General features: G+C 65.4%; 229 protein-coding genes and 1 pseudogene (2 of these 230 only partly in view). 99 read left to right on the top strand and 131 right to left on the bottom strand.

Features of this window, described 5'->3' with window-relative positions:
- Together BLQ85_RS12850 and BLQ85_RS12845 are read left to right on the top strand one after the other, a co-directional pair.
- Window positions 1–355, top strand: the end of a protein-coding gene (locus tag BLQ85_RS12850) for an SDR family oxidoreductase (protein ID WP_074577586.1). The gene continues 410 nt to the left of window position 1, outside the view; 355 of the gene's 765 nt are visible here — the last part of the coding sequence; the start codon falls outside the window, past its left edge; the stop codon is at window positions 353–355.
- Between the two features lie 79 nt (window positions 356–434).
- Window positions 435–1,571 (top strand): GntR family transcriptional regulator, encoded by a 1,137-nt coding sequence (locus BLQ85_RS12845; protein WP_254806422.1) that lies wholly within the window; start codon window positions 435–437, stop codon window positions 1,569–1,571.
- On the opposite strand, the gene BLQ85_RS12840 is transcribed toward BLQ85_RS12845, so the two are convergent.
- Window positions 1,496–2,860: a class-II fumarase/aspartase family protein gene (locus tag BLQ85_RS12840; RefSeq protein ID WP_074577582.1), complete on the bottom strand. Its 1,365-nt coding sequence runs from the start codon at window positions 2,858–2,860 to the stop codon at window positions 1,496–1,498. The two genes, BLQ85_RS12845 and BLQ85_RS12840, sit on opposite strands and share 76 nt — an antisense overlap.
- A gap of 325 nt (window positions 2,861–3,185) precedes the next feature.
- Between BLQ85_RS12840 and BLQ85_RS12835 the strand changes: the two genes are divergently transcribed.
- Genes BLQ85_RS12835 through BLQ85_RS12825 form a run of 3 tightly spaced genes read left to right on the top strand, consistent with a single transcriptional unit; the run spans window position 3,186 to window position 6,240 of the window.
- Entirely contained in the window at window positions 3,186–4,169 is a 984-nt protein-coding gene (locus BLQ85_RS12835) for a porin (RefSeq protein ID WP_074577580.1), read from the top strand.
- A 12-nt stretch (window positions 4,170–4,181) separates the two neighbouring features.
- Window positions 4,182–5,153, top strand: a complete 972-nt coding sequence (locus tag BLQ85_RS12830) for a Bug family tripartite tricarboxylate transporter substrate binding protein (RefSeq protein ID WP_074577578.1) — start codon at window positions 4,182–4,184, stop codon at window positions 5,151–5,153.
- 34 nt (window positions 5,154–5,187) lie between these two features.
- Window positions 5,188–6,240, top strand: coding sequence for a glucokinase (locus BLQ85_RS12825; protein ID WP_371327282.1), 1,053 nt, complete (start codon window positions 5,188–5,190; stop codon window positions 6,238–6,240).
- Window positions 6,241–6,314: 74 nt separating this feature from the next.
- Here the strand turns inward: BLQ85_RS12825 and argF are convergent, their stop codons facing one another.
- Both argF and BLQ85_RS12815 read right to left on the bottom strand, forming a co-directional pair.
- Window positions 6,315–7,259 carry an ornithine carbamoyltransferase gene (gene argF, locus BLQ85_RS12820; protein ID WP_254806421.1) on the bottom strand — a complete coding sequence of 315 codons (945 nt, stop codon included), beginning with the start codon at window positions 7,257–7,259 and terminating at the stop codon, window positions 6,315–6,317.
- Window positions 7,256–8,473 (bottom strand): aspartate aminotransferase family protein, encoded by a 1,218-nt coding sequence (locus BLQ85_RS12815; RefSeq protein ID WP_074577576.1) that lies wholly within the window; start codon window positions 8,471–8,473, stop codon window positions 7,256–7,258. Before BLQ85_RS12815 ends, argF begins: the two co-directional genes overlap by 4 nt.
- Window positions 8,474–8,757: 284 nt before the next feature.
- On the opposite strand from BLQ85_RS12815, the gene BLQ85_RS12810 reads away from it, so the two are divergent.
- Window positions 8,758–9,078: a DUF3579 domain-containing protein gene (locus BLQ85_RS12810; protein WP_074577574.1), complete on the top strand. Its 321-nt coding sequence runs from the start codon at window positions 8,758–8,760 to the stop codon at window positions 9,076–9,078.
- A gap of 126 nt (window positions 9,079–9,204) precedes the next feature.
- Here the strand turns inward: BLQ85_RS12810 and rpsT are convergent, their stop codons facing one another.
- On the bottom strand, window positions 9,205–9,516 hold the full coding sequence (gene rpsT, locus BLQ85_RS12805; RefSeq protein WP_007864125.1) for a 30S ribosomal protein S20: 312 nt from the start codon (window positions 9,514–9,516) through the stop codon (window positions 9,205–9,207).
- A 223-nt stretch (window positions 9,517–9,739) separates the two neighbouring features.
- Here rpsT and murJ point away from each other — a divergent pair, with 223 nt between their 5' ends.
- The gene (gene murJ, locus BLQ85_RS12800; protein WP_074577572.1) at window positions 9,740–11,299 is read left to right on the top strand and encodes a murein biosynthesis integral membrane protein MurJ; all 1,560 of its coding nucleotides are present in this window, start codon (window positions 9,740–9,742) and stop codon (window positions 11,297–11,299) included.
- Window positions 11,300–11,374: 75 nt separating this feature from the next.
- Window positions 11,375–12,229 (top strand): SirB1 family protein, encoded by an 855-nt coding sequence (locus BLQ85_RS12795; protein ID WP_007864117.1) that lies wholly within the window; start codon window positions 11,375–11,377, stop codon window positions 12,227–12,229.
- 17 nt (window positions 12,230–12,246) lie between these two features.
- Here the strand turns inward: BLQ85_RS12795 and BLQ85_RS12790 are convergent, their stop codons facing one another.
- Window positions 12,247–13,170: a LysR family transcriptional regulator gene (locus BLQ85_RS12790; protein WP_074577570.1), complete on the bottom strand. Its 924-nt coding sequence runs from the start codon at window positions 13,168–13,170 to the stop codon at window positions 12,247–12,249.
- A 143-nt stretch (window positions 13,171–13,313) separates the two neighbouring features.
- On the opposite strand from BLQ85_RS12790, the gene metE reads away from it, so the two are divergent.
- Window positions 13,314–15,650, top strand: coding sequence for a 5-methyltetrahydropteroyltriglutamate--homocysteine S-methyltransferase (gene metE / locus BLQ85_RS12785; RefSeq protein WP_074577568.1), 2,337 nt, complete (start codon window positions 13,314–13,316; stop codon window positions 15,648–15,650).
- Between the two features lie 22 nt (window positions 15,651–15,672).
- On the opposite strand, the gene BLQ85_RS12780 is transcribed toward metE, so the two are convergent.
- Together BLQ85_RS12780 and BLQ85_RS12775 are read right to left on the bottom strand one after the other, a co-directional pair.
- Window positions 15,673–16,653 carry a ParA family protein gene (locus BLQ85_RS12780; RefSeq protein WP_074577566.1) on the bottom strand — a complete coding sequence of 327 codons (981 nt, stop codon included), beginning with the start codon at window positions 16,651–16,653 and terminating at the stop codon, window positions 15,673–15,675.
- Between the two features lie 87 nt (window positions 16,654–16,740).
- A complete protein-coding gene (locus tag BLQ85_RS12775) occupies window positions 16,741–17,664 on the bottom strand; it encodes a LysR family transcriptional regulator (RefSeq protein WP_254806420.1) in 924 nt (307 codons plus the stop codon).
- A 123-nt stretch (window positions 17,665–17,787) separates the two neighbouring features.
- On the opposite strand from BLQ85_RS12775, the gene BLQ85_RS12770 reads away from it, so the two are divergent.
- Together BLQ85_RS12770 and BLQ85_RS12765 are read left to right on the top strand one after the other, a co-directional pair.
- Window positions 17,788–18,309 (top strand): hypothetical protein, encoded by a 522-nt coding sequence (locus BLQ85_RS12770; protein WP_139200963.1) that lies wholly within the window; start codon window positions 17,788–17,790, stop codon window positions 18,307–18,309.
- Window positions 18,306–19,175, top strand: coding sequence for a DMT family transporter (locus tag BLQ85_RS12765; protein WP_074577559.1), 870 nt, complete (start codon window positions 18,306–18,308; stop codon window positions 19,173–19,175). Before BLQ85_RS12770 ends, BLQ85_RS12765 begins: the two co-directional genes overlap by 4 nt.
- Window positions 19,176–19,186: 11 nt before the next feature.
- Here BLQ85_RS12765 and BLQ85_RS12760 read toward each other — a convergent pair whose 3' ends face one another.
- Together BLQ85_RS12760 and purM are read right to left on the bottom strand one after the other, a co-directional pair.
- Window positions 19,187–20,410 carry an MFS transporter gene (locus BLQ85_RS12760; protein ID WP_074577557.1) on the bottom strand — a complete coding sequence of 408 codons (1,224 nt, stop codon included), beginning with the start codon at window positions 20,408–20,410 and terminating at the stop codon, window positions 19,187–19,189.
- Window positions 20,411–20,451: 41 nt separating this feature from the next.
- Window positions 20,452–21,492, bottom strand: coding sequence for a phosphoribosylformylglycinamidine cyclo-ligase (purM, locus tag BLQ85_RS12755; protein WP_074577555.1), 1,041 nt, complete (start codon window positions 21,490–21,492; stop codon window positions 20,452–20,454).
- A 202-nt stretch (window positions 21,493–21,694) separates the two neighbouring features.
- On the opposite strand from purM, the gene BLQ85_RS12750 reads away from it, so the two are divergent.
- The 8 genes from BLQ85_RS12750 (at window position 21,695) to BLQ85_RS12715 (ending at window position 28,052) form a co-directional block, all read left to right on the top strand.
- Entirely contained in the window at window positions 21,695–22,774 is a 1,080-nt protein-coding gene (locus tag BLQ85_RS12750) for an AI-2E family transporter (RefSeq protein WP_074577553.1), read from the top strand.
- A 13-nt stretch (window positions 22,775–22,787) separates the two neighbouring features.
- Window positions 22,788–23,474, top strand: coding sequence for a DnaA regulatory inactivator Hda (gene hda, locus BLQ85_RS12745; RefSeq protein WP_074577768.1), 687 nt, complete (start codon window positions 22,788–22,790; stop codon window positions 23,472–23,474).
- Window positions 23,471–24,148, top strand: a complete 678-nt coding sequence (locus BLQ85_RS12740; protein ID WP_074577551.1) for a histidinol-phosphatase — start codon at window positions 23,471–23,473, stop codon at window positions 24,146–24,148. Before hda ends, BLQ85_RS12740 begins: the two co-directional genes overlap by 4 nt.
- A gap of 6 nt (window positions 24,149–24,154) precedes the next feature.
- A complete protein-coding gene (pcnB, locus tag BLQ85_RS12735; protein WP_074577549.1) occupies window positions 24,155–25,786 on the top strand; it encodes a polynucleotide adenylyltransferase PcnB in 1,632 nt (543 codons plus the stop codon).
- A gap of 3 nt (window positions 25,787–25,789) precedes the next feature.
- Window positions 25,790–26,305: a 2-amino-4-hydroxy-6-hydroxymethyldihydropteridine diphosphokinase gene (gene folK / locus BLQ85_RS12730; RefSeq protein WP_074577547.1), complete on the top strand. Its 516-nt coding sequence runs from the start codon at window positions 25,790–25,792 to the stop codon at window positions 26,303–26,305.
- A 70-nt stretch (window positions 26,306–26,375) separates the two neighbouring features.
- Window positions 26,376–26,855 carry a hypothetical protein gene (locus tag BLQ85_RS12725; protein WP_074577544.1) on the top strand — a complete coding sequence of 160 codons (480 nt, stop codon included), beginning with the start codon at window positions 26,376–26,378 and terminating at the stop codon, window positions 26,853–26,855.
- 215 nt (window positions 26,856–27,070) lie between these two features.
- Window positions 27,071–27,478, top strand: coding sequence for a hypothetical protein (locus tag BLQ85_RS12720; RefSeq protein ID WP_074577542.1), 408 nt, complete (start codon window positions 27,071–27,073; stop codon window positions 27,476–27,478).
- Entirely contained in the window at window positions 27,468–28,052 is a 585-nt protein-coding gene (locus BLQ85_RS12715; protein ID WP_074577540.1) for a hypothetical protein, read from the top strand. The genes BLQ85_RS12720 and BLQ85_RS12715 overlap by 11 nt, the downstream gene beginning before the upstream one ends.
- Before the next feature lie 93 nt (window positions 28,053–28,145).
- Here the strand turns inward: BLQ85_RS12715 and pdxH are convergent, their stop codons facing one another.
- Window positions 28,146–28,796, bottom strand: a complete 651-nt coding sequence (gene pdxH / locus BLQ85_RS12710; RefSeq protein WP_074577538.1) for a pyridoxamine 5'-phosphate oxidase — start codon at window positions 28,794–28,796, stop codon at window positions 28,146–28,148.
- Between the two features lie 116 nt (window positions 28,797–28,912).
- On the opposite strand from pdxH, the gene BLQ85_RS12705 reads away from it, so the two are divergent.
- The 4 genes from BLQ85_RS12705 to BLQ85_RS12690 all read left to right on the top strand — a co-directional run bounded on the left by BLQ85_RS12705 (window position 28,913) and on the right by BLQ85_RS12690 (window position 32,992).
- Window positions 28,913–29,485 (top strand): TetR/AcrR family transcriptional regulator, encoded by a 573-nt coding sequence (locus tag BLQ85_RS12705; RefSeq protein ID WP_074577536.1) that lies wholly within the window; start codon window positions 28,913–28,915, stop codon window positions 29,483–29,485.
- A gap of 191 nt (window positions 29,486–29,676) precedes the next feature.
- The gene (locus BLQ85_RS12700; RefSeq protein WP_074577534.1) at window positions 29,677–30,135 is read left to right on the top strand and encodes a (2Fe-2S)-binding protein; all 459 of its coding nucleotides are present in this window, start codon (window positions 29,677–29,679) and stop codon (window positions 30,133–30,135) included.
- Between the two features lie 11 nt (window positions 30,136–30,146).
- Window positions 30,147–32,441: a xanthine dehydrogenase family protein molybdopterin-binding subunit gene (locus BLQ85_RS12695; RefSeq protein ID WP_074577532.1), complete on the top strand. Its 2,295-nt coding sequence runs from the start codon at window positions 30,147–30,149 to the stop codon at window positions 32,439–32,441.
- Window positions 32,441–32,992: a nucleotidyltransferase family protein gene (locus tag BLQ85_RS12690; protein ID WP_074577530.1), complete on the top strand. Its 552-nt coding sequence runs from the start codon at window positions 32,441–32,443 to the stop codon at window positions 32,990–32,992. The genes BLQ85_RS12695 and BLQ85_RS12690 overlap by 1 nt, the downstream gene beginning before the upstream one ends.
- Here BLQ85_RS12690 and BLQ85_RS12685 read toward each other — a convergent pair.
- A complete protein-coding gene (locus BLQ85_RS12685) occupies window positions 32,989–33,504 on the bottom strand; it encodes a superoxide dismutase family protein (RefSeq protein ID WP_074577527.1) in 516 nt (171 codons plus the stop codon). The two genes, BLQ85_RS12690 and BLQ85_RS12685, sit on opposite strands and share 4 nt — an antisense overlap.
- Before the next feature lie 94 nt (window positions 33,505–33,598).
- Entirely contained in the window at window positions 33,599–34,147 is a 549-nt protein-coding gene (locus tag BLQ85_RS12680) for a gamma-glutamylcyclotransferase (protein ID WP_074577767.1), read from the bottom strand.
- Window positions 34,148–34,268: 121 nt separating this feature from the next.
- Between BLQ85_RS12680 and BLQ85_RS12675 the strand changes: the two genes are divergently transcribed.
- The 3 genes from BLQ85_RS12675 to eda all read left to right on the top strand — a co-directional run bounded on the left by BLQ85_RS12675 (window position 34,269) and on the right by eda (window position 37,516).
- Complete coding sequence (locus BLQ85_RS12675; RefSeq protein ID WP_074577525.1) at window positions 34,269–34,844, top strand: OmpA family protein; 576 nt, start codon at window positions 34,269–34,271, stop codon at window positions 34,842–34,844.
- Between the two features lie 207 nt (window positions 34,845–35,051).
- Window positions 35,052–36,869: a phosphogluconate dehydratase gene (gene edd / locus BLQ85_RS12670; protein ID WP_074577522.1), complete on the top strand. Its 1,818-nt coding sequence runs from the start codon at window positions 35,052–35,054 to the stop codon at window positions 36,867–36,869.
- Entirely contained in the window at window positions 36,860–37,516 is a 657-nt protein-coding gene (eda, locus tag BLQ85_RS12665) for a bifunctional 4-hydroxy-2-oxoglutarate aldolase/2-dehydro-3-deoxy-phosphogluconate aldolase (protein ID WP_256375442.1), read from the top strand. The genes edd and eda overlap by 10 nt, the downstream gene beginning before the upstream one ends.
- 3 nt (window positions 37,517–37,519) lie before the next feature.
- On the opposite strand, the gene gloA is transcribed toward eda, so the two are convergent.
- From gloA to BLQ85_RS12635, 7 genes are all read right to left on the bottom strand, one after another.
- Entirely contained in the window at window positions 37,520–37,930 is a 411-nt protein-coding gene (gene gloA / locus BLQ85_RS12660; protein ID WP_074577519.1) for a lactoylglutathione lyase, read from the bottom strand.
- Between the two features lie 145 nt (window positions 37,931–38,075).
- The gene (locus BLQ85_RS12655) at window positions 38,076–39,794 is read right to left on the bottom strand and encodes a hybrid sensor histidine kinase/response regulator (RefSeq protein WP_074577517.1); all 1,719 of its coding nucleotides are present in this window, start codon (window positions 39,792–39,794) and stop codon (window positions 38,076–38,078) included.
- 110 nt (window positions 39,795–39,904) lie between these two features.
- Window positions 39,905–40,249, bottom strand: coding sequence for a hypothetical protein (locus tag BLQ85_RS24255; protein ID WP_074577765.1), 345 nt, complete (start codon window positions 40,247–40,249; stop codon window positions 39,905–39,907).
- A gap of 23 nt (window positions 40,250–40,272) precedes the next feature.
- Window positions 40,273–40,572 (bottom strand): hypothetical protein, encoded by a 300-nt coding sequence (locus BLQ85_RS23955; RefSeq protein WP_139200961.1) that lies wholly within the window; start codon window positions 40,570–40,572, stop codon window positions 40,273–40,275.
- A gap of 200 nt (window positions 40,573–40,772) precedes the next feature.
- Window positions 40,773–41,189: a DUF6691 family protein gene (locus tag BLQ85_RS12645; protein WP_074577515.1), complete on the bottom strand. Its 417-nt coding sequence runs from the start codon at window positions 41,187–41,189 to the stop codon at window positions 40,773–40,775.
- A 10-nt stretch (window positions 41,190–41,199) separates the two neighbouring features.
- Window positions 41,200–41,634, bottom strand: a complete 435-nt coding sequence (locus BLQ85_RS12640; RefSeq protein ID WP_074577513.1) for a YeeE/YedE family protein — start codon at window positions 41,632–41,634, stop codon at window positions 41,200–41,202.
- Window positions 41,631–41,960, bottom strand: a complete 330-nt coding sequence (locus tag BLQ85_RS12635) for an ArsR/SmtB family transcription factor (RefSeq protein WP_074577764.1) — start codon at window positions 41,958–41,960, stop codon at window positions 41,631–41,633. The genes BLQ85_RS12640 and BLQ85_RS12635 overlap by 4 nt, the downstream gene beginning before the upstream one ends.
- Before the next feature lie 82 nt (window positions 41,961–42,042).
- On the opposite strand from BLQ85_RS12635, the gene BLQ85_RS12630 reads away from it, so the two are divergent.
- Window positions 42,043–42,918, top strand: a complete 876-nt coding sequence (locus BLQ85_RS12630; protein WP_074577511.1) for an MBL fold metallo-hydrolase — start codon at window positions 42,043–42,045, stop codon at window positions 42,916–42,918.
- Between the two features lie 127 nt (window positions 42,919–43,045).
- Here the strand turns inward: BLQ85_RS12630 and BLQ85_RS12625 are convergent, their stop codons facing one another.
- The 3 genes from BLQ85_RS12625 to gcvA form a co-directional block, all read right to left on the bottom strand.
- A complete protein-coding gene (locus BLQ85_RS12625) occupies window positions 43,046–43,522 on the bottom strand; it encodes an NUDIX hydrolase (RefSeq protein ID WP_175456109.1) in 477 nt (158 codons plus the stop codon).
- A complete protein-coding gene (locus BLQ85_RS12620; protein WP_074577507.1) occupies window positions 43,522–44,040 on the bottom strand; it encodes a GNAT family N-acetyltransferase in 519 nt (172 codons plus the stop codon). The genes BLQ85_RS12625 and BLQ85_RS12620 overlap by 1 nt, the downstream gene beginning before the upstream one ends.
- Before the next feature lie 328 nt (window positions 44,041–44,368).
- Window positions 44,369–45,256: a transcriptional regulator GcvA gene (gcvA, locus tag BLQ85_RS12615; protein WP_074577504.1), complete on the bottom strand. Its 888-nt coding sequence runs from the start codon at window positions 45,254–45,256 to the stop codon at window positions 44,369–44,371.
- Window positions 45,257–45,382: 126 nt separating this feature from the next.
- Here gcvA and BLQ85_RS12610 point away from each other — a divergent pair, with 126 nt between their 5' ends.
- A complete protein-coding gene (locus tag BLQ85_RS12610; protein WP_371327281.1) occupies window positions 45,383–46,456 on the top strand; it encodes an MFS transporter in 1,074 nt (357 codons plus the stop codon).
- A 62-nt stretch (window positions 46,457–46,518) separates the two neighbouring features.
- Here the strand turns inward: BLQ85_RS12610 and BLQ85_RS12605 are convergent, their stop codons facing one another.
- Window positions 46,519–47,064: a PaaI family thioesterase gene (locus BLQ85_RS12605; protein WP_074577763.1), complete on the bottom strand. Its 546-nt coding sequence runs from the start codon at window positions 47,062–47,064 to the stop codon at window positions 46,519–46,521.
- A gap of 48 nt (window positions 47,065–47,112) precedes the next feature.
- On the opposite strand from BLQ85_RS12605, the gene BLQ85_RS12600 reads away from it, so the two are divergent.
- The 5 genes from BLQ85_RS12600 to BLQ85_RS12580 all read left to right on the top strand — a co-directional run bounded on the left by BLQ85_RS12600 (window position 47,113) and on the right by BLQ85_RS12580 (window position 51,840).
- Window positions 47,113–47,592: a MarR family winged helix-turn-helix transcriptional regulator gene (locus BLQ85_RS12600; protein ID WP_074577499.1), complete on the top strand. Its 480-nt coding sequence runs from the start codon at window positions 47,113–47,115 to the stop codon at window positions 47,590–47,592.
- A complete protein-coding gene (locus tag BLQ85_RS12595) occupies window positions 47,585–48,853 on the top strand; it encodes an MFS transporter (protein ID WP_083336842.1) in 1,269 nt (422 codons plus the stop codon). Before BLQ85_RS12600 ends, BLQ85_RS12595 begins: the two co-directional genes overlap by 8 nt.
- Before the next feature lie 16 nt (window positions 48,854–48,869).
- Window positions 48,870–50,273: an MATE family efflux transporter gene (locus BLQ85_RS12590; protein WP_074577495.1), complete on the top strand. Its 1,404-nt coding sequence runs from the start codon at window positions 48,870–48,872 to the stop codon at window positions 50,271–50,273.
- A gap of 30 nt (window positions 50,274–50,303) precedes the next feature.
- Window positions 50,304–50,777, top strand: coding sequence for a MaoC family dehydratase (locus BLQ85_RS12585; RefSeq protein ID WP_074577492.1), 474 nt, complete (start codon window positions 50,304–50,306; stop codon window positions 50,775–50,777).
- Between the two features lie 88 nt (window positions 50,778–50,865).
- Window positions 50,866–51,840 carry a magnesium and cobalt transport protein CorA gene (locus BLQ85_RS12580; RefSeq protein WP_074577489.1) on the top strand — a complete coding sequence of 325 codons (975 nt, stop codon included), beginning with the start codon at window positions 50,866–50,868 and terminating at the stop codon, window positions 51,838–51,840.
- 8 nt (window positions 51,841–51,848) lie between these two features.
- On the opposite strand, the gene BLQ85_RS12575 is transcribed toward BLQ85_RS12580, so the two are convergent.
- Window positions 51,849–52,529, bottom strand: a complete 681-nt coding sequence (locus BLQ85_RS12575; RefSeq protein WP_074577486.1) for a DNA-3-methyladenine glycosylase I — start codon at window positions 52,527–52,529, stop codon at window positions 51,849–51,851.
- Window positions 52,530–52,613: 84 nt separating this feature from the next.
- Here BLQ85_RS12575 and BLQ85_RS12570 point away from each other — a divergent pair, with 84 nt between their 5' ends.
- Window positions 52,614–53,240 (top strand): LysE family translocator, encoded by a 627-nt coding sequence (locus tag BLQ85_RS12570; protein WP_074577484.1) that lies wholly within the window; start codon window positions 52,614–52,616, stop codon window positions 53,238–53,240.
- Window positions 53,241–53,252: 12 nt separating this feature from the next.
- Here the strand turns inward: BLQ85_RS12570 and BLQ85_RS12565 are convergent, their stop codons facing one another.
- The 7 genes from BLQ85_RS12565 to BLQ85_RS12535 all read right to left on the bottom strand — a co-directional run bounded on the left by BLQ85_RS12565 (window position 53,253) and on the right by BLQ85_RS12535 (window position 61,481).
- Window positions 53,253–53,654 carry an SRPBCC family protein gene (locus BLQ85_RS12565; protein WP_074577482.1) on the bottom strand — a complete coding sequence of 134 codons (402 nt, stop codon included), beginning with the start codon at window positions 53,652–53,654 and terminating at the stop codon, window positions 53,253–53,255.
- An 86-nt stretch (window positions 53,655–53,740) separates the two neighbouring features.
- Window positions 53,741–56,122 carry a heavy metal translocating P-type ATPase gene (locus BLQ85_RS12560; RefSeq protein WP_217631821.1) on the bottom strand — a complete coding sequence of 794 codons (2,382 nt, stop codon included), beginning with the start codon at window positions 56,120–56,122 and terminating at the stop codon, window positions 53,741–53,743.
- Between the two features lie 205 nt (window positions 56,123–56,327).
- The gene (locus BLQ85_RS12555) at window positions 56,328–57,122 is read right to left on the bottom strand and encodes an SDR family NAD(P)-dependent oxidoreductase (protein WP_074577478.1); all 795 of its coding nucleotides are present in this window, start codon (window positions 57,120–57,122) and stop codon (window positions 56,328–56,330) included.
- On the bottom strand, window positions 57,119–57,760 hold the full coding sequence (locus BLQ85_RS12550) for a 2-dehydro-3-deoxy-6-phosphogalactonate aldolase (protein WP_074577476.1): 642 nt from the start codon (window positions 57,758–57,760) through the stop codon (window positions 57,119–57,121). Before BLQ85_RS12550 ends, BLQ85_RS12555 begins: the two co-directional genes overlap by 4 nt.
- A gap of 26 nt (window positions 57,761–57,786) precedes the next feature.
- Window positions 57,787–58,668, bottom strand: a complete 882-nt coding sequence (locus BLQ85_RS12545) for a 2-dehydro-3-deoxygalactonokinase (protein ID WP_074577474.1) — start codon at window positions 58,666–58,668, stop codon at window positions 57,787–57,789.
- Window positions 58,665–59,597 (bottom strand): sugar kinase, encoded by a 933-nt coding sequence (locus BLQ85_RS12540; RefSeq protein ID WP_074577472.1) that lies wholly within the window; start codon window positions 59,595–59,597, stop codon window positions 58,665–58,667. Before BLQ85_RS12540 ends, BLQ85_RS12545 begins: the two co-directional genes overlap by 4 nt.
- Window positions 59,598–59,741: 144 nt before the next feature.
- Window positions 59,742–61,481, bottom strand: a complete 1,740-nt coding sequence (locus BLQ85_RS12535) for an IlvD/Edd family dehydratase (protein WP_074577470.1) — start codon at window positions 61,479–61,481, stop codon at window positions 59,742–59,744.
- Between the two features lie 90 nt (window positions 61,482–61,571).
- On the opposite strand from BLQ85_RS12535, the gene BLQ85_RS12530 reads away from it, so the two are divergent.
- From BLQ85_RS12530 to BLQ85_RS12490, 9 genes are all read left to right on the top strand, one after another.
- Window positions 61,572–62,534: a 2-hydroxyacid dehydrogenase gene (locus tag BLQ85_RS12530; protein ID WP_254806419.1), complete on the top strand. Its 963-nt coding sequence runs from the start codon at window positions 61,572–61,574 to the stop codon at window positions 62,532–62,534.
- A 152-nt stretch (window positions 62,535–62,686) separates the two neighbouring features.
- Window positions 62,687–64,063, top strand: a complete 1,377-nt coding sequence (locus tag BLQ85_RS12525; RefSeq protein WP_074577466.1) for an ABC transporter substrate-binding protein — start codon at window positions 62,687–62,689, stop codon at window positions 64,061–64,063.
- A gap of 75 nt (window positions 64,064–64,138) precedes the next feature.
- The gene (locus BLQ85_RS12520; RefSeq protein WP_074577463.1) at window positions 64,139–65,011 is read left to right on the top strand and encodes a carbohydrate ABC transporter permease; all 873 of its coding nucleotides are present in this window, start codon (window positions 64,139–64,141) and stop codon (window positions 65,009–65,011) included.
- Window positions 65,008–65,859 carry a carbohydrate ABC transporter permease gene (locus BLQ85_RS12515; RefSeq protein ID WP_074577461.1) on the top strand — a complete coding sequence of 284 codons (852 nt, stop codon included), beginning with the start codon at window positions 65,008–65,010 and terminating at the stop codon, window positions 65,857–65,859. Before BLQ85_RS12520 ends, BLQ85_RS12515 begins: the two co-directional genes overlap by 4 nt.
- 15 nt (window positions 65,860–65,874) lie before the next feature.
- Complete coding sequence (locus BLQ85_RS12510) at window positions 65,875–66,945, top strand: ABC transporter ATP-binding protein (RefSeq protein ID WP_074577459.1); 1,071 nt, start codon at window positions 65,875–65,877, stop codon at window positions 66,943–66,945.
- 8 nt (window positions 66,946–66,953) lie between these two features.
- A complete protein-coding gene (locus BLQ85_RS12505; RefSeq protein ID WP_074577457.1) occupies window positions 66,954–67,721 on the top strand; it encodes a glucose 1-dehydrogenase in 768 nt (255 codons plus the stop codon).
- 33 nt (window positions 67,722–67,754) lie between these two features.
- Window positions 67,755–68,801, top strand: a complete 1,047-nt coding sequence (locus BLQ85_RS12500) for an L-idonate 5-dehydrogenase (RefSeq protein ID WP_175456108.1) — start codon at window positions 67,755–67,757, stop codon at window positions 68,799–68,801.
- A gap of 37 nt (window positions 68,802–68,838) precedes the next feature.
- Window positions 68,839–69,222, top strand: coding sequence for a cupin domain-containing protein (locus tag BLQ85_RS12495; RefSeq protein WP_074577452.1), 384 nt, complete (start codon window positions 68,839–68,841; stop codon window positions 69,220–69,222).
- A gap of 9 nt (window positions 69,223–69,231) precedes the next feature.
- Window positions 69,232–69,981, top strand: coding sequence for a FadR/GntR family transcriptional regulator (locus BLQ85_RS12490; protein ID WP_074577450.1), 750 nt, complete (start codon window positions 69,232–69,234; stop codon window positions 69,979–69,981).
- Between the two features lie 10 nt (window positions 69,982–69,991).
- Here BLQ85_RS12490 and BLQ85_RS12485 read toward each other — a convergent pair whose 3' ends face one another.
- Both BLQ85_RS12485 and BLQ85_RS12480 read right to left on the bottom strand, forming a co-directional pair.
- Window positions 69,992–70,618: a Rossmann-fold NAD(P)-binding domain-containing protein gene (locus tag BLQ85_RS12485; RefSeq protein WP_371327280.1), complete on the bottom strand. Its 627-nt coding sequence runs from the start codon at window positions 70,616–70,618 to the stop codon at window positions 69,992–69,994.
- A complete protein-coding gene (locus BLQ85_RS12480; RefSeq protein WP_074577446.1) occupies window positions 70,560–72,278 on the bottom strand; it encodes a DEAD/DEAH box helicase in 1,719 nt (572 codons plus the stop codon). Before BLQ85_RS12480 ends, BLQ85_RS12485 begins: the two co-directional genes overlap by 59 nt.
- 368 nt (window positions 72,279–72,646) lie before the next feature.
- On the opposite strand from BLQ85_RS12480, the gene ettA reads away from it, so the two are divergent.
- Window positions 72,647–74,308 carry an energy-dependent translational throttle protein EttA gene (ettA, locus tag BLQ85_RS12475; protein ID WP_074577443.1) on the top strand — a complete coding sequence of 554 codons (1,662 nt, stop codon included), beginning with the start codon at window positions 72,647–72,649 and terminating at the stop codon, window positions 74,306–74,308.
- A 17-nt stretch (window positions 74,309–74,325) separates the two neighbouring features.
- On the top strand, window positions 74,326–74,862 hold the full coding sequence (locus BLQ85_RS12470) for a DUF1415 domain-containing protein (protein ID WP_074577762.1): 537 nt from the start codon (window positions 74,326–74,328) through the stop codon (window positions 74,860–74,862).
- Between the two features lie 18 nt (window positions 74,863–74,880).
- On the opposite strand, the gene BLQ85_RS12465 is transcribed toward BLQ85_RS12470, so the two are convergent.
- The 10 genes from BLQ85_RS12465 to BLQ85_RS12420 all read right to left on the bottom strand — a co-directional run bounded on the left by BLQ85_RS12465 (window position 74,881) and on the right by BLQ85_RS12420 (window position 86,963).
- Window positions 74,881–75,246, bottom strand: coding sequence for a response regulator (locus BLQ85_RS12465; RefSeq protein WP_074577440.1), 366 nt, complete (start codon window positions 75,244–75,246; stop codon window positions 74,881–74,883).
- Between the two features lie 161 nt (window positions 75,247–75,407).
- Window positions 75,408–77,171: a sensor histidine kinase gene (locus tag BLQ85_RS12460; RefSeq protein ID WP_074577438.1), complete on the bottom strand. Its 1,764-nt coding sequence runs from the start codon at window positions 77,169–77,171 to the stop codon at window positions 75,408–75,410.
- A gap of 71 nt (window positions 77,172–77,242) precedes the next feature.
- Window positions 77,243–78,340, bottom strand: a complete 1,098-nt coding sequence (locus tag BLQ85_RS12455) for a M14 family metallopeptidase (protein WP_074577436.1) — start codon at window positions 78,338–78,340, stop codon at window positions 77,243–77,245.
- Window positions 78,341–78,363: 23 nt separating this feature from the next.
- Window positions 78,364–79,572: a M20 aminoacylase family protein gene (locus BLQ85_RS12450; protein WP_074577434.1), complete on the bottom strand. Its 1,209-nt coding sequence runs from the start codon at window positions 79,570–79,572 to the stop codon at window positions 78,364–78,366.
- A 78-nt stretch (window positions 79,573–79,650) separates the two neighbouring features.
- The gene (locus tag BLQ85_RS12445) at window positions 79,651–80,667 is read right to left on the bottom strand and encodes an ABC transporter ATP-binding protein (RefSeq protein ID WP_074577431.1); all 1,017 of its coding nucleotides are present in this window, start codon (window positions 80,665–80,667) and stop codon (window positions 79,651–79,653) included.
- Window positions 80,664–81,641 carry an ABC transporter ATP-binding protein gene (locus BLQ85_RS12440; RefSeq protein ID WP_074577429.1) on the bottom strand — a complete coding sequence of 326 codons (978 nt, stop codon included), beginning with the start codon at window positions 81,639–81,641 and terminating at the stop codon, window positions 80,664–80,666. Before BLQ85_RS12440 ends, BLQ85_RS12445 begins: the two co-directional genes overlap by 4 nt.
- A gap of 15 nt (window positions 81,642–81,656) precedes the next feature.
- A complete protein-coding gene (locus BLQ85_RS12435) occupies window positions 81,657–82,574 on the bottom strand; it encodes an ABC transporter permease (RefSeq protein ID WP_074577427.1) in 918 nt (305 codons plus the stop codon).
- A 145-nt stretch (window positions 82,575–82,719) separates the two neighbouring features.
- Complete coding sequence (locus tag BLQ85_RS12430; RefSeq protein WP_074577424.1) at window positions 82,720–84,303, bottom strand: ABC transporter substrate-binding protein; 1,584 nt, start codon at window positions 84,301–84,303, stop codon at window positions 82,720–82,722.
- An 88-nt stretch (window positions 84,304–84,391) separates the two neighbouring features.
- A complete protein-coding gene (locus BLQ85_RS12425) occupies window positions 84,392–85,372 on the bottom strand; it encodes an ABC transporter permease (protein ID WP_074577422.1) in 981 nt (326 codons plus the stop codon).
- 190 nt (window positions 85,373–85,562) lie between these two features.
- The gene (locus BLQ85_RS12420) at window positions 85,563–86,963 is read right to left on the bottom strand and encodes a TAXI family TRAP transporter solute-binding subunit (protein WP_074577420.1); all 1,401 of its coding nucleotides are present in this window, start codon (window positions 86,961–86,963) and stop codon (window positions 85,563–85,565) included.
- 46 nt (window positions 86,964–87,009) lie between these two features.
- Between BLQ85_RS12420 and BLQ85_RS12415 the strand changes: the two genes are divergently transcribed.
- On the top strand, window positions 87,010–87,189 hold the full coding sequence (locus BLQ85_RS12415; RefSeq protein WP_139200960.1) for a hypothetical protein: 180 nt from the start codon (window positions 87,010–87,012) through the stop codon (window positions 87,187–87,189).
- A 40-nt stretch (window positions 87,190–87,229) separates the two neighbouring features.
- Here the strand turns inward: BLQ85_RS12415 and BLQ85_RS12410 are convergent, their stop codons facing one another.
- From BLQ85_RS12410 to BLQ85_RS12370, 9 genes are all read right to left on the bottom strand, one after another.
- Window positions 87,230–87,508 carry a hypothetical protein gene (locus tag BLQ85_RS12410; RefSeq protein WP_074577415.1) on the bottom strand — a complete coding sequence of 93 codons (279 nt, stop codon included), beginning with the start codon at window positions 87,506–87,508 and terminating at the stop codon, window positions 87,230–87,232.
- 15 nt (window positions 87,509–87,523) lie between these two features.
- Window positions 87,524–88,690, bottom strand: coding sequence for an MFS transporter (locus tag BLQ85_RS12405; RefSeq protein WP_074577412.1), 1,167 nt, complete (start codon window positions 88,688–88,690; stop codon window positions 87,524–87,526).
- 242 nt (window positions 88,691–88,932) lie between these two features.
- On the bottom strand, window positions 88,933–89,703 hold the full coding sequence (locus tag BLQ85_RS12400) for an amino acid ABC transporter ATP-binding protein (RefSeq protein ID WP_074577410.1): 771 nt from the start codon (window positions 89,701–89,703) through the stop codon (window positions 88,933–88,935).
- The gene (locus tag BLQ85_RS12395; RefSeq protein ID WP_074577408.1) at window positions 89,693–90,373 is read right to left on the bottom strand and encodes an amino acid ABC transporter permease; all 681 of its coding nucleotides are present in this window, start codon (window positions 90,371–90,373) and stop codon (window positions 89,693–89,695) included. The genes BLQ85_RS12400 and BLQ85_RS12395 overlap by 11 nt, the downstream gene beginning before the upstream one ends.
- A 21-nt stretch (window positions 90,374–90,394) precedes the next feature.
- Complete coding sequence (locus BLQ85_RS12390) at window positions 90,395–91,057, bottom strand: amino acid ABC transporter permease (protein WP_074577405.1); 663 nt, start codon at window positions 91,055–91,057, stop codon at window positions 90,395–90,397.
- Window positions 91,058–91,194: 137 nt separating this feature from the next.
- A complete protein-coding gene (locus BLQ85_RS12385; protein WP_074577403.1) occupies window positions 91,195–91,986 on the bottom strand; it encodes a transporter substrate-binding domain-containing protein in 792 nt (263 codons plus the stop codon).
- Window positions 91,983–92,762, bottom strand: coding sequence for a GntR family transcriptional regulator (locus BLQ85_RS12380; RefSeq protein WP_074577401.1), 780 nt, complete (start codon window positions 92,760–92,762; stop codon window positions 91,983–91,985). The genes BLQ85_RS12385 and BLQ85_RS12380 overlap by 4 nt, the downstream gene beginning before the upstream one ends.
- Window positions 92,763–92,860: 98 nt before the next feature.
- Window positions 92,861–93,652: a transporter substrate-binding domain-containing protein gene (locus BLQ85_RS12375; RefSeq protein ID WP_074577399.1), complete on the bottom strand. Its 792-nt coding sequence runs from the start codon at window positions 93,650–93,652 to the stop codon at window positions 92,861–92,863.
- A 368-nt stretch (window positions 93,653–94,020) separates the two neighbouring features.
- Window positions 94,021–94,944 carry a Bug family tripartite tricarboxylate transporter substrate binding protein gene (locus BLQ85_RS12370; protein ID WP_371327283.1) on the bottom strand — a complete coding sequence of 308 codons (924 nt, stop codon included), beginning with the start codon at window positions 94,942–94,944 and terminating at the stop codon, window positions 94,021–94,023.
- 237 nt (window positions 94,945–95,181) lie between these two features.
- On the opposite strand from BLQ85_RS12370, the gene BLQ85_RS12365 reads away from it, so the two are divergent.
- The 3 genes from BLQ85_RS12365 to BLQ85_RS12355 are packed head-to-tail and all read left to right on the top strand — an operon-like array spanning window position 95,182 to window position 99,007.
- Entirely contained in the window at window positions 95,182–96,942 is a 1,761-nt protein-coding gene (locus BLQ85_RS12365; RefSeq protein ID WP_254806417.1) for a long-chain fatty acid--CoA ligase, read from the top strand.
- Window positions 96,943–96,981: 39 nt separating this feature from the next.
- Window positions 96,982–98,094, top strand: a complete 1,113-nt coding sequence (locus BLQ85_RS12360) for a mandelate racemase/muconate lactonizing enzyme family protein (RefSeq protein WP_074577394.1) — start codon at window positions 96,982–96,984, stop codon at window positions 98,092–98,094.
- 13 nt (window positions 98,095–98,107) lie between these two features.
- Window positions 98,108–99,007, top strand: a complete 900-nt coding sequence (locus tag BLQ85_RS12355; protein ID WP_074577392.1) for an ion transporter — start codon at window positions 98,108–98,110, stop codon at window positions 99,005–99,007.
- A gap of 12 nt (window positions 99,008–99,019) precedes the next feature.
- On the opposite strand, the gene BLQ85_RS12350 is transcribed toward BLQ85_RS12355, so the two are convergent.
- Entirely contained in the window at window positions 99,020–99,577 is a 558-nt protein-coding gene (locus BLQ85_RS12350) for a YaeQ family protein (protein WP_074577389.1), read from the bottom strand.
- A 115-nt stretch (window positions 99,578–99,692) separates the two neighbouring features.
- On the opposite strand from BLQ85_RS12350, the gene BLQ85_RS12345 reads away from it, so the two are divergent.
- Both BLQ85_RS12345 and BLQ85_RS12340 read left to right on the top strand, forming a co-directional pair.
- Window positions 99,693–100,691, top strand: a complete 999-nt coding sequence (locus tag BLQ85_RS12345; RefSeq protein ID WP_074577387.1) for an LLM class flavin-dependent oxidoreductase — start codon at window positions 99,693–99,695, stop codon at window positions 100,689–100,691.
- Between the two features lie 48 nt (window positions 100,692–100,739).
- Window positions 100,740–101,783 carry a methionine synthase gene (locus tag BLQ85_RS12340; RefSeq protein WP_074577385.1) on the top strand — a complete coding sequence of 348 codons (1,044 nt, stop codon included), beginning with the start codon at window positions 100,740–100,742 and terminating at the stop codon, window positions 101,781–101,783.
- 3 nt (window positions 101,784–101,786) lie between these two features.
- Here the strand turns inward: BLQ85_RS12340 and BLQ85_RS12335 are convergent, their stop codons facing one another.
- Window positions 101,787–102,434 carry a TetR/AcrR family transcriptional regulator gene (locus tag BLQ85_RS12335; RefSeq protein ID WP_074577383.1) on the bottom strand — a complete coding sequence of 216 codons (648 nt, stop codon included), beginning with the start codon at window positions 102,432–102,434 and terminating at the stop codon, window positions 101,787–101,789.
- A 37-nt stretch (window positions 102,435–102,471) separates the two neighbouring features.
- Here BLQ85_RS12335 and BLQ85_RS12330 point away from each other — a divergent pair, with 37 nt between their 5' ends.
- The 10 genes from BLQ85_RS12330 (at window position 102,472) to ppk2 (ending at window position 109,878) form a co-directional block, all read left to right on the top strand.
- Window positions 102,472–103,575 (top strand): DUF2855 family protein, encoded by a 1,104-nt coding sequence (locus BLQ85_RS12330; protein ID WP_074577381.1) that lies wholly within the window; start codon window positions 102,472–102,474, stop codon window positions 103,573–103,575.
- A 28-nt stretch (window positions 103,576–103,603) separates the two neighbouring features.
- Window positions 103,604–104,158: a cupin domain-containing protein gene (locus BLQ85_RS12325; RefSeq protein WP_074577379.1), complete on the top strand. Its 555-nt coding sequence runs from the start codon at window positions 103,604–103,606 to the stop codon at window positions 104,156–104,158.
- 181 nt (window positions 104,159–104,339) lie between these two features.
- On the top strand, window positions 104,340–104,984 hold the full coding sequence (locus BLQ85_RS12320) for a glycine zipper 2TM domain-containing protein (RefSeq protein WP_074577377.1): 645 nt from the start codon (window positions 104,340–104,342) through the stop codon (window positions 104,982–104,984).
- 236 nt (window positions 104,985–105,220) lie between these two features.
- On the top strand, window positions 105,221–105,607 hold the full coding sequence (locus tag BLQ85_RS12315) for a hypothetical protein (RefSeq protein ID WP_083336855.1): 387 nt from the start codon (window positions 105,221–105,223) through the stop codon (window positions 105,605–105,607).
- A 160-nt stretch (window positions 105,608–105,767) separates the two neighbouring features.
- Window positions 105,768–106,049, top strand: a complete 282-nt coding sequence (locus BLQ85_RS12310; RefSeq protein WP_007868348.1) for a DUF427 domain-containing protein — start codon at window positions 105,768–105,770, stop codon at window positions 106,047–106,049.
- Window positions 106,050–106,207: 158 nt separating this feature from the next.
- On the top strand, window positions 106,208–106,924 hold the full coding sequence (locus tag BLQ85_RS12305; protein WP_074577375.1) for a class II aldolase/adducin family protein: 717 nt from the start codon (window positions 106,208–106,210) through the stop codon (window positions 106,922–106,924).
- Between the two features lie 44 nt (window positions 106,925–106,968).
- Complete coding sequence (locus BLQ85_RS12300; RefSeq protein ID WP_083336841.1) at window positions 106,969–107,943, top strand: Bug family tripartite tricarboxylate transporter substrate binding protein; 975 nt, start codon at window positions 106,969–106,971, stop codon at window positions 107,941–107,943.
- Between the two features lie 158 nt (window positions 107,944–108,101).
- Window positions 108,102–108,539 (top strand): universal stress protein, encoded by a 438-nt coding sequence (locus BLQ85_RS12295; RefSeq protein WP_074577373.1) that lies wholly within the window; start codon window positions 108,102–108,104, stop codon window positions 108,537–108,539.
- Between the two features lie 61 nt (window positions 108,540–108,600).
- Window positions 108,601–108,840 carry a YdcH family protein gene (locus BLQ85_RS12290; RefSeq protein ID WP_074577371.1) on the top strand — a complete coding sequence of 80 codons (240 nt, stop codon included), beginning with the start codon at window positions 108,601–108,603 and terminating at the stop codon, window positions 108,838–108,840.
- A gap of 135 nt (window positions 108,841–108,975) precedes the next feature.
- Window positions 108,976–109,878: a polyphosphate kinase 2 gene (gene ppk2 / locus BLQ85_RS12285; protein WP_074577758.1), complete on the top strand. Its 903-nt coding sequence runs from the start codon at window positions 108,976–108,978 to the stop codon at window positions 109,876–109,878.
- Window positions 109,879–109,976: 98 nt separating this feature from the next.
- On the opposite strand, the gene BLQ85_RS12280 is transcribed toward ppk2, so the two are convergent.
- Both BLQ85_RS12280 and BLQ85_RS12275 read right to left on the bottom strand, forming a co-directional pair.
- Window positions 109,977–110,732, bottom strand: a complete 756-nt coding sequence (locus BLQ85_RS12280; protein WP_074577369.1) for an SDR family NAD(P)-dependent oxidoreductase — start codon at window positions 110,730–110,732, stop codon at window positions 109,977–109,979.
- Between the two features lie 44 nt (window positions 110,733–110,776).
- Window positions 110,777–111,475, bottom strand: a complete 699-nt coding sequence (locus BLQ85_RS12275; protein WP_074577757.1) for a pseudouridine synthase — start codon at window positions 111,473–111,475, stop codon at window positions 110,777–110,779.
- A 41-nt stretch (window positions 111,476–111,516) separates the two neighbouring features.
- Between BLQ85_RS12275 and atpE the strand changes: the two genes are divergently transcribed.
- Complete coding sequence (gene atpE / locus BLQ85_RS12270) at window positions 111,517–111,753, top strand: F0F1 ATP synthase subunit C (RefSeq protein WP_007868318.1); 237 nt, start codon at window positions 111,517–111,519, stop codon at window positions 111,751–111,753.
- Window positions 111,754–111,766: 13 nt separating this feature from the next.
- Here atpE and BLQ85_RS12265 read toward each other — a convergent pair whose 3' ends face one another.
- Genes BLQ85_RS12265 through BLQ85_RS12260 form a run of 3 tightly spaced genes read right to left on the bottom strand, consistent with a single transcriptional unit; the run spans window position 111,767 to window position 113,592 of the window.
- The gene (locus BLQ85_RS12265; RefSeq protein WP_074577366.1) at window positions 111,767–112,081 is read right to left on the bottom strand and encodes a VF530 family protein; all 315 of its coding nucleotides are present in this window, start codon (window positions 112,079–112,081) and stop codon (window positions 111,767–111,769) included.
- Window positions 112,082–112,084: 3 nt separating this feature from the next.
- A complete protein-coding gene (locus tag BLQ85_RS24595; protein ID WP_175456107.1) occupies window positions 112,085–112,228 on the bottom strand; it encodes a hypothetical protein in 144 nt (47 codons plus the stop codon).
- 41 nt (window positions 112,229–112,269) lie between these two features.
- Entirely contained in the window at window positions 112,270–113,592 is a 1,323-nt protein-coding gene (locus tag BLQ85_RS12260; RefSeq protein ID WP_074577363.1) for an NAD(P)/FAD-dependent oxidoreductase, read from the bottom strand.
- Window positions 113,593–113,718: 126 nt separating this feature from the next.
- On the opposite strand from BLQ85_RS12260, the gene BLQ85_RS12255 reads away from it, so the two are divergent.
- Window positions 113,719–114,966: an MFS transporter gene (locus tag BLQ85_RS12255; RefSeq protein ID WP_175456106.1), complete on the top strand. Its 1,248-nt coding sequence runs from the start codon at window positions 113,719–113,721 to the stop codon at window positions 114,964–114,966.
- Window positions 114,967–114,971: 5 nt separating this feature from the next.
- Here the strand turns inward: BLQ85_RS12255 and BLQ85_RS12250 are convergent, their stop codons facing one another.
- Genes BLQ85_RS12250 through BLQ85_RS12240 form a run of 4 tightly spaced genes read right to left on the bottom strand, consistent with a single transcriptional unit; the run spans window position 114,972 to window position 117,861 of the window.
- Window positions 114,972–115,364, bottom strand: a complete 393-nt coding sequence (locus tag BLQ85_RS12250; protein ID WP_074577361.1) for a hypothetical protein — start codon at window positions 115,362–115,364, stop codon at window positions 114,972–114,974.
- A gap of 19 nt (window positions 115,365–115,383) precedes the next feature.
- On the bottom strand, window positions 115,384–115,794 hold the full coding sequence (locus tag BLQ85_RS24250; protein ID WP_139200959.1) for a hypothetical protein: 411 nt from the start codon (window positions 115,792–115,794) through the stop codon (window positions 115,384–115,386).
- 13 nt (window positions 115,795–115,807) lie between these two features.
- On the bottom strand, window positions 115,808–117,094 hold the full coding sequence (locus BLQ85_RS12245) for a c-type cytochrome (RefSeq protein ID WP_074577359.1): 1,287 nt from the start codon (window positions 117,092–117,094) through the stop codon (window positions 115,808–115,810).
- Window positions 117,091–117,861, bottom strand: coding sequence for a c-type cytochrome (locus BLQ85_RS12240; protein ID WP_074577755.1), 771 nt, complete (start codon window positions 117,859–117,861; stop codon window positions 117,091–117,093). The genes BLQ85_RS12245 and BLQ85_RS12240 overlap by 4 nt, the downstream gene beginning before the upstream one ends.
- Before the next feature lie 143 nt (window positions 117,862–118,004).
- On the opposite strand from BLQ85_RS12240, the gene BLQ85_RS12235 reads away from it, so the two are divergent.
- On the top strand, window positions 118,005–119,459 hold the full coding sequence (locus BLQ85_RS12235) for an aminotransferase-like domain-containing protein (protein ID WP_074577356.1): 1,455 nt from the start codon (window positions 118,005–118,007) through the stop codon (window positions 119,457–119,459).
- A gap of 15 nt (window positions 119,460–119,474) precedes the next feature.
- On the opposite strand, the gene BLQ85_RS12230 is transcribed toward BLQ85_RS12235, so the two are convergent.
- The 4 genes from BLQ85_RS12230 to BLQ85_RS12215 all read right to left on the bottom strand — a co-directional run bounded on the left by BLQ85_RS12230 (window position 119,475) and on the right by BLQ85_RS12215 (window position 122,845).
- Window positions 119,475–119,897, bottom strand: coding sequence for a hypothetical protein (locus tag BLQ85_RS12230; RefSeq protein ID WP_074577353.1), 423 nt, complete (start codon window positions 119,895–119,897; stop codon window positions 119,475–119,477).
- 126 nt (window positions 119,898–120,023) lie between these two features.
- A complete protein-coding gene (locus BLQ85_RS12225; RefSeq protein ID WP_074577351.1) occupies window positions 120,024–120,785 on the bottom strand; it encodes an alpha/beta fold hydrolase in 762 nt (253 codons plus the stop codon).
- The gene (locus BLQ85_RS12220; RefSeq protein WP_254806416.1) at window positions 120,782–121,882 is read right to left on the bottom strand and encodes a M14 family zinc carboxypeptidase; all 1,101 of its coding nucleotides are present in this window, start codon (window positions 121,880–121,882) and stop codon (window positions 120,782–120,784) included. Before BLQ85_RS12220 ends, BLQ85_RS12225 begins: the two co-directional genes overlap by 4 nt.
- A 78-nt stretch (window positions 121,883–121,960) precedes the next feature.
- Complete coding sequence (locus BLQ85_RS12215; RefSeq protein WP_074577348.1) at window positions 121,961–122,845, bottom strand: LysR family transcriptional regulator; 885 nt, start codon at window positions 122,843–122,845, stop codon at window positions 121,961–121,963.
- Window positions 122,846–123,008: 163 nt separating this feature from the next.
- Between BLQ85_RS12215 and BLQ85_RS12210 the strand changes: the two genes are divergently transcribed.
- On the top strand, window positions 123,009–123,575 hold the full coding sequence (locus tag BLQ85_RS12210) for a GNAT family N-acetyltransferase (protein ID WP_254806435.1): 567 nt from the start codon (window positions 123,009–123,011) through the stop codon (window positions 123,573–123,575).
- Here BLQ85_RS12210 and BLQ85_RS12205 read toward each other — a convergent pair.
- Complete coding sequence (locus tag BLQ85_RS12205; RefSeq protein ID WP_254806434.1) at window positions 123,515–123,769, bottom strand: 2Fe-2S iron-sulfur cluster-binding protein; 255 nt, start codon at window positions 123,767–123,769, stop codon at window positions 123,515–123,517. The genes BLQ85_RS12210 and BLQ85_RS12205 overlap by 61 nt on opposite strands.
- A gap of 222 nt (window positions 123,770–123,991) precedes the next feature.
- On the opposite strand from BLQ85_RS12205, the gene BLQ85_RS12200 reads away from it, so the two are divergent.
- A complete protein-coding gene (locus tag BLQ85_RS12200; RefSeq protein WP_074577344.1) occupies window positions 123,992–124,513 on the top strand; it encodes a GNAT family N-acetyltransferase in 522 nt (173 codons plus the stop codon).
- Between the two features lie 172 nt (window positions 124,514–124,685).
- Here BLQ85_RS12200 and BLQ85_RS24590 read toward each other — a convergent pair whose 3' ends face one another.
- The gene (locus BLQ85_RS24590) at window positions 124,686–124,862 is read right to left on the bottom strand and encodes a hypothetical protein (RefSeq protein ID WP_007868278.1); all 177 of its coding nucleotides are present in this window, start codon (window positions 124,860–124,862) and stop codon (window positions 124,686–124,688) included.
- A 283-nt stretch (window positions 124,863–125,145) separates the two neighbouring features.
- Between BLQ85_RS24590 and BLQ85_RS12195 the strand changes: the two genes are divergently transcribed.
- The gene (locus tag BLQ85_RS12195; RefSeq protein WP_074577752.1) at window positions 125,146–125,481 is read left to right on the top strand and encodes an ElaB/YgaM/YqjD family protein; all 336 of its coding nucleotides are present in this window, start codon (window positions 125,146–125,148) and stop codon (window positions 125,479–125,481) included.
- 182 nt (window positions 125,482–125,663) lie between these two features.
- Entirely contained in the window at window positions 125,664–126,599 is a 936-nt protein-coding gene (locus tag BLQ85_RS12190) for a DUF808 domain-containing protein (protein ID WP_074577342.1), read from the top strand.
- Here BLQ85_RS12190 and BLQ85_RS12185 read toward each other — a convergent pair.
- Together BLQ85_RS12185 and BLQ85_RS12180 are read right to left on the bottom strand one after the other, a co-directional pair.
- Window positions 126,596–126,799 carry a hypothetical protein gene (locus BLQ85_RS12185; RefSeq protein WP_074577339.1) on the bottom strand — a complete coding sequence of 68 codons (204 nt, stop codon included), beginning with the start codon at window positions 126,797–126,799 and terminating at the stop codon, window positions 126,596–126,598. The two genes, BLQ85_RS12190 and BLQ85_RS12185, sit on opposite strands and share 4 nt — an antisense overlap.
- Window positions 126,800–126,934: 135 nt before the next feature.
- Window positions 126,935–127,906: a LysR family transcriptional regulator gene (locus BLQ85_RS12180; RefSeq protein ID WP_074577337.1), complete on the bottom strand. Its 972-nt coding sequence runs from the start codon at window positions 127,904–127,906 to the stop codon at window positions 126,935–126,937.
- Window positions 127,907–128,387: 481 nt separating this feature from the next.
- On the opposite strand from BLQ85_RS12180, the gene BLQ85_RS12170 reads away from it, so the two are divergent.
- The 4 genes from BLQ85_RS12170 (at window position 128,388) to BLQ85_RS12155 (ending at window position 135,438) form a co-directional block, all read left to right on the top strand.
- Window positions 128,388–129,260: an alpha/beta hydrolase gene (locus BLQ85_RS12170; RefSeq protein ID WP_083336840.1), complete on the top strand. Its 873-nt coding sequence runs from the start codon at window positions 128,388–128,390 to the stop codon at window positions 129,258–129,260.
- A 247-nt stretch (window positions 129,261–129,507) separates the two neighbouring features.
- The gene (locus tag BLQ85_RS12165) at window positions 129,508–130,737 is read left to right on the top strand and encodes an efflux RND transporter periplasmic adaptor subunit (protein WP_074577332.1); all 1,230 of its coding nucleotides are present in this window, start codon (window positions 129,508–129,510) and stop codon (window positions 130,735–130,737) included.
- Window positions 130,738–130,768: 31 nt separating this feature from the next.
- Entirely contained in the window at window positions 130,769–134,002 is a 3,234-nt protein-coding gene (locus BLQ85_RS12160; RefSeq protein ID WP_074577330.1) for an efflux RND transporter permease subunit, read from the top strand.
- Window positions 134,003–134,031: 29 nt separating this feature from the next.
- Window positions 134,032–135,438 carry an efflux transporter outer membrane subunit gene (locus BLQ85_RS12155; protein ID WP_074577327.1) on the top strand — a complete coding sequence of 469 codons (1,407 nt, stop codon included), beginning with the start codon at window positions 134,032–134,034 and terminating at the stop codon, window positions 135,436–135,438.
- 131 nt (window positions 135,439–135,569) lie between these two features.
- Here the strand turns inward: BLQ85_RS12155 and BLQ85_RS12150 are convergent, their stop codons facing one another.
- Window positions 135,570–136,028: a hypothetical protein gene (locus BLQ85_RS12150; protein WP_139200958.1), complete on the bottom strand. Its 459-nt coding sequence runs from the start codon at window positions 136,026–136,028 to the stop codon at window positions 135,570–135,572.
- Between the two features lie 306 nt (window positions 136,029–136,334).
- Here BLQ85_RS12150 and BLQ85_RS12145 point away from each other — a divergent pair, with 306 nt between their 5' ends.
- Together BLQ85_RS12145 and BLQ85_RS12140 are read left to right on the top strand one after the other, a co-directional pair.
- A complete protein-coding gene (locus BLQ85_RS12145) occupies window positions 136,335–137,594 on the top strand; it encodes a methyltransferase (protein WP_074577323.1) in 1,260 nt (419 codons plus the stop codon).
- Window positions 137,595–137,600: 6 nt separating this feature from the next.
- Window positions 137,601–138,617, top strand: a complete 1,017-nt coding sequence (locus BLQ85_RS12140) for a tRNA-dihydrouridine synthase (RefSeq protein WP_074577321.1) — start codon at window positions 137,601–137,603, stop codon at window positions 138,615–138,617.
- 23 nt (window positions 138,618–138,640) lie between these two features.
- Here the strand turns inward: BLQ85_RS12140 and BLQ85_RS12135 are convergent, their stop codons facing one another.
- Window positions 138,641–139,846, bottom strand: coding sequence for a multidrug effflux MFS transporter (locus BLQ85_RS12135; protein WP_074577319.1), 1,206 nt, complete (start codon window positions 139,844–139,846; stop codon window positions 138,641–138,643).
- Between the two features lie 300 nt (window positions 139,847–140,146).
- Here BLQ85_RS12135 and BLQ85_RS12130 point away from each other — a divergent pair, with 300 nt between their 5' ends.
- On the top strand, window positions 140,147–142,567 hold the full coding sequence (locus tag BLQ85_RS12130; RefSeq protein WP_074577317.1) for a cellulase family glycosylhydrolase: 2,421 nt from the start codon (window positions 140,147–140,149) through the stop codon (window positions 142,565–142,567).
- A gap of 3 nt (window positions 142,568–142,570) precedes the next feature.
- On the opposite strand, the gene BLQ85_RS12125 is transcribed toward BLQ85_RS12130, so the two are convergent.
- From BLQ85_RS12125 to BLQ85_RS24585, 3 genes are all read right to left on the bottom strand, one after another.
- Window positions 142,571–143,530 carry a tripartite tricarboxylate transporter substrate binding protein gene (locus BLQ85_RS12125; RefSeq protein WP_083336839.1) on the bottom strand — a complete coding sequence of 320 codons (960 nt, stop codon included), beginning with the start codon at window positions 143,528–143,530 and terminating at the stop codon, window positions 142,571–142,573.
- A gap of 43 nt (window positions 143,531–143,573) precedes the next feature.
- Window positions 143,574–144,794 (bottom strand): acetylornithine deacetylase, encoded by a 1,221-nt coding sequence (gene argE / locus BLQ85_RS12120; protein WP_074577314.1) that lies wholly within the window; start codon window positions 144,792–144,794, stop codon window positions 143,574–143,576.
- Window positions 144,795–144,989: 195 nt separating this feature from the next.
- The gene (locus BLQ85_RS24585; protein ID WP_074577312.1) at window positions 144,990–145,682 is read right to left on the bottom strand and encodes a hypothetical protein; all 693 of its coding nucleotides are present in this window, start codon (window positions 145,680–145,682) and stop codon (window positions 144,990–144,992) included.
- A 267-nt stretch (window positions 145,683–145,949) separates the two neighbouring features.
- Between BLQ85_RS24585 and BLQ85_RS12110 the strand changes: the two genes are divergently transcribed.
- Window positions 145,950–146,459 carry a DUF1993 domain-containing protein gene (locus tag BLQ85_RS12110; protein WP_074577309.1) on the top strand — a complete coding sequence of 170 codons (510 nt, stop codon included), beginning with the start codon at window positions 145,950–145,952 and terminating at the stop codon, window positions 146,457–146,459.
- A 39-nt stretch (window positions 146,460–146,498) separates the two neighbouring features.
- On the opposite strand, the gene BLQ85_RS12105 is transcribed toward BLQ85_RS12110, so the two are convergent.
- From BLQ85_RS12105 to BLQ85_RS12075, 7 genes are all read right to left on the bottom strand, one after another.
- The gene (locus tag BLQ85_RS12105) at window positions 146,499–147,083 is read right to left on the bottom strand and encodes a hypothetical protein (RefSeq protein ID WP_074577307.1); all 585 of its coding nucleotides are present in this window, start codon (window positions 147,081–147,083) and stop codon (window positions 146,499–146,501) included.
- Window positions 147,084–147,420: 337 nt separating this feature from the next.
- Window positions 147,421–148,476, bottom strand: a complete 1,056-nt coding sequence (locus tag BLQ85_RS12100; RefSeq protein ID WP_074577305.1) for a class I SAM-dependent methyltransferase — start codon at window positions 148,474–148,476, stop codon at window positions 147,421–147,423.
- 215 nt (window positions 148,477–148,691) lie between these two features.
- The gene (locus BLQ85_RS12095; protein WP_074577303.1) at window positions 148,692–149,147 is read right to left on the bottom strand and encodes a DUF4864 domain-containing protein; all 456 of its coding nucleotides are present in this window, start codon (window positions 149,145–149,147) and stop codon (window positions 148,692–148,694) included.
- A gap of 122 nt (window positions 149,148–149,269) precedes the next feature.
- On the bottom strand, window positions 149,270–150,142 hold the full coding sequence (locus BLQ85_RS12090; RefSeq protein WP_074577300.1) for a PhzF family phenazine biosynthesis protein: 873 nt from the start codon (window positions 150,140–150,142) through the stop codon (window positions 149,270–149,272).
- A 70-nt stretch (window positions 150,143–150,212) separates the two neighbouring features.
- A complete protein-coding gene (locus BLQ85_RS12085; protein WP_074577298.1) occupies window positions 150,213–150,449 on the bottom strand; it encodes a hypothetical protein in 237 nt (78 codons plus the stop codon).
- An 85-nt stretch (window positions 150,450–150,534) separates the two neighbouring features.
- A complete protein-coding gene (gene petA, locus BLQ85_RS12080; RefSeq protein ID WP_074577296.1) occupies window positions 150,535–151,143 on the bottom strand; it encodes a ubiquinol-cytochrome c reductase iron-sulfur subunit in 609 nt (202 codons plus the stop codon).
- Window positions 151,144–151,169: 26 nt separating this feature from the next.
- Window positions 151,170–151,622, bottom strand: coding sequence for a hypothetical protein (locus BLQ85_RS12075; RefSeq protein WP_074577294.1), 453 nt, complete (start codon window positions 151,620–151,622; stop codon window positions 151,170–151,172).
- 240 nt (window positions 151,623–151,862) lie between these two features.
- Between BLQ85_RS12075 and BLQ85_RS12070 the strand changes: the two genes are divergently transcribed.
- Window positions 151,863–152,525, top strand: coding sequence for an alpha/beta hydrolase (locus tag BLQ85_RS12070; protein WP_074577292.1), 663 nt, complete (start codon window positions 151,863–151,865; stop codon window positions 152,523–152,525).
- Window positions 152,526–152,534: 9 nt separating this feature from the next.
- On the opposite strand, the gene BLQ85_RS12065 is transcribed toward BLQ85_RS12070, so the two are convergent.
- The 3 genes from BLQ85_RS12065 to BLQ85_RS12055 form a co-directional block, all read right to left on the bottom strand.
- Window positions 152,535–153,824: an MFS transporter gene (locus BLQ85_RS12065; protein WP_074577290.1), complete on the bottom strand. Its 1,290-nt coding sequence runs from the start codon at window positions 153,822–153,824 to the stop codon at window positions 152,535–152,537.
- 48 nt (window positions 153,825–153,872) lie between these two features.
- Window positions 153,873–154,565, bottom strand: a complete 693-nt coding sequence (locus BLQ85_RS12060) for a GspH/FimT family pseudopilin (protein ID WP_074577288.1) — start codon at window positions 154,563–154,565, stop codon at window positions 153,873–153,875.
- A 206-nt stretch (window positions 154,566–154,771) separates the two neighbouring features.
- Window positions 154,772–155,545: a hypothetical protein gene (locus BLQ85_RS12055; RefSeq protein WP_074577285.1), complete on the bottom strand. Its 774-nt coding sequence runs from the start codon at window positions 155,543–155,545 to the stop codon at window positions 154,772–154,774.
- Between the two features lie 357 nt (window positions 155,546–155,902).
- Between BLQ85_RS12055 and gshA the strand changes: the two genes are divergently transcribed.
- Window positions 155,903–157,474, top strand: coding sequence for a glutamate--cysteine ligase (gene gshA / locus BLQ85_RS12050; protein ID WP_074577283.1), 1,572 nt, complete (start codon window positions 155,903–155,905; stop codon window positions 157,472–157,474).
- Window positions 157,475–157,779: 305 nt separating this feature from the next.
- On the opposite strand, the gene BLQ85_RS12045 is transcribed toward gshA, so the two are convergent.
- The 3 genes from BLQ85_RS12045 to BLQ85_RS12030 form a co-directional block, all read right to left on the bottom strand.
- A complete protein-coding gene (locus tag BLQ85_RS12045; protein WP_083336838.1) occupies window positions 157,780–158,856 on the bottom strand; it encodes an acyltransferase family protein in 1,077 nt (358 codons plus the stop codon).
- Window positions 158,857–159,306: 450 nt separating this feature from the next.
- Window positions 159,307–159,513 (bottom strand): oxidoreductase-like domain-containing protein, encoded by a 207-nt coding sequence (locus tag BLQ85_RS12035; protein WP_074577279.1) that lies wholly within the window; start codon window positions 159,511–159,513, stop codon window positions 159,307–159,309.
- 20 nt (window positions 159,514–159,533) lie between these two features.
- Window positions 159,534–159,809, bottom strand: a complete 276-nt coding sequence (locus tag BLQ85_RS12030; RefSeq protein ID WP_074577276.1) for a hypothetical protein — start codon at window positions 159,807–159,809, stop codon at window positions 159,534–159,536.
- Window positions 159,810–160,035: 226 nt separating this feature from the next.
- Here BLQ85_RS12030 and BLQ85_RS12025 point away from each other — a divergent pair, with 226 nt between their 5' ends.
- On the top strand, window positions 160,036–160,878 hold the full coding sequence (locus BLQ85_RS12025; protein ID WP_074577274.1) for a MipA/OmpV family protein: 843 nt from the start codon (window positions 160,036–160,038) through the stop codon (window positions 160,876–160,878).
- A gap of 171 nt (window positions 160,879–161,049) precedes the next feature.
- On the opposite strand, the gene BLQ85_RS12020 is transcribed toward BLQ85_RS12025, so the two are convergent.
- Entirely contained in the window at window positions 161,050–162,462 is a 1,413-nt protein-coding gene (locus BLQ85_RS12020; protein WP_074577271.1) for an ATP-binding protein, read from the bottom strand.
- Window positions 162,459–163,124: a response regulator transcription factor gene (locus BLQ85_RS12015; RefSeq protein WP_074577268.1), complete on the bottom strand. Its 666-nt coding sequence runs from the start codon at window positions 163,122–163,124 to the stop codon at window positions 162,459–162,461. The genes BLQ85_RS12020 and BLQ85_RS12015 overlap by 4 nt, the downstream gene beginning before the upstream one ends.
- A 343-nt stretch (window positions 163,125–163,467) precedes the next feature.
- Between BLQ85_RS12015 and ylqF the strand changes: the two genes are divergently transcribed.
- The 3 genes from ylqF (at window position 163,468) to BLQ85_RS12000 (ending at window position 165,983) form a co-directional block, all read left to right on the top strand.
- A complete protein-coding gene (gene ylqF / locus BLQ85_RS12010; protein ID WP_074577266.1) occupies window positions 163,468–164,436 on the top strand; it encodes a ribosome biogenesis GTPase YlqF in 969 nt (322 codons plus the stop codon).
- A 62-nt stretch (window positions 164,437–164,498) separates the two neighbouring features.
- The gene (locus tag BLQ85_RS12005) at window positions 164,499–165,125 is read left to right on the top strand and encodes a hemerythrin domain-containing protein (protein ID WP_074577263.1); all 627 of its coding nucleotides are present in this window, start codon (window positions 164,499–164,501) and stop codon (window positions 165,123–165,125) included.
- A gap of 243 nt (window positions 165,126–165,368) precedes the next feature.
- Complete coding sequence (locus BLQ85_RS12000; protein WP_074577261.1) at window positions 165,369–165,983, top strand: hypothetical protein; 615 nt, start codon at window positions 165,369–165,371, stop codon at window positions 165,981–165,983.
- A gap of 229 nt (window positions 165,984–166,212) precedes the next feature.
- Here the strand turns inward: BLQ85_RS12000 and BLQ85_RS11995 are convergent, their stop codons facing one another.
- Window positions 166,213–166,872: a GDSL-type esterase/lipase family protein gene (locus BLQ85_RS11995; RefSeq protein ID WP_074577258.1), complete on the bottom strand. Its 660-nt coding sequence runs from the start codon at window positions 166,870–166,872 to the stop codon at window positions 166,213–166,215.
- Window positions 166,873–166,997: 125 nt separating this feature from the next.
- Between BLQ85_RS11995 and BLQ85_RS11990 the strand changes: the two genes are divergently transcribed.
- Window positions 166,998–167,804 (top strand): oxygen-binding di-iron domain-containing protein, encoded by an 807-nt coding sequence (locus BLQ85_RS11990; protein ID WP_074577256.1) that lies wholly within the window; start codon window positions 166,998–167,000, stop codon window positions 167,802–167,804.
- A gap of 16 nt (window positions 167,805–167,820) precedes the next feature.
- Here the strand turns inward: BLQ85_RS11990 and BLQ85_RS11985 are convergent, their stop codons facing one another.
- Window positions 167,821–169,161, bottom strand: coding sequence for a TAXI family TRAP transporter solute-binding subunit (locus BLQ85_RS11985; RefSeq protein ID WP_074577254.1), 1,341 nt, complete (start codon window positions 169,159–169,161; stop codon window positions 167,821–167,823).
- A 55-nt stretch (window positions 169,162–169,216) separates the two neighbouring features.
- Window positions 169,217–169,654 (bottom strand): thioredoxin TrxC, encoded by a 438-nt coding sequence (gene trxC / locus BLQ85_RS11980; protein WP_074577252.1) that lies wholly within the window; start codon window positions 169,652–169,654, stop codon window positions 169,217–169,219.
- A 181-nt stretch (window positions 169,655–169,835) separates the two neighbouring features.
- On the opposite strand from trxC, the gene BLQ85_RS11975 reads away from it, so the two are divergent.
- From BLQ85_RS11975 to BLQ85_RS11965, 3 genes are all read left to right on the top strand, one after another.
- A complete protein-coding gene (locus BLQ85_RS11975; protein ID WP_074577250.1) occupies window positions 169,836–170,213 on the top strand; it encodes an RcnB family protein in 378 nt (125 codons plus the stop codon).
- Window positions 170,214–170,339: 126 nt separating this feature from the next.
- Window positions 170,340–170,858 carry a DUF2242 domain-containing protein gene (locus BLQ85_RS11970; protein ID WP_139200957.1) on the top strand — a complete coding sequence of 173 codons (519 nt, stop codon included), beginning with the start codon at window positions 170,340–170,342 and terminating at the stop codon, window positions 170,856–170,858.
- 238 nt (window positions 170,859–171,096) lie between these two features.
- Complete coding sequence (locus BLQ85_RS11965) at window positions 171,097–171,744, top strand: hypothetical protein (protein WP_074577246.1); 648 nt, start codon at window positions 171,097–171,099, stop codon at window positions 171,742–171,744.
- Between the two features lie 97 nt (window positions 171,745–171,841).
- Here the strand turns inward: BLQ85_RS11965 and BLQ85_RS11960 are convergent, their stop codons facing one another.
- The 3 genes from BLQ85_RS11960 to BLQ85_RS11950 all read right to left on the bottom strand — a co-directional run bounded on the left by BLQ85_RS11960 (window position 171,842) and on the right by BLQ85_RS11950 (window position 173,598).
- Window positions 171,842–172,354, bottom strand: coding sequence for a hypothetical protein (locus BLQ85_RS11960; RefSeq protein WP_074577244.1), 513 nt, complete (start codon window positions 172,352–172,354; stop codon window positions 171,842–171,844).
- Window positions 172,355–172,484: 130 nt separating this feature from the next.
- Complete coding sequence (locus tag BLQ85_RS11955) at window positions 172,485–173,372, bottom strand: peptidoglycan DD-metalloendopeptidase family protein (protein ID WP_074577241.1); 888 nt, start codon at window positions 173,370–173,372, stop codon at window positions 172,485–172,487.
- A 7-nt stretch (window positions 173,373–173,379) separates the two neighbouring features.
- Window positions 173,380–173,598 (bottom strand): hypothetical protein, encoded by a 219-nt coding sequence (locus tag BLQ85_RS11950; protein WP_074577239.1) that lies wholly within the window; start codon window positions 173,596–173,598, stop codon window positions 173,380–173,382.
- Window positions 173,599–173,823: 225 nt separating this feature from the next.
- Here BLQ85_RS11950 and BLQ85_RS11945 point away from each other — a divergent pair, with 225 nt between their 5' ends.
- From BLQ85_RS11945 to BLQ85_RS11935, 3 genes are read left to right on the top strand one after another with little or no spacing between them, the layout of a single operon-like run.
- Window positions 173,824–174,285, top strand: coding sequence for an SRPBCC family protein (locus BLQ85_RS11945; RefSeq protein ID WP_074577237.1), 462 nt, complete (start codon window positions 173,824–173,826; stop codon window positions 174,283–174,285).
- Entirely contained in the window at window positions 174,269–174,640 is a 372-nt protein-coding gene (locus BLQ85_RS11940; RefSeq protein ID WP_074577235.1) for an ArsR/SmtB family transcription factor, read from the top strand. The genes BLQ85_RS11945 and BLQ85_RS11940 overlap by 17 nt, the downstream gene beginning before the upstream one ends.
- A 2-nt stretch (window positions 174,641–174,642) precedes the next feature.
- Window positions 174,643–174,993 carry a DUF2200 domain-containing protein gene (locus BLQ85_RS11935; RefSeq protein WP_074577749.1) on the top strand — a complete coding sequence of 117 codons (351 nt, stop codon included), beginning with the start codon at window positions 174,643–174,645 and terminating at the stop codon, window positions 174,991–174,993.
- On the opposite strand, the gene BLQ85_RS11930 is transcribed toward BLQ85_RS11935, so the two are convergent.
- Together BLQ85_RS11930 and BLQ85_RS11925 are read right to left on the bottom strand one after the other, a co-directional pair.
- On the bottom strand, window positions 174,990–175,595 hold the full coding sequence (locus tag BLQ85_RS11930) for a DUF938 domain-containing protein (protein WP_074577233.1): 606 nt from the start codon (window positions 175,593–175,595) through the stop codon (window positions 174,990–174,992). The two genes, BLQ85_RS11935 and BLQ85_RS11930, sit on opposite strands and share 4 nt — an antisense overlap.
- Before the next feature lie 30 nt (window positions 175,596–175,625).
- Window positions 175,626–176,516: an SDR family oxidoreductase gene (locus tag BLQ85_RS11925; protein ID WP_074577231.1), complete on the bottom strand. Its 891-nt coding sequence runs from the start codon at window positions 176,514–176,516 to the stop codon at window positions 175,626–175,628.
- Between the two features lie 75 nt (window positions 176,517–176,591).
- Between BLQ85_RS11925 and BLQ85_RS11920 the strand changes: the two genes are divergently transcribed.
- A complete protein-coding gene (locus BLQ85_RS11920) occupies window positions 176,592–177,449 on the top strand; it encodes a helix-turn-helix transcriptional regulator (RefSeq protein ID WP_074577229.1) in 858 nt (285 codons plus the stop codon).
- Window positions 177,450–177,502: 53 nt separating this feature from the next.
- Here BLQ85_RS11920 and BLQ85_RS11915 read toward each other — a convergent pair whose 3' ends face one another.
- Complete coding sequence (locus BLQ85_RS11915) at window positions 177,503–179,374, bottom strand: M48 family metallopeptidase (protein WP_074577227.1); 1,872 nt, start codon at window positions 179,372–179,374, stop codon at window positions 177,503–177,505.
- A 247-nt stretch (window positions 179,375–179,621) separates the two neighbouring features.
- Window positions 179,622–180,323, bottom strand: coding sequence for an ester cyclase (locus tag BLQ85_RS11910; RefSeq protein ID WP_254806415.1), 702 nt, complete (start codon window positions 180,321–180,323; stop codon window positions 179,622–179,624).
- On the opposite strand from BLQ85_RS11910, the gene BLQ85_RS11905 reads away from it, so the two are divergent.
- Window positions 180,322–181,146 (top strand): AraC family transcriptional regulator, encoded by an 825-nt coding sequence (locus BLQ85_RS11905; protein ID WP_254806414.1) that lies wholly within the window; start codon window positions 180,322–180,324, stop codon window positions 181,144–181,146. The two genes, BLQ85_RS11910 and BLQ85_RS11905, sit on opposite strands and share 2 nt — an antisense overlap.
- A gap of 41 nt (window positions 181,147–181,187) precedes the next feature.
- On the opposite strand, the gene BLQ85_RS11900 is transcribed toward BLQ85_RS11905, so the two are convergent.
- The 5 genes from BLQ85_RS11900 to BLQ85_RS11880 all read right to left on the bottom strand — a co-directional run bounded on the left by BLQ85_RS11900 (window position 181,188) and on the right by BLQ85_RS11880 (window position 185,129).
- The gene (locus tag BLQ85_RS11900; protein WP_074577220.1) at window positions 181,188–181,370 is read right to left on the bottom strand and encodes a hypothetical protein; all 183 of its coding nucleotides are present in this window, start codon (window positions 181,368–181,370) and stop codon (window positions 181,188–181,190) included.
- A gap of 4 nt (window positions 181,371–181,374) precedes the next feature.
- The gene (locus BLQ85_RS11895; RefSeq protein WP_217631820.1) at window positions 181,375–182,310 is read right to left on the bottom strand and encodes an alpha/beta hydrolase family protein; all 936 of its coding nucleotides are present in this window, start codon (window positions 182,308–182,310) and stop codon (window positions 181,375–181,377) included.
- A 59-nt stretch (window positions 182,311–182,369) separates the two neighbouring features.
- The gene (locus tag BLQ85_RS11890; protein ID WP_074577215.1) at window positions 182,370–182,600 is read right to left on the bottom strand and encodes a hypothetical protein; all 231 of its coding nucleotides are present in this window, start codon (window positions 182,598–182,600) and stop codon (window positions 182,370–182,372) included.
- A gap of 17 nt (window positions 182,601–182,617) precedes the next feature.
- Window positions 182,618–183,205, bottom strand: a complete 588-nt coding sequence (locus tag BLQ85_RS11885; protein ID WP_074577213.1) for a hypothetical protein — start codon at window positions 183,203–183,205, stop codon at window positions 182,618–182,620.
- A gap of 79 nt (window positions 183,206–183,284) precedes the next feature.
- Window positions 183,285–185,129: a glutamine--tRNA ligase/YqeY domain fusion protein gene (locus BLQ85_RS11880; protein WP_074577211.1), complete on the bottom strand. Its 1,845-nt coding sequence runs from the start codon at window positions 185,127–185,129 to the stop codon at window positions 183,285–183,287.
- Between the two features lie 133 nt (window positions 185,130–185,262).
- On the opposite strand from BLQ85_RS11880, the gene BLQ85_RS11875 reads away from it, so the two are divergent.
- Window positions 185,263–185,661, top strand: a complete 399-nt coding sequence (locus BLQ85_RS11875; RefSeq protein ID WP_074577209.1) for a hypothetical protein — start codon at window positions 185,263–185,265, stop codon at window positions 185,659–185,661.
- Window positions 185,662–185,722: 61 nt separating this feature from the next.
- On the opposite strand, the gene BLQ85_RS11870 is transcribed toward BLQ85_RS11875, so the two are convergent.
- From BLQ85_RS11870 to BLQ85_RS11840, 7 genes are all read right to left on the bottom strand, one after another.
- Window positions 185,723–186,289, bottom strand: coding sequence for a DUF3455 domain-containing protein (locus BLQ85_RS11870; RefSeq protein ID WP_175456105.1), 567 nt, complete (start codon window positions 186,287–186,289; stop codon window positions 185,723–185,725).
- 208 nt (window positions 186,290–186,497) lie between these two features.
- Entirely contained in the window at window positions 186,498–187,088 is a 591-nt protein-coding gene (locus tag BLQ85_RS11865) for a DUF3455 domain-containing protein (RefSeq protein WP_083336836.1), read from the bottom strand.
- 257 nt (window positions 187,089–187,345) lie between these two features.
- A complete protein-coding gene (locus BLQ85_RS11860) occupies window positions 187,346–187,897 on the bottom strand; it encodes a DUF3455 domain-containing protein (protein ID WP_083336852.1) in 552 nt (183 codons plus the stop codon).
- Window positions 187,898–188,037: 140 nt separating this feature from the next.
- Window positions 188,038–188,682 carry a DUF924 family protein gene (locus BLQ85_RS11855; protein WP_074577203.1) on the bottom strand — a complete coding sequence of 215 codons (645 nt, stop codon included), beginning with the start codon at window positions 188,680–188,682 and terminating at the stop codon, window positions 188,038–188,040.
- Window positions 188,683–188,700: 18 nt separating this feature from the next.
- A complete protein-coding gene (locus BLQ85_RS11850; RefSeq protein WP_074577201.1) occupies window positions 188,701–189,864 on the bottom strand; it encodes a branched-chain amino acid ABC transporter substrate-binding protein in 1,164 nt (387 codons plus the stop codon).
- A gap of 227 nt (window positions 189,865–190,091) precedes the next feature.
- On the bottom strand, window positions 190,092–191,117 hold the full coding sequence (locus BLQ85_RS11845; protein ID WP_074577199.1) for an alpha/beta hydrolase family protein: 1,026 nt from the start codon (window positions 191,115–191,117) through the stop codon (window positions 190,092–190,094).
- 35 nt (window positions 191,118–191,152) lie between these two features.
- On the bottom strand, window positions 191,153–191,563 hold the full coding sequence (locus BLQ85_RS11840) for a DUF2306 domain-containing protein (protein WP_074577196.1): 411 nt from the start codon (window positions 191,561–191,563) through the stop codon (window positions 191,153–191,155).
- 207 nt (window positions 191,564–191,770) lie between these two features.
- Between BLQ85_RS11840 and BLQ85_RS11835 the strand changes: the two genes are divergently transcribed.
- Window positions 191,771–192,604, top strand: coding sequence for an undecaprenyl-diphosphate phosphatase (locus BLQ85_RS11835; protein ID WP_074577194.1), 834 nt, complete (start codon window positions 191,771–191,773; stop codon window positions 192,602–192,604).
- A 12-nt stretch (window positions 192,605–192,616) separates the two neighbouring features.
- Complete coding sequence (locus BLQ85_RS11830; protein ID WP_074577192.1) at window positions 192,617–193,831, top strand: dienelactone hydrolase family protein; 1,215 nt, start codon at window positions 192,617–192,619, stop codon at window positions 193,829–193,831.
- Window positions 193,832–193,835: 4 nt separating this feature from the next.
- Here the strand turns inward: BLQ85_RS11830 and BLQ85_RS11825 are convergent, their stop codons facing one another.
- Both BLQ85_RS11825 and BLQ85_RS11820 read right to left on the bottom strand, forming a co-directional pair.
- Window positions 193,836–195,332, bottom strand: a complete 1,497-nt coding sequence (locus BLQ85_RS11825) for an acyl-CoA-binding protein (protein ID WP_074577190.1) — start codon at window positions 195,330–195,332, stop codon at window positions 193,836–193,838.
- 1 nt (window position 195,333) lies between these two features.
- On the bottom strand, window positions 195,334–196,614 hold the full coding sequence (locus BLQ85_RS11820) for an MASE1 domain-containing protein (RefSeq protein ID WP_074577188.1): 1,281 nt from the start codon (window positions 196,612–196,614) through the stop codon (window positions 195,334–195,336).
- A gap of 171 nt (window positions 196,615–196,785) precedes the next feature.
- Here BLQ85_RS11820 and BLQ85_RS11815 point away from each other — a divergent pair, with 171 nt between their 5' ends.
- Genes BLQ85_RS11815 through BLQ85_RS11805 form a run of 3 tightly spaced genes read left to right on the top strand, consistent with a single transcriptional unit; the run spans window position 196,786 to window position 198,865 of the window.
- A complete protein-coding gene (locus BLQ85_RS11815) occupies window positions 196,786–197,313 on the top strand; it encodes a 2,4'-dihydroxyacetophenone dioxygenase family protein (RefSeq protein WP_074577186.1) in 528 nt (175 codons plus the stop codon).
- 26 nt (window positions 197,314–197,339) lie between these two features.
- Window positions 197,340–198,059 (top strand): SDR family NAD(P)-dependent oxidoreductase, encoded by a 720-nt coding sequence (locus BLQ85_RS11810; RefSeq protein ID WP_074577184.1) that lies wholly within the window; start codon window positions 197,340–197,342, stop codon window positions 198,057–198,059.
- Window positions 198,059–198,865 (top strand): IclR family transcriptional regulator, encoded by an 807-nt coding sequence (locus tag BLQ85_RS11805; protein ID WP_074577181.1) that lies wholly within the window; start codon window positions 198,059–198,061, stop codon window positions 198,863–198,865. The genes BLQ85_RS11810 and BLQ85_RS11805 overlap by 1 nt, the downstream gene beginning before the upstream one ends.
- Window positions 198,866–198,870: 5 nt before the next feature.
- Here the strand turns inward: BLQ85_RS11805 and BLQ85_RS11800 are convergent, their stop codons facing one another.
- Genes BLQ85_RS11800 through mutS form a run of 3 tightly spaced genes read right to left on the bottom strand, consistent with a single transcriptional unit; the run spans window position 198,871 to window position 203,138 of the window.
- Complete coding sequence (locus BLQ85_RS11800; RefSeq protein ID WP_074577179.1) at window positions 198,871–199,713, bottom strand: alpha/beta fold hydrolase; 843 nt, start codon at window positions 199,711–199,713, stop codon at window positions 198,871–198,873.
- A 3-nt stretch (window positions 199,714–199,716) separates the two neighbouring features.
- Complete coding sequence (locus tag BLQ85_RS11795) at window positions 199,717–200,544, bottom strand: proteasome-type protease (RefSeq protein WP_074577177.1); 828 nt, start codon at window positions 200,542–200,544, stop codon at window positions 199,717–199,719.
- A gap of 41 nt (window positions 200,545–200,585) precedes the next feature.
- On the bottom strand, window positions 200,586–203,138 hold the full coding sequence (gene mutS / locus BLQ85_RS11790) for a DNA mismatch repair protein MutS (protein WP_371327279.1): 2,553 nt from the start codon (window positions 203,136–203,138) through the stop codon (window positions 200,586–200,588).
- 483 nt (window positions 203,139–203,621) lie between these two features.
- On the opposite strand from mutS, the gene BLQ85_RS11785 reads away from it, so the two are divergent.
- Window positions 203,622–204,437, top strand: a complete 816-nt coding sequence (locus BLQ85_RS11785) for a lysophospholipid acyltransferase family protein (protein WP_074577173.1) — start codon at window positions 203,622–203,624, stop codon at window positions 204,435–204,437.
- 59 nt (window positions 204,438–204,496) lie between these two features.
- Complete coding sequence (locus BLQ85_RS11780) at window positions 204,497–205,270, top strand: glycosyltransferase family 2 protein (RefSeq protein WP_074577172.1); 774 nt, start codon at window positions 204,497–204,499, stop codon at window positions 205,268–205,270.
- 178 nt (window positions 205,271–205,448) lie between these two features.
- Here BLQ85_RS11780 and fabG read toward each other — a convergent pair whose 3' ends face one another.
- The 13 genes and pseudogenes from fabG to BLQ85_RS11710 all read right to left on the bottom strand — a co-directional run.
- On the bottom strand, window positions 205,449–206,186 hold the full coding sequence (fabG, locus tag BLQ85_RS11775; RefSeq protein ID WP_074577171.1) for a 3-oxoacyl-ACP reductase FabG: 738 nt from the start codon (window positions 206,184–206,186) through the stop codon (window positions 205,449–205,451).
- Window positions 206,183–206,680: a hotdog family protein gene (locus tag BLQ85_RS11770; protein WP_074577170.1), complete on the bottom strand. Its 498-nt coding sequence runs from the start codon at window positions 206,678–206,680 to the stop codon at window positions 206,183–206,185. Before BLQ85_RS11770 ends, fabG begins: the two co-directional genes overlap by 4 nt.
- 18 nt (window positions 206,681–206,698) lie before the next feature.
- Window positions 206,699–207,520 carry a beta-ketoacyl synthase chain length factor gene (locus BLQ85_RS11765; RefSeq protein WP_074577169.1) on the bottom strand — a complete coding sequence of 274 codons (822 nt, stop codon included), beginning with the start codon at window positions 207,518–207,520 and terminating at the stop codon, window positions 206,699–206,701.
- A gap of 8 nt (window positions 207,521–207,528) precedes the next feature.
- Complete coding sequence (locus BLQ85_RS11760) at window positions 207,529–208,722, bottom strand: beta-ketoacyl-[acyl-carrier-protein] synthase family protein (RefSeq protein ID WP_074577746.1); 1,194 nt, start codon at window positions 208,720–208,722, stop codon at window positions 207,529–207,531.
- 81 nt (window positions 208,723–208,803) lie between these two features.
- Window positions 208,804–209,475, bottom strand: a complete 672-nt coding sequence (locus tag BLQ85_RS11755) for a phosphatase PAP2 family protein (protein WP_074577168.1) — start codon at window positions 209,473–209,475, stop codon at window positions 208,804–208,806.
- Window positions 209,472–210,281 carry a polysaccharide deacetylase family protein gene (locus tag BLQ85_RS11750; protein WP_074577166.1) on the bottom strand — a complete coding sequence of 270 codons (810 nt, stop codon included), beginning with the start codon at window positions 210,279–210,281 and terminating at the stop codon, window positions 209,472–209,474. Before BLQ85_RS11750 ends, BLQ85_RS11755 begins: the two co-directional genes overlap by 4 nt.
- Complete coding sequence (locus BLQ85_RS11745) at window positions 210,274–212,592, bottom strand: MMPL family transporter (protein ID WP_074577747.1); 2,319 nt, start codon at window positions 212,590–212,592, stop codon at window positions 210,274–210,276. The genes BLQ85_RS11750 and BLQ85_RS11745 overlap by 8 nt, the downstream gene beginning before the upstream one ends.
- Before the next feature lie 23 nt (window positions 212,593–212,615).
- Window positions 212,616–213,236 carry a LolA-related protein gene (locus BLQ85_RS11740; RefSeq protein WP_074577164.1) on the bottom strand — a complete coding sequence of 207 codons (621 nt, stop codon included), beginning with the start codon at window positions 213,234–213,236 and terminating at the stop codon, window positions 212,616–212,618.
- 7 nt (window positions 213,237–213,243) lie between these two features.
- Entirely contained in the window at window positions 213,244–214,212 is a 969-nt protein-coding gene (locus tag BLQ85_RS11735; RefSeq protein WP_074577162.1) for an LpxL/LpxP family acyltransferase, read from the bottom strand.
- Window positions 214,209–215,890: pseudogene (locus BLQ85_RS11725) on the bottom strand (AMP-binding protein). Before BLQ85_RS11725 ends, BLQ85_RS11735 begins: the two are co-directional and overlap by 4 nt.
- A complete protein-coding gene (locus BLQ85_RS11720; RefSeq protein ID WP_074577156.1) occupies window positions 215,887–216,555 on the bottom strand; it encodes a COG4648 family protein in 669 nt (222 codons plus the stop codon). Before BLQ85_RS11720 ends, BLQ85_RS11725 begins: the two are co-directional and overlap by 4 nt.
- The gene (locus BLQ85_RS11715) at window positions 216,552–216,848 is read right to left on the bottom strand and encodes a phosphopantetheine-binding protein (protein WP_074577154.1); all 297 of its coding nucleotides are present in this window, start codon (window positions 216,846–216,848) and stop codon (window positions 216,552–216,554) included. Before BLQ85_RS11715 ends, BLQ85_RS11720 begins: the two co-directional genes overlap by 4 nt.
- Window positions 216,849–216,978: 130 nt before the next feature.
- Window positions 216,979–217,967, bottom strand: the end of a protein-coding gene (locus BLQ85_RS11710) for an FUSC family protein (protein WP_371327278.1). It continues 1,312 nt past the right edge of the window; only the last 989 of its 2,301 coding nucleotides appear in the window; the start codon falls outside the window, past its right edge; the stop codon is at window positions 216,979–216,981.

Below are 217,967 nucleotides of genomic sequence, written 5' to 3'. Positions count from 1 at the left end.
AGGCGGCCGCATCATCAACAACGGCTCGATCTCGGCCCATGCGCCACGTCCCAACTCGGCGCCCTATACCTCCACCAAACATGCGATCACAGGCCTGACCAAATCGATCTCGCTGGACGGCCGCAAGTACAACATCGCCTGCGGCCAGATCGACATCGGCAACGCCATGACGGAGCTCGCGGCCCGCATGGCCAAGGGCGTGCCGCAAGCCAATGGCGAAATCGCCATTGAACCCATGATGGATGCGAAGGAAGTGGCCGAGGCGGTGGTGCACATGGCGTCGCTGCCGCTGTCGACCAATGTGCAGTTCATGACCATCATGGCCACGAAGATGCCGTTTGTGGGGCGCGGTTGATGCGGCCCTGATCGACGCTGCCGGTTGAGCCGCGGATCAGCGAGGGCGGCGCCAGCAAAATGTGTTGTATTGTATGTATATGAACAATACGGCCTCCGACCTGGAACAGTACCTGGACGAGCTTGCGAACAATGCCCGTCCCGGCGATCGCCTGCCACCGATACGTGATTTGATGCGCCGCTTCGGTGTATCGCAAATGCTGGTTCAGCGCGCCTTTCAAGGCCTCAAAACCAAAGGACTGATCGATTCACAGGTGGGGCGTGGGACCTACTTTCGGGGGGATGGCGAGCCTGTGCTGGCTAACACTGGCCCCCGCTTGCAGGCAACGAGGTCGGTGCTTCTGCTCCGGCGCTCCATCAGCATCACCCGCGGCCGCGTTTTGGTGGAAGGCCTGCAGCGCCGGTTCACTGCCGACGGGCATCGGGTGCTGGAAGTTTCATACACCGATCCGGCCCATGCACGCACCGTATTGAAAGGTTCGCCGCGTTTTGACGCCTGCGTGGTCCAGTCGACTTACAAGACCATCACCATCGATCTGCTCGCCGCGCTGAGGGATAAATGCGATGTGCTGGCGGTGGATGGCGCGACGCTCGCCGGCACGGACGTCGAGGCGGTCGGCATGGAGTGGGGCGAACCCCTGGCCAAGGCGATTGCCCTTTTGCGGCAGCAAGGCCATGGCCGTATCGCGTACTCGGCAACGTCGTCCCCCATTCTGGCAACGCAGATGGGCCGCCGGCGGTTTGAATACCTGCGGAGCACCCTGGCGGACACCGAGTTCCACGAGATCACTGTGCCGCACCTGCCTGACGACAATTACGAAGCGGCGCTTGCAGGCCTGATCAAGGCCAGCCTGGATGCCTCAGGGCGGCTGCCGTTCACGGCCCTGGTGGCATGGGGCGTTGAAGATGGAGCCAAATTCCGGCAACTGCTGTCGGATGCCGGCATCGGCATCCCATCGGCGCTGAGCGTGGTGTTGCTGGGGCGTACGGATCTGGCGAACGAACACGCCAACTTCTTTGACACCATTGGGTGCAGCGTTGCCGATCAGATCGAGTCGCTGTACCAGGCGATCAACGCGCGCTGGGCCGACCCCTCCTTGCCCTACGGCGTGCGCCTGATCCCGGTGACGAGCAAGGCGGGTCAGTCCATCGCGGCGCCGCCGCCGGCCACGCGTTCCACAGTTTCGCGCGTGAGCACCACCGATTCGCCGACATAGCTGCTGGCGACGAGTGCCTGCACCAGATCGGGCGGAAGCTCGCGTTTTGCAAACAGGGGATGTTCTCCGATCGTCGTCATGAAAGGCACGCCCTCGGACTGGGACCGCTGCGCCGCTTCATAGAGCAATTGATGCGCTTCATGCCGCCCCATCAGCCTGGTCAGCCGCATCATCACGGCTTCCGACGCGATCAGGCCGTTGGATAAATCGAGGTTGCGGCGCATCGCCTCGGGGTGTACGACGAGGCCCTGGGCCAGGGTCGCGAGGGTTTCGGCAATCGACGCCGCAATGATGGCAATTTCCGGCAACAGCGTATCGGTCACATTGGTCGCGGACGAGTCGCCCTCATCCATGCGAACCATGGCTTCGAGCGCCACCGGCACCCGGGCCCGCATCATGCGCGCCAGGCTGGCCAGCAACAGCGCGGTCGACGGGTTGCGCTTCTGCGCCATGGTCGAGCTGCCCACCTTTCCCATGTGAAATGCCTCTGCAACCTCGCCGATCTCGGTGCGCTGCATGAACACGACATCCTGCGCGATTTTTTGCGCAGTGCCGGCCAGCAGCCCCAGCGCAGAGATGTAGTCGCAGACACGGTCGTAGGACGAACGCATAGGCAGCCCCGCCGGCTCAAGTCCCAACTGCGCGGCCATCCGCGCCGCGACCTCGCGCCCCGCGCTGCCCATGGCCGCGAAAGTGCCTATGGCCCCGCCCAGGCTCGCCACGAATGACGATGGCAATCGCTGCTTGAGCCGATCGCGGTCCCGGTCGAGTTCGTCCAGCCAGCCGGCGAGCTTGAAGCCAAAGGTCATGGGCAAGGCGTGCTGGCCGTGCGTGCGGCCGGGCATCACGGTGGCTTGGTGCGCCAGCGCAAGTTGGCCGAAGGCGGCGATGGCCGCATTCAGATGGTTCGCCAGAAGCTGATGCGTTTCGAACATCTGCAGTGAGCTCGCGGTATCGAAGATGTTCTGCGTTGTCGCACCCCAATGGATGAAACCGGCGGCAGGCTCGCCGCACAGCTCTTCGAACTGGTAAAGCACGGGAACGAGCGGGTGCTGCGCGAAGGCAATGTCGCTCGAGAGGCGCTCCAGGTTGAACAGCCGGGCATCGGCTTTCTCCGCAATGGTGATGGCGGCTTCGGCAGGAATGACACCCAGTTCAGCCTGGGCACTGGCCAGGGCGGCTTCGACGGTGAGCCAAGCCTGCAGCGTGGCGACATCGCTCCAGATGCGTTTGGCTTCAGCGCTGAACCAATGGCCGGTGATGAAGGATTCGAACATTCCGGTGTTCATGGGGTTCCAGTCAGGTCGAAACGGTTTGCACGGGGGGGGGGGCTGGCGGTGGCGGAGAGAACCCCGGTGAGCGGGTTTGTTTTTGCATATTGTATGAATTGCATTGATTTTGAAGGTTTGCGACGAATTTGGAGGCCGTAGATAAGAGTATGAGGGCCCCATTGGCGGTGAGAACTTGAATCGATACAATATTAATTGTACGACAATACAATAAATACATATATACTGCCTCCGCCGGCTAATTGGGCTGGCGCATAACAAGGAGACAAGCTTGAAGACATTCCTCTTTCCACCTTTGGGCCCATGCGGCGCCCGAAACGCTGCCATGCGCAGCGCATTGCTGGCCGCCAGCGCACTGGCCCCGGTTTTTTCGGCGCATGCGCAGTCCTCATTGACGATTTACGGCATCATTGACCAAGGCCTGACAAAAGCGACCAGCGGCACCACGCCGGCCGGGATGCTGCCCGGCCGGGCTCCCAACGACGACTGGAACGTGAAAGCCGGCAACACCTCCCGCCTGGGTTTTCGTGGTGAGGAAGATATGGGCGGCGGCATGTACACCCGCTTTCAGATCGAGACCCGCTTTGCCACCGATACCGGGGCGTTGAGCAACGCCAATGTCTTCTGGTTGGGCCGTTCGGTGCTTGCCATAGGCAGCAAGGACTGGGGCGAGATTTATTCCGGCCGTGAATACTCGGCGGCGTACACGGTTGCGCTCAATACCGATCCCACGCTCTGGAGCTATGTCAGCCAGACCGGGTCCACCTACACCTACGCGAACTACCTCCCTGTCGCCGCGACGGTCGAGGCCTCCAACATTCGCTGGAGCAACACCATAGGCTACAAATCGCCAGCACTGGGTGCCGTGAGCTTCGAGCTGGCAACCGGCCTGGGGGAAGGCACGCGCCAGCGAAGCACCTCCGCCAACGTCCAGTACAAGGACGGCCCGGTCTGGCTCGGCGCTGCCTACGACGGCCTGGACAACAGGACCAACCTCAAGCTCATCGCGGGGGGTTATGACTTCGGCGTGGTCCGTCCCACGGCCAGTTATTCACGCGCCAAGGGCGGACTTAACGGCGACGCCACCTCGTTCACCGTGTCGGCACTGGTGCCCCTGAGCTTTGGGCGCACTTATGTCTCTTACGGCAACCTGCGTCCGGCGACTCATCTCAACTCGAAAATGGTGGGCGCGGGGATCCAGTACGACCTGAGCAAGCGCACCTTGCTGTATACGAATGTAGGCTCCGCCAAGCAGGTCGGCCAGAGCCGCACGACGGCGTTCGATCTTGGCATCAAGCACACCTTCTGAAAGGAGCCCGGCATGAAACGCAGACTATTGAATCAATTTGCCTTGCTGGGCGCCGGCGCACTGTTGTCGGGTGTTGCCCACGCGCAATCCGACAAGCCCATCTCGCTGGTGGTCGGGTATTCCGCCGGCGGCAGTGCCGACCTGGTCGCGCGCGTTGTCGGCACCGAGCTGTCCAAGCGCCTGGGGCGCCAGTTCATTGTCGAAAACGTTGCGGGAGCCAGCGGCATGATTGCCGCGCAAAAAGTGCTCAGCGCGCCGGCCGACGGCAACATTGTTTACATGGGGGGCACGGATACCGTGCTCGTGCCCATGGTGAATCCCAAGACCCGGCTTGACTGGGAGAAAGACCTTCTGCCGATCGGGCGGATGACCACGGTGCCGCTGGTATTCGCCGTTCCCTCGGGCTCCCCTTACACCACGTTGTCCGACCTGGTGAGTGCGTTGCGTAAAAGCGGCAAGGAGAGCTTCAACTACGCAACTCCCGGAATTGCGACGATGCAACATATCTATGGGTCGCTTATCAACAAGCAGGCGAAGGTGGAAATGCTGCACATCCCCTACCGCGGCGGCGCCCAGATCGCGAATGACCTTGTCGGCGGCCAGGTGGACAGCGCGGTGCTGGTCTTGTCTACGGCCATGCCGTTTCTCAAGGACGGGAAAATCAAGGCCCTCTCGGTGTCTGACAGTGCCCGAGTTGCTCAATTGCCGAACGTCAAGCGCATTGGCGAGGAAGAGGGGTTTAACGGCATCTCGCTACCGCTCTGGCAAGGGCTGTTTGTGAAATCCGGGACCTCTCCCGCCACTGTGGCCGCTTATGAGAAGGCATTGCTGCAAGCGCTTGCGCAGCCCGAAGTGCGCGCCAAGCTGGCGGATGCCGGCATCACGGTCGCACCAATGACCGGGCGCGAAATGCGCGCGTTCGTCGGTCCCCAGGCCGCGCTGTACCGCGATATCGTGAAGACCGCAAAAATCACGATGGAGTGATGGGGGCGGCGTTTTTTTGCCAGGGCCGACCGTCGTGAGCCGGTCGCCGGGTGGCATTCTCGGCCTGTCCACGATCAACACCAAGGTATTGATGGCGGTAGTTCCCACCAGTCCTCACGGCAATGAGCGGCTTTTGGCCGACATTGGCGGAACCAACGCACGTTTCGCGTGGCAGAACGGCGCCGGGGAGCCCATCAATCACATGGTGATCTTGCCCTGCGCCGGATACCCGACGCTTGCGGATGCGATGCGGCATTACCTGGCGATCCTGGGACGCAACGCGCCCGCGAATTGCGCAATCGCCATTGCCAATCCCGTGTTTGGCGACCAGGTACAGATGACCAACCATCACTGGGCCTTTTCCATTCGCGCGTTGAAGCTGCAATTCGGTTTCACGACCTTGCGTGTGCTGAATGACTTTACCGCCCTGGCGCTGGCCTTGCCGGCCCTGCGTCCCTCGGAACTGCGTCAGGTGCAGGGTGGGCAAGCGGCTCCTCTCGCCGCAAAGGCCTTGATCGGCCCCGGCACCGGCTTGGGGATGTCCGGATTGCTGCCCGATGGCCGCGGCGGATGGGTAGCGATCGAGGGTGAAGGCGGCCACGTCACCTTGGCGGCCTGCACGGCGCGAGAGCAGCAGCTGCTTCAGTGGTTCAGCTCCCGGTATGGCCACGCTTCGGCCGAACGCGCTGTGTGCGGCCAGGGGCTGGCCGATATTCACCGTGCCCTGCAGGAGATCGACGGGGCGAAGGTGGTTGCCGAATTCGGTGCCGCGGGTGTGGTGGCCGCTGCCCTGGAACACGGCGATTCGTCGGCTCTTGAGGCGCTCGAACTGTTCTGCGCGCTTCTCGGAACGGTTGCCGGCAACCTGGCGCTTACGCTGGGTGCGCGTGGCGGGGTATATATAGGCGGCGGCATTGTTCCGCGTCTGGGTGAGGTCTTCAGTCGCTCCGCATTCAGGCGGCGCTTCGAGGCGAAAGGCCGTTTCGCGCGACAGCTGTCGGAAATACCTGTTTATGTGATTCAGGCAGGGCAGTCACCGGCGCTTCGTGGCGCTGCGGCGGCGCTGGAAATTGACAGCCCGCAGTGACCCATGCTTTCCGGAAAGGCTGCCGGCTATGCCGGTTCGGCCGCCTCGCCCTGATGCGCAGGTTGCCCTGGACCTTAACTGAGCTGCCCGAGCAAAAGGAACTCCATGAGTGCCTTTTGCGCGTGCATCCTGTTTTCAGCCTCGTCCCAGACCACGGATTGCGGGCCGTCTATGACTTCGGCTTCGACTTCCTCGCCGCGGTGGGCGGGCAGGCAGTGCATGAACAGGGCATCTGGCTTGGCCGCGCGCATCATCTCGGTGTCCACGCACCAGTCGGCAAAAGCCTTTTTGCGCGCTTCGTTTTCGGCTTCGTAGCCCATGCTGGTCCAGACGTCGGTGGTGACCAGGTCGGCGCCGGCGCAGGCCTGCATCGGATCCTTGAACACTTTGTAGCTGTCGGCCGAGCGTATGCCGGCGATGGACTGGTCCACCTCGTAACCGCCCGGCGTGCTGACGTGCACCTTGAAGCCCAGGATTTCGCTGGCCTGCAGCCAGGTGTTGGCCATGTTGTTGCCGTCGCCCACCCAGGCCACCGTCTTGCCCTTGATGGAGCCGCGGTGCTCGATGTAGGTGAAGATGTCGGCCAGAATCTGGCAGGGGTGGAATTCGTTGGTCAGGCCGTTGATGACCGGCACGCGCGAGTGCTCGGCGAAGCGGTCTATCTTGGTCTGCTCGAAGGTGCGGATCATCACCAGGTCGACCATGCGGCTGATGACCTTGGCGCTGTCCTCGATGGGTTCGGCCCGGCCCAGCTGGCTGTCGCCGGTGGTCAGGTGCACCACGCTGCCGCCCAGCTGGTACATGCCGGCCTCGAAGCTCACGCGGGTGCGGGTCGAGGCTTTCTCGAAAATCATGGCCAGCGTGCGGTCGACCAGCGGCTGGTGTTTTTCGTAAGTCTTGAATTTCTTCTTGATGATGGCGGCGCGCTCGAACAGGTAGGCGTATTCCGCCGCATTCAGGTCGCTGAACTGCAGGTAATGCCGCACGGGTGCGGGCTTGGAGGGGATCGCAGTGCTCACGCGTTTTTCTCTTTCAACAGCTGCTTGATCAGCGGAACCAGGATGGCCACCGCCTCGTCGGCCTCGGCCGGGGTCATGATGAGCGAGGGCACCATGCGGATCACGGTGTCGGCGGTCACGCTCAGCAGCAGGCCGTTTTCGGCGGCTCGGCCCAGCAGCTCGCCGCAGGGCACGGTCAGCTCAATGCCCAGCATCAGGCCGCGGCCGCGGATTTCCTTCACGCCCTTCACGCCTGCCAATTCGCGCGCCAGTGCCGCGCGCAGATGTTCACCCACCTTCACGGCATTGGCCAGCAGGCCTTCTTCTTCCATGATGCGCAGGGTTTCCACACCGGCCCGCATGGCCAGCGGGTTGCCGCCGAAGGTGCTACCGTGGTTGCCGGGGCCGAAGATGTGGGCGGCCTTGGGGCCGGTGACGACGGCGCCAACCGGCACGCCCGAGCCCAGGCCCTTGGCCAGCGGCATTACGTCGGGCTTGATACCGGCCCACTGGTGGGCAAACCACTTGCCGGTGCGGCCCATGCCGCACTGCACTTCGTCGATCATCAGCAGCCAGTCGCGTTCGTCGCAGAGGGCCCGTACTTCGCGCAGGTACTCGTCCTTCATGCTGTTGATGCCGCCTTCGCCCTGGATGGCCTCAAAGAACACGGCGACCACATTGGGGTTGTTGGCGGTGGCGGCCTTGAGCGCGTCCATGTTGTTGAGCGGCACGCGGATAAAACCCTCGACCAGCGGGCCGAAGCCGGCTTGCACCTTGGGGTTGCCGGTGGCGCTCAGGGTGGCGATGCTGCGGCCGTGGAAGGCTTTTTCATAAACCACGATTTCCGGGCGTTCAATACCCTTGTCGTGGCCGAACTTGCGCGCCAGCTTGAGCGCGGCCTCGTTGGCTTCCAGGCCGGTGGAGCAGAAAAACACGTTTTCCAGGCCCGACAGCTCCACCAGCTTGGCCGCCAGGGCTTCCTGCAGCGGCACGTGGTAGTAATTGGAGGTGTGGATCAGCTTGGCGATCTGCTCCTGCAGGGCCGGCACCAGCTTGGGGTGGTTATGGCCCAGGGTGTTGACGGCAATGCCGCCCAGCGCATCGAGATAGGCTTTGCCGTTGACGTCCCAGACGCGGCAGCCCTGGCCGTGGTCCAGCGCGATGGGCAGGCGGCCGTAGGTGTTCATCACGTGGGGGGAGGCGGCTTCGATGTGCTTGGGCAGGGCTGCGGTCATGGAAAACTCCGGAACAAGGGCTGTGACAGTGCGGAAAATTCGAGGCCCGCAGCAGTTGATGCGGGCCTGGGCTGATTTTAGGCGCAGACTTTGCGGCCTTTTGTGACGTTCCTGCATCACTGCGATGCAAGCGCCTGGGCATCGCCCGCTATTGTCTCCATTGAAAATTTGTCTTCCAAGTCTTATATAAGAGTCAGAGTTAAGCTAGAATTGTTGTGCGCTGCAGCATGGGCTGAAATCCCATCCTTTTCCCATGCCGGGCAGTGCAAAAAACCCTCCACCCGATGGTCTCCAACACCGCCAAAGAAGTCTTTATCCAGGGTATTACCCGCGACGGCAAAACCTTCCGGCCCAGCGACTGGGCCGACAGGCTGTGCGGTGTGATGAGCCATTTCCGCCCGGGCGGCCCGCAACCGGGCAGCCACCTGACCTACTCCCCCTGGTGTGTTCCCACCGTCATCAACGGCGTGAAGTGTGTGGTCGTCAACTCGGAACTGCGCGAGGCCGAGCCCATGGCCTGGGATTTCGCCATCAATTTCGCGAAAGACAACGACTTGCAGATGGCCGAGGCCTGTTTGATTCCCGAACCGCCCAGCAAAAGCTGAGGTTTTTGAAGCGCCAACAAAAAAGCCGTCTTTCGACGGCTTTTTTGCTTTGCTGCAGCGCACCCTACAAAACGGCGGACGGTATTTTCAGGAGAAAGATGCCGTCCGGGCGATTTGCCTAATTGCTTAGGCGGCCTTTGCGGGGGCCAGTGCCAGGGCTTTCACCTTGGCGGACAGGCGGCTCTTGTCGCGCGCTGCCTTGTTCTTGTGGAAGATGCCCTTGTCGGCAACCGTGTCCACAATGCTCTGGGCCTTGGCGAACAGGTCCTTGGCTTTGTCTTTGTCACCGGCTGCAACGGCTTTTTCGACGTTTTTCACAGCGGTGCGGTATTTGGAGCGCAGCGAGGTGTTCGCGGCGTTGAGTTTGACGTCCTGGCGGACGCGTTTACGGCCCGACGCAAGGCGCGGGTTCTTTTTCTTGGGTTTGGCGGTAGCCATATATGTATTCCTTTAATCCTGGGGAGGAGTCTGTGGATGTTGCAGCAAACCTAGCATTATATACCCCCACGGTCGCTCACTTCGTGTAGCTCCCTGCCCCCCGAGGGGGCCGCTGCGCCTGCGGCCCGGCAAAGCCGGTTCCGCGGCCCCTGCTGGTGAAGAGCCCCAAATATGGCCGCATGAAACACCGGTCGCGCGCCGTCGTGACGGCTAAACTCCCTCGGTGTCACTTTTTAAAGCCGCCTCCACCGTTTCCCTGCTGACCCTGGCCTCGCGCATCACGGGCCTGGTCCGGGACCTGCTGATGGCCTCGGTGTTTGGCGTCAGCGCCATGACCGACGCCTTTAACGTCGCCTTTCGCATCCCCAACCTGTTCCGTCGGGTGCTTGGCGAGGGTGCTTTCAGCCAGGCTTTTGTGCCGGTGCTGGCGGCCTGCAAGGCGGAGCAAGGGGAAGAGGGCGCCAAACAGCTGATTGACCACGTCGCGACCTTGCTGACCTGGACGCTGGTCCTGCTATGCGTGGCGGGCGTGCTGGCCGCGCCGCTGATGGTATGGGCCATGGCCAGCGGCCTGAAGCCTCAGGGCTACAACGCCGCCGTGGTGATGACCCGGTGGATGTTCCCTTACATCGGCTTTATGTCGCTGGTTGCGCTGGCCGGCGGCGTCCTCAACACCTGGCGCCGCTTTGCCGTGCCCGCCGCTTCGCCCGTGCTGCTGAATCTGGCGCTGATAGCCTCCATTACGCTGGGGGCTCCCTGGTTTGCCAGGCACGGCATCGAGCCGATCTACGCCCAATGCGTGGGGGTGATGGTGGGCGGCATCCTGCAACTGGGCCTGCAACTGCCGGCGCTGCGGCGCCTGGGCCTGCTGCCGCGCATAGGCGCGAGCTTCGCTGCCCTGCGCCAGTCCTGGAACGACCCCGGCACACGCAAGGTGCTGTCCCTGATGCTGCCGGCCTTGCTGGGTGTGAGCGTGGCGCAGATATCGCTGCTGATCAACACCCAGATCGCCTCGCACCTGGCCACCGGCAGCGTGAGCTGGATCACCTATGCCGACCGCCTCATGGAGTTTCCCACCGCCATGCTGGGCGTCGCCCTGGGGGTGGTGCTGATGCCGCAACTGGCCGCGGCGCGCGGCAGCCAGGATGAGGCGCGCTACTCCTCCATGCTCGACTGGGGCCTGCGCCTGGTGGTGCTGCTATCGGTGCCCTGCGCCGTGGCCCTGCTGGTGTTCTCGCAGCCGCTGGTCGCGGTGCTGTACCACTATGGCGCGTTCAGCGACCTCGACGTCCAGCGCACGACCGCCGCCTTGACCAGCTATGGCGTGGGGCTGATGGGCATCGTGGCCGTCAAGGTACTGGCCCCGGGCTTTTATGCCCGGCACGACATGCGCACGCCCATGCGCATCGCCGTCTGTGTGCTGGTGTTCACCCAGGTGCTGAATTATTTCCTGGTGCCCTTGCTGCAGCATGCGGCCCTGACACTCTCCATCGCCATTGGCGCGTTGATCAACGCCTTGTGGCTGCTGCTGGGGCTTTTGAAGCGCGGAAGTTACAAACCGATGCCGGGCTGGGGCAAGTTCTCGCTGCAGGTGGGCGGCGCCAGCGCCTTGCTCGCGGCCTTTTTGCTGTGGGCCGCCGGGGCGGTGAACTGGGTCGCCCTGAAAGGCCACTCCATGGAGCGTATCGGCTGGCTGGCGCTGGTGCTGATGGCCTCGGCGCTGCTGTATTTCGCGGCGCTGTGGGTGTCCGGTCTCAAGGTGACAAAGCTGCTGAGACATTGACGGGCGGCATGCTCCAGGCCCCGAGCGGCATTTTCCGCATGCCTTTTTGCGCCGGTTTATGAGAAAGTAGGGGCCATGCAATTAAATCTGGCTGTACCGTCACCATTGCAATATTTCTCCAGCCTGGTGGAAAGCGACGAGCATTTCCCCCTCCTGGAAGCCGCCATCAGCCTGGCGCAGGACGAATACCCCGACCTGGACGTGCAGCAGGTATTGGGCGACGTTGACCAGCTGCTGGCCCGGCTCAAGCGCCGCCTGCCGGCCGATGCGCCGGCGCTGCAGCGGCTGCGCGCGCTGAACCAGTTCTTTTTCCACGACCTGAACTTCGGCGGCAACGTCAACGACTACTACGACCCCGACAACAGCTACCTGAACGCGGTGCTGCGCACGCGCCGCGGCATTCCCATTACGCTGGCCGTGCTCTGGCTGGAACTGGCCCTGGGCCTGGGCCTCAATGCGCGCGGCGTGGCTTTTCCGGGGCACTTCATGGTCAAGGTCAACCTGCCCAAGGGCCAGGTGGTGATAGACCCGTTCAGCGGCCAGTCGCTGAGCCGCGAAGAGCTGTCCGAGCGGCTCGAGCCTTTCAGGCAGCACGGCGGCAGCCCGGGTGACGAATTCGAGGTGCCCATGGGCCTGTACCTGCAGTCGGCGCCGCCGCGCGAGATCATCAGCCGCATGCTGCGCAACCTCAAGGAAATCCACAAGACCCAGGAAGACTGGCAGCGCCTGATCCCGGTGCAGGACCGCTTGATCGTGCTGCAGCCCGAAGCCTGGACCGAATACCGCGACCGCGGCCTGGCCTGGGCCGCCCACGGCGAACCGGAGCGGGCGATGGCCGACCTGGAAATCTACCTGGCCAATGCCGAGGACGCGCTCGACATCGACGCCATGGCCGAACGCCTGGCCCAGCTGCGCCAGGGCCGGCACTGAGCTTTGCCGCACACCCCTTAAAGCAGCTCGATCTCGCTGAGCGTGAGAAAACAGCTCTCGCGCGTAATCGCCACAAAGTCGGCCAGCCAGGGCCGGCCTGAGGTGGCCTCGGTGCAGGCCACGTACAGCCGCCCCGTTAGCCCTTTTTTGCCTATGGGCCTGGCGCTCACATAACCGCGGTCCAGATAACTTTGCACCGCCCACTTGGGCAGCGCGGCCACGCCGCGGCCGCTGGCCACCAGCTGCAGCATGGCAATCGTCAGTTCGGTGGTGCGGCGCGCGGGTTTGATACCCGCCGGCTCCAGCACCTGGCGCACCACATCCAGCATTTCGTCGGGCACCGGGTAGGTGATCAGCGTCTCGTTGGCGAAATCCCTGGCCGTGAGGTGCACCTTGGCCGCCAGCGCATGGTGGTTGGCCAGCAGCGCCACGATTTCAAAACGGAACAGCGGGTGGAAGTCCACGGTTTCATCGGCGTCGGCTTCCGACACGATGGCGATGTCGGCGCGGTCCTGCAGCACCAGCGCGATCGGGTCGGGATGAAAGCCCGAGACGATGTCCAGCTCCACCTCGGGCCAGCGTGTGCGGAAGGCGTCCATGGCCGGCATCAGCCAGTCAAAACAGGTATGGCATTCGACCGCGATGCGCAACTGGCCGGAGCGCCCCGTTGCCAGGCGCGCCACGTCGCGCTCGGCCTCCTCGACCTGCGGCAGCACCGCGTCGGCCAGCGCCAGCAGGCGCAGGCCCGTGGTGCTGAACTGCGGCGGCACGGACTTGCGCTCGAACAGCGGCGCGGCGTAGCGGTCTTCCAGCAGCTTGACCTGGTGCGACAGCGCCGACTGCGTAAGGTTGAGCAGCTGCGCCGCGCGCACCAGGCTGCCGCTGTCGCGCAGGGCCGTCAGGGTGCGCAGGTGGCGCAGTTCAAGGATGGAGAGGGTCATGTCCGGCCTGCGAGTGAATCAAATGTGATTCAGAGGTGAATCAATAATTTTCATGTTGAAAGGCAATATCTTTCGTTTGAATAATAGTTGAATCTGGCCGACCATGGCGTTCTTTGTTGATTCGCAAACGAGAGATAGCCTGCATGGTCCATACACACACCTTGGGTTTTCCGCGCATGGGCGCGCACCGGGAACTGAAATTCGCGCTCGAAAAACACTGGCGCGGCGAGATAGACCTTGCCGCGCTGCAAGCCGCCGGCGCCGAGCTGCGCGAGCGCCATTGGGCGGTGCAAAAAGAAGCGGGCCTGGATTTTGTGACGGTGGGCGATTTCGCCTTTTATGACCACGTGGCCAACCACATCCAGATGCTGGGCTGCGAGCCGGCGCGCTTTGGTTTCACGGGGCAGGAGCCCGCGTTGGGCCGTTACTTCGCGATGGCGCGCGGTGTCAATGCCGAAGCCGGCCACAGCCACAGCGCGGACTGCGGCTGCGCTGAAGGCGGTGCCGGCGGCGGCAGCTTCGCGCTGGAGATGACCAAGTGGTTTGACACCAATTACCACTACCTGGTGCCGGAGTTCGGCCCCGGCACCGAGTTCAGCCTGGCTTGCGAGCGCCTGTTTGACGAAGTCGCGCAGGCCCAGGAGGCCGGCCACACCGTCAAGGCGGTGCTGCTGGGGCCACTGAGTTTCCTCTGGCTGGGCAAGGAAAAGGTGCCGGGTTTCGACCGCTTCAGCCTGCTGGGCAAGCTGCTGCCGGTGTACGAAAAAATCCTGGCCCGCCTCAAGGCCCAGGGCGTGGAATGGGTGCAGATGGACGAGCCCATCCTGGGCCTGGACTTGCCGCCCGCCTGGAGCCAGGCCTTTGAATCCAGCTACTGGCGGCTCGCGCGCAGCGGCCTCAAGCTGCTGCTGGCCACCTACTTTTCACCCTTGCAGGAGAACCTGCGCATGGCCTGCCAGCTGCCGGTGGCGGGCCTGCACGTCGATGCGGTGCGTGCGCCTGAAGAGCTCGTTGGTGTGGCCGACTGGCTGCCCAGCCACAAGGTGCTGTCGGTGGGCATCGTCGACGGCCGCAACATCTGGCGCACCGACCCCGATGCCGCCCTGGCAAGGCTGCGGCCGGTGGCCGAAAAACACCAGGGCGAGCTCTGGCTGGCGCCTTCGTGTTCGCTGCTGCACGTGCCTTACAGCCTGCAGGCCGAGGACACGCTGGATGCCGAACTCAAGTCCTGGCTGGCCTTCGCGGTGGAAAAACTGTTTGAGCTGCGCATGCTCAAAGCCGCGCTGGAAGGCCGCGAAAGTTCGGTGCAGGCCGAGCTGGCCGCCGCCCGCCTGGCCGCCCAGGCGCGGCGCAACAGCCCCCGTGTGCACCGCGCCACCGTGGCGGCGCGGCTGGCCCGGGCTGCGGCGGGCGCCGACCGGCGGCCTTCACCTTTCAGCCGGCGCCAGCAGGTGCAGCGCCAACGTTTTGCGCTGCCGCTGTTTCCGACCACCTCGATAGGCTCATTCCCGCAAACCGCCGAGATACGCGCCGCGCGCGCGGCCTTCAAGCGCGGCGAGATCGGCAAATCGCAGTACGCCGAAAAAATGCAGGCCGAGATCCGCCTCGCCGTGCGCAAGCAGGAGGAGTTGGGCCTGGACGTGCTGGTGCACGGCGAGGCCGAGCGCAACGACATGGTCGAGTATTTCGGCGAGCAGCTCGACGGTTTTGCCTTCACGGCCAAGGGCTGGGTGCAGTCCTACGGCTCGCGCTGCGTCAAGCCGCCGGTGATTTACGGCGACGTGGCCCGCCCCGCGGCCATGACGGTGGCCTGGACGGTGTATGCGCAAAGCCTCACCAAGCGGCCCATGAAGGGCATGCTGACCGGCCCCATCACCATCCTGCAATGGTCTTTTGTGCGCGACGACCAGCCGCGCAGCCTGACCGCGGGGCAGATCGCCTGGGCGATACGCGACGAGGTGGTGGACCTGGAGGGCGCGGGCATAGGCATCATCCAGATCGACGAGCCGGCGATACGTGAAGGACTGCCGCTGCGCCGAGCCGGCTGGAAGCCCTACCTGGAATGGGCCACGCGCGCCTTCCGAATCAGCGCCAGTGGCGTGGCCGATGGAACCCAGATCCACACCCATATGTGCTATTCGGAGTTCAACGACATCCTGCCGGAAATCGCGGCCATGGATGCCGACGTGATCACGATTGAAACCAGCCGCTCCGACATGGAGCTGCTGCGCGGCTTCGGCGACTTCAAGTATCCCAACGAGATAGGCCCAGGCGTCTACGACATCCATTCGCCGCGCGTGCCCACGGTGGACGAGATGGTGCGGCTGCTGCGCAAGGCGGCCGCGGTGATCCCGGCGGAAAACCTCTGGATCAACCCCGACTGCGGCCTTAAAACCCGCGGCTGGCCGGAAACCGAGGCGGCGCTGGGCAATATGGTGCGGGCCGCGCGTGAAGTCCGGGAAGCGCTCGCCGCAGCCTGACGGCGGAGGCCGGTGCTGCGCCTCAGGTGGCGCGTTTGAGGAACTGCGGGATCTGCAGGCCGTCCGGCGAATTGACGTTGCGCGACATGGCCGGCGCAGTGCTGACCTGGACGGGCCGGCCCACGGCGCGGGCCGTGCTCTGGGCGGACATGCGGGCGCCATGCACCAGCGATTCCTGCGCCGGCATCAGGCTGCCGGGCAGGGAACTGCCCAGGCGTGAAGCTGTCGCCACTTTTTGCACCGGTGCCGGGTTGAGCGGCCTGGCGCCCAGCGTCGCGGCGATCGAGGGCCGGGGCGCGATCACCCGGGCCGGGGCCTTGGCCACAGTCCTGGCCTGCGCTTGTTCGGGGGCGTCGTTGGCCGCCTGCGGCGGGTACAGCGTGGGCCTGAGCCAGTTCAGTATGGGCTGCCACTGCGCCAGGTCCGGCGCGGCGGCGCTGGCCGGCAAGTCGAACATCGTCATGCCGCGCTCCAGGCTGCGCACATACAGCTGGGTTTCGCGCAGCACGCCCAGAAAGGGCATGCCCAAGCCTTCCGACCATTCCTCCAGGACTTTTGCCGCGCTGGTGCGCCCGTCGATGCGCATGCCCACCGTGGCGAGGCGGCAGCGGCCGCTGGCCACGCGCGGCAGGGCCATCAGGTCGGCATGGCATTGTGCGGCTGACTCGCGGTCGAACATGGAGTTGCACACCGGCATGATGATGGCGTCGGCGAACATCACGACGCGCGCGAGTTCGAAGCCGTGCATGCCGCCCGGCGTGTCCAGCACCACGTGGGTGATGCCCGTGGGCACGCGCAGCATGTTTTTCTGGTCCACGGCCCAGGGGGCAATGGCGGGGAGGTCGGCGTCGCGGCGCTTGAGCCAGCTGCGCGCCGACTGCTGGCGGTCCACGTCGCCCAGCATGACCGAGCTGCCATTGCGCGCACACCAGGCGGCGATGTGCGCGGCCAGTGTGCTTTTGCCACTGCCTCCCTTGCGGTTGACGACTGCGATGACCGGCATGAGCGCTCCAAAGACGGACCAGTAGAACAGTTTGATACAGAAATAACAAAAAGTCCAGCGCAAGCCAATCGGCATCGGTCCCCGCAGCTAGTGTTTTTGTAGCGCGGCCGCTGGGCCGTCCTGCGCCTGCCTGAACCATCCCTTGAGCCAGCGGCAGAACACCCGGGCGGTTTCGGGAGCCATGCTGCGCGGGTTGATATAGGCCGAATAGCTGGCGTCGCCGCGCACCACCACAGGGGATGCCCGCAGCAGGTGGCCGCGGCGCAGCGGCTCGGCCACCAGCAGTTCGGGCACCACCAGGTGGCCCATGCCGCCCGTCGCCGCGGCGATCGCCAGGAAGTAATGGTCGAAGCTGGCGCTGACATGGATGGCGGCCGCCTGAACGCCCAGCTGGGCGGACCAGGCGGCCAGCACATCGGGCCGCGACTGCGCCGCGAGAAACTGCCACTGGCTGACGGGTTGGTCAGCGAACTCGTGGCAACGCGCGGGGGACGCCACGCACACGATGTTTTCAGCGGCCAGCAGCCAGTGCTCGGCGCCGGCGACGGCCAGGTCGCGCGTGACCAGCACGTCATAACTGTCGCCCGGGCCCGGCGGCGAAAGCGAGGTCACCAGGTCCACCGCCACCGGGGCCGCGGGCTGGAAGCCGGGCAGGGCGGGAATCAGCGTGGTCATCGCAAAAGTGGGCAGCGAGGTGCGCACGATGAGGCGGGCGCCGGCCTGGCTTTGCGCCAGCTGGCGGGTGGCCAGCTCTATCGTCGACAGGGCTTCCTGCACCGTGTCGAAATACAGGCGCCCGGCATCGGTCAGGCGCACCGAGGTGCCGCTGCGTGCGAACAGGGGCTGGCCGAAGTAGCGCTCCAGCGTGGCGACATGGCGGCTGACACCGCCCTGGCTCATGCCCAGCACGCGGCCGGCGCGGCTGAAATTGAGCTGGCGCGCGGCTTCCACAAATACCCGCACCGCGTTGAGCGGCAGTGTCTGGAGGCTGGAGTCATCCGTTTTACTCATCATTGGGGGCCGTTTTTCTCATGGTTTTGAGTGCAATGTAGAGGAAATTCAAGGACTATGGCGGTTGACCCGTTTATCGGTTGATCATATTTGCTCATTATTCACTGCCAAAGGTTTTCCTCCATGCCTCTTGTTTTGCACAGCTGCCCCGGCGGCACCCTGCTTCTGCCTGACGCCCTTTTGTGCGACCGTCGTGACGGCGGCCACCTGGTCGTCAACCCGCCGCGGCCGGTCTGGGAGCGCAGCGAACTGGCACCGCTGGAGCTGGCCCACTGGTCCTGCCTGGTGGCCGCCACGGGCCGCGCCATGCTGGACGTGCTGCCCGCCCTGCATGAGGGCTGCCTCAATTACTGGGAGGCGGGCAACTGGGCGCTCAACGACCAGGCCCCGCCCGCCGGGCCCAAGAACGTGCAGGCGCAGCGCCGGGTGCACCTGCACGTGCTGGGGCGCAACCGGCAGGCGGCGCATCCCGACTGGCGCTGGGGCGAGTCGCCCAAATTCCCGCGCTGGGAGGACATGGCGGCCTGGGCGTCGGAATTCGAGCCGCTCACCGCGGCGGAATGCGAAGCCGTGGCCGGGCGCGTCAAAACCCTGCTGGACAGCCGATTTCGCCTGCCCGAGACCGGTGCCGGCGCATCGGCATGAGCGCCCAGACGCTGGCGCTCGTGCTCGCGGGGGCGGTGTGCCACGCGCTCTGGAATATCGTGGCCAAGCGCGCGGCGGGCGGCCTGCTCTTTATCTGGCTGTTCGGCTGCGTCAGCATGGCGGCCGCGGCGCCGGTGGCCCTGCTCGCATGGCACCAACACCCCCAGGCCTTTGACGGCTGGATGTGGCTGGCGGCCCTGGCCAGCGCACTGCTGCACCTGGTGTATTCGCTGGTGCTGCAAAAAGGCTACCGCGTGGCCGATTTCGCCGTGGTCTATCCCATGGCCAGGGGCACCGGGCCGCTGCTCGCGGTGCTGGGGGCCGTGGCCTTGCTTGGCGAGCTGCCCAGCGCACTGGGATGGCTGGGCGTGGCCCTGGTGCTGGCAGGCGTCTTCATGACCTCCGGCGGCGCGGCGGGCATCGCAGGCAGCGGGGACGCGCGGCGGCGGCGCGGGGTGCTTTGGGGCGGGTTGACCGGCCTTTGCATTGCCGGCTACACCGTGGTCGACGGCTGGGCGGTGAAGTCCCTGGGCATGGCGCCGGTGCTGTTTTATGCCGCGGGCCTGGGTTTTCGCACCGTGCTGCTCGCGCCCTGGGTGTTGCCGCAGCGCGCCTTGCTGGCCGCGCAATGGCGGCAGCACCGCACGGCCATCCTGCTGATCGGCCTGCTCTCACCGCTGGCTTACTGCCTGGTGTTGTTCGCCGTGCAGTCCGCGCCGCTTAGCTACGTGGCCCCGGTGCGCGAGATGTCCATGTTGATAGGCACGCTGGTGGGTGCCCGGCTGCTCAAGGAATCCCTCAAGCCTTCGCAGGTGCTGGGCGCGGCGCTGATGCTGCTGGGGGTGGCGGGGCTGGCGCTGGCTTGATTCGCCAGGGATCAGGCGGCGGCCGCCGGCAGCCGCAGTGACTTGCGCCAGATTCCCAGCAGCGCCAGCGCTGCAAGGCTGAACACGGCGCCCGTGGCAAAGGTGGCCGGCGCGCCCAATTGGTCCCACAGCACACCGGCCAGGGTGCTGGCCAGCAGCAGCGCCAGGCCGCTGGCGAGGTTGAAGAAACCGAAAGCCGTGCCGCGCAGGTCGGCCGGCGCCGTTTCGGCCACCATGGTGGCCAGCAGGCCCTGGGTCATGGCCATGTGAAGGCCCCACAGCGCGATGCCCACGCCCGCGGTGCCCCAGTGGCTACCGGCGGCCAGCAGCAGGTCGGCCGCCACCAGCACCCCCAGGCCCCAGGCCAGCAAGGCGCTGTGGCTCATGCGGTCGGCCAGCTTGCCGAAAGGGTAGGCGCCCAGGGAATAGACCGCGTTCATGGCCACCAGCACCAGCGGTGCGTAGGCCACCGGCAGGCCGCCCTGCATGGCGCGCAGCAGCAAAAAGGCCTCGCTGAAACGCGCCAGCATGAAGACCGCGCCCAGCACCGCCACGCGCCAGTAGGGCGCGCCCAGGCGCTTGAGGTTGGCGCGGCTGATGGGGTTGGCGCGCGGGGCATCCGGCGCGCGTTCGCGCCCGGGCTCGCGCACGCCGAACAGCAGCAGCGCCACAGCCAGGAAACCGGGAATGACGGCGACCCAGAACACCGCGCGAAAGTCATTGGCCCACAACAGCATCAGGCCCATGGCCAGCAGCGGTCCGACGAAGGCACCCACGGTGTCCAGCGACTGGCGCAGCCCGAAGGCCGCGCCGCGCATGCCGGGCGGAGCCAGGTCGGCCACCATGGCGTCGCGCGGCGCGCCGCGCAGGCCCTTGCCCACGCGGTCCAGCAGGCGGGCGCCGAGCACCAGCCCTGTGGTCGCGGCCAGCGCGAACAGCGGTTTGGAAGCCGCCCCCAGGCCGTAGCCCAGCAGCGCCAGCGGTTTGCGTTTGCCCCAGTAGTCGCTGAGCACGCCCGAGAACACCTTGACGATGAGCGCCGTGGCCTCGGCCAGGCCCTCGATGAGGCCGACCGCCCACAGGCTGGTGCCCAGCACCGTGACCATGAAGACGGGCAGCAGGCTGTGGATCATCTCGGAGGAGATGTCCATCAGCAGGCTGACAAAGCCCAGCGCCCAGATGGCCGCCGGAAGACGGTGGGGAGGGGCAGCGGGGCGCGGGGTGGATTGCGGCATGGCTGTCTGGCTTGCCGCCGCCTGCGTTCTTACCGGCCGGTTCAGCCGACGGTGACGGCGGCGCCGTCGCCCTTGGCGGCGATCACGCCGATCTCGTACACCTGCTCGCCCGCATCGCGCAGGGTCTTGGCCGTGGCCTGGGCGTTGGCGGCGTCCACGACGACGACCATGCCGATGCCGTTGTTGAAGGTGCGGTTCATCTCGAAGTCGTCGATGCCGGCGGTTTTTTGCAGCCAGGCGAACAGCTCGGTCCGCGGCCAACTGCCCTTCTTGAGGTGGGCGGCCGTGCCTTCGGGCAGCACGCGGGGGATGTTCTCCAGCAGGCCGCCGCCGGTGATGTGGGCCAGCGCCTTGATCGGGTGGGCGGCCAGGGCGGCCAGCACGTTCTTGACGTAAAGGCGGGTGGGCTCCATCAGGGCCTGCTTGAAGGGCTTGCCGTCGAGGGTGGCGGGGGCATTGCCGGCCGCGCGCTCTATGCATTTGCGCACCAGGCTGAAACCGTTGGAGTGCACGCCGCTGCTGGCCAGGCCCAGCACCACGTCGCCGGCTTTCACGTCCTTGCCGGTCAGGATTTTCGATTTTTCGACCGCGCCCACGGCAAAACCGGCCAGGTCGTATTCGCCGGCCGGGTACATGCCGGGCATTTCGGCGGTTTCGCCGCCTATCAGTGCGCAGCCACTGAGCTCGCAGCCCTTGGCGATGCCGCCGACCACGCTTGCCGCCGTGTCGACGTCAAGCTTGCCGCAGGCGAAGTAGTCGAGGAAAAACAGCGGCTCGGCGCCCTGCACCAGCACGTCGTTGACGCTCATGGCCACCAGGTCTATGCCCACGGTGTCGTGCATATTCCACTCAAAGGCCAGCTTGAGCTTGGTGCCCACGCCGTCGGTGCCGCTGACCAGCACGGGCTCCTTGTAGCGTTTGGGCACTTCAAACAGCGCGCCGAAGCCGCCTATGCCGGCCAGCACGCCTTCGCGCATGGTTTTTTTGGCCAGGGGCTTGATGCGCTCGACCAGCGCGTCGCCCGCGTCGATGTCAACGCCCGCGTCTTTGTAGCTCAGGGGGGAAGGGGAGGAGGTGGTCATGGTGTCGGCTTTGCTACGGGTAAGGGGCGGTAGGGACGGTATGGGGGCGAATGAGGGGCTGGAAGCCGGGTTTGCGGCGCTGGAGGGGCCTGCAAGCCCGATAGAATTCAGCCTGAGATTCTAAAGGCTACCCATCCGGCCGCTTAGAACAGGTTCTTAGGCCCTTCCCGGGCTTCCTCCGGCCAGCTCAACCCAAGGCTTTATGCAATTCACCACCGCCCAAAAACGCGCCGCCGCCTGGTGCCTGATCGCTGCCCTGGTCGTCCTCGCGCTGTGGCTGCTGGGGCCGGTGCTCACGCCCTTTGTGGTGGCCGCCGTGCTGGCCTATGCGCTGACGCCCCTGGTCAACCGGCTGGACGACATGGGCAAGGGCCGGCTGCCGCGCGTGGTCGCGGTGGTGCTGGTCGAATTCCTCTTTATCGTGGTGCTGCTGAGCCTGTTTTTGTTGATCGTGCCCATCATGGCCAAGGAACTGCCGGTGCTGCGCGAGCAGGTGCCGCTGCTGGCGGACAGGCTCAACAGCAGCCTTTCCCCCTGGCTGGCGCAGTTCGGCATCCACGTGGCGCTGGACGTGGGCAGCATCAAGGCCTTTGTGCTCAAGTACCTCAATGCCAACTTCGAGGACCTGTTCGGTTCGCTGATGTCCTCGCTCAAGCTGGGCGGCAGCGTCGCGCTGGCCGTGGTCGGCAACGCCGTGCTGATCCCGGTGGCGCTGTTTTACCTGCTGATGGACTGGGACAAGTTTGTCGCCCGCGTGCTCGAACTGGTGCCGCCCCACCTGCGCGGCGGCTTCGACAGCTTTACCGAAGAGGCCGACGCGGTGCTGGGCCAGTACCTGCGCGGCCAGTTGCTGGTCATGCTGATCATGGCGGTGTTTTACGCCGTGGGCCTGGCCCTGTTCGGCCTGGACCTGGCCGTGCCTATCGGCGTTTTCACCGGCCTGGCGATGTTCATCCCCTACCTCGGCTTCGGCCTGGGCCTGTTGCTGGCCGTGCTGGCCGGCCTGCTGGAATTCGCCTCGCTCAAGGCGCTGGTCATGGTGGCCGTGGTCTACGGCGTGGGGCAGTTGGTGGAAAGCCTGTACTTCACGCCGCGCTTGGTGGGCGAGCGCATAGGCCTGCACCCGCTGGCGGTGATTTTTGCCCTGCTGGCTTTCGGCCAGGTATTCGGCTTTGTCGGCGTGCTGGTGGCGCTGCCGGCCAGCGCCGTGCTGCTGGTGGGCATACGCCGCCTCAAGAACAGCTACATGGCCAGCCGGCTTTACAAGGCCGGGCCTGGATAAACACATGGCGGGCATGAAACAGATTGCGCTGGACATCGGGCTGGCTTCGGCCCCCTCGTTCGCCAATTTTTTCGGCGGGCCGAACGAGGCCGCGCTCAAGCACCTGGAGCTGTGGGCCGGCAACACGCTGCGCTCGCCCGTGCCCACCTACCTCTGGGGCGAGGCCGCCAGCGGCAAGACCCATTTGCTCAAGGCCGTGCGCGAGGCACTGCGCGAGCAGGGCGCCTCCAGCGGCTGGATGGACGCCTCCTTGCTGGAGCCGCCCGAGTTCAACGAATCCTGGTCCGCCGTCATCCTCGACGAATGCCACCTCTACACCGCGGTGCAGCAGCAGGCGGCCTTCAACTGGTTTGTCAATGCGCTCAGCGCCTCCGACGGCCGGCCGCGCTGGGTGCTGGCCGCCGGCAACGTGCCGCCCGCCGACCTGGCGCTGCGCGAGGATTTGCGCACCCGCCTGGGCTGGGGCCATGTGTTCGCCCTGCAAGCCCTGACCGAACCCGAGCGGCGCGCCGTGCTGCGGCGCGAAGCCGACGCGCGCGGCGTGTTCCTGAGCGACGACGCCATGGACTTCATGCTGACCCGCTTTTCCCGCGACCTCGGCAGCCTGATGCAGCTGTTGGACCAGCTCGACGGCTACGCCCTGCAAACCAAGCGCGCCATCACCATCCCCCTGATCAAGTCCATGCTGGAGAGTGAATGACGGGCCCGAAAAAGATTGCGCTGTTTGACCTGGACCACACGCTGATCCCTATCGATTCCGACTACGAGTGGGGCGAATTCACGATCGCGCTGGGCTGGTGCGACAGCACCGAGTTCAAGCGGCGCAATGCGGAATTCTTCGAGCACTACCGCGCCGGCACGCTGGACATCCACGACTACGTGCGCTTCGCCACCCAGGCGATCCGCGAGCAGGGCGCCGCCAATTCAGCCGCCGCCCATGCCCGCTTCATGCGTGAGGTCGTGCAAAAAGCCATCACCCCCCAGGCGCAGGCGCTGGTGGACAGCCACCGCGCGGCCGGCGACGAGCTGGTCATCGTCACCGCCACCAATGAATTCGTGACGCGGCCGATTGCCGAGGCTTTCGGCGTCAAGGAACTGATCGCCGTGGAGCTGGAACGCGACGCCCAGGGCTGGCTGACCGGTGAGATCCTGGGCACGCCCTCGGCCCGTGAAGGCAAGGTCACCCGCGTGGAACAATGGCTGGCGGACCGCAAGCTGGGCTGGGACGAGGTGGAAACCACGTTTTACACCGATTCCCTGAACGACCTGGCCCTGATGGAGAAGGCGACCCACCCCGTCGCCACCAACCCCGATGCGCGCCTGCGGGCGCTGGCGGTGGAGCGTGGATGGCGCATACTTGAGCTGTTTATCTAGTTATCCATGATCAAAAAATTTATCGACAAGCTGTTCGGCAAATCGGACAGCACGGAGCCCGGTGCAAAACGGGCCAAAAAATCCCCCTTCGGCCAGCGCCAGGATGTAGGCGTCAAGGAACACGGCATCGACGTCAAGCTGGTGGACGACCGCGCCATGGACGTGGTGCACACCCTCAAGGATGCCGGTTATGAGGCCTACATCGTCGGCGGCGCGGTGCGCGACCTGCTGGTGGGCCTGCGGCCCAAGGACTTCGACGTCGCCACCGACGCCACGCCCGAGCAGGTCAAGTCGCTGTTCCGCCGCGCCTTCATCATAGGCCGGCGTTTTCGCATCGTGCACGTCATTTACGGCCGCGGGCGCGAGCATGAAGTCATCGAGGTTTCGACCTTCCGCGCCCACCTGGACAGCAGCCTGGCCGAGCAGGTGGGCGGCAACGAGCGCACCAGCAAGAGCGAACTCGCCGGCATGAAACACGCGGTGGACGCCTCCGGCCGGGTGCTGCGCGACAACGTCTGGGGCCCTATCGAGCAGGACGCCGCGCGCCGCGACTTCACCATCAACGCGATGTACTACGACCCCGAAACGCAGGTGGTGGTCGATTACCACAACGGCATCAAGGACGCCAAGAAAAGAATCATCCGCATGATCGGCAACCCGGCCGTGCGCTACCGCGAAGACCCGGTGCGCATCATCCGCGCCGTGCGTTTTTCGGCCAAGCTCAGTGCGCTGGGCTTCAAGTTCGAAGACAAGACCGTGGCCCCGCTGCGCGAGATGAAAGGCCTGCTGGCCGACGTGCCGCAGTCGCGCCTGTTCGACGAAATGCTCAAGCTGCTGCAGACCGGCCATGCGATGGCCAGCATCGCCCAGCTCAAGGCCCTGGGCCTGGGCACCGGCATCTACCCGCTGCTCGACGTGGTGGTTGAAAACGCCGACGAACCCTTCCTCAAGCTCGCTTTGCAGGACACCGACCGCCGCGTCGGCGAAGGCAAGCCGGTAGCGCCCAGCTTTTTGCTGTCCTGCGTGCTGTGGTCCGACGTGCGCGAGGGCTGGGAACAGCGCAAAAAGCGCGGCGAGCACCTCATGCCCGCGCTGCAGGACGCCATCGACGACGCCTTCAACGCCAAGATCGGCGATGTCTCGGGCCGGGGCAAGCTGGGCACCGACATGCGCGAGATCTGGACTATGCAGCCGCGTTTTGAAAAGCGCACCGGCAGCGCTCCCTATTCGCTGCTGGACCAGCCGCGTTTCCGCGCAGGCTTCGACTTCCTGCGCCTGCGCGCGCAGACCGGCGAGATCGACATGGAGCTGGCCGAGTGGTGGGAAAAATTCAGCACCGCCTACGACGACGAACGCCACGCCATGATCGAGGAAGCGCGCCGCGAGCTGCAGAGCAAGCCGCAGGCGCCGCGGGTGCGCGTGAAACGCCCCGATGCCCCAGCCCCTCTCGCCCCCCGCAACCAGGAAGACCGCGATCCGGATGACCAAGGCGCGGATGATGATGAGCGCACGGGCACAGACGTGCAGGGCGATATGCCTCCCGCCAAAAAGCGCCGCCGCCGCCGCAAGCCCCGCGCGGGCGGTGCCGGGGCCGCGGCCGCCGATGGTGGCGCCCCCGGCGGCGACGCACAGTCCTGAGCCATGGCGACCGTCAGCGCCTATATTGCGCTGGGTGCCAATCTGGGGGATGCGGCGGCCGCTTTGCGGCATGCCGTCAAAGCGATTGCACAATTGCCGCAGACCCAGCTGGTAAAGGCTTCGAGCATCTACAAAACCGCGCCGCTCGTGTCGGGAGGTGGCCAAGCTTTCACCACTGATCCGGCCCAGCTCGGCGGCGACTACCTCAACGCGGTGGTGAAAGTTGAAACCGGCTTAAGCGCTCCCGCATTGCTGCAAGGCCTGCAGCAAATAGAACAAGCCGCGGGCCGCGAAAGGCCTTACCCAAACGCACCGCGCACATTGGATCTGGACTTGCTGCTGTACGGCAGTGCCAGCATCGAGTCAGCGCGCCTGATGGTGCCGCATCCACGCATGTGGGAACGCGCTTTTGTGCTGGTGCCGCTGGCCGAGATTGCTCCCGGGCTGGTGGGTGATTTGCGTCTGCAGGCGGTTCGGCACCAGGCGATAGCCGTTTTTGACGTGAACTGCAGGCTGTAGCTCAAGAAATAATGCGGTCGGTTATCAAACTTGTAGCGAGTTTATGCACGCAACTTCGGCATTTGACCGTATGAAAAGAGTGGTTCTCGCGCTGGTGTTGTGCTGGGCTTGCTCTGCCGTGCTGGGCCACCAAGACCACCGGCTTGCACTGCGAGCGGACGGCAGCATCGCGGAATTGCCCGAGCAGTATTCGGCAACTCGCTTACGCGTTTCCTATTTAGGAGGCTACCCGCCCGGTGTGATCGATCTAACAATTCAAAGTGGTGGTCGTGAGACCGTGGTTCCTGAGTGTCTGTTGAAGCTCCTCCAGCCAATCGCTCCAGAGGACCTTGAGATCAGCGGCTCCTGGTACCACGATGAAGCGTTGCTGCCACACTACGTCAACATCCACTTCAAAGGGAATTCAAGCCTTCCGAAGCCGGTGGGTGTCGATCTTCTGTTCAGCCTTCGCGATGCGCGCCTGCTGGAGGTAACGCAACTCGTGGAGTTGCGTGGCTCTCAGGAAGTCCAGCGGAGGCCGGTTGTGCTCAAGGATGGATGTCCATTGTGAAAATGGGTTCACGTTGTCCACTACGCAAAGCCAAATCTCAGATTAAGTCGTGTCCTTGAAAGAATGGCTTTGTGGTTCACGACGTTGAAGCGTTGGTGAGTGCTATTGGTTGCGGTGCAAATGGCGCTTAGCTGGTCGATCAACACAAGCGACAAGGCGCAGGCAGCGGCATTCAGGCTGTGTCTGGCCGCCGGTCATTTCTACCATTAGGTCTTATGGAAAAACTCTGTGGTTCATTGGTTGTCATTGGCGTCGTCTTTGTCTTGGCGAAACTCTTCGCCGGCGAGATTTCTCTTTACTTGTCTGTCTTTGTGTCCGCCGCACTTGTGGTGACGGGCGTCAAAATGTGGTCTGAACCGGGAATGCCGAATAGTCACAAAGATTGGGCGTGGACGCTCCTGGGCGCTCCAGTTTTTGGTGGTCTAGTCTTCTGTGTGGAAATGGTTATTGGTAAGTTGGCGTATCCGGAGCTTGGGCCGATCGAGGCAGGTTTACATACCGGACCTTTTGGGGGTGTGCTGACAGTCATCTGCACTGCGGCGATGATGGTGGTCTCGATGGGGGGAATAGCCCACGGATTCGCGGAGCAATTCATTCGAAAAAGGCGCGGAAGTGAGGCTTGACTGGTCACCCATCCTCTCGCGTAGCGAGCTGGAAAAGTTGCTCGTGCAGCAATGCATCTCCGAGCAACACCCATGGTCGACGGGTGACGAGCACCTGATCGAAGGACACCTGAAGACTGCGTGTGAGTCGGTAGTTCGAGAAACTCGGGCCGAATCCAAAATTGAATGGGGACACTACGGTTCCGGATATGCCTCGTTCGTGGATGCGTGGTTTTACAAGACCTCTCCTGATTTCGACGTAAAGCATCCAATTCGCCACGGAGAGGAACACACTGGCCTTGTTGTCTTGCTAAGCCGGCTGTCCCCCTTCTTTGTTTTCATGGAAGGAGAGAAGCATTGGCACGCAAAGGGAGCTAGTAGCTATCTTCCAGCGTTCGACATGCTCGACAAGATTGAATCCAAAGGAGCTTCATCTTTGGCCGAGCAGGTACAGGCGATTCTTGAGCGCCATGGCCTGGTCCGTGTGGTCCGCGAGCAGTTGACGGAGCCGCTTCCGCCGGATCTGGAGGTCCCAACAATTCTGGCTGATCGCGGGTTCACCCACTTTGATGCCCTCTTCTACTGGGAAGACTGATGGGCTAATGGGGCGGAGTTTGCGTATGACGCCAACCCTCTGTCAATCGCAAGGACGATTTCTATGTGGTCCCTTGGGGATCTTTGCTCAACCCTAAGGCGCCAGCCGCTCGCGCAACCACCCCCCGTCGCCCTGCAGCGTATACCGCAGCCGGTCATGCAGCCGGCTTTTGCGGCCCTGCCAGAACTGCCAGTTGTCGGGCTTGAGGCGGTAGCCGCCCCAGTGCGGCGGGCGCGGGGGCTGCAGCAAAAATTTCGCGCCGTATTTGGCTGCGTTGGCCACCAGCACGCCGCGCCCGGCAATCACCTCGCTTTGCGGGCTGGCCCAGGCGCCTATGCGCGAATCCAGCGGCCGGGTGTTGAAGTAGGCGTCGCTTTCCTTGGCGGAGACTTTTTCGACCACGCCCTCTATGCGCACCACGCGCTCAAGCTCCACCCAGTGGAACTGCAGCGCCGCGTAGGGGTTGCCGGCCAGTTCCTGGCCCTTGCGGCTGTCGTAGTTGGTGAACCAGGTGATGCCGCGTTCGTCATAGCCCTTGATCAGCACGATGCGGGTGGAGGGGCGCAGGTTGCTGGCCACAGTGGCCAGCGTCATGGCGTTGGGCTCTGGCACCTCGGCCGCGATGGCTTCCTGCAGCCATTGCTCGAACTGTTTGAGCGGGTCCGCCTGCGAGGCGTCTTCGTTGAGTTCGGCGCGTTCATAGCTTTTGCGCAGGTCGGCAATGGAGGAGGTGGGCTGGCTCATGCCCTTGATTGTGCCCGCTGGTGCCATGCCCTTGCCCGTAACCGGCCCTTGCCGGGCGCGTTTCCAAGAGTGCGCTTGCTGCCGAATTAATATTCGCTTATATTTCCAGCTTCCCCATGAAGCCCAAAGACGACGAAAAGCAGCGTGCGATTGCCGAGGCCACCTTCAACCTGGTGGCCCAGACCGGCCTGAGCGGCCTGACCATGGCCGATATCGCCCGCACGGCCGGCATCGCCACCAGCACGCTGTACGTCTACTACCCGTCCAAGGACGAGTTGATCAGCCAGCTCTATGAAGAGGCCAAGACCGCGACCATGCTTCGCCTGATGGATGGTGTGGTCGCCGGTACCCCCTTGCGCAGCCGGGTGCGCCGCATCTGGGGCAACCTGCTGCGGCACCGGCTGGAGCGCTACGCCGAGGTGGTATTCCAGGAGCAGTACTACAACTCCCCCTGGTTCACCCAGGGCAACCGCGAACTGTCGACCCGCCTGGCGGCCAGCTTCCTGGCGCTGATGGAAGAGGGCCAGCAGCAGGAGATTTTTAAACCCGTGCCGCTGCCGTTGCTGACGGCCAGCGTCGTGGGTTCGGTGCGGGAAACCGCCAACCTGATACGCACCCAGGTGCTGCCCGACGACGAGGGCGTGCACCAGGCGGCCTTCAGCCTGTGTTGGGACGCGATCAAGGCCTGATCGCCTGAATCGTCCGAATCCGCCCCGAAAAGGCAATACCCCCTGACATCAGTAGGCCAAGTTATTTTGATAAAAACCCTTTTTTAAGCGAATATATATTCGACAAGTAGTTTTCTCATTTCTCCGCTGACTGCTTTCCCGCTTCTTTCCCCGCTTTTTGCCCACTAACAACAACCTCAAGGAGTTCCACGATGCCCACCCTCAACATCAACGGCAAGGACCTCGCCGTCAACGCCGACGAGTCCACCCCCATACTCTGGGCCCTGCGTGACACGCTGGGCATGACCGGCACCAAGTTCGGCTGCGGCGCGGCGCTGTGCGGCGCCTGCACCGTGCACCTCAACGGCGCGCCGATACGCTCGTGCATCACGCCGATTTCGGCCGCCGCCGGCCAGAAAATCACCACCATTGAAGCCGTGGCCAGCGACCGCGTCGGCAAGGCGGTGCAGGACGCCTGGGTCAAGCACGACGTGGCGCAGTGCGGCTACTGCCAGAGCGGCCAGGTGATGAGCGCCACCGCCTTGCTCAAGGCCAACGCCAAACCCAGCGACGCCGACATCGACGGCGCCATGGCCGGCAACATCTGCCGCTGCGGCACCTATGTGCGCATACGCGCCGCCATCAAAGACGCCGCCCAAACCCTGGCTTGAAGGAGAACACCATGTATTCGAATTCCACAGACACCCTCGATATCGCCGGCCAGCTGCCCAAAGGCCTGCAAGCCCTGATGCACAAGGCGCAGGACGCCGCGCAAAGCATTGCCGATGCCGCCCTGCAGCGCCGCAGCTTCCTCAAGGTCACCACCGCCGGCGGCTTTGCGCTGGGAGCCTTTCCGCTGCTCGCGCAGGCGCAGACCATGGCGACGGCCGGTGCGCCCGCGGCGTCCAGCCTCAAGCCGACCCAGCAGCCCTCGGCCTTTGTGCGCATCGACAAGGACGGCACGGTGACCGTCACCATCAACCGGCTCGACTTCGGCCAGGGCGTGCAGACCGGCCTGCCCATGATCCTGGCCGAGGAACTGGACGCCGACTGGGCCCTGGTCAAAAGCCAGCACGGCAATGCCGACCCGGCCTATGTGGACCCGGCTTTCGGCATGCACCTCACGGGCGGTTCGGGCTCGATCAAGAACTCCTACACGCAGTACCGCGAACTCGGCGCCCGCACCCGTGCCATGCTGGTGTCGGCCGCCGCCGCGCAATGGGGCGTGGATGCCGGCAGCCTGCGCACCCAGCAGGGCGTGGTGATTGGCCCCGGCGGCAAGCGCCTGACCTACGGCGAACTCGCCGAAGCCGCGATGAAGCAGCCGGTGCCCGAGGCGGTCACGCTGAAAGACCCGAAGCAGTTCCGCATCATCGGCAAGCCCACGGGCCGGCTTGATGCGCGTGCCAAGTCCAGCGGCGGCCAGAGCTACGGCATCGACGTGCGCCTGCCCGGCATGCTGACGGCGGTGGTGGCGCATCCGCCGGTATTTGCTGGCAAGGTCAAAACATTGGACGACACGGCGGCCAAGGCCGTTCCCGGCGTGAAGGCGGTGCTGCGTGTGCCGCTGGACCGCGGCGGCGAAGGCGTGGCGGTGGTGGCCGAGGGCTATTGGGCCGCCAAGCAGGGCCGCGATGCGCTCAAGGTCGAGTGGGACAGCAGCGGCGTTGAGAAAGTCGACAGCGTCCAGCAGCTCGCGAGCTACCGCGCGCTGGCGCAAAAGACCGGCGCGCTCAAGTACAACGGTGATATCAGCAAGCTGGCAACGGCGCCCAAAAAGATCAGCGCCGAGTTTGCCTTCCCCTACCTGGCCCATGCGCCCATGGAGCCGCTCAACTGCACGGTGCAACTGAGCGGCCAGGGCGCGGACGCCAAGGCCGAACTCTGGCTGGGTACGCAGATGCCGGGCCTGGATACGCTGGCCGCCTCCAAGGCCCTCGGTGTGGCGCCGCAAAACGTGAAGATGAATGTGCAGATGGCCGGCGGTGGTTTCGGCCGCCGCGCGATCGGCACCAGCGAGTATGTGGTGGAAGCCTGCAACGTCGCCAGGGCCGCGCGCGGCGCCGGGCTGACGGCCGCAGTGCGCACGCTGTGGAGCCGCGAGGACGACATCAAGGGCGGCTACTACCGGCCCATGCATGTGCACCGCGCCGAGATCGGTTTCGACGCGCAGGGCAATATCCTGGGCTGGGACCACGTCATCGTCGGCCAGTCCATCCTGGGCGGCACGCCGTTTGAAAGTTTTATGGTCAAGGACGGCGTGGACGGCACCATGGTCGAAGGCATGAAAGAGCCTTACGACATCCCCATGCGCCTGTCGGTGCACCATCCCAAGCTCAATGTGCCGGTGCTGTGGTGGCGCAGCGTGGGCTCCACCCACACCGCCTATGTGATGGAAACCTTGATCGACGAGGTCGCGCGCGGGAGCGGTCAGGACCCTGTGGCCTACCGCCTCAAGCAGTTCGGCAGCAAGCACCCGCGCCACACGGCCGCGTTGCAGCTGGCGGTCGACAAGTCCGGCTACGGCAAACGCACGCTGGCCCCCGGCCGCGCCTGGGGCGTGGCGGTGCATGAGTCCTTCAACACCGTGGTGGCCTATGTGGTCGAAGCCTCGGTCAAGGACAACACACCGGTGCTGCATGCCATCACCGCGGGCGTGCACTGCAACCTAGCCATCAACCCGACCAGCGTCGAAGCGCAAATCCAGGGCGCGGCGCTCATGGGCCTGTCCATGTGCCTGCCGGGCGCGGCCATTACGCTGAAAGACGGCGTGGTGGAGCAAAGCAACTTCGGCGACTTCCCGGTGCCGCGCATCACCGACATGCCCACGGTGGCGGTGTTCATCGTGCCCAGTGCCGATGCGCCCACCGGCCTGGGCGAGCCCGGCCTGCCGCCGCTGGCGCCGGCTTTTGCCAATGCCATTGCCCAGCTCACGGGCAAGCCGGCGCCGCGCGAGCTGCCTTTTAAACTGGCGTGATGGAAAAGGGCGTGCCCACGGTGCTGGTTCTGGCCTCGGGCCGAGGCGAGCGCTTTGCCGCCTCCGGCGGCGGCACGCACAAGCTGCAGGCCTTGCTGGCCGGCAAGCCGGTGCTGGCGCGCACGCTGGAGGCCGTGGCCGCCAGCGGCCTGCCCTGGCATCTTGAAGACGCGGGCCACCCCGGCATGGGTGACAGCATCGCGGCCGCCGTACGCGCCACGCCGGGGGCCTCGGGCTGGCTGGTCTTGCCGGGCGACCTGCCGCTGGTACAGGTCGCCACGCTGCAGGTCGTCGCCGACGCGCTGGCGCGGCATGCGGTGGTGGTGCCCATGTATCAGGGCGTGCGCGGCCATCCGGTCGGGTTTTCGGCCGCCTGCCGTGATGCCTTGCTGGCGTTGACGGGAAACCGGGGTGCGTCCCCGGTGGTGCAGGCACAGGCCGCGCTCAATGCCGTCGGCTTTATCGACGTGGCCGATGAAGGCACGGTCACCGACATCGACACGCTGCAGGACCTGCAGCGCGCCGAAGCCTTGCTGGCCCAGCGCTTTTAGCTCAGCGCAATGACGGCGCAGGCCAGCCGCGGGCCGGAATTGCCGGTGGGCTGCGTCTTGAAGTCGTCCGGGTCGCGGTGCACGATCAGGCCCTTGCCCACGATGTTGTTCATGCCGCTGCCGATGGCAATGGTTTTGGATTCAAAACTGAACTTCGCCACGCCACTGGCATCGGCCTTGAGGCTGGGCAGGTCGCCGGCATGGTGGGCCATGTCCGAATGGCTGCCGTGCGGTTGGCCGCCGGGGTTGAAGTGGCCGCCGGCGCTCATGCCGTCGCCGCTGGAGCAATCGCCTTTTTCATGCACATGAAAGCCATGCTCGGCGTTGGGCTTGAGGCCGCGGATCTCGCCCGAGACCAGCACCTTGTCGCCGCTCTGGCTGAAGTTCACAGTGCCGGCGGCTGTATTGCCGGTGGTGCTTTGCAGCTGGGCCACGGCGCGCGGGCCGCTCATGGTCGATGCGCAGGCGCTAAGCACAAGGGCCGCGGCAAGCGGCGCGAGAAGCTGGTTCATGAAGCTGTCTCCTGACAGGTTGGTTGGTGGGATAGTGAGAGAAAAGCCCACTGTAGGCCGCATGGCCCGCGATGGCAAGTTCGGGCCCCAAGCCTCAGGTGTTGACCAGCGCCAGCAGCTTGCCCAGTGCATGGTCATGGATACCCAGGGTTTTCAGCTTGTCATAGGTGAGCTGCGCGTATTCCCGCGTGGTGCCGTAGCGCCCGCAGGAGTCTGAAAAAATCCGCCGGTAAACATCCTCGCTGAGCACGCCGGTGTGGCTGGGGCTGCGCTTGGACAAGGTGAAGGCCAGCGCCCGCAGGTCGCCCTCGGCGGTCTGGCAGCGCAGCCATTTGGGGTCGTATACGCCGTTGGGCATCTCGCGCTTCCACAGGGCGGGCAGGGCGCCTTCCACCTGCGCCCGCGGGATGCGAAAAGCCATGCCCTTGCAGCTGCCGCCGTGCAGCAGGCCAAAGACCAGGCCCGGGCATTCCGGTGTGCCGCGATTCACGCGGCTCCACATCTTGAGCGCGCGGTGGTAGCCGTGGATGGTGGCGAAGCGCTCTTCCGCATGCTCGAACTCCGGCCGCCAGATCAGCGAGGCATAGGCGAATATCCAGAGGTCATTCTTGCCGCCCCATTCGCGCATGACGGTCTCCAGCATGTGGTCGGGGTTGCGGGAAACGGAAAGGCCGTTGACGGCGGCTTGCTTGGCTGAATTTTCCACAGACGCACTTTACAATGGGCTGAGTTTTTGTGACGGCTTATGTGACGGGAGTGGGGCAATGTTTTCTCAGGACGATGACGGCCAACAGGGCCTGGTGTTGGCGCTCGTTCTGGGTCTGGTTGTTTTTGTCACCGCGCTGGTCATAGGCATCAGCTTGCACCGCTTGCATCGTGCCCAGCCTTCGGGCCCACCGCCTGCTTCTTCCATCGCGCTGGCCCCAGCAGCAGTCCCTGTCCCGGCCGCTTCCACGCCAGTGCCAGCCCTTCCCGAGGTCAGCCAGGCCATCCAGGCTTCGCAAGCCGCGGCCGATGCCGCCAGCGTGAAGGTTGAGCAGGGAGTGGTGCGCTTTTATTTCGCCTCCGGGCAAGCGGAGCTTGCCGCCGGCGCGGTGGATGCCATGACCGACCTGGTCAAGGCCGCCAAGGGCGGCCGCACGCTGGTCATCTCGGGCTTTCATGACGCCACGGGCGATGCCGTCAAAAACGCGGCCCTGGCCAGGCAGCGTGCCGTGGCCGTGCGTGAGGCGCTCAAGGCCGCGGGCGTTCCCGAGCGGCAAATCGAGCTCAAGAAACCTGAACAGCTGATCGGCGGCAGCGATGCCGAGGCGCGTCGCGTCGAGATTTCGCTGCAATAAGCTGTCGGGTGCCGTTCGGCATAGCGGGCCGCTGACAAGCGCAAAGGCGCAGGGCTGACGCCCGACGCACCGCCTCGCGGGCAGAGTGTTTGGTAACCGTACCGTAACCACACTGGCGTGAAATGGCCGGTAACCCGTTACCATAGAGTCAGTAATAAAGTTACGGTGACCCGGTGCCCCGCCACCCAAACTCCCTAAAGCCCCACCATGGCCCTTCATTCCAAAGTCTCAGACATCACCGCGCGTATCGCCGCGCGCAGCCGACCCACGCGCGAGGCCTACCTCGCGCAATTGCATGCGGCTTCCACGCGCGACCCCGGCATGGACCGCATGGGTTGTGCCAACGTGGCGCACGCCTTCGCGGGCATGCCGCTGGACGACCGTTTCAAGGTGGTGACGCAGCGCGCGCCCAACATCGCCATCGTCACCGCCTACAACGACATGCTGTCGGCGCACACGCCTTTGCAGGCATACCCGGCTTTCATCAAGGACGAAGCCCGCAAGCTGGGCGCCACGGCCCAGGTGGCCGGCGGCGTGCCCGCCATGTGCGACGGCGTCACCCAGGGCACCAGCGGCATGGAGCTGAGCCTCTTCAGCCGGGACGTGATCGCCATGGGTACGGCGATAGCGCTCTCGCACGACATGTTCGATGCGGCGCTGATGCTGGGCGTGTGCGACAAGATCGTGCCGGGTCTCTTGATAGGCGCGCTGCAGTTCGGCCACCTGCCCACGGTCTTTGTGCCGGCCGGGCCCATGACTTCCGGCATCCCCAACAAGGAAAAAGCCCATGTGCGTGAGCAGGCCGCGCAGGGCCTGGTTGGCCGTGATGCCTTGCTGGATTCCGAGTTCAAGTCCTACCACAGCCCTGGCACCTGCACCTTCTACGGCACCGCCAACAGCAACCAGCTGCTGCTCGAGGCCATGGGCCTGCATGTGCCCGGCACCGCCTTTGTGAACCCGGGCAACGCCCTGCGCGAGGAACTCACGCGCGAGGCGGCGCGCACCGTGCTGGGCATCGTCAAGGCCAAGCGTTTCGCGCCTATAGGCCTGATCGTTGACGAGAAGGCCATTGTCAACGCCATGGTCGCGCTGCTGGCCACGGGCGGTTCCACCAACCACCTGATCCACTGGGTGGCGGTGGCGCATTCGGCCGGCATCGTGATCGACTGGAATGATTTTTCCGACCTCTCCGATGTGGTGCCCACCTTGGCCCATGTCTACCCCAACGGCAGCGCCGACGTGAACCAGTTCCAGGCCGCGGGCGGCCCCGGTTTCATCATTCGCGAGCTGCTGGACGCGGGCTTCATGCATGAGGACGTACTCACGGTGCGCGCAGGCGGTATCCGCGAATACACGCGCGAGCCGGCACTGGCCGGCGCGGCCCTGGCCTGGCATGAGGTGGGAGCCTCGAAGGACGAGACCATCGTGCGTTCTCCCGCTAAACCCTTTAGCGCCACCGGCGGCCTCAAGCTGCTGCAGGGCAACCTGGGCCGCAGCGTGATCAAGGTCTCGGCCGTGCCCGACGACCGTCATGTGATCGAGGCGCCGGCCCGGGTATTTGATTCGCAGGAAGCTCTGCACCTGGCCTTCAACGCCGGCGAGCTCAACCGCGACGTGGTTTGCGTGGTGCGCTGGCAGGGCCCGCAGGCCAATGGCATGCCCGAGCTGCACAAACTCACGCCGCCGCTGGCCGTGCTGCAGGGCAAGGGTTTCAAGGTCGCGCTGGTCACCGACGGCCGCATGAGCGGCGCCTCCGGCAAGGTGCCGGCCGCCATCCACGTCTCGCCCGAAGCGGCCGCCGGCGGCCCGCTGGCCAAGGTGCGCGACGGCGATCTGATCCGTGTCGACGCCGTCAACGGCGAACTCAAGGTCTTGGTGGCGAAGGCGGAATGGGCTGCCAGGCCCGTGGACACCATGCCCGCCGAATTGCGCGCAGGCAATGCCGTCGGCATGGGCCGTGAATTGTTTACCGGCATGCGCCGCCACGCGCTGACGGCCGAAGAAGGAGCTTTATCGTGGATGTGAACATCAAACCCGGCGGCAAGCTGACCGCCCTGCAGGTGATGCAGGATGCGCCGGTGATACCTGTCATCGTGCTGACCGACGTGAAACAGGCGGTGCTGCTGGCGCGCGCGCTGGTGGCCGGCGGCATACGCATGCTGGAAGTCACGCTGCGCACGCCGCAGGCCCTGGCCTGCATCGAAGCCATCGCGCGCGACGTGCCCGAGGCCGTCACCGGCGCCGGCACGGTGCGCAGCGCCGCCGACGCCCAGGCCTGCGCCATGGCCGGCGCGCGTTTTGCCGTGAGCCCGGGTTACACCCATGCCGTGGGCCAGGCCTGCCGCGACGCCGGCCTACCCCTGCTACCCGGCGTGGCCACCGGCAGCGAAATCATGATGGCCCAGGAAGACGGGCTGACCGAACTGAAGTTTTTCCCGGCCATGCAGGCCGGCGGCCCGGCCATGCTCAAGGCCTGGAGCGGCCCTTTCGGCGACGTGCGTTTTTGCCCCACGGGCGGCGTTTCCACGGCCAACGCCGCGGAATTTTTAAGCCTGCCCAATGTGGTCTGCGTGGGCGGCTCCTGGTTGACGCCGGCCGACGTGCTGGCGCGCGGCGACTGGGCGCAGGTAACGGCGCTGGCGCAGCAGGCTTGCCGTTTGCAGCGCGAGTAAGGCCTAACGCAGGCCCGCGCCGGTTGCGTATTCAGTGCGCTGGATCAACTCGATCTTGTAGCCGTCCGGGTCCGTCACGAAGGCAATCACGGTAGTGCCGCCCTTCACGGGGCCGGCCTCGCGCGTGACATTGCCGCCCGCGGCCTTGATTTTTTCGCAGGCCGCATACACATCCGGCACGCCCAGCGCGATATGGCCGAAGGCCGTGCCCATGTCGTAGCTGTCGGTGCCCCAGTTGTAGGTCAGCTCGATCTCGGCATGCTCGGGGTTGTTGCCGTAGCCGACAAAAGCCAGGCTGTATTTGTACTCGGGGTTTTCCGAAGTGCGCAGCAGCTTCATGCCGAGCACCTGGGTGTAAAAATCAATGGAGCGCTGGAGATTGCCAACGCGCAGCATGGTGTGTAGGAGTCGCATAGGACGATGGCCTGGTGAGTCGTGGTTCGCCCATTGTCGTCAATCCTGGATTCCCTTGCAGGCTGCTCCCTGTGCAAGGGCTACGGCGACGTATGCCTCGGGTATCCCGCCGTAAGAGGCTTCACCGTACCGAATATTTCGCCGGCTACTGTGTTGCGGCCAGCGCCTCCAGCATTTTCCCCTGCAGCAACTTCATGTCGCCATTTTTCAGGACGTAGCCGTTCATGCCCGCGCCGAGGGCGGTTTTGACATCAAGCTCATTGGAGTTTCCGCTGAGTGCAAGGATAAAAATTCCCTGATGCTCCCAGTCCCGTGACCGGATCGCTTGTGTCGTTTGCACGCCATTCAAGCCGGGCATATTCATGTCCATCAAGATCAAGTCGACGCCCGGCGTATTGTCCAAATGGGCCAGAACCTGGCGTCCTCCTTCGGCCTCCAGCACTGTCAAGCCCCAGCTTTTCAGGCAGTCGCCGACCATCAAACGGTTCAGTTCGTCGTCTTCGGCCAGTATCACGGTTCGGCCTTCCAGCACATCGCCGGGGATGACAGGTTTGGCGACGGGCGGCATGGGCGCTTGCAAGGTCTCGGGAGTTTTGCCCATCCCGGTGTGCGGCGCCACCGGGAAGCTGAGCGTGAATTGTGTGAATTCACCCTGCACGGACTCGCAATGGATGTCACCCCCAAAGCTTTGCATGGTCCGTTTGCAATAAGAGAGCCCAAGGCCCGTCCCTCCGGCTTTTCCCGAAGTCATGAAGGACTCGAACAGGTGAGCCAGAACCTCCTTGGAGATACCGGGCCCCGTGTCCCTGACGATCACCTTGTGATCGGCCACCGTCAGCACGATGATCCCGTCCGACCTTTGCTCGAGGTAATAAAGCGCATTTTTGATCAGATTGAAGAGCACAAAAACGTAGGGAGTCTCATCGCCATAAAAAACGAAGTCCTTGACGACACGCACCGTGACTCTGTCGCGCAGATTGCCAGAATCATCGCGGACGTTTCGCTCGATAAAACTGTATTCATCCACCGCTTTTTGCGTCGCCTTCGCAGCGGACAGGTATTCAAACTTGCTGCGGTCCACCGCGCTGGACTTGAGCGACCCAAGAATCAGGTCAATCACCTGGTGGCCCCTGTGCACCGCAATTTCACCCATGTTGACGTACTGGCGCATACGGGAAACGTGCTCGGCGGGGATGGCTGTGTCCGCGGCAGGCAGCATCTCCCCGATGCTTTCCAGGCTCATCCTGGCTTGTCCCAGTGGATTGCGCATTTCGTGGGCAATCGAGCCGGCCAGAGAGTTCGCAATACGCAGTTTTTCGGCATCGATCTGCCTTTCCGAGAGCTTGAACGCCGCGCCGCCGACAAGAATCAACAGGTACGCGGGAAGTTGAGCCACCATGTCCATGGGCACCGCCGGATGAGGCGTGATGGCGGTGTAAAGCAGCGTTGCCGCGCCTCCCCCGATCAAGAGCATGACAATCGTATTGCGCCAGTCGGTCAGCATGACCAGGAAACTCAGCGCGATAAAACAATTGGAGATTGACGGGATGCCTCCGTGCCGCATCAGCGACAGAAATACATTGGCAAACGGCAGGCAAAAAATCAGTGCCCAGTAAGAGTAGGCAAAGTAGTATTTTTTAAATTTTTCGGGCCAATGGCTTCTCAAGGCCAGCACGGTAAACAGGACAACAACCGGCAGCCGAATTGCAAGATCGTCGTAAGGGCGGGGATTCGGTTTCGTGAACCGTATCAGGTAAAACACCACATAGGTCAGCGCACCGATGATGCCGATGTATTTGAGCAGCGGCCTGCCGTGCGCATGGTAGGCCTCGTAGTAGCCAAAGAGCTTTTTGAACCAACCCATGTTTTTTCAACTCCCCAGGTGCACAAAGCCCTTTGAGCCAGGTGCCGGTTTTTTCGGTGCCATGCGAAAGAGCGCCGTTCCTTATGACAGCAGCCCCCGGAGCTTGAGTATCAGCATGCCGATGCTTTCAGAACGTCCGAGACCCGTCCACGCATCAGAACATACGATCCGTCCGTTCCATCGACCCGCAAATTGTTGACGATGGTGGAAAGCCCGAATCGCCTGTATAGGCGGCTCAGCACGGGCGAGCAAGAGGCAAAGAGGTATTGCCCATCGGTATGCTGGGCGAAATACGAAACGCCGAGAAATACGCATCTCTTCACGAGATCGGGGCCACCCCGGTAATCGGGATTCAATACAAGGCGCCCGATTTCCCAGCTGCGTTGGCAGGTTGCCGGGTCGATCAATTGTCTCTGCGCCAGCAGCTTTTCAAGTGATGTCAGTCCCTTGTGCATGGGAACCAGTCTTAAGGTGCCAATTACGGCCCGACTGACCTCGAACGCAAACACCAAACCCAATTCGTCTCTTTTTTTTCTTGTTCAAAGAACTGCTCGTTGCGGCATCCGGACGGCAGCTTGATGTGGTCGCGAAGGCCCTGCACTTTTTCCAGTTTTGATGCGGTGTCCAGATGGGACAGCGTGATTTCCTCGATAAAATTTTCCTGCTGGGGTGACACAAAGGGGTATCCCCCGTTGGGAAAAATGGTTACCGGAGCATCCAGGGGCTGGCGCAGAGCTTGAAAGGCGGCTGGTGCGTGGTGGTTCATGGAGGTCGTCATTGCATCATTTCTTTTTTTGATGTTCGCGCAGTCTATGCGCCGTGCAAGCTTGAATCAAGCTTTACCCTGCCAGATATGACAGGGGTCCCCCGCCTATTTCGCTTGAATAAGGGGGCGAGTCAAAAAAAAGAGGCTCAATTGTCCGCATGCGGACAGTCAATCGGGTACCTGGCCCAGGCGGTATAGCTGCGCACCGCGGGCTACGGCCGTCGCCTTTCGATCAGCTCGAAGGTCGCCATGCCGGCCAGCATGGCCAGCACAAACACCGCGGCTTTGGGTTCTCCCATGCCCAGGGCCACGAGGCCCGGGCCTGGGCAGAACCCGGCCAGGCCCCAGCCCACGCCGAACAGCAGGCTGCCGGCCATCAGCCTGCGGTCGATGCGGCCCGCGGCTGGCAGTTTCATCTCGGCGCCCAGCAGGGACAGGCGCCGTTTTTTGGCCAGAAGGAAGGCGAAGAAACCCACGGCGATGGCGCCGGCCATGACAAAGGCCAGCGAGGGGTCCCAAGAGCCGGCAAGGTCCAGGAAGCCGAGCACCTTGGCCGGATTGGCCATGCCCGAGACGATCAGGCCCAGGCCAAATACCAGGCCGGCCAGCAGGGAGGACAGCATCAGCATGGTTTTTCTCCTAAAACTTGAACAGGTGGCGCACCAGGAACACCACGGCAAAACCCGCGCCCATGAAAATCACGGTGGCCACCAGCGAACGCGCTGACAGCCTTGAAAGCCCGCACACACCATGGCCGCTGGTGCAACCCGCGCCGTAGCGCGTGCCTATGCCCACCAGCAATCCGGCGGCGACCAGCACGCCATAGCCGGCATCCACCTGCACACGCGGCAAGGCCGAGAATGCGGCGTAGGCCCACGGAGCGCCTATGAGCCCGACGACAAAAGCCACGCGCCAGCCGGCGTCGCCGCGCACCGGCTTGAGTAGCCCGCCCAGAATTCCGCTGATGCCGGCGATGCGCCCGTTGAGCAGCACGAACATCGCCGCGGCCAGGCCTATGAGCAGCCCGCCCGCCAGCGCGGGCCAGGGTGTGAAGGCGTTCCAGTCCAAGGTCATCGTTTACTTCCTTGAGGGCAATAGAGGCGATAGAGCAGCGCCAGGATTTCCAGCGTCCCGGGGTCGGCCACGCTGTAGTAGATGTTCTTGCCTTCACGGCGCGGGGTAATCATGCCTTCATTGCGCAGCACGCTGAGCTGCTGGGACAGCGTGGGCTGGCGTATGCCCAGGTCCTGCTCCAGTTCGCTCACGCAGCGTTCACCCTGCGAGAGCTGGCAGAGCAGCAGCAGCCGGTCTTCATTGGCCAGGGCCTTCAGTGTGCCCACGGCTTGTGCGGCAGCGTTGCGAAGTTGTCCGGTGTCTAAAACCGGAGGGGATGATTTCATGGCCATGCGCAGGGGGAATGCTTAATATTATATGAAAATATATAATGTAGAGGTCCACACCTTGAATGAGGGAACCCGGTCCATGCAAACCCCGCTCAATCCACAGGCCTTTTTTGATACCGTGACCGGGACTGTCACCTATGTCGTGGCGGATCGCGGCACGGGGCAGGCGGCCATCATCGACCCGGTGCTCGGTTATGACTTCAAGTCGGGGCGCACCAGCACGGAGCTGGCTGACCATGTGTTGGCCTATGTGGAGCAACAAGGCCTTCACGTCGGGTGGATTCTGGAAACCCATGCACACGCCGACCATCTGTCGGCAGCCCATTACCTGAAGGCGCGCACCGGCGGCAAGATTGCTATTGGCGAACACATACGCGCCGTGCAGTCCACGTTCAAGAAAATCTTCAACCTGGAGCCTTTATTCGTACCGGACGGCAGCCAGTTTGACCACTTGTTCAAGGACGGCGAGACATTCGCGCTAGGCGACTTGGAGATGAGCGCGCTGCACGTGCCCGGCCACACGCCCGCGGACATGGCCTACCTGGCGGGTGACGCGGTGTTTGTGGGCGACACGCTCTTCATGCCCGACGTGGGAACAGCACGCGCGGACTTCCCGGGTGGCGACGCCCGTCAGCTGTACCGCTCCATCCACAAGCTGCTGCAATTGCCGGCGCAAACCCGGATTTTCGTCTGCCACGACTATCCGCCCGGCGAACGCGTGCCGCAATGGGAAAGCACCGTGGGCGAGCAGCGCAAGGCCAACATCCACGTGCGTGATGGTATTTCTGAGGATGCTTTTGCGGCCATGCGCGCGGCAAGGGACGCCACACTCGGCATGCCCACGCTGATTCTTCCCTCCATCCAGGTCAATATTCGCGCGGGCGGCTTGCCGCCGCCTGAGGGAAACGGTGTCAGCTATCTCAAGATTCCGGTCAACGCGTTGGAAGTTGCCTAGTTCCACATCGATGTGCTGGCGCGCTTTTGTTCTTCGGCTGATCCGCGATTTTCGTCATGGCTTTATAGGCGAATCCGCAGTCCTTTTTGTCCATAGGGGAGGATTCCGGCGTGACTGAAATGAAGGGTCAAGTTTCCGCGCCACCGAGCGCCCGGAAGACGGCTTGAACACATTGCGCATTGTTGGCGAAGGTGAGCAGCGCGAGGGATTCCGCCTCGCTGCACCAACGAAATGCCTTGTGTTCATGCGAGAGCTCCGGATGGACTTTCCCTGGGACCACTGCGTAGAAGATTTTCTCCTGGACGTGCACGGGTTCTGGCCCGTACTTGTTGCGCCACTCCGGCCTTATGGGGAAAACCTGCTCGAAACCGGTGTCGCTTGCGCATGAGAGGCTGATAGCAGTTTCTTCACGCACTTCGCGGATCGCCGCTGCCTCGAAGGACTCACCCGGCTCCAGTGCGCCGGAAATACCTTGCCAGAAGTCCGGCAGCGCCAGTTCCGGCCGCGCGCTGCGTTGAAGCAGAAGAACTGACCAGGTGGCGCCTTGCCTGGCGACCAGAAATACCTGCACGGAAAACGGAAGCCTCATTTGGGTATTGCGCACTAGGAGGCCAAGACGGCCCAGCGTTCGTGATCACGCCAGCGGCCGCCTATCTTCAGGTACCGCGGTGAATACCCTTCCTGTGTGAATCCGCAGGACGCGACCAGGGCAATGGAGGCCGCGTTCGCCGGCTGGATATTCGCTTCCAAGCGGTGCAGCTTGAGTGACTTGAATGCTTGCCCCACGGCGGCCTGCAGTCCCTGGCGCATGAGGCCTTGCCGCTCATGCCCCGCGAAGGCGTAGTAGCCAAGATAGCCGCTGCGAAACAGGCCCAGCACGATATTCGTGATGTTGATGACACCCACCAAGGCGTGAGTGTCGCGGCGGCAGACGAGGAAGGCGCTGTTGGCGGGCAGGCCCATGCGCTCGACGTAGGCGCGAAACAGGGCCGGTGTGTCGGGTGGTGCCGTCCATGGGTGATGAAGCGCGCGGCTTGCGCGTACTGCGGAAAGAAACGCGCGCTCGTCGGAAAGGACGGGGTGGCGAATATAGATGGCGGCGCTCAATGCAGGTGTATTCATGGGGTGTTGTTGAGGTCTGCGTTGTGGACTGGGAAGCGGCGTACCTGAAAAATGATGCTGTTCTTGGGCTGGAGCCGGCTGGGAGCCTCCGTCTCGCCAAGCATCTGCCTCAGTTGGATCTCCATCAGCCAGCAGATCTGCGCCATGGGAACGTCGTGGCGCGTCGGCTCTTGGCAAGCGGCCGTCAAGCGCCGTTTGCCGCATAGTGAGGCTTGGCCTGCACTGCTCCTGCAATGGGGCGCGGCAGAAAAAATCCTCGCGGCAATGATAAGGCGGGCGCGCAGCCTGAGGTCAAAGACGCAGGGAACAAGCGGCGGGCTTGCTGGGCCTATCGTGCGGTTTTCATCTCTTCCATAAGCCATTGCACAAAACACTGTGTTTCGGGTGTCGCATCCGGTGCGAGGCCAAAGTAGTGGCGGCTCAGCGCCATCCGCAATTCAGGCAAAGGGCAGGTCAACCGTCCCGAAGCGATGTCGTGGGCAATCAGGGTTGTCGGCGCCAGCGCGAAACCCAGCCCGTCGACGGCCGCCTGAAGGACAAAATGCAGGTGCTCGAACTGCAGGCAGCTGGCGGGTTCCAGCCCAGGCGCATTCACATGCTTTTTCCAGTTGCTCCAATCATTGCCGCGCGATTTCGACAGCAGCAAGACATGGGAAGCCAAAGATTGCGGATCGGTGACGGGACGATGGGCGAACAATGCGGGAGATCCAACGACCAGGACCTCGTCCTCCAGGAATGGGCGGATCTGCATCGCCTGCGGCCATCCCTTGGTGCTCCGCCGGATGGCAAGGTCGAATGCCTCAGCTGCTTGATCCGGCGCCAGCGTGCTGGTCATCATCTGCAGTTCGATGTCCGGGTGCTTTGCCACGAACCCGGGTAGCCTCGGAATCAGCCAGCGCACAGCGAAAGTGGGCCTGACGTTGACCCTCACAGCGCGCGATGGCGTCCGGGCCCTGAGCGATTGGGCCGCTTCGCCGATCTGATCGAGTGCGGGCCCGGCCTGCGCATGGAACTGATGGCCGGCCGCCGTGAGGTGGACTTGCCGGGTTTTTCGCTCGAACAGGTCCACGCCAAGAAAAGCTTCCAGCGTCTTGATCTGGCGGCTGATGGCGCCGTGTGTGACGTGCAATTCAAGGGCCGCACGGGTGAAGCTCAGATGCCGCGCCGCCGCCGCGAAAGCACGGACCGCATTCAACGGAGGTAAGCGGGGCGACATGTGTGTCATTTTCTCACACGTGCTGCGCACGAATATCGTTTGTCGGGAGCGGTGGCGTCGCGCACCATGCGGTCCATGAAACAGCCCATCGTCCCTGACCCGGACCGCAACTCACGCCATGCCGCCATGGCGCTCGGGCTGTCGCTTCCGGGAGACACGGTGCTCTACCTGCTCTTGCCGATGTTCGCGCCCGCGTTTGGCGTTACTTTGCCCGAAGCGGGCGTTCTCCTGGCCGCGAATCGCCTCGTGCGCATCGCCGGTTACGGCATGGTGGCGAAGTTTTATGCCCGCAACGGCGAGAGGCTCACCTGTTCCTTGGCGGTGCTTGCGGCCGCGGTATGCGCGCTGGGTTACGCCACATTCACGGGATTCGTCGCTTTGCTGCTCTTGCGGCTCCTGTGGGGCCTGGCTTTTGCCGCGCTGAACCTGGCCACCCAGGCCTTGGCCACCGCCGAACCGGCGGGTGCCGCGCGCCGGGCGGGGCGGTCCCGTGCGTTTACGGCCTTGGGGCCCATGCTTGCATTGCCTTTGGGCGGTGCGTGTGCGCTCTGGCTGGGTCCCAGAATCATCTTTTTTGTGTTTGCGGCTGTGGCGGGGGCCGGGCTGCTGGTCACGCGGCAGCTCCCGACCATCCCCCATGGCGAGCCGCCGGCGACAAAAAGGGCCAGGCTCCCGGGCAGCCTCGATACCTGGTCATTCATTGAAGGCCTGGTGCTGGACGGCCTGTTCATCATCGGTTTGTCTTATCTGGGCCGTGACCTGTTGCCGGGCAATCCCGTCATCGTGGCGGGCCTTCTGCTGTCGGTCCGCTACCTGGCGGAAATCCTCCTGGGCCCTGTCGGCGGCCGCATGGCCGAAAAATACGGCATTGAGGTTCTGCTGGTGACCCTTTCCGTGTTGACTTCCGCGGCCCTCGTGGGTTTTGGCTTCGGCTGGCTGTGGACCTGCTCGCTGGTGATCGTGGTTTTGCGTGCCTTGCTGTTGCCGCTATTGCCGGCCCTGGTGGCTCTTCGCACACCGGGACCCGGGCGCATACATGCCCTTGCCACACGCTCGGTCTGGCGGGACATGGGTGCGGGTATCGGCCCTGTGCTCGCCGGCCTGCTGTTGCCGGTCGCGCCGCCTGAATGGATTTACGGTGTCTGCGCACTTCTTCTGTCATGGGCGGCCATTGCCTGCTTAAGGCCGGGCCGTGACTGAAAGCGCATCGGACATCACACCCTTCTTTCAACCTGCCCGGCCTGGCGTGCGCTTCGCCGGTGCTATTTCTGTGGTACTTCAAACACCAGGCAGGTCGTGGTCGCATGCGCATACAGCTTGCCGTCCGGCCCCACGATGCGGCCTTCGGCGGTGGCCAGCTGGCGGCCGCAGTGGATCACCGAGCCTATGGCGCGCAGCGGCCCGGTCTTGTGCGAGGCGGCGCGCACGATGTTGATGCTCAGTTCGGCCGTGGTGTAGGCCCGGCCTGCGGGCATCATGGTGTGCACGGCGCAGCCCACGGCGGAATCCAGCATCGTGGCATACCAGCCGCCGTGCACCGTGCCCAGCGGGTTGTAGTGCTTGAGCTGCGGCGTGCCCTGGAACACGGCCTTGCCGGGCTCGATTTCTATCAGCGCGAAATCCAGCGTGTCGGCGATGTGCGGGTAGGGCAGCTTGCCGTCCAGCATGGCGCTCATGACTTCCATGCCGGTTTTACCGGCCACGTCTTCCGGCCGAGCCAGGCCGGGCCTGCCGCCGCCACCTTCCATGCGGGCGCGCACCGCGGCGCTTTGTTCCAACCACTGAGTCAATGTTTCTTGTGGGGTCATATCGTCCATAATTGTTGCATATGCAATAGTTGTAGCTACAATAAAATTATGAACGGGAAAATCCGCCTGTCAACCCAGGCCGAGCTCAAGGTGCAGGGCTGCACCAACCTGAAGCTGCGCCAGCTGATGCGCCGCGTCGCGCACCACTACGACCTCGAGATGGCCAAGGTGGGGCTGAAGACCACCCAGTATTCCCTGCTGACCTATGTACTCGGGCTAGGCCCCATGCGGCCCGGTGAACTTGCGCGCGGCATGAAAGTCAGCGCTTCCACGCTGACACGCAACCTCAAGCCGTTGATAGACGCCGGCTGGATAGAACTTGCCGCCGGCAGCGACGCGCGCAGCCGCACCGTGGTGCTGACCGCCGCGGGCCGCGCCAAGCGCGAGGAGGCCCGCGCGCGCTGGAAGGCCGCGCAGGAACAGCTCAACGCGCTGCTGGGCGTCGAACGTGTGCTGGCCCTGCACACGCTGGTCAATGAATCCCTGGAACTTTTGTCCCCCATCGAACCCGGAGCCGATGATGAATAAACCCTTGCCTTCCAAGTCCGCCGCGCCTTCCAGTGCCGGCCGCATCGCCATATGGCTGGTGCTGCTGGCCGCGGGCGGCACCTTTGCCCTCACCATGGGCGTGCGCCAGACCATGGGCTTGTTCCTCTCGGCCCTCAACACCTCGACCGCGCTGGGCATAGGCAGCATCAGCCTGGCCTTCGCCTTCGGCCAGCTCTGGTGGGGGCTGACCCAGCCCTTTGCCGGCGCGGTGGCCGACCGCATAGGCACGGGCCGCGTGATCTTTCTCGGTGTGCTACTGGTGGCCGTGGGCACCATCATCACGCCGCTCATGACCAGCACGGCCGGGCTGATCTTTGCGATAGGCGTGCTGGCCGCGGGCGGCGCCGGCATGGCCGGCCCCTCGGTGCTGATGGCCGCAAGCACGCGGCTGGTGCCGCCGGAAAAGCGCGGCCTTGCGACCGGTATCGTCAACGCGGGCGGCTCTTTCGGCCAGTTCGCGATGGCGCCGATTGCTATTGGCCTTACCGCCGCTGTCGGCTGGGCGAGTGCCATGCAATGGCTGGGTGCATTGGTGCTGCTGGCGGTGCCGGCGGTGCTGGTACTCAAGGGCAACTCAAATGCACTGGCGGCGCAAGCTGCGGCAGCGTCGGGCACAAAAGCGCTGAGCGCACGCCAGGCCATCAGCCAGGCCATCGCCACGCCCAGTTATCGTTACCTGGCTGCGGGTTTCCTGGTGTGCGGCTTTCATGTGGCGTTTCTTGCCACGCATTTGCCAGGGGTGGTCGCAGCCTGCGGCTTGCCGCCGGAAGTCGGCGGCTGGTCGCTGGCGATGATCGGTCTCTTCAACATCGTCGGTAGCCTGGCCATGGGCTGGGCCGTGGGGAAGTGGCGCATGAAGTCCTTGCTGGCCCTGTTGTACGCAGCGCGCGGCCTGGCGGTGCTCATCTTCCTGCTCGCGCCCAAAACGCCGGCGGTGATGCTGATCTTCGCCGCCGTCATGGGCGTGACCTTTCTGTCCACCGTTCCGCCCACAGTGGGCCTGGTCGCCAAGATGTTCGGCACGGCCAATATGGCCATGCTGTTCGGTGTGGTCATGCTGTCGCACCAGGTGGGGGGCTTTCTGGGTGCCTACCTGGGCGGCTATATATTCCAGGCCACCGGCAGCTACGACTGGGTCTGGTACATCGACATCGTGCTGGCTGTCGGCGCTGCGCTGGTGAACCTGCCGATACGCGAGGCCTTGCTGCCGCGGCAGATGGCGGCCAAGGCGGCAGCCTGACATTACTCAGGCTGCGATGAGCACTGTTGACCCGCGAACGCGCCTGCTGCTCGAAGCGCCGATAGGCCGCACCCTGCTGCGCCTGGCTGCACCCAATGTACTGGTCATGGTGGCGCAGGCGGCGGTCGGCCTGATCGAAACCTACTTTGTAGGCAAGCTCGGCACCGACGCACTGGCCGGTATGGCGTTGGTGTTTCCTGTCGTGATGCTGATGCAAATGACCTCGGCAGGCGCCATGGGCGGCGGCATTGCATCGTCGGTGGCGCGCGCGCTGGGCGCAGGGCGGCGTGATGATGCGAACGCATTGGTGCTGCATGCGGCAGTGATTGCGCTGGGCTTTGGCTTGGCGTTTTCGCTGGCGCTGCTGCTCGGCGGCCGTTGGCTTTACAGCCAGATGGGCGGCAGCGGCGTTTCGCTGGAGGCGGCGTTGAGTTATTCACACTGGGTGTTTGCCGGTGCGGTTCTGGTGTGGCTTTTCAATTCGCTCGCGGCGGTGATTCGCGGTACGGGCAATATGTCGGTGCCGGCCAATGTGACGGTGGCAGGGGTGGTTTTGTTGGTGCCGCTGTCGCCCTTGCTGATTTTCGGCTGGGGCCCGGTGCCGGCCTTGGGCATCGCCGGCGGCGCGATCGCGCTGCTGCTGTATTACCTGGCTGGCACGCTGGCGCTCGCTGTCTACCTGTGGTCGCAGAGCAGTCTGCTCAAGCCCTCGCTGGCCACCGTCAAGTTGCGCTGGCCCTTGTTTCGCGACATCCTGCGCATCGGCCTGGTGGGCTCTATCTCCACCGTGGCCACCAATTTGGCCATCGGCGTGGCCACCTCGCTGGCGGGTGGCTTCGGGCCGGCCGCCATTGCGGGCTACGGTACGGCTTCGCGGCTGGAGTATTTGCTGGTGCCGTTGGTGTTTGGCCTGGGTGCACCGCTGGTCGCGATGGTCGGCACCTGTATGGGCGCGGGCCTGCATGAGCGGGCGCTGCGCGCAAGCTGGATAGGCGCCGGCATGGCCTTTGCCATGACGGAGGCTATCGGGCTGGCCGCTGCGGCGTTTCCGCGCGCGTGGCTCTCGCTGTTTGGCGCTGACCCTGCCATGCTGGAAGCTGGCACGCTGTACCTGCGCGCGGTTGGGCCGCTGTATGGCTTTTTCGGCGTCGGGCTGGTGTTGTACTTTGCCTCGCAAGGGGCAGGGCGCTTGTTATGGCCGGTGGCCGCCAACATCGCGCGACTGGCGGTTGCCGCTGTGGGCGGCTGGCTCGTGATCCGTTGGGGTGGCGGGCTGGCGCAGGTGTTTATGGCGCAAGGCGCGGCGCTGGTGGTCTATGGTGTGGTGATTGCTGCCGCCATTGCCGGTGGCGCATGGTTTGGCCGGGTGGGATGGCCTTGCCGCACGGCGACGCTGCTGCGGCGTATCCGGCCGGTGTGAGATTCAGTACAGCGAAAGGTGAAAAAGAGCATGAGCACAAGTCCTGAAACCGGCGCTGCCACGCTGCGCTACCTGGATGACCTGAAGCCTGGTGACCGTTTTGTCAGTGGCGAACACGCACTCGATGAGGCGCAGATCACTTCGTTCGCCGCGCAGTTTGATCCCCAACCGTTTCACCTGAGCGATGAAGCCGCCAGGTCCACGCTGTTTGGCGGCCTGGCGGCCAGCGGCTGGCATACGGCGGCCGTCACGATGCGCCTCCTGGTTGGTGGTGGTTTGCCGCTGGCCGGCGGCATCATAGGCGCGGGTGGCGAGATCAGCTGGCCCAAGCCTACGCGTCCCGGCAATGTGCTGCATGTCGAGACCGAAGTGGTCAGTGTGACGCCCTCTGCCTCGCGGCCGGACCGTGGCCGGGTCGTGGTGCGTAGCCAGACGATCAACCAGCATGGCGATGTGCTGCAGCAGTCCGTCTACAACCTGGTGGTTCCGCGCCGGCCTGCTTAACTGGGCAGGGGAGGCGCGCGAGCGCTGTTGCGCTTGAGGGCCACTGTGCCAGAATCCACGCAGGCAGCCAACTTGCGGGATACATAAGATGCTTATCAATTGCGTGGTTTACCAGAACGGCACCAAGCTCGCCGACATCCCGGTCAGCGAGATCAGCGACTACATTTGCCGACCCGATGCCTTTGTCTGGGTGGCGCTGCAGGACGCCACGCCGGAAGAGCTCGAGGAAATGCAGCACGAGTTCAGCCTGCATGAGCTGGCGGTCGAAGACGCCCGGCACGGCCACCAGCGACCCAAGATAGAAGAGTACGGCGCCTCGCTGTTTTCGGTGCTGCACCTGGTGGAGCGCTCCACCGACAAGCCGGGCGAACTTCACGTCGGAGAGGTCGATGTGTTCACCGGGAAAAACTACGTGCTCTCGGTACGCAACCGCAGCAACAAGGGCTTTCTGGGCGTGCGCGAACGCTGCGAGCGCGAGCCCGAGCTGCTGCGCCACGGTTCGGGTTTTGTGCTGTATGCCCTGATGGATGCGGTGGTCGACCGCTACTTTCCCATCCTCGACGACCTCGAGACCGAGCTGGAATTGATCGAAAAGGAAATCTTCACGCCCGGCGCCGCGCGCAAGAACATCGAGCGGCTCTACGAACTCAAAGGCAGCGTGATGATTCTCAAGCACGCGGTCGCGCCGCTGCTCGAAGGCGCCAGCAAGCTTTACGGCGGGCGGGTGCCGCAGATCTGCAGCGGCGTGCAGGATTATTTTCGCGACGTGGTCGACCATTTATCGCGCATCAATGCGCTGATTGAGAACATGCGCGACACGATAGGCACCGCCATCCAGGTCAACCTGGCGATGGTCACCATCGAGGAAAGCGAGGTGACCAAGAAGCTCGCGGCCTGGGCCAGTATTTTTGCGGTGTGCACCGCGTTTGCCGGCATCTGGGGCATGAATTTCGAAGCCATGCCCGAACTCAAATGGCGCTACGGCTACCCTATGGCCATCAGCATGATTGTGGTGGCGTGCTCGCTCCTCTACTGGCGCTTCAAGCGCGCACGCTGGCTATAAGCTGCAACTTAGGGCAAGCGCGGCGGGGCAAAAACCTTGCGCGCCGCCAGCGCGGCCTTGCGGCTGGCGCAGCCCTCAAGGTGGTCATTGACCAGTCCCATGGCCTGCATAAAGGCATACATGGTGGTCGGGCCCACAAACGTCCAGCCGCGTTTTTTGAGGTCCTTGGACAGCGCGGTGGAGGCCGGCGAGGTCGGCATGGCTTTGACGGCCTCGTGCGTGATGGACGCGGGCCGGCTCTTGGCCTCGGGCTCCAGCCGCCAGACAAAAGCGCCCAGCGAGCCGAATTCTTTGCGCAGTTCGATCACACGCTGCGCATTGTTGATGGTCGAGGCGATCTTGCCCGCGTGGCGGACTATGCCGGTATCGTTGAGCAGGCGCTTGATATCGCGCGCGCCGAAGCGCGCCACCTGCTCTGCATCGAAGTTGGCAAAGGCGCTGCGAAAGGCTTCGCGCTTGTTCAAAATCGTCAGCCAGCTCAGGCCGGCCTGGAAACCCTCGAGGCAGATCTTTTCAAACAGCCGGCGTTCGTCGTCCACCGGGAAACCCCATTCGCTGTCGTGGTAGTTGCGGTAGAGGGGCGTTGCCTGGCACCAGGCGCAGCGCGTGGTGCGGCTGTCGTCGGTAAAAAGGCCTGCGGCGGGTGATGCGGCAACCGGGGAGGGCGTGGGTGGGGTGGCGGAAGGCATGGACGATTTTAGGCAGATGCGGTCGGCCGGCGTTATCATGAATCCAATCCCCCTCGTTGACCCGCCACTTCGGAAACACCCATCATGTCCCTCCAGCTTTGGCTCGCATTCGTCGCCGCAACCGCCGTCCTGCTCATCATCCCGGGCCCCACCATCCTCACCGTCATCAGCTACTCGATGGCGCACGGCAGGCGGGCCAATATTCCGCTGGTCGCCGCCGTGGCGCTCGGTGATTCCACGGCGCTAGTGGTCTCGCTGTTCGGCCTGGGCGCTTTGCTCGCGGCCTCGGCTTTCTGGTTCACGGTGGTCAAATTGGCGGGCGGCCTCTACCTGCTCTACCTGGGCATCAAGCTGTTGCGCGCCGGCATTTCGCCCCTGCAGGCGACCGCGCCCGAGGCGCCCGGCTCCTTGTGGAAGCTGTTCGGCAACACCTACCTGGTCACCGCGCTCAACCCCAAGGGCATTGTTTTTTTTGTGGCCTTTTTGCCCCAGTTCATCAACCCGGGCGCCGACGTGGCGCGCCAGCTCTGGATACTGGCCACCACCTTTGTGGTGATGGCCGGCCTTAACGCCACGCTGTATGCGGTGTTTGCCGCTTCCGCGCGCAGCTTGCTGGCTTCGCCGCGCGCGCAGCGGCGGTTTAATTTTGCGGGGGGCTCGCTGCTGTCCGCGGCCGGCGTATGGGCTTTGCTGGCAAAACGGCCTGTTTGATTCCGGACGGTTTCAGGCGGTTGGCGCGCTGAGCGTGCGCTGCATCACCGCGGCGCCCTGGGTCATCATTGCGGCTATGTAGCCCTCCAGTGCATCGGGCAGCACATCGGTGATCCAGACAAAGCGTGTGCGTCTGTCGCCCTCGGCAAACAATTGCGCTGAAGCCATATGGTGGCTGGCCTTGCCGCCGACGACGGTGTAGCTGAGGCGATGCGCTTCCTCATGGATGCCCACAAGCAATTCGTGCGCCGCCGCGCCGTTGGCAAAGGTCACGGTACGGCTGCCGTTGCCGGGCTGGCAGTCCACCACAAAGCCGGGCGCCAGGCGCCGGTGTACCGCGTTGAAATCGCGCAGCGCATCCCAGACGCTTGCTATGCCGGCGTCGACAGTGAATTCCTTGTAGACCGTGGCCATGGTGTTCTCCGACAGGCGCGTGGGGGCGCCTTGTCATCGCAGTTTAGCCACCAAAGCGGGCAGGGCCGGACCTGATTCAGCATCGTTCACAAATGCTTTCCTCTGAGCCTCAGCGCGTTGCTGATCACCGACACCGAACTCAGGCTCATCGCCAGGGCCGCGATCATGGGCGACAGCAGCCAGCCGGTGAAGGGAAAGAGCAGGCCCGCGGCCAAGGGCACGCCGAGCGCGTTGTAGACAAAGGCAAAGCCGAGGTTCTGCTTCATGTTGGCGATCGTCGCTTCCGAGATTTTCCGGGCCTGCGCGATGCCGCGCAAATCACCCTTGACCAGCGTGATCTGGGCGCTGTTCATGGCCACGTCGGTGCCCGTGCCCATGGCGATGCCCACATTGGCCTGTGCCAGGGCCGGGGCGTCGTTGATGCCGTCGCCGGCCATGGCAACGGTATGGCCTTCATCTTGCAGGCGCTTGACCAGTGCCAGCTTGTCGGCCGGCTGCACACCGCCGTGCACTTCGTCAATGCCCAGGCGGGCGGCGATGGCTTTGGCGGTGGTCAGGCCGTCGCCTGTGGCCATGATCACGCGCAGGCCGGCGGCTTTGAGCGCCGCCAAGGCCTCGGGCGTGCTGGCTTTCACCGGGTCGGCCACGGCGAGCAGGCCGGCAAGCTGCCCGTCGACCGCGAGGTGCATCACGCTGGCGCCCTCGGCACGCAGGGCTTCGGCCTGGGCCAGCAGCGCATCCACCGTCACGCCGGCCTGCGCCATCAACGCAGTATTGCCGAGCGCCAGCTGCCGGCCGGCCACACGCCCGCTGACGCCTATGCCGCTGGCCGACTCGAAGTTCTCGGGCGCATCCAGGGGCAGGCCGCGTTCGCGCGCCGCCGCCACGATGGCGTCAGCCAGCGGGTGTTCGCTGCCCTGGTCCAGGCTGGCGGCCAGCCGCAGCACCTCGTCGGCGCCGAACCCGGTGGCGGGGACCGCGCGGTCGAACGCCGGCTTGCCGGCCGTCAGCGTGCCGGTCTTGTCGACGATCAGCACGTCGACAGTGCGCAAATGCTCAATCGCCGCCGCATCGCGAAACAGAATGCCCTGGCCGGCCGCCTTGCCGGTGGCAACCATGATGGACATCGGCGTGGCCAGGCCCAACGCGCAGGGGCAGGCGATGATGAGCACCGCCACCGCGTTGATCAGGCCGTAGACCCAGCTCGGCTGCGGGCCGAAAAATCCCCAGCCCAGAAAAGTCAGCACGGCCACGGCGACTACGGCCAGCACAAACCAGCCGGCCACCTGGTCGGCCATGCGCTGCAGGGGCGCCTTGGAGCGCTGGGCCTGCGCCACCATCTGCACGATTTGCGACAGCATGGTTTGCGCGCCGACGCGTTCGGAGCGCATCACCAGGGCACCGCTGGTGTTGAGCGTGGCGCCTATCAGCTTGTCGCCGGGACGTTTGCTCACGGGCAGTGGTTCGCCGGTCAGCATGGATTCATCGACGGCGCTGCCGCCTTCGGTGACGACGCCGTCGACCGGCACCTTCTCACCGGGGCGCACGCGCAGGCTGTCGCCGACGTGCACATGGGTCAGCGGCACGTCTTCCTCGCTGCCGTCGGCCTTGATGCGCCGCGCGGTTTTGGGCGCCAGGCCCAAAAGCGATTTGATCGCGGCGGAGGTCTGCGAACGCGCCTTCAGCTCCAGCATCTGGCCGAGCAGCGTCAGCGAGATGATCACGTCCGCGGCTTCAAAGTAGACCGCCACACGGCCCATGGAAACAAACGAATCGGGGAACACCCCGGGCGCGAGAGCGGCGACCACGCTGTAGGCAAAGGCCGCGCCAGTGCCCAGGCTGATCAGGGTCCACATGTTGGGGCTGCGGTGGGCCATCGATTGCGCGCCGCGCACGAAAAAGGGCCAGCCTGCCCACAGCACGACCGGCAGGCTCAGCACCAGCTCTATCCAGCTTTGCACTGCCATGTTGAACCAGCCGAGCTGGTGGCCGAACATGGCCAGTACCGTGACGACCACGCTGAGCGGCAAGGTCCACCAGAAACGGCGCGTGAAGGATTTGAGCTCCGGATTCTCATCCTCATCGAGGCTGGGCATGACGGGCTCCAGCGTCATGCCGCAGATCGGGCAGTTGCCCGGATGGTCCTGCCGGATTTCCGGGTGCATGGGGCAGGTGTAAAGGGTTTCGCCGCCCTGGCCCGCATCAGGCTCGCGTGCCGCGGCGGGTGTGGGTTCGGGCGCGGGCGCCGCCTTGGGCGCACCGGCATAGGCCGCCGGGTCGGCGGAGAATTTGGCCATGCAGCCGGCGCTGCAGAAATAGTAAGGCCTTCCTTCGTGCTCAAGGTGATGTGCGGACGCCGTGCTGACGTTCATGCCGCAGACGGGGTCCTTCAGTCCGGCTGGTGCTGTGGGCGGCATGTGGCCTGTGCCGTGTACGCCTCCCGGCGCGGCGTGGTGTGTGTGATTCATGGAGGGCTTCCTTTTCCATTCTGCAGACCTGGACCAGGCCCTTGGACAAGCGTAGACCTTCCCCCTGTGGGAAGGTCAAGCCTCATGGATTTGGGGGCATTTGCCAGGGACGGCGAGAGGGATCATCAGGGCCTGCCGTGGTGGAGGGCCTGATCCATGTCAACCGAAGGCAAAAAAAACGGCACGCCTGCGCGTGCCTGCCGGGCTACACGGGCACGGTGTAGTTCAAGGTCATGCGCCCGCCGTCCACCACCACGATTTCGCCGGTGATGTAGCTGGCCGCATCGCTGGCCAGGTAAGCCACGGTGTCGGCGATCTCCGAAGGTTCGCCCAGGCGCTTCATGGGCGTGCGGCTCATGATTTTGGCCTTGGCCTCGTCGCTGGTGAGCACGGCCCTGGCGGCCAGTTCGGTGGCGATGGTGCCGGGCGCGACGGCATTGACGCGCACGCCCTGGCCGGCCAGCGATAGCGCCATCACGCGCGTGAGCTGGTTGATGCCGCCCTTGCTGACGTTGTAGCTGGCGATCGTGGGAATCGCGAGCACGCCGTTGACCGAGCTCATGTTGACGATGCTGCCCTTGCCGGCGGCGGCCATCACGCGTGCCACGGCCTGGCCCACCAGGAAGGAGCCCTTGAGGTTGATGCGCAGCACGGCGTCAAAGTCGGCTTCCGTCACCTCGAGGAATTCGGCCGCCTTGAAGATGCCGGCGTTGTTGACCAGCACGTCGATGCGGCCGTGGGCGGCCACGGTTTGCGCGACCAGTGCATCGACCTGGGCCTTGTCGCCGACGTCGCAATGCACGTACAGCCCGCCCAGCTCCTTGGCCAATGCCGTACCGGGCGCGTCGGCTATGTCGACAATCACCACATGGGCGGCCTCACGCGCAAAGCGGCGCGCGCAGGCCTCACCTATACCTTGTGCCCCGCCGGTGATGATGCAGACGCGGCCGGCCAGGCCGAAGGAGATGGTGGATGCAGGTGCGGAGATGGGGGTGTTCATGCCCGCATGCTACCCGTGTAGGCCGCGATGAAGTTTTTCGCGCTGTCGGCCACCTGGGCAGCCGTCATGCCGGGCTTGTACAGCGCCGAGCCTATGCCGAAGCCGCTGGCACCGGCCGCGAGGTAGGCGCCCATATTGGCCGGCGTGACGCCGCCCACCGGCATGACAGGGACCGACGCCGGCAGCACGGCGCGCAAGGCTTTCACCACGGCCGGCGTGATCATCTCGGCCGGAAACAGCTTGAGGCCGGTGGCACCCGCTTCAAGCGCGCCAAAGGCCTCGCTGGGGGTGATCACGCCGGGCAGGCAGACCATGCCCAGGCGCGCGGCTTCGCGCACCACGGCCGGGTTGAAGTTGGGCGAGACGATGAGCTGGCCGCCCGCGGCCTGCACATTGCGCACGTCCTCGGGCGTCAGCACTGTGCCCGCGCCTATCAGGGCCTCGGGATAGGCGCTCGCCATGGCGGCGATGCTCTCCAGCGGCTGCGGCGAGTTGAGCGGGATCTCGATCAGCGTCCAGCCAGTGGAGACCAGCGCCTGGCCCACAGGCAGGGCCTCGGCCGGCGTGAGTCCGCGCAGGATGGCGACCAGGGGGAGGGTGGCCAGGGCTTGGGAGAATTTGGAGTGTGCGGTGTTCATGGTGTTCTATCAATGGGTTCGCGGGCTCAGCCCAGCGTGTCGGCAATCGCGCGCAAGCCGCGCCAGGTTGCGCCCGCGCCCACGCGCTGGACGGGCACACCGAGCTGGGCCAGCGCCTGTTCGTAGCGGGCCGTGAGCGCTTCGGCGCCCATGACCACCACGGGTTCGCCGCGCGGCAGCGTCTGCGCCTTGAGTTCTTCGCCTATCACCAGGCCCGAGAGGTAGCTGGGCAGGGCTGCGGTGTCCATGCGGTTGAACAGCGACAGCGTGCGCGTGCTGAAGGCCGTGTTCAGCAGGCCGGGGCCGGCCAGCGCATGGGCCACGCCCTGGTCAAAGGCGGCGCCGTCCAGCGCGGGCTCGTCCTCGGGCAGCATGCGCGAGAGTATGGAATGGCGGCGCAGCAGGGCATACAGCTCGCCCGTCATCCAGGTCGAGAAATCCCTCACCTTGCGATCCGTCACGCTTACCCATTTGCTGTGCGTGCCGGGCAGCACCAGCCGGGCATGGTTGAGGCCCAGCAGCTGCAGGGCGCCGAAGACCTGCGTTTCCTCGCCGCGCATCACATCGGGCACGCCGGCCTTGTCAATGCTCAGGCCCGGCACGATGGCGATGCGGCCGGGTTCCACCCACTCCAACGCGGCGGCAATCGCATCAAAACCCGCGGGGCAGGCGCAGTAGGGCGCTTCGCGCCAGCCTTGTTTGCTGCCGGCCATGCCGGAGATCAGGCACAGCGTGCCGGGCGTCATCCAGTCGCCGAAGCAGCTTTGAAAAACCTCGGGAAAACCGCCGGCCTCCACCGTCAGGATGCCGCGCGGGAAAGCGCGCTCTTGCAGCGCCGCGCCATCAGCGCCCAGCAGCGCGCCGCGCAGCGACGAGCTGCCCCAGTCGACGGCCAGCAGGCGGCTCACAACAAGGCCCTGACCTGTTCGGGGCGCGGCAGCGGCGCCACGGCGCCATAGCCTTGCACCGTGAGGGCGGCCGCCGCATTGGCGTAGCGTGTGGCGTCGAACACCGTGTCGCCCTGGGCGATGCGCGCCAGCAGGTTGCCGCAGAAGCAGTCGCCCGCGCCGGTGGCATCGACCAGCTTGACGCGGTGCACGGGCACGCGTTCGCGCCGCGTGCCGTCGCTGACCAGTGCGCCCTCGCCGCCCAGCTTGAGCACCACGGTTTTGGCGCCCAGGGCATGGCCCCAGTCCACCACCTGGTCGGGGTCCGTCATGCCGTTGAGGGTGGTGATGTCTTCCAGGCTGGGCAGGAAGATGTCGCACAGCGACACGGCGTGGCGGGTGCAGGCCAGCGCGCGGTCCAGCGGCCAGAGCTTGAGCCGCAGGTTGGAGTCAAACGAGACGAGCGTGCCGGCCTCTTTGGCGAGCTTCATCGCGGCGAAGGCCGTGTCGCAGGCGCTCGCGGAAATCGCCAGCGAGATGCCCGAGACATGCAACACCCTGGCCAGGCGCACGGCCTCTGCCGCGCCGGCCTCCCGCAGCCAGGCCGGCGTCATGCGGCTGGCCGCGGAGCCCGCGCGCAGGTAGCTGAACTCATGCCCCTTGGGGCCGTGGGTGACGAAGTAAAGGCCGGTGCTGGCCTCGCTGTCCTGCTGGACGGCTTGCGTGGAGACGTTTTCGGCGGCCCACAAGGCCATCAGCGACTGGCCGAAGGTGTCGCCGCCCAGGCGGGTCAGGTAGGCGGTGCTGGCGCCGGCGCGTGCGGCGGCGATCACGGCATTGCTGGTGTCGCCACCAAAGCCCTGCAGGTAGTTGGGCTGGCCGGCGGTGGTCTGGTTGAATTCCACCATGGCTTCGCCGAGCGCGACGACATCGAATTTTCTGGCTTGCATTGGGTTTCCTGGCTTCTTGCGCCGTCTTCAGGCATCCCGGCGCGGGCCTTTTCAGGGAAGAAAAACCGGGAAAAGCACGCCGCGCCTCAAACCACTATGGTACCCGCCGCCCGCTCGCGGCCCGGTACCCGCCTTGTACCCGGCTCAGTGGTTGTCGCGCGGCACAAAAGCTCCGCGCTTGCCGACCAGGAAGTCCAGGTCCACGCCTTCATCGGCCTGCAGCACGTGGTCGATGTAGAGCTTCCAGTAGCCCGAATTCAGTGGCGGCTGGGGCGGCGTCCAGCCGGCCATGCGTTTTGCCAGTTCCTCATCGCTCACATGCAGGTGCAGGCGGCGATTCGGCACGTCAAGCTCGATGATGTCGCCGTTCTGCACCAGAGCCAGCGGGCCGCCGGCGGCGGCTTCGGGCGCGGTGTGCAGCACCACGGTGCCGTAGGCCGTGCCGCTCATGCGCGCATCGCTGATGCGCACCATGTCGGTGATGCCCTTGCGCAGCACCTTGGGCGGCAGCGGCATGTTGCCGACTTCGGCCATGCCGGGATAGCCCTTGGGCCCGCAGTTCTTGAGCACCATGACGCAGTTTTCGTCGATGTCCAGGTTCTCGTCGTCAATGCGCGCGTGGAAGTCTTCAATGGTTTCAAACACCACGGCCCGGCCCTTGTGGACCATGAGCGCCGGCGTGGCCGCGCTGGGCTTGATGACCGCGCCGCGCGGCGACAGGTTGCCGCGCAGCACGGCGATGCCGGCCTTGTCCTTGAAGGGCGCGGACAAGGGCTTGATCACCTCGGTGTTGAAGTTTTCCGCGTCGGCGATGTTCTCGCCTATGGTCTTGCCGTTGGCGGTGATGGCGCCGGTATGCAGGTGCTGCGCTATTTCCTTCATGACCACCGGCAGGCCGCCGGCGTAGCAGAAGTCTTCCATCAGGTATTTGCCCGAGGGCTGCAGGTTGACCAGGCAGGGCAGTTCGCTGGCGAGACGGTCGAAGTCGTCCACCGAGAGCTCCACGCCTATGCGCCTGGCGATCGCGATCAGGTGGATCACCGCGTTGGTCGAGCCGCCAATTGCCGCCAGTGTCTTGATGGCGTTCTCAAACGCCTGGCGCGTGAGGATTTTTGACAGCGTGAGGTCTTCGTGCACCATCTCGACAGCGCGACGGCCGGCCATGCGGGCCAGCACATTGCGCCGGCCGTCCACCGCGGGGTAGGCGGCGTTGCCCGGCAGGCCTATGCCCAGCGCTTCGACCATGCTGGCCATGGTCGAGGCCGTGCCCATGGTCATGCAGTGGCCGTGGCTGCGGTGCATGCAACTCTCGGCTTCGAAGAATTCCTGGAGTTTCAGGGTGCCGGCGCGCACCTGCTCGCTCATGCTCCAGACGCCGGTGCCCGAGCCCAGCTCCTGGCCGCGCCATTTGCCGCTCAGCATGGGGCCGCCGCTGACGCCCACCGTGGGCAGGTCCACGCTGGAGGCCCCCATGACCAGGGCGGGGGTGGTCTTGTCGCAGCCCATCAGCAGCACCACGCCGTCAATCGGGTTGCCGCGAATGCTCTCTTCCACGTCCATGCTGGCCAGGTTGCGATAGAGCATGGCGGTGGGGCGCAGCAGGGTCTCGCCCAGCGACATCACCGGGAACTCGAGCGGAAAGCCGCCGGCCTCGTAGACGCCTATCTTGACCTGCTCGGCAATCGTGCGGAAATGCGAGTTGCAGGGCGTCAGTTCGCTGAAGGTATTGCAGATGCCGATGACCGGCCGGCCGTCGAACTGGTCGTGCGGAACGCCCTTGCCCTTGACCCAGCTGCGGTAGGCAAAGCCGTCGCGGTCCTGGCGGCCGAACCACTGCTGGCTGCGGAGTTCATGGGCGGGTTTTTTCTTGGGTGGTGTGCTCATGCGGGAAAGTCCTTAATTCGTCAAACATATTATCGTCATACCATTGACCTGACTATCTTAGTGAAAACCATGACCGCAGGAGCCCGCCCCGTGTCCGTCCCGTCCAGCCGCCCGCACATCCTCACCGTCGCCAAGCTCCCGCCCTTCCTGATGGAGCCGCTGCAGGCGGTTTATGAGGTCCATGACAGGCTGCACGAGAGCGACCCCGCGGCCTTTGCCAAGGTCGCGCCGCTGGTGCGCGGCATCGCCGGGGGCGGGGAGTCCAAGGTGCCGCGCTCGTTGATGGACCAATTGCCCGCGCTGGAAATCGTTTCCATCATGGGAGTGGGTTATGACGGCGTGGACGTCGCCGCCGCGCTGGAGCGGCGCGTTCCGGTCACCCACACGCCCGGCGTGCTCAACGATGAGGTGGCGGACCTGGCCATTGGCCTGATGCTGTCGGTGGCGCGCCGCATCCCGCTGGCGGACCGCTATGTGCGTGCCGGGCGCTGGGCCAAGGAAGGGCCCATGCCGCTGGCGCGCAAGGTCTCGGGTGCGCGCCTGGGCATCGTCGGCCTGGGCCGCATAGGCCAGGCCATCGCAAGCCGGGCCGAGGCCTTTGGCATGTCGATTGCGTACACCGGCCGCAGCGCCAAGGCGGAACTCGCTTACACCTTTTACCCCACGGCACAGGCGCTGGCTGCGCAGGTGGATTTCCTCATCGTGATCACGCCGGGCGGCGCCGGCACGCGCCACCTGATCAATGCCGAGGTGCTCAAGGCCCTGGGGCCTGAGGGCTACCTGATCAACGTGGCGCGCGGTTCGGTGGTCGATGAGGCGGCATTGGTTGATGCGCTGCGGCAGGGCGTGATCGCCGGCGCGGCGCTGGACGTGTTCGAAAAAGAGCCGCATCCCAGCGAGGCGCTCTGGTCCATGGAGAACGTGGTGCTGACGCCGCACATGGCCAGCGGCACGGTGCAGACGCGGCACGCCATGGCCAAACTGGCGGTCGACAACCTGCGCGCGCATTTCGCCGGGCAAGCCCTCTTTACCCCGGTGCCGGAATGGCATTGAATCCATCCTGGGCTTGGTTCCGGGGCGCAAATGCTCCGGGTTTTCCATAAAAGACCAGGGGGTTAATCATCATATGATAACAATGCGTCCGAGAGCGCATTGGCGACGAGTTTTTGCAGTTCAACAACCCACCCGCAGAGGAGACAAGACAAATGAGACTCAAGACAATCCTGGCCGCCGCGATGGTCGCGGCAGGCCTCATATCGGCGGGGCAGGCCGCCGCCCAGGAAAAGCTCACCGTCTGGTGGGTCAAGGGCTTTTACAAAGCCGAAGACGATGCGCTGTTCGCCGCGATCAAGAAGTACGAGGAAAAACACAAGGGCGTGAAGGTCGAGCTCTCGCAGTACCCCGTGCAGGACATGATCCCGAAAACCGTTGCCGCGCTCGACTCCGGCAGCCCGCCCGACGTGGCCTATGCCGACGTCTATGACTTCCAGGTCGCCGGCAAGTGGGCCTTCGACGGCAAGCTTGAAGACATCAGCAGCGTGATCAACCCCATGCGCGCGCGTTTCGCGCCCAACACGGTGGAGACCGCCTTCCTCTATAACGATGCCACCAAGACCCGGGCCTATTACGCCTTCCCGATGAAGCAGCAGACCATGCACATCGAGTACTGGGTGGACATGCTCAACGAAGCCGGCTTCAAGGAGTCGGACATTCCGACGGCCTGGAAGGACTACTGGTCGTTCTGGTGCGACAAGGTGCAGCCCGCGCACCGCCAGAAAACCGGCAACCGCACCTTCGGCATAGGCCAGCCGCTGGGCGTGGATTCGAGCGACTCGTTCTACTCCTTCCTGACCTTTATGGACGCCTACAACGTCAAGCTGGTGAGCGACAGCGGCAAGCTGCTGGTCGACGATCCGCAGGTGCGTGCGGGCCTGATCAGCGCGCTGACGGACTACACCCAGCCCTACGCCAAGGGCTGCACGCCGCCCTCGTCCACCAGCTGGAAGGACCCTGACAACAACGTCGCCTTCCACAACAAGACCACCATCCTGACCCATAACGCCACGATTTCCATCGCCGCGAAATGGCTGGACGACATGAACAACGCGTCGCTCAAGCCGGAAGACCGCGAGACCGCGAAAAAGAACTACACCGAGCGCATCCGCACCGCGGGCTTCCCGAACAAACCCGACGGCAGCAAGATGGTGTACCGCGCCGCCGTCAAGGTGGGTGTGGTGTTCAACCAGGCCAAGAACAAGGCCCGCGCCAAGGAATTCGTGTCCTTCCTGATGCAGGAAGAGAACCTCACGCCTTATGTGGAGGGCTCGCTGGGCCGCTGGTTCCCGGTGACCAAGACCGCGCAGCAGCGTCCCTTCTGGAAAGCCGATGCGCACAGGCTGTCGGTTTACAACCAGTTCACCGCCGGAACCGTCAACTTCGAGTTCACCAAGAACTACAAGTTCACCATCCTGAACAACGAGAACGTCTGGGCCAAGGCGGCCAACCGCGTGATCAATGAAAAGATGCCGGTGGACAAGGCCGTTGACGAAATGATCGCCCGCATCAAGACCGTGGCGAACTGAGCGCTGACCGACTGAAGAAAGCCGCGCCGCCCGCCCCGATTTCCGGGGTAGCGGCGCGCGTCAACAAAGCAAAGCATGAGCACTGCAACCATCCAACAGGCCGCCCCTTCGGTGCGTGCCGAGCGCGCCGCCATGACTTCGTGGGAGAAGTGGGGACTCGCGCTGGTCGTTCCCTACCTGCTGATCTTCCTGGTTTTCGTGATCTACCCCGTGGGCTACGGCCTGTGGCTGGCACGCCATCCGGACAGCTATGTCAGGCTGTTTGCCGACCCGATCTTTTTCCGCTCGCTGATCAACACGGTGGTGTTCATCGTCGTGGCGGTGAACCTCAAGATGGTGGTAGCGCTGTTCCTGTCGGGATTTTTCCTGAACACGCGCTGGTGGATCAAGGCGCTGTCGGTGATTTTTATCCTGCCCTGGGCCGTGCCCTCGATTCCGACCATTCTGTCGATGCGCTTCATGCTCAACCCCGAGTGGGGCGTCATCAACACCCTGATTTTCAAGGCCACGGGCATAGACGGCCCCAACTGGCTCAATGACCCGACGCTGGCCCTGTCGTTTTCCATGCTGGCGCACATCTGGAAATCCCTGCCTTTCTGGACGCTGATCCTGCTGGCCGGGCGCATGGCGATTCCCGCCGAGCAGTATGAAGCGGCCTCGGTGGACGGCGCTACGGTGTGGCAGAAATTCCGCTTCATCACCTGGCCGTCCATGCGCTCGCTATACCTGACCTCGACCATCCTGTCCATGATCTGGACGCTGGGCGACTTCAACAGCGTCTACCTGCTGACAGGCGGCGGGCCGGCCGACCTCACGCATGTGCTGGCCACGCTGGGCATCCGCTACCTGCGCCTGGACCAGGTCGACCTGTCCCTGGCCTCCATCGTCGTGGCCCTGCCCCTGGTGCTGCCGCTGGTGTACTTCATGATGAAAAGGTTGTCCAAATGAGCCGCGTCACACTGCGTTCGGTCACCCGGGAGGCCAGGCTGCTGCTGGTCGGCATCCCGGTCCTGCTGTGGACGCTGATCCCGATCTACCACATGGTGCTGTTCGCGATCTCGCCGCGCAACGAGGCCACCACCGGGCGGCTCTGGCCCAAAAAACCCACGCTGGACAACTTCGAGACGGTGTTCTGGCAAAAGCATTTCTACCTCGACCACTTCTGGGTGCAACTGGGCAACTCGCTGGTGATCGCGCTGTCAGTGGGGGTGCTGACGCTGGTGGTCTCCACCACCGCGGCCTTTGCCATCAGCCGGCTCAAGGTGCGCGGCGGCCGTACGGTGATGAACATGGCGCTGTTTACCTACTTCATCCCCGCCGCTTTCCTGGCCGTTCCCATGTACAAGACCATGGGCAATTACGGCATGCTGAACCACCAGTGGTCGCTGATCCTGGCCATGGTGACCATCGCTTCGCCCTATTGCATCTGGGTGCTCAAGCAGGCTTCCGACAAGCTGCCTTACGAGCTTGATGAAGCAGCCCGCATGGACGGTGCCACGGCCATGCAGCTGTTCCGGCTGGTCTACCTGCCGCTGATGGTGCCCTCGCTGGTGGCGGTCGGCACCTATGCGCTGTTGCTGGCCTGGAACGAATACCTCTACGCCTTCCTGCTGCTGTCCAGGGACACCAGCGTGACGCTGGCGGTGGCGCTGGGCAATTTCCTCGCCGCCGACGACTCGCCGTGGGAACTGCTGATGGCCACCGGCCTGATCTACGCGCTGCCTCCGGCGGCAATTTATTACGCTTTCAAACGCTATATGGTGTCGGGCCTCACAGCCGGTGCCGTGAAGAGCTGACCCGGGAAATACCACATGGCTTCTGTATCGTTTCGCAATATTGAGAAGGCCTTCGGCAAGGTCAAGATCATTCACGGCATCAGCTTCGACATCTCCGACGGCGAGTTCGTCGTGCTGGTGGGCCCCTCGGGTTGCGGCAAGTCCACGCTGCTGCGCATGCTGGCCGGGCTGGAGGAAATCAGCGGCGGCGAGATGTCGATCGACGGCAAGGTCATCAACGAACTCGACTCCAAGGACCGCGACATCGCGATGGTGTTCCAGAGCTACGCGCTGTACCCGCACATGACGGTGCGCGACAACATGGCTTTCAGCCTGAAGCTGCGCAAGGCCGATGCCGAACTCACCAACAAGCGCGTAGGCGATGCCGCGCGCATCCTGAACCTGGACCCGCTGCTGGACCGCTTTCCGCGCGAGCTCTCGGGCGGGCAGCGCCAGCGCGTGGCCATGGGGCGGGCCATTGTGCGCGACCCCAAGGTCTTCCTGTTCGACGAGCCGCTGTCCAACCTGGACGCCAAGCTGCGCGTGGCCATGCGCGCCGAAATCAAGGCCCTGCACCAGCGCCTGAAAACCACCACTGTCTACGTCACACACGACCAGATCGAGGCCATGACCATGGCCGACCGCATCGTGGTCATGCATGACGGCATCATCGAGCAGATAGGCACGCCCCTGGAGCTGTTCGACCGGCCCGGCAACCTGTTTGTCGCGCAATTCATTGGCTCGCCCGCCATGAATATCCTTAAGGGCGTTTTGCGCAAGGAGGGCGGCCGGGCCTGGGTGGAGGCCGAGGGCCACCAGTGGCCCATAGGCCAGATTGCCCAGGCGCAGGACGGCCAGCACGTGCACTACGGCGTGCGGCCCGGCGACCTGTCGCTGTCCGCCACCGGACAGGGCATTCCGGCCAAGGTCATTGTGGTCGAGCCCACCGGCGCCGAAACCGAGTTGCTGCTTGAGGTGGGTGGCGCCAAGGTCATCGTGGTGATGCACGGCCGCACGGCGGTGCGCCCCGACGAGATCGTGCACCTGGACATCGCGGCCGGCAAAACCCACGTGTTTGACGATGCCAGCGGCGCCCGCCTGGATTGAGGCCATCCATGGTTGTGAATTCCTTCAGGCTTGACGGGCGCCTTGCGCTAGTGACCGGCTCTTCGGGCGGCATCGGTTTCGCCTTGGCGCGCGGTCTGGGGCAGGCGGGAGCCACCCTGGTGCTCAACGGCCGCGACAGCGCCAAGCTGGAGCAGGCGGCCGGCGTGCTGCGCGAGGAGGGCCTGACCGTTCACACACGCGGTTTTGACGTCACCGACGCCGCCGCGGTGCAGGCGGCGGTGGAGGACATCGAGGGCACGCTGGGCGGCATAGACATCCTCGTCAACAACGCCGGCATGCAAAGGCGCATGGCCCTGCAGGATTTCCCCGCGCAGGACTGGCATGAGCTGATGCGCACCAATGTCGACAGCGTCTTTTTTGTCGGGCAGGCGGTCGCCCGGAAAATGATCACGCGCGGCAAGGGCAAGATCATCAACATCTGCTCGGTGCAAAGCGAGCTGGGACGCCCCAACATCGCGCCCTATATGGCCAGCAAGGGCGCGGTCAAGATGCTGACCAAGGGCATGGCGATCGACTGGGGCCCTCACGGCATCCAGGTCAACGGCCTCGGGCCCGGCTACTTCAAGACCGAACTCACCGAAAAATTGGTGGCTGACGAACAGTTCAGCGCCTGGCTCACGGGGCGCACGCCCAGCAGGCGCTGGGGTGACGTGGCCGAGCTGGCCGGCGCGGCCGTGTTCCTGGCCAGTGATGCCTCCAGCTTTGTCAACGGCCATGTTTTGTATGTCGACGGCGGGGTGACGGCGACTTTGTGACGCCGCCGTTCCTCGCAACCAGGGAGAAACATCATGCGTGGACTTGTCTGTCATGCGCCCCTAGACCTGCGCCTTGACGCGCTGGACACCGAAATCCTGGGCCCGCAGCAGCTGAGGGTGCGGGTGGCCTACGGCGGTATTTGCGGCTCGGACCTGCATTACTTCCAGCACGGCGGCTTCGGCACGGTGCGCATCAAGGAGCCCATGGTGCTGGGCCATGAGGTGTCGGGCGTGGTCGAGGCCGTGGGCAGCGAGGTCAGCGGCCTGCGCGCCGGCCAGCGCATCGCGATTTCGCCCTCGCGGCCTTGCGGCGCCTGCCGCTTTTGCCAGCAGGGCCTGCACAACCACTGCATGGACATGCGCTTTTATGGCAGCGCGATGCGCTTTCCGCACATCCAGGGCGCTTTCCGTGAAACCCTGGTCATCGAGGCCGCGCAGGCGCATCCCGTGGCCGACGACCTGCCGCTGTCCGAGGCCGCGCTGGCCGAGCCTTTGTCGGTGGGCCTGCACGCGATTTCGCGCGCCGGCTCGGTGTTCGGCAAACAGGTGCTGGTCACCGGCTGCGGCCCCATAGGCGCCTTGCTGATCGCCGGCCTGCGCCGCGCGGGCGCGGCCCGCATCGTCGCGGCCGATATCGCCGAGCTTCCCCTGGCCTGCGCCAAAAAGATGGGCGCAGACCAGACCATCAACCTGGCCCAGGAGCCGGACGGCCTGGCGGCCTTTGCCGCCGGCAAGGGGCAGTTCGACGTGATGTTCGAGGCCTCGGGCAATGAAAAAGCCCTGGTTGCCGGCCTGGATGTGGTGGCGCCGCGCGGCGTCATCGTGACGGTGGGCCTGGGCGGCAATGTCTCGCTGCCGCTCAACACCCTGGTCGCCAAGGAGCTGGAGCTGCGCGGCACCTTCCGCTTTCACCCTGAATTCGCCGTGGCGGTGGCTTTCCTGAACCAGCGCCTGATAGACGGCCGGCCTGTCATCACCGACATCGTCGCCTTCGACCAGGCCACGCATGCCTTTACACTCGCCGGCGACAAGCGCCAATCCATGAAGGTGCAGATCGCCTTTGGCGGCGAAGCTTCATGAGGCGCCTGCTTTTTACCGTCATTCACCGGAGTCCCTTGTGACCGTTTTCTCCAAAGTCATTCTTTACACCGATACCGACGGCCGCGCCAGATTTCGCGAAGAGGCCATCCCGCTGGGCGAAGGCTCGCCGCAGGCCATGCTGTCGGAAGTGTTCGCCTCGGGCGGCTACCAGCTGCGCCACAGCCCTTTGGGCTTTCGCAGCCAGTTCCATTGCACGCCGAATCCGCAATGGGTGTTCATTCTGGGCGGCGAGATGGAGATCGGCCTGCAGGGCGGGGTCTCGCGCATCTTCAAGCCGGGCCAGCATTTCTACTCGGCCGACGTGCTGCCGGCCGGCGCCACCTTCGACCCGGCCCTGCACGGCCACTGGAGCCGCCAGGTGGGGCCGGACCCGCTGGTCACGCTGTTTGTGCGGGGCTGAAGGCACGCCATGGCCACCATGAAAAACGTCCACGGCAACACGGTAGACCATATCGGGGAAGCCATCGTCGCGGGCCGTTATGCCGCCGGCATGTCCATGCCGCCGGAGCCGGTGCTCTGCGAGGAACTGGGCGTGAGCCGCACAGTGGTGCGCGAAGCGGTCAAGTCGCTGATCGCCAAGGGCCTGGTCACCACCGGCCCCAAGGTCGGCACCCGCGTGCTGACCGAGGAGCACTGGAACTGGTTCGACCCCGATGTCATTGCCTGGAAGGCCAAGGCCGGCATCACACCCGAATTTTTGCGCGACCTGCTGGAGTTGCGGCGCCTGGTGGAGCCCGCCGCCGTGCGCATGGCCGCCGAGCGCGCCACCGCGCAAGAGATTGCCGAGATCGAGGACGCCTATGCCGGCATGAAGCGCGCCGTGGAAGGCGGCGGCGACTACGTCACCTACGACCTGCGTTTTCACCAGGGCTTGCTGCGCTCCGCGCACAACCGCATGCTGATCCAGATGAGCAAGGCGTTGAGCGCCTTGCTGCGCACCAGCTTTGAAATTTCCACCATCCGCAAGGACGGCCCCAAGCGCTCCTTGCCGCTGCACCGGGCGGTGCTGGATGCGGTAATCGCCCGCAACCCGGCCAAGGCCGAAAAGGCAATCCTGGTGCTGATCGACGGCGCGCGTGAGGATATCGAACTGGTGCTCGGTTCGCGGCGGCGGCTACCGAAACTGAGTAATCCGGCCAAGCAGCTCAAGGCGGCCTGAGGAGAGGCTGCTAGCGCTGCTGCATGTCGCCGGACAGGATTACGTGATGTCCCTGGCGAGCAGCCACTTCCTCGACCAGCGTGCGCGCGACGCTGTCCGCCGAAATGGACTGGTAGTTCAGTGGTATCACGCGGCTGAGGCGTCTTGAAAGATTGATCGCCAGTTTTTCACCGCCGCGCAAGGGCTGGCCCAGCGATTCCCGGTCGCCCGCCAGAAATGACGGCCGCAGCACCACCAGCGTGGAAAAACCGAGCTGCGAAAGCGCTTGCTCGGCCTCGCCCTTGACGCGGGTGTAGAAGAGCATGGAATTCGGATCGGCGCCCATGGCGCTGACCAGGCCCAGGCGAGTGGCGCCGGCATCGCGGCCTGCACGGGCCACGGCCAGCACGGCGTCGAAATCCACCGCCCTGAAGGCCGCGCGGCTGCCTGCCGTCTTGATGGTGGTTCCCAGCGCGATGAAGACATCGTCCACCGGCGGGGCCTTGAAACCGGCGAAAGAATCGACCAGGTGCACGGCCAGCCGGCCGTCGTGCCGGGCTGGTGCGCGGCGGCCCACGCAGTGGACCGCCGAATAGCGCTTATCGGCCAGTAAAAGATCCAGGACCGCCCGGCCGACGAGGCCCGTTGCCCCGGCCACCAGAGCCACCCGCGCCGCCGCCGGAGCGGTTGCCGCGGTAGTTGCCCCGGTTGCCGCCCGTAGGCTGGCCGGAGGAGGGGAAGCCTGAGGAGGCGTGGCTGGCGGGTTGGCGGTCGTCGAAGTCATTGCGTGGCTCCCTGGACTCGTTGCGGGGGGCGCGCGGCTGCTGCTCGTCGCGCTGGCGTGGCGCCTGGGCCTGCCGTGGCGGCTGGCCGTTCTGGGAATAACCCGAAGCCTGGCGTGGCTGGCCGGGGTTGGGAGTGCGCGGGCCGCGGCCGCTGCCATTGCCGCCACCATTGCCGCCGCCGGCGGGGCCGCGCCCGCGGCCGCCACCGTTGTTGCCGCCGCCGTTGCCGCCGCGCGCGGGCTGGGCTCCCTTGGTGTCGCGGATGCGCTGCATCATCTCGGTGCGGGCGGCCTTGGCGGCGGCCTGCATCACTTCGCGGCTGGGCGGCTTGCCCAGGCCGCCCCAGATGGTCTGGCGGCCCATGGCTAGCGGCTCGGCGCGTTCGCCGGGCTCGGCTTCAAAACCGGGGACGATGATTTTTTCGATGTTCTGCTTGGTGAAGCGCTCGATGTCCTGCATGAAGCCTTCCTCATCGAGGCAGACCAGGCTGACGGCTTCACCGCTGTTGCCCGCGCGGCCGGTGCGGCCAATACGGTGCACATAGTCTTCGCTGACGTTGGGGATTTCGTAGTTGACCACGTGCGGCAGCTCGTCGATGTCGATGCCGCGGGCGGCGATGTCGGTGGCGACCAGGGCGCGTATCGTGCCGCTCTTGAAATCGGCCAGCGCCTGCGTGCGGGCCGTCTGGCTCTTGTTGCCGTGCAGCGCCATTGCGGGGATGCCGTGCTTGGTCAGGTGTTCGGCCACGTTGTTGGCGCCGAACTTGGTGCGCGTGAACACCAGCACCTGGCTCCAGTTGTGCTCATTGATGATGTGGGTCAGCAGGCCTTTTTTCTTGGCCCGGCCGACGGGGTGTATGGTCTGCGTGATGCGCTGCACCGTGGTGTTGCGCGGCGTGACCTGGATGGATTCGGGGTTCTTGAGCAGGCCGTTGGCCAGTTCGCGGATTTCATCGCTGAAGGTCGCGCTGAACAGCAGCGACTGCTTTTGTTTGGGCACCAGGGCCAGCACCTTCTTGATGTCGTGGATGAAGCCCATGTCCAGCATGCGGTCGGCTTCGTCCAGCACCAGGATCTGCACCTGGCTCAGGTCCAGCGTGCCCTGGCTCGCGTGGTCCAGCAGGCGGCCGGGGGTGGCGACCAGGATGTCCACGCCGCGGCGCAGTTTTTCGATCTGGGCGCCCATGCCGACGCCGCCGAACATCACCATGGAGGTGAGGTCGGTGTATTTGCCGTAGGTGCGCACGCTTTCCTCGACCTGGGCCGCGAGTTCGCGGGTGGGGGTCATGATCAGGGCGCGCACGGCGTTGACGCCGCGGCGATTGGTCAGGCGCGCTTCGGTGGACAGGCGCTGCAGCAGGGGCAGCGTGAAAGCCGCGGTCTTGCCGGTGCCGGTCTGGGCGCCGCCCAGCAGGTCAACACCCTTGAGCACGGCGGGGATCGCCTGGGCCTGGATGGGGGTGGGTGTGTCGTAGCCCTGCTCGAGCACGGCCTTCAGAATGGCCGGGGCCAGGTTCAATTCTTCAAATGTCATGATGTGGCGCCGTAGGGCGCTTTGGATCGGCCTGTTGGGCGCCCTGTTGGAAGGCAACCCGCCAGTCAAAGGCAGATGGGGTCAGAAAGTCGGGCCGAAAACATCGTAAGCAGCCACTTGAAGCGGTACCCGGATGTGCCCAAATGTTGAAGGCAACTGGAGCCAGCAACCCCTGTATTGTCGCACAGCAACGATAATGGGGCATTCACGCAGAAAAACACGTCCCTTCAAAAGGCGTTTGCGCCCCCGGGCGCGGCGTGTCGTTCCAGCTCGCAGGAAACTGCCGGTAGCCTGTAAAAATAGCGTTTACAGGCGGCAGGCAACCCGTTTCCCGCATTGTTTTTTCATCTTTAGCAAAGTAAATCCCGATGGCTCAGTACGTATTTACCATGAACAAGGTCGGCAAAATCGTGCCGCCCAAGCGCCATATCCTCAAGGAGGTGTCGCTCAGCTTCTTTCCGGGGGCCAAGATCGGCGTGCTGGGCACCAACGGTTCCGGCAAGTCCACGCTGCTCAAGATCATGGCCGGCCTGGATACCGAAATCGAGGGCGAAGCCACCCCCATGCCGGGCCTGAATATCGGCTACCTGCCGCAGGAGCCCAAGCTAGACCCCGAGCATACGGTGCGCGAGAGCGTGGAAGCCGGCATGGGCGCGGTGTTTGCCGCCAAGGCCCAGCTTGAAGCCGTGTACACGGCCTACGGCGAGCCCGATGCCGATTTCGACGCGCTGGCGGCCGAGCAGGCCCGCCTGGAAGCCATCATCGCCACGGCCGGCACCGATTCCGAGCACCAGCTTGAAATCGCCGCCGACGCGCTGCGCCTGCCGCCCTGGGACGCCAAGATCGGCGTGCTCTCGGGCGGTGAAAAACGCCGCGTGGCCCTGTGCAGCCTGCTGCTGTCCAAGCCCGACATGCTGCTGCTTGACGAGCCGACCAACCACCTGGATGCCGAATCGGTGGACTGGCTGGAGCAGTTCCTGCAGCGTTTTTCGGGCACCGTGGTGGCCATCACCCACGACCGCTACTTCCTGGACAACGCCGCCGAGTGGATCCTGGAACTGGACCGCGGCCACGGCATCCCCTGGAAGGGCAACTACAGCAGCTGGCTGGACCAGAAGGGCGAGCGCCTGGCGCAGGAGCAAAAGGGCGAGGAAGCCCGCGCCAAGGCCCTGAAGAAGGAACTCGAATGGTCGCGCCAGAACCCCAAGGCGCGCCAGGCCAAGAGCAAGTCGCGCCTGGCCCGTTTCGAGGAACTCTCCGACTACGAATACCAGCAGCGCAACGAAACCCAGGAAATTTTCATTCCCGTGGCCGAGCGCCTGGGCAATGAGGTCATCGAGTTCAAGAACGTCAGCAAGTCCTTCGGCGACCGCCTGCTGATCGACAACCTGAGCTTCCAGGTGCCCGCGGGCGCCATCGTCGGCATCATCGGCCCCAACGGCGCGGGCAAGTCCACGCTGTTCAAGCTGATCGCCGGCAAGGAGCAGCCCGACAGCGGAGAAGTCGCCATCGGCAAGACCGCGCGCATGGCCTTCGTCGACCAGCACCGCGACGACCTGGCCAATGACAAAACCGTCTGGGAAGACATTTCCGGCGGCCTGGACATGCTGACTGTCGGCAAGTTCACCATGCCCAGCCGCGCCTATGCCGGCCGTTTCAATTTCAACGGCGCCGACCAGCAAAAGCGCGTCGGCATGCTGTCGGGCGGCGAGCGCGGGCGTTTGCACCTGGCCAAAACCCTGATCGCGGGCGGCAACGTGCTGATGCTTGACGAACCCTCGAACGACCTGGACGTGGAAACCCTGCGCGCGCTCGAAGACGCCTTGCTCGAGTTCGCCGGCTCGGTGCTGGTAATCAGCCACGATCGCTGGTTCCTGGACCGCATCGCGACCCACATCCTGGCCGCCGAAGGCGACAGCCAGTGGACCTTCTTCAACGGCAACTACCAGGAGTACGAGGCCGACAAGAAGAAGCGTCTCGGTGAAGAAGGCGCCAAGCCCAAGCGCGTGCGCTTCAAGGCTCTGCACTAGGTTTGGGAAGCTTCGCCATGACAGACCAGGAGGTTCTGGACAAAACCCGCTTGTGGCTCGAAAAAGCCGTGATCGGGCTCAACCTGTGCCCGTTTGCGAAGGCGGTTTATGTCAAGAACCAGGTGCGCCTGGTGGTTAGCCATGCCCGGCATGCGGACGACCTGCTGGAAGAACTGGACCGCGAGCTGGACCTGCTGGCCGCCACGCCGGCCGAAGAGGTCGACACCACGCTGCTGATCCATCCCACGCTGTTCGAGGATTTCCTGGACTTCAACGACTTCCTGGAAATTGCCGAAGGCGTGGTGGACGAGCATGGCCTGGAGGGTGTGATCCAGCTGGCCAGCTTTCACCCGCGTTTCCAGTTTGAGGGCACCGAGCCTGACGACATCGGCAACTACACCAACCGCGCGCCTTTTGCCATCCTGCATTTGCTGCGCGAGGACAGCGTGGAGCGGGCCGTGGAGGCCTTTCCCGAGGCCGAAGCGATTTTCGAGCAGAACATCGAGGTGCTCGAAAAACTGGGCCACCAGGGCTGGAAGGCGCTGGGCCTGTAGCCTTCCGGCCGCAGCCGGCTACTTGGGCAGGTATTGCTTGAGCACCGCCTGCAGCTGGGCGAAATTAAAGGGTTTGGTCACATAGGCGCTGGCGCCCAGGCGCAGGGCTTCCTCGAGCCGCTCCGACTCGGCACTGGCCGACAGGAACACCAGAGGCACTTGCCTGAGCGCGGGTTCCGCCTGCAGCGCGGCCAGCACTTCAATGCCGCTCATCTGCGGCATCATCACGTCGCAGAAAATCAGGTCCGGCCGCTGCTCGCGGGCCAGCTGCAGGCCGGCGCCGCCGTCCGACGCTCCCAGGCCTTCGTGGCCCTCGAGCCGGACGAAGCGCAGCAGGTTGTCCCGGATATGGGACTCATCTTCAATCACCAGAATGCGCGCCATGGTTCTTTCGTAGCGAGGGCCCCGGCTGTCATTGTTGAGGGGCGGATTTCCCTGAGCCGCCAAGCCACGGGCTGCTCCGCTGGCCTGGCTTGATGCCCATCTTATAGCCTTGCCCCGGTTTTGGGCCGATTTTGGGCCGATTCGGGGCCGGTTTCGCCGCCTTAAATCGTGACGGTAAAGCGCGTGCCCTGGCCCACCACGCTGGCGACCTCGATGCGGCCGCCATGCAGGTCGACGGAGTTTTTCACGATGGCCAACCCCAGGCCCGTGCCCTGGATCTCGCCGACATTGCTGGCGCGGTGGAACCACTCGAACAGGTGGGGAAGCTCTTCGGCCGGAATGCCTATGCCCTGGTCCGACACCTCGAAAGCCACCCGTCCCTCCGACGAGGAGACCCGAAACAGGATTTTCCCGCCTTGCTGCGAGTATTTGATGGCGTTGGAGAGCAGGTTGCCGAAAATATGGCGCAGCAGCTTTTCATCAAAAAGCCCGGTTGCCGGCCAGGCCTCGAATTCCAGGGCCAGTTCGCAGCCTGCCTCCGAGTGCTGGATGCGGGCGTCCTCGACCAGGTCCTGGCAAAGTACCTGGAGATTGACCTGCGCCGGTTGGAACTCCAGCATCTGCGCCTCCACCTTGCCCAGCAGCAATACACGGTCCAGCATCTGGGTCATGCGCCGCACACCGGTTTCTATGGTGGCGATGACATCGGCTTTTTCGGGTTCGGGCAGGCGGTCGCCGTAGTGCTTGAGCAGCTCCGCCGACGACAGGATGAAGGCCAGCGGCGTGCGGAATTCGTGCGAGGCCACCGAGATGAAGCGCGACTTCATGTCGTTGAGCTCGGTCTGCCGCTGCAGGGTCTGGCGCTGCGTGAGTTCGGCCTGCAGGCGGGCCGTGGCATCCACCACGAAGATCAGCGTCGCCTCGCGCTTGCCCCACTCGATCTTCACGGCGGAAAGCTCCAGCGAGCGCACCTCGCCGGACTGGGTGATGACGCGAAAGCCGTACATCGAGTCCACCTCGTCGCCGCGCAGGCGCCGTTCATGACGCTCGCGCATCACCGGCAAGTCCTCGGGATGGACCGTCGCCGTGTAAGGCTGGGACAGCAGGTATTCGCGCGGATGACCCACGATGCGCTCCAGGCTGGGGTTGACGAACACCATGCGGTCGTCCTGCACCACCACCACGCCGACACCGACGTTTTCAATCACCGTGCGGTAGCGTTCTTCCGATTTGCGCAGCTCGTCCAGCGCCTGGTAGCGCTCGATCGCGCTGCTCACGTGGTTGGCGACAAAGGAAAGGATGTCGGCGTCCGTGTCGCTGTAGGCCACGCCCGGTTCATAGCCCTGCACCGCCAGCACGCCGCCTATGGCGCCGCGTATGTGCATGGGCACGCCCAGCCAGGAACTGAAGGTCATGTCGCCGCTGCCTTCGGTCACCTGGCCGCCGGCTTCCAGCAGCTTGAGCCGCGCGGCGTCGATGATCTGCGGCCGGCCGGTGCTCAGCACGAACTCGGTCAGGCCGCGCCGGTAGGGTACGTTGCTGCGCTGCAGGGTGTCGCCGTCGCGCTCGTCCACGTAGTAGGGGAAATCCTTGCGCTGCTTTTGCGCATCGTAAAGGCACACGTAGCAGTTCTTCGCGTACAGCAGCTCGCCCAGCAGGCCGTGCACCGACTGCAGGAAATCGTAGAAGGAGAGGTCCGCCGCCGCCCGTTCGGCGATGCGGTAAAACACCCGCTGCAGGGTTTCGGCCTTTTTCTGCTCCCGTGCCTCGGCCTGCAGTTCGCGGGTGCGTTGCTCCAGCCACAGAGTGGCCGAGGTTTCCTGCTTCTGCTTTTCAAGCTGCAGGTCCCGGTAGTCGGCCAGCAGCGCCTGGTATTGCTCTTGCAGCTGCTTGAGCTGGCGTTGCAGGTCGGCGTCAGACGGCATGGCGCGGCTTTCGTGCTCGGGTGGAAAGACGGCCGCCCGGGTCGGGGCCGCCACGCCTCATTATGTGGCCTTCAGGCCGAGCCCAGCCCGTCCACCGTCTGGAACATGGCCTGGCGCGCTTGCGCGACGATCTGGGTGCGCCATTCGTCGGTATCGACATAAAAGGCGTTCATCATCTGGCGCTTGATCGCCGCTTGCACCTCGGGCGGCGTTTCGGGGTGTTTATGCAGCCAGTGGTCGGCGCGCAGGGCGGCGATCATGTCGAGGATGGGCAGGGTTCCGTATTCCATGGCCATGCCGGTGTATTCGGCCTGCGGGCATTCGTCGTACACGGCACTCCACATCAGGCCCGTGAGTTTGGCCGAGGTCGAGGAGCCGTCGTGGAAGGAGGTCACGGGCGTGGCACCACCGCCGTCCCACCAGGCGCGCGCGCGGGCCAGGGCCTCGGCATCGTCGTCGCAGGCAAAAATGCGCTCGCCCAGGCCGCTGGGCCCCAGGCCCGTGTGCAGGTCCATCCAGGCGATGCGGCGGGCCCGCTGCCCGAAGGTGCGCAGCACCTCGCGCAGGGTCTGGTTGCTCCAGCTCGGCGCGGTGCCGCCGAAGAACATGCCGTCGGCGTATTCATGCTGCCCCTGCGACACCGCCGCCTGGTAGCGCGTGACGCCGTGGGTGTCGATGTAGGCCGCGATGGCCGTCTGGTTGTCGTCCGTGGGGGGCCACTGGGCGGGCAGCAGCAGGTCGTGGACCTCACGGTAAGCCTCGTTGACGGGCAGGGGCTGGCTGAAGTCGTGGAAGTTACGGTTCAGGTCCACGTTTTCGTGGGTGGTGCGCCGCGTGTATGAGAAGCCGTGGGGATTGAGTGCATGGATGTAGAGCACTGCGACGCCGCCGGCGCGGGCCTTGGCGCGCCACTCGGCATCGCGCGCGGCAAACACCTGCACGCCCGAGCCGCAATAGCCTTCGACGCCGTGGCAGGCGCTGCTGACGATGAAGAGGTGCTCGGCGTCGGGCGAGCCGTCCAGGGCCACGTCCATGGCCAGGGTTTCGCCGTCGCGGCCCTTGAGCGGGTGTTCGTAGGCGCGAAGCGCCATGCCGGCGGCAGCGGCCGCCTCAAGGAATTTGGCGCGCGCAGCCGAGTAGCTGGCCGAAAAAGCCGCGTGTGGATTCATGGTGATGTTGGCGTGGTCAGGATTCAGGCCCCGGAGGCCGTGCCCAGCCAGCGTGTGGCCAGCTGGACCCAGTAGGTACCGCCCAGGGGAATGAGGTCGTCGTTGAAGTCGTAGCTCGGGTTGTGCAGCGTGCAGGGGCCCTCGCCGTGGCCCATGTCGCGGTGCGCGCCGTCGCCGTTGGAGATGAAGCAGTAAGCGCCGGGCTTGGCTTGCAGCATGTAAGCGAAGTCTTCGGCGCCCATGGTGGGCTCCTGCGCCAGCACGTTGGCCGGCCCCACGATGTCGTTCATGACGCGGCGCGCGAAATCGGCCTCGGCGGCGCTGTTCACGGTGGGCGGGTAGTTGCGATGGAATTTGAACTCGCAGCGCGCCTCGAAAGCGGCACAGGTGTGTTCGGCCACTTCCTTCATGCGTTTTTCAATCAGGTCCAGCACTTCAATGCTGAAGGTGCGCACCGTGCCCTGCAGCTCGCAGAAGTCGGGCACCACGTTGGTGGCCTCGCCGGCGTGGATCATGGTCACCGAGATGACGCCCGCGTCCACGGGTTTTTTGTTGCGGCTGATGATGTTCTGAAAGCCCTGCACCATTTGGCAGGCCACCGGCACCGGGTCTATGCCGTTGTGCGGCATGGCGGCATGGCTGCCCTTGCCGCGTATGGTGATCTTGAATTCATTGCTCGATGCCATCACCGGTCCCGCGCTGACCGCAAAAGTGCCCACCGGGGCGCCGGGCCAGTTGTGCATGCCGAAGACGGCTTCCATCGGGAATTTCTCGAAGAGGCCGTCCTTGATCATCTCGCGCGCGCCGCCGCCGCCTTCTTCGGCCGGCTGGAAGATCAGGTAGACGGTGCCGTCAAAGTCCCGGTTCTGCGAGAAGTGGCGCGCCGCGGCCAGCAGCATGGCGGTATGGCCGTCATGGCCGCAGGCGTGCATCTTGCCCGGCTGCGTGCTGGCATGGGCGAAGGTGTTGAATTCCTGCATGGGCAGGGCGTCCATGTCGGCGCGCAGGCCCACGCCGCGGCCGCAGGCGCCGCCGTCGCGCCCATGCACGATGCCCACCACGCCGGTGGTGCCCATGCCGCGGTGGATGGGAATGCCCCAGGATTGAAGTTTTTGCGCGACCACATCGGCGGTGCGCACTTCCTGGAAACACAGTTCAGGGTGGGCGTGGATGTCGCGGCGCACGGCCGCGATGTCGGCCGCCCCGGCCAGGATGGAGTCAATGATTTTCATGGCGATGCCCCTAAAAGTACATGGTAACCAAGCCGGCTGCGCTTTGCATGGCAGTGCCGGGTTCCCGGTATTTGTTCCCTAAATCCTGCCCTCTTCAACCGCATGGCAGGCCACGCGCACGCCTTCAAGCTGCAGGAATTGCGGCCTTTCGCTCTGGCAACGGGCATTGGCATGCGGGCAGCGTGGGTGGAAGGTGCAGCCGTGCGGCGGATTCAGCGGATTGGGCACCTCGCCCGAGACCGGCGTGCGTGCGCGGCCGGTATCGTGCATCTTGGGGATGGCGTCCAGCAGCATGCGGGTGTAGGGGTGGCGCGGCCTGTCGAACAGGCTGTGCTTGTCGGCCAGCTCCACCAGGCGCCCCAGGTACATCACGCCGACCTGGTCGCTGACATGGCGCACCACCGCCAGGTTGTGCGAGATGAAGAGGTAGGTCAGGCCCCGCGTGCGCTGCAGGTCCTTCATGATGTTGAGCACCTGCGCCTGCACGCTCACGTCGAGCGCCGAGGTGGGCTCGTCGCAGACCAGGAATTCGGGCTCGGTGGCCAGGGCGCGCGCGATGGAAATGCGCTGGCGCTGCCCACCAGAGAACTGGTGCGGGTACTTGGTCATGTCCAGCGGCGACAGGCCCACCGACTTGAGCAGTTCGCCCACGCGTTCCTTGAGCGCGGGGCCGCCCTCCAGGATGCCGTGCTCACGCAGCGGCTCGGCAATGATGTCCTCAATTGTCCAGCGCGGGTTCAGGCTGGCGTAGGGATCCTGGAAAATCATCTGGATGCGGCTGCGCAGTTGCCGGCCGGCCGGCGTCTTGAACACCGCATGCGCGTCCTGGCCGTCGAAATTCAGGCCGCCACGCGTGGGCTCATACAGGCCCACCAGCAGGCGTGCCACGGTGCTTTTGCCGCAACCCGATTCGCCGACCAGCGCCAGCGTCTTGCCTTTTTCGATTTCGAAACTCACGCCGTCGACGGCTTTGAGCAGCAGCCGGGGCTTGCGCTCCAGCACGCGGTTGAGCCAAGGGGGCGACACGTCAAAGGTCTTGGCCAGGTCATGCGCCTGAACCAGGGGAGCTTCCACGCCCTTCAAAATTTCGCTCATGCCGCCACCCCCGCATGCGCTGCATGCAGCCAGCAGGCGGCGCGTGTGGCGCCGGCCGGTAGCAGGTCCGGCCTGTCCTGGCGGCAGCGGTCAAAAGCCTTGGGGCAGCGCGGGTTGAAGGCGCAGCCCTGCGGGATGGCGTTCAGGCGCGGCATGGCGCCGTCGATCTGGTAGAGGCGCTCGCGTTCCACCGTGATGTCGGGAATCGCCGCCATCAGGCCGGCGGTATAGGGGTGCGAGGGGTGGTTGATCACCTGGTGCACCGGGCCGATTTCGGCGATGCGCCCGGCATACATCACGGCCACGCGGTCGCAGGTTTCGGCGATCACGCCCATGTCGTGGGTGATCAGCATCACGGCGGCGCCGCGCTGTTTGCAGATATTCTTGAGCAGGGTGATGATCTGCGCCTGGATGGACACGTCGAGCGCGGTCGTCGGCTCGTCGGCCACGATCAGCTTGGGCTCGGCCGCCAGGGCCAGGGCGATCACCACGCGTTGGCGCATGCCGCCCGAGAACTGGTGCGGGTAGTGGTCTATGCGCTGCGCGGCCGCCGGTATGCCGGTGTCGCTGAGCAGCTCAATGGCGCGCAGGCGGGCCTCCTGCGCCGTCACCGGCAGGTGGGCCTGTATGGTTTCCACCAACTGCCGGCCTATGGTGTAAAGCGGGTTCAGCGAGGTCAGCGGGTCCTGGAAGATCGCGCCTATCTTGCGCCCGCGGATATGGCGCATGCGCTCATGGGGCAGGTTGTCGATGCGCTCGCCTTCGAGCAGGATCTGGCCACCGGCCACGCGCCCGGGCGGCTCCAGCAGGCCGATGATGGCGGAGCCGGTCAGCGACTTGCCCGCGCCCGATTCGCCCACCACGCCGAGAATTTCACCGGGCGCGATGTCAAAGGAAATGTCGTCCAGCGCGCGCAGCGTGCCGCGCCGGCCGGGGAACTCGACCACCAGGTTCTTGATTTGCAGAAGACTCATTTTCTAACTCGTCCCTTACCTGAGGCGTGGATTCAAGGCGTCGCGCAGCCAGTCGCCCAGCAGGTTCACGCTCAGTGCGATCAGCACCAGCATCAGGCCCGGGAACACGGTGATCCACCATTCGCCCGAAAACAGGTAATCGTTGCCCACGCGGATCAGCGTGCCCAGCGAGGGCGAGGTGGGCGGCGCGCCCACGCCCAGGAAGGACAGCGTGGCTTCGGTGATGATGGCGGTGGCCACCTGGATGGTCGCCAGCACCAGCACCGGCCCCATCACATTGGGCAGCACATGGCGGCGCATGATGCGCAGCGGCGCCACGCCGGTGACGCGGGCGGCCTGTACATATTCCTTGCCGCGCTCCACCATGGTGGAGCCGCGCACCGTGCGCGCGTACTGAACCCAGCCCGATTGCCCCATGGAGATCGACAGGATCAGCACGCCCATGGCCAGCAGCTGGCTGGCATTGGGAAACACCGCGCGGCCCACGCCCGCGATCAGCAGCGCGACCAGAATGGGCGGGAAAGAGGACATCACGTCGCAGACCCGCATCAGGGCCGAGTCTACCCAGCCGCCCCTGAACCCCGCGATCAGGCCCAGCGACACACCGGCCAGCATGGACAGGATGACCGAGGCCACGCCCACCACCAGCGAGATGCGCGCGCCATACATCAGCGCCGACAGGATGTCGCGCCCCTGGTCGTCGGTACCCAGCAGGTATTTGGAACTGCCCTGCGCGTACCAGGCCGGCGGCAGCCGCGCGTCGCCGAGCTCCAGCGTGCTCAGGTTGAAGGGGTCGTGCGGCGCCACCCAGCCGGCGAACACCGAGCAAAAAATGCAGACCAGGGCAATGGCGGCCGCCACCATCGCCACCGGCGAGGTGCGAAAGCTATGGCCCACATCACTGTCAAGCCAGCGCGCAAGGGTTTTCTTCATCAATAAAAAGCGCAGTCCATATTAACTAGGGTCGAGCAAAGCGAGACCTGTGCCAGCAACAGCGCGGAACCGGCTTTGCCGGGCCGCAGCTGTTGTCCCCCTGAGGGGGAGAGGCCGCTACGCGAAGCGAGAAGGCAACAGGGGGCTATTTTTTTACAGTCATCCACTTGAAGAACATGAAGTTGTCGGCCAGCTGGACCAGCTCGACCTTCTTGCTCGTGCCCCAGGCCAGCGACTGCTGGTGCAGCGGCAGGTGGCCGATATCGGCGCCGTGGATGTCGAAAGCTTCCTTGATCAGCGCGTTGCGCTTGGTCTTGTCGGTTTCCGACTGGATCTTCTTGGTCAGCTCGTCGACCTTGGGGTTGCAATACGCGCCCAGGTTGAACTGGCCGGCGCCCTTGTCGTCCACACAGGCGACCAGCGCATTGAGCGCGTTGTGGGCGTCATAGGTGGCCGGCGTCCAGCCCAGCATGTAAAAGCTGGTGTCGCGGCGGAGGATTTTGGGGAAGTAGGTGCCCTTGGTCTCGGCCTGCAGGTTGATCTTGACGTTGATGCGCGACAGGTTGGCGGCCACCGCCTGGCAGATGCGGCTGTCGTTCACATAGCGGTCGTTCGGGCAGTTCATGGACACCTCAAAGCCGTTCGGGTAGCCGGCTTCGACCATCAGCTTTTTCGCGGCTTCCGGGTCGTAGGGCAGGCGTTTGTTCTGCTCTTGCTGGAAACCGTTGATGCCGGGGCCAATCAGCAGCGCCGTCGGGCTGGAAGCGCCGCGCATCACGGTTTTCTTGATGCCGTCGATGTCGATGGCCTGGTAGAAGGCCTGGCGCACGCGCTTGTCCTTGAAGGGGTTCTTGCCCTTGATGTTCGAGTACAGCAGCTCGTCGCGTTTCTGGTCCATGCCCAGGAAGATGGTGCGCAGCTCGGCACCGACCAGCACCTTGGTGCCGGCGTTGCCGTTGACGCGGTCTATGTCCTGCACCGGCACGGGTTCCATCACGTCGACCTCGCCCGACAGCAGGGCCGCCACGCGGGTCGCGTCATTGCCGATGGGCGTGTAAATCACTTCCTGGACGTTGCCTTCAATCTTGCCCCAGTAGTTGCCGTTGCGGACAAAGGTGGTGCGCACATTGGGCTGGCGTTCGCGCACGCGGTACGGGCCGGTGCCGTTGGCGCGGAAGGAGGCCGCGTTCTCTATGCCCTTGCGGCGGTCCACCGGCCGGGTCGCCTGGTTGGTCTCGCACCACTTCTTGCTCATCATGTAGACCAGCGAGATCACGTCGGGCAGGATGGGGAAGGGCGTCTTGGTCTCGATCTCGACCACGTGGTCGTTGATCTTGCGCACTTCCTTGAAGTCATTGGTGTAGCTCTTCATGTCCGAGCCTTCGGCCTGCGTGCGCTGGAAGCTGAAGACCACGTCGTCGGCCGTGAACGGCGTGCCGTCATGGAACTGCACGCCCTTGCGCAGCTCGAAGCGCCACACGGTCGGCGAGGTCTGTTTCCACGAGGTGGCCAGGCCGGGGGCCAGGCTCAGGTCCTTGTTGCGGATGACCAGGCCCTCATAGGCGTTGCCGGTCACGCTGAGCTGCAGCGACTCATTGAGCGAGTGCGGGTCCATGGACAGCGAGTCGCCCTGGTTGGCGACCCTCAGGGTCTGTGCGGATGCGACAAAACCGGTGGCCGCGAAGGCACACAGGACACTGGCCGAGAGCAGGTGGAACTTGAATTTCATCGGGAACTCCTTGTGGAAGGGATGAGGGCTTGCGGGTAAAAACGGAAGAAAAATGGGGAATGCGATGGAGGGTGCGGCCCGCCCGGCCTCAATGGCCGGCGGGGTTGCCTACGCGCAGCCTGGGGTCTACCGCGAAGTACAGCAGGTCGACCACCAGGTTGATGAGGACAAAAATCAGCGCAATCAGGCACAGGTAGGCCGCCATCACCGGGATGTCGGCGAAGGTCACGGCCTGGATGAACAGCAGGCCCATGCCGGGCCACTGGAACACGGTCTCGGTGATGATGGCGAAGGCGATCAGCCCGCCCAGCTGCAGGCCGGTAATGGTCATCACCGGCACCAGCGTGTTCTTGAGCGCGTGGCCGAAGTGGATGGCGCGGTCGGGCAGGCCGCGGGCGCGCGCGAACTTGATGTAGTCGGTGCGCAGCACCTCCAGCATTTCGGCGCGCACCAGCCGCATGATCAGCGTGAGCTGGAACACCGCCAGCGTCACGGCCGGCAGCACGATATGGTGCCAGCCGTCGGCCTTGAAGAGGCCGGTGCTCCACCAGCCTATCTGCACGGTCTCGCCGCGGCCGAAACTCGGAAACCAGCCCAGGCCCACGGCGAACACCAGGATCAGCAGGATGCCGATCAGGAAGGTCGGCAGCGACACGCCCAGCAGCGATAGGGTCATGAATACCTGGCTCAGGAAGCTGCCGCGGCGCAGCGCCGAATACACGCCCATGGGAATGCCGATCAGCAGCGCCATGAAAGCCGCCACCAGGGCCAGCTCCAACGTGGCCGGAAAGCGCTCGGCGATCAGGCGCGAGACCTTGGCGCCCTGGCGCAGGCTCAGGCCGAACTCGCCCTGCGCCGCGTTCATGAGGAAATGCCAGAACTGCACGATGAAGGGCCGGTCCAGTCCCAGGTCGGCGCGCAACTGGGTGATTTGCGCGGGCGAGGCGTCCTGCCCCAGCAGGAATACCACCGGGTCGCCGACATACTGGAACAGCATGAAGGCGATCAGGGCGACCACGACCATCACGATCACGGCCTGGATCAGGCGGCGCAGAATAAAAGCAAGCATCGGCCAAAGAAAAAAGTATCGGGCGATACTAGCAGAGCAAATGATATGCCGACACAGGGGTTTACTTTAGGGTTAAAGAAACAACGCGGGACCCGGAAAAGCTTTCCGCGGGTCGGTTGCCGCCCCAAACAGGGCCCGGCGCGCCCTTTTCAGGTGCCACCCGCCCGCCCCAAAACGGCGGGCCGGCCCGCTAAAGCCGCTGCAGCTTCTTTCGCACCAGGTGAATATTGCCGCGCAGCGCGTACAGCTCGTCGGTATAGGACAGCGGCACCGTGATTTTTTCGGCCCGGCGTTCCAGCTCATTGAGTTCTTCCAGCAGGGCCTTGTTTTTGCTGCTGTTGCGGTCGCTGTCGCCGCTGCCGTCCACGCGGTTCTCGATGTCGCGCAGCCGGCCGTACCAACGGAAGATGCGCGAACGCACGCGAAAGGCATAAAGCGGCGGGATGATGCGCGACAGCGGCAGCATGATGGCGATGATGATGCCCATCACCAGCCACATGCGCTCGACCAGGTTGGCCACCCAGAACCGCAGGTAGCGCTGCAGCACCGGCGTGCCGTTCTTGATGGCGCGTTCGGCTTCCTTGGCGATGGGCAGCTCGCTGTTGTCGCGGTTCGGGTATTCGCGGGCGCTCTTGAACCAGCCGGCCCCGCCGTGGATTTCGTTGCCGGCCTGGGCCAGCAGCTGCTGCAGGGCGGGGTGGGTGGTGGTGCGGGTGATCAGCGAGGTGGTGGGCGCCACCAGCCGCACGTCGTCGGGCGGGATATTGGCGGCCAGGTCCACCACGCCGCGCGGCAGGCGGGTCGGTGTCAGGAAGGCGAAGCGCCTGGAATAGGCCTCGCTCTGGGCAAAATTCATCAGTTTCACGCCGGGTGTCTGCAGCAGCATCTGCACCATCAGCGACTCGGGTGCGGACGCGAACACGAGGGCGTCCAGCTCGCCGCCCAGGAAGGCCACGGTGGCGGGTGTCTGCTCCAGCCGGGATATCTTCAGCGACGCCGGGTCGATATGGTTGCTTTCCAGCAGCTTGGCCATCAGGCTGGGAACACCGCTGCCGGGCGTGCCGGTGTTGACGCGCAGGCCCTGCAGCTGCGTGAGCGAGCCCAGGCTGGCGTCTTCGGCCGGATCGGCCTTGCCGGCCGCGCGGCCGGCCGGGCTTTTGGCGGCCCGCGCCGCCGCGGCCACCTTGCGCGCGGCGTCTTCACGGTAAAACAGCCAGAGCGGCTCCACAAAAAGGCTGCCGAGCGAGGCCAGGTCCTCTTCATCCTGCTCGGTGTAGTCGCTGGTGCCGCCCTGGACAAAACCGACGTCGACCTTGCCTTCGCGCAGCAGCTGCAGGTTGGCGGCCGAGCCCTCGGAGGGCTGGAGCACCACCGTTATGCCCTCGGCCGCCAGCGCTTTGGCATAGCGTTTGCCGAATTCTTCGTACGCGCTTTGCGCCGGGCCGGTGGCCAGCGTCACGCGCTTGGGCGGGTTCGGGTCCAGCCACCAGTAGGCCAGCGCCAGCAAGGCAAAGGCCAGCACGATGAAAGGCCCGGCCGAGGCGGCCAGGTCGCGCAGCGACAGCAGGGTGTAGCGTATGGCTTTGGGCATGCGCCAACCTTAGCATGCGCCGCGGGTGTTTCGCTACGGCGCTTTTTTGTCGATCGCCGTCACCGTGAACTGGCTGTCCACCTTCTCGGCCTGGAAGACTTCCACATGGTTCTATCCCGAAAGGGGGGCGGCCGTTGAAAAAACCGTTCGCATTGCTGCAGGCATGAACCCATGGCCCACTACCATGAGCACCATCCCGGAGCTCATTACCGCCAAAAACATTTGAGCGGCCCTTGACGGGCGGACCTGGCTCGCCCCGGAGGGCGTCAGTTTTTTTGCAACTGCAGTCGCGCCTTGTCCAGCCACAGCTGCAGGCTGTCCAGCAAATCCTGCTGGCTGAAGGAGCAGCTTTCCTCGGTGAACAGCGCGCTGGATTCGAGCCGGTTCAGCAGCTGCGAGAGCACCTCGTTAAATCGCTGGGGCAGGGCCGCCGCCAGGCTTTGTTGCTGCATCGCGGCTTGCGAAAAGGCCGCCACGCCGAGCGCGCCGCTGCGCAATTGCTGCAAGGCGATTTGCAGGCTGTCAAGCTGGTCTTGTGTCGTCATGGCGTGGTGTCAAGCTTATGCGGCGGCCGAGGCCGGTATGCGCGTGGTCCTGCGGTCAAACACCAGGGTCAGCATGGCCAACAGGCCGAAAGGCACGCCCACCCAGCCCAGCTGCGCGAAGCCCACCTGGTCCAGCAGCGCGCCGCTGATCACCGCGCCCAGCGCCGTGCCCACATAGAGCATGGAGCCGTTGAGGCTCAGCAGCAAGGGCGCCTGCGCCGGCGAGAGGCTGGCCAGCCGGCTTTGCTGCGGCGCCATCAGGCCGAAGCCGGCGATGCCCCACAGCACCAGCACGGCCATGGTGGCCGGCACGCTGCCGCGCGTGAGCGGCAGCAGGCACATCATCGCGACCAGCACGGCCAGCTGCACGCGCATGGTGCGCAAGGCGCCGAAACGATCGGTGGCCCAGCCGCCCATCAGCGTGCCGCCCACACCGGCCAGGCCGAAGACGGCCAGCGTGGCCGAGAGCTGCGCCGAATTCATGGGGTTGAGCGCGTGCAGCACCGGCCCGACATAGGCGAAGACGCTGAAGATGGCGATGAAATACAGCAAAGTGCGGCCCCACACGCGCAGCACCGCGCCCTGGCGCGCGGCCGCTTGAAAGCCCGCGAAGCTGGTGCCGGCGCTGGCCATGTTGGCAGGAATCAGCCAACTGGCCGCGGCCAATGCCGCGCCGCTGGCGGCCGCCGACAGCCATACCGGCACGCGCCAGCCGAATTCAAAACCCAGCCAGGCGCCTATGGGCAGGCCGACGGCATAGCTGATGCTCATGCCCAGGAAGGTGATGGACAGCGCCCGGCCGCGCAGCGCGGGCACCACCATGCTGACGGCCAGCGCCGAGGCCGCCGCGGTGAACATCGCGCCCGCGCCCATCAGCACGCGGCCCAGCAGCAGCAGGAGCAGGTTGGGCGCGAGGGCGCACACCAGGCAACCCGTGGTGAACAGCGCCAGCGCCAGCTGCACGGCGCGTTTGCGCGGCCAGCGGGCCGTGAGGATGATGAGCAGCGGCGCCAGCACGGCGGTGGCCACGGCATAGGCCGTCATGGCCTGGCCGGCAGCCGCCACGCTGATGCCCAGCGATGCGCTCATGGGCTGCAGGATGCCGCCCAGCACAAAGGCGCCGCTGCCTATGACCAGGTTGCACAGGGCGAAGAAATACAGGATGGGAGGCATGGTGTTCATGAAGGCGGCGGCGAGTAAGCGGGGACGGCGCAAGCCGCCCAGGGGGGCGGCGGCAGCTATCCCATCAAGAGCGGGGCAGGTTTAACCCCGCCATTGTGCGGGATGCGGTGCGACCCTGCAGGGCCGGGGGCAAGCCGGCGCAAAAAAAAGCCAGGCCCGGGCCGGCCAAGGCCTATGGACGCGCTGCTTTGGTGCGCTTTGCGCAATCCCGCAGCCGGCCGGGATGCGCTTGCCGCCCGCGCTTACTGGATCATGCCGAGGAACTGCTTGAGCTCGGCGGTCTGCGGATTCGAGAACACCTCTTCGGGCGGGCCGATCTCGTGCACGCGGCCCTGGTGCATAAAGACCACGCGGTCGCAGACCTTGCGGGCGAAGCTCATCTCGTGCGTCACCATCAGCAACGTCATGCCTTCGGCGGCCAGGCTTTCCACGACCTGCAGCACCTCGCCCACCAGTTCCGGGTCCAGCGCCGAGGTGATTTCGTCGCACAGCAGCACCGAAGGTTGCATGGCCAGCGCGCGCGCGATCGCCACGCGCTGCTGTTGCCCGCCCGAGAGCTGGTCGGGCCAGGCATCAAATTTCTCGGCCAGGCCCACGCGCTGTAGCAGTGCGCGCGCGTGCTCGGCCGCGGGCGCGCCGGCCGTCTTCTTGACCAGCGTGGGCGCCAGCATGATGTTTTTGCCGACGGTCAGGTGGGGAAACAGGTTGAAGCTCTGGAAGATCATGCCCACGCGCTGGCGCAGCTCGCGCATGACCTGCGGGTTGTCGTGCAGCAGGTGTTTGCCGTCCACGCGCAGCGTGCCGCTCTGGAACACTTCCAGCCCGTTGATGCAGCGCAGCAGCGTGCTTTTGCCAGAACCGCTTTTGCCGATGATGGCGATCACCTCGCCGGCCTTGACCTCAAGGTCTATGCCTTTCAAAACCTCGTTGGTGCCGAAGCTCTTGCGCAGCTGGTTGATCTCGACCAAAGTCCTGTCGGCCGTTGCGGGGGATGGGGTGACGTTAACGTCCATTGCGGGCTTTCCTCTCAAGCTTGCGGGCATACAGGGACACGGGGAAACACAGCGCGAAATACATCAGCGCCACACAGCTGTAGACCACAAAGGGTTTGAAGGTGGCGTTGGTGATCATGGTGCCGGCCTTGGTCAGCTCGATAAAACCGATCACCGAGGCCAGCGCCGTGCCCTTGATGACCTGCACCAGGAAACCCACGGTGGGCGGCACGGCGATGCGCACGGCCTGCGGCAGCACGATGTAGCGCAGCTGTTCGCCGAAATTGAGCGCCAGGCTTTGCGCGGCCTCCCACTGGCCCTTGGGGATCGCGTCGACGCAGCCGCGCCAGATTTCGGCCAGGTAGGCGCTGGTGTAAAGCGTGAGTGCCACCCCGGCCGCCACCCAGGCCGGCACATTGATGCCGAAAAGCGCCAGGCCGAAGTAGGCCAGAAAAAGTTGCATCAGCAGCGGCGTGCCCTGGAACAGCAGCACATAGCTGTCCAGCGCGCGGCGCACCATGCGGGCGGCTTTTTGCGCGCCCGGCGCCGAACGTGCGGCCGACAGCCGGCCCACCAGCAGCAGCGCGCCGACCAGGCCGCCGCCTATGAAGGCGACCAAGGAAAGCACAACGGTCCAGCGCGCCGCGAGCAGCAGGTTGCGGAAGATGTCCCAGATGGAGAATTCGATCATGGTGTTGCCTGGCCTTTCCTGTCAGCGGCCGAAGAGAAATTTCGGCCCGGCCCAATTGAGGAGCTTGCGCACCGCCACTGACAGCGCCAGGTAAATCAGCGTGGCAACAATGAAGGCCTCAAAGGCGCGAAAGTTGCGGCCCTGGATCAGGTTGGCGGCGTAAGACAGCTCCTGCGTCGAGATCTGGCCGCAGACGGCCGAGCCCAGCATCACGATGATGATCTGGCTCACCATGGCGGGCCAGACTTTTTTGAGCGCGGGTGGCAGTACCACGCGGGTGTAGATCTGCACGCGGTTCAGCGCCAGGCTTTCGGCCGCCTCGATTTGCCCGCGCGGCGTGGCCTCAACGCCGGCGCGGATGATCTCGGTGGCATAGGCCGCGAGGTTGATTACCATGGCCAGCACCGAGGCGATCTCGGGCGAGAGCTTGAAGCCCAGGGCCGGCAGGCCGAAAAAAATGAAAAACAGCTGGACGATAAAAGGCGTGTTGCGTATCAGCTCGACGTAAGTGCCCACCACCCAGCGCAGCCAGCGGGGGCCGCTGGCGCGCGCCCAGGCAAAGCCCATGCCCACAAAGACGCCAGCCACCGACGAGATCGCCGTCAGGCCCAGCGTCCAGACGACGCCGGTGGCCAGCAGCGGCCACTGCGACAGCACGGCCATGAAATCAAGCTCGACACGCATCTGATTCACTTCCTGTTGAGGAGGGCTGCTTGCAGGCCAGCGGCCGCGGCGGAACCGGCTTTGCCGGGCCGCAAGCGGCGCCCCCTGCAAGGGGGAGGCGCTTACGCGAAGCGAAGCGCAACGGGGGTGCGCAATGGTTATTGCGGCAAATCGCCGGCAGGACGGCCCAGCCACTTGAGGGCCAGTTTGTCGAGATCGCCGCTTTTCTTGGCTTCGGCAATCACTTCATTGACTTTGAGGCGCAGCTTGTCTTCGCCCTTGGCCACGCCGATGAAGTTGGGGGAGTCTTTCAACAGCAGCTTGTACTCGGTGTTGAGTTGCGGGTTCTTGGCGATCATGTTGCCGGCCACCGAGGCGCCCGTGGCGATCAGCTGCACCTGGCCGGCGGTGTAGGCCGAAACGGTGGTGTTGTTGTCTTCAAAGCGCTTGATGTCCGCACCGGCGGGTGCGACCTTGCTCAGTTCCTGGTCTTCCAGGGCGGCGCGCGTGACGCTGATGGTTTTGCCGTTGAGGTCGGCAAAAGACTTCACGCTGATGCTCTTGGGGCCGAACACGGCCTGGAAGAAGGGGGTGTAGGCGGCGGTGAAGTCGATGACTTTTTCGCGCTCCGCGGTTTTACCCAGCGTGGAGATCACCAGGTCGGCCTTTTTGGTTTGCAGGTAGGCGATGCGGTTGGCGCTGGTCACGGGAACCAGTTCCACCTTGACGCCGAGTTTTTGCGCGATGTAGCCGGCCATCTCGACATCCAGGCCCTGGGGTTTCAGGTCAGTGCCGACCATGCCGTAGGGTGGGAAATCGGTAGGGATGGCGATCTTGATTTCCTTGGCCTTCATGATGTCGTCCAGCGCGGTTTGCGCATGGGCGCCGGTGGCAGCCAGCACCGCGGCTGCGGCGAGGGCGAAAGAAAAAACGCGTTTGCTGGACTTCATAGCAGGGCTCCAAGGTAGGTTGAGGAATCGTCAGAGGGTTTGGCCGAAGCACGGCCGGTTTTGCGAACACGGGAAGGCGCGGGAGACGCCGGTTTGCTGTCTTGCGCGGCCAGCGGGCTCAGCGCGCTGCGCAGCTGCGCCAACGGGTCGCCGGCGCCTGCCTGCAGCTTGAGCGCGGCCTGCACGCTGCCGATGTGCGCCTGCATGAGTTTTTCGGCTTTCGCCAGGTCGCCTTTTTCGAGTGCCTGCACGATGAGCACATGCTCTTCGCAGGACTGCGCCGCGTCGTGCGAGGACTGGTACAGCATGGCGATCAGGGTGGTGCGCGCGGTGAAGTCGCGCAGCGTGTCGGCCAGCAGGTTGTTGCCCAGGCATTCGGCCAGGCAGACATGGAAGTCGCCCAGCAAAAAGCTGCGCAGGCCCACGTCGTCGCCCTTGATGGCGGCTTTCTCGCGGGTCAGGTGGCTCTTGAGCTGCTTGATGGCGGCCTTGCTGACGTCGGTGGTGCAGCGGATCAGGCCCATCTCGATCACGCGGCGCGCCTCGAAAGCCTCGCGCGCTTCTTCCTGGGAGGGCTCGATCACGTACCAGCCGCGCCGGCTGCTGACGGTGACGATACCGCGCACTGCCAGGCGGGTCAGGGCTTCGCGGACGATGGTGCGGCTGCAGTCAAACAGCAGGGCCAGCTGCTGCTCGCCCAGGCGCGAGCCGGGTGCGAGCTTTTGCGCCATCACGGCTTCGATGATGCGGTTGCTGATGTCGGGGGCGGTGGCCATGGTGAAAATGTAGAGGAGTTAACTCAATATTTGTATACAAGATTGCTGTGTCAAATCGGGGTTTTCTCGGGAGGGGGCTGCCCTCCCGGGGCATCAATTTATTGCGGCAGATCGCCTGCGGGGCGCCCCAGCCATTTGAGGGAAATCTTGTCCAGGTCGCCGTTTTTCTTGGCTTCGGCAAGGATGCCGTTGACGGTCAGGCGAAGCGTGTCTTCCCCTTTGGGCACGCCGATAAAGTTGGGGCTTTCCTTGAGCAGCAGCTTGTACTCGGTGCGCAGCTGCGGGCTCTTGCTCATGATGTTGCCGGCCACGGAAGCGCCCGTGGCGATCAGTTGCACCTGGCCGGCGGTGAAGGCGTTCACCGTCTTGAAGTTGTCGTCAAAGCGGCGGATATCGGTGCCCGAGGGGGCCAGCTTGTTGAGTTCCTCGTCCTCCACCGAGCCGCGCGTCACCCCAATGGTTTTTCCCGCCAGATCGGTGAAGCTCTTGATGTTGAGTGTTCTTGGGCCAAAGACGGCCTGGAAAAAAGGCGAATACGCACCGGCAAAGTCGATCTGCTTTTCCCGGTCTGGGTTTTTCCCCAGTGTCGCGATCACCAGCGACGCCTTTTTTGTCTGCAGGTAGGGAATGCGATTGGCGCTGCTGACGGGAATCACATCGACCGTTACGCCCAATTTGGCGCCAATGTAGTTGGCCATGTCGACGTCCAGGCCCTGGATCTTGAAGTCCGCCCCCATGGAGCCATACGGCGGAAAGTCGGGCGGAACCGCGATGGTGATTTTTTTGTTCTTGAGGATGGTGTCCAGGGCGCTTTGCGCATGGACGCCAAAACTCGACAGGAGTGAAAGAACCGTCAGGCTCAGCGAAAGCAGGAATTTACTTGAGGTCATGGCACGCTCCGTGGGTTGAAAAAGTCATACCGATTTGCGCCGATGCGACCTGAATCCGGAATCTTGCGTGCAAGTCTTGTGCCAATCTTCGGCCGAAAAATGGGAGTCCAGTTTCCGGCGCAAAAAGAAGGGCTGGCGAGCCTGCACGGTTTCCTGATGGGCGTATCCGGCCTGAACCGTTGACCTTGTCAGCCTATACCTTCTTCTTATTTTTTGGATCCGGCATTTCCCCTTTTCCGGCGTGATTTCGTTGAATTTGTCACTATTTGGTATACAAGATATGTGCACCCGTCTGGCGTGCTTGTGCACCGGCATGCGGCTTTTTGGGCAGCCGGCCGCACCAGAAAGGGGATTGTCCCAGCGGGCCCTTAGTCGAGCTTGGCGCCGGAAGCCTTGACGGCCTGGGCCCAGCGCGGCATTTCAGCGGCCAGGAATTGCGTGAATTCCTCGCTGCCCATAAAGGCCGGGTCGGCGCCTTGGGTCACCATGCGGTTACGGATGTCCGGGTTGTTCATGACCTGCTTGAAGGCGTCGCTCAGTTTGGCGGTCACGTCCTTGGGCAGGCCGGCCGGCGCGAGGAAGCCATAAAACCCGACCACTTCAAAACCTTTGATGCCCGATTCGATGACCGTCGGGATGTCCGGCAGGGCCGGGTTGCGCTCCCTGCTGGTCACGGCCAGGGCGCGCACCTTGCCCTGCTTGTGGTAGTTGGCGGCTTGCGGAATGGATTCGCCCATGAACTGCACCTGGCCGGCCATCAGGTCGGTAAAGGCCGGCGCGCTGCCGCGATAGGGAATGTGAACCATGAACAGCCCGGTGGCGTTCTTGAACATCTCGGGTACGAGGTGGCTGATGCCGCCGTTGCCGGCCGAGCCGTAGTTGACCTGGCCGGGCCTGGCCTTGGTGTAGGCGACAAACTCCTGCAGGTTGTTCACCGGCAGTTTGGGGTTGACCAGCAGGGCCAGCGGCTGCATGGCGGTGCGCGCGATCGGCGTGAAGTCTTTGAGCGTGCTGTAAGGCAGCTTGCTGTACAGGGCCGGGTTGATCACCATCACGCCGGTGTTGGCCAGCATCAGGGTGTAACCGTCGGGCGGGGCCTTCATGACGTCCTGCGCACCCACGGTGCCGCCGGCGCCCGACTTGTAGTCGATCACGATGGGCTGGCCCAGCACCGCTTGCAGGCGTTCTGTCAGCAGGCGTGCATGCTGGTCCAGCGGGCCGCCGGCCGGAAAGCCTATGACGACGCGTATGGGCTTGTCGGGAAATGCCGCCATGGCGGCGGAGGAAGCCATTGCGGCGACGGCCAGCAGCGTGAGCGCTTTGCGGGGCAAGGCGAGTATGCGATTCATGAAGTCTCCTGTTGTGCTTGTTTCCGCGTGTAAGCGACGCCTGGGTCGCGCGGTCCTGTTTGATCATAGTGAGCAGCGGTCGCTCAAGTGACAGTGTTTTATCGGGAGCTTCCCGGATGTGGGCGCCGCGGACTCGGGGTAGGCTGAAGCCCCCAAGTCAGCACTTGCCTGGAGCCTTTCTTGTCCCTTGAATCCGATACCGGCCAGGCCGTCCCCGCCGCGACCTCGCATACCTTGCACCACCAGGTCTGGCCCAAGCGCCTGCCGCACAGCATCACGCCGCCGGCCACCTCGCTGTGGCACAACCTCGCGGTCAGCGCGCTGCGTTTCCCCGACAAACCCGCGCTGGTGTTCTTCAACCGCGTGCTCAGCTACGCCGAAGTCATGCGCCAGGCCGAGCGCCTGGCCGCCACGCTGCACAGCCTGGGCGTGCGCAGCGGCGACCGCGTGCTGCTCAATATGCAGAACTGCCCGCAGTGGGTGGTTGCGCACTTTGCCATCCTGCGCGCCAACGCGGTGGTGGTGCCAGTCAATCCCATGAACCGGGCCGAGGAGCTCAAGCACTACATCATCGACCCCGACGTGAAAGTCGCCATCACGGCTGCCGATCTCGCGGCCGAGCTGGCCAAGGCCAATGCACAGCTGGCACCCGGCGAGCGGCTGTCGCACATGGTGGTCACCCATTACAGCGATGCTTTCGACCTGGCCGGGGAAGGCGAGGGCGACGCGGCCATGCCGCCGGCCTGGCACGAATGGCTGGGCACGCGACACGCGCTGCCGGCGCTAGCAGGCGGCAGCGTGATGGACTGGGCCGACGCCACGTCGGGCAGGGCGCTGGAGGCCGGCGAGCTGCCGCCGCACACCGCCACGCCGCAAGACCTGGCCGTGCTGCCCTATACCAGCGGCACCACCGGCCTGCCCAAGGGCTGCATGCATACGCACGCCAGCATCATGCACAACGCGGTGGCCAGCTGTTTGTGGGGTGGCAGCACTTTTGAAAACGTGACTTTGTCCGTGGTGCCTATGTTCCACATTACCGGCATGGTGTCGGTGATGCACGCGTCCATTTACGGCAGCGCGACCATGGTCATCATGCCGCGCTGGGACCGCGAGCTGGCCGGGCGGCTGATCTCGCGCTGGCGCGTGACGCACTGGACCAACATCCCCACCATGGTGATTGACCTGCTCGCCAGCCCCAACTTCGCTGCCTTCGACCTGACCAGTCTTGTCTACATCGGCGGTGGCGGAGCGGCCATGCCGCAGGCCGTGGCGCAGCGCCTGTGGGAGCAATACGGCCTGCGCTTTGCCGAAGGCTACGGCCTCACGGAAACCGCCGCGCCCTCGCACAGCAATCCCTATGACGCTACCAAGCAGCAATGCCTGGGCGTGCCCTTCATGAGCTGCGACGCGCGCGTGATAGACCCGCTCACGCTCAAGGAGGTGCCGCAGGGCGAGCAGGGCGAAATCATCATGAGCGGGCCGCAGGTGTTCCAGGGCTACTGGAAGCGACCGGATGCAACGGAGCAGGCCTTTATCGAACTCGACGGCAAGCGCTTTTTCCGCTCGGGCGACCTGGGCCGCATGGACGAGCAGGGCTATTTCTTCATCACCGACAGGCTTAAGCGCATGATCAACGCCTCGGGCTTCAAGGTCTGGCCGGCCGAGGTGGAGGCCTTGATGTTCAAGCACCCGGCCATCCAGGAGGCCTGCATCATCTCGACCCGCGACGCCTACCGCGGCGAAACCGTGAAAGCCGTGGTGGTGCTGAGACCCGCCGCCAAGGGCAATACCAACGAGGAAGACATCATCAGCTGGTGCCGGGATAACATGGCGGCTTACAAATACCCGCGTGTGGTGCAGTTTGTCGACGCGCTGCCCAAGAGTGGCTCGGGCAAGGTCATGTGGCGCGCGCTGCAGGAAGCCGAGCAGCGCGGGCCGTGAACCTCCAGGGCGCCGCGCCCTGTTTTCTGGAGAGCCTGTTTGAAAATCACCTCGGTCAAGCCCTTCATCCTGCATGTGCCCGTGACGGGCTCCCAGATCGCCGACAGCACACACACCATCTCGCACTGGGGTGTGGTGGGCGCCCAGATAGACACCGACACCGGCCTGAGCGGTTACGGTTTCACCGGCACCCATGCGCATTTGCCCAGCGACCAGCTGATCACGCGCTGCATAGAGACCTGCCATGCGCCGCTGCTGATCGGCGAGGATGCGCTGGATACCAACCGGCTATGGCTCAAGCTCGCGCGCAACCCGGCCCTGCAGTGGGTAGGGCGCGCCGGCATCACCACGCTGTCGCAGGCGGCGATTGACATCGCGCTGTGGGACCTCAAGGCGAAAGCTGCGGGCGTGCCGCTGTGGAAGCTGCTGGGCGGCCAGGTGCGCGACAAGGTGCGCGCCTACAACACCGACATAGGCTGGCTCAGCATCCCCGACGAGCAACTGGTGGCCGGCGCGAGGCGCGCGGTGGATGAAGGCTTTACCGGCATCAAGGTCAAGATAGGCTCCAGCGTGGACCGTGACCTCAAACGCCTGGAAGCCGTGCGCCGTGCCATAGGCCCGTCCATCTCCATGGCCACCGACGGCAACGGCAAATGGGATTTGCCCACCTGCCAGCGCTTTTGCCGCGCTGCCGAGGCTTTCGACCTGTACTGGATTGAAGAGCCGCTCTGGTACGACGACGTCAAGGGCCACGCGCAGCTCGCGCGCGGCACCCGCATTCCGGTCGCGCTGGGCGAGCAGCTCTACACCCACGACGCCTTCGCCGAATTTTTCCACCAGGAAGCCATCCACTGGGTGCAGCCCGACGTGACGCGCATGGGTGGCATCACCGAGGTGCTGCGCGTCTGCGACACCGCGCATTCCTTCCGGCTGCCGGTGGCGCCGCATGCGGGCGATATGAGCCAGGTCCATGTGCACCTCAACCACGCGCACCCGGCCTGCGCGGTGCTGGAATACATCCCCTGGATCAAGGACTGTTTCCTCGAGCCGGCCCAGGTGGTGGACGGCCACTTCAGCCTGCCGCAGCAGCCGGGCGCCAGCACCACGCCGACGCCGGCTGCCTGGGCCCGCTACCGCCAGGCCACGGCCTGAGCGCCGCCCAGCCATGGCCAAACCCACCCCGCCCACGCTAGAGGACTTTGGCGGCAAGCCGCTGGCCGGCTGGCGGCTGCGGCTTTACACCATCATTTTTGAGGCCGACACGCGCGCGGGCCGGCTGTTCGACAAGGCGCTGATCGCCCTCATCCTGGTCAGCATCGCGGTGGTGATGGCCGACAGTGTGCAGTCCGTGCATGTCGCGCACGGCAAGCTGTTCTCGGTGGTCGAATGGATTTTCACGCTGTTGTTCACCGCCGAGTACCTCGCGCGCCTGGCCTGCGTGCGCAAGCCGCTGCAATACGCGACCAGCTTTTTCGGCATCATCGACCTGGTCGCGGTACTGCCGACCTATCTGGCGCTGTTCTTTCCCGAGCTGCACGCCCTTATCGACGTGCGGGTGCTGCGGCTGCTGCGCGTGTTCCGCATCTTCAAGCTCGCGGCCTATGTGGCCGAATACCAGTCGCTGGGCCGGGCGCTGGCCGCCAGCGGGCGCAAGATCCTGGTGTTCCTCTCGGCCGTGGTGATGATGGTGCTGGTCATGGGCACGGTGATGTATGTGGTCGAAGGGCCGTCCAACGGCTTTACCAGCATCCCAACCTCGGTCTATTGGGCCATCAGCACCGTCACCACCGTGGGCTTCGGCGACATCACACCCAAGACCGACCTGGGCCGGCTGATCTCGTCTTTCATGATGCTGCTGGGCTGGGGTATCCTGGCCGTGCCCACCGGCATCGTCACGGCCGAGATGGCGGCCGAGCGGCGCCTGCAGCACCTGGCCTTGCCGACCACACGCAGCTGCCACGAATGCCTGACCGAAGGCCACTTGCCCGAGGCGGATTTCTGTTTTCACTGCGGTGCCAGGCTGCCGCCATACCAGCACCAGGATGCGAAGGCCGAGGCCTCCTAGGCGGCCTGGTTTTTATTCGCCGGCCGTCAACCGCCGCGGCGTGATTTCCACCGAGCCCAGCGCCGTGCTCATCCAGACCGTGCCGTCCTGCACCGTCACCTGCAGCTGCATGCTGCGCTCGGCGAGTTTGGCCAGCGCCTGGCTCTCGGCCGCGTCGATTTGCCAGACCACCAGGTTAGCGGCGCGCGTGAGTTTGGTTTCGATGTTCTTCCACCAGACCGGCGTGCTGCTCGCGAAGCTGTAGACGCTAATGCGTTCAGCCCGGCCCGCGGCCTTCATCAAGCGCTTGTCGTCGGGCTGGCCCACGTCTATCCAATGCAGGATCTGTTCGGTGTAGTCCTTGTGCCAGAGCGCGGCCTCGTCCACGTCCCACAAGTCCTTGGCGAATTCGAGCTTGCCCTTCTTGTCGTCGGCCGGCACATTGAGCGCGAAGGCCAGCAGGCGGATCATCATGCGCTCGTCGGCCTCCGACGGATGGCGCGCGATCGTCACGCTGTGGTCGGCGTAGATATTGCGGTCCATGTCGGACAGGGCCAATTGGGCTTTGTAAATAGTGGCTTTGAGTGCCATAGGGTTTGCTTCTTTATCGGGTCTGGGCAGGGAACGAACCCTCTATTGGAACAGAGCGGCGGCCGGTAACCCTGGCCGAGCGGGATTTAAGCGGTCTGGCTATAGTCACCCGACCATGCACTTGTCCGTCCTTGACCAGTCCGTCGCCGTCACCGGCCGCACGGAAGACGCCTCCATCCGTGAAACCCTGACCCTGGCCCGCCATTGCGAGGCGCTGGGCTACCGCCGCTTCTGGGTCAGCGAGCACCACAGCCACCCGACCATCGTTGGCTCCGCGCCCGAAGTGCTGATGGCCGCGATCGCTGCGACCACCAGCCGCATACGCGTGGGCAGCGCCGGTGTCATGCTGCCGCACTATGCGGCGCTCAAGGTGGCCGAGCAGTTTCGCGTGCTCGAGGCCATCGCGCCGGGCCGCATAGACCTGGGCGTGGGCCGGGCGCCGGGCTCCGACATGCGCACGGCACGGCTGCTCAGCAGCGACCCGCGCCAGTCGGCCGACAACTTTCCGATCCAGGTGCGCGAGCTGCAGGCCTGGCTGGCCGGCGTCGACCTGCCCGAAGGCCACCCGGGCCGCGGCGTGACGGCCAACCCCATGGGCCCGAGCACGCCAGAGATGTGGATGCTGGGCAGCTCTGACTACGGCGCGCAACTGGCGGCGCATTACGGCCTGCCTTATGCGTTCGCTTGGTTCATCACCGACGGCCAGGGGGCTGAGCAGGCGCTGGAGCTTTACCGTGCCAATTACCGGCCCAGCCCGCGCCATCCCGCGCCGCAGGCCGTGCTCTGCGTCTGGGCGCTGGCGGCCGATACCGAGGCTGAAGCCTGGCACCATTTCTCGGGCCGGGAGCGCTGGAAGATAGACCGCAACCGCGGCGCGCTCGCGGCCCTGCCGTCGCCCGAAGAGGTGGCGCAGCGCCCCTACGCGCCGACCGAACAGCTGGAGGCCGACAAGCTCAGGGCCCATGCATTTGTCGGCAGCGGCCCGCAGGTCGCCGCCAAACTGCGGGCCCTGGCTAATACACTGGAGGTTGAGGAATTGGTGGTGATCACCTGGGCCCACGACCCGGCCGCCCGCCGCCGCTCCTACGAACTGCTGGCCCGCGAGTTTTTCTAAAACGCGGGCCATGAACAAGAAATGATTGAGACGAGGAAACAAGCCCCCATGACGATACCCTCCGCAAGCCCGCTTTTCAGCGCCACCATCGCCGGCAGCCTGCCCAAACCCGCCTGGCTCTCCGAAACCCAAAAACTCTGGCCGCAATGGAAGGCCGAGGGTGAGGAGCTCAAGCAGGCCAAGGCCGATGCCACGCTGCTCTGGATCAAGGCGCAGGAAGACGCGGGCCTGGACGTGATAGGCGACGGCGAGCAGTCGCGCCAGCATTTTGTGCACGGCTTCCTCGAGCAGGTCGAAGGCATTGACTTCGAGCACAAGGTCAAGATGGGCATACGCGACAACCGCTACGACGCCATGGTGCCGCAGGTGGTGGCTGCGCTCAGGCTCAAGGGCCGGGTGCATGCCGCCGAGGCGCGGCTGCTGCGCGCCCACACCGCCAAGAAGATCAAGTTCACCCTGCCCGGGCCCATGACGATTGTCGACACCGTGGCCGACCGGTTTTACGGCGACAAGGTCAAGATGGCCATGGCTTTTGCCGAGCTGCTGAACCAGGAAGCGCTGGCGCTGCAGGCCGACGGCGTGGACATCATCCAGTTCGACGAGCCGGCCTTCAATGTCTATATGAAGGACGCCGCCGACTGGGGCGTGAAGGCGCTGGAAGTCGCGGCCCGGGGCCTGACTTGCACGACGGCCGTGCACATCTGCTACGGCTACGGCATCAAGGCCAACACCGACTGGAAGGCCTCGCTGGGCGAGGAATGGCGGCAGTACGAAACCGTGTTCCCGGCGCTGGCCAAAAGCAGCATCCAGCAGGTCAGCCTGGAGTGCTACCACTCGCATGTGCCGCCGCACCTGATGGCGCTGCTCGAAGGCAAGGACGTGATGGTTGGCGTGATCGACGTGGCCAGCGACGAGATCGAAACGCCTGAGCAGGTGGCCGACACCATAGGCAAGGCGCTGCAGTATGTGCCCAAGAACCGCCTGCTGCCCTGCACCAACTGCGGCCTGGCGCCCATGGACCGCGAAGTGGCGCTCAAAAAACTGCAGGCGCTGGCCCAGGGTGCGGCGCTGGCGCGTGAGCGCTACAAATAAGCCTTATTCAGATTTGGCGAGCGCCAGGCACAGCCGTTCCATCTCCCGCGCCCATGCGGCGCTTTCGATGTCGCCAAGACCGATCAGCAGGCCGTAGCGGCGCCCGCCCCAGACGGACAGATGCATGGCCTGGATGGCTTGGGCCGATGGCCGCTGCGGCAGGTCGGTGCAGGCGTCAAACACCCGCGTCCAGGCAGCCAGCAGTTCCTCGTGCACGCGCCTGTGGTGTTTGCCCTCGGCAATGCCGGCCTCCAGCGCCAGCATGCCGGCGTCGAACCAGGGCAGCTCGGGCGTGTCGGCGCCGCAGGCCAGGCGCACCAGCGTGCGCAATCTTTGTTCGGCGCTGAGCCCGGGCGGCGTGACCGCCTGTTCCTCAATCGCCCGCAGCAACTGCTCCATGCAGTGCCGCACATAACCCGACAGCAGCGCGGCCTTGTTGGGGAAATAGTCGTACAGCGTACCGACCGAGATGCCGGTTTCCAGGGCCACCGCGCGCGTGCTCACGCCGTCCCAGCCGTCCCGCCGCCAAATCCGAACAAAGGCGTCATAAATGGCCTGCACGGTGAACACCGCGCGCGCCTGCGTCGGGCGTTTCAGGGGCTTGGCGGCCGGCGGCTTTCCGAACCCGGGAGGAGGGCGGCGGCTATACATTGGTCATCACTCACCGATCAAGGACGAAAGAGGCACCATGAACAATCCCGCCCTGCTGACGCGGCTGCTCACGCGCAAAAATGCATTGAATCACACCCGGGTGGATCAACAACAGCCCGCTGGCGACACCCCGGGCGAAGCCGTCCTGAAAATCCGCCGCGTGGCCGTGACCACCAACAACATCACCTATGCGGCTTTTGGCGACGCCATGCAGTACTGGGATTTTTTCCCGACCGGCGAGGCGGACTGGGGCCATATGCCGGTGTGGGGCTTTGCCGACGTGGAAAGCTCCAGCGTGCCGGGTGTGCAAGTGGGCGAGCGCTTTTACGGCTACTTTCCGCTTGCCAGCCATTTGCGCGTGCGGCCCGAGCGCGTCACGCAGCGCGGCTTTTACGACGGCGCCGCCCACCGCAAGGCCCTGACCTCGGCCTACAACCAGTACATGCGCTGCAGCGCCGACGCCGCTTACCGCGCCGAGGACGAAAACTACCAGATGCTGGTGCGCCCGCTGTTCATCACCTCCTTCATGCTGGCGGATTTTTTGCAGGACAACGCGTTTTTCGGCGCGCGGCAGCTGGTGTTTTCCAGCGCATCGAGCAAGACCGCCTACGGCACGGCTTTTTGCCTGGAGGCCTTTGCGCAGGTCAGACGGATTGCGCTGACCTCGGCGCGCAACAAGAGGTTTGTCGAGGCGCTGGGCTGCTATGGCGAAGTGGCAAGTTATGAGGAGTTGCCCAAGCAGGACCGTGGCACGCCGACGCTGTATGTGGATTTTTCGGGCGACGAGGGGCTGCGCATGGCGGTGCACACGCATTTCGGCGATTCGCTGGTCTACGACTGTTATGCGGGTTCGGCGCAGAACACGCAGTTCCTGCGTCCGCTGGACATGCCGGGTCCCGAGCCGAAGTTTTATTTCGCGCCGGTGCAAATACGCAAACGCAACGCCGACTGGGGCCATGCTGTGGTCAACCAGCGCTTTAACGAAGCGCAGCTGGCTTTTATCCGCCGCGTCAGCGATACGCGGGATCCCTGGATGCAGGTGCGCGAGCACCGCGGGTTTGAGGCCGCGCAAGCCTTGATCGACGACATGCACGGCGGGCGCATGGACCCGCTGGAAGGACACGTGGTGGTGCTGGACTGAATGCTGGGCGCTGGTGTACGCTGGCGGCATGAGTACCGACCCCACGCTGCCGCACCACCCGCACGACCACGACCATTCCCACGGCCCCGGGCACACCCATCCCCACGCCCAGGGCCAAGCCGACCCGCCGTGGAAACATGACGGCGTGCGCGTGATCGCCGGCAACCAGCTCGACAGCAACACCGCGCAGACACCCGGCATGGACAGGCGCGCCGCCATCAACTTCGCCCGCGTGGGCGCGCAAAAGCTGTGGGCCGGCACCGTCACCATCCACGCCGACGCCAAGACCGGCGCCCACCACCATGGCCATCTTGAAAGCGTGATCTACGTGATACGCGGAAAGGCCCGCATGCGCTGGGGCGAGCGCCTGGAGTTCACTGCCGAGGCGGGCCCGGGCGACTTTATTTACGTGCCGCCCTATGTGCCGCACCAGGAAATCAACGCCAGCCCGACCGAGGTGCTGGAGTGCGTGCTGTGCCGCAGCGACGGCGAGGCGGTGGCCGTCAACCTGGAGATCGAACCCGTCGAGAAGCCCGACACCGTGCTCTGGGTGGACCCGACCCATCCCCACGGAGGCGTCTAAACCGGCGTGTAAAGCGCAGGTCAAGGCTTTGTGAGGGCGGAATAAAGGCCGGCCAATGTGCGCATAAACGCACGTTTTCAGCAGGATGCGGAAAGCTTTCCTTACGAATGTCACTTCGTCCTACAGGATGTATCCAGGAGCGTGGTTACAACTGGGACTCCCCCTACAAAGGAGTTCCACCATGGATACCCAAAACCAAGTTGTTCCCGCTTCCCAACCGGGCTTTGCCCAGCGCCTGCAGCACAGCAAGGCCCTGGTCGCCATCGTCGCCGTGCTCGGCGTGACCGTCATGGCGCTGGCCGCGGCGCTGGTCGTCAACCGCTCCGACGCGCAACCCGGCGTTTCGGCCTATGCCCCCGCCACTGAACCCGCCAAGACCGCCAAGCTCGCAGCGGACGGCTCCAAACCACAAGCCGCCAAGCCGCACACCACCCCCACCGTGGTGGCCCAGGCTTCGCCGCGCGCCAATGTCTGTGCGGCTTGCGGCACGGTCGAAGCTGTGACGCCGGTACAGCGCCAGGGCAAGGTCAACGGCGTTGACGTCGGCAACACCACCATAGGCCTGGGCACCGTCGCCGGTGGCGTGGTCGGCGGCCTGCTGGGCAACCAGATGGGCGGCGGCAACGGCAAGACGGCCATGACCGTGCTCGGCGTGGCCGGCGGTGCTTTTGCCGGCAACCAGATTGAAAAGAACATGAAGAAAGTCACCGTGTATGAAGTGCGCGTGCGCATGGATGACGGCTCGGTGCGCAACATGGAGCTGTCCAGCGCCGTGGCTGTGGGCGCCAAGGTGATTGTTGAAGGCAAAAACCTTCGCCTCGCCTAAAAAATAGAGCTCCCACGCTCCCCACTGCGTGTGGTTCGCGAGGCCTTGCAGGCCGCGGCTCGCGAGACGCTTCGCCTCTGTCGCCTGTCCAAAGCTGCTCAAGCAGCTTTGGAGCCGCAGGCTCCAGCCCCTCGGGGCCGCCCGCCTGCGGTCTGGCAAAGCCAGTCCCGCGGCTCATGCTGGATTGAGCGTGGCTTCGTTCACGACCTGTCCATCACAAAATGAAAGAGATCCCCATGAAAACACTCAAACCACTCCTGATGGCCGGCTTTGCCCTGGCTGCGGCCTTGTCGGGCGGCGCGGCCATGGCTACCGGCCCTTATGCGACCGCCACGGTCGAAGGCGCGTTGTCGCCCGGCGTTTACGGCCGTATTGAAATCGGCAACGCACCGCCGCCACCCGTGATTTACGCGCAGCCCGTCATCATCCAGCGCCCGGCGGTGGTGGTGCAGCAGCCGCCCCTGTACCTGCATGTGCCTCCCGGCCATGCGAAGAAGTGGTCCAAGCACTGCGCGAAGTACAACGCCTGCGGCCAGCCGGTGTATTTTGTGAGAGTCCAGGGCGATGAGGACTATGAGCGCGGCAAGCACAAGAAGCACAAGCATAAGCACGGACACGACTGAGGGCCGGGTCTTCTCCGGCCTCCGCTGAAAAAGCCGGTGCCTGCCACCGGCTTTTTTCTGCGCGCCGGCAGGAATAAGCCCCCGGGTTCGCAAGCCTGCCGCGGGGAGCGTAGCATTGGGCCCTGTTGACCCCGACCCGCATCCGCAGAAAGACATTCCCATGAAAGCCATCTGGAACGGCGCAGTGATTGCGCAAAGCGACGACACCGTGGTGGTGGAAGGCAACCACTACTTCCCCGAGAGCTCGCTCAACCGCGACTACATCACCTTCAGCAACCACCACACCATGTGCTCCTGGAAAGGCCAGGCCAGCTATTACTCGCTGCTGGTCAATGGCGAGATGAATACCGACGCCGCCTGGTATTACCCCGATCCCAAGCCCGAGGCCGAGAACATCAAGGGCCATGTCGCCTTCTGGAAGGGCGTCAAGATCGAGCCTTGAGAACCTGTTCTTAGGCGCAGCCACAGCCGGGATGCCGGCGATTCATGGAGGAGACCGGGTTTACCCTTTGTTCTCCGCCATTTGCCTGGAACGTTCTGAATGTAGTATGTATGCTTATTAAAGGCGGCCTCCCCGGCCGCTGCTGATAAGGAGACTCCATGACGCTTTCCGCTCCCGATCCCGCGCTCGTCGAAAAACTTGTGGTCGCCAACCGCATCCTCTACGGCCAGGGCGTGGTGGACGGCTTCGGCCATGTGAGCGTGCGCCATGACAAGTCGCCGGAGCACTTCCTGCTTTCATGCAACCGTGCGCCCGGCCTGGTCAAAAAAGCCGACATCCTGGTGTATGACCTCAACGGCGACCTGGTGGTCCCGTCCACGCTGCGTTCCTACCTCGAGCGGTTTATCCACGGCGAAATCTACCGCGCCCGGCCCGACGTCATGGCCGTGGTGCACAGCCATTCGCCCAGCGTGATTCCCTTTGGCGTGACCGGCCAGCGCCTGCGTCCCATCTTCCACATGAGTGGCTTCCTGGGCAGCGGCTCGTCGCTGTATGAAATCCGCGAGTCCAACGGCAACACCGACCTGCTGATCCGCGACATGGGCCTGGGCAAGGACCTGGCCAAGGCGCTGGGCCAGCATAGCTGCGTGCTGATGCGCGGCCACGGCTCCACCGTGGTGGCGCCCTCGCTGGAGCGCGCGGTCTACCGCGCTGTCTACGCCGAAGAAAACGCCAAGCTGCAGCTCAGCGCCAGCGCGCTGGGACCGATTGAATTCCTGACGCCCGAAGAAGCCGACAAAGCCATGAACACCAACGAGGGCCAGGTCATGCGTCCCTGGGAATTGTGGAGCCGGGCCGTCGGGGCCGTTGAGTAGTCCTTTCTTTACCGCAACATCACTCGCAACCGAAAAGGCACACCATGAAATTTCCCCGACTGCTGGCGCTGGCCGCCCTGATGTCCCTGAGCTGCCTGGGCGCCGGCCAGGCCCTGGCGCAGGACTACCCGTCGCGCGCCGTGCGCGTCATCGTGCCCTACGGCACGGGCGGCGGCTCCGACATCCTGGCGCGGCAGATAGGCGCGCGCCTGCAGGCCATGTGGGGGCAGGGCGTCGCGGTGGACAACCGCGCGGGCGCCTCCGGCAACATAGGCACCGAGGCCGTGGTGCACGCGCCGCCGGACGGCTACACGCTGCTGCTGCAGAACAGCACCATGGTGGTCAACCCGGCCGTCAACGGCAAGCTCAACTACGACCCCGAAAAAGACCTGACGCCCATCATGCTGCTGGGCCTCACGCCGATCGCGCTGGTGTCGCACCAGAGCACCAACATCACCAACCTCAAGGAGCTGGTCGCCTATTCCAAGGCCAACCCGACGGGGCTGAGCTACGGTTCCTGCGGTGTCGGCACGCCCCAGCATTTTGTGATGGAGTTGGTCAAGCAGAAGTCCGGCGTTGCCGCCACCAACGTGGGCTACAAGGGTTGCGCCCCGGCCCTGACCGATGTGGTGGGCGGCCAGGTGCAACTGGCCATCCTGAGCGCCAACCTCGCCGCGCCGCACCTCAAGACCGGCAAGCTCAATGCCATCGGCGTGTCGACCGCCACACGCTACCAGCTGATGCCGCAAGTACCCACGTTTGAGGAGCAGGGCCTCAAGCCGCTGGATTTTTCCATCTGGTACGCGCTCATGGGCCCGGCCAAGATGAAACCCGAAGTGGTCGCCAAAATCTACACCGACGTGCAAAAAGTGCTGGCCGAACCCGCCGTGAGGGAAAACCTCTCGGGCGCCGGTGTCGAACCGCTGTCGGGCAACGGCGCGGCATTGTCCAAGCTCATCAAGACCGACCTCGCGCGTTACGCGCAGCTGGCCAAGTCGGCCAACATCAAGGCCGAGTAAGCCGGGGCCGCCGGTTTTCGGCGCCTTGTCTGACGGCGCCCGCGGGTGCCCTGATCTATAAATGATGCAAGGCCGGCCTTTCAGGGGCCGGCCGGGCCGGCATTGACCCGGGAGGGGCCGCTGCCTGAGAATCTTTCCAGCATCAAGGAGATTCCATCATGTACAAGCACATTCTGGTCCCGGTGGATGGCTCGGCCACCTCGCAAAAAGCCATAGGCAACGCGCTGGCGATCGCGCAGGCCTTCAAGGCCGAGGTGACCATCATCTATGTCATAGACCCTTACGCCTTCACTGGGGTGGGCACCGACTTCGCCTACGGCCAGGCCGAGTACCTGGGCGCGGCCACGGCCGAGGCCAACGAGGCCATCAAGACCGCCAAGCAGGCTTTCGAGGGCGTGGGCATCGCGGCCACCGGCTCGGTCGTCGAAGGCCATGCGATCTACCGCGGCATCCTGGACACCGCCGAGTCGGTCAACGCCGACCTCATCGTCATGGGCTCGCACGGCCGGCGCGGCCTTGAAAAGCTGGTGCTGGGCAGCGTCACGGCCCAGGTGCTGTCGCATGCCCACTTGCCGGTGCTGGTGGTTAGGGACTAAGCTGTTCCTTCCCTCACCGAGAGAATCCCGCGGCATTCACCGGCCCTACAAGGAGCTTCCCATGGACTTGCTGAATCACGACCTGGCGCACGAGTTTCCGGAATACCTGCAGAAAATGCGCAGCCTCAAGGTGTCCGATCCGCACTTTGCCAGCCTCTTTACCCAGTACGACACCGACAACCACGCCATTGCCCGCTATGAGCAGGGCGTGGGCGCTATCACCGACGAGGCGCTGGAAGACCTCAAGAAAAGGCGGCTTAAGGTCAAGGACGAGATCTACCAGATTCTCAAGAAGTCCTGAGGTCGGCCCTTCGCGGGCTCCGCGCAAAGCCCTCAGGGCTTTTCATCAAACTGCCACGGAAGCCCGCTACGCTGGCGTGTTGCCGGTTTTCGGTTTTTGCGGGAGAGACCCTTGAATTCAAGCGACGAAGAGTTGATGCGGCGTATCCGCAATGACCTGCTCGACAGCCTCGACGAAGAGCTGGAGATGGAGATCGAAGACCGCACCGTGGACGAACTGATCGGCGAAGACCGCGGCCGCAGCGCCAAGGACGCGGCCAGGGACAAGGAATACCGCCGCCAGTATTTCCGCGAGCTGTTCCGCCTGCAGGCCGAACTGGTGAAACTGCAGGACTGGGTGGTCGCCACCGGCCACAAGGTGGTCATCCTGTTTGAAGGTCGCGATGCGGCCGGCAAGGGCGGCGTCATCAAACGCATCACCCAGCGGCTCAACCCGCGCGTGTGCCGCGTGGCGGCGTTGCCGGCCCCCAATGACCGCGAGCGCACGCAGTGGTATTTCCAGCGTTATGTGTCGCACCTGCCGGCGGCCGGCGAGATCGTGCTGTTCGACCGAAGCTGGTACAACCGCGCCGGCGTGGAGCGCGTCATGGGCTTCTGCACCGACGAGCAGTACGAGGAGTTTTTCCGCACCGTGCCCGAATTCGAAAAAATGCTGGGCCGCTCCGGCATACAGCTGATCAAGTACTGGTTCTCCATCTCCGACGAAGAGCAGCACCTGCGCTTCCTGGGCCGCATCCACGACCCGCTCAAGCAATGGAAGCTCAGCCCCATGGACCTCGAATCGCGCCGGCGCTGGGAGGAGTACACCAAGGCCAAGGAAATCATGCTGGAGCGCACCCACATTCCCGAAGCCCCCTGGTGGGTGGTGCAGGCCGTGGACAAGAAAAAGGCGCGCCTGAACTGCATACACCACCTGCTGCAGCAGATGCCCTACCAGGAAACCGAGCACCCGGCCATTGTGCTGCCGGAGCGGGTGCGGCACGAGGATTACGTGCGCAATCCTGTCCCCCAAGACATCGTAGTACCGGAAATTTACTAACACCCCCGTCCGGGCTCACTTCGTGTAGCCCGTTCCCCCCTCAAGGGGGCGGCGCCTGGCGCCGGCGAAGCCGGACCCGCGGCCCCTGCTGGTGGCTCTTAGTCCCTGACGTCAGCTACTGGATTTGTCCCGAAGTCGGGCCGGGCCAGGAAGGCAATGATGCGCGCCGCCGCATCATCCGGCGAGGTCAGCGAGCCGCCGGTCTTCAGGCCCACAAACGAAGCCCGGTCGGGGAATGCCTCGGCCGGCGCCGCGCGCAGCTGTTCCTGCATGCCGGTGTCGATGACGCCCGGCGCCAGCGAGCAAACCTTGGCGCCCTGGGGCTTCAAGGCCTCGTCCAGCGCCAGGCTGCGCGTGAAATGGTCCATGCCGGCCTTGGCGGCGCAATAGGCGGCCTGCGAGGCCATGGCCCTGCGCCCCAGTCCCGACGAAATATTCAGTACTTTGCGCGGCGCTTTCCAGTCTTCGGTGGCGCGCAGGAAGGCGGCCGTGATTTGCATGGGCGCTTCCAGCCCGACACGCAGCGCACGCGCCAGGTCGTCGGCGCCTATGGTGCTTAGCGGCGCGATCTGCGGGATCACGCCCGCGTTGTTGATCAGCGTGGCGCTGGCCCAGGCCTGTTCCGCCTGCGAATCCTTGAGCCAGCTTTCGAGCTTGCCGGCCAGGGAGCCGCTGTCGGCCAGGTCATGTTCCCATTGCAGCACTGTGGCGCCCACATGCCTGGCATGCGCGTCGAGGTCGGGCACCGAAGTGCGGGAGATGCAAAGCACCGTGTGGCCGGCGGAGAGCAACTGCCGTGCCATGGACAGGCCCATGCCGCGCGATGCGCCTGTGAGGAGGGTGAGGTGTTTCATGGCCCCATGTTAGCGCCGGCAAGCCCGGGCTGCCGGCGCCACCGCTAGAAGCCGGGGGCGCTTTCAAACGACAAGGGGAGGCCGTTGGCAGGATGCGTGAAGCGCAGCGCCGCGGCATGCAGCAAGAGGCGCGGCGCCTTGGCCTGCACCTCGGTGGTGGCGTACAAGGCGTCGCCCAGGATGGGGTGGCCCAGGGCTTTCAGGTGTACGCGCAGCTGGTGCGAGCGGCCGGTGACGGGCTCGAGTTCCACGCGCGTGGTGTTCGCCGCCGCGTCAAAGGCCAGCACGCGCCAGCGCGTACGGCTGGGCTTGCCGTGTTCGGCGTCAATGATGCGCAGCGGGCGGTTCGGCCAGTCCACGATGATGGGCAGGTCTATCAAGCCCCAGCCGTCGTCACTGCCCGATGAGGGCAGGCGGCCCTCTACCACGGCCACGTAGCGCTTGCCGACCTCGCGGCTTTCAAAGGCCTGGCTCAGTGCTCGTTGCACGGCCGCGCCGCGCGCCATCAGCATCAGGCCCGAGGTGGCCTGGTCCAGCCTGTGCACGACCAGCGCGTCGGGATAAACCGCCTGCACGCGCGCGCTCAGGCAATCCTGCTTGCCTTCGCCGCGCCCCGGCACGGCGAGCAGGCCCGCGGGCTTGTCCAGCACCAGCAGGCTGTCGTCGGCATGCAGCAGGACGAGGCCGGCGGCGGCTGCGCCATTACCTGCGAGGTCATTGTTTGGCGGCGTGCCGGCCTTCATGATGAAGCCATCAACAAAGTTTTTAACCAAGGAGAGAAAGCATGACAGACGCAGGTGCCATTGCCATTGCATGTGGATTGATCATAGGACTGGGTGCCATAGGCGCTTGCCTGGGCATAGGCGCGATGGGCGGGCGCTTCCTGGAAGGCGCCGTGCGCCAGCCCGAGATGATGGAGCCGCTGCAGGTCAAGATGTTTTTGCTGGCTGGCCTGATAGATGCCAACTTCCTGATCGGGGTAGGCATCGCCATGATGCTTTTGTTCGCCAACCCGCTTTAGGACCACGCTCGGATCAGCCCTTGGGCTTGGGCGGCGGAAAGTTATGAACCGTGGGGCCGCTGCGTTTGGCTTCCCGCAGCATGAAGAGGTAAAGGCTTTCGACCTTCTCGCGCGCCCAGGGTGTCTTGCGCAGGAACTTAAGGCTGGAGGCCACGCTGGGATCGCTGGTGAAGCAGCGTATGTTGATGCGCCGCCCCAGCTCTTCCCAGCCGTAGTGGCCTGAAAGCTCGGTGACGATAGCCTCCAGCGTCACGCCATGCAGCGGATTGCCCGGCTGCTGGGTAGCCGCCGGGGCCTTTGCAGGCAGGTCGCCGGTGCCGGCTGCCACGGCTTATTTGTCCTTGATCTTGCCGCGCGGGATCACCTGCGTGACGATGGTCGGGCGCACCGCGTCGGGCGAGACCGGCTTGGGCGGCGAGCTGTCCTTCTTGGGCTTTTTGACCATCTTGTTGTTGTTTTGCTGTCCTTTTGCCATGGTTTTCTCCGTCAGGTTGATAAGAGGGGATGCTGTGATTATCAGTGCAACTTGATGCGGGGACGGTGGGTGCGGTCCAGCATTTCAGACAGCGTGATCAAGGCCGTTTTCTTGAAGCCGCCCAGGGCCAGCTGGTGCTGCTTGTGCAGGCCCCAGTACATGAACTTGGCCAGCTGGCCTTCGATGAAAAAGCTGCCCTTGGTCAGGCTGCCCATCAGGCTGCCGACCGAGGAGTACTCGGACAGCGACACCAGCGAGCCCTGGTCCTTGAACACAAAGGGCGCGACCGGCTTGCCGGCGATCAGGTCTTGCAGCGAGCGCGCCAGGTACATGGCCTGCTGGTAGGCGGCCTGCGCGCGCGGCGGCACCCAGGTGCCGTCGGGCTGCTGGCAGGCGGCGCAGTCGCCAAAAGCGTAAATGCTTGCGTCGCGCGTGGTTTGCAGGTTGCCGTTGACCATCAGCTGGTTGAGCTTGCTGGTCTCCAGCGCCTGGCCGCCTTCGGGCGTGCCGCCCAGGCTGCGCAAAAAGTCCGCCGCCTTCACGCCGGCGGCCCACACCGTGATGCTGGCGGGCACCACCTTGCCGCTGGCCATCTTCAGGCTGTCGGCGGTGACCTCGATGACTTTTTCATTGGTGTGCACCTCGATGGCCAGCTTGCGCAGCTCGCGCATGGCCGATTCGCTGAGGCGCTCGGGCAACTGGGCCAAGAGGCGCGGCGCGGCTTCCACCAGCACGATCTGCAGGTCTTTTTCGGGGTGGATGTGGTCGAAGCCGTAGTTGGCCAGCACGCGCGCCGCGGCATGCAGCTCGGCGGCCAGCTCGACGCCGGTGGCCCCGCCGCCGACAATGGCCACCGTCAGGCGCCCGCTGCCGGCCACGCGCGGCACGGTCTGGGCGCGCAGGCAGGCGTTGATCAGCCTGTCGTTAAAGCGCTTGGCGGCCTGCGGGCTGTCCAGCTTGATGGTGTGCTCGGCCGCGCCGGGCGTGCCGAAATCATTGGTCTGGCTGCCCACGGCGATCACCAGGGTGTCATAGGCCAGCTGCTGGGCCGGCGTGATCTCGCGGCCGGCCTCGTCGTGGCTGGCGGCCAACTGCACCGTCTTGTTCTGCCGGTCCACGCCGGTAAGGCTGCCCAGGCGGAACTTGAAGTGGTTCCAGCGCGCCTGCGCCAGGTATTCGATTTCCTCGGCGTGCGTGTCGAAGCTGCCGGCGGCCAGTTGGTGCAGCAGTGGCTTCCAGACATGGGTGCGGGCGGCGTCGACCAGGGTGATTTCGGCCAGGCCTTTTTTGCCCAGGCGCTTGCCCAGCTGCGTAGCCAGCGCCAGCCCTCCGGCGCCCCCTCCAACGATGACGATGCGATGCATAAAACCTCCTGGGGTGTTGCTCTGTAGTTATGTCGCCATGTTAACTGGCGACGGGGGCGCCCCTGGACGGCGGCAATATCCCCTGGGGCACTGCCTTCACGCGGCGCTGTTAAGCTTCACGCCCGCATGACGACACACACGTTTAAAGAACTGACCCGCCAGCGCGCTTACATGCGCATGTGGTTCGCGCGGATTTTCGGCACCACGGGCAACCAGATGCTGATGGTGGCCGTGGGCTGGCAGATGTACGAGCTGACCGGCAGCGCCTGGGACCTGGGCCTGGTGGGCCTGTACCAGTTCATGCCGGCGCTGCTGCTCACGCTGGTGGCCGGGCATGTGGCGGACAGGGTGCACCGTGGCCGCATCATTGCCGGCTGCCTGGTCACGCAGGCCACGGTGGCGATGATCCTGGTCGCCGCCACGCAAGGCTGGGGCGCGACTCATGCCTGGGCTTCGCGCGAATTGCTGCTCGCGGTGTCTGTCCTGCTGGGTGTGGCCCGTGCCTTCCAGATGCCGGCGCAGCAGGCGCTGACCCCGGTGCTGGTGCCGCCCGCCATGCTGCCGCGCGCCATGGCCTTCAGCTCGGCCGGCATGCAGGCGGCGATCATAGGCGGGCCGGCGCTGGGCGGCGTGATTTTTGTGGCCGGCGCCACGGCGGTGTATGCCACCTGCGCCTTCCTGTTCGCCACCGGCTGCGGCCTGATCGCCGTGCTGCGTTACGACCACGCCCCGCCGCCGCGCGAGCCGGTGACCTTGCGCACGTTGCTGGCCGGCGTGGAGTTCGTCTGGCAGCGCAAGGCCCTGCTGGGCGCCGTCTCGCTGGACCTGTTTGCCGTGCTGCTGGGCGGCGCCACCGCGCTGCTGCCCATGTTCGCCAAGGACATCCTGCACGTCGGCCCCTGGGGCCTGGGCCTGCTGCGCGGCGCGCCCGCCGCGGGCGCCTTGCTGATGTCGGCGTTGCTCACGCGCTGGCCGCTGGAGCGCCGCGTCGGGCCGACCATGCTGTCGGCGGTGGCGGTTTACGGTATCTGCATGGTAGTGTTCGGCCTGTCGACCAGCTTTGTGCTGTCGCTGCTGGTGCTGGCCGTCTCGGGTGGTGCCGACATGGTCAGCGTGGTGGTGCGCCAGACCTTGGTGCAGATCGAGACGCCCAACGAGATGCGCGGCCGCGTCAGTGCCGTCAATTCGGTGTTCATAGGCGCTTCCAACCAGCTCGGCGAGTTTGAATCGGGCGCTACGGCCGCGCTGCTGGGGCCTGTGGGCTCGGTGGTGGCCGGCGGCGTAGGCACGCTGCTGGTGGCGGCGGCATGGTTCAAAATGTTTCCTTCCTTGTCCCGCCGCGACAAGATGGTCACGCCGGCGCCCGATTCTTGAGGCCCTCAGGCCGTGCGGCGCCCGGCTGCAAACAAACGGTGGCAGCCCCATACCGCTACCGCACCCGCGGGACCGATCACAAGAAGGTTCCAGATCGGCATGAACAAAAGCCCCAAAGCCGCGGTTGACCCTTTTGGCGCCACGAAGACAGAGTAGTGCATATAGAGGTCGGCAAGCAGCGATGCGATGGCCCAGCCGAGGGCGAGCAGGTGGGCGCGGCGAGCGCGCGTGAGAGCGGCGGCTATCCCGTAGGGAAGGCAGGACAGCAGCACCAGGCCGAGGAGAAACCAGCTCAATCCGCCATCGGCCCGAAAGACGGCGGTGTACACGTGCAGCAGCACGCCGGCCGCACTTAGGGTGAGTGTGAACTTCGCCGGTGTGCTGACTGAATTGGGCATAGGCGTGCTCGCCTTTTCTTCATCGGCGTAGTGCTGACTGAATAGCCACGCCAAAAGGCACCAGCATGACCAAGACCAGCATTACCGTGTTGAACAACCCGGACTCAAACTTCTTCCGATTGAATCCTCCCATTTGGGCGTATACGAGCCCAAGAGCAATTGCGATGTACAGGCTCAGCATTCCGTAGAACGGTGGTACCGGTGAAAGAGCCGGTTTGTAGGTGTGGGCAGTCCAAACTGCAAGGTAGATCAGACTGCCTATGAGTGTGATGAGACCCTCACGCCTGTCGATAAAGACTGTTCTCCAATAGCTCATGGTTCCCTCGTTTGTGTGCGTGTATTTTCCTGGCGCGGTAAGTGTATTCACATGACCGCAGTCACTGGCGAAACCGTTTTGTCGTTCGTTCTTGCTGTTTTCAATGCGAGCCATGGAAGTAGCTCGCTTATCGTCCCGTACTCGCCCGTATGCGGTTCACCTCCAGCGGCGTGATCTCGCTGGCCCGGTTGCCCCAGGACTGGCGTATGTGCGTGAGCACCAGCCCCATGTCGGCGTCATTGAGCACCAGCACAAAAGGCGGCATGCCGAAGGGCCGCGGGTTGCCCTCGGTGGCCGGGGCGTAGCCGCCGTTGAGCACGATCTGCACCAGGTTGGAGGCCTGGCCCATGGTGACGGCGCGGTTGCCTGCGAGTGCCGGGTAGGCATTGGCGATGCCTTCGCCCTTGGCGCCGTGGCACTGGGCGCAGTGCTGTTCGTAGAGCTTGGCGGCGCGCTCCACCGACTCGCCCTGCGTCTTGATGGCGGCCGGCTCGGGGGGCGCCGTGTGCGAAGGAGGCAATTCTTTGAGGAACTGCGCCATCGCACCCAGGTCGGCGTCGCTTAAATACTGGGTGCTGCGTTGCACGACTTCGGCCATGGGGCCTGTGACCGAGGCGCGCGGCGACACGCCGGTTTTCAAGAGGCTCACGATGTGCTGTTTGTCCCAGTCGCCCACGCCCGCCTCATAGGGCGAGGCCAGCGAGGGCGCGTACCAGTTCTGCATGGGGATCAGGCCGCCGGCCAGGTCCAGGCCCTGGTCGCTGCCGCCCAGCGCATTGCGCGCCGTGTGGCAGGCCGCGCAGTGGCCCAGGCCCTTGACCAGGTAGGCGCCGCGGTTCCACTCGGCGCTGCGCGCGCTGTCGGGTTCATACACGCCGGGGCTGAAGAACAGTGCGCGCCACACCGCCAGCGCGGCCTGCGACTGGTAGGGAAAACGCAGCGCGTGCGGCAGGTTGGGCGCCGCCACCGGGGGCAGGCTGCGCAGGTAGGCATACAGCGCGTCCGAGTCCTCGCGCGTGACCTGGGTGTAGCTGGTATAGGGAAAGGCCGGATAGAGCAGCCGGCCGTCTTTGGAGCGGCCGTTGTGCATGGCGCGCCAGAAATGGGCGGCCGACCAGCCGCCCAGGCCGGTCTTGTCGTCGGGTGTGAGGTTGGAGGTGAAGACGGTGCCAAAGGGCGTGGCGATGCCGCGCCCGCCCGCAAAGGCCTGGCCGCCCTGGGCGGTGTGGCAGGTCTGGCAGTTGCCGGCCCGCGCCAGGTAGGCGCCGCGCGCGATCAGCCCGTCGCTGGGCGCGGCGTTGGCCACCGGCGCTTTCACGTCGACTTCGTCGCGCACGTTAAGGGCCCACACGAGGGCGGTGGCGCCGACGGCGAGCACCACCAGCGCGAGAAGGAATTTCAGGGTCTTCTTCATTTCTGCGCCTTTGTGGACGCAGGCGGGGTCGCGCTGCCGCAGGTGATGGCGCTTGCGCCCGATGGCAGAGGCGGCAGGCTGCTGGCCGGCTTGGTGCTGGCGGGCAGGGGCTGCGCGGCCGCCCAGCTGGCCACGGCATTGATGTCTTCCAGGGTCAGGCGCGCCACCACTTCCTTCATGCAGTCGGGCGCGTGCGCGCGGCGCTGGCCGGCCTTCCAGGCGCCCAGCTGTGCATTGAGGTAGTCGCGCGGCAGGCCCAGCAGTCCAGGGATGCCGGGCGCCACGCCGGTCATGGCCTGGCCGTGGCATTGCACACAGGCCGGCAGCTGGCGCGCGGCATCGCCCTCCAGCACGAGCTGGCGGCCGTGGCGCAACACCTCGGGCGCGGCGGCGGCGGGCAGGGGCGCCGGGTAGGGCACTTCGAGCTGCGAGAAGTAGGTGGCGATTTCCATCAGGTAGGCGTCGCTCAGCGGTTCGATCAGCTGCGTCATGAGCCCGTAGTGGCGGCGCCCGTCGCGGAAATTGAGCAACTGGTTGTAGAGGTAGCCGGCTGGCTTGCCGGCCAGGCGCGGGTAGTAGCCGTCGGGCGCGGCCCGGCCCTGAGGCCCATGGCAGGCGGTGCAGGCCATGGCGCGCTGGGCGATGCTGTCTTCAAAGGGAGGCGGCGCCGCGACGGCGGCGCCAGCCGCCGCCCAGGCCAGGGCGGCCGGCAGCGCATGCCGGGCCAGCGCGCGCAGCCAGGAATATCCAGAACAGGTCTCATGCATGGAGGGATCATGCCCCACATGGGCCGGCCGCGTAAGCATCAGTTGCCAACGAAAAAAGCGTATCAGATGAAAAACGGCGGAAAATTGCAATATCAGATTGGGTGCTGGCCGGACCCAAGCCGGGCGCACCCCCTACACACTTTATGAAACGCTACGAACAACTGGTCGAACTGCTGGCGACCGACATCCGCAGCGGGCGCCTGGCTCCGGGCACGCGCCTGCCCTCGATACGCAGCATCACCGCGCAGCACGGCCTGAGCGCCTCCACCGCTTTTAAGGCCTATTACCGGCTGGAAGAAAAAGGCCTGGTGCGCGCGCAGCCGCGCTCGGGCTATTACGTGACGGCTTCGGCCATGCAGCAGCTCGCCGCGCCGGCGCGCGGCACAGCCGACGGCAAGGTCGGCAAGGCGGCCCGCGTGGCGCCCCGGCCGGACGTCAGCGAACTGGTGTTTGCCGTGCTGGGCGCGGCGCAGGACCCGGCCATCGTTCCCCTGGGCTCGGCGTTTCCCGCGCCTGGGCTATTCCCGCTGCAGCGGCTGGGCAAGTCGTTGGCCCGCAGCGCGCGTTTTATCCAGGGGCCGGACACCGTGGCCAGCCTGCCGCGCGGCGACGAGGGCCTGCGCCGGCAGATCGCGCTGCGCTACCTGGGCCTGGGGCTGGCGCAGCCGGCCGAAGAGCTCATCGTCACGCATGGCGCGCTGGAGGCGCTGAACCTGTGCCTGACGGCTGTGGCCCAGCCCGGCGACCTGGTCGCGGTCGAGTCGCCGGGGTTTTATGCCAGCCTGCAGGCGCTGGAGCGGCTCAAGATGAAAGCGCTGGAAATTCCGGTGCATCCGCAGGACGGCCTGGACCTGGCGGCGCTGGCCGACGCGCTGCAGCGCCACCCGGTCAAGGCCTGCTGGTTCATGACTTCGTTCCAGAACCCCACGGGCGCCAGCCTCTCGCTGGAGAAAAAAAAGGCGCTGGTCGCGCTGCTGGCCGCGCGCGACATTCCGCTGATCGAGGACGACGTGTACGCCGAGCTGTATTTCGGCCACCGCGGCTTGCTGCCGGCCAAGGCCTTTGACCGCAAGGGCCTGGTGATGCACTGCGGCTCTTTCAGCAAGACGCTGGCGCCCGGCTACCGCGTGGGCTGGGTGTCGCCGGGGCGCTTCGGCCAGCAGATAGAGCGGCTCAGGCTGATGACCACGCTGTCGGCCAGCCTGCCCGCGCAGCTGGCGATCGCCGACTACCTGCAGCACGGCGGCTACGACAAACACCTGCGCAAGCTGCGGCATGCGATGGAGTCACAGCTCTCCAGCCTGCTGGCTGCCATCGCCCGCCATTTCCCGGCGGACGTGCGTGTCTCGCGCCCCGCGGGCGGCTATTTTGTGTGGGTGGAATTCGCCGAGGGCTTTGACGCGCTGGCCCTGCACCAGGCGGCGCTGGAGCTGGGCATAGGCGTGGCGCCGGGCCCGGTGTTTTCAGCGCGGCGCAATTTCCGGCACTGCCTGCGGCTTAATTACGGCCATCCATGGAGCGAGCGGTTTGAGGCGGCCATGCAAGGCCTGGGAATGCTGGCGCGGCGGCAGAGCCCCTACGCACAGGCTGCGAACTGAGGGTTGGCGGCTTGCCTAGCGGTGCTTGTCCGGCAGGGCACGCATGCAGGCCACAAAATGGTCCCAGCTGGCTTGCACTTCCTTGACGCGCACGCCCTTGTCGAGCACCGCGCCGCAGGCGGCTTCGGCGCGCCGCACCACCTTGGTCAGGGCGCTGGCGGGCAGGGGCGGGATCTGCGCGCGCAGGCTGTCGGCCTTGCCGCGCATCTGGGCGATGGCGTCCTTGGCCAGGGTCTTGTTGCCGGCGCAGGCGATCATGCCAATCATCTCGGCCATTTCACCAAAGGCCGGGTCCAGGTTCCAGAGCGCTGCCGTGCCCAGCGCCAGGACCCAAAGGCGCTTGTTGCGCGCCGGCGCTGCAGCGGCCTGGCCGCCGTCGCCTGGCTGCGGGCCGGCGGGCTGGAGATCGGGAGGGGAGGGAGGGAAGGGAGTCTTCATGGACGGCGTGTCTTGTATAGACAAGGCAATATTCTGCCCGAGTCGCCTGGCCGCGCCGGCCCGGGCCGGCAAAACCCGGTTTTATGCCAAGGAAAGCGTTGACAGCCGGATGTAAAGGGCGCCGGTTCAGCCGCCATCGACCCAGCCGGCAATGCGCCTGCAGACCCAGTCCGCATCGTCATGCGGCAGGTCGTGGCCGGCCCAGGGGTGCTCGTGGTGGGCGACCTGCCAGGCCTGGGCCAGCCGGGCCGAGCAGCGCGGGTGCACTAGGTGGTCGGCCGCCGACGACAGCACCAGGGCCGGGCAGGCCGGCGGCGCGGCCATGCTGAAGGCGGCCGCGGCCTTGAGCTGGCGCCAGGCATTGGCGATGCTCACGGGTGCGTCCTGGCGGATGCGGGTCCACGCGTCGATGTCCTGTTCCAGCGTGGCCGCGCGGTTGCAGGTGATGCGGTGGATCACGCGCTCGGCATGGTCCGCGTCGCCCCAGCGCGCGGCCACCAGCGCCAGCGCCAGCCAGTTGCCGGGGCGCAGGCGTTCGCTCGCGCGGCCCAGCGGCCGCATACTGGTGTTGATCGGCACCAGCCGCTCGATTTCTTGCGGATAACGCTGCGCCCACTCGGCGGCCACCATGGCGCCCAGCGACATCGCCACCAGGCTGTAGGGCGGTACAAGCCCGCGGGCCAGCAGCTGCGCGCGCGCGAAGTCGGCCATGGCGCCCACCGTGGCCGGCGAGGCTTCGCGGCAATACACGCCGTTGCCCGGCAAGTCCAGCGCCAGCACGCGGGTGGCGGCGCTGGCCGAGCCCGGCAAGGCGCGCGCCAGCCGCTCCGGGAAGTCGCCCCAATGCCGCGCCTCGCGGGTCAGGCCCCTGAGCAGCACCCAGCTCATGCGAGCACCCGCCTGGGCCGCCAGTGCACCGTGGCCAGCCGCGCGAGCTGCGCGCGCCGCTCGTCCGAGGGCAGCCAGTTCGGTGCGGCAAAGGCGGCGCGCGTGAGAAAGTCCAGCAAGTCCGCATGGCGGCGCAGCACGCGCTTGGTGCGGTGCGCCTTCATGGGGTTGAAGATGCCGTGCCGCGAAAACAGCTGGCGCGGGTTCTTGCGTATCCACAGCCAGGAGCCCAGCTCCAGCGTCATCGGCAGGAACACATGGCGCGGCGGCGCGTGGTCGTAGGCATGGTCCCAAAGGTCGCCGTGCAGCAGGTACTGGTTGCTCTGCGGCTCGAAGCTGTAGGCGTGGTGCGGGTGCGATTGCTCCAGCATGGTCCGCAGCGCGAACATCTCGGGCAGGTGCGCCATCAGCCGGCGCGTCTTGGCATAGGGAAACCACAGGCTGTCATCAAAACCGTAGCCTGAATGGCAGTCCAGCGCCAGGCTGAAGGGGCGGCTGGCTAGCTGCTCGCCCACCACCCGCAGCAAGGCCGCGCTTTCGGCCTCCATGGGCGCGCCGGGCCGGCCGCAGTACCAGGGCAGCAGGGGGCTGATGGTCTGCCCGCCCGCGAGGAAAGGCACTTGGCTTTCAGCGCGCTGCGGCGCGTTGCGCATCAGGTCCACGCCCTGCGGGTTGGCGCGCTTGTGCGCCCACATGCCGCCCGGGTTCACGATGGGCATGAAGACCAGCCGGATTTTTTCGAGCTGGCGGTGCAGCAGCTCGTCCCACTCCAGGCGAAACAGCAGCGCGCGCAGGTAGTGCAGGATCAGCTGCGTGCCTATGCGCTCCAACCCGTGGATGCCGCCGAAAAAACCGACGGCCGGCGCCCGCGGGTCGGCCGAGCCTATGCTGGCCGTGTAAAGCGGAAACGAGGGCCCGGCCGTGTGCGCCTCGGCCACCACGGCCACCTCGAAGTGGGCGCTGCCCGCCAGCAGGATGGCCTTGAGCTCTTCGAGCTCCGCGAAACTCGCGGCCGCGTCGCGTGCCGGCGTCAGGCTGTAGGGGCTGTGCAGGCTGCGGGGACTTTGCTCGGCGGCGGTCGGCGGCGGGATTTCCATCCCTGACATGCTGGCACAGTTGTTTGACGGCGCGCTACATGCCGGCCGGGATTTTTGTATCGAATGCCTCCGGCCCCTTCAGTTTCCGGTTCGCTGCTCGATCGCGGAAATCACCTGGCGCATGGCCTTGTTAACCGGCTTGTCGCCGCGCATGACCAGCGCCAGCGTTCTTTGCAGCCGCGGGTACAAGGGGTGCACGGCCAGTTCGGGATGCTGGCCCGGGCCGGTCACGGCCATGGCCGGCAGGATGCTGCAGCCCAGGCCGGCGGCCACCATCTCCTTGATGGCCTCCACGCTGCCCAGTTCCATCACGGGTTTGGGCGCATGGCCGGCATCGCGAAACCACTGGTCGATGATCACGCGGGTGTTGGCCGCCGGCTCGAACAGCACCAGCTCACGTCTGGCGAGGAAGGCCGGCGTGATCCTGGCGGGCAAGCCCGTCTCGCGCCGGGGAATGACTGCCACAAACTCGTCGTTCAGCATCGGCGTGGTGACCAGCGCGCGGCGCTTGACGGGCAGGGTCACCAGCGCCATGTCCATGGTGTTGCCTTCCACCGCCTTGACGAAGTCGGCGGTATTGCCGGTGCTGACCAGCACGCTGAGATTGGGGAAACGCACCCTCAGGGAGCGCAGGATGTGCGGCAGCAGGTAGAGGCAGGCTGTCGCGCCGGTGCCCAGCGTCACGCGGCCGGTGACGTCGGCCGAATGCGCGGCCATGGCCGTCATCACGCCTTCCACCGCCGAATCCACGTGCCGGATCTGCGCCAGCAGGTCCAGCCCCGCGGGCGTGGGCGCGGCCCGGCGCGCCACCCGCTCGACCAGGCGCACGCCCAGCCGCTGCTCCAGCTGGCGGACCTGCAGGCTGATGGCCGGCTGAGACAGGCCCAGCCTTTCGGCCGCGCCCGAAAAGCTGCCGGTTTCGATGATGAGCGCGTAGGTACGCAGGTGGTCGAGGTTGAGCATGCAAAGAAATTCTAATGAAAACCATAAGTTTCCACATATTTACTTATGCTGGGCCTTGCGCAACCATGGCGGCATGCAGCATCTTTCTTCACAAACCCTTCTTGCGCCCTCCGCCAGTCCCGCGGCCGGCGCGCTGTCCATCCGCCCCTGCGCCGACAGCGACATGGCGGCGATCCAGGCCATCTACGCCCACTATGTGGCGACCAATCTGGCGACCTTCGAACTCGAGCCGCCCGGGGTGGCGCAGATGCGGGCGCGCCGCGCCGACATCCTGCGCGGCGGCTATCCCTACCTGGTGGCGCAGCGGGACGGCGAGGTCGTGGGTTATGCCTATGGCAGCGCTTACCGTTCCCGGCCGGCCTACCGGCACACGGTGGAGGACTCGATTTATGTCGCACCCGGCATGCGCCAGGCCGGCGTCGGCAGCGCCTTGCTGCGCGAACTGATCCGCGAGTGTGAAGAGCGCGGTTTCCGGCAGATGGTGGCCGTGGTCGGCAACAGCGCCAACACCGGCTCGCTGCGGGTGCATGAGGCGCAGGGTTTTGTCCGTGTCGGCACGCTGGGCTGCGTGGGCTACAAGTTCGGCCAGTGGGTGGACACGGTGCTGATGCAGCGCGCGCTGGGCGACGGCGCGGCTTCGCCTGGCGGCCTGCCGCCGCCCCAGGCGCTTCAGTCGGCCGGCGCGATCACCACGTCCGACAGCGGGTACGCCACGCAGGGCAGGATGTAGCCCGCTTTTTTTTCCTCGGCGCTCAGGCCCGGCCATTCGATGCGGTAGTGCACGCTGCCGCCGGCCAGCCGGCGTATGCAGGTGCGGCAGGTGCCGTTGCGGCAGGAACTCGCCGGCGCCAGCCCCGCCAGCTCGGCGGCTTCCAGCAGCGGCAGCATGGCCGGTGCATCAAACACAGGGCCGTCCGGCGCCATGCGTGCGCTGAATATCCGGTTTTGTTCTTCTTTTGGGCCGCTGGTGGGCATGGGGGATGAAACCTGGGTGTGAAAACGGGCGGAAAAGCGCGGAATGAGCGCTGAATTTACCCTAGAAGCGGCCTGAGGCCTGCCGGGAGGGGCGGCACGGGCCGCGATTTGCGCGACAATTCCGCTCCCCCCGAATATTTCCCGCACCGATTCACCAGCAAGCGATTTTTCATGTCCAGTTACTCCATCCGTCCTGCCACGTCCCGCGACGCCAAAGCCATCGCCGAAATCCATGTCGCCACCTGGCAAGCCGCCTACAAGGACCTCCTGCCCGAGGATTACCTCGCCAAGATCACCGTGGAAAAACGCCAGGCCTACTGGCGCGAAGCCATCGAATTCAGCGAACCGCAACTGCTGGTGGCCACCGAAGGCGAACAAGTCGTGGGTTTTGTCGGCTTTGACCGCTCCCGCGACGCCGGCACCAAGTCCACCGTCGGCGAGATCTGGGCGCTGTACGTCCACCCCGATCACTGGCGCAAAGGCGCCGGCTTGGCCCTCTGGGACGGCGCGCGCGAAGGCCTGAAGGACGAAGGCTGCACACAGGTCACACTGTGGGTGCTGTTGCGCAATGAACGTGCTTTGGCGTTTTATGAGCACGCCGCTGGGTTCAAGAGGGAGATGCCCTCCCTCAAGACGGTGGCGTTTGGGAGTGCGAAGCTTGAAGAGATTCGCCTCAAACGTGCGGTGGATTGAGGCCGGGTCTTGCTCCGGCGAGAGCGCTCCCCTCCTTCTCTCCTTCTCTCCTTCTCTCCTTCTCTCCTTCTTCTCTCTTCGTCTTTCTGCTTTCTCTGCTGAGGCTTGCTGGCCGGGGTTGCCCGGCCAGCAGGAGTCAGAGGGGAGCGCCCCGCCGGAGCAAGATCCGGCCTCAAGAAGGCACATTGACGACCCGCTCATCATCCGGAATCAGCGGCGTCCCCTCATCAGGCTCCACCGGTAATTCCAGTCCTTCGTCGTCTTCCGCGGCCTCTTCGGGTGGGCCGTAGCGGGGCTGGCCGTTGTCGCTCAGGCGGGATTTTGGGGTGCGTCTTGCATTCCTGGACATGAAACTCTCCTTGGGTCCGGATGAGGTTTTGGTCAGGCCTTGATGATGGGGGCCTGCGCGGCGCGGCCCGCCAAGCCAAGTGACCGTTCTCCTGTCAGCCCGGTCCGACAGCCGGCCGGGCCCCGCAACACTCTTTTGTCCTACATGCAGCCTGTCCGGCCGCGCACAGCCCGCTGCCTGGGTTGTGCCTACAGTGATTGGACGCGCCGGATGATCTTTCGATGGCCTTTGGCACCGGCAACGCGACATCCGTATTTTGTGGAATTTTTTTGAAAGAAGCACCATGGACAAAACCACAGCATCGCCCGCCGGCGGCAATCCCATCCAGCGCGGCGTCGAGTCCGCCGGCGCGGCGCTTCACAGCGGCATCGACAAGGTGGCCGATCCGGCACGCAGCGCGGTGGACCGTGCCTCCTCGGCGGCACACCAGGGCGTCGACAAACTGGCCGGCACCGCCAGTCATGTGGCCGACCGCTTTGCCGACCAGACCCGCCGCATCAGCGAAGCGCCTGCGCACGCGCTGGAAGTCTCGAAATCCTGGGTGCAGGAAAGGCCGTTGGAAGCCGTGGGTGCGGCCCTGGCCCTGGGCTTTATCCTGGGACGATTGACCGCGCGCTGAGCCTGTGTTCCTGACGGAAATCATCCGAAAAAAAGCCGCCCGCGGGCGGCTTTTCTTTTGCCGTCGCGGAAGTTAGGTAAAGTGGCGGCTCTTCCTCGGCGCCATCAATACAACACCATGCGCCGGATGCCTCTCCCACATTACTGCGGTACGGCGCCGCAGCCCTGACGAAAAAGAACACCATGGCCAGCAGCCTGCTTGCATTGATTGACGACATCGCCACCGTGCTCGACGACGTGGCGCTGCTTTCGAAAGTCGCCGCCAAAAAAACCGCCGGTGTACTCGGCGACGACCTGGCGCTCAATGCCCAGCAGGTTGCCGGCGTCAAGGCCGACCGCGAACTGCCGGTGGTCTGGGCCGTGGCCAGGGGCTCTTTCATCAACAAGGCCATCCTGGTGCCGGCGGCGCTGGCCATCAGTGCTTTTGCGCCCTGGGCTGTGACGCCGCTGCTGATGGTGGGCGGCGCCTTTCTTTGTTACGAGGGTTTCGAAAAACTCGCGCACAAATTCATGCACAGCGCGCACGAGCAGGCCGCCGAGCACGAGGCGCTGGCCGCCGCGCTGTCCAATCCCGCGGTGGACCTGGTGGCATTGGAAAAGGACAAGATCAAGGGCGCGGTGCGCACCGACTTCATCCTGTCGGCCGAGATCATCGCGATCACGCTGGGCACGGTGCAGGCCAGCCCCTTCGTGACCCAGGTCGCGGTGCTCTGCGGCATTGCCGTGGCCATGACGGTCGGCGTTTACGGCCTGGTGGCGGCCATCGTCAAACTCGACGACGGCGGGCTTTACCTGAGCCGGCGCACGGGCGAGGGCGCCTGGCCGCGCCTGCAGCGCAGCGGGGGCAGGGCCATCCTGTGGGCCGCGCCCTGGCTCATGAAAGGGCTGTCGCTGGCCGGAACGGCCGCGATGTTCCTGGTGGGCGGCGGCATACTCACGCACGGCTTCGCGCCCTTGCACCACTTCATCGAAACGCTCACGCAGCAGGTGGCAACCGGCGCCGGCGCGTTCCTGGCCGCGCTCACGCCGCTGCTGATGGATGCGCTGGTCGGCCTGGTAGCGGGCGCGCTGGTGCTGCTGCTGGTCGGCCTGGCCAAGCGCCTGAAGCCGCGCGCTTAGTCCCCGGATTTGCGGGCCGGTTTGTCGTCCGGCGATTCGCGCTGGCCGTCGCCGGCTTCACCCGCGGGCTGCTCATTGTTCACGGGAAAGGGCCAGCGCCCTTTTTGCCTGGGCGGCGCGGGCAGCACGGCTTCCCGTGCCCGCTGCTCCAGTGCCTTTCGGCTTTCGGCATCGGGCGCGGGGGCTTTTAATCTTGGCATGTGAGGTCTTTCGCAGGCAGTACAGGAAGAATCCAGGAGGACGGATCGGACAGGCCTTCACCTTAATCGGTGAATGCCGCTTGCGCTGTAGGCTGTCAGTGACGCCGGCTGTAGGAGATGCCGGGCCGGCGTTGGCTACTCGACCAGCGCTTCGGCAACGAGCTGCGCGCGCGCGCTGCGCCCTGGCAGGCTGCTCTTGCGCTGGATCAGGTCGTGCCTGGCGAACAGGTCGGCGATCCAGTCGACAAAGACGCGCACCTTGTTGCTCAGGTGGCGGTTCGGCGGGTAGACCACGTGAATCGGCTTGGCCGCGGAGCACCAGCCGTTGAACAGCGGCTCCAGCGCGCCGCTGCTGATGTGCTGCTGTACCAGGAAGGTGACCGTCTGCAGGATGCCCAGGCCGGCCAGCGCCGCCGCCACGCCGGCGTTCGAGTCGTTGACGGAGAGCTGGTGGTAGCCCTCGACCTCCACACTTTCGCCGTCCTTGTGCAGCGTCACGCCGTAGAGCTTGCCGTCGCGCGGCGATACATAGCGGATCAGCCTGTGCCCATGCGCGAGTTCCTGCGGATGTTGCGGTGTTCCATGGCGCTTGAGGTAGGCCGGCGAGGCGCAGGACATCAAATAGAACTCGCCGATGCGGCGTGCCACCAGCGACTGGTCGGTGATCTCGCCGCCGCGTATCACGCAGTCCACGTTCTCGGCCAGGATGTCTATGGGCCGGTCGCTCACGCCGAGCTCCAACTGGATATCGGGGTAGCGCGCATAAAAATCCGGCAGGGCCGGGATCACCACCGCCATACCCAGGGAAGAGGGGATGTCCACCTTGAGCCGGCCGCGCGGGCTGGCCTTGGCGCGCGACATGCTCGATTCGAGCTCTTCCATCTCGCCGAGCAGGCGGCCGGCGCGTTCGTAATACGCCGCGCCGTCGGCCGTGACCGTGACCTTGCGTGTGGTGCGGTTGAGCAGCTTGGTGTCCAGTGACTGCTCCAGCGTCTGGATCAGCCGGGTCACCGTCGGCTTGGGCATGCCCATGGAATCGGCGGCCTTGGTGAAGGTACCGGCTTCCACGACCCGTACAAAGGCCTGCATTGCGGAAAACTTGTCCATGAAAAGTCCTGTCCTGTGGTCCTGGTAAGGGTCTGTCAATGCACCTGAGGCGCCGCGGGCCGGTGGGCCTGCTGCCTCATCCCCTGGCGGCGGGTGGCCGCGGGGGTCCTGGGGAAAGCCGGGGAGATCCGCGAAGGGAAGTTCGCGGAGGAACTGCGAGGGGCGATTGTGACCATCATGGCGGCTTCCCGTGACCGCCGCCAAATAGCCCTTGGTCCTGTCCGGGTTTTCCCGGAGTCTGTGGACCCTGCCATGGAGGCAAGGACCACACTTCGCGTCCCAGGCCTCAAGTCGTGGTGATGAAGCGGGCAGGGGCTTGCGCGGCAAACAGCCCGGTACGACAGCGTGGGGAGCTCAGGCATACCCCCGATTGTTGCATTGGTGAAATAAAGAATAAACGGAAAGGCTATTTATTAAGTGACACCCCGGGCGTATCTTCTGCTGCATTGCAACAAACCGGAGCCCTACGCGGTTCACGACGATGAAAAGCCAGCAGCCCGCCGTCAAAGGCGACGACAAAACCAGCCCCCCGTGGGTCGAAAAGCAGATCCAGCTTGCGCTGAAAAAGCCGCTGGACGTGCGTTTCTACGGCCGCCGCGGCAGCGCGGGCGTGTCGCCGCTGGTGTTGCATTTCCATGCGGGCGCCTTTGTGGGCGGTTCGCTGGAAGGCGGCTCCTGCGTGGCCGGGCTGCTGGCTGATGCCGGCGCGGTGGTGATGTCGTTGGACTATCCGCTGGCGCCCGAGCATCCGTTTCCCGGTGCCGTTGAAATGGGCTACGCCGCCCTGGAGTGGGCTTTCAAGGCCCGCCACAAGCTGGCCGGCGCCGGGGCACCGGTGTTTGTGGCTGGCGAGGAAGCCGGCGGCAATATCGCGGCAGCTGTGGCGCTGATGGCGCGCGACCTGCAGGAGCCGGCGCTGGCCGGGCAGATATTGCTGTCGCCCATGCTGGACCCTTGCCTGGCCACGGCTTCGCTGCGCGACGCTGAAGCCGGCCCGGTCGGCTGCACCTGGGCCGACGGCTGGCACAACTACCTGCCGCGCCTGGAAGACGCCAGCCATCCCTATGCCGCACCCGGTTCGGCCTTTCGCCTGGCCGGCCTGCCGCCCACGCTGCTGATCACGGCGCAGGACGACCCGCTGCGTGACGAGACGCTGGCCTATGCCGCGCGCCTGCGCGCCGCCGGCCTGGTCGCGCTGGACACGGTGTTGCCGGTTCCCACCGGCTGGCCCTGCAGCTACCTGGAACCGGCCGACCCCAAAAAGGCTTGGGGGCCGCTGCTGCGTGAGCGCTTCGGCCGATTCTTTGCCACCGCGCTGGATGCGCGGACCGCCGCGCATGGCGCGGTGGCCTGAGTTTTATCGCTTCGATTTTTTCTTTGAGGGAGTTCACCATGCCATTGATTCATTCGGATACCGATCAGCGCCGCGGGCAAGGCCGCGGCGGCTTGATGTCCCTGCACGGGCAGCGTGTTAGGCGTCGCGCGCTTGACCTCAACTTAAGTTGAGGTTTTAGAGTCGCCGCTTTGCCCGACCTCTTGGCTCCCATTCACTTTTCCGTTTACCCGTTTTCTTCATCCATCCCATCTTCGAGAGAATTGACATGCCATCCATACAACTGCATACCCCCAAGCGCCGCCTGCTGGCCGTGGCCCTCGCCGTGCTGGCCGTGACCGGTATTTCCGCCGCCGTGTTCGGCGTCTCCGGTACCCGCGCCCAGTCCGGTCCCGCCGCGCCGCAAGCCACCCCTGTCTCGGTCGCCACCGTGGTGCAAAGCGACGTCTCCGCCTGGGACGAGTTCTCGGGCCGGCTGGAGGCGGTCGAGCGCGTGGATGTCCGTTCGCGCGTGGCCGGCACCATACAGTCTGTGCACTTTCGCGAAGGCGCGCTGGTCAAGAAGGGCGACCTGTTGCTGACCATAGACCCGGCGCCCTATGCCGCCGACGTGGAACGCGCTGATGCGCAGGTTGCCGCCGCCCAGGCCCGGGTCACCCAGGCCAAGGGCGAGCAGGAGCGTTCGCAGCGCCTGTGGAGCGAGCAGGCGATTTCCAAGCGTGAATTCGACGAACGCACCAACGGCAAGGGCGAGGCCGAAGCCAATTTGCGCGCCGCGCAGGCGGCCCTGCAGACGGCGCAGTTGAGCCTGGGCTACACCCAGGTGCGCGCGCCGGTGTCGGGCCGCGTCGGCAAGCTCGAAGTGACTGTGGGCAACCTGGTCGCCGCCGGCCCGGGCGCTCCCGTGCTGACCACGCTGGTGTCGGTGAGCCCGATCTACGCGAGCTTTGATGCTGACGAGCAGGTCGTCACCAAGGCCCTGAAGGACGTGGGCGGAAATGGCGGCCCGGCCAGCCGCAACCTCGAGCGCATTCCTGTGCAGATGGGCACGGCCGCCAGCACCGACACGCCGTTCGAAGGCAAGCTGCAACTCGTCGACAACCAGGTCGACGCCAAGAGCGGAACCGTGCGCGCCCGCGCCGTCTTCGACAACAAGGACGGCCAGCTCATGCCCGGCCAGTTCGCGCGCATCCGCATGGGCCAGGCCACCAAGGGCACGGCCCTGCTGATCAACGAACGCGCGGTCGGCACCGACCAGAACAAGAAGTTTGTGCTGGTGGTGGGCGCCGACAACAAGGCGGTCTACCGCGAGGTCACGCTGGGTGCCGCCGTCAACGGCCTGCGCGTGGTCAAGGGCGGCCTCGCCGCCAACGAACGCATCGTCGTCAACGGCCTGCAGCGCATACGCCCCGGCGCGCTGGTCGCGCCGCAAACGGTGGAAATGTCCGCCAAGGCCGAGCTCACCGAAAAAGCCGTGAAGGTCGCGGCCAAGTCCTGAGCCGCCCCTCACCTGAACAAGAAGAATCGCCATGAATCTATCCAAGTTTTTTATTGACCGGCCCATCTTTGCCGGCGTGCTGTCGCTGCTGATGTTCATCGCCGGACTGATCGCGCTGCGCTCGCTGCCGATCGCCGAGTACCCCGACGTGGTGCCGCCCACGGTGGTGGTGCGCGCCAACTACCCGGGCGCCAACCCCAAGGTGATCGCCGAAACCGTGGCCACGCCGCTGGAGGAATCCATCAACGGCGTGGACGGCATGCTCTACATGAGCAGCCAGGCCACCACCGACGGCCTGATGACGCTCAACGTCACCTTCAAGCTGGGCACCGACCCGGACAAGGCGCAGCAGCTGGTGCAAAACCGCGTCTCGCAAGCCGAGCCGCGCCTGCCCGAGGAAGTGCGCCGCCTGGGCATCACCACCATCAAGAGCTCGCCCGACCTCACCATGGTGGTGCATTTGCTCTCGCCCAACGACCGCTACGACATGACCTACCTGCGCAACTACGCGGTGCTCAACGTCAAGGACCGCCTGGCACGCATCAACGGCGTGGGCCAGGTGCAGCTGTTCGGCTCGGGCGACTACTCGATGCGCGTCTGGCTGGATCCGCAAAAGGTGGCTGAGCGCGGTTTGTCCGCCGGCGACGTGGTGCGCGCCATCCGCGAGCAGAACATCCAGGCCGCCGCCGGCGTGGTGGGTGCTTCGCCCGGCCTGCCCGGCGTGGACATGCAACTGTCCATCAACGCCCAGGGCCGCCTGCAGAGTGAGGAAGAGTTCGGCGACATCATCGTCAAGACCGACAAGGGCGGCGCCGTGACGCGCCTGCGCGACATCTCGCGCCTGGAACTGGGCGCGTCCGACTACGCGCTGCGCTCGCTGCTGGACAACAAGCAGGCAGTCGCCGTGCCGGTGTTCGCCGCGCCGGGCTCCAACGCCATCCAGATTTCGGACGACGTGCAGGCCGTGATGAAGGAACTCAAGAAGAACATGCCCGAGGGTGTGGACTACGAGATCGTCTACGACACCACGCAGTTCGTGCGTTCCTCCATCGAAGCCGTGGTGCACACCCTGCTCGAGGCCGTGGCCCTGGTGGTGCTGGTCGTGATCATCTTCCTGCAGACCTGGCGCGCTTCCATCATCCCGCTGCTGGCCGTGCCGATTTCCGTCATCGGCACCTTCGCGGTGATGCACCTCTTCGGTTTTTCGATCAATGCGCTCAGCCTGTTCGGGCTGGTGCTGGCCATCGGCATTGTGGTGGACGACGCCATCGTGGTGGTGGAAAACGTCGAGCGCAACATCGAGGCCGGGCTGAGCCCGCGCGACGCCACCTACCGCGCCATGCGCGAGGTGTCCGGGCCCATCATCGCCATCGCCCTGGTGCTGATCGCCGTGTTCGTGCCGCTGGCCTTCATCACCGGCCTGTCGGGCCAGTTCTACAAGCAGTTCGCGCTGACGATCGCGATCTCGACCGTGATCTCGGCCGTCAACTCGCTGACCCTGTCGCCCGCGCTGGCCGCCTTGCTGCTCAAGAGCCACGACGCGCCCAAGGACGCGCTGACCCGCGGCATGGACAAGGTCTTCGGCCGCTTCTTCGGCGCCTTCAACAAGGCCTTTCACCGCGGCTCCGAGAACTACAGCCGTGGCGTCAAGGGCGCGATCTCGCGCAAGGCCGTGATGCTGGGCATCTACCTGGTGCTGGTGCTGGCCACCACGGGCCTGTTCAAGGCCGTGCCCAGCGGTTTTGTGCCCGGCCAGGACAAGCAGTACCTGATCGGTTTCGCGCAGCTGCCCGACGGCGCCACGCTGGACCGTACCGAAGACGTGATACGCCGCATCAGCGACATCGCCATGAAGCAGCCTGGTGTGGAGCACGCGATCGCCTTCCCCGGCCTGTCGATCAACGGCTTTACCAACAGCTCCAACTCGGGCATCGTGTTTCTGTCCCTGAAGCCCTTTGACCAGCGCCGGAGCGCGGACCTGAGCGCGGGCGCCATCGCCGGCCAGCTCAACGGCAAGTTCAGCGGCATCCAGGAAGCCTTTATCGCGATGTTCCCGCCGCCGCCCGTGCAGGGCCTGGGTACCACCGGCGGCTTCAAGCTGCAGCTGGAAGACCGCGGCTCGCTCGGTTATGCCGCGCTCGACAAAGCCACCAAGGACTTCATGGCCAAGGCCTACCAGACGCCTGAACTGGCCGGCCTGTTCTCGAGCTTCCAGGTCAACGTGCCGCAGCTCTATGCCGACATTGACCGCACCAAGGCGCGCCAGCTCGGCGTGCCGGTGACCGACGTGTTCGACACCATGCAGATTTATCTGGGCAGCCTCTACGCCAACGACTTCAACAAGTTCGGCCGCACTTACTCCGTGCGGGTCCAGGCCGACGCGCCTTACCGCGCCCGCGCCGAGGACATAGGCCTGCTCAAGGTGCGTTCGGCCACCGGCGAGATGGTGCCGCTGTCGGCGCTGATGAAGGTCACGCCCAGCTTCGGCCCGGAACGCGCGATGCGCTACAACGGCTTCCTGTCGGCCGACATCAACGGCGGCGCCGCGCCCGGCTATTCCTCGGGCCAGGCGCAGGACGCGGTCGCCCGCATCGCGGCCGAAACCTTGCCGCCCGGCATCAGCTACGAGTGGACCGACCTGACCTACCAGGAAATCATCGCCGGCAACTCGGCCATGTGGGTGTTCCCGCTGGCGCTGCTGCTGGTCTTCCTGGTGCTGGCCGCGCAGTACGAAAGCCTGACCCTGCCGATCGCCATCGTGCTGATCGTTCCCATGGGCCTCTTGGCCGCCATGCTGGGCGTGAAGCTGACCGGCGGCGACAACAACATCTTCACGCAGATCGGCTTGATCGTGCTGGTGGGGCTGTCGGCGAAGAACGCCATCCTGATCGTGGAGTTCGCACGCGAGCTGGAATTTGCCGGGCGCACGCCGCTGCAGGCCGCGATCGAAGCCAGCCGCCTGCGCCTGCGCCCCATCCTGATGACCTCGCTGGCCTTCATCATGGGCGTGCTGCCCCTGGTGCTGTCGACGGGTGCCGGCGCCGAAATGCGCCATGCCATGGGCGTCGCGGTGTTCTCGGGAATGATTGGCGTCACGGCCTTCGGCCTGTTCCTCACGCCGGTGTTTTATGTGACGCTGCGCCGCCTCACGGGCAACCGCCCGCTCAAGCTGCACGGCGAAGTGCCGCACCTCGAGGCCTTCGCGGGCAGCGGCGGCGCAGGCGCGCACGCCCAGCCGGCCGCGCCCGTCAAGCTTCACGAATAACAACAAGCATCAAGTTACAGGAGTTCATCATGAACCACACATCGTCAAAACTGCGCAGCGCGCTGCTGCCCCTGCTGGCCGCCCTGGTGCTGGCGGGCTGCGCCACCAGCGCCTCGGTAGACCCGGCCAGCATTCCCGCCGCGCCCGCGGCCTACAAGGAAAATGCCGGTGCGGCGGCTGTTGCCACCGCGACGGCCCCGCAATCACAAGGCGCCTGGTGGAAGGTGTTTGCCGACCCGGTGCTGGACCGGCTGGTCGAGCAGGCCGGCCAGAACAACAACAGCGTCAAGGTGGCCGCGGGCCGCCTGGCCCAGGCGCGCGCGATCTTGCGCAACACCGACGCTGACCGCCTGCCGCAAGTGGGCTTGAGCGGCGGCGCGGTGCGCCAGAGCAATATCACCACGAATCGCGTCGCGCAGACCACGGTCACGGCCGCCGCCAATTTTTCCTATGAAGTCGACCTGATCGGCAAGCTCTCGCTGAACTCGGACGCCGCGTCACTGGACGCCCAGTCGCGCGAAGCCCTGCTGCGCAGCACCCAGCTGCTGGTGCAGGCCGACGTGGCGCAGGCCTACCTGAACCTGCGCGCGCTGGACACCGAACGCACCCTGGTGCGCGATACGCTGCAGGCCTACCGCAACACGCTGCGCCTGACGGAAGTGCGCTTCCGCGAGGGTGACGTGGCCGAGCTCGACGTCGCCCGCGTGCGCGCCGAGGTCGCGGCCACGGAATCCGAAGCGCTGGCGCTGGACCGCCGCCGTGCCGAAATCGAACATGCGCTGGCCGTGCTGGTCGGCGAGGTGGCGTCCAGTTTTGCCGTCGCTCCCACTGAGTGGGCTACGGTGCTGCCCGTGATCCCGGCCGGCGTGCCCAGCACGGTGCTGGAGCGCCGCCCCGACGTGTCCGCCGCGCAAAGCAGCATGCAGGCCGCGCAGGCCCGCGTGGGCGTGGCCAAGGCCGCCTGGTTCCCGACCTTCTCGCTGACGGCCAACGGCGGTTATGCCGCGCCGGAGATCAAGGACCTGTTCAAGGTCTCCAGCCAGGCCTGGGGTGTGGGCGCGCTGCTGTCACTGCCGATTTTTGACGGCGGCCGCCGCCAGGCCGGCGTGCAGAACGCGAATGCCGAACTCGACATTGCCCTGGCCAATTACCGCGAGCAGATCCTCGTCGCCTTCAAGGACGTGGAAGACCAGCTGTCGGCCCTGCGCCTGCTGGCCGAGCAGTCGGAAGCCCAGTCGCGCTCGGTGGCCTCGGCCACGCGCGCCACGGTGCTGTCGGATTCGCGCTACCGCAACGGCTTTGTCAGCCAGCTGGAGCTGCTGGACGCCCAGCGCAGCGAGCTGCGCAACCGCCGCCAGGCGCTGCAGGTCAAGACCGCGCAGTACCTGGCGACAGTGGGTTTGATCCGTGCACTGGGCGGTGGCTGGAATACATGACTTGAACACCCCTGTTGAGGCTCACTTCGTGTAGCCTCCTCTCCCCTTGCAGGGGACGGGCGCCTTAGGGCCGGCGAAGCCGGACCCCGGCCCCCCGCTTGTCAAAGCGGTGCGCCGGACCGGTCTTGGGCTCAATTGACCTTGTGTGTTTTGCGCGGGATGAATTCCGCGTGGGGTACGGCGTTGATATTGGGCAGGTTCATGCCGAAGCCGGGCGGCAGGTTGTAGCAGCCGTCGAGGAAGACCCCACCCACGCGCAGTGCTTGCGCCACCAGGCTTTCGGCTTCCTCAGGCCGCCAGGCAAAGCCTGGGGAGAGCTTCACAAAGGAGTAGCGGCAGTGGCCTTCCGACTGGACCAGGGCGAACTCCTTGCCTTGGATCAGCAGGTAGCTGAAGGCCCAGTCCCTGCCGTTGATGAGGCTGACCTCCAGAAAGTAGGCGCCGCGACCGGGGTCCACGGCCCAGCTGCGGCGGCTCAGGTCAAACCGGTCCCGGGTGGGGTGGACAAAACCCATCAGCTGCTGCGTGAGCTCCGGTGTGTAGACCGCGTCAAAAGCCTCCTGGTTGATGGGCTTGATTTCAAATGGCATGGTGTTTTTTTGATAGGCCTGACAGCGGCCTTTCTTCTCCAGAAGCCGCACCATAGGGGTATTCGTGGCGGGCCTGGGCGTTGAATGTCCATGCGTGGAACATTGACGCCGGATTTTTGAAAATAGATGCCGTGTGCCGGTTTGGGGCACGGCATGCGCGACGGCTGGCGCGACCTGAACTTTTACGGAAGTTCGACCCGAAAAGCGGCCATTTTCAGCATTGGCGGGCCGTTTTAAGGCCATTCCGCCCAAACGGGAGGCCGCATCTGTTAAAACACTTGGCTCCCTTTGCTGTGTTTGCCCCTGATGCCTGTTTCAACTCCCGTTTCTGTCTCACCGTCCGAACCCGTCCTGATCCACTGGACAGAGAGCGGCGAGGCGTGTTCCGCGCGCTGGCGCTCCGAGCGCGGCGCCGCGCCGCCCAAGCGTGTGGTGCTGGCCGACGACAGCATGAGCGCCGACACGGCCTACCGCCTGGCCTGCGAGGGTACAGGGCTGCTGTGGCGCGGCGATTTCCAGAATGCCCGCATGCTGGTGCAGGCGCTGGCACGCCGTGTCGACAAACCGGCCAAGCCCAAGCGCGACAAGCGCGTCAAAGCCCAAAAAACCGGGGAGGCCGCAGAAGCTACCGCCACAGCCGAAGCGCCGGCACCGGTATTCCCGCAGGCTTTCCACCTGCACCGCCAGGCCCAGGCGCAGCGTGCCCGTGTGCTCGGCATGGTGCTGGTTCCGTTTGACGCGGACTACGGCATTCCCTTGCGCCGCGCGCCCGATGCAAAAAAAGCGTGCGCCGAAGCCTGGGGTCCCGCCAAGGAGGGTGCGGATTCTTCAGTGGCATCGCTGCGCGAACTGATGGGTTTTATCAGCGCGCATGAGTGGCGGCGTAAGGGTGTCCCGATTCCCGCGCTCGGTGAAGACGGGCCGCACAACCGCATCCATCCGCATTACGGCGTGTTCTCGCCGGTGCGCGGCGAATACATAGACCTGGTGGCCCAGGCGCCCGTGCCTGAAGGCACGGCCGACCTGCTGGGCTTTGACATAGGCACGGGCACCGGCGTGCTGGCCGCCGTGCTGGCCTTGCGCAGCGGCGTGCAGCGCGTGGTCGCGACCGACCTGGACCCGCGCGCGCTGGCCTGCGCGCGCGACAACCTCAAGCGCCTGGGTTTTCCGCAGGTCGAGGTGCGCCAGGCCGATCTGTTCCCCGAAGGCCTTGCCCACATCATCGTCTGCAACCCGCCCTGGCTGCCCGCGCGCCCCGGCTCGCCGGTCGAGCATGCGGTGTATGACGAAGACAGCCGCATGCTGCTGGGTTTCCTCAAGGGCCTGGCCGCTCACCTCGAGCCCCAGGGTGAGGGCTGGCTGATCCTGTCGGACCTGGCCGAGCACCTGGGCCTGCGCACGCGCGCCTGGCTGCTGGAGGCGATAGATGCCGCGGGCCTCAAAGTCATAGACCACCTTGACGCCCAGCCGCAGCATCCCAAGGCCTCGGACGCGGGCGATGCGCTGCATGCGGCGCGCGCGGCCGAAGTGACCTCGCTGTGGCGATTGGGCGCCAAACCGCATTGAGGCGCGATGAGGGCTGAAGCGCACGCCACCGTCTTGCTGGCCCCCATGGAAGGGCTGCTGGACTTTGTGCTGCGCGACATCCTCACGCGGGTAGGCGGCATAGACCGCTGCGTCTCCGAATTCATCCGCATCACCGACCAGTTGCTGCCCGAGCGCGTGTTTTATCGCATCGTGCCCGAGCTGCATCACGGCGGCCGTACCCTGGCCGGCGTGCCGGTGCGCGCGCAGCTGCTGGGTTCGGACCCGGGTTGCATGGCCGAAAATGCCGCGCGGCTCGCGGGCCTGGGGCCTGACGGCATAGACCTCAACTTCGGCTGCCCGGCGGCCGTCGTCAACCGTCATGGCGGCGGGGCCTCCCTGCTCAGGGAACCCGAGACCCTGACGGCGGTGGTTGCTGCGGTGCGCCGCGCGGTGCCGGCGCACATGCCTGTTTCCGCCAAGATGCGGCTCGGTTATGAGGACGACACGCGCGCCGTCGAATGTGCGCTCGCGATCGAAGCGGGCGGCGCGGGCGAGCTGGTGGTGCACGGCCGTACCAAAGCGCAGGCCTACAGGCCGCCGGCTTACTGGGAGCGTATTGCCGACATACGCGCCGCGGTGAAGATTCCGGTCGTGGCCAATGGCGAGATCTGGACGGTGGAGGACGCGCGGCGCTGCCGCGAGCTCTCGGGCTGCGACACGCTGATGATTGGACGCGGCGCGGTGCGCGACCCCGGCCTGGGCCTGGCGATCAAGGCGGACCGGCTGGGCATGCAGGCCGCCGTGGGCTGGTCGGCTTTGCTGCCGCTGGTCGCCGACTTCTGGCGCATCGTCTGCTCACGGATTGAACCGCGCGCGCGGGCGGGTCGGCTCAAGCAATGGCTGAATTTTTTGCGTCGGCGGTTTCCGGAAGCCGAGGCCGCTTACCAGGCGATCAAAACGGTCAATGACCCGGTGCTGGTGGAGGCCTGGCTGGCACAGGCTCTGCAGGGCAGGGTACTTGATGCGTCTGCTGTGTGCCCGCGCGTGCCCGAAACCGTTTGAAAGAAAGGGCTCAGGCGTTGACGCTACCGAGGCGTCGCCGCCGGCGCGACGCGCTTGCCGCCCAGCGTGCCGCGCGCCATCGCATACGCCAGCAGCGCGCAGCCCGCGATGCCCGCCACCATGGGCAGGGCCGTGCCGTCGGCAAACACACCGACCGTCGCCATCACCACCGCGCCGGTCACGAATTGCAAGGTGCCCATCAAGGCCGAAGCGGTACCAGCTATTGCGCCGTGTTCTTCAAGCGCAAGCACGGCGGTGGTCGGCACCACCAGGCCCAGGAAGCCGTAGCCCAGCAGCAGCAGGGCGATCATCACGTCCAGCCGTTCAATGCCGGCCAGGTTGACGAGCAGCAGCAGCGCCATCACGGCCGCATAACCGGTGACCGCTACCTTCACGATGGGTACCAGGCCGAAGCGCGCAGCCAGCTTGCCGGTGAATTGCGAGACACCGATGAAGGAGGCCGCGTTGACCGCGAAGGCGATGCTGTACTGGCGCGGCGTGAGGCCGTAGTGGTCTATCAGCACAAAGGATGAGTTGGCCAGGTAGGCGAAGAAACTCGAGATGCCGAAAGCGCCTATAAACACCAGGCCCATGAAATGGCGGTCCCGCAACAGCACGCCGTAGGCCTTGATCGCGCTGCCGAAGCTGCTGTCCACGCGCTGCTCGGGCGGGCGTGTCTCGGGCAGGGTGAAGCCCACCAGCAGCAGGCCGGCGGCCGCGGCCACGGTGACGGCCCAGAACACGCTGCGCCAGCCGAAGGATTCGATCAACAGGCTGCCGGCCAGCGGCGCCAGGATGGGCGAGACGCTGAAGACCAGCATCAGCAGCGACATCAGCCGCGCCGCGTCGTGGCCGGTGTGCAGGTCGCGCACGATGGCGCGCGGCACCACCATGCCGGCGCAGGCGCCCAGGCCCTGGATGAAACGCAGCACCACCAGTGTGTGGATGTCGGGCGCCAGCGCGCAGCCTATGCTGCCCGCGGCAAACAGCAGCAGGCCGAAATACAGCGGCGCCTTGCGGCCCACCATGTCGGACACCGGGCCGTAAACAATCTGGCCTATGCCCAGCGAGATGAAGAAGGCCATCAGGCTGGCCTGCACCGCGCCCATGGACGCGCCCAGGGTCTGCCCGATGGAGGGCAGGGCGGGCAAATACATGTCGATGGCGAAGGGGCCGATGGCGGACAGCAAACCCAGCACCAGGGCTGCCCGGTAGAAACTTTTGGTCATGAAAGGAAGTGGATCAGGCCGCCCGTGCGTTAAAAAACCGAGGGCTTGGCCCTTGCACGAAAGCGGTTTTGTGACAGCTGCCAGGGACGCTGCCGTGGCTGCAAAAAAATACCTGGCGCTATTGTCGCCGACCTCGGACCATCGCGCTGACGGGGGGCCTGGATGTGGCCCAAGCGGCTGCCCTGTCAGTCCTGACAGGGCCGAACGGACCTGAAATGTAAGCAGCCCCTGGCGGCTGCGTCAAACTGTAATGAAGCGCTGAATTGGGCCTTAACCTGAACGCTTCAGGAAAGGGTTTTCATGCAAAGACGCGAATTTTCACAGGCCGCCCTGGCCGCAGGCGCCCTTGCGGCCCTGGGCCCCCTCACCGTGAGCCGCGAGGCGCAGGCCGCCGTGGCGCGCGCTGCGGCCGGCATGCCCGCCATGGGCACCAACCTCTCGGGCATGGAGTGGGCCAAACCCGGCTTGCGGGCCAATACCAGTTCGGCGCCCAACCTGCATTTCACCGTGCCGCGCAAGGCCGATGTGGCCTACCTGGCGGCCTGCGGCTTCATCAAGAACCGGCTGCCCATCCAGTGGGAGTTGCTGCAGCCCATGCTGCACGACACGGTGGCCAACGCAGCCGCGAAAGCGGCCATAGGCAACCCGGGTGCCTTCCACGCGGGTTATGAGGCCTTTATCACCGGCGTGCTCGATGCCCATGCCGCGGCGGGTACGCGCTGCATCATCGACAACCACAACTACGGCCGCTACCAGGACTTCCGCTTCCAGCCCGACGGCTCGGTGACAGGCCTGACCGTGCCGCCCGCCCCCTTGAGGCCTTACACCACCGACGGGGTGCAGATCCAGTCGCGGATTTTTTCTTTGGCGCCGGGCGCCACGCTCAAGATCGCGAACTTCACCGATTTCTGGACGCGCGCGGCGACCAAGTGGAAGAACCATCCAGGCTTTGGCGGTTACGGCCTCATGAACGAGCCGCACGACATGCCCAAGCCCGGCGGTGTCATTGCGTCGAATGAGGAAGCGGTGAAAGGCGGCGAAGACCTCACGATATGGCCCACCTTCGCGCAGGCCGCCATCCAGGCCATACGCGCGGTCGACACCGTCAATCCCATTTACGTGGCCGGCAACCTCTACGACTCGGCCATGTACATAGGCACCAAGAACCCGGGTTTTCCGCTGTCGGGCGCCAACCTGGTCTATGAAGTCCATATGTACCTGGACGCCTTCAGCAACGGCGCTTTTTTTGACTACGACACCGAGGTCGCCAAGAACTACAGCGCCGGTTTCGGCACGGGCGCCATCCAGGTTTCCACCGGCGCGGACCGCCTCAAGATCGCGGTCGACTGGGCCAAGGCCAAAGGCGTGAAGCTGGCGCTCACCGAGGTTGGCATGCCCATAGACGACCCGCGCTGGGAGGCCATGTTCGCGCAGGCGGCGGTCTATGCCGTGCAATCGGGCTGCGAGGTCTTTACCTGGATGGGCGGCAACCACTGGCCGATACGCAACTACGCGATCAACCACGTGCCCGGCTGGCACCAGAACAAGACACTGGAGCCGGCGGTCTCGGGCGTGCTCAAGGCCGCTTCGGGCATTGTGCAAGCCACCCTGTACGACGACGGGCCGGGTTATGCGCCGGCGGGCACGCCGCTCACCATCACCGTCTATGCGCGCGGCAACCTGGCCCAGCCGGTGGTGCTCACGGTCGCCTCCAACAAGGGCGGCACGCTGAGCAAATCGCGCTTGACGATTCCGGCCGGCGCCAACGGGCAGGACAGCTTCACCTACACACCCGCGGCCAACCAGGTCGCCACGCTGAGCTACACCAGCGACGGGCAGCTCTCAGGCCAGGTGCCGCCGCCGCGCAAGGTGTTTTCGCTCAGCGACCCGGTGGCCTATGCCGCGACCAGCCTCGCCGATGCCGCGCTGGCCATCGTCGCCAAATACGGCGCCTGCAAGTGGGAGCTGGCCGACGGCTACACCGACTACCTGCTGGGTGCGCCGGCCGCGGCCGGCCAGGTGGTGCGCGCGGTGTCGGATTCGGGTTATGGATCGAGCCCCGGCAATGCCATGGAGATGATCAACTGGATGAACAAGGACGGCGGCGCCGCCGGCCCCATGTCGGTGCCGGTGATGCGCGTGACCAACGGCAAAAAGAACTCCGACCACAGCGTGCCCGAGTCCTTCGGCTTCTGGTGCAAAAAATCCGGCCGCGTGGCCGGCGTGCAGCCCAACCCGCGCAACCGCGTGCCCTACAACCTCGAGGATGCGCATTTCGCCATCGCGGCCCTCAGCGTTCCGGCGCCGACCAACACCGGCGTGGTGTTCCAGGCCTCCAAGACGGAAGACCCGCAGACCTCGGAGCTGGGTTTTCTCAATGGCCAGCCGCGCGCCAGGTGGATTGACTCAAAAGGCCAGACGGTGCAGTTGCTGGCCCCAAGCAGGCTCGCGGTCAGCACGCCGGCGGTGCTGGCACTGGCATCGGTGCCGGGCGCGCAAAAGCTGCGCCTCAATTCCGCCGAAATCGGCAGCGCCGCCGCGACCTTCGCGCCCAGCGCCTTTACCCAGATGCTGATGGGCTGCGGCTACATCAGCTACTACCCGCGCGAGGGCTTTCGCGGCAATCTGTATGCGGTCATCGCGGGCAAGGGGGCACCCACGGCGGCCGAGCTGGCGGTGCTGGAGCGCTACCTGGCCAGCACGGCCGGTATGACGCTCTAGGGCCTATTCGACCTTGGCGCCCGAGGCCTTCACGACTTCCGCCATGCGCTTGTAGTCGACCGCCAGCAGCTTCGCGAAGTCGGCATTGTTCATGGCCAGCGGTTCAATTCCCTGCTTGTCCAGGCGTTCCAGCACCACCGGGTCCTTGAGGACCTTGGCCATGGCCGCGTTGACGCGGTTCACCTCGGCCGCCGGCGTGGCGGCGGGGCCCAGCAGGCCGAACCAGGAATCGAACTGGTAGCCGGGCAGGCCGCTTTCGGCGATGGTGGGCACCTCGGGCAGGTATTTGGAGCGCTTGGGCGAGGTCACGCCTATCAGGCGTATGCGGCTGTCCCTGGCGAAGGCCAGCGCGCCTATGCTGGCGGCGATCACGGCCTGCGCGCGGCCCGAGATTACCTCGTTGATCGCCTCGCCCGTGGCCTTGAGCGGCACATGCACCACATCGATGCCGGCCAGGCCGTTGAAATAGGCCATGGAAAGATGCGTGGCGCTGCCGATGCCGGCGGTTGCGTAATTGAGCTTGCCGGGGTTGGCCTTGGCGTAGCGTATGTACTCGGCCGCGGTCTTGGCGGGCACGTCGGGATGGATCATCAGCACGTAGTCGGCCGTGCCGATGTGCGCCATGGGCGCGAAGTCTTTTTGCGGGTCGTAGCTGAGTTTGGTGTACAGCGAGCCGGCGATGTTGTGGCTGGCCGCGCCCAGCACCATGGTGCCGCTGTCGGGCGCCGACTTGGCGACATAGCCCGTGCCCACGGTGCCGCCCGCGCCGGGCCGGTTCTCGATGATGACGGTCTGGCCCAGCGCCAAGCCCAGTTCGGTGGACATGGCGCGCGCCAGCAAGTCCTGCACGCCGCCCGGCGCGAAGGGCACCACGATGCGCGCGATCTTGGTGTTGGACTGGGCGAGGGCGCTGCCCGCGGCCAGGGCCAGGCCGGTGCCCAGGAAATCTCGGCGTTGCATCATGGAGTGTTTTCTTTCGGTTGAGGAGGCAGTTGCGGTCGGGTTTTCAGTTCACGCAGATCTCGTCGGCCAGGCGGCGCATAAAGCGTTCGCACCAGGCGAGCTGGTCCAGCGTGACCCATTCATTGGGCTGGTGTGCCTGCGCGATGTGGCCGGGGCCGCACACGATGGTCGGCACACCGGCCTGGTGGAACAATGCAGCTTCCGTGCCAAAGGACACCTTGCCGGCGCCCGAGCTCGCATCCACGTCCGCGCATTTGAAGCACAGCTGGGCGATCTCGCTGCCGGCGTCCGTCGCAAAACCGGGCAGCACCGAGTTGAGCTTGTGGTTGATGCCGGTATCCGCCGCCACGGCCTGCATGGCCGGCACCAGGCTGTCGGCAAAGGCCTTGGCTTCGTTGAACAGCTCGACCGGTGAATTCATGTGGTGGTGGCGTATCTCCCAGGTCACGTCGCAGTCGCGCGGGATGATGTTGAGCGCGGTGCCGCCGGCGATCACGCCGGTGTGGATGGTGGTGTGCGGCACGTCGTAGATCGGGTCGAAGGGGCCCTCGGCCACCAGCCGCCGGTGCATGGACTTGAGGTGGGCGACGAACTCGCAGGCGATCTCCACCGCGTTGACGCCCAGCGGTGTCAGCGAGGAGTGCGCCTCGAAGCCGCGCACCGAAGTCTTGTAGGCGTGCTTGCCCTTGTGCGCGATCACCACCTGCATGCCGGTGGGCTCGCCGACGATGCAGCCCGCGGGTTTGTAGCCCTGGTCCACCATGTCGGCGATCAGGCGGCGCACGCCTATGCAGCCGACCTCCTCGTCATAGCTGAAGGCCAGGTGCACAGGGCGCTTGAGTTTGCGCTTGAGCAGCTCGGGCACCATCATGAGCGCGGTCGCGCCGTAGCTTTTCATGTCGGTCACGCCGCGGCCGTAAAGCTTGTCGCCTATGACCTGCGCGCTGAAGGGGTCGGTGTCCCAGGGCTGGCCGTCCACCGGCACCACGTCGGTGTGGCCCGACAGCACCAGGCCGCCGGTTTTGGTTTCGCCGTTTTCCGCGGGCAGCGTGGCCCAGAGGTTGGCCTTCTTGCCGCTGTCGTCATAGGTGCGGCGGCATTCGACGCCCAGTGCTTCGAGCCGCGCCTGTGTCCAGTCCAGCAGGGGCAGGTTGCTGTCGCGCGAGACGGAGGCAAAGGACACCCATTTTTCAATCAGCGGCAGGGCGGCGAGGTCGGCGGCCAGCACGGACTGGCGGGCAGCGGTGGGGAGGGGGGCGTTCATGGCAAGACCTTTAAAGGACGGGCAGGGCGGCGGAAAATTGTATGACAGCATACTATTTTGTGGCGGGCCGCGCGCGCCTGCAGCATCCCGCCGTGGCATTCGCCGGCCGGAATAAAAAAGCCGCCGGAATCCGAGGACTCCGGCGGCGCGGGATGCCCGCATGCATGCGGGGCGGCTTAAGGGATGGCTGTGGCCTTATTTTTTCCCGCCACCACCACCACCGCCTCCATTGCCGCCACCGTTTCCGCCCGCATTGCCGCCGCCATTACCGGCGCCATTGCCTTTTCCGCCGCCATGGCCAGAGTCCTTGCCGGCGCCCAGCCCCTTGCCCGCGATGTCGGCTTTGGCGACCGTGTCTGTTTTGGCATGGTCGGTCTTCTTGCCGCTCTTGTCGGTGTGTGAAGCGCTGACGACCGAGCCCAGCGACACGCCCATGCCTTTGGCGATTTGCCCCCAGCCCAGGCCCTGGCTTCTTTGGCCCAGCACGCCGCCCAGCGCGGCCGAGAGCTGCGCCGGTGTCGGGTTGCTGATGCCTTGTTTGGCCAGCGAGGTTTTGGTGAGCGAGAGCGCGATGTTGATATTGCCGTAGCCCATCTTGCCCGTCGCGGGCGACAGGCTGGCTGCGGGTGCTGTCGCGTTGGGGCCGGTCAGGCTGGGCCCCAGCGTGATGGAGGTGCCGGTGCGAAGTCCGTCAACCAGGGCGCGGGCATTTTCCGGAGAGCCGGCAAAGGCGCTATAGCTGCTCGCCAGCCGGGCGCCTTCGGTATTGCTGGCGGCAGTGCTTGTCGCGCCGGCCTTGGCGGCGGTTTGTGCCTGGAGCAGGCCGCCGCACAGCAGCGCGGCACTGCCGGCCGCCACGGCGATAAGGGTTTTGGGGAGGGTGAACATGATGACTACCTCACGATGACAGCACCGGCCGCGGGATGCGGCCGTGGCTTTTTGATGTTAGGGCTTCCCGCGCGCGCGCTGTGCGTGTCGCGGTGGCGTCCTACGCGGTCATCAGCATAAAAGAGAAGAGCTGCGCTGAAATGTAAGAGTAGGCGCAAAACGTTGGGCGGAATTGGCGGGGCGGCCGGCGCGCGTCACCGAAGCCGGCGAGAATGCGTCTCGCGGCATCGCGCCACCACTTTTCATTCCACACAGAAAGCATTCCCCATGACCAGCAGCATGTACACCACCTCCATTCCCGTCTTCAAGCAGATGCTGGGCGGCCTGAAGGGCGTCCTGGCCAAGGCCGAAGCCCATGCGGCCGCCAAAAACATAGACCCCAATGCCTTGCTGCAGGCGCGCCTCTATCCGGACATGTTCCCCCTGCTGCGCCAGGTGCAGGTGGCCAGCGACTTCGCCAAAAGCGTGTCGGCCCGGCTGGCCGGCGTCGAAGTGCCCAAGATCGAGGACAAGGAAACCACGTTTGCCGAGCTGCAGGCGCGCATAGACACCATACTGGCCTTCATCGAGGGGCTGGGCGCGGCGAAGTTCGACGACGCCGCCGTCCGCGAGATCGTCACGCAGGCCGGCACGCCCAAGGAAAAGCGCTTCACGGGCCAGTCCTACCTGCTCAATTACGGCCTGCCGCACTTCTTCTTCCACACCACCACGGCCTATGCCATCCTGCGCCACAACGGCGTGGAAGTGGGCAAGAAGGATTACATCGGCAGCTATTGAGCCATGGGGAGACGTGGGCGGCCGGCGGGCCGCCGCGGCTCAGTGCCTGCGCAGGTTCTGCGGTTGCGTCTTGTCGTAGATGCTGGCGGGATAGGCGGCATCCGCGCCGCGCACCAGCATGTCGGCATCGCGGATCGCGAAGATGTGCGCGATGTCCTGCTTGATATCGCCGCCGGCCGCCATCGGGTGCGCCGTGGGGCTTTCCCACACATGGCGGTCGGGCAGCGAGGTGTAGGGGCAGCTGTCGCCGCAGTCGATTTGCCACGAAATCCCATACAGCCACTGTTCGGCATGCGGCTCGAAGCGGGTGATGTCCACCATCAATGACTTCTGGAAGGCCAGCGCGTAGGTCAACAGGCGTATGTCCCAGTGCTTGATGATGATGCGCAAATACATGCCCTCGCCGCGGCTGCGGCTGGAGACCAGCAGCATCTGGCAGTCCAGCCATCCGGCCGGAATGCCGTGCCGGCGCATGGAGTCTTTCAGCAAGACCTGGATCAGCTGGCGGCGCAGGGCATTGGCGGAACCGTCCTCAATCGTGGAGGGGCCCTCATGCGCGGGCCGGGTGCTGGCAGGGGCGGTTTTTGTGTGGCCGTTGAGGCCGAATAAGTGCCGTATGTTCATGTTGCTTCCCCTCATCCCGCTCAAGCCGAAATCGTGTTGTTTGTTCCATTCACCCGCGGGAATGGCAAATGTTACAAAGTGTTTTGTATGCTCCTCTTCTGGCTTTGACAAGTCAAGCAGACGCTTCCCGAAAAGCGGAACTTTTTCATGAAATAGGCCTGCAAAGAAATCTATTTACGCAGATATAGGAATGAAAAAGAATGCAGTTGGCCTGTAGGTGAGCCAAAGACCTTAAATGTAAATACTTGTAATAAAACCTGTGGGGCACCGGTTCCGGCGGCAACACGCCGAGCGAAGCCGCCAGGCGGCACGCGAGCTGTTCGCCGCTCAAGCAGGCCTAGGCCCGCACAAAGTACACAAAGGTGGTGCGCGGAAAAATATGCCGGTACACCGGCCTGGCAATCGCGCGTGCCAGGTTCCTGGCCTGCAGCAGGCCCGAGGCGCTGTTGTACAGCCGGTAAAGGCTGGGCCGCAGCGGCTTGAGGCCAAACTCTTTTCCGAAGGCGACCAGCGAGTCGTGGCTGAAGGCATTGATGTGCTCCAGCGGGGCAATCGGCATCTGCTCACCGGGAGACAGCGTGCCGAAATTTTTTCCCCGGCCGATTTTTTTCAGCGCGGCCGCCGCATTGGGCACGCTGATCTTGATGACGCCGTCGCCCGACAGCGCGTCGCGCAGTTTTTCGAGTACCTGCCGGGGTTCGGTCAGGTGTTCGAAGACTTGCTCGGTGTTGATGAAGCGAAAGCGCCTGGGCGGCAGGTCGTCCAGGCCGACGACGCGCAAGCCTACGGATCTTCCATACTCGGCGCGCTCCTTGGAAAGCTCCACGCCCCACACATTGCAGCCGAAGCCCATGGCCATCTTGGACCAGTGTGCCCAGCCAAAACCGAAGTCCAGCGCATCGAGCTCGCCGGGCGGCAGGCCGAAGTGCTGGATGATGAACTGCACCTGTTCCGCGAGGTAGCGATATTCGTCCAGGCTGTAGTTGCGGTGTTCGCGCTCCAGCTCGGTGCCGGGCACCCAGTCGTTGTAGATCTCGCCCAGCAAGGCGTCGTCGGGCACCTGCTGCTGGAAGACCATGCCGCAGTCCTCGCAGCGCGCGAGGGTATAGACACCCGCTTCGGCCGTCCTGGACGCATGGCCCTCATAGTGCCTTGCCAGATAGGCCTGCATGCCGGGGCCGGTGTAGGGCTCCTGGTAGACCACGGCCAGCGAGCTTGAAAGGCAGGCAGGGCAGCAGGCCCTGGTCTTCAAGGACGATTCGCGCGGCAGCGTGGCGCCTCCAAACGCGCGCGCCTGGCGCGGCGCCGGCAGGTCTTGCCTGCGGGATGGGGACGCCGGTTCAACCGGCAGGCGCGGGAATTCCAGCGAAGGGCTGGCAGGCATCATGTTCATGGGTGGGTTCCGAAGCGCCGCAAGGCAGCAGTACCAGTCACCTTAGCCGCTGGTGGCGTGCGCGCGGTAACCCGCTGTAATCCATGTATCGGCTTCCTGCCTTGAGGCCGCTGCCCGTGCGCCGGTTTCTTTGCGCGCGGCGGCGTTGGCTGACAAGGCCTAGCCGCGACTTTCCCCCGGAGCGGGGGGAGCGGCGCGCAGCGGGCGCCCCTGCCTCAGGCCATGCGGCCCCTGTTTTCGACCACCACGCAGCCCGTGATGCGCCACGCTTTGTTGCTTTGCCGTTCCAGGCTGTAAACCGCGAGCCACGAAACGCCGCTGCTGTCGGCCATCTGCACGCGCTGGACCGCCTGGTCGTCCTTGCCGTCGGGTTTGAGGAAGGCGACCGAGGCCGGGCGGTACACCACCGGGTAATCGCGTCGCACCATGGCCATGAAGGCCTGGGCCGTTCCCAGCGTTTTGCGAACATTGGGCGCGGCAAACGAAAACGCCTTGGCCGCGTCATCTTTGGCGAAGGCCGCAAGCTGCCCCTCCACGGCGGCGCGCACGCCTTTTTCGTCGGCGGGCGCCAGCGGGTCGGCATGGGCCATGCCGCACAGCAGCACTGCCGCCATGAAGGCGGCCAGCAGGCGGCGCCATTGCGCCGGGGCCGGGTGTGAATGCGTCTTCATGTTGCCTCCTCTGTTGCCGCCGGTGCGCGCGGCTGCCAGCCAAAAACCAAGCGCCTTGCCGCATCATGCCGCAAGCAGCCTTGCAGCGGGTACGCGGCCGGTGGCGTTGCGGATGCGCGGCGCTAAAACAGTTCGCCGCGCGCCAGCACCACGACGCCGCCGCTGACCATGATGTCGCCGGCCGCGTCGGCCTGCACCATGATCTTGCTGGGGCGTCCGACAAAGCGCCCCTGCTTCAGGGTAATGAGCTCGCCGGCGGCGGCCGCGCCATGTTGCATCAAATAGGCGCCCACGGGGCCGGCCGCGCTGCCGGTCGCGATGTCTTCCACCAGCCCGGCGTTGTCCCAGGTGCGGCCTTCGCGCGCCGCGACGTCGAACACGTAGGCAAACTTGGCGCCTACCGTGGCCAGCAGCGCTTCGAAGGCCGGGTGCACGACGCGCGCGCGGTCCAGGCCGCCCGCCGCGGGCACCAGCAGGTAGGGCAGGCCGGTCGACACCACCTGCAGCGGAAAGCGGATATCCAGCTGGGAAGCGTCGAGGTTGAGCGCCGCCAGAAAGGCCTGGCTTTCGGCGCGGCCCAGCGGCGGCTGCAGCGTGGCCTTGCCCTGGTTCATGCGGGCGTCGTAGGTGGCCGCCGCGCCTTCCAGCCGCGTGGTGGACAGCGCGACCGCGCGCGTGCCCAGCATCAGGGTCCAGTCGGCGGATGCTTGCCCGGCGGCATGCAGGTGGTGCAGCAGGCCGGCCGCGCCCAGCAGCGGGTGGCCCGCGAAATCGAGTTCTTCCTCCATCGTGAAGATGCGCGCCTCAAAGCGATGGCCGGGGCCGGCGGGCGTGAGGAAAATGCTCTCGAACTGCCGCATCTCCACCGTCAGGCGCTGCATGGTGCGCGCCGGCAGCGGGCTCTCGGGCAGGAAGACCGACAGGCCGTTGCCGGCCAGCGCTTCATGGGTGAACACATCGACCTGGTAGTAGCCCAGGCCTGTCAAGGAAGTCATGCTGTTTCTCCTGGAGGCCGCGCGTGACGGCGGCCTGCAGGGGAATTATCGCGGGGCCAAGAACAGGTTCTTAGATGCCAAGAATCTTCTTGGCGCTGCCCAGCGCCTTCATCGAGTCGTCGTGTTTGCCTTCCTTGTGGAATTTTTCGCCATCGGCGCGCAACTCTTTGACCTTGCTCATGTCGGCGGGCGACAGCTTGGGGCTGGTCATCAGTTTGGCGTCTATGGCCTTCATCTCGTTGGGGCAGTTGTGGGCCAAAGCCAGTGAGGATGTGGCTAGCGCCACGGCGGCAATGATGAGCTTCATGGGAATCTCCACCTGCGTCAGAAAATGCTGACGGGAAATACTAGCAAGCCGACGGGCCGCTCACAAGGGCAATTGCCCGCGGCAGCTAGCCGATCTGCAGCTGCGAATCGTCGATGAAGCGGTAGGGTGGAATCTCCAGGTTGGTCGGGGCCGGCACGTTTTTCACCACGCGGCCGGCCAGGTCGAAGCGGGAACCGTGGCAGGGGCAAAAAAATCCGCCGGGCGCATGCAACTCGGCATTGAGGGCGCTGTCGTCCAGGCGCAGGGTCGGCGAGCAGCCCAGGTGGGTGCACACCCCCACCGCCACCAGGATCTGCGGTCGCTCGGAACGGGTCGCGTTGGCGCAGGATTTGGGTTGTTCGGAGCGCTTGGACTCGGGATCCGCCAATACCGGGTTGGCTTGTTGCAGCGCGCGCACCATCTCATCGCTGCGGCGCATCAGCCAGACGGGCTTGCCGCGCCAGGCCACTGTGCGCAGTTCTCCCGTCGCCAGCGTGGAAATATCCGCAAGCACCGGGCCGCCCTCGGCGCGTGCCGCTTCAGAGGGTGCCAGGCTGGCGGCAAAAGGATAGGCGGCGGCCAGCAGGCCGGCGCCGGCGGCAATGCCGGTTGCGGCCGCCAGCAGGCTTCGCCTGTCGGCGTCCTGCAGGGTTCCTTCGTCAATCGCGTGAACCAGCTCGGTGACGGTCAGCATGGTTTGGCTTTGTTGGGCGGCCCAGGTCAGGGCCGGGTTTTATCCGCGTCCGCACCCCACAGGAACATTTCCCTGGAGGATTGCTCCGCTTTCACATTCACTTTCCTGCTCAGGGTCTGGCCGGCCAGCGTGGCCTCCACGGCATAGCTGCCCGGCGCCAGCCTGGCCAGCAGGAAGGGGCCTTCCGAGGTGGCCTGAAGAACTTCATCACCCCGGGCATCTCGTATGCGCACCTTCACGTCGGCGGCGAAGTCGGCGCGCTGCCTGTCCTTGATGGCGAATTCAAGCGCCAGCGGCCACTGCCTGCTGGCGCTCTGGATGGCTGCGGATTCGTCGGCGCCTATGCCGCCGCTCAGGTATTCAACCGGGCCGCTGCGATGCACAGCCGGCAGGGGCGCACGAGCCTGGGCGAGCGCGCCGCCCGCCACCAGCGCGGCGAGCAGGGCCGCCGAGGCGGCCTTCAGGGTGAGGGCTTTCATTTCAACATGCTCCTTTTCGCAAAGAGGGGCAGCAAATGGTCGCAGTGTGCTGCCTGGGCACTGTTTCAGGCGGGCGGGTCATCACACCGTAGCAGGCTTTGCTCACCGGATGTTCCCCGCTGCTGGAAACCATTGTTCGCGGGTCAGCTTAGGCTGGACTTAAACGAAAAAAGGGCAGGCGGGCGGACGCGCCTAAAATTCCCGGCAGCTGTCACTTGAACCACCTGGATCCATTACCCCATGCCACTCGAAGTCCTTGAAGCCCAGACGGGCGACAACCCTGTCGCCACCATCCTCATCATGCACGGCCTGGGGGCGGACGGGCGCGACTTCGTGCCGATCGCCGAGCAGCTCAACCTTTCCAGCGTGGGCCCTGTGCGTTTCCTGTTCCCCAGCGCGCCCTCGATTCCCGTGACCATCAACGGCGGCTACGTCATGCCGGCCTGGTACGACCTGCTGGGCGCCGACCTGGTGAGCCGGCAGGACGAGGCCGGGCTGCGCAAGTCGCAGGCCGACATTGAGGCGCTGATCGCCCATGAAACATCGCGCGGCATTCCCGCCAGCCGCATCGTGGTCGCGGGTTTCTCACAGGGCTGCGCCATGGCGCTGATGACGGGCCTGCGCCACGGGGAGCGGCTGGCCGGCATCGCGGGGCTGTCGGGTTATTTGCCGCTGGCCGACAAGACCGCGGCCGAGCGCAGCGCCGCCAACCGGGATGTGCCCATCTTCCTGGCCCATGGCACATATGACGGCGTGGTCGTGCTGCCGCGCGCCAGCGCCACGCGCGATGCGCTCACGGCCATGGGCTATCCGGTCGAGTGGCATGAGTACCCGATGGAGCACTCGGTGTGCCCGCAGGAAATCGTCGACCTCGAGAAGTGGCTGCTAAAAGTCCTGGCCTAAGGCAGTGGCTCAGGCCGGCTGGGCCACCCGCGCATCGCGCGCCATGCGCCGCACGCGCCACAGCAGGAAAAACGCGATGCTGAAGTTCAGCAGGTTCCAGGCCACGCCGTTGATAAAAGCCGCGTGGTAGGAGCCGGTCAGGTCAAACACCTTGCCCGACATCCAGCCGCCCAGCGCCATGCCCAGCAACGACGCCATGATGACCGTGCCCACGCGCGCGCCGGCCTCGGCGGGCTCGAAGTATTCGCGCACGATGATGGCGTAAGCCGGCACGAGGCCGCCCTGGAACAGGCCGAACAGCGCGGCGATGACATACAGCGACACCAGCCCGTCAAAGGGCAAAAACAGCAGCAGCGCGATGCCCTGCAGCACAGAGCCCAGTATCAGCGTGCGCAGCCCGCCTATGCGGTCGCAGATGGCGCCCGACACCAGGCGGCTCACCACGCCGCAGGCCAGCATCAGCGACAGCATTTCGGCGCCGCGTGCCGCGCCGTAGCCCAGGTCGGTGCAATAAGACACGATGTGCACCTGCGGCATGGCCATGGCCACGCAGCAGGCCACGCTGGCCACGCACAGCAGGGTTTGCGCCGCGCCCGGGCTCAAGCCGAAAGGCATGCTGCTGGCGGTGGCCGGCAGGCCGCTGCTGCCCACGCTGGACGCCACGGCCACCGGCGGGCGCTTGCGCATCAGCAGGGCCAGCCCGGCCATGGCCACAAAGCTGAAAATGCCCAGGCCCAGGTAGGTCTGCCGCCAGCCCACGCTTTCCACAAAATGCTGCACGATGGGCGGCCAGATCGCGCCGCCCACGTAGTTGCCGCTGGCGCACACCGCCACGGCAAAACCGCGCCGGCGCACAAACCACAGCGAGGTATCGGCCAGCAGCGGCGCGAAGGTGGCGGCCGACCCGAGAAAGCCGATCAGCAGGCCGTGCGCCAGCGAGAACATCCATATGTTGCCGGCCATGGCCGCCAGCGCGAAGCCCAGGCCCAGGCCCGTCGCGCCTATCAGCAGCGGCACCATCACGCCGAAGCGGTCGGCCAGCCGGCCCATCATCACGCCGCCCACCCCGAAACCTATCATCAGCAAGGTATAGGGAATGGAGGCATCGGCGCGCGTGACGCCAAAGTCGGCCTGCACTGCCGGCAGCACCACGGCCACCCCATACATGCCGCAGGCGCCGACCGTCATCAGGGCCAGCGTGACCATCAGCCGCATCACGGCGTAACGCGAGTCAACAAGTGACGAGGAATCCTGGGGGTGGGGTTGTATGGGAGCGGTGGTTGCGGGCGGAGGGCTCATCAGCCCAAGCGTACACCAGCCGCCAGCATGCTGCAGGGAAGCGGTGGGCTAGGCGCAGGAGGCCTCGCCCGCCTGCACGCGCACCCGGCCCACCATGTTCATGCACAGGGTGCGGGTGTAGCTGCTGTTGCTGGCGAGGGCACCTGCCGCCTGCACCAGCCAGCGGCTTTGCAGGCCCACGGCGCGGCCGTTGGCGTCAAAGCTGATGTGGTTGCGATTGTTGACGGGACTGCCCGCGTTGTTGACCGCCAGAAAACTCCCGGTGTTCGCGAAGGCGTCCTGGACGCGCACCACGGTATCGGTGCCGCTGTCGAAGGCGCCGTCCCCGTCCTCGTCGGTAAAAACAATCCAGCCCTCGCGCCAGCCGCCGACGGCCGCGCCGTTGCCGCTGGAGCATTTGGGCGGGTTTGCCGCCGGGTCGGCGCTTCGGCAGATGGTGACGGTTCTTCCGCGCCGCATGGCTTCGCCGCGGGCATAGCGGGCGTCCGTCACAAAGGCGTTGATGGTCCAGGAGACACGGGTGCTCGCGACCAGTCCCAGAAAGGAGGGAATCGCGAAGCCCGCAACAATCGCGATGATGGCCAGGGCCACCAGCAGTTCGATCAAGGTGATCCCGCGCGGCCGCGGGCGGACTGAAAGACGGCATGCGCCGGCCGGTGGAGTGGTTTTTGAGGGGGTGTTGTCGAGGCGCTTGGGCCCGGCCGCGGCAGGGGCGGCCGCAGCCTGGTGCTGCAAATTCATGGCGGCTGATCCGGATGTTTGGAAGGAACATCCGGACCGTACTGGAGGCCGCCGTGTCGGCGAGGGTCAATTGTCCGCTGCCGGACTTTGATTGCTGGAAATCGTGCGCGATGTCATGCGGCGCGAAGTGAGGGCGCCTTCGCGCGGGCGGCCACAGGATGTGGCGGCCGTATTTTTATCAGGAGCGGCCCGGCCGCCCGGCGACCTTACAGCGGCGACGGCCGGGTGGCTTCGTAGCCGACCGGCGCGGGGTTGCCTTCAGCCCGTATGCCCAGTTCCTGGTCGCGGATGCGAAACAGCCGCTCCAGGTCTTTCATGGCATCGTTGTCGGCAGCCGTGGGTGCGGCCGCGACCAGCGCGGCCTGTTCCGCTTGCGGCGTCTGCGGCGTTTGCGGCGGCTGGGCCTGGGCCAGCGACGCGAGTATGGGTGCGGCGGCGGCTGCCGCGGCGGCCGCGCTCATCGGCGCACTGGCCGCGGCGACGGGCTGGATCAGGGGCTGGCCGGCACGCGGCGGCGCCACGCGGGGAGCGGGCTTGGCGGCGACCGGGTCGGCCCAGTAGGATTTGTCGGGCATGCTGCGGTAGGGGCAGGTGTCCGCGATGTCCAACTGCCATGAAATGCCGTGCAGCCAATGGGTGGCCTGGGGTTCAAAGCGGGTGATCTCGACCATGAGCGCGTTCTGGAAGGCGTAGGCATAGTCCATCAGGCGCTCATCCCATTCGCGCACCACCAGGCGCACATACATGCCCTGGCCCTTGCTGCGGCTGTTCACCAGCAGCATCTGGCAGTCGATCCAGCGCGGCGGTATACCGTATTTGCGCAGCGCATCGCGCAGCAGCACCTGCACCAGCTGGCGGCGCGTGGCGTTATCCGAGCCGTCCTCGATGGTCAGCGGGTTGTCCCGACTCGAGGCGGGTGTGTGTTTGGCTGCATTCCCATGGCGTGATCCACCAAACAGCGTATTTATCAATTTTTTCATTTTGGCGCGCGCTCATCGCAGTTTCAGGAGAATTTCCCCCTGAAGAATCAAAGATTTTTGGAGGTTTGTGATCTGAAACACAGGTGTTACTGAATGTTTTTTATCGTCGTCCAGCTTGACCGACAAGTCAAGGAAGTTTCAACAGCCAGGCTTGGCCGCGTCGCTCGCTTTCCACATTCAAATGGCTAAAGTGTGTATTTGTGCCGCAAACGCATGTGCCTGTCCGAAATCCGGCCGGCCTGCCGGCCGGGCCGCCAGACCCCACCCGGCCTGTGCTGGCAAGCCCGCCCGCACCAGCGCAAAGCGGCGGGCTGTGATAACTTCCAGCCAGTTTCAAGAACCTGGGGGAATGACGATATGACCAAGTTGCAGGCGCCCGCGGGCGCGCTACAGGGCCGCCTGAAAGCGCTGACCCCGGACCGGCTCAAGGGCATGCGCCGCGGCATCGAAAAGGAAAGCCTGCGCGCCCAGCCCGGCGGCGGCCTGGCCTTGACGCCGCATCCCGCCGCCCTGGGTTCGGCCCTCACACACCCGACCATCACCACCGACTTCAGCGAATCACAGGTGGAACTGGTTACGGGCGCGCACAAAAATCCCGAAGCCGCGCTGCAGGAGCTTACGCGGCTGCACCAGTTCACCTACCGCACCATGAAAGCGCTGGGCGACGAAATGCTCTGGGTCTCCAGCATGCCCTGCGGCCTGCCGACCGACGAAACCATTCCCATCGCGCGTTTCGGCTCGTCCAATGTGGGGCGCGCCAAAAGCGTCTACCGCATGGGCCTGTCGCACCGCTACGGCCGGCGCATGCAGACGATCTCGGGCATCCACTACAACTGGTCGCTGCCCGATGTGAGCAGCGAGCAGTACTTCGCGCTGATCCGCAACTTCCGCCGCCAGGCGTTTTTGCTGCTTTACCTGTTCGGCGCCTCGCCCGCCGTGTGTTCGAGCTTTGTCGAGGGCCGCCAGCATGAGCTGCAGACCCTGAGCGGCAGCACCATGTACATGCCCCATGGCACTTCGCTGCGCATGGGGCGCCTGGGCTACCAGAGCGATGCGCAAGCCTCGCTGGCCGTGAGCTACAACAGCCTGGACGGCTACGGCGCTTCGCTGCAGGACGCGCTGACCCGGCCTTACCCGGCTTACGAGGCGGTCGGCATCCGCAACCCCGGCGGCGACTACAACCAGCTGGCCACCACGCTGCTGCAGATCGAAAACGAGTTCTACGGCACCATACGCCCCAAGCGCGTGATCTACCCCGGCGAGCGCCCGCTGCACGCGCTGCGCGAACGCGGCGTCGAGTACATCGAGGTTCGCCTGATGGACCTGGATCCTTTCGAGCCGGTCGGCATCAATGCGCAGACCATGCGCTTTCTCGACGTGTTTTTGCTGCACTGCCTGCTCAGCGACAGCCCGAACGACACGCCGCAGGAAATTGCCGAACTCAAGCACAACCAGCACCAGACCGCGGCGCGCGGCCGCGAGCCCGGCCTCAAGCTCAAGCGCGGCGGGCAGGAGGTCCTGTTGACCGGCTGGGGCGCCGAGGTGCTGGCGCAATGCGCGCCCATCGCCGCCGCGCTGGACGCCGCGCACGGCGGCACGCAATACAGCGATACGCTGACGGCCGCCAGCGCCGCCTTGCTCGACCCGTCTACCTTGCCCTCGGCCCGTGTGCTGGCGGCCATGGCCGGCGAACACGGCAACTCTTTCGTCGGGTTCGCGCGTGCGCAGTCCCAGAAAACCCAGGCCCTGCTGCAGGCGCTGCCCCTGGGCGCGGACGAGCTTGCGCACTTTGCCGCGCTGACCGAGGAGTCCATCCAGGCGCAAAAGAAAATCGAAGCCTCGGACACCATGCCCTTCGAGATTTACCGCCAGCAGTATGTCTCGGCCGAGCGCCTGGGCATGCCGGGCCGCGAGGCCGTGGCCATCTGATTCTTCGGGGTGCGGTCAGCGCCGCCGCAGATCACGATAGCGCGGCAGAAGAGGACCGCTACGAGTGCTAACCAAGCTCCCGCGCGGCAAGCAGTACTGTGGCGGGGATTGTGTGATTTTTAACGATCAACTCGCCCACTTTGCCCGCAGCCAGAAGTCATTGGCTCCCTGCGGTTGGATGCATAGCAAAAATGCACAAACTCCGGCCAGCATGGCGGCGATATACACGATTGTTTTGATGGTTGCACCGCTATGCTTTTACATCGCGAGTCTGAATGGATGATTTATTGGTATGCAGTGCCATTTCAAAGAACTGCCGCTTTTCGATTTAACGATGTGCGATAAGCATCGATCTTCCTTTGGATCGCAGCAAGCAAAATACTGAGCAGGAAAGTGAAAAGCAAAACCTGTATGGGGGGGCGGTCAATCCCAACCGACAAAAGAGCATCAATCACCAGAAAATGGGAGATGTAGACAGGGAAAGAGAGCTCGCCAAATTGCTTGTCAAGTGCCGCATGCTTCGACCACTCAAACAGCAGAGGGATGGTCAGGGCCGCATACGCGTAGCAAACCCAATACGCGGCTTCGCCCAACTTGTTGTGAATGACATTGAAAGATAGAGCCATCAAAACCGGAGACATGGCCACCAGCGCTACCGAAAGTCTGGAACTGAACGCTTTCAGTACTTTTTCCTTTAAATGGGTCCAGATGGTGTAAGACAGCGATCCAGCTAAAAAAAGTGCAAGCTCGAATGGAAAAAAGGCCGTGCCCAATGTCTCTTGCGGTGAGCTGTAAGCCCAGAAGATTGCCCGCGACAAAATAGACAAGAAAAATAATCCAGCGGCTACTTTCCAACGGAGGATGGCGAACGGGACAATTAGATAGAAAGTGAGTTCGCAGGCCAGTGTCCAGGCTTGTGGGACAAACTGATAGTGGACAATCCAAGGCAAGGGGTGGTTACGGACATTACTGGTGAGTTGCAAAGTCCCATCAGCAAGTCGGTGTGCAAAACCCTGCAAATCCATCCCAAACAATGTGATTTGAGGGGCATAAACAAGAATCCACGCCCATCCGGTCAAAGGTGCATCTATGGGGGCAAATAAAGGGGATTCATAGCCTTGGATGAGGCCATACCATGCGATCGGAATCGTCGCTAGCAGGACAATGAAATAGACGGGATAGATTCGTAGTGCTCTAGATACATAGAACGAACGCACGGGACTTTTATAGTGACGGTAACGTTCATTCCAGACCATGGCCATATAAAAACCAGAGATCAGGAAGAACATCTGCACCGCGAATCGCGGGTCAAACAATGGCAGCCGGAACTCAAGGTGTTGGATTACCACCATGAGTGCCAGTAAAAGACGAAGCCCTCCCATCTGATCACCTTGTAGCTGTATTTTTTTAAACTTCCGCAGGTTCGCATGATAGCGTTAGCGCCCGGAGGTGCTTTCAGGTTTCCTGCGCATTGTGTTGATCACATCAAGATTCGCTTCAGGCGCGAAGCAAGCGATGTCAATTTGACCAGCCCAGGGAACACCTTTTTCCATTCTGCCCTCACCGCATTCAACATGGGCTTGGCCACCGGCGCCGGAAAAACACCGTCGGCCTGGGTTCCAATGGCACACTCTTGGCCTCGCCAGGTGTTCCTGCATTGGAAGCCGACGGCGGACTTTTTACGCCCGGCCTGGGCACGGCCGTCAGCGCCAACGCCGGCCGCAGGGTGACCGCTTCAGCCAGCCCGAACCCTTCAACGCGATGCTGCGCATGTGGCTGGGGCCGCAGCCCGCTGATGGGGCCTTGAAGAACGCCTTGCTCGGCCGGGCTGTTTAGCCGCCCAGCTTCAGCAAAGCCTCTTCGCGCCAGTAGTCCACCGCCTCATACCAGCCTTCCCACACGCAGCCGTTGCAGCCGCGGCCGCAGCAACTGTCGGGTTCGGCAGGCGGTTGCCGCAGCGTGATGCCGGCAGCAGCCGCGCGCTGCTGTATAGCAGCAAACATCGCCAGCGCGGCGTCGCGGTCGGTGTTGTCCGGCATGGGCCCGGGAAAGCGCGGTGTCAGGCCTTGACGGGCGTCGCCATCCGCCGGCGCAGATACAGGCCGATAAAGGCACAGCCCAGCACCAGCGCGAACCAGCCTACCAGCGAGGATTTGGCGACGATGCCCTGCATGCCCGGCGAGGTGATGAAGTAGGGCGAGACCAGCACGCCCAGACCTATCAGCGTGCAGAGAATGCCTTTGATCAGCACCTCGTTGTTGGCCTTGAGGTCGGCGGCCGCCTGGCGGCGGGCGGGAACCACGGGTTTCTGTTCAGGTGCGGCGGGTAAGGGCATGGGAGGACTCGGTAGGTGGGGTGGCGGGGCGGCTTGCTCGCGGCCCTGGTGTGCGTTGCCGCGTCCCGGTGGGCCCGCAGCTGCGATACCCCGATTGTCCTCCATCGCGCCCCGGGGGGTAGGCGGCGAGCCCGGCCACCCTTAATGATTTCTTAATACCGCTAAGAAGTCCTTAAATTCGCGTCGGCATCATCCGCTCCAGCTTAACCACCTGGAGAACCTGAAGATGACATCTCGCCCATCGCGTCCTGCCGCCAAACCCGCCGCGAAACCGTCGCCCGCCAGCCCGGGCGCGGCAGCGGCCAAGGCCTCGCTGCCGCTGTTTTCGCTGTTCCTGTTCGCGGCCCTGGCGCAGCAACCGGCCGCCGCCCAGCCCAAGCCCGAGCAGGCCGAAGGCGAATCCTCCTGGGGCCTGGGCCTGGGTGTCGGCATGGAGCGCAAGCCCTACCGCGACTTTGACAACAAGACCCGGCTGCTCCCGCTGCTCAGCTATGAGAACAAATGGATCAGCGTCGCCGGCCTGGGCCTCGATCTGAAACTGCCCTCGGCCGGCCCGGTGTCTTTCCGCCTGCGCGCGCGCTATTCGATGGACGGCTACGAAGCCTCGGACTCGCCTTTCCTGGCCGGCATGGATGAGCGCAAGGACGGTATCTGGCTGGGCGGCGCCGCCATCTGGCGCAGCGACATCGCCAACCTCTCGGCCGAATTGCTCGGTGATGCCTCGGGCAACAGCAAGGGCAGCAAGCTCAGGCTGATGGTGGACCGCCGCTTCCAGGCGGGCAGCTTCGACATCACGCCGCGCCTGGCCGCGACCCGGCTGGACGACAAATACGTCTCTTATTACTACGGCGTGAACGCCGCCGAGGTGCGCGCCGGCCGGCCCTTTTACCAGGGCGGTTCGGCCGTCAACCTGGAAGCCGGGCTGCGTGTGGGCTATGCCATCGCGCCGCGGCAGAGCCTGTTCCTGGACCTGAGCACCATCAAACTCGGTTCCAGCATCAAGGACAGCCCGCTGGTCGACCGCTCCAGCCAGAGCGGCGTGCGCGTCGGCTATCTGTATCGCTTCTAAGCCCAGCCAGCTTGTGCGGGGCCCTACCGGGCCGCGGCCCCGCACCTCAAGTTCTGGTGGCCCTCACATGAAGGAGTTACCCAACATGCAAGCCGACCCCCTCTATCTGATGAAGAAAGCCGCCTGGCGCGGCTGGATCCATGCCTTAAGCTGGCTGCGCAGGCACCGCGCCTACCCCGGTTGAGCCGGCTGAGCCACCTGCGCCGCTCCCCCGGCCGGCAGCGGAAACAGCACCCGCACGCTAAAGCCCTTGCCGTCCAGGCCGGTCCCGGTCGCTATGGCGGCCTCGTGCAACTGCGCGATGCCGGCCACCAGCGACAGGCCTATGCCGCTGCCGCGCCCGCCATTGCCCGCGGCACGGTGGAAACGGCGAAAGATCGCTTCATGCTCGGACTCGGGCACGCCCGGGCCGTCGTCGGCCACCTCCAGGCAGACCCGCTCCCGGCCGTCATCGCTGCGGTAGCCGCAGCTGAGCTTCACGCGCCCGCCCTCGCTGGTGTAGCGCAGCGCGTTGTCCAGCAGGTTGCGCAGCAGGATGCCGATTTCGTCGACGTCGCATTCGATGGGGCAGGGCGTGAGCGCCAGGATGATGGCGCGGCGCTGCTGCTGCGCCTGCATGTCGAATTCCTGGCTCACGTGCAGGATCAGCTCGCTGAGGTCGGCCAGGCTTTTTTGCGGCACGTGCACGCCCGCGTCCATGCGCGCCAGGTCCAGCAGCTGGTCCGACAGGCGTGTGCTGCGTTCGGCCACGGCCAGCAGCTTGACCAAAGCCGCGTCCTTGCCCTCCAGCGTGGTGGCGCGCAAGGCCACCTGGGCCTGCGCCTGCAGCGCCGACAGGGGCGTGCGCAGCTCATGGGCCGCGTCGCCGATAAAACGCCGCTCGCCCTGCATGGCCTGGTCCAGCTGGTCCAGCAGATGGTTGAAGGACTCGACCAGCGGCCGGATCTCGGTCGGCAGTTGCGCCACCGGCAGCGGCGTGAGGTCAAACTTGCGGCGGCTGCGCACGGCCGCCTCCAGCGTGGTCAGCGGGCGCAGCGATTTGCCCACCGCGAACCACATCAGCAGACCCGCCACGGTCAGCAGCAGCGTCGTAAAGGCCAGCATCGCGAAGATCTTGTGGCTTATTTCCTGGTCGATCACGCTGTGGCGCATGGCCACTTGCACGCTGACCTCGCCGGTGCTGTCGGACACCGAGAAGATGCGCCAGCGCTCGCCGTTGACGGTGGCGCTGGTAAAGCCGTCGATGAAGGAGGGCAGCAGCGGGACGCGCGGCGAATCCGGCGCCCGCACGATCAGGTTCTTGCGCTCCGTCCACACCTGGAAGGTCAGGTTGACGTCGCGCGGAATGGTCTCATCGCGCAATTTCAGGCTTTGGCCGAAAGAGGGTTTCAGCGTCGCGCCGCTGGGGATGGCCATCAGGATCTTGGTGCCTATGGCCTGCAGCTTGCTGTCCCAGAGGCTGCTCTGGCCTCGCACGGTGTACACCAGCAGCACGGCGAGCGCACCGGCCCAGCACAGCGTGAGGGTGATGCCCAGCACCAGCAGCACGCGGCCCTTGAGCGACCTGACGAACCGGCAACTCACGGCTTGGCCTCGCCGATCATGTAACCCTGGCCGTGCACCGTGGTGATCAGGTGCTCACCCAGCTTGCGCCGCAACTGGTGGATGAACACCGCGATGGTGTTGCTCTCGATGGCCGTGGTGTTGCCGTAGACCACGTCCTCCAGGTGGTCGCGCGTGACCACATGGCCGGGCCGCTCCAGCAGCGCCAGCAGGGTGCGGTATTCATGCGCGCTCAGGGCCACGCGCACGCCGGCGCGTGTGACGGCGCGTTTGCTGCGGTCCAGGCTGATGTCGCCATAGGTGTGCACCGGCACCACCTTGCCCTGGCTGCGGCGCATCACGGCGCGCACCCGCGCCCAGAGTTCGTCGACCTGGAAGGGTTTCACGAGGTAATCGTCGGCGCCCGCGTCCAGCCCCTGGATGCGCTCGCTGAGCTGGCCGCGTGCCGTCAGGATCAGCACCGGCGTCACGTCGTAGCGCCCGCGCAGGGCCCGCAGCACCGTCAGCCCCGAATCGCCCGGCAGGCCCAGGTCCAGCAGCACCGCCTCGTAGACATGGTCGACCAGCGCCAGCCTCGCGGAGTGGGCGTCGCCCACATGGTCCACCGTCCAGGCAATCTGGCGCGCGGCGTCGCACACCGCTTCGGCCAGCATGGTGTCGTCTTCTACCAGCAGCAGGTGCACAGGAATAGCCTCTTTCGGTCGCTGTTGTTATAGCTGGCCTGGTTGTCCCCGGCCCGCTTGTCCCATGCAGCTATCGTGCCGGGGAGCCATTAAGCAATTATTAACAAGCACCCCCGTCCAGGCTCACTGCGTGTAGCCTGTTCCCCCCTCGAGGGGGCGGCGCCTGCGGTCTGGCAAAGCCAGTCCCGCGGCCCCCACTGATTTTTAAATGGAGGGGTGGAGGCCGCCTATTTTGCGGCACGGCGGCCCCTGGGACCGTAGCGGCGACAATTGGGGGATTGCAGGGGCCTGGAGGCCCCTGGCCCTGAACCCGCAAGCAAGCAAGCAAGAAAGAAACATCCCGATGGCCATCCAGTGGTTTCCCGGTCACATGCATCTGACCAAAAAAGCCATTCAAGAGCGCATCAAGGAAATTGATGTGGTCATTGAGCTGCTGGACGCGCGCCTGCCCGGCTCCAGCGCCAATCCCATGCTGGCCGAACTCACCAGCGGCAAGCCCGCGCTCAAGGTGCTCAACAAGCGCGACCTGGCCGACCCCGCGCGCACCCCGCTGTGGCTGGAGCATTACAACAGCCTGCCCAACACCCGCGCCATCGAGCTGGACGCCAGCGAAACCACGCCCGCGCGTCGCCTCATAGACGCCTGCCACGCGCTGGCACCCACGCGCGGCAGCATGGTCAAGCCCATGCGTGTGCTGATCTGCGGCATTCCCAACGTCGGCAAGTCCACGCTGATCAACACCCTGACCGGCAAGCGCGCCACCAAGACCGGCGACGAGGCCGGCATCACCAAGGTCGAGCAGCGCCTGGTGCTGGCCGACGGTTTCTATTTGTGGGACACGCCCGGCATGCTGTGGCCGCGCATCATCGTCGCCAAGAGCGGCTACAACCTGGCCGCCAGCGGCGCCATAGGCCGCAATGCCTTTGACGAGGAAGAAGTCGGGCTGGAGCTGCTCGACTACCTGATCAAGCACTACCCCGGCCTGCTGGAGGCGCGCTATAAGGTGGAAGTGGCGCCCGGCATCACCGACGAGCAATTGCTCGAGGCGATAGGCCGCAAGCGCGGCGCGGTGCTGGCCAAGGGCCGCGTCAACCTGCAAAAAGCCGCCGAAATCGTGATCCACGAATTCCGCGCCGCCACCCTGGGCCGCATCACGCTGGAGACGCCTGCCGAATTCGCCGAATGGCTGGCGGCGGGACGTTTGCTGGATGCCGAGCGGCAAGTGAAAAAAGACAAGATAGAGACCAACCGGCTCATCAAGTTCAAGAAAATCCCGCGCCCCGAAAAAAACCGCGAACCCGGCGAATCCTGAGATTCACCGGCGGTATGCGCCGGGCTTGATCTTCGTCAAGGCCTGCGCCGGCGCCTGATGGCATGCTTGGCGGCATTACCCCTCACCCACCGGAGGCCGCCATTCATAAACATGCCAGCGTGCAAGTCATCCTCGATGAGCACGCATCCCTTTCCGCCATGCTGCGCTCCATGCCCATGATGGTGGCGCGCGGCCCGGGCGACCATGCGCAGAAGTTTTTTGACGTGCTGCGGGCCATGCTGTTTTACATCGACGAGTTTCCCGAGCGCCTGCACCACCCCAAAGAATCGAACCTGCTGTTTCCGCGCGTGGTGCGCCTGGCGCCTGGAGTCATGCCCGTCGTGGAGCGGCTCGAGCGCGACCACATGAACGGCGAAAAAGCCGTGCGCGAACTGCAGCACCTGCTGCTGGCCTGGGAACTGCTGGGCGAGCCGCGCAAATCCGCCTTTGAGCTGCACTGCAAACGTTATGTGGACTTTTACCTCGAACACATGCGGCTGGAAGAGTCGGTCATCCTGCCGGAGGCGGAAAAGGTGCTCAGTGAGGCGGACTGGAAGGAGCTGGACGCGGCCTTCCTGGAAAATCGCGACCCGCTAGGCGGCCGGCATGGGGTGGACCCGGTGTATGACAGGTTGTTTTCGCGCATCGTCATGGAGGCGCCGGCGCCCATAGGGCTGGGTGACGCCTGAGGCCGACTGGCCGGCTGCGCTCGCGGACGCGACATTCGTACCGGCTGAACGTCCGTTTGCCTTACACGGCGACCTCCCGCGCGGGTGAACACTTTATGCACTGGATCACACAACAGCCTTGAAAAGCAGCGGTTCAGCAGAGCAGCTCCGAGAGCCGCTTGCCCGACCCTGGGATGGCACTTCGGCCACCGCAAGCAGCCCTCCGGGTTGCTGGTCATTCCACCCAGAAAGCAGGAGAACCCCATGACATCAAAACTGTTGACCGCCTCTTTATTGGCGAGCGCCTTGCTGGCCGGCCTGGGCTTGGCCCCGACCGCGGCCATGGCGCAAAGCACCAACACCCCGGGCATTGACAACACGCAGCAGGCCATCAGCGCGCGCATCCAGCAAGGCATGCAGGCCGGCCGCATCACGCCGTCCGAGGCGCAGGAACTGTACGCGCGCGACCGCGACATTTCCATGCGCGAGAACCGCTACAAGTCCGACGGCAATGCCACGCCGCAGGAGCGCCAGCAACTGCGGGCCGACCTGGAAGGACTGCGCGCTGAAGTCGAACGCAAGATCGCCAACAACGTGGTCGTCGGCCAGCCGGGCTCCAACCAGGGAACCCCCGGCGTGGACAACAGCCAGTTCAACATCAGCCAGCGCATTGACGAAGGCGTGCGCACCGGGCGAATCAGCGAGCGCGAGGCGCGCAGGCTGCACGGCCGTGAACGCATGATTGAACGCCATGAAGCCAATTTCAAGTCCGACGGCGTGGTGACCAGGCAGGAACGCCGCCAGCTGCGCAATGAGCTGGCGACTTTGCGCGACCAGGTGGAGCGGATGATGCGTAATGATCGCCGGGGGCGCGGCTAGGCGCCTTTAGAAGAGGCCGGGTCTTGCTCCGGCCTTTCGCGCCTGTGGCCTTTGCATAGGCTTGCTGGCCGGGGGTTGCCCGGCGGCAACTCACTTTTCTTTTGCTTACTTTTCTTTGGCGAAGCAAAGAAAAGTAAGTCGCCCGCCGGGGCGAGACCCGGCCAACTGAACTAAGAAGAGGAAGGAGGAGGCAGAGCGCGCCAGCCGGAGCAAGACCCGGCCCAGAACCTTAGGCCAAAAACTTCATATCCCGTAACCACGCCGCCAAGCGTTCGGCAAAAACCTTATACCCCTCGGCATTCGCATGAATCTGGTCCGACCGCAGCTCGCTGCGCGACAGCACATAGGACCAGCCGCCGCTGTACAGCGGCGTGCCGGTTTCCTTCGCGACTTCGGCATACACCTCGTGGTCGCTCAGCGAGTTTGTGGCGGCTGCCAGGAAGACCGGTTTGGGCTGGGCGATCAGCACCACCTGGGCGCTGGCGGCTGCCGTCTGCACCAGGCTTTTGAGTGCGGCGCGTGTGCGCTCCAGCGGCAGGCCGCGTAAAAAGTCATTGCCGCCTATGGATATCAACACCAGGCCGGGCGCGTTCTCTTGCAGCAAACCGGGCAGGCGCGCCAGCGCGCCCTCGGCCGTGTCGCCGTTGACGCCGGCGTTCTTGGTCACGTAGCCGGTCAGTTGCTCCAGCTGTTGCGGGTAGCCGGTGCCTACCGCGGCGCCGTAGCCAAAGGTCAAAGAATCGCCCAGGCACAGCAGCACGGCTTCCTTGGGCAGGGTCTTGCCCTGCGGTTTGGCTTTTTTGGAGCAGCCGGCCGCCAGCACGAGCGCCGAGGCCATGCCGGCCAGCAGCAGCCGGCGTTGGAGCAGGGGAGTAGGGGAGGTCGGCATGGCTTGGTTCCTGGTGCGGCGGTCGTCAATGGATTCTGCCAGCGCTTGACCTGCATCAAGCGTGCAGACGCCCAGGCCTTTTAAAGTCCGGGGTTTTCCCAACGCGGCGTTGCGCCGGCCTTCTTATGCCTATTGAACTCTACCGCGACAGCCGCCACGCCTGCCTGATGTTCACCGACCTCGTCGAAGAGGACAACCAGGCCGTGCAGGCCAACCAGTTTCTCATCGTCGACAACGGCACCGGCGCCGTGATAGACCCGGGCGGCAACCTGGCCTTCAATGAGCTTTTCCTCGGCATGTCGCGCCACTTCAGCCCGCAAAAGCTGTCCTACATCATCGCCTCGCATGCCGACCCCGACATCATTGCCTCGCTGGACCGCTGGCTGACCTCCACGCCGGCGCAGTTGGTGATCTCGCGCGTGTGGGAGCGCTTTGTGCCGCACTTCACCAAGGTGGGCAAGACCGACCAGCGCGTGATCGGCGTGGCCGACGGCGGCGGACGCCTGCCGCTGGGCCGCAACGAGCTGTGGCTGCTGCCCGCCCACTTCCTGCACTCCGAAGGCAACTTCCATTTCTACGACCCCGTCAGCCGCATTCTTTTCACGGGCGACCTGGGTGTTTCCATGACCTCGGGGCGCGACGCCCAGGTGCCGGTGAGCGACCTCAAAGGGCATTTGCGCCTGATGGAGGGCTTTCACCGCCGCTACATGGTGTCCAACAAGGTGCTGCGCCTGTGGGTGCGCATGGCGCGGCAGCTCGACATCCGCATGCTGGTGCCGCAGCACGGCGCGCCGCTGGAGGGCCCGGCCATAGGCCAGTTCTTCGATTGGGCCGAATCGCTGATGTGCGGCATAGACCTGTTCGACGACAGGCACTACCAGTTACCGACCGCGGCCATCCCGGTGCCGGAGCGCGTGGTGAGCACGGCCTAGCGGAAAACGCCTGCCGTTATGCCGGCGGGGGCTCACCATGTGCCTGCAACTGGCGGCGCACATAGTCCACATGCTGGCGCAGCGTATAGACCCGGTCCGAAAAATCCAGCGCGAACTTCATGTGGCTCACATCGTGTTCTATCTTGTCCAGCCTGGCGGTGGCCTCGGCAATCTCCGCGGCATTGAGCCGGCGTGAAGTCACGTCGCGCTCCATCTCCAGCAGCGCGCCGTAGCGGCGGTAGAGCCGGTTCTTTTCCTTGAACTCAAACAGCCTGGGCACGATGCGAAACACCGGTATCGCGATCGCCACCAGCGGCAGCAGTACCAGCAGCAGGCGCTGCAAGGCGTTCGCCGCCCAGTAGGGCAGGTAGCGCTGCAAAAACGGCCGGCCGTCCTTGTAATAGCGCGCCGCCTCGTCTGCCAGCGGAAACTCCGTGGCCCGCGGGTTCGGGAACTCGCCAGGCTTGTTCAGCAGCGTGGGGCCCCGGTGCACCTCGCGCGCGGCCTCCAGCAGCAGATAGGCCAGGGCCGGGTGCAGGTCCTTGTGGATCACCAGGTTGGCCGTGGTCGTCAGCAAGGTGATGTCCTGGCGCGGTCGGTCCTGCGCCGGGTCCACCGAGCCGGCCTTGAGCGTGACCAGCGACAGGTAGGGCAGGCGCCGCGTCAGCCCCTCGGCGTGTTCAATCGACACCAGGTGGGCCTCATCCTGTTTGCCCAGCAGCATCTGCACCGCCGGTGTTTGCGGCGCGCCTATCAGGAAAAGCGCGTCGATCTCGCGCGCCAGCAGCGCCTTGGCCGCGGCCACCCCGCCGCCCGTGCCCAGCGTGGCATTGGCCGGCGTGACGCCGTAGGTTTGCAACAACTCGAGCGACACCTTGCGTGTGCCGCTGCCTTCCACGCCGATGGCGATCTTTTTGCCTGCCAGCGGGCCCAGTCCCTTGCCCAGGGTTTTGGCCAGCGCCGGCGAGGCGAACATCCAGACCGGCTCGTAACCCACCACGCCCAGCGAACGCAGCGGCGTGCTCGACTCCGGCTCCTGCGAATCCAGCTGCAGCAGGCCCAGCCCGCCCTGCACAAAACCCACGGGCGTTCCCGCATTGAGGCGCTCCAGGTTTTGCACCGCGCCCGTGGAAGGCATGAGCTCCAGAGTCACGCCGTTGGCGTTCAAATAGCTTTGGTACTTGAGCGCGAACTGGTGCGCCGCGCCATCCACCGCGCCCGTCGTCATCTCGACCTGCCGCGGCGGCGCCGGCAGCAGCGAGCGCGAGAACATCGAGAGGATGACCGCCAGCCCCGCGATGATGGCGACGGCGATCAGAAAGGTTTGCTTGCGGCTCAGCGAGGGGATGATCAGCATGGGTGCAGTCTAACCAACAGACCGCATGCCGCAAGGGCGAAGGGCTAGCCCAGGCTTAGCGCAGATTCGCCTTTACCCACCGCACAATATCCGCCGCCCCCATCGCGCCCGACTGGCGCGCCACCTCGCGGCCGTCCTGGAACAGCGCCAGCGTGGGAATGCTGCGGATGTTAAAGCGCGCGCCCAGCTTGGGCACGGCCTCGGTATCCACCTTGGCCACGCGCACCCGCGGCTCCAGCTGCGCGGCGGCCTGTTCGTAGGCCGGTGCCATCTGCCGGCAGGGGCCGCACCAGGGCGCCCAGAAATCGACCAGCACCGGGATCTGGTTGCGGCTGATGTGTTTGTCAAAAGCCGCTTCGTCGAGCGCGGCCGAATGGGCCACAAACAGCGCTTTTTTACAGCTGCCGCAGTTCGGGTCGCTGGCCAGCTGGTCCTTGCGCACGCGGTTGGTGGTGTGGCAGTGGGGGCAGACGATATGAAGTGGGTCGGACATTTCCTGCAATTGGGGATGGGCGTATGGCATTTCAAGCGTCGCGCCTGCCGGCCCACACCCGGGAAAAACCATGGCAAACAGCGGGTAAAGGCTGAGAAGCTGTGCCTCAAGACGGGTGCTTCGCCTACGCGGGACGGCCTTTCGCGGGAGAACAATCAAGCTTCACCAACGAAGGATCTCCATGAAAACCAGAACCTGGATGGCCGCCCTGGCCGCGGCCTCTCTCGCCTTCGGCGGGCTTGCGATGGCCAAGGACCATGGCGATGACCACGGTAACAAAGGTGGCCATGGGCACGGCAAAAAAGCCGACAAGCACCACCGCCACGGCCCGCCGCCGCACGCGCAGGCCGGCGGGCGCGGAGCGGGCCCCGACCACAATTTCTACCGCGGCGGCCGCCTGCCCATGCAGTACCGCGACCGCGGCTACTGGGTGGACGACTGGCGCGGCCACCGCCTGAGCGCGCCGCCGCCCGGCTACCACTGGGTGCAAACCGGCGGCGACTATGTGCTGGTTGCCAATAACACCGGGATCATTTTCCAGATCTACCTGGGCCAGTGACAGGCCGCTAAACTAAAGCAAGAGGGCCGGTGTCCGGCCCTGTTTCAAGTTGCAAGGAGCGTACTGAATTTGAAACCGCCACAGATGCATCGCCAGGCTTTTCCGCGTGCAGCCCTGCTTGTGGGAATGCTCGGCCTTGCCTGCCTGCTCACGGCCTGCGTCAGCACCGTCAAGTCCTTCCCGCTGCAGGAAAAGTTTGGCTCCACCGCCACCTATTCGCGGCTTTTCGACGCCAGGCCCGAGCAGACCTGCGAGGCCGCGCGCCGCGCGCTGCTGAGCCAGGGCTACATCATCAACACCGCCAGGGTCGACCTGGTCGAAGGGCAGAAGAGCTTCCAGCCCGAGGCCGAGGCGCATCTGCAGATGGTGATACGCGTGGTCTGCGCGCCCGAGAGCGCCGACGGCAAGATCAGCCTGGGTTTTGTCACCGCGCTGCAGGACAGCTACCAGCTCAAAAAGAGCAACAACTCCGCCAGCCTGGGTGTGGGCGCCATAGGTTCAGTGTCCCTGCCTTTCTCGTCGAGCAACGACTCCATGGTCAAGGTCGGCAGCGTCACGATTTCCTCGGACGCGTTTTATGACAGCTTTTTTGAGCTGGTCAGCCGCTACCTGGCCACGGTGGACGATTTGCCGCTCAGCCAGTAGGCGATATGCCGCGCGGCCTGTAAGCGCTGCTACATCCTGATACTGCGGAATGCCACGAGGTAAACACGGGGTAAAAGCGCGCCACATTACATGCGCCCTACGTCCGCATTACACGGCCTTCACCTTGGGCCTCCACGATGAAAGCACTGAAGCACCCGAGTCCCTCCGGGCCGGTGTTTCGGAAAGCAAGTTTCCTCCTCAGGGCTTGCCGGTTCATTCATTGAGCAAAGGAGACCCCATGACATCGAAACTCTTGACCGCATCCCTCCTGGCCACCGCGCTGGCCGCGGGCCTGGCCGCCGCGCCGGCTATGGCGCAGCCGCAAGGCCCTTATGCGCCTTCTTACCCGCCCCAGGTGGTGTATGCGCCGGCTCCGCAGACGCCGGGCATAGACAGGGCGCAGCAGGCCGTCAGCGAGCGTATACGCGAGGGCCTGCAGTCCGGCCGCATCACGCCCTCGGAAGCGCGTGTGCTGTATCGCCGCGACAGCGAGATACAGAACCGTGAAGCCGCCTACAAGGCCGACGGCCGCGTCACGCCGCAGGAGCGCCAGCAGCTGCGCGCCGACATGGCCCAGCTCAGTGCAGAAGTCGAGCGCGCCATTGCCAACAACCGCACCGTGGCCGTTGCCTACCCCGCCGACAGGATGGGCGCCATCGACAGCCAGGAGTTCAATATCCGCCAGCGCATTGACGAGGGCGTGCGCAGCCACCGCCTGAGCCCGCGCGAAGCCGGCCGCTTGCAGGCGCGCGAGCAGGAGATTGAAAACCGCGAAGCCGCCTACCGTTCCGACGGTGTGCTGACCCCGCAGGAGCGCCGCGACCTGCGTGCCCAGCTGGGCGCCTTGCGCGATGAAGTCGAGCGCCTGATCAACCCGCGCGGTTAAAACCAAGGCTAGCGCCAAAGCCGCAAGGCCATAAAAAAACCCCGGTCAGCGCATGGCGCCGGCCGGGGTTTTTGCTTGAAGCGCAGGGCGCTGACTATCAGGCTGCCTTGGCGCGGCGGAAAGCCGAGCTGCGTTTGCTGCTGGGCTTGCTGTCACCGGCAATCTTGCCGGCCAGTTCGGCGCTCTTTTGTTCGATCTGTGCGGCCAGCTTGCTCAAGGCCAGCGCGCCGGGCGCAGTAGCCTGGGCCAGGGTGTTCAGCGTGGTCACGCCGGTTTTTTCTTCAAACAGGCTGGCGTTGGCGGCGGCGCGTTCCACACCGGCTTCGGCCACTTTGACGAGTTGGCTCACGACTTGTTCGGCGCCGCTGGTCGTCAGCAGCAGGCCTTTGGTGTAGTAGGCGCTGAAAGCGGCTTGGGCGGCCGAAGCGTTCTTCGCGGTTTCAGCCGTCAGTTCGGTGCGCGATTGTTTCAGGGCCTGGTTCCAGCGCTGCTCCAGCAGGCTGACCACACGCTCACCGCCGGCGCGGTAGGCCTGGATGACGTTGAGGGCGGTATTGCCGTAGGACTCGATCAGGTCGTTGGCAACGGTGGAGAGGTTTTTGGCGCTCATGGAATGTTCCTTCAATAGGCTTTTGACGATGGAGTCATCTTGCCGGTTTTGCCTAGTGAGTGCGACCTAACGGGTTAGAGAGGGATATCCAGAATGACGCGCTCGTCCTCTGAAAGAGGGGGCTGGGGGCTCAGGCCGGCAGGAACAGCGCCGGATCCACCATGGTGCGGTTCAGCATCACCCCCCAATGCAGATGAGGCCCGGTCACCCGGCCGGTAGCCCCCACGGCGCCGAGCCGCTCACCGGTTTTGAGGGTGTCCCCCGGCTTCACGTCGATCTCGCTCAAATGGCACATCATGCTCAGCAAACCACCTCCATGGTCCAGCCACACCGTGTTGCCGTTAAAAAAATAGTCACCCGTGTCTATCACCCGGGCCGGCAGCGGTGCCAGCACTGGCGTGCCGGTGGCGGCCGCGATGTCCATGCCGCTGTGCGGGTTGCGCGGCTGGCCGTTGAACACGCGGCGCAGGCCGAAGGAGCTGGAGCGCCGCCCCGGCACAGGCACCCGCATGCGCAGCGGGCCTTGCGGCAGGGGCTCGCTGAAGGTGGCCATGACGCCCTCCTGGTGCGCGCGCTCGCGCTCGTAGCGCGCCAAATCTTCGGGCGACAAATCCACCGTGCGCGGCTCGACCTTGAGATGCTGTTCGCTGTAGCGCTTGGGGGCGATGGTGTAAGCCACATCGCGCCGGCTGCCGTCGGCGGCCTGCACCGTGATGTTCGCCTCGCCGGGCGCGGCCGAAAGCGCAATGCCTACCAGCGCCGTCCATCCGGCCGCATCGCCCAGCACCAGCAAGGGCAGCTCACCCGCAAAAGCCAGGGGCCGCTGCGCGGCCGGGCCCAGCGGCAGCCATGCCACACCGCCGGGCACCTGCGAGGCGCGCGGCCAAATGCCGTCGGCTGAAAGCACCGCCTGGGCCAGCAAGGAGGCGGGCAGGGCATAGCCGGCCGCGGCGGCCAGCAGCACGGCGCGGCGGCTCAGGTGTGAAGGAATCGTGATCGGTGAAAAAGGGACATGCATGGCGCCATTATTGCGGCGTCATGGTGATTTTTCCTTCGCGCACATAGTCGTCAAACTGGATGCGCGGAATTGCCGTCACCGCGGCCACGCCGTCGCCGGCGTCCCAGCTCAGGGTGGCGCTGTCGGGTTCCAGCGCGACTTCAATGCGCACGCGCGGGATTTCAATCGGTGCACCGTCACCCGGTGTGTAGGTCACGTCACCGGTAATCATGGCGAACTGGGGCATGGCTGTCTCCTGGATGGATGGGGGTGGGGAAAGCGGGCGGTCAAAAACACAAAACAAGCCCGTACGCTTTGATTTGAGCAGCGATTTCCCCAGACCCTTGTAGGCGAACAACCACTTTGCGCCACGGCGGCTGCAATTGCTTGCAATTGGGGACAAAATCATGCAACCAATATGTTGCATAAACGAATTTTCCGGTGCAAAATAAACGCAACCAGGAGATTGCATATGACTTCATCCACCGACCGCATCGAACGCAGCGTCCACATCAAGGCCGCGCCCTCCAGGGTCTGGAAGGCGCTTACCAACGCCGAGGAATTCGGCAGCTGGTTCGGTGTGGCGCTCAAGGGCAAGCGTTTTACCGCCGGCCAACAGGTGCAAGGCCACATCACCATTGCGGGCTATGAGCATGTGCTGTTCGATGTGTTCATTGAACGTGTGGAACCCGAAAGGCTTTTTTCTTACCGCTGGCACCCCTATGCGGTCGACCCGGCCGTCGACTATTCGAAAGAGCCCACAACCCTTGTGAAATTCACCCTCAAGGCGGTGGGCGGCGGCACCTTGCTCAGCGTGGTCGAATCCGGCTTTGACAAAATCCCCGTGGCGCGCCGCGAGCAGGCCTTCCGCATGAACGACGGCGGCTGGCAAGGGCAGATGGCTAACATCGAGAAATATGTCAGCTCGTCCTAAAAGCAATTCCAGGCCCGCCGAAACCTCCTCGCCCCAGCCCGGCCCCGCGGGCGTGTTCGCCGCCCTGGGCGATGAAACCCGTTTGCGCCTGGTGGCCGTGCTCTGTGTGGGCGGCGCGGTCTCGATCTCGCAGCTGACCGCCACCACCGACATCACGCGCCAGGCCGTGACCAAACATCTGCATGTGCTGGCCGACGCGGGCCTGGTGCACCATGTGAAAGTGGGGCGCGAGCGCCTGTGGCAGTTTGACCCGCAGCAGCTCGACGAAGCCCGCCGCTCGCTGGACCTGATTGCCCAGCAATGGGACCAGGCGCTGGGCCGATTGAAAGCGTCGCTGGAAGCCGAGGAGACATGAGCATGCCCGCGCACAAGATTTTCAAGATGGCGTTTGCCAAGGTGTATCCGCTCTATGTCCAGAAGGCGGAACGCAAAAACCGCTCGAAGGAAGAAGTCGATCAAATCATTTGCTGGCTGACGGGCTATGACGAAAAGGGATTGCGCCGCCAGCTTGACCAGCAAAACGATTTCGAAACCTTTTTTGCCCAGGCCCCCGCCATGCACCCGAATGCCTCGCTGATCAAGGGCGTGGTCTGCGGCGTCCGCGTCGAAGAGCTTGCCGACCCGCTGATGCAAAAAATACGCTACCTGGACAAGCTGGTGGACGAGCTTGCCAAAGGCAAGGCGATGGAAAAAATCCTGCGGGCCTAGGGCCTGGCCCAGGCCAGCAAAAGGTTGTTGGCCGGCATCGCATGCCGCTCCAGTAAGCGCAGGCCGGCGCGTGCGGCTTGCTGTTCCACCTCTTCCCTGCGGCGTATACCCCAGGCCGGGTCTTGCGCGCGCAGGCTTTGGTCGAACGAGAGATTGCCTTCTGACGTGGGCACATCGTCTTCCAGATACGGTCCATAAGTCACCAGCACCCCGCCCGGCGCCAGATGGCGCGCCGCACCCTGCATCAGCGCAGCACAAGTCGCCCAGGGCGAGATATGCAGCATGTTCGCGCAATAGATGAGGTCAAACTTCGCATCGCCCGGCAGCCATGCGGGCGCCATGACGTCGAGCACCAGGGCAGGGCGCACATTGTGCAAACCCTGCTCGGCCACCCAGGCCGTAATCGAGTCCAGCGCGGCTGGCATGGCATCGGTGGGCTGCCATGTCCATTGCGGCAGGGCCGCGGCAAACCAGGCGACATGCTGGCCTGTGCCTGAGGCGATCTCGAGGGCTGTGCCTTGCGCGGGCAGGACCTTGAGCAGCACATCGAGGATGGGCTGCTTGTTGCGGTCTGCTGCGGGGCTGAAATTGGGTTGGGGCATGGGGTGATTAAACCCCAGGCCTGCCCCGTTTCAAGCGAAGTAGCCGCCGTCCCGTATGTCCGCCAGCAGTTCCGGCTCCTGCGGCTGCCACCCCAGCGAACTGCGCGTCAGCGCGCTCGACGCCGGGTTGTCGGCCGCAACAAAGCGCGTCAGCCACTCGAAGTGGGCCGGTGCTTCATCGGCGCTGATGCTGCGCACCGGCACACCCAGCCCCGCGCCCACGGCTTCGGCAATCGTGCGCAGCGCGAGGCCTTCCTCGGCCACGGCATGCAGATGCGCGCCGGGCAGGGCGCTTTCCAGCGCCAGCCGGAAGAGGCGCGCCGCGTCCAGCCGGTGTACCGCCGGCCAGCGGTTCGCGCCCTCGCCGATATACGCCGAAAAACCCTTGCGGCGCGCAATCGCCACCAGTGCCGGCACAAAACCATAGTCACCCGCGCCATGCACCGAAGGCGGCAGCCGCACCACACTGGCGCGCACACCGCGGCCGGCAGCGGTGTCCATCAGGGCCTCCGCCCCGGCGCGCGGGTTCGCTGAGTCCGCGGGAACCGCTGTGTCTTCGGTCGCGGGGCGCGCGTGCGCCAGCAGCATGGTGACCGAGGTCGACACAAAAGGTCGACCCGAGCCTTCCAGCACGCAGGCCAATGCCTTGATCGCCCGCCTGTCCATCTCGGCAGCCGCCGCGTGGGCTGAAAAATCGTGGTGGAAGGCCGTGTGGATCACACCGTCGCAGGCCTGCGCGCCCACCGCCAGGCTGGCCGTGTCCGCCAGCTCGCCCCTGTGTGCCGCCGCACCCGCTTTCAGCAGGGCATCGGCCGCCGCATCGCTGCGCGCCAGTCCCAGCACCTGGTGCCCTGCGGAAAGTAATTCACGCACAATCGCGGACCCCACAAAGCCCGTCGCTCCCGTCACAAAAACACGCATACTGAACTCCTGAAAAAATGAGTCCCGATAATCCGCCCTCCACCGAATTTGCAAAAGCCGTGAGCGTATACAGGTATGAGCACTAACACCCTGCCGGCCCAGCCTCTCACCCTGGGGGGTTTCCTGCGCGACCGCCGCGCGCGCCTGCTGCCCACGCCCGAAGCCGCAAGCCGGCGCCGCACGCCCGGCCTCAGGCGCGAGGAAGTCGCCACGCGCGCCAACGTCAGCGTCACCTGGTACACCTGGCTGGAGCAAGGGCGCGGCGGCCCGCCTTCAGACGAAGTGCTGGAGCGCCTGGCCCGCGCGCTTGAGCTGGACAGCGCCGGCCGCGAGTTCATGTTCCTGCTGGCCCAGCAGCGCCCGCCGCCGCTCAAGCCCAGGTCTTCAGCGGTGGTCACACCCGCGCTGCAACGCGTGCTCGATGCCATGCCCACCAGCCCCGCGGTGGTGAAGACACTGACCTGGGACATCGTGGCCTGGAACGCGGCAGCCCTGGCCGTGCTGGCCGACTACCCCACGCTGGAGCCCGGCGAACGCAATTTGCTGAGGCGCCTGTTCAGCATCCCCCGCGTGCGCAAGGGCTTGCCCGACTGGGAAACCGACGCACGCTACGCCGTCGCATCCTTTCGCATCGACGCGGCACGCGCCGGCGACTGCCCCGAGGCCGCCGCCCTCGCGGCCGAACTCCAGGCCAGCAGCGCCGACTTCCGCCGCCTCTGGGCCGAGAACGAAATGCGCAGCCACTGGGTAGGAACCAAACGCATTGAGCGGCCCGGCGTCGGCGCCATCACGCTGGAGTACCAGGCCTTGGCCATCGACAGCTCGCCCGGGCTGAGCCTGATGGTGTTTACGCCGGTGACGCCGGCGGATGTGGAGGCCGTGGCCTTGCTGATGTCGGACAGGGCCGGGCGCTTGAAAAAAGAAAAGCGCTGAAAGCCGGTGAATCACCAGCCGGCCTTCGCCGGCCCTTCAATCTCACGCGTGTTTCAGGCCGTTTCGGTTTCAGCGGCGCGGGCTTTTTGCTGCGCCCGCATGATCTGGTGGCGCTGCCAGTAGCTCCCCAGCACCGCCTTGAAGTGCTCTTCCTGCTTGCCCAGGCCCTTGAGCTTGATCGTGCTGGTGCGCGCGCCCAGCATGCCCTTGTCGAAGTGGGTGACGGTGAGCGTGTTGCCAAAACTGCTGTTGTTGAATGTCATGCCCTTGACCTCGTCCCATGACATCGGCGCGCCGCCGTCTGCCGTGGCATGCAGGCCTTCGTAGGTGATGTCAATGCGCTTGTCATTGCCAAGGTCAAACGACACCGGCGGAAAGTAGCGCAGCACGACGGCGCGCTCTTCTTCGGTGGCCGGCTCATAGCGGTAGGCCAGGCTTTGCTCATGCGCGGCGGCAAAACGCTGCTCGTAGTCTGTCCACAGCCGCTGCTCGATGGCGGCGGCGGTCGATATCTCGTCGGCCCAGGTGGTTTGAGGCACGGTGGTCACAATGGCGCCGTAGCTGTCCTCAGCCACCTTGTGGTTCACATTGCGCATGCGCTCTACCAGCGGCGGGTGCGTGTCATAGGGGTGCGGCACGGCGGCGGTTTTCATGGCCGTCACAAATTCACCCGAGCGGGCATAAGGGTGCAGACCTTCAGCCACAAAGCCGGCAATGCCCAGCGCGCCGGTGTGCTGTTGCTCCTGCTCAAACAGCTTGTTCTCTACCGTGTTGCGGTAGCTGGAGTAGGCCGAGATCTTGATGAGCGACTGCACGATGGACTGCGGCGCCGTCAGCTTCGCGGCCACGCGGTCGGCGGTGTACTCGCGCTCGCGGCTGTCGCGCGCCAGTGCGAATTCAAACACCATGCGATACAGGCGCAGCAGGTAGTGCGCCACGATGGTCAAACCGCCGCTGCGCATTTCCCAGGTGTACAGGTCAAACTGGTTGAGCTTGGGGCCCAGCGCCGCGCTGCTGCGCGTGTCGCCGCCGCCCAGGTGAGCCAGCTCGTGCGCCAGCACGGCATCGGCCTCGGCGGTGTCCAGCACCCGCAGCAGCGGAATGCTCACAAACAGCGTGCGGCCCGTCAGGGTCTGCCCGGCCACCGTGCAGGGTGCTTCGGTCACGAAAAAGTTGTTGTCGATACCCGCGATGATCTGGTCCGGCGGGGATGTCTTGACGCGGCCCGCCAGTTGACGAATGCGATCCCACAGGCGCGGGGCGTCGGCTTCAGACAGCAGCTCGCCTTCAATGGTGTTGCCCCATGGCAATTTTTTGAAGAGCGTGTAGATGGCATAAAAAACCGCCAGGGCCGCCATGATGCCGGCCAGGCCCACCAGCTTGATGTAGTAGCTGTGCCAGAAGTAAGCCGTGAGCCAGAATGACAGCCACACCAGCATGGCGCTTTGCAGGGTGACCTCCACCGCGCTGGAAAACGTCATCAGCCGCCAACCCGCCACAAAGCTCGCATAACGCAGGCCGCGGTTGACAAAGGCCAGCGCGCCCAGCACGCCGGCCGCCACCAGCAGCGCGGCCCCGAGGATCAAGGTCCAGAACGCGGCACGCTCGGCCCAGTGAAACCACCAGTGCATGGAGTAAGGACTGCAGACCTTGTCGTGAAAGACCTGGTTCTCCGGCCCGGTGGCGGCGCAGGCCATCGACAGCCTGTGCGTGTCGTAAAACGCCATCTCGTCCGCCTTCTGCGCCGGGGTCAGGTTTGTGGCGGCATTGATTTGAGAATTGACGCGCTGGATGAAGTCCTTGTCCTCAGACTGCAGCGCGTAGTGCGTGAAAACCAGCGTGACCGCCGGAATGAGAAAGAGCGATGCCAGGGTCAGCAGAAAAACCCGCCAGAGGTCGGCGTGGATTGTGCGCGCAGCAGCCATGGGAAACGTCCTTTTGAGTTTTGAATTTGAACCGGCCGATCATACGGGCGGCCATGCGTTTGGCCGTCGAATGGGAGGGGCAACAATTCACCAAAACGGGGGCTGTTTCAGTTTGTTTCCAATGGGCGGCTGATCCCCTCAGCGACCGCACTTCGCCGACGGCCGGCTCGTGATTCGGGCCGAGCGCCCGCTTGTCACGAGCTGGCCCCAGTCTTTCGTATCAGGTCGCGTGCATGTACAGCTCACGTCAAGGATGCGGAATGGCACCTATCTGCATCATCAACCCCAGCAGGTCAGGTTGGCCGACCTCGGAGACTATCTTGCCTTGCGAAAGGCGGTAGATGTTCAGTGCCTGCACCGCGATCTTCTTTCCCGTCGGAGGCACACCAGAGAACGGGCCGCGGTGCGTACCTCGCATCGTGAAGCGGGCCGCGATCACATCGTCTTCGACCACGGTTTCCTCAAGCGTCCACTGGATGTCCGGGAAACCGCCACGCATCATCTGGATGATCTCGATGTAACCCGCAGGGCCGCGCACCGGATCGGGCCGTCCAGGCACGTGGAATACGGCGTCGGGTGAGACCAGTTCGGTGGACAGCTTGGGGTCAGCCGTGTTGATGAAGTCGACGAACCGCTTCATGAACTTCCGATTCGTGTCGGCCGCTGAGGCACGGTCGGGCAGAACGGGGGATGCGGCTGCCGCCGCCAAAGGGACTGTTTGTCGTGGACCTTGCATGGGATTCGCTCCAATGTTGCTGTTGGCAGGCTGGATATCCAGCCGTTGCCCTAAAGTTTGCAGCGAATTCATCGTGAACGGATGATCAAACGCGGCGAATTGATGGTAAATACCCGACAATCGCCCGATGCAAAACCGGACGAAGTCAGTGGAGATCGAGCAGGTTGTGTTTCGGCCGAACACGCGGCCCGAGATCGACCTGGAAGTCTTCATGATGTCGGACTTAAAGAAGAGAGTGAGCGCGGGCCATCTGCAACGCCACCACCGTTACGACTTTCACATGTTGGTTTGTGTCAACCAAGGGCGCTGTCGGCCAATGGTTGATTTCAGCCAGATCGAGTGCCGCACCGGCTCGGTGGTGAGTGTGCGGCCAGCCCAAGTACATCGCTTCGACGCCGAGAGCCGTTGGGACGGATGGATTCTTCTCTTTCGTCCCCAACTCCTGAATTCCGGCTCCGGTGGAGCCCATTTCGCCGTCGACTTGGTCGAGACGCTGCCGACGCACTTGGTTCTGCAAGGGCAGACGTGGAGCCTTGTGGGCGACGCACTGGCGCGCATGCTGGCAGACTGTCGACTTGACACCCCGCGTCCACTGTTGCACCAACTGCTGCAAAGCCAGTTGGTTGCGATCGTGACGCGTCTGCATGTCTTCCTCCATGGTCAGCCGCGATCAGCCGACGGGCCGCAGCGCGTATCGGAGCACTTTCGCACCTTCCGGTCGCTGGTCGATGCACACTTTCACGAGTGGCACCATGTCGCGCGCTATGCACATGCGATGGCATGCTCCGAGCGTACGCTTGCACGAGCGTGCCTCGACGCCGCCGGCGTCGGTCCCAAGGCCTTCATTGCGGGGCGCGTCACATTGGAAGCCAAGCGTTTACTGGCACATACGGAATTGCCGGTCGGCGCCGTCGGAGCACGGGTTGGCTTCGACCAGGCAACCAACTTCGTCAAGTTTTTTCGCGGTGCCGAGGGATGCACCCCCGGAGCGTTCCGGCGGCGACAGGTGGATGTAGCAGGGCGGGAAATGGCCTGAACGCAGCCACCGGGCTGCCGATTAAGTCCCAGGGGACTTTGTTACTTGCTGAACGAGTCTTTCATCCCCGTCACCCGATTGAACACGACTTTGCCGTCCTTGTGGTCAACAATATCGGTCGCAAAGTAGCCATGCCACTCAAACTGGAAGCGCGTGCCGGCGGGCACCTTGGCCGGCGATGGTTCGACGTAGGCCATCACGGCCTTCAGGCTGACCTGTTCCATAGGCTCACCCCTTAAGCCCCTTACCCGCCCGCACCATCATCTCCTCCGTGCGCATATCCCGTGCACACCACCCGGCCACAATGCGCGACGAATTCGACAAGCCATGCGCGTCGGGGCCGGTGCCTTCGCCCTCCAGAACCTGAACCGGAATCTGCGCTTTTTGCAGCGCATCGGCCATCACGGTTTGCGACGCCCAGAACACGTTTTTGTCGTTGGGGTTGCCGAGCACAAAAACGCGCAATTGGGGGTTGACCTTGTCCCTGGCGACAAACTTCCAGGGCTCGTAGGAGTCGGCGTAGTTGGTGGTGTCCTTGGTCCGGCCCATCATTTCCCAGCGTATGCGGGGCGAGGAGGGGGCCGAGGTGGGCACGGCGCAGACGATGTCGGCGCGTTCGGTGATCAGCGAGGCAGTCACATGGCCGCCGCCGCTTTGGCCGGCGACGACCCATTCTTCAATGCCGTAACGCTTCTTGAGTTCGTCCAGTGCTGCAGAGATGATGACCGACTCGTCAATGCGCCTGCGCTGCATGTGGTTGCCTGATGAGCCGTGGGTGCCGGGGCGGCCGATGAAGATGTAGGGCCAGCCCAGCCATCGGGCCCAGTCTTCGGCATTCTTTTGCAGCCGGGCATTGCTCAGGTCCAGGTAGGTTTGACTGGTCTGGCCGACGCCGACAAAAATATCGCCGTGAAAAAACACGATGGCGCGTTTGACGGGCTGGTCGCCGAAGCCGGCCTTCCAGTATTTGATGCACTCGGCGCCCGAGTGCACGGTGGCCGCCCAGACGGTGTTGGCGGCGGCTGCGCACTGGGCCTGTGTGGCCTTGACGCCGCGCATGATGGCCGATTCAGAAAAGTCGCCCGCATCGCTGAACTCGATGCGGCCGAATTGTGCGTGGCTGGCGGCTGGCGCGAGCAGGGCACTCGTAAATCCCCATGTCACCAGAACTTTGTTGAATCCTTTGGGATGGAAGTTCTGGTGCATGTATCGGGGTGGCTTTGTTATCTGCTGAACGAGTCTTTCATACCCGTCACCCGATTGAACACGGGCTTACCCTCTCCTCCAATCGGATGATCCTTGGCGTCGGTCACAAAGTAGCTACCGGTCAATGGCGCAACCCGCGCTGCCACCTTGCCTTTGCCCGCTTTCATTTCGCGCGCGGACTGCAGCAGTTCTGCGCCCAGATTGCGCTTTGCGTCACGGCTAGCCAGTTGTTTGTCGGTCATTGGCATTTGCAATCTCCCAGCGATCACTTCAGACCGGACTTTTGCCATTGGCCAACAACAGTGCCAAGGTAGTTCTTTTGGCATTCGTCCTTGTTGGCAAGCGTATTGGGCATGAAGCACTGCGGCCCATCTGCTTCATATTCCGACCTGAAGGCTATCGTCAGTTTTCGCGGTGCCGGTGGCTGCCATTGCACGATGGTGGCTTTCCATATGCGGCCTGAGACGTATGAGCCGACGGAGCTCGTCGTGTGGACCAATCTGTCGAGCTTCTGAATCCAGACGTGCGAATAACCTGGGGGGATCACAAGGGTCGCTTTTGTCAGGTGCAGTTGATAGTCGGCCTCGATACCCGATTTTTTTAGCTCGGCGATCATTGCCTGACCCAAGGGGTCATACATTCTTTTTGCGTTGTCCGTCTTTGAGAATGCCAATCCGCTGGGCAATGTGTCAAATTCGAGGCCCATATCGATGACGACCAGTACCTTCTTCACTGGCTCGGGAGAAAAGTCTTCTTTCTTTTCTGAATATATTTTTGGGTCTTTGATGGATGCGCACGCGCTCAGTGCGGCAATCACCAACGTTATGAACAGCGTCTTGATGATGGCTTTCATGCTTCTTCCCTCCTTGATATTGTTCTGCCTGGCGTGCTCTGGCGCCGCCTTTTTCTTCGTTCTTGGAGATAGCCGGGCTTCACTTGGCCCAACTGTCCTTCATCCCCGTCACCCGATTGAACACGACCTTGCCATCCTTGTGGTCAACAATGTCTGTGACAAAGTACCCATGCCGCTCAAACTGAAAGCGCGTACCGGCGGGCACTTTGGCCAGTGAAGGCTCGACATAGGCCGTCACGGTCTTGAGGCTGTCGGCGTTCAGTTCATCCAGAAAATCCTTGTCCCCAGTGCCAGGATGCTCAACGGTGAACAGCCGGTCATAGAGACGCACTTCGGCTTCAACGGCATCGTTGACGCCCACCCAGGTGATCACGCCCTTGACCTTGATCGCATCCGAGCCGGGGGTGCCGCTCTTGGTGTCGGGGATCAGGGTGGCGTGGACTTCGGTGACCTTGCCGTTGGCGTCTTTCACCGCGCCCGTGCATTCAATGACGTGGCCGTATTTGAGGCGCACCTTGCTGCCGGCAATCGCCTGCTTGCTGGCGTTGACGTGGGGCGGGAACAGGCGGAAGAAGCCCTTGGGTGGCGTTTCTTCATAGTCGCTGCGTTCAATCCAGACTTCCTTGCCGATCTTGAAGTTTCGTTTGCCCATCTCTTCATGGTGCGGGTGCACGGGGGCGCTGCAATCGTCGAGCTTGCCGGCGCCCATGATTTCATCCCAGTTGGTGAGCACGAGCTTGACGGGGTCGAGCACAGCCATGGCGCGCGGGGCGATCGGGTCCAGGGTGTCGCGCAGTGCGCCTTCGAGGGTGCTGTAGTCGATCCAGCTGTCGCTTTTGGTGACGCCTATGCGTTCGGCAAACAGCTGCAGGGCTTCGGGCGTGTAGCCGCGGCGGCGCAGGCCGACGATGGTGGGCATGCGCGGGTCGTCCCAGCCGCTGACGCGCTTTTCATTGACGAGCTGGGCCAGCTTGCGTTTGCTGGTGAGCACATAGGTGAGGTTCAGGCGCGCGAATTCGTACTGGCGCGGGTGGGGCGTGGCGATGAGCTTGCCTTCGGCCAGGCGGTCCAGCAGCCAGTCGTAAAAAGGGCGCTGGTCTTCAAACTCCAGGGTGCAGATGCTGTGGGTGATCTGCTCGAGCGCGTCTTCGACCGGGTGGGCGAAGGTGTACATGGGGTAGATGCACCATTTGTCGCCGGTGTTGTGGTGGTGGGCGCGGCGTATGCGGTAGATGGCCGGGTCGCGCATATTGATGTTGGGCGAGGCCATGTCGATTTTTGCGCGCAGCACGGCGGCGCCGTCGGCGAGCTTGCCGTCGCGCATTTCGCGAAAGCGCGCCAGGTTCTCGGCGGGGGTGCGGCCACGGAAGGGGCTGTTGGTGCCGGGGTGGCCGAAGTCGCCGCGGTTCAGGCGCATTTCCTCGGCGCTTTGTTCGTCGACGTAGGCGTTGCCGCTTTCGATCAGGTATTCAGCCGCGCGGTACATGAAGTCGAAGTAGTCGCTGGCCTGGTAAGGCCTGGCGTCGGCCTTGTCGGCGCCTAGCTGCGTCCAGTCATAGCCCAGCCATTTGACGGCGTCGACGATGCTGTCGACGTACTCGGTGTCTTCTTTTTCGGGGTTGGTGTCGTCAAAGCGCAGGTGGCAGACGCCGCCGTAGTCGCGCGCCAGGCCGAAGTTCAGGCAAATGCTTTTGGCGTGGCCCACATGTAAATAGCCGTTGGGCTCGGGCGGAAAGCGCAGGCGGACCCTGGCGGGGTCGGGCTGGCCGGCGGCATGGTGGGCGGCATCCCCGGGGCTGCCGCCCCAGCGGCGGCTGGCATAAGTGCCCTCGGCCAGGTCTTTTTCGATGATCTGGCGCAGGAAGTTGCTGGGCTTGTGGATTTCTTTGTCGGCAGGAGCGGAGGCAGGGGCGGGGGTGGTCATTAAGGGATTTTAGGGCTTACCCGAGTAGGGTTACGTTTGGCTACTCTCTTCACGGGGCATGCGGTATGCCATTACAGGTGCCCTGCGTTTAATAAGCACATGGGCATTTCCTGCCCTGCTTAAGGAGAACCATATGAAGACAGCCATCAAAGCAAACCGCTCCCTCGCCCTGGCAGGCGCCGCCGCCACCCTGGCCGTGGCCGCCCTGGGCTTTGCAGGGGCTGCCCAGGCCCGCGACAATGTGTCGTTTTCCGTGGGCATAGGCGTTCCGGGCGTGGCGGTGGGTGTGACCAATGCCTACCCGGTGTACCCGCAACCTGTGTATGTACAGCCCGCCCCCGTGTACGTGCAGCCGGCACCGGTTTATTACCCGCGTCCCGTGTATGTGCGGCCGGCACCGGTTTACTACCCGCAGCCCGTGTACTACGGCCCGCGCCACGGCCACAGGCACCATGGTGGCTACTATGTGCAGGCGCCCGGCTATGGTTACGGCCCCGGCTATCGCCCGGCACCGGTTTATTACCAGCGCTAAGCCCGCCTGAGGCAAGAAAAAGCCCGCTTTTTGCGGGCTTTTTTATGGGCGGTGTGAAAGTTCAGGCGGCCGGCCGCCAGAAGACGTAATCGGCCTCGTAGGGCACGGAGACGCGCATGCCCAGGGTGGCCGAGGTGCAGGGCGGGTTGGCCACCACGCCGGCCACGGTGCGGCGGCCCTGGATGTAGCGGATGTTGGCGAGCGCGCCCGGGGTGTCGGAGGGGCCCACCATCGCCCGCTGCAGGGGCAGGTTCCGGGGGTCGCCGGGCACTTCGACAAGTTCCTGCGCGCTCACCTTGGAGCCGTCGCTGTGCTCCCAGCGAGCGCGGGCACCGGGGTAGTAGGTCACGGTGCTGCCTGCGCCATCCGCCAGCCGGATGCCGCGGGACAGCAGCAGCCAGGCGTATTCATAGGGCGCACGCTTGACGGCCTGGCATTCGTAGAGCAGCTCACCGCGGCCTTGCGCTTCGAGCACCGCGGCGTAGCCCGCGGGCACACGCAAGGTTTCCGGCATGGCCTCCTGGGCGAGGTAGGGATTGGCCTGGCGCAGGGCGCAGCCGCCCAGCGCAGCCATGGCAGCCAGCAGCAGGCCAGGGAAGGGGCGAAAGGTGTTGGTGGGGATGTTCACGGTGGGCTCCAGTGGCGGCGGACGGTGTGTCACACCCCAGTAAATCCCTGGTGCGGCGGGCCATCTGTAGGCGGCCAGAGGGACCGTGTGCGGGGAAACATCGGCAAAAAAGAAAAGCCCGCAGGCCGGAGCCTGCGGGCTTGGGCTCCATGGCGGCTTGGCAACCATGGAGAGGCGCGCCTTCACAGGCGTGCCCGGAGGGGCTGCCTTAAGCAGCTTTCCAGAAAATGTAATCGGCCTGGTAGGAGTTGGTGAGCTTGTCGCCGATATCGGCCTGGGTGCAGGCCTTGCTGAGGTCCTGGCCGCCCTTGGTCTTGATGCGCTGGATGTAGGTGACGTTTTGCAGCACGCCGGGTGCGGCGCCGGGCGCGCCGGTGGACAGCTGCTGCGGCAGGTTGGTGGCGCCCACGCGCGGGGCCAGCGCGACCTGGGTGCCGACGACGCTGGAGCCGTCAATATGCGTCCAGGTGGCGGGCGGGCCGGAGTAGCGGGCGACGGTCTTGCCTGTGCGGTCCAGCAGCTCGGCTTCAGGCCGCACCAGTACCCAGCCTATGGTGCCGGCGGTGGTGGCATTGGCCTTGCACTCGTAGTGCAGCAGGCCGCTGGCGGTGGTTTCGAGGGCGACGACATGACCCGGCGGCACCACGACCTGCGGGTCGAGGCGGTCCTGACTGTATTCCTTGGGCAGGGGCGCGACGCCCGAACACGCGATCATGAGCGCGGCGGTGCCGGTGATCATGGCCGCCGTGATGGCGGCGCTCTTGCTATAGGCCCAGAGGACGTTGTGCGTGCTCTTCATGAAACCCCCGTTCTGGCCGTTTGGCCTTGTGCTGGCTGTCTGCCTGTTGTTGCATGCCAGTAAAACGCGGGGCGCATGGATGTGCTGTAGGACGCCGCGCAGGCTTGCTGCCAGCGCATTTCCGCAGGGCCTGACGGCGCGGCGGAAGCGGTGCAGGCGGGCGCAAAAAAGCCCACAGGGCCAGCCTGTGGGATTGAAAAACCAGCCCCGCCTGACGTTCAGGGCCGGCTGCTTAGGCTCGCATCGGGATGTCCGCCTTACATCGCCTTGTAGAAGATGTAGTCGGCCTGGTACTGCACCACCTGTCTGGTACCCGCATTGCCGGCAGCGCAAGGCATGGCAGGGGCGACGCCGCCGCGGGTGTCCACGCGCTGGACATAGCTGACGCCACTCATGGCGCCGCTGCCCATGGCCGGGTTGGCCTTGACGAGCTGGGTGGGGATGTTGCCACTGCCGTTGGGGGCCACGGCGAGCTGGGTGGCGGTGATTTTGGAGCCGTCCAGGCTTTCCCAGGTGGCGGGCGGGCCGTAGTACTTGCCGACCTGCTTGCCGCCGCGGTCGTTCAGCCTGGCGTCGGGGCCGACAAACACCCATTCAAACTGGCCGGCCATGTCTTTTTTGGGGCTGCACTGGTAGGTGATCTCGCCCACGCCTACGGTCTCCATGGCGACCGTGTGGCCGGCGGGCACCTGGACGGCGGCGGGCAGGCCGGCCTGCGAGTACACGGGCTTCATGGGCGACATGCTGCCGCAGGCGGCGAGCACGGAAACGGCAAGCAGGGACGCGAAAGCGGTGAAGGGACGCGGCATCATGGTGGAACTCCTCGGTGGTGGTGGACCGGCCAAGGGGCCGGCGTGGCAAGACGCACCGGCCTGTGTTGTGAAGCCATGGCGCGGCGCGTCCTGCTGCTGGTACGCAGCGGGGCGGGCGCTGGATTCAAGCGGCTGAGCTACTGCCCAAAGCGTGGGCCTTTGCGGAGGAAGTCTTTTTCTTCGGGGGTATCGGCCCGCCCGAGTACCGCATTGCGGTAAGGAAATCGCCCGAAGAGGCTGATGATGTCGCGGTGCTGGTGGGCGTAGTCCAGGTTGCCCTGCAGGCGCTGCTTGAGCGCCTCGGGCGCGTCGGCGACCAGCCGGGTAAAACGCGCCACACATTCGTCCTGCAGCGCCGGGCTTTCGGCGTGCATCAGCGGCATGTAGAGAAAGAGCCGCGCCGCCCAGGGCAGTTGCAGGTCTTCACCGGCGGCGACGGCCTGCCGCACCAGTTGCTGGGCGCGGGTGTCGCCGGCAAAGGCGCGGGCGCTGCCGCGAAAGATGTTGCGCGTGAACTGGTCGAGCAGGATGACCAGCGCCAGGCGGTGCAGGGGCGGCTGTTCCCAGTCCCGCAGGCCGCCGGCCAGGGCCTGATCCACGGCGGCGCCGAAGCGCGCGCGGATCTCGGCGTCGAGTTCGGCGCCGCCGCTGAACCAGCGTTTGCCGAGGTCCTGCGTGGGCCAGTCCTGGGTGATGCCGTCGCCCAGCCAGAAATCAAGCACCTGGCCGGGTGCGGCGACGGAGGGCGTGATGGTGGTGGAGGTGGGGGCGGCTTTGGTCATGGCGACCGCGAGCTTAGCCTACCAGCGGTCAGAGCGCAGCTGCAGGTCCCAAACACCCTTGCGCACGGCATAAACACCGACCACGCCGTAGCGCTGTTCGCCCACGGCGTCCCATTTCATGGAGCCGGTGATGGGCGCGTAGCCGTCAAAAGTGCGCAGGGTCTCGGTGATTTTTTCGGGCTTGACGGAGTTGGCGCGCTTCATGGCGCCGGCGAGGATGTACATGGCGTCATAGGTGTAGTGGCCGCCGTAGGCCGGCTCCCGCTTGAAGGTTTCCTGGTACCGGGCCAGAAAGGATTTGCCGTTGACGAATTCCTTGGCGTCCAGGATGGGCGAGGTGGCGTACAGGCCCTTGACCGTGTCGCTGCCCTTGAGCATGTCGGTGGTCTTGATGGTGTCGCCGCCCAGGATGCTGATCTGCTGGTTGTAGTCGATCTTTTTGAGGGCTTCGATCAGCGCCAGGATCTGGAAGTCGCCTTGTGTCGACACGACCACCTCGACACCGCCATCCTTGATCTTGCCGGCCAGCTCGTCAAATTTGGTGGTCTTGTCGTCCGACGAATAGCTGACGACGACTTGTTTGCTGGCCTTCTTGAGCTCGGCAGACGCGCCGGCGGCCAAGCCCTTGCCGTAGGTCGTGCCGTCGTCGACCACGGCGAACTTGCTGGCATTGAGCTGGTTGGCGGCGAAGGAGCCTATGGCGCGGGCCTGCAGGTTGTCGTTGGCGACCAGGCGGAAGGTGGTGTCCAGGCCGAGTTCGGTGAACTTCGGGTTGGTCGAGATGGCCAGCTGGGCGATGTGCTTTTCGGCATAGACCGGCGCGGCCGGGATGCTGACGCCGGAATTGAGGTTGCCGATCACGGCGACCACGCCGGCATCGACCAGCTGTTTGGCGACGTCAACGCCGGCCTTGGGGTCGGAGCGGTCGTCCATGGCGATGATTTCGATCTTGACCGTTTTGCCCTTGATCTGGAAGCCTTCCTTGTTGAGCTCGTCCACGGCCATCTTCACGCCGTTGTGCAGGTCCTGGCCCAGCGCGGCGAGGTTGCCCGACAGGGGCTGGGCCACGCCGATCTTGATGGTGTCGGGCGGGTTGTCGCAGCCGGACAGCATGGCGGAGCCTGCGGTAACAGCAACGGTCAGGGCGGCCAGGGTAAGGCGGCGGGTGGCGGTGTGGGTCATCGTAAAACCTCGGGTTGAATGGTGTAACTGAATGTATGTTTCACCGTCACCGAGCGATAGTGGGTTTGACCTACTTTTAATGAATGTCTGAGTAAATAAGTTTTACTAATGGTTCGAATTGGTTCGTTTCACCTCAAAAACGCACCGAAACAGCTTGTTTTGGGCCAGATTGGCGCGCGCTCGCGCAGGGCGTGCCGGCGGCCGCCTGTCCCGCCCTTGGCCGGGTTTCAGGGCAGCAGCTGTTTGCGCAGGAAGGCGCTGATCTTGCCGTCCAGGGCCGGCAGCTGGCCGCGGTCAAAGCCGGGCGGGTCCAGCAGCAGGTCTTTGGCCAGGCTGGACATGGCCTTGGCGGGTGGCGGCGGCGACAGCAGCGCGCCGTGGCCGCCGTCGGGCAAGTCGGCCAGAAGCTCGCAGCGCTTGCAGGCCGCGAGCACCGCGTCGCTGTGAAAACGCGGCACCAGCCAGCGGTCTTGCCGGGCCGTGACAAGGGCCAGCGGCACTGGTGGCGAGGCCAGCGAGGCCATGTCGAAATCGGCGGCCAGCGGCACGCCGGCGACCACGGCCTGGATGCGCGCATCGTGATGGCTTTGCCAGGTGGCGTCGCTGAATCGCTGGCGTATGACGGCCAGCACCACGGTTTTTTTCAGGCCGTCCAGCAGGCCGCCCGTGAGCCGGGTGCTCAGGCCGGCGCAGGTCTGGAAGTCCTCGGCGATGTGGGCTTCGCAGTGCCGGGTGAACAGGGCCGGCGACCAGCGCCCGCCGGCCAGGGTCAGCGCGGTATGGCCGCCGGCCGACATGCCGTACAGGCCAACCTTGTCGAGTGGCAGCAGTGACGCGAAGCGCGGCTCGCGCGCGACCGCGTCGATGGCGCGCGACACCTCGGCGGGCCGCTGCTTCCAGCTGTCGGGGCCGGGGGAAGAAGGATCCCTGGCGTTGTCGCCGCGGTGCAGGGGAAAGGCGACGACAAAGCCGTCCTCGACCAGGCGGCGCGCCAGGTCGGTGTAAGTCCAGGGTGAGCCGCCCGAGCCATGCGAGATGACGACCAGGCGCGTGTTGCCGCGCACCGGCTGGCCGTCTTTGTCGACTTTGAGGGAATAGGCGCCGACCTGCATGGGGCGGTCTTCGCCGGCGGAAGGATAGAAGACGCTGATGGGGCTGTCGTCCTGCAGGCCCGGCAGCTCGGTAAAACCCATGCCGGCCTGCGCGGCCGCGGCGGCGAGCAGCAGCAGGCCGCTCAGCAGATATCGGTTCATGGGCTCTTCCTCTTTCCCTTTTTGTCCTCCCTTGATTAGAGCAGGCCCAACTGCCCCCATAGCAGCTTGCCCAGGTAGCGGTCGGGCATCAGCGTGAACACGCCCGCGACAAGGCATGCGCCTATGTAGAGGGCCTGCATGGCGCCGCGGTGGCCCGCGATGTTGCCGCGGCTCAAATGCCAGAACGCACCCGTCATGCTGAACAGCGCGAAGGGCACCAGCAAGTGGATGGGGGTGTAGCCGGCGATATTGGGATAGTCGTAGTCGCGGATGAAAACCGCCGTCGCGGCGGTGACCAGCATCATGGTGACGAAGGCATAACCAAAAGCCCGGTGCAGCTTGGGCCGCTGCACGCGCCCCTTGCGCGCCCACAGCGCGACCGGCCCGATGAGGATGGCCGCGCTGGCGGCAAACAGGTGAATGGCGATCAGCGGTGTCAGTTGCATGGCTGTGGCGACTGGCGGTGGGGGTAACAAATTGTGCACATATCGTCCACCCCTGTCCAGGCTCACTGCGTGTAGCCTGTTCTCCCCTCGAGGGGACAGGCGCCTGGGGCCGGCAAAGCCGGACCCTCGGCCCCCGCTTGCATAACAAGTCCCCGTGGCACAAAACCAGTGGAGGCGATAATCGCCGCTACATTTTTGGAGCCAGCATTGGATATCGCACTGTTGATCAAAGCCGCCATCATGGGCATCGTCGAGGGCCTGACTGAATTCCTTCCCATCTCCTCGACGGGCCACCTTATTCTTGCGGGCGCGCTGCTCGGTTTTGACGACGACAAGGCCAAGGTGTTTGACATCGCGATCCAGACCGGCGCCATCTTCGCGGTGATCCTGGTCTACTGGCAGAAGATTCGCGCGACCGTGGTGGCGCTGCCGACCGAGAAACAGGCGCAACAGTTTGTGCTCAATGTGTTGGTGGCTTTTGTGCCGGCCGTGGTGCTGGGCCTGCTGTTCGGCAAGGCCATCAAGGCCCACCTGTTCACGCCGGTGGTGGTGGCCAGCACCTTCATCATTGGTGGCTTCATCATCCTCTGGGCCGAAAAGCGCCAGCAGAACAACCCGGCCGCCGCGCGCATCCAGGAGGTGGAGGCCATGACGGTGATGGACGCGGTCAAGGTCGGCCTGGTGCAGTGCCTGGCGATGATCCCGGGCACCAGCCGCAGCGGCGCGACCATTATTGGCGGCATGCTGCTGGGGCTGTCGCGCAAGGCGGCCACCGATTTTTCTTTCTTCCTGGCCATGCCCACGCTGATAGGCGCGGGTGTTTACAGCCTCTACAAGGAGCGCGCGCTGCTGTCCATGGCGGACCTGCCGCTGTTCGGGGTGGGCCTGGTGTTTTCTTTCCTGAGCGCCTGGCTGTGCGTGCGCTGGCTGCTGCGCTACATCTCGAGCAACAGCTTTTTGCCTTTCGCCTGGTACCGCATCGCCTTCGGCATCGTGGTGCTGGCCACGGCCTGGAGCGGCCTGGTGGTCTGGGCGGAATAAGGCGGGCCGCGCATGGGCTGGGCCTTTCGGTTTTTTTCGCTGCTGGCGGGCCTGCTGCTGGTGGGCCAGCTCTCGCATGCCGCCGGCCCGGTGAGCATCCCCTCGCTGGACGGCAAGCTGGAGATCCCGGCCTACTGGTTTGACGTCGGCGACGGCGAGCCCAGGCCCGTCATCATCGGGCTGCACGGCTGCGGCGGCGGGCTGGACAGCAAGGGCAATTTTGCCGAGCGCTTTTTCCGCTACGCGGGTTATTTCAACGCGGAGCGCATCCACTTCCTGCCGCTGGACAGCTTCACGCCGCGCGGCCAGAAGTCGATCTGCGAAACGCCGAACAAGCTTCGCACCATCCATGAAGCCCAACGCCGGGAGGACGTGTTCGCCGCCATCGCCTGGCTGGTGAAGCAGCCCTCGGTGGATGCCTCGCGCATTGTGGTCATGGGCTGGTCGCACGGCGCGCAGACCGTGCTCAGCACGCTGGACGCCACGGACACCTACGTGCAGGCGCAGAAAGTGCGGCCGCGCGCCGCCGTGGCGTTTTATCCCGGCTGCCTGGTGAACAACAGGATGTGGAACTATGAAGTCCACCAGCCGCTGCTGATCATGATCGGCGAGCTCGACGACTGGACACTGGCCGGCGAATGCGTCACGCTGCAGCAGCGCCTGCGAAAGAACAAGGCCAACGCGCCCGTGGACTTGGTGGTCTACCCGGGCAGCTACCACGGCTTTGACGGCACCGGCCCCGTCAAGCAGATGGAAGGCCTGGGCAACACCAAGACCGGCAAGGCCATGGTGGGCGGCAACCCGGCGGCGCGCGAGGCCTCGCATATACGCATGTTCGAGTTTCTTTCGGCGCAGCTGGGCCAGCCCTTGCTGCTGTCGCACGCGCAGCGTTTCAAGGGCCACCACTACGTGGTTCCGCCGGCCTCGGGTTTCGCGGCGGCCGACGATATAAACGCTGTGCCGCTCAGCGACGCCGGCAAGGCGCGTTACACCCACTTTCGCAGCCTGCCCTCGCCCAAGGCCTTTGCCGTGACGGAAAAAGGCGGCTGGTATTTCAATGCCGGCGAACCCGAAGTCATGGCCACGACCTTCCAGCAATGCGCGCGGGCGAAATCAAAGTGCTGGCTTTACGCGGTGGACGACCAGGTGGTGTGGCAGCCCGAGGTGGCGGCCCGTGCCGGCGCGGCCGGCCTGCAGCGCCTGGGCGCCAAGACCGCCGGCCAATAGGGACTCAACCAGCTCGGAGCTTCTCGACCAAGGCCGCGTAGCCGGCCATGGCCGCCTCGCGCGCCATGCCCTTGCGCTGCGCCCAGGCGTCAAATTTGGCGCGGCCGGTCACGTCCATGATGCCGGGGCGCTCGCCCGTCGCGTCGCCTACCGTGGCCTGCTTGTAGAGCGCATAGAGCGCCAGCAGCTCGTCGTTGCCGGGCGGCTTGGCCAGGGTCTTGACGGCAATGCCGGCGGCCTCGAAAGCGCGTTCGGCCTCGCTGGGCCCGGCGGGCGCCAGCGCCGCGCCGAAGTGGGCGTCTTCGAGCGCCACGTCGTCGGGGAACCAGCGCGCATCCAGCAGCCGGCCCGACCGCACGGCAAAGGCCAGCACGCCCTGCGACATCAGGCCTGCGGCGGTGAGCGTGGCGGGCAGCACCGCGATGCCGGCATTGAACACCGGCTGGCCGAAGGCGGTGAATTTGATGCCGGCGGCCCAGGGCAGCATGGCCTGCAAGCCCTTGTTGCCGCGGTAGATGCCGCTGGCGCGGTTGCTGCCGGGCTGGAACCAGCCCATGTCGGAAGCGCCCCGGGCGAAGATGCCGGCGAAGTCGCCCGCCTCCAGCGCCGCGCGCAGCGATTGCGCAAATGCCTGCAGGGCGTCGGCGCTCATCTTGGGGTCGTCCACCGCCATGCCCAGCGAGGCGGCGCTGCTGGCGCCGAAAAACTCCAGCACGTTGCGCGCCACCTGCTCGCGGTCGTTGTCGACGCAGATCATGTGGTAGCTGTTCTCCAGCACCACCATGCGCGCCTTGGCGCCGCCGATTTGCTCGACCAGGTAGTTGGCCGAGGCCAGGCTGGTGAGTTCGTCTTCGCGTGCATGGATCACCAGGGTTTCGCTGGCCATGTTTTTGAGGTCCGTCATGACCCAGCGGCGCAGGCGATCCACTTGCCGTATGCAGGCCAGTGGCACCCAGCGGTAGTGGAAGTTTTCGCCGCGCGCGAACTTGGCCTTGACGATGGCGCGCAGCTGCTCGTTCTTGATGCCGAAGGGGTCTTCCTCTTCCACCCGCATGCGTGCCGGAACGCCCGGCACGTAGTACATCAGGTGGCGCGCCGGTGTGTACCAGGCGGTGGCCCAGCCGTCGATGTAAATCGGCGGCGCCAGCGCGATCAGCTTGCCGCGGGTGTGCTTCTGGCGCTTGGCCAGCTCGGTGGCCAGCAGCGCGCCCATGCACATGCCCATGATGTGGAAGTTGTCGTGCTGCGCGGCCACCTCGTGGTACTTGGCCGTGACGGCCTCCATCCATTGCTCGGCCGTGACATGGACCAGGTCTTCGGGCGTGGTGCCGTGGCCGGGCAGGGTCAGCGAGTGGGTGACGAAGCCGGCGTTTTTCAGCCGCTTGTGCATGGAGCCCAGGTCGTACTGCGTGCCGCCCAGGCCGTGGATCAGGAAGACGGCGGGCGTGCTTTTGTCCACGGCCGCTTCGGCCGTGGGGGTGGTGGGCGCATCCGCTGCCACGTCAGGCCTCGACTTCCAGCAGCACGGCCACCTGCTCGACCTGGCCGTCGGCGCCGCGCACGCCCGACAGGCGCGCGTTCACGGTAGCCACGCGGCCGTCGCTCCAGCGCAGGCTGTTCTTCCACAGCACGTGCTCGCGCTGGCCCTGCGTGAGGTCGCGCCAGTCGGCCTGCAGCGCGGATTGCTCCTGCGGGTCGGCGTGGGCGATGAAGTCCTGCACCGTCAGCAGGGCGGCGGCATCGGTGCGCAGCAGTTCGCTGGCGCCTTCGCCCCATTCGGCCGCGCCGGTCCTGGCGTCGAAATTGGCGACCACCGTGCGGTTCGATTCCAGCACCTGGCGGTAGCGGGTACGCCAGTCCTGCGCCAGCGCGAGCGCCTGCGCGGCGGTGGCGCCCAGCGCGTTGACCACGCCCACCAGCAGCGCCATCACGGCCACATAACCCTGGACCTCGATCACCGCCTCGCCCGGAAAGCCCTCGACCTCGGCGAAAGGCCCGCCGCCGCTGTTGGTCCAGGCGATCAGCGCCAGCGCGCCCAGCAGCGTGGCCAGCGTGGCGCCGCGTTCCTTCCAGAGGATGGCGGTGACCACCATAAAGGGCAGCGGCAGGTAGGCCAGCGTGGGGCCCAGCGAGGCGCCGAAACGGTCGGACACGTCGCTCGAAAAAATCAGCGCGGCCACCACAAAGAACAGCACAAAGGTGGCGGCGCCCGCGAGGAACTGGCTGCTGGCCATGCCGCCCGAACGCTTGACCTTGAAGCCCGCGAAGGAAGTGACGAGCGGCGCAATCAGCAGGATGCCGACAAAGGTCGTGCAGGCCCAGACGCGCCACTCGGTCAGCAGGGGGATGGGCTGGGGCAGGGCCCAGCTCCAGAGCACGATGGCGACGCTGGCGCCCAGTGCGGAAGTCAGCAGCGCACCGACCAGCAGGCCGGCATAGGCCTTGCCCGGCTCGATGCGGCCGTCGGGACGGGGCGCGCGCAGCAGGCGCGCCACCCAGGCGCCCAGGCCGGCCGCCAGCGCCTCGTTGGCGCCAAAGGCGAGAGCCGGCAACAGCGCCAGGCCGTCCAGCAGCGACAGCAGAACGGCCGCCAGCGCGGCGCCTGCCAGCACGGCAAAACGCTTGGCCGGCTTGGCCACCAGCAGCGCGCCGAAGGTGACCCCGGTGGCCAGCCAGACGGAAGCGCTCAGCGTCATCGCGTCGCCCATTCTCTGGGACACGATGGCCGCCACGGCCCAGGCAAGAAAGGTCACGGCGAGGGTGACGATAAAGGGCAGGGCCATGGGGTTCTCCTCGGAGAGTCGTGTTATTGCTCGGCGTAGGCGCCGGATGGTCTGGCGTAGTTTATCCAGTCTGTTGCAAATGCCTGCCTGCGCGCTAGGGGTAAATCCCCGCGCCTTCGACCTACTTGTTTTCTACAATATGGACACATATCCACAATATGGACAACTCCCATGCCCGTAGACACCCCCGACCAGACGCCGCTGATGCCCTACCAGTACCCCAACCCGCCCGACGCCAGGCCGGAAATCGTGGTGCAGCACGCCATCCCGACCGACGAGCGGCTCTGGGTGCCGCAGGCCGAGAACGTCTGGTTCCGCCCGCTGTGCCTGAACGCCAGCCAGGGCTACTGGATGAATTTGCTGCGCGTGCGCAAGTCCGGCGTGCTGAGCCGGCATCGCCATCCGCAGGCGGTGCATGGCTTTGTGCTCAAGGGCCGCTGGCGCTACCTGGAGCACGACTGGGAAGCCACCGAAGGCAGCTATGTGTTCGAGCCGCCCGGCGAAACCCACACGCTGTATGTGCCCGAGGACGTCGAGGAAATGATCACCTACTTCCAGGTCAATGGCGTCATGTACTACACCGACCCCTATGGCAAGGGCATGGGTTATGAGGACGTGTTCACCAAAATCGAGATGTGCAACAAGCACTTCGAAGCCGTCGGCCTGGGCGCCGATTACACAAAACAATTTATCCGCTGACTGCGGTTTTATTCAAGGAACCATGGATGACCTACCAGGCCGGACTCTTTAAAGGCAAGCGCGCGCTGGTCGCCGGAGCCACCCAGGGCATAGGCGCCGTCATCGCCAACCACCTCGCGGCGCTGGGCGCCGAGGTCACGGCCCTGGGGCTGGGCGGCGGCGATGGCACGCTGGAGGCGGCTGTAGAGGTGCGCCAGGCCGACGTGACTTCGGCTACCAGCCTGGACGCGGCGCTGGCCGGCATTGCCACGCTGGACATTGTGTTCAACTGCGCCGGCATCATCCAGCGCGGCGCCGAGCACGACATCGAGGTCTTCGAAAAAGTGCTGGCCGTCAACCTGAGCGGCACCATGCGCGTGTGCACCGCCACGCGTGAGCGCCTCAAGGCCAGCCGCGGCTGCATCGTCAACACGGCCTCCATGCTGAGCTTTTTCGGCGGCGGCCTGGTCCCGGGCTATGCCGCCAGCAAGGGCGGCGTTGCCCAGCTCACCAAGTCGCTGGCGATCGCCTATGCGCCCGACGGCATACGCGTGAACGCCATCGCCCCCGGCTGGATCGCCACGCCGCTCACCAAAGCCCTGCAGGACGACCCGGCGCGCGCCGGCCCCATCCTGGCGCGCACGCCCATGGGCCGCTGGGGCACACCCAAGGACGTGGCCGAGGCCGCGATGTTCCTCTGCACGCCGGCGGCAAGCTTCATGACCGGCGTGATCCTGCCGGTGGACGGCGGCTACATGGTGTCGTGATGGCCCAGCCCAACGCGTCGCAGGTGGCCGGCACGGCCGCGTTCTCCAAATTCATGCATGTGCTGCAGCTGGTGGCCGACTCGGAGCAGCCGCTCAACGTGGGCGCGCTGGTCAAAGCCAGCGGCTACCCCAGGCCCACGGTGCACCGCATCGTCGCGGCCCTGGTGGCCGAAGGCCTGCTCGTCGAAAACGAACGCGGCGCATTGCTGGCCCTGGGCCCGCGCCTGATCCAGCTGGCCAGCCGCAGCTGGGGCCGCTCGGACCTGCGCCTGGCCGCGGTCGACGAACTCAAGCGCCTGCGCGATATCACCGGCGAGACCGTGCACCTGGCCGTGCCCAACGGCCGCGCCATGGTCTATATCGAAAAACTCGAAAGCCCGAGCGCCGTGCGCATGGCCTCGCGCATAGGCACCAGCGTGGCCCTGCACGCCACGGCGGTGGGCAAGGCGTATATGGCGGCGCTGGAGCCTGCCGTGCTGGATCCGCTGCTGCAGGGGCTGCCCTTGCCGCGCTATACCGGCAACACGCTGGTGACGCTGCCCGACTTGCGCAAGCAGCTGGAGATCACGCGAGAGCGGGGCTGGTCGGTCGACGGCGAAGAACACGAGGCAGGGATTTTTTGCTACGGCGCCGTGATACGCGGCGGCGGTGGCATGCCTGTGGCCGCCATCAGCGTCAGTACTTTGATGTTCCGCCAGAAGGACAACCCCGAGCAGGCCTATGTGGCGCCGCTGCTGGAGGCTTGCCGGGCCATCTCGGCGCGGATTGCCGAGACGCCGGCCTTGTCGGCGGCCGAGGTTTTGTAGGCGGATCAGTCCAGGAAATTCCGCAAAGCTGCCTCGATGGCCGCCGCCGTCATCAAAGGCTTTTCCATCGGAAACAGGTGGCTGCCGTCGAGCATCATGATGCGCCCCTTGGTGACTTTCTCTGTCATCGCCATCCCGACCTGCTTCATCTCGGCCGACTGGCGGCCGCCGATAAAGGCCACGGGGCATTTCAGGGGATGGCGCTTGAGCAGGCCTTCGAGGTTGTCGGGCAGGGTGTTGTAGATCGCGGTTTCCACGTCGCGGTCAAAGCTCAGCAGCTGCTTGCCTTCGTCCTCGCCCGTGCCTTCATAGGTGCCGTGGGCGATGTAGTCGCGCAGCACCTGCTCGTCCCAGGCGGCAAAGGCTTTTTTGCCGCGGAAGTGCTCGAACACCTCGTCCTTGCCCAGCCACTGGTTTTTGCGTTTGCGGCTGATGGCGCCGGGCGAGATGGCGCCGACCAACTGCGCGCGTTTAGCCACGCTGAGGGCGCGCGCGCGCCAGCCACCCAGGATGGGGGAGTCGACCAGTACCACGCCCTTGACGGGCTGGCCGCCCAGAATCGGGTTGCGCGCGGCGCACATCAGGCTTAAAAAACCGCCCAGCGAATGGCCGACCAGGAAGGCCGGCTGGCCGGCCTTTTCAACCTCGCGGGCCGTGAAGTCGGCCAGCTGCTGCACCAGATGGGGCCAGTTACTGGTGACGGGGTAGCGTGGGTCGTGGCCGAATTTGTCGACCGCCTTGACCTGAAAGCCGCGGGCCTTGAGGCTCTGGAAGACCGCGCTGTAAGTGCCCGCCGGAAAGCTGTTGCCGTGGGAAAAAATAACCAGCGGTTTGACGGCGGTGGGCACGGCTTAAATGAGTTTCTCGTCGGGCGTGCTGATTTTCTTGAGCGGCTCGTGGCGCGTGGCCGGCATCTTCAGCGGGATGTCGGTGTGCGCGTCGTCCCAGACCGGGTCTTCGATGCTGTCGAAGACCTGGCGCAGCTTCTGGCCCCAGCTGCTGTGCATCATGCGGTAGTAGGGGTTGTCGTTGTCGATGCAGACGATCTTGTCGCTCTGGAAGCTGTCGGCTTCATAGACCACCAGGTCCAGCGGCAGGCCCACCGAGAGGTTGGACTTCATGGTCGAGTCCATGGACACCAGCACACATTTGGCGGCCTCGGCCAGCGGCGTGGCGGGAGTCAGCACGCGGTCCAGCACGGGCTTGCCGTACTTGGACTCGCCGACCTGGAAGTAGGGCGTCTCGTCGGTGGCTTCGATGAAATTGCCGGCCGAATACATCTGGAACAGGCGCATGTTCTCGCCGCGGATCTGGCCACCGAAAACCAGCGAAACGTTGAAGTCCACATCGGCGTTCTTGAGCGCCTCGGCGTCGCGGTCATAGACGCGGCGGATGGCCGAGCCCAGCACGCGCGCGGCGTCGAACATGCTTTTGGCGTTCCAGATGGTGATGGGCTCGCCGCCTTCATGGTCCTTGAGCTGCTCGACCTGCAGGATTTCGCGTATCGACTGGGAGATCGACAGGTTGCCGGCCGACAGCAGCACCATGAAGCGGTCGCCGGCTTTTTCATAGACGATCATCTTGCGGAAGGTGCTGATGTGGTCCAGGCCCGCGTTGGTGCGGGAGTCTGACAAAAACACCAGCCCGGCGTTGAGTTTGGCGGCGACGCAGTAGGTCATGAGATGGCTTTGGGGTGTGGGGGAGGTCGGTTTGCGCTGGTTCACGGCGAGGCGGACATCTTTTTGAGGCGGTACAGGGCGTCCAGCGCCTCGCGCGGCGTCAGTGCATCAGGGTCTATGGTACCCAATGCCTTGTCCACCGCGCTTTGTTCGGGCGCGGCCGCTTCGGGCGGCGCGGCGAACAGGTCGACCTGGGCGCGCGTTTCGTTCTGGTGGGCCTCCAGCGCATTGAGCGCGTGGCGGGCGTGGTTGACCACGGCGGCGGGCACGCCGGCCAGTTTGGCCACGGCAATCCCGTAGCTCTTGCTGGCGGGGCCGGGCTCGATGTGGTGCAAAAACACGATGTCGGCGCCGGACTCGACCGCGCTGACGTGCACATTGATGGCGCCGTGGTGCTGGGCCGGGAATTCGGTGAGCTCGAAGTAGTGCGTGGCGAACAGCGTGAAGGCCTGGGTCTTGTTGTGCAAATAGGCGGCGATGCCGCCGGCCAGCGCCAGGCCGTCGAAGGTGGAGGTGCCGCGGCCGATTTCGTCCATCAGCACCAGAGAATGAGGTGTAGCGGCATGGAGTATCTGCGCGGCCTCGGTCATCTCCAGCATGAAGGTGGACTGCGCATTGGCCACGTCGTCGGCCGCGCCTATGCGGGTGTGGATGGCGTCTATGGGCCCGAGCCGGCAGCTGGCCGCCGGCACGTAGGAGCCCACGCTGGCCAGCAGCACGATGAGGGCCACCTGGCGCATATAGGTCGATTTACCACCCATGTTGGGGCCGGTGATGACTTGCATGCGGTGTTTGCCGCTCATGACCGAGTCGTTGGCGATGAAGGAGCCGCCGCCGGTTTCGGCCAGGCGCGCCTCCACCACCGGGTGCCGGCCCTGGACGATGTCTATGCAGGGTTCGCGCACAAACACCGGCGCGGCCCAGTTCAGCGTGAGCGAGCGCTCGGCCAGCGCGCACAGCGCGTCCAGCGAGGCCAGGGCGCGCGCCAGGCGGCTCAGCGCGGGGATGAAATCCTGCAGCTGGTCCAGCAGTTGTTCGTACAGCCATTTTTCGCGCGCCAGCGCGCGCTCCTGCGCCGACAGGGCCTTGTCTTCAAAGGCTTTTAGTTCGGGCGTGATGTAGCGCTCGGCATTCTTGAGCGTCTGGCGGCGGCGGTAGTCGTCGGGCACCTTGTCGACCTGGCCTTGCGTGACCTCGATGTAAAAGCCGTGCACCTTGTTGAACTGCACGCGCAGGTTGGCGATGCCGGTACGGGCTTTTTCGCGCACTTCCAGGTCCAGCAAAAAGCTGTCGCAATTGGTCTGTATGGCGCGCAGCTCGTCGAGGTCGGCGTCGCAGCCGTGGTTGATGACGCCGCCGTCGCGTATCAGCGCGGCGGGCTCGTCGAGCACGTAGCGGCCCAGCAGCGCGGCGCAGCCGGCCGGCGGCTGCAGGTCTTCAAAGATGCGGGTGAGCAGTTCCGGAAAATCGCTGCCCGCGGGCGCGGCCAGTTCGGCTTTTTGCAGCGTGTCCTTGAGGGCCACCAGCTCGCGCGGCCGCACCTGGCGCAGCGCGATACGGGCGGTGATGCGTTCCACGTCGCTGCAGCCCTTGAGCCTGGCGCGCAGGCTTTGCTGCGAGCCGCCGCGCAAATGCGTGATGGCGTCCAGCCGCGCGGCCGCCTGGGCGCGGTCGCGCCGCGGCGTGAGCAGCCAGCTCTTGAGCGCGCGGCTGCCCATGCCGGTGGTGCAGGTGTCCAGCAGCGAAAACAGCGTGGGGGAGTCCTCGCCGCGCAGGGTCTGCGTGAGTTCGAGGTTGCGGCGCGTGCTTTGCGGCAGCTCGATGAGTTCGCCGGAGCGCACCACCTGCAGGCCCTGCACATGCGACAGCGCCCGGCCCTGCGTGTGTTCGGCATACCCGAGCAGCGCCGAGGCGGCGGCATGGGCTTCGTTCAAAGCTTCGGCGTTCCAGGAGGCCAGCGAGGCGACTTTGAGCTGGTCCAGCAGGCGGCGCGCGCCCAGGGCGGCGTCGAACTGCCAGGCCGGGCGGGCGGTGGACGCGCAGCGCTGGGCCTTGATGCGTTGCTCGAAGGTTGGCGTCACGTCGATGTTGTAAAGCAGCTCGCTGGGCGCCACGCGCGCCAGCCAGGCTTCGAGTTCGTCATTGGCGCAATGCGCCAGGTGGATTTCGCCCTGCGTCACGCTGAGCCAAGCCAGGCCGCAGGTGTTGCGCGCGCCCTGGTGCACGGCCAGTAAAATGGATTCGGTCTTGTCGCTGAGCAGCTCGGTGTCGGTCAGCGTGCCGGGCGTGACCACCCTCACCACTTTGCGCTCGACCGGCCCCTTGCTGGTGGCGACGTCGCCGACCTGCTCGCAGATCGCCACCGATTCGCCGAGCTTGATGAGTTTGGCCAGGTAGCCTTCGAGCGAGTGGAAGGGCACGCCGGCCATGACCACCGGCTCGCCGGCCGACTGGCCGCGCCGCGTCAGCGTGATGTCGAGCAGGCGTGAGGCTTTCTCCGCGTCGGCGAAGAACACTTCATAGAAGTCGCCCATGCGGTAAAAAACCAGGGTGTCGGGATAGTCCGCCTTGATGCGCTTGTACTGCGTCATCATGGGGGTGTCTTCAGCCCCCGTTGCGGAATTTTTGCCCCGAATTGTTTCCTTTTGCATCAATGAACCGGCGCGCCGGCGCCCCCTTTATTTGGCATTTTTTTCATTCAAACCGCTATCTTAGGGGGAGGCCTTGGCCGTCCCCGCAGGCCCCGATTGTCCTTTACTCCCGGGTACTCCCGGGTACTCCCGGGTACTCCCGGGCAATCCCGGGCGCTTGCGGCTTTCGGCCGGCTTGCGCCCGAAAAGCCCGGCGGTCAGCCACCGGACGGCGTGAAACCTGACGCCGTAAACCGGCAATCGGCCGGAAAACGGCTGTCGCACAGAGGTAGACTCGCTGGAATTCTTCCATTCCAGCACCGTCCAGCCGGCGGGCACCCGCCCGCGCCGGGCTCCACAACCCTACGCAAGGCCAACATCCGGGTCGCCGAGAGCAGCAAAAACACCGCAAGCCAATAACCAAAAGCCACCCTGCGAAACCGCTCCATGGACAACAAATCCGACGCCTTGCTTGCCGAAGCGCCCGTGCTGAACACGGGCCGCAGGGCCCTGCATGAGACGGTGCGGCTGGGCCTGGGTTATGCGCTGCTGGTGGTCCTATGCCTGAGCGTCTCGGTGCTGGCCGTCGCCATGCGCGCGCTGCTGCCGAGGGCGCTGAGCCGGCGCTGGGGGCGCAAGCTCGCGGCGGGGAGCTTTCGCGCTTACCTGCGCCTGTTGGAGCTCATGGGTGCTTGCCGCTTCGACCTGGCGGCGCTGGACGCGCTGCGGGACGGCCCGCCGCTGATCATCGCGCCCAACCACCCCTCGCTGCTGGACGCGATCATGATCCTGTCCCGCCTGCCGGACGCCACCTGCATCATGAAGGCCGACATCGTCAACAGCGTCTTCTTTGGCGCCGGCGCGCGCCTGGTCGGCTACATCCGCAACATGCCGCTGCGCACCATGGTGCAGCTGTCGGTGGCCGACCTGCGCCAGGGCAGCAGCCTGCTGCTGTTTCCCGAAGGCACCCGCACCCGGCGCTTTCCGGTCGGGCGCATGCAGGGCACCACCGGCCTGATCTCCAAACATGCGGGCGTTCCGGTGCAGGCCGTCTTCATCGAAACCGATTCGGCTTTCCTGGGCAAGGGCTGGTCCCTGCTATGGACGCCCAAAATGCCCGTCACCTACCGTGTGCGCCTGGGCAGGCGCTTTGAACCCGCCAGCGACACCGCGCAATTCACGGCAGAGCTGGAGCGCTACTTCGAGGCTGAATTGCAACGGTCCCAGCCGCTTTCATCCATCGCCGCGGCGCCGCCGGCCTAAGGCCGGTGCAAGCTTGGCGACCGGTTTTCCGCCCTCTTGATCCCTCCATCTCCCCGCCAATGAACAATCCCTCCCGCGCCGCCTCCGCCACGCACCTGGTCCTGATTCCGAGCTACAACCCCGGCGTCAAGCTCGACGAAACCGTGCGCGGCGCGCTGGCGCAGTGGGCGCCGGTCTGGGTGGTGGTCGACGGCAGCACCGACGGCAGCGCCGCGCGCCTGCAGGCGATGGCCGAGGCCGACGACCGGCTGCGCGTGCTGGTGCTGCCGCGCAATGTCGGCAAAGGGGCGGCCGTGCTGCACGGCATCGAGCTGGCCGCGGCGCAGGGCTTTACGCACGCGCTGACCATGGATTCCGACGGCCAGCACCCGGCCCACCTGATCCCTGAGTTCATGGCTGTTTCACAGGCCCAACCCGACGCCATGGTGCTGGGCGCGCCCGTGTTCGCCGCCGACGCGCCGCGCCTGCGCGTCAATGGCCGCAAGCTGTCCAACGGCTGGGCCGACCTGGAAACCCTGTGGGCCGGCATAGGCGATTCGCTGTTCGGCTTTCGTGTCTACCCGATCGCGCCGCTGCGCGAAGTCATGGCCGGGCAGCGCTGGATGCGGCGCTTTGATTTCGACCCGGAGGCGGTGGTGCGCATGTGCTGGCTCGGCGTCAAGCCCATCAACCTGCCGGCCACCGTCCGGTATTTCCGCCCCGACGAGGGCGGCGTGTCGCACTTCAACTACCTGCGCGACAACCTGCTGCTCAGCTGGATGCACGGCCGCCTGCTGCTGGGTTTTTTGCTGCGCCTGCCCTTGCTGCTGGCGCGCAGGATCAGGGGTACCTGAGGCGGCGCGTGGGGCGATCAATTTCCGACGGGCCGCCCCTAGGAAATTTGACCCCCTCGGGGGGCAGCGTTTACACGCAGTGAAAAAGCGTGGGGGCAATCAATTTCCGACGGGCCGCCCCTAGGAAATTTGGCCCCCTCGGGGGGCAGCGTTTACACGCAGTGAAAAAGCGTGGGGGCTATACCATTCCACCGTTGATGGAAATCACCTGCCCGCTGATGTAAGCGGCGCGCTCCGAAGCCAGGAAGCTGACGAGGTCGGCGACCTCCCGGGGCTGGCCGGCCCGTTTCATCGGCACCAGCCGGGCAATCTCGGTCGCATCAAAACTGTCCTGGCTCATGGGCGTGGCGATGATGCCGGGCGCGACCGCATTGACGGTGATGCCGCGGCTGGCCACTTCCAGCGCCAGCGATTTGGTGGCCGAGTGCAGCGCGCCCTTGGCCGCCGCGTAGTTCACCTGGCCGCGGTTGCCGGCCACGGCGGCCACCGAGGTGATGTTGATGATGCGGCCCCAGCGTGTGCGAATCATGGGCATCATCAGCGGCTGGGTCACGTGGAAGAAGCCGTTGAGCGAGACGTCGATGACCTGCTGCCATTGCCGCAGCTGCATGCCCGGGAAGACCGCGTCGTCATGGATGCCCGCGTTGTTCACGACCACCTGCACCGGGCCCTGCACCAGCAGCGCCTCCAGCGCAGCGCCGGTCGCCGCGGCGTCGGTCACGTCGAAGGCCACGGCCTCGGCCTGGCCGCCGGCGGCCTGGATGGCCGCTACCACGGCCGAGGCGGCGTCCAGGCTGCGGTTGCCGTGCACCAGGACATAAAAACCGTCGGCGGCCAGCTGGCGGCAAATCGCCGAGCCGATGGCGCCGCTGCCGCCTGTGACCAGCGCGCGTTTGGGTGCGGAGGGGGTCGTCATGGGGTCTCCTTGGGAGTTATGGCGGCGGTAGCGTCCAGCATCACCACGGCGCGGCCCGAGAGCAGCAGCGTATCCCCGGCATGCACGCTGAAGTCGTAGAGGACGCTGCCGGCGTTGCCGCTGCCGCGTTCGGCGCGCACGGCCAGCGCCGTGCCCACGTCGTCCAGCCTCGCGACATGCAGGCTCACGCCGCGCACGCTGACCAGGTAGCCGGCTTGGGGCGGCTCATCCGGCGAAGCCGCCTGCATTTCGGCGACCAGCGCCCCGTGCACGGCCATGGCCTGCGCCGCGTATTCAATGCCGCAGGCCGCGCCCAGCCGTCCGTGGGCGCGCAGCGGGTTGCCGAGGTCCAGGTGGCTGGTGGCTTCGCAGCTGATCCGCTGGCTGTCCCAGGCGTTCACGCGCTCCAGCAGGCACATGCTGCCCTGGTGCGGAATGCGGCGCGCGATTTCCTCGCGGTCCAGGCTGGCGGGCGGGGCGGAAGGAAAGGTCATGGCCGGGGCTCGCAAAGCTCAGGGCGCGACCTGCAGGGCCAGCTGCGAGCCCTCCAGGTAGTCGAGCACGATGCGGCCCGACTGCCGGCCCGCGACGCCGCGCAGCAGGGGCAGGCAGCGCGCCGCCGGAATGTCCCGGCGCAGCTTCTCGAGCGCGGGGTCGTCCAGCCGGTCGGCGGGCAGGCGGCTCAGGTAGCCGGCCTCCAGCGTCCATTGCGCCAGGCTGCGTTCGCTGCGGCCGGGCGCCAGCACCAGGGCCACGCCGAAGCTGTCGGGAATGGCGCGCGCGCTGTATAGCGGCTCCGGGTAGTCGGTGTCATAGGCGACAAGCAGCACCGGCACTTGTTCCACCGCCACCTGGGTCATGGCCTCGAGCAGGCCGGCGGCAAAACTGGCATCGCGCGCGCACAGCACCGACGAGGTCGCCATGGCGCCGCTGGAGATGCTCCAGTAGCCGGCCGCGGCGTTGTGCACCGAGTTGTGAAAGCGCGTGGGGGAGATCAGCCTGTCGCTGGAGGCCAGCGTGCTGCAAATCTCATGGCAGTTGACGGCGTCGCCGCTGGAGGACGAAAACACCGAGGCCAGCGTGGCCGCCCGCAGGCCTGAAGCCGCCACGGCTTCCTCGCCGACCGCCAGCGACACTTTGACCACCGCGCCGGCGCGGCGGCGCTCGGCCTGCGGCAAGGCCATGGGCGGCGGCAGCACGCAGCGCGCGGACTGGTAGGGCGCGGCGCCCAGCAGGCATTCTCGTCCCTGCGCCCAGTTCGCCAGGCCCGGGCCCAGCAGGCCTATGCCTTGCACAAACACGGTGAGAGCCGGAGGAGAGGGTGTCTGCGTCATGTTGGGTTTCAGCCGGCGCGGCCCAGCAGCAGGCTGCAGTTGGTGCCGCCGAAGCCGAAGGAATTGCTGAGCACGTGGCGCGGCGCCGCTTGCTGGTTGTCCACCAGGTAGTGGACCGGCAGCGCCGGGTCGGGTGTGCGGGTGTTGAGGCCGCCGGGCAGCAGGCCGTGCTGCAGCGCCAGCGCGCAAACCACGGCCTCCAGGCCGCCGGCGGCGCCCAGGGTGTGGCCGGTCGCGCCTTTGGTGGAGCTGCAGGGAACGCCCGCGCTGAACAGCGCCGCCACCGCCTTGGCTTCGGCGGCATCGTTGCTGGGTGTCGCGGTGCCGTGCAGGTTGATGTAGTCGATGTCGGCCGCGCCCAGGCCGGCCGCGGCCAGGGCCTGCTCCATGGCCAGGCGCGCGCCCAGGCCCTCGGGGTGGGGCGAAGACATGTGGTGCGCGTCGCTGGATTCGCCCACGCCCAGCAGCAGCACGTCGCCGGGCCGGGGCCGCGCCGGCGCGCGTTCGAGCAGCGCAAAGGCGGCGGCCTCGCCGATGGAGATGCCGTCGCGCCCGGCGTCGAAGGGGCGGCAGGCCTGCCCGGAAATCAGGCCCAGCGAATTGAAGCCGTACAAGGTGGTCAGGCACAGCGAGTCCACACCGCCCACCACCGCCGCGTCGATCAGGCCGGCGCGCATCATTCTTTGCGCCGAGGCAAAGACCTTGGCACTGGACGAACAGGCCGACGAGACCACGACGGCCGGGCCGGCCAGGCCCAGGTACTGGCGCGTGAAGTCGGCCACCGAGAAGGTGTTGTGGGTGGTGTTGTAGTGGAAGTCCGCGGGCAGCGCACCGCTGTGCGGATCGCGCCGGCGGTAGGCGAGTTCGGTTTGCAGGATGCCCGACGTGCTGGTGCCGATAAAGACGCCCACGCGCTGCGCGCCGTGGCGCTCGGCAGCGGCCGCGGCGGCGGCTTCAAAGCCGTCCTGCCGCAGCCCCAGCAGGGCAAGCCGGTTGTTGCGGCAGTCAAAAGCGGCCCAGGGCGCGGGAAGCACTACCTCGTCCACGCCTTGCACCTCGCCGACAAAGGTGGGCAGGTCGACCGTGTCGAAGCGGCAGGGCGCCAGCCCGCCGCGCTGTGCGCGCAGCGCGTCCAGGGTCTGCGCCAGGCCGCGGCCCATGCTGCTGGTCGCGGTGAAATGGGAAAGCCAAAGGGGGGACAGGGGAGAGGGCCTCTCTGAAGAAAAAGACACTTTAGCAAACCGCCAACAGGGTCGGCCGCATGCCGCGCCGCGGGCCGGCGCTCATGCGCGCCCCCCGCGTTGCCGGTGCAGGCGCAGGGACAGCCAGGCCGCAAGCCCGCCCAGCGCCATGCCGGCGGCGACGTCCACCGCGACGTGCTGGCGCGTGGCCAGTGTCGAGTAGGCGATGCCGGCGCACCACAGGGCGTTCAGCCACAGCAGCCAGGACGGCGCGGAAAAGCCGCGCAGCAGCCGGTGCAGCCACAGGCCCGAAAAGACGGCCGTCGCGACATGCAGCGAAGGGCAGGCGTTGCCCGCCGCGTCGATGTTTTTCAGGAATTGCATGTCGGGGTATTTCAGCCAGTCGACATCGGCCGGCGGGGCGGCCGTGGGCCAGACAAAAAACACCGCCAGGCCGAAGAGGCAGGTCAGCGCGATCGCCAGGCCGTAGTGCAGCAGTTCGCGCCTGTCGCTGAAGAACAGCGGCGGCAGCGACACATAGACCCACAGCGACAGGTAGACCGGCAGGGCCAGCGGCGCAAAGCCGATGAGATGGTCGGCCCAGATGCGCGGCATCACGGTGAGGGGAAAGGCCGGGTACTTGAGCAGGTAGAAATAGGCGCCGAAAAACAGGGCGATGAACAGCATCGTCCCCAGGCCCTTGAGGAGGAAGTGCCGCGAAATGGTTTCGGCCATGCGGGACCACGCGCTGGGGCGGGCTTGCGGCGGCTTCATGCGAGGGCCTGGCGTAGGGTCACGGTGTGCAGCCCGGCCGCGCTGATCGATTCGAGCAGGGGCGGCAGTACCTCGAGCACGACAGGAACGCCTTGCGGCGTGCGCGCCGCGTTGCCGTCATGCAGCAGCACGATGGCGCCGGGACGCAGCCCGGCCTGAAGCCGGCGCAGCACGCGCGCGGCGTCGCCGGTGCGTGTGTCGAAACCGCGCACCGTCCAGCTGGCGAGCTTCAGGCCCAGCCGGGCCAGCACCGGGTCGAGGAAGGGGTTGCGCAGGCCGGCCGGCGCGCGAAAAAACAGCGGGCGCTGGCCGCTGGCGCGGGCCAGCGTGTCCTGCGCGGCCTGCAGCTCGCGCAGCATGCTGCGCGGGCCGGTCACGGAGAAATGGTGGCGGTGGTGCTGGCTGTGGTTTTCGACGGCATGGCCGCGCCGCACCATCTCGCGGCACAGCTCGGGATGGCGCGCGGCTTTTTCGCCGACGCAAAAAAACGTGGCGCGGGCCGCGTAGCGGTCCAGCAGGTCCAGCACCAGGGGGGTCACGGCGGGGTCGGGCCCGTCGTCTATGGTCAGCGCGATTTCGCGCCGTGCCTCGGCCGCGGCGGGCAGGCGCGTCCAGTTCGGGCCCAGCCAATGGCTGCGCGGCCAGAGGCCCGCAAAGGCGATCAGCCCGTGGTTGAGCACCACGGCCGCGAGGGCCCAGGGCCAGAGGCCCATCTTCACAATGACGGCCGCCAGCGCCAGCAGGTGCACGCCGGCGCTGGCGCGCAGCAGGGCGCCGGGTTTCCACGCTGTGCCGGGTTCAGGCATGGGCCCTCCGCGCAAAAATCGCCGCATACAGCAGCGCCAGGATGACGCCGGGCGCGACCGTGGCGCCCATGGCCTGCAGGATGGAGACCTTGGAAAACGCCAGCAGACCAAAGCCCGCCACCGTGGTCAGGTTGGCCAGCAGCATGGAGGCCAGGGTGCGCGGCGCGATCGGCGTGGCCGGGTCGGGCCGGTCGAAGAACAGCGCGTAGTTGGAGCCGACGGCCACCACCAGCAACAGGCCGACCAGGTGCAGGATGATCAATTGCTGGCCCAGCAGCGCCAGGCCGGCCGTGACCGTGACGACCGCGGCGGCCAGCGGCGCCAGGATGCGCAGCACGCGGGCCGGCGAACGGAACACCGCCAGTAGCAACACCACGATGATGGCCAGCCCGCCCAGCGACAGCATGATGGCCTCGTGCAGGTAGCCCGCGTACAGGCGGTCCGATTCGGTTTTCAGGTCGACAAACAGCACGCCGGGCAGGGCGGCGGCCGCGAGGGCGGCGCGGATGTCGGCGGCCTGGATGTTTCCGCCCTTGGGCGCGGTCAGCGGCAGCAGGGCGTTCCAGCGCCCGGCCTTGCCGAGCAGCAGGGCGTCCAGGCCCATGGCCATGGAGGTTTTTTCAAGGTCGGCCGGCTGCAACGGGGGGCGGCCGCGGGCCGCGGCGACGTCGGCCAGAAAAGGCGCGAAGATTTCCGCGCGCACCGGCAGGCCCTGCACCGCTCGGGCCAGCCGCGGCTGCAGCTGTTCGGGCGGCGGCAGGCTGGCCTGGCGGGCGCTTTGCGCGGCCAGGCTGGGAAGGTAGCGGCTGGGGCTGTCGAAGCCGGCGATCTGGCCGCGCTCGACCTGCGCCTGGAGCACGCCGGACACCCGCTCGGCGCTTTGCAGCACCGCTTCCTGGCTGCCGGCGGAGACCACCACCACATAACGCACATCCGGCGCGCCCATGTCGGCGCGCAGGCTTTCGTCGAGCGCCACATCGGCTTGTGACACCGGGCTCAGCGAGGAGATCTTGTCGTTGAACAGGCTGGCATGGTGGCCGGCCAGGACGGCGCAGGCGGCCAGCAGCAGGGCCGCGGCCGGCCAGCGCAGGGCGGGCGCGCGGCCGGCCAGCGCCTGCAGCACGTGCCCGATGGCCGAGACGTCATGGATGCGAAAGCCTGCGGGCAGCAGGTGCGGCAGCACATAGCGGGTGACCGCGGCGGCCGTGACCAGGCCGGCGATCGAATACAGGCCCAGTTGCGCCAGACCCGGAAAGCCGGACAGCAGCAGCGAGGCAAAGCCGGCGACGGAGGTCAGCACGCCCAGCCGCACCGTGGGCCAGAAACGCCTGACCCAATGCTGCGGGTCCGCGCCGCTGTCTTCGGACTGCACGAACAGGTAGATGGAATAGTCCACCGCCTCGCCGATCAGGGCCGTGCCGAAACCCAGCGTGATGCCGTGCACTGAACCAAAGCCCAGGCTCACCGCGGCAATGCCCGCCAGCGCGCCGGTGATGACGGGCAGGAAACCCAGGACCAGCGCGCTGGCGGAGCGGTAGACCAGCAGCAGCAGGCCCGCGATCAGCGCCACGCTGATCATGGAAAGCAGGCTGACCTGGCTCTGGATAGCTTCACGCGAGGTGACGGAGAACACGCCGGGGCCGGTCATGACCAGCGAGGCGCCGCTCTGGCCGGCGGCCGCGTCGAAGGCCTTGCGGACCGCGGCCATGGCCTGCTGCTGGGCGTCGGTGTCGGAGCCCGCCGCGCGGGTTTGCAGCAGCATCAGCGCGCGCCGGCCGTCGCGCGAGGCCCAGGCGCCGTCGAGCTGCCTCGGCTGGCTGCCGGCATTGAACTGCCCCAGCAGTTGCAGCATTTCACCGGTCGGGTCGCGCGGCAGCAGGGCCTTGGCCATCAGGCCCGCGGGCGAGGCGAGCAGGTCTATGCTCTCGCCCAGGGCCGCGTGCAGGCCGGCTTCGCTGAAGCGCTCGGGTGTGACGGCGGGACTCAGCACATAACGGTTGGCCAGCAGGAAGTCGCGGTCGCGCGCGGTGTTGACGGGCTCGCCGTTGGAGACGCTGGCAAAGGCGGGATCGGCGCGCAGCTGCTGCGCGAGCTGGCGCGACAGCCGGGCCCGGGTTGGGGCGTCGGCGCCCTCTATGCCCACCAGCACCAGGCGCGAGGCCAGGCCCTCGGTGATCTGGTCCTTGAGCAACTGCTGCTCGGGTGTGGGCGTGCGCGGCAAAAAGGCCGACAGGTCGGTGGTGAAATGAGTGCGGCTGATGACCAGCGCGCAGCCGGCCAGGAACACCAGCCACAGCGCGATGGCGGCCATGCGGCCGCGCGTCGCGGCTGCCGTCACGGGGCCGCCTGTTCGATGGCCATGCTGGAGCTGTCGCCGTCGGCCTGGGCGATGTCTATGCCGCGCACCTGGTTGCGCACGCCGCTGATGCGGATGCGCTGGATCACCGCCAGCATCTTGGGGTCCAGCGGCTGCAATTGCAGCGTCCAGCGTTCGGCGCTGCCTTCCAGGCTGAGCCGGTAGCTGCGCTCGAGCGCGCCGCGGTCGCCAGCCAGCGTGCCACGTATGCTGTCGATGAAGGCGGCCAGCTCGGGGTAGGCCTGCAGCTGCAGCTGGTATTTCTGCCGGCCGCGTTCTATCACCAGTTCGCCGCCGTTGACGACCATGGATTCGGGCTTGGGCTTGAGCGTGCGTTTTTCGAGCCGGTCGGGCGCGGTATAGAGCAGCTCCCCGGACGACTCCACCGGTTTGTCGAGCAGCGCGATGTGCTTTTTCTCGATGAAGGTGGCGCGGCCCGACTTGGTTTGCGCCAGGGTGTCCATCAACTGCTGCAGGTCCCAGGCGGCCAGGGCGCCGGGGCTCCACACGGCCAGGGCCAGGCCCGCCAGGACGGCCGCCAGCCGCGCTGTCCGGAGGAAGGCTGCGGCTGTTGCGGTGTACGGAAGAAGGTGGGTCATGCGCTGCTCAAGGCTGTTGTCCGGGACGGCCGGCCTGCGGCGGCGCGGCGTGCCAGAAATCGAAAAAATTGAACCAGTTGTAGGGTGCGCTGCGGCAATGCCGCGCCAGCAGTGCAGCATAGCGCGTCACGGCCTCGTGCACCGCCTGCGTGCGGCCGCGCGGCGGCAGCGCGGAGAAGTCCGCGAGCGCCTCGAAGTGGACGTCGTAGCGGTTGCCGCCGCGGTACAGCCCCGCCATGAAAAGCACCGGGCGCTTGAGCACGGCGGCCATGCGAAAAGGCCCCAGCGGCAATTCGGCCGGGGCACCCAGGAAGTCGACCGGATAGGTATCGCCGGTGCCCAGCGTGCGGTCGCCCAGCATGCCGACGACGGCGCCCTGGTCCAGCAGCGCGTGCACGCGGATCATGGAATCGATGTGCCCCAGCGCGATCACATCCATCTGCGCCTGGGGATTGATGGCGCCCATCGCGGCGTTGATCTTGCGTGCGTTCTCCTCATACATCGCCATGGCGACGCGCAGCCCGGGTTGGCGGCGCCCGACGGCGCGCAGCACTTCAAAACTCCCCAGGTGGGCGCCTATGAGGAAGACACCTTTGCCGCCGGCCACCGCCTCGTCGATCAGCGCCTGGTTGTGCACCCGGATGTCGAACAGGTCGAAGCGGTCGTTGAGCAGGAAGACCCGGTCGTGGACGGCCGAGGCGAAACTCAGGAAATGCCGGAACAGGTGGTGCCAGCCGACGGCGGCGGGCGAGGGCATCCCGAACACGCGGTGCAGGTAGTTGCGCGACATGCGGCGCGCCGTGGGCGCGAAAGCCAGGAAGTAGGCCGCGATGCCGTACAGGACGGCGCGGCTGGCGCCGCGGCCCAGGCCCAGGGAGATCAGCGTCATCACGCGCAGCATGAAGACGCTGCTGCGCTCAGGCTGCCGCCGCCATTCGGCGCTCGATGCCTGGGTGTCCGGCTGCGGTGCGTTCATGGCGGGGGCAGCGGCACCAGGGTGCCGGTGGCGACTTTTCGCTCGCCGCTGCGGATCTCGAAATGCGTGCCGCCGCTGGCGCCGGCCGTGCAGGTCATCGTGAGGGTTTCGCCGGGCCCCACGGGGCTGAGGAATTTCGCTGCGCTGATGCGGCAGGCCTGCGCGGCGAGGCTGGAGGCCTCAAGGGCCTGCGCCTGCTGCAGCGCATGCACGGCGGCGTCAAGCAGCAGCACCCCCGGCATGATGGGCCGGCCGGGGAAATGGCCGGCAAAGGCCGGGTGGTCGGCCGGTACCGAAAAAATCGTTTCGCCGTTCATGGGCGGGCCTTTTTTTGCAGGTGCTCGCGCGCCAGGGCCAGCAGGGCCTCGCGCGGCAGTTTCCCGGTGCTGTTGCGCGGCAAGGCCTCCAGCAGCACCAACGGCCTGGGAATGAAGATGGCGTCTATGCGCTCCCTCAGCGCCGCCAGCAGGGCGGGCGCCGCCAGGCCGGGCGCCACCACAAACGCCATCAGCCGCACCACGCTGTCGCCGTCCTGCTCGTCCGGCATGAAGAAGGCGCCGTCGAGCACGCCCGGTATGGCGGCCAGCTGGTGGTTCAGGTAACCCAGCGAGCTTCGTTTGCCGGCGATGTTGACCAGGTCGGCGGTCCGCCCGTGCAGCAGGAAGCGGCCTTCGGGCAAGACCTCGAGCTCATCGGCCAGGGGCGTGGCCTGCTCGACATGGCCGCCCGCCGCCCAGGTTTGGCCCTGGCTGGTGCTGAGCGCTACGTCCGGGAGCAGCGTCCAGGCCTGGCCCTGGCTCAGGCGCCGGGTGGCGATCTGCCCGGTTTCGGTCGATCCGTAGATTTCAAGCAGCGGGGCCTGCAGCCGGGTTTCGGCGGCCAGCGCCAGCTGCGGCGGCAGGGCGGCGGTGGCGGACAGCAGCAGGTCTATGGGCGGGATGTCCAGGCCCGAAGCAAGCAAGGCCTTCAGGTGCACCGGCGTGGTCACCAGCATGCGCGGTCGCGCCGCCTCGGCCAGCGCGGCGCAGATGTCGGCCGGGTAAAACGGATGCCCCGCGCCCAGCACGCCGCCGCCCAGCAGGGGCAGCAGCACGGTGGATTCGAAGCCGTACATGTGCTGGGGCGGCACGGTGGCCACGATGCTGTGCGGCGGCCCGCCGTGCAGGCCGAGGCGGCCGGCTTCGGCCCGGGCGCCGCGCACCAGGCTGCCCCAGCTTTTGCGGTGCGCCACCGGCACACCGGTGGAGCCGGAGGTGAACATGATGGCTGCGACACGCGAGGCGGGAATCTGCGGGACCTCCCATGCACCGCCCTGGGCCTGGGCGTGCGGCGAGGCGCCCGTCATCGCGTCGGCCCAGGCCAGTTGCGGCAGCGCCAGCGACTGGGCCTGGTCCGCCAGGCAGAACACGTCGGGCGCAAAGGCCTGGATCTGCCTGACCATTTCCGGCGTCAACGTGGGCGGCAGCAGGCTGAGCTTGTCGGCCAGCAGCGCGGCCGCCATGCCGACGGCAAAACGGTAACGGTCCGTGCAGGCGTTCAGCACATGCCGGCCCGCCGGCAAGGCCGCGGCCAGCCGCCTGGCATCGGCCAGGAATTGCCCGGCGCTGACGGGCTGGCCGTGGCGCAGCGCCAGCAGGTCCTGCTCGCGAGTATGGGCCAGCAGCGGCAGGCTGCTCATGGCCGGGGCGCGCGGCGCTGTGATGCCTGCCGGTAGGCCTGGATCGCCTCCAGCGGGCCGGCGCGCTCCTCTGGGGGCAGGACGTAGCAACGTGCGGCGTATTCCGCGGCAAACATCAGCCCCAGCAGCGGAATGCCCAGCAGGTAGGCGAAGGTGGACCAGACCGCCATGGGCGCGAGCCAGAACAGCAGCACGGACATCCCCGCGATGCCGGCGAAATACAGGGTCCAGGCCCAGGTGGCGGAGCGGGTGTAGGCGCTGGTCGCCGGTGTGAGCTCGCCGTGCACGATGCGGGCGAACTGCGAAATCATGGGGGTTTGGCCCGGCGCCAGCGTGCGGCCGAAGGTGGCGCACAGCAGCGTGTAGGTGCCTGCGTGCTCCAGAAAAAACACCCAGCCGTAGTGGGAGAGCAGCCAGTCCCTGGCGGCGTAGAAACCAAGGCAGGCCAGCGCGCACAGGGCCAGCATGGCCGGCCGCCGCGGTGAGCGCCAGGCCAGGAGCAGGGCCAGCGCCAGCAGGGGCAGCACGGCGACCGATGCCTGCAGCAGGCCCGGCGCGGCCGATGTGGCGGCCAGGTGGGAGACCAGGGCGTAGCCTACGCCCAGGGCCAGCGCGCCGCCCCAGCGCCAGGCCTGGCCAAACCGCGCCGCCCCGCTGTCGTTCACTGGGTTCGCCAGGCGGCAATATGGTCGCCCAGGCTGCGCAGCGAGTGGAAGATGGCGTGGTTGTCTTCGTGGTCGGCCCTGAGCTGAAGGCCGTAGTGCTTGGAAACCACCAGCGCGATCTCCAGGATGTCGATGGAATCCAGCCCCAGGCCGTCGCCATACAGGGGCTCGTCGGGCTGGATCTCATCGGCGCTGACTTCCAGGTTCAAGGCGCTCACCACCAGTTCCGCGACTTCGCGCAGCAGGGCTGCGTCGGCCGACGCGACAGAGGCTTTGACAATGGATTCAGGCATGGTGCTCGCTAGGGTACGGGGAAGGGTTCGGAGGACAGGGGCGCCGCGCACGCTGCGCCCTGCTTGAACCAGAAATTTTAGCCGAGGCGACAGGGGCGAAACCCTCTTCGCGGCTTGTCGCGGCCTTTGCCTACAACACCTGGCGCTGGATGGGCGCCTGCGCCGCGGCCGCGGGGCCCGAGCCCCAGGCCAGCACGCGCGCCTGGGTCAGGCGCAGTTCCCGCGCCATGGCGCAAGCCAGGTCCAGCCGGCGCAGCAGCCAGGGCGTGAGGTCCAGGATCATCAGCGGATCGGGCCGGGGCTGGAAGGGCTGGCCGGCGACGGCCGGGCCGGCTTCGGGCGCGGCGGCCCCGGCACCCGAGAGTTCGGCCTCTATGCAGCCGGCGGCCCGCGCCAGCGCGGGCCTGACCACCGCGAGGTTGAGCTGGGCGCGGTGCAGCAGCAGCAACGATTTGACGGCCGTGAGCTGGGCCAGCAGCTGGTAGCTGCGCGCCTGCAGGGCTTCGAGCGGCTCCAGCGCCGGGCGCACCTTGTGGGGCTCGGCCAGGCTGCGCTGGGCGGCCAGGGTGAGGTCGGACAGGCTGTTGTAGGCCTCGCGCCGCGCCAGCCGCCAGGGCAGGTCGGACGCCCGCGCCTCGTCGAGCAGCGCGAGCGCCAGCTGCGCGTGCCTGGCCTGGGCGCTGGTGCTGCGCAGCACCAATGCCGGCAGCTGTTTGCGCTCCCAGGCCGGCAGCACGTAGCTGAACAGCCAGGCGATCAGCGCGCCCAGCAGAGTGTCGGCCAGGCGCTCGGCCATGGCAAAACCGGGTTCCACGCCGGACAGCAACAGGTGCGCCTGCAGCAGGCCGGCCACGGTGGCCGCGATGGAGGTGAAAAGGTAGCGCCGCAGCGCGAAGGCATGGGCCAGGCCCATGCTCAGCGCGATCACACCGAAGATGGTGCGGGCACCCGGGTGCGGCGCCAGCACGGCCATGACCAGCGCGCAGCCCAGCAGCGTGCCGGCCACGCGCGCATTGCGGCGCTGCACGGTTTGCGCCAGGTTGCCGCGCATCACCACCACGATGGTCAGCAGGATCCAGTATTCATGCGCCACCCAGGGCAGGCGCAGCGCCACCGCAT

The organism is Polaromonas sp. JS666 (assembly GCF_900103405.1).
Lineage (GTDB): Bacteria > Pseudomonadota > Gammaproteobacteria > Burkholderiales > Burkholderiaceae_C > Polaromonas.
Note: the sequence above shows the minus strand (reverse complement) of the source record. Positions and strands in the feature narration are given on the sequence as shown.

Coding starts and splice junctions, on each gene's coding strand:
- BLQ85_RS12620 (WP_074577507.1), bottom strand. CDS start 44,040: ATGAATACACCTGCATTGAGCGCCGCCATCTATATTCGCCACCCCGTC.
- BLQ85_RS12030 (WP_074577276.1), bottom strand. CDS start 159,809: ATGCCCTTACCCGCCGCACCTGAACAGAAACCCGTGGTTCCCGCCCGC.
- BLQ85_RS11770 (WP_074577170.1), bottom strand. CDS start 206,680: ATGACCTTTCCTTCCGCCCCGCCCGCCAGCCTGGACCGCGAGGAAATC.
- BLQ85_RS12775 (WP_254806420.1), bottom strand. CDS start 17,664: ATGAGTAAAACGGATGACTCCAGCCTCCAGACACTGCCGCTCAACGCG.
- BLQ85_RS11855 (WP_074577203.1), bottom strand. CDS start 188,682: ATGACCAAAGCCGCCCCCACCTCCACCACCATCACGCCCTCCGTCGCC.
- gshA (WP_074577283.1), top strand. CDS start 155,903: ATGACCAAGTTGCAGGCGCCCGCGGGCGCGCTACAGGGCCGCCTGAAA.
- BLQ85_RS12085 (WP_074577298.1), bottom strand. CDS start 150,449: ATGAAGCTCATCATTGCCGCCGTGGCGCTAGCCACATCCTCACTGGCT.
- BLQ85_RS12640 (WP_074577513.1), bottom strand. CDS start 41,634: ATGACCTTGGACTGGAACGCCTTCACACCCTGGCCCGCGCTGGCGGGC.
- BLQ85_RS12390 (WP_074577405.1), bottom strand. CDS start 91,057: ATGCGTGTCGAGCTTGATTTCATGGCCGTGCTGTCGCAGTGGCCGCTG.
- BLQ85_RS12255 (WP_175456106.1), top strand. CDS start 113,719: ATGACGACACACACGTTTAAAGAACTGACCCGCCAGCGCGCTTACATG.
- BLQ85_RS12245 (WP_074577359.1), bottom strand. CDS start 117,094: ATGAAGAAGACCCTGAAATTCCTTCTCGCGCTGGTGGTGCTCGCCGTC.
- metE (WP_074577568.1), top strand. CDS start 13,314: ATGGTCCATACACACACCTTGGGTTTTCCGCGCATGGGCGCGCACCGG.
- BLQ85_RS12445 (WP_074577431.1), bottom strand. CDS start 80,667: ATGAGCGAAATTTTGAAGGGCGTGGAAGCTCCCCTGGTTCAGGCGCAT.
- BLQ85_RS12190 (WP_074577342.1), top strand. CDS start 125,664: ATGGCCAGCAGCCTGCTTGCATTGATTGACGACATCGCCACCGTGCTC.
- BLQ85_RS12225 (WP_074577351.1), bottom strand. CDS start 120,785: ATGAGCTGGGTGCTGCTCAGGGGCCTGACCCGCGAGGCGCGGCATTGG.
- BLQ85_RS12155 (WP_074577327.1), top strand. CDS start 134,032: ATGAACCACACATCGTCAAAACTGCGCAGCGCGCTGCTGCCCCTGCTG.
- BLQ85_RS12320 (WP_074577377.1), top strand. CDS start 104,340: ATGGATACCCAAAACCAAGTTGTTCCCGCTTCCCAACCGGGCTTTGCC.
- BLQ85_RS12105 (WP_074577307.1), bottom strand. CDS start 147,083: ATGAACATACGGCACTTATTCGGCCTCAACGGCCACACAAAAACCGCC.
- BLQ85_RS12760 (WP_074577557.1), bottom strand. CDS start 20,410: ATGCCGCAATCCACCCCGCGCCCCGCTGCCCCTCCCCACCGTCTTCCG.
- BLQ85_RS12200 (WP_074577344.1), top strand. CDS start 123,992: ATGTCCAGTTACTCCATCCGTCCTGCCACGTCCCGCGACGCCAAAGCC.
- BLQ85_RS11935 (WP_074577749.1), top strand. CDS start 174,643: ATGCCCGCGCACAAGATTTTCAAGATGGCGTTTGCCAAGGTGTATCCG.
- BLQ85_RS12375 (WP_074577399.1), bottom strand. CDS start 93,652: ATGACCTCAAGTAAATTCCTGCTTTCGCTGAGCCTGACGGTTCTTTCA.
- BLQ85_RS12330 (WP_074577381.1), top strand. CDS start 102,472: ATGAACAATCCCGCCCTGCTGACGCGGCTGCTCACGCGCAAAAATGCA.
- BLQ85_RS12385 (WP_074577403.1), bottom strand. CDS start 91,986: ATGAAGTCCAGCAAACGCGTTTTTTCTTTCGCCCTCGCCGCAGCCGCG.
- BLQ85_RS11820 (WP_074577188.1), bottom strand. CDS start 196,614: ATGGCCCTGCCCTTTATCGTCACCCTCGCCGTGACCTTTCTTGCCTGG.
- BLQ85_RS12645 (WP_074577515.1), bottom strand. CDS start 41,189: ATGCTGATGCTGTCCTCCCTGCTGGCCGGCCTGGTATTTGGCCTGGGC.
- BLQ85_RS12515 (WP_074577461.1), top strand. CDS start 65,008: ATGAGCCGCGTCACACTGCGTTCGGTCACCCGGGAGGCCAGGCTGCTG.
- BLQ85_RS11755 (WP_074577168.1), bottom strand. CDS start 209,475: ATGAAGCCGCCGCAAGCCCGCCCCAGCGCGTGGTCCCGCATGGCCGAA.
- BLQ85_RS24590 (WP_007868278.1), bottom strand. CDS start 124,862: ATGTCCAGGAATGCAAGACGCACCCCAAAATCCCGCCTGAGCGACAAC.
- BLQ85_RS11945 (WP_074577237.1), top strand. CDS start 173,824: ATGACTTCATCCACCGACCGCATCGAACGCAGCGTCCACATCAAGGCC.
- BLQ85_RS12600 (WP_074577499.1), top strand. CDS start 47,113: ATGAACGGGAAAATCCGCCTGTCAACCCAGGCCGAGCTCAAGGTGCAG.
- argE (WP_074577314.1), bottom strand. CDS start 144,794: ATGAACGCCCCCCTCCCCACCGCTGCCCGCCAGTCCGTGCTGGCCGCC.
- BLQ85_RS12555 (WP_074577478.1), bottom strand. CDS start 57,122: ATGAACACCCCCATCTCCGCACCTGCATCCACCATCTCCTTCGGCCTG.
- BLQ85_RS12065 (WP_074577290.1), bottom strand. CDS start 153,824: ATGAGCCCTCCGCCCGCAACCACCGCTCCCATACAACCCCACCCCCAG.
- BLQ85_RS12280 (WP_074577369.1), bottom strand. CDS start 110,732: ATGAAACACCTCACCCTCCTCACAGGCGCATCGCGCGGCATGGGCCTG.
- BLQ85_RS12420 (WP_074577420.1), bottom strand. CDS start 86,963: ATGCCCAAAGCCATACGCTACACCCTGCTGTCGCTGCGCGACCTGGCC.
- BLQ85_RS12290 (WP_074577371.1), top strand. CDS start 108,601: ATGGACTTGCTGAATCACGACCTGGCGCACGAGTTTCCGGAATACCTG.
- BLQ85_RS24250 (WP_139200959.1), bottom strand. CDS start 115,794: ATGGCTCGCATTGAAAACAGCAAGAACGAACGACAAAACGGTTTCGCC.
- BLQ85_RS12045 (WP_083336838.1), bottom strand. CDS start 158,856: ATGGGAGGGCTTCGTCTTTTACTGGCACTCATGGTGGTAATCCAACAC.
- BLQ85_RS11845 (WP_074577199.1), bottom strand. CDS start 191,117: ATGAACCGATATCTGCTGAGCGGCCTGCTGCTGCTCGCCGCCGCGGCC.
- BLQ85_RS24595 (WP_175456107.1), bottom strand. CDS start 112,228: ATGGCAAAAGGACAGCAAAACAACAACAAGATGGTCAAAAAGCCCAAG.
- BLQ85_RS11890 (WP_074577215.1), bottom strand. CDS start 182,600: ATGCCAATGACCGACAAACAACTGGCTAGCCGTGACGCAAAGCGCAAT.
- BLQ85_RS12655 (WP_074577517.1), bottom strand. CDS start 39,794: ATGGGTTGGTTCAAAAAGCTCTTTGGCTACTACGAGGCCTACCATGCG.
- BLQ85_RS12585 (WP_074577492.1), top strand. CDS start 50,304: ATGAGCACAAGTCCTGAAACCGGCGCTGCCACGCTGCGCTACCTGGAT.
- BLQ85_RS11995 (WP_074577258.1), bottom strand. CDS start 166,872: ATGCCGACCTCCCCTACTCCCCTGCTCCAACGCCGGCTGCTGCTGGCC.
- BLQ85_RS12440 (WP_074577429.1), bottom strand. CDS start 81,641: ATGAGTCTTCTGCAAATCAAGAACCTGGTGGTCGAGTTCCCCGGCCGG.
- BLQ85_RS12590 (WP_074577495.1), top strand. CDS start 48,870: ATGAGCACTGTTGACCCGCGAACGCGCCTGCTGCTCGAAGCGCCGATA.
- edd (WP_074577522.1), top strand. CDS start 35,052: ATGGCCCTTCATTCCAAAGTCTCAGACATCACCGCGCGTATCGCCGCG.
- BLQ85_RS11735 (WP_074577162.1), bottom strand. CDS start 214,212: ATGAACGCACCGCAGCCGGACACCCAGGCATCGAGCGCCGAATGGCGG.
- BLQ85_RS12605 (WP_074577763.1), bottom strand. CDS start 47,064: ATGACCCCACAAGAAACATTGACTCAGTGGTTGGAACAAAGCGCCGCG.
- mutS (WP_371327279.1), bottom strand. CDS start 203,138: ATGATGACGCAGTACAAGCGCATCAAGGCGGACTATCCCGACACCCTG.
- BLQ85_RS12435 (WP_074577427.1), bottom strand. CDS start 82,574: ATGAAGAAAACCCTTGCGCGCTGGCTTGACAGTGATGTGGGCCATAGC.
- fabG (WP_074577171.1), bottom strand. CDS start 206,186: ATGACGACCCCCTCCGCACCCAAACGCGCGCTGGTCACAGGCGGCAGC.
- BLQ85_RS12460 (WP_074577438.1), bottom strand. CDS start 77,171: ATGCCGTCTGACGCCGACCTGCAACGCCAGCTCAAGCAGCTGCAAGAG.
- BLQ85_RS12195 (WP_074577752.1), top strand. CDS start 125,146: ATGGACAAAACCACAGCATCGCCCGCCGGCGGCAATCCCATCCAGCGC.
- BLQ85_RS12070 (WP_074577292.1), top strand. CDS start 151,863: ATGCCACTCGAAGTCCTTGAAGCCCAGACGGGCGACAACCCTGTCGCC.
- BLQ85_RS12570 (WP_074577484.1), top strand. CDS start 52,614: ATGTCCCTCCAGCTTTGGCTCGCATTCGTCGCCGCAACCGCCGTCCTG.
- BLQ85_RS11780 (WP_074577172.1), top strand. CDS start 204,497: ATGAACAATCCCTCCCGCGCCGCCTCCGCCACGCACCTGGTCCTGATT.
- BLQ85_RS12630 (WP_074577511.1), top strand. CDS start 42,043: ATGCAAACCCCGCTCAATCCACAGGCCTTTTTTGATACCGTGACCGGG.
- BLQ85_RS12845 (WP_254806422.1), top strand. CDS start 435: ATGAACAATACGGCCTCCGACCTGGAACAGTACCTGGACGAGCTTGCG.
- gloA (WP_074577519.1), bottom strand. CDS start 37,930: ATGCGACTCCTACACACCATGCTGCGCGTTGGCAATCTCCAGCGCTCC.
- BLQ85_RS12835 (WP_074577580.1), top strand. CDS start 3,186: ATGCGCAGCGCATTGCTGGCCGCCAGCGCACTGGCCCCGGTTTTTTCG.
- BLQ85_RS12410 (WP_074577415.1), bottom strand. CDS start 87,508: ATGACGACACAAGACCAGCTTGACAGCCTGCAAATCGCCTTGCAGCAA.
- BLQ85_RS12340 (WP_074577385.1), top strand. CDS start 100,740: ATGACGATACCCTCCGCAAGCCCGCTTTTCAGCGCCACCATCGCCGGC.
- BLQ85_RS11795 (WP_074577177.1), bottom strand. CDS start 200,544: ATGACCTACTGCGTCGCCGCCAAACTCAACGCCGGGCTGGTGTTTTTG.
- BLQ85_RS12230 (WP_074577353.1), bottom strand. CDS start 119,897: ATGAAGACTCCCTTCCCTCCCTCCCCTCCCGATCTCCAGCCCGCCGGC.
- BLQ85_RS12025 (WP_074577274.1), top strand. CDS start 160,036: ATGACATCTCGCCCATCGCGTCCTGCCGCCAAACCCGCCGCGAAACCG.
- BLQ85_RS12100 (WP_074577305.1), bottom strand. CDS start 148,476: ATGAACATGATGCCTGCCAGCCCTTCGCTGGAATTCCCGCGCCTGCCG.
- BLQ85_RS12060 (WP_074577288.1), bottom strand. CDS start 154,565: ATGAATTTGCAGCACCAGGCTGCGGCCGCCCCTGCCGCGGCCGGGCCC.
- BLQ85_RS12110 (WP_074577309.1), top strand. CDS start 145,950: ATGACCAGCAGCATGTACACCACCTCCATTCCCGTCTTCAAGCAGATG.
- BLQ85_RS12305 (WP_074577375.1), top strand. CDS start 106,208: ATGACGCTTTCCGCTCCCGATCCCGCGCTCGTCGAAAAACTTGTGGTC.
- BLQ85_RS12430 (WP_074577424.1), bottom strand. CDS start 84,303: ATGAAATTCAAGTTCCACCTGCTCTCGGCCAGTGTCCTGTGTGCCTTC.
- BLQ85_RS11940 (WP_074577235.1), top strand. CDS start 174,269: ATGTCAGCTCGTCCTAAAAGCAATTCCAGGCCCGCCGAAACCTCCTCG.
- BLQ85_RS12525 (WP_074577466.1), top strand. CDS start 62,687: ATGAGACTCAAGACAATCCTGGCCGCCGCGATGGTCGCGGCAGGCCTC.
- pcnB (WP_074577549.1), top strand. CDS start 24,155: ATGATCAAAAAATTTATCGACAAGCTGTTCGGCAAATCGGACAGCACG.
- BLQ85_RS12145 (WP_074577323.1), top strand. CDS start 136,335: ATGCCTGTTTCAACTCCCGTTTCTGTCTCACCGTCCGAACCCGTCCTG.
- BLQ85_RS12055 (WP_074577285.1), bottom strand. CDS start 155,545: ATGAAAAAATTGATAAATACGCTGTTTGGTGGATCACGCCATGGGAAT.
- BLQ85_RS11805 (WP_074577181.1), top strand. CDS start 198,059: ATGGCCCAGCCCAACGCGTCGCAGGTGGCCGGCACGGCCGCGTTCTCC.
- BLQ85_RS11900 (WP_074577220.1), bottom strand. CDS start 181,370: ATGGAACAGGTCAGCCTGAAGGCCGTGATGGCCTACGTCGAACCATCG.
- BLQ85_RS12780 (WP_074577566.1), bottom strand. CDS start 16,653: ATGCCGGTCATCGCAGTCGTCAACCGCAAGGGAGGCAGTGGCAAAAGC.
- BLQ85_RS11750 (WP_074577166.1), bottom strand. CDS start 210,281: ATGCCTGAACCCGGCACAGCGTGGAAACCCGGCGCCCTGCTGCGCGCC.
- BLQ85_RS12500 (WP_175456108.1), top strand. CDS start 67,755: ATGCGTGGACTTGTCTGTCATGCGCCCCTAGACCTGCGCCTTGACGCG.
- BLQ85_RS12690 (WP_074577530.1), top strand. CDS start 32,441: ATGGAAAAGGGCGTGCCCACGGTGCTGGTTCTGGCCTCGGGCCGAGGC.
- BLQ85_RS12165 (WP_074577332.1), top strand. CDS start 129,508: ATGCCATCCATACAACTGCATACCCCCAAGCGCCGCCTGCTGGCCGTG.
- BLQ85_RS11930 (WP_074577233.1), bottom strand. CDS start 175,595: ATGCCCCAACCCAATTTCAGCCCCGCAGCAGACCGCAACAAGCAGCCC.
- BLQ85_RS12325 (WP_074577379.1), top strand. CDS start 103,604: ATGAGTACCGACCCCACGCTGCCGCACCACCCGCACGACCACGACCAT.
- BLQ85_RS11740 (WP_074577164.1), bottom strand. CDS start 213,236: ATGACCCACCTTCTTCCGTACACCGCAACAGCCGCAGCCTTCCTCCGG.
- BLQ85_RS12490 (WP_074577450.1), top strand. CDS start 69,232: ATGGCCACCATGAAAAACGTCCACGGCAACACGGTAGACCATATCGGG.
- BLQ85_RS12150 (WP_139200958.1), bottom strand. CDS start 136,028: ATGCCATTTGAAATCAAGCCCATCAACCAGGAGGCTTTTGACGCGGTC.
- BLQ85_RS12075 (WP_074577294.1), bottom strand. CDS start 151,622: ATGAAAGCCCTCACCCTGAAGGCCGCCTCGGCGGCCCTGCTCGCCGCG.
- BLQ85_RS12450 (WP_074577434.1), bottom strand. CDS start 79,572: ATGAAAATCATTGACTCCATCCTGGCCGGGGCGGCCGACATCGCGGCC.
- BLQ85_RS23955 (WP_139200961.1), bottom strand. CDS start 40,572: ATGACGACCTCCATGAACCACCACGCACCAGCCGCCTTTCAAGCTCTG.
- ettA (WP_074577443.1), top strand. CDS start 72,647: ATGGCTCAGTACGTATTTACCATGAACAAGGTCGGCAAAATCGTGCCG.
- BLQ85_RS12130 (WP_074577317.1), top strand. CDS start 140,147: ATGCAAAGACGCGAATTTTCACAGGCCGCCCTGGCCGCAGGCGCCCTT.
- BLQ85_RS12090 (WP_074577300.1), bottom strand. CDS start 150,142: ATGACTTCCTTGACAGGCCTGGGCTACTACCAGGTCGATGTGTTCACC.
- petA (WP_074577296.1), bottom strand. CDS start 151,143: ATGCTGACCGTCACCGAGCTGGTTCACGCGATTGACGAAGGAACCCTG.
- BLQ85_RS12035 (WP_074577279.1), bottom strand. CDS start 159,513: ATGCCGGACAACACCGACCGCGACGCCGCGCTGGCGATGTTTGCTGCT.
- BLQ85_RS12005 (WP_074577263.1), top strand. CDS start 164,499: ATGCTTGGCGGCATTACCCCTCACCCACCGGAGGCCGCCATTCATAAA.
- BLQ85_RS11850 (WP_074577201.1), bottom strand. CDS start 189,864: ATGACCCACACCGCCACCCGCCGCCTTACCCTGGCCGCCCTGACCGTT.
- BLQ85_RS12095 (WP_074577303.1), bottom strand. CDS start 149,147: ATGAAGACGCATTCACACCCGGCCCCGGCGCAATGGCGCCGCCTGCTG.
- BLQ85_RS11970 (WP_139200957.1), top strand. CDS start 170,340: ATGCTCGGCCTTGCCTGCCTGCTCACGGCCTGCGTCAGCACCGTCAAG.
- trxC (WP_074577252.1), bottom strand. CDS start 169,654: ATGTCCGACCCACTTCATATCGTCTGCCCCCACTGCCACACCACCAAC.
- ppk2 (WP_074577758.1), top strand. CDS start 108,976: ATGCGGCGTATCCGCAATGACCTGCTCGACAGCCTCGACGAAGAGCTG.
- BLQ85_RS12540 (WP_074577472.1), bottom strand. CDS start 59,597: ATGCAAGCCAGAAAATTCGATGTCGTCGCGCTCGGCGAAGCCATGGTG.
- BLQ85_RS12465 (WP_074577440.1), bottom strand. CDS start 75,246: ATGGCGCGCATTCTGGTGATTGAAGATGAGTCCCATATCCGGGACAAC.
- BLQ85_RS12185 (WP_074577339.1), bottom strand. CDS start 126,799: ATGCCAAGATTAAAAGCCCCCGCGCCCGATGCCGAAAGCCGAAAGGCA.
- BLQ85_RS12795 (WP_007864117.1), top strand. CDS start 11,375: ATGCAATTAAATCTGGCTGTACCGTCACCATTGCAATATTTCTCCAGC.
- BLQ85_RS12455 (WP_074577436.1), bottom strand. CDS start 78,340: ATGAATCCACACGCGGCTTTTTCGGCCAGCTACTCGGCTGCGCGCGCC.
- BLQ85_RS12170 (WP_083336840.1), top strand. CDS start 128,388: ATGAAAAGCCAGCAGCCCGCCGTCAAAGGCGACGACAAAACCAGCCCC.
- BLQ85_RS11905 (WP_254806414.1), top strand. CDS start 180,322: ATGATGTCGGACTTAAAGAAGAGAGTGAGCGCGGGCCATCTGCAACGC.
- BLQ85_RS11785 (WP_074577173.1), top strand. CDS start 203,622: ATGGACAACAAATCCGACGCCTTGCTTGCCGAAGCGCCCGTGCTGAAC.
- BLQ85_RS12510 (WP_074577459.1), top strand. CDS start 65,875: ATGGCTTCTGTATCGTTTCGCAATATTGAGAAGGCCTTCGGCAAGGTC.
- BLQ85_RS12635 (WP_074577764.1), bottom strand. CDS start 41,960: ATGAAATCATCCCCTCCGGTTTTAGACACCGGACAACTTCGCAACGCT.
- purM (WP_074577555.1), bottom strand. CDS start 21,492: ATGACCACCTCCTCCCCTTCCCCCCTGAGCTACAAAGACGCGGGCGTT.
- BLQ85_RS12720 (WP_074577542.1), top strand. CDS start 27,071: ATGGAAAAACTCTGTGGTTCATTGGTTGTCATTGGCGTCGTCTTTGTC.
- BLQ85_RS12810 (WP_074577574.1), top strand. CDS start 8,758: ATGGTCTCCAACACCGCCAAAGAAGTCTTTATCCAGGGTATTACCCGC.
- BLQ85_RS24255 (WP_074577765.1), bottom strand. CDS start 40,249: ATGCACAAGGGACTGACATCACTTGAAAAGCTGCTGGCGCAGAGACAA.
- atpE (WP_007868318.1), top strand. CDS start 111,517: ATGACAGACGCAGGTGCCATTGCCATTGCATGTGGATTGATCATAGGA.
- BLQ85_RS11955 (WP_074577241.1), bottom strand. CDS start 173,372: ATGCATGTCCCTTTTTCACCGATCACGATTCCTTCACACCTGAGCCGC.
- BLQ85_RS12830 (WP_074577578.1), top strand. CDS start 4,182: ATGAAACGCAGACTATTGAATCAATTTGCCTTGCTGGGCGCCGGCGCA.
- BLQ85_RS11885 (WP_074577213.1), bottom strand. CDS start 183,205: ATGAAAGCCATCATCAAGACGCTGTTCATAACGTTGGTGATTGCCGCA.
- rpsT (WP_007864125.1), bottom strand. CDS start 9,516: ATGGCTACCGCCAAACCCAAGAAAAAGAACCCGCGCCTTGCGTCGGGC.
- folK (WP_074577547.1), top strand. CDS start 25,790: ATGGCGACCGTCAGCGCCTATATTGCGCTGGGTGCCAATCTGGGGGAT.
- BLQ85_RS11765 (WP_074577169.1), bottom strand. CDS start 207,520: ATGACGCAGACACCCTCTCCTCCGGCTCTCACCGTGTTTGTGCAAGGC.
- BLQ85_RS12300 (WP_083336841.1), top strand. CDS start 106,969: ATGAAATTTCCCCGACTGCTGGCGCTGGCCGCCCTGATGTCCCTGAGC.
- BLQ85_RS12750 (WP_074577553.1), top strand. CDS start 21,695: ATGCAATTCACCACCGCCCAAAAACGCGCCGCCGCCTGGTGCCTGATC.
- BLQ85_RS12250 (WP_074577361.1), bottom strand. CDS start 115,364: ATGCCCAATTCAGTCAGCACACCGGCGAAGTTCACACTCACCCTAAGT.
- BLQ85_RS12580 (WP_074577489.1), top strand. CDS start 50,866: ATGCTTATCAATTGCGTGGTTTACCAGAACGGCACCAAGCTCGCCGAC.
- BLQ85_RS12470 (WP_074577762.1), top strand. CDS start 74,326: ATGACAGACCAGGAGGTTCTGGACAAAACCCGCTTGTGGCTCGAAAAA.
- BLQ85_RS12815 (WP_074577576.1), bottom strand. CDS start 8,473: ATGACCGCAGCCCTGCCCAAGCACATCGAAGCCGCCTCCCCCCACGTG.
- BLQ85_RS12315 (WP_083336855.1), top strand. CDS start 105,221: ATGAAAACACTCAAACCACTCCTGATGGCCGGCTTTGCCCTGGCTGCG.
- BLQ85_RS12000 (WP_074577261.1), top strand. CDS start 165,369: ATGACATCAAAACTGTTGACCGCCTCTTTATTGGCGAGCGCCTTGCTG.
- BLQ85_RS12355 (WP_074577392.1), top strand. CDS start 98,108: ATGGCCAAACCCACCCCGCCCACGCTAGAGGACTTTGGCGGCAAGCCG.
- BLQ85_RS11745 (WP_074577747.1), bottom strand. CDS start 212,592: ATGGCCGCCATCGCGCTGTGGCTGGTGTTCCTGGCCGGCTGCGCGCTG.
- BLQ85_RS12215 (WP_074577348.1), bottom strand. CDS start 122,845: ATGCTCAACCTCGACCACCTGCGTACCTACGCGCTCATCATCGAAACC.
- BLQ85_RS12395 (WP_074577408.1), bottom strand. CDS start 90,373: ATGATCGAATTCTCCATCTGGGACATCTTCCGCAACCTGCTGCTCGCG.
- BLQ85_RS12595 (WP_083336842.1), top strand. CDS start 47,585: ATGAATAAACCCTTGCCTTCCAAGTCCGCCGCGCCTTCCAGTGCCGGC.
- BLQ85_RS12695 (WP_074577532.1), top strand. CDS start 30,147: ATGTATTCGAATTCCACAGACACCCTCGATATCGCCGGCCAGCTGCCC.
- BLQ85_RS12335 (WP_074577383.1), bottom strand. CDS start 102,434: ATGTATAGCCGCCGCCCTCCTCCCGGGTTCGGAAAGCCGCCGGCCGCC.
- BLQ85_RS12725 (WP_074577544.1), top strand. CDS start 26,376: ATGAAAAGAGTGGTTCTCGCGCTGGTGTTGTGCTGGGCTTGCTCTGCC.
- BLQ85_RS12405 (WP_074577412.1), bottom strand. CDS start 88,690: ATGAACACCATGCCTCCCATCCTGTATTTCTTCGCCCTGTGCAACCTG.
- BLQ85_RS12220 (WP_254806416.1), bottom strand. CDS start 121,882: ATGGAAATCCCGCCGCCGACCGCCGCCGAGCAAAGTCCCCGCAGCCTG.
- gcvA (WP_074577504.1), bottom strand. CDS start 45,256: ATGTCGCCCCGCTTACCTCCGTTGAATGCGGTCCGTGCTTTCGCGGCG.
- BLQ85_RS11810 (WP_074577184.1), top strand. CDS start 197,340: ATGACCTACCAGGCCGGACTCTTTAAAGGCAAGCGCGCGCTGGTCGCC.
- pdxH (WP_074577538.1), bottom strand. CDS start 28,796: ATGAGCCAGCCCACCTCCTCCATTGCCGACCTGCGCAAAAGCTATGAA.
- BLQ85_RS12560 (WP_217631821.1), bottom strand. CDS start 56,122: ATGAATCACACACACCACGCCGCGCCGGGAGGCGTACACGGCACAGGC.
- BLQ85_RS12275 (WP_074577757.1), bottom strand. CDS start 111,475: ATGAAGGCCGGCACGCCGCCAAACAATGACCTCGCAGGTAATGGCGCA.
- BLQ85_RS12705 (WP_074577536.1), top strand. CDS start 28,913: ATGAAGCCCAAAGACGACGAAAAGCAGCGTGCGATTGCCGAGGCCACC.
- BLQ85_RS11880 (WP_074577211.1), bottom strand. CDS start 185,129: ATGACCACCCCCGCCCCTGCCTCCGCTCCTGCCGACAAAGAAATCCAC.
- BLQ85_RS11990 (WP_074577256.1), top strand. CDS start 166,998: ATGCCTATTGAACTCTACCGCGACAGCCGCCACGCCTGCCTGATGTTC.
- BLQ85_RS12575 (WP_074577486.1), bottom strand. CDS start 52,529: ATGCCTTCCGCCACCCCACCCACGCCCTCCCCGGTTGCCGCATCACCC.
- BLQ85_RS11960 (WP_074577244.1), bottom strand. CDS start 172,354: ATGAGCGCCAAAAACCTCTCCACCGTTGCCAACGACCTGATCGAGTCC.
- BLQ85_RS12210 (WP_254806435.1), top strand. CDS start 123,009: ATGGCGGCGATCCAGGCCATCTACGCCCACTATGTGGCGACCAATCTG.
- BLQ85_RS12425 (WP_074577422.1), bottom strand. CDS start 85,372: ATGCTTGCTTTTATTCTGCGCCGCCTGATCCAGGCCGTGATCGTGATG.
- BLQ85_RS11975 (WP_074577250.1), top strand. CDS start 169,836: ATGAAAACCAGAACCTGGATGGCCGCCCTGGCCGCGGCCTCTCTCGCC.
- BLQ85_RS11715 (WP_074577154.1), bottom strand. CDS start 216,848: ATGCCTGAATCCATTGTCAAAGCCTCTGTCGCGTCGGCCGACGCAGCC.
- hda (WP_074577768.1), top strand. CDS start 22,788: ATGAAACAGATTGCGCTGGACATCGGGCTGGCTTCGGCCCCCTCGTTC.
- BLQ85_RS12345 (WP_074577387.1), top strand. CDS start 99,693: ATGCACTTGTCCGTCCTTGACCAGTCCGTCGCCGTCACCGGCCGCACG.
- BLQ85_RS11860 (WP_083336852.1), bottom strand. CDS start 187,897: ATGCCGCGTCCCTTCACCGCTTTCGCGTCCCTGCTTGCCGTTTCCGTG.
- BLQ85_RS12180 (WP_074577337.1), bottom strand. CDS start 127,906: ATGGACAAGTTTTCCGCAATGCAGGCCTTTGTACGGGTCGTGGAAGCC.
- BLQ85_RS11830 (WP_074577192.1), top strand. CDS start 192,617: ATGGGCTGGGCCTTTCGGTTTTTTTCGCTGCTGGCGGGCCTGCTGCTG.
- BLQ85_RS11915 (WP_074577227.1), bottom strand. CDS start 179,374: ATGGCTGCTGCGCGCACAATCCACGCCGACCTCTGGCGGGTTTTTCTG.
- BLQ85_RS12790 (WP_074577570.1), bottom strand. CDS start 13,170: ATGACCCTCTCCATCCTTGAACTGCGCCACCTGCGCACCCTGACGGCC.
- BLQ85_RS12125 (WP_083336839.1), bottom strand. CDS start 143,530: ATGATGCAACGCCGAGATTTCCTGGGCACCGGCCTGGCCCTGGCCGCG.
- BLQ85_RS12380 (WP_074577401.1), bottom strand. CDS start 92,762: ATGGCCACCGCCCCCGACATCAGCAACCGCATCATCGAAGCCGTGATG.
- BLQ85_RS11920 (WP_074577229.1), top strand. CDS start 176,592: ATGAGCACTAACACCCTGCCGGCCCAGCCTCTCACCCTGGGGGGTTTC.
- BLQ85_RS12840 (WP_074577582.1), bottom strand. CDS start 2,860: ATGAACACCGGAATGTTCGAATCCTTCATCACCGGCCATTGGTTCAGC.
- BLQ85_RS12770 (WP_139200963.1), top strand. CDS start 17,788: ATGCCTCTTGTTTTGCACAGCTGCCCCGGCGGCACCCTGCTTCTGCCT.
- BLQ85_RS24585 (WP_074577312.1), bottom strand. CDS start 145,682: ATGTTCACCCTCCCCAAAACCCTTATCGCCGTGGCGGCCGGCAGTGCC.
- BLQ85_RS12680 (WP_074577767.1), bottom strand. CDS start 34,147: ATGCTGGAGACCGTCATGCGCGAATGGGGCGGCAAGAATGACCTCTGG.
- BLQ85_RS12565 (WP_074577482.1), bottom strand. CDS start 53,654: ATGGCCACGGTCTACAAGGAATTCACTGTCGACGCCGGCATAGCAAGC.
- BLQ85_RS11865 (WP_083336836.1), bottom strand. CDS start 187,088: ATGAAGAGCACGCACAACGTCCTCTGGGCCTATAGCAAGAGCGCCGCC.
- BLQ85_RS11875 (WP_074577209.1), top strand. CDS start 185,263: ATGAAGACAGCCATCAAAGCAAACCGCTCCCTCGCCCTGGCAGGCGCC.
- BLQ85_RS12685 (WP_074577527.1), bottom strand. CDS start 33,504: ATGAACCAGCTTCTCGCGCCGCTTGCCGCGGCCCTTGTGCTTAGCGCC.
- BLQ85_RS11985 (WP_074577254.1), bottom strand. CDS start 169,161: ATGCTGATCATCCCCTCGCTGAGCCGCAAGCAAACCTTTCTGATCGCC.
- BLQ85_RS12535 (WP_074577470.1), bottom strand. CDS start 61,481: ATGAGCACACCACCCAAGAAAAAACCCGCCCATGAACTCCGCAGCCAG.
- BLQ85_RS11910 (WP_254806415.1), bottom strand. CDS start 180,323: ATGAAGACTTCCAGGTCGATCTCGGGCCGCGTGTTCGGCCGAAACACA.
- BLQ85_RS12505 (WP_074577457.1), top strand. CDS start 66,954: ATGGTTGTGAATTCCTTCAGGCTTGACGGGCGCCTTGCGCTAGTGACC.
- BLQ85_RS12295 (WP_074577373.1), top strand. CDS start 108,102: ATGTACAAGCACATTCTGGTCCCGGTGGATGGCTCGGCCACCTCGCAA.
- BLQ85_RS12765 (WP_074577559.1), top strand. CDS start 18,306: ATGAGCGCCCAGACGCTGGCGCTCGTGCTCGCGGGGGCGGTGTGCCAC.
- BLQ85_RS12480 (WP_074577446.1), bottom strand. CDS start 72,278: ATGACATTTGAAGAATTGAACCTGGCCCCGGCCATTCTGAAGGCCGTG.
- BLQ85_RS12140 (WP_074577321.1), top strand. CDS start 137,601: ATGAGGGCTGAAGCGCACGCCACCGTCTTGCTGGCCCCCATGGAAGGG.
- BLQ85_RS12520 (WP_074577463.1), top strand. CDS start 64,139: ATGAGCACTGCAACCATCCAACAGGCCGCCCCTTCGGTGCGTGCCGAG.
- BLQ85_RS12310 (WP_007868348.1), top strand. CDS start 105,768: ATGAAAGCCATCTGGAACGGCGCAGTGATTGCGCAAAGCGACGACACC.
- BLQ85_RS12235 (WP_074577356.1), top strand. CDS start 118,005: ATGAAACGCTACGAACAACTGGTCGAACTGCTGGCGACCGACATCCGC.
- BLQ85_RS12400 (WP_074577410.1), bottom strand. CDS start 89,703: ATGGACGTTAACGTCACCCCATCCCCCGCAACGGCCGACAGGACTTTG.
- BLQ85_RS12610 (WP_371327281.1), top strand. CDS start 45,383: ATGGCGCTCGGGCTGTCGCTTCCGGGAGACACGGTGCTCTACCTGCTC.
- BLQ85_RS12675 (WP_074577525.1), top strand. CDS start 34,269: ATGTTTTCTCAGGACGATGACGGCCAACAGGGCCTGGTGTTGGCGCTC.
- BLQ85_RS12260 (WP_074577363.1), bottom strand. CDS start 113,592: ATGCATCGCATCGTCATCGTTGGAGGGGGCGCCGGAGGGCTGGCGCTG.
- BLQ85_RS12160 (WP_074577330.1), top strand. CDS start 130,769: ATGAATCTATCCAAGTTTTTTATTGACCGGCCCATCTTTGCCGGCGTG.
- BLQ85_RS11840 (WP_074577196.1), bottom strand. CDS start 191,563: ATGCAACTGACACCGCTGATCGCCATTCACCTGTTTGCCGCCAGCGCG.
- BLQ85_RS12370 (WP_371327283.1), bottom strand. CDS start 94,944: ATGGCTTCCTCCGCCGCCATGGCGGCATTTCCCGACAAGCCCATACGC.
- BLQ85_RS12240 (WP_074577755.1), bottom strand. CDS start 117,861: ATGCATGAGACCTGTTCTGGATATTCCTGGCTGCGCGCGCTGGCCCGG.
- ylqF (WP_074577266.1), top strand. CDS start 163,468: ATGGCCATCCAGTGGTTTCCCGGTCACATGCATCTGACCAAAAAAGCC.
- BLQ85_RS11950 (WP_074577239.1), bottom strand. CDS start 173,598: ATGCCCCAGTTCGCCATGATTACCGGTGACGTGACCTACACACCGGGT.
- BLQ85_RS12350 (WP_074577389.1), bottom strand. CDS start 99,577: ATGGCACTCAAAGCCACTATTTACAAAGCCCAATTGGCCCTGTCCGAC.
- BLQ85_RS11965 (WP_074577246.1), top strand. CDS start 171,097: ATGACATCGAAACTCTTGACCGCATCCCTCCTGGCCACCGCGCTGGCC.
- BLQ85_RS12550 (WP_074577476.1), bottom strand. CDS start 57,760: ATGAACACCGCACACTCCAAATTCTCCCAAGCCCTGGCCACCCTCCCC.
- BLQ85_RS11925 (WP_074577231.1), bottom strand. CDS start 176,516: ATGCGTGTTTTTGTGACGGGAGCGACGGGCTTTGTGGGGTCCGCGATT.
- BLQ85_RS12700 (WP_074577534.1), top strand. CDS start 29,677: ATGCCCACCCTCAACATCAACGGCAAGGACCTCGCCGTCAACGCCGAC.
- BLQ85_RS12740 (WP_074577551.1), top strand. CDS start 23,471: ATGACGGGCCCGAAAAAGATTGCGCTGTTTGACCTGGACCACACGCTG.
- BLQ85_RS12205 (WP_254806434.1), bottom strand. CDS start 123,769: ATGGCGCCGGACGGCCCTGTGTTTGATGCACCGGCCATGCTGCCGCTG.
- BLQ85_RS12135 (WP_074577319.1), bottom strand. CDS start 139,846: ATGACCAAAAGTTTCTACCGGGCAGCCCTGGTGCTGGGTTTGCTGTCC.
- BLQ85_RS11815 (WP_074577186.1), top strand. CDS start 196,786: ATGCCCGTAGACACCCCCGACCAGACGCCGCTGATGCCCTACCAGTAC.